At 70.1% G+C, this 221,636-nt stretch carries 223 protein-coding genes, 2 tRNA genes, 1 other RNA gene, 3 pseudogenes and 1 riboswitch (1 of these 230 only partly in view); of the genes and pseudogenes, 96 read left to right on the top strand and 133 right to left on the bottom strand.

Translation table 11 applies throughout. The annotated features are described in order from the left end of the window. Window positions 1-888 carry the 5' portion of an ABC transporter permease gene (locus tag miv_RS01380; protein ID WP_207181035.1) on the bottom strand. It extends 93 nt beyond the left edge of the window, so 888 of the gene's 981 nt are visible here — the first part of the coding sequence; it begins with the start codon at window positions 886-888; its stop codon lies beyond the left edge, outside the window. 336 nt (window positions 889-1,224) lie between these two features. Further along, complete coding sequence (locus tag miv_RS01375; RefSeq protein ID WP_207181033.1) at window positions 1,225-2,835, bottom strand: ABC transporter substrate-binding protein; 1,611 nt, start codon at window positions 2,833-2,835, stop codon at window positions 1,225-1,227. A 292-nt stretch (window positions 2,836-3,127) separates the two neighbouring features. Between miv_RS01375 and miv_RS01370 the strand changes: the two genes are divergently transcribed. Next, on the top strand, window positions 3,128-4,297 hold the full coding sequence (locus tag miv_RS01370) for a M20 aminoacylase family protein (protein ID WP_207181031.1): 1,170 nt from the start codon (window positions 3,128-3,130) through the stop codon (window positions 4,295-4,297). A 42-nt stretch (window positions 4,298-4,339) separates the two neighbouring features. On the opposite strand, the gene amaB is transcribed toward miv_RS01370, so the two are convergent. Then, entirely contained in the window at window positions 4,340-5,881 is a 1,542-nt protein-coding gene (amaB, locus tag miv_RS01365) for an L-piperidine-6-carboxylate dehydrogenase (RefSeq protein ID WP_207181029.1), read from the bottom strand. 110 nt (window positions 5,882-5,991) lie between these two features. After that, window positions 5,992-7,026, bottom strand: a complete 1,035-nt coding sequence (locus tag miv_RS01360; RefSeq protein ID WP_058619595.1) for an aspartate-semialdehyde dehydrogenase — start codon at window positions 7,024-7,026, stop codon at window positions 5,992-5,994. A gap of 440 nt (window positions 7,027-7,466) precedes the next feature. On the opposite strand from miv_RS01360, the gene miv_RS01355 reads away from it, so the two are divergent. Beyond that, window positions 7,467-8,360, top strand: coding sequence for a hypothetical protein (locus miv_RS01355; RefSeq protein ID WP_207181027.1), 894 nt, complete (start codon window positions 7,467-7,469; stop codon window positions 8,358-8,360). A 98-nt stretch (window positions 8,361-8,458) separates the two neighbouring features. After that, entirely contained in the window at window positions 8,459-8,872 is a 414-nt protein-coding gene (locus miv_RS01350; RefSeq protein WP_048429213.1) for a hypothetical protein, read from the top strand. A gap of 154 nt (window positions 8,873-9,026) precedes the next feature. On the opposite strand, the gene miv_RS01345 is transcribed toward miv_RS01350, so the two are convergent. The 3 genes from miv_RS01345 to miv_RS01335 all read right to left on the bottom strand — a co-directional run bounded on the left by miv_RS01345 (window position 9,027) and on the right by miv_RS01335 (window position 11,847). After that, entirely contained in the window at window positions 9,027-9,605 is a 579-nt protein-coding gene (locus miv_RS01345; RefSeq protein WP_207181025.1) for an LOG family protein, read from the bottom strand. 123 nt (window positions 9,606-9,728) lie between these two features. Further along, window positions 9,729-10,835: a 3-isopropylmalate dehydrogenase gene (leuB, locus tag miv_RS01340; protein ID WP_048429211.1), complete on the bottom strand. Its 1,107-nt coding sequence runs from the start codon at window positions 10,833-10,835 to the stop codon at window positions 9,729-9,731. 70 nt (window positions 10,836-10,905) lie between these two features. Beyond that, complete coding sequence (locus miv_RS01335) at window positions 10,906-11,847, bottom strand: polyprenyl synthetase family protein (RefSeq protein WP_048429210.1); 942 nt, start codon at window positions 11,845-11,847, stop codon at window positions 10,906-10,908. A 55-nt stretch (window positions 11,848-11,902) separates the two neighbouring features. Here miv_RS01335 and miv_RS01330 point away from each other — a divergent pair, with 55 nt between their 5' ends. Further along, entirely contained in the window at window positions 11,903-12,730 is an 828-nt protein-coding gene (locus miv_RS01330) for a biosynthetic peptidoglycan transglycosylase (RefSeq protein ID WP_082173779.1), read from the top strand. A 131-nt stretch (window positions 12,731-12,861) separates the two neighbouring features. Beyond that, the gene (locus miv_RS01325) at window positions 12,862-13,203 is read left to right on the top strand and encodes a hypothetical protein (RefSeq protein WP_048429209.1); all 342 of its coding nucleotides are present in this window, start codon (window positions 12,862-12,864) and stop codon (window positions 13,201-13,203) included. A gap of 79 nt (window positions 13,204-13,282) precedes the next feature. Here the strand turns inward: miv_RS01325 and miv_RS01320 are convergent, their stop codons facing one another. Continuing rightward, complete coding sequence (locus tag miv_RS01320; protein WP_048429208.1) at window positions 13,283-14,524, bottom strand: argininosuccinate synthase; 1,242 nt, start codon at window positions 14,522-14,524, stop codon at window positions 13,283-13,285. 187 nt (window positions 14,525-14,711) lie between these two features. Between miv_RS01320 and miv_RS01315 the strand changes: the two genes are divergently transcribed. After that, window positions 14,712-15,338 carry a 2-hydroxychromene-2-carboxylate isomerase gene (locus miv_RS01315; RefSeq protein ID WP_207181022.1) on the top strand — a complete coding sequence of 209 codons (627 nt, stop codon included), beginning with the start codon at window positions 14,712-14,714 and terminating at the stop codon, window positions 15,336-15,338. Between the two features lie 7 nt (window positions 15,339-15,345). Here the strand turns inward: miv_RS01315 and miv_RS01310 are convergent, their stop codons facing one another. Both miv_RS01310 and miv_RS01305 read right to left on the bottom strand, forming a co-directional pair. Continuing rightward, window positions 15,346-15,786: a DUF421 domain-containing protein gene (locus miv_RS01310; RefSeq protein ID WP_058619842.1), complete on the bottom strand. Its 441-nt coding sequence runs from the start codon at window positions 15,784-15,786 to the stop codon at window positions 15,346-15,348. Between the two features lie 103 nt (window positions 15,787-15,889). Beyond that, window positions 15,890-16,411 (bottom strand): hypothetical protein, encoded by a 522-nt coding sequence (locus miv_RS01305; RefSeq protein ID WP_048428121.1) that lies wholly within the window; start codon window positions 16,409-16,411, stop codon window positions 15,890-15,892. Window positions 16,412-16,571: 160 nt separating this feature from the next. Between miv_RS01305 and miv_RS01300 the strand changes: the two genes are divergently transcribed. The 3 genes from miv_RS01300 (at window position 16,572) to miv_RS01290 (ending at window position 19,972) form a co-directional block, all read left to right on the top strand. Then, window positions 16,572-17,744 carry an acyltransferase family protein gene (locus miv_RS01300; RefSeq protein ID WP_207181020.1) on the top strand — a complete coding sequence of 391 codons (1,173 nt, stop codon included), beginning with the start codon at window positions 16,572-16,574 and terminating at the stop codon, window positions 17,742-17,744. Further along, window positions 17,745-19,220, top strand: a complete 1,476-nt coding sequence (locus miv_RS01295; protein WP_207181018.1) for a dipeptidase — start codon at window positions 17,745-17,747, stop codon at window positions 19,218-19,220. It begins immediately after the preceding gene. Between the two features lie 191 nt (window positions 19,221-19,411). Further along, the gene (locus miv_RS01290) at window positions 19,412-19,972 is read left to right on the top strand and encodes a DUF2087 domain-containing protein (protein WP_207181016.1); all 561 of its coding nucleotides are present in this window, start codon (window positions 19,412-19,414) and stop codon (window positions 19,970-19,972) included. A 103-nt stretch (window positions 19,973-20,075) separates the two neighbouring features. Here miv_RS01290 and miv_RS01285 read toward each other — a convergent pair whose 3' ends face one another. Beyond that, window positions 20,076-20,291, bottom strand: coding sequence for a hypothetical protein (locus miv_RS01285; RefSeq protein ID WP_244748818.1), 216 nt, complete (start codon window positions 20,289-20,291; stop codon window positions 20,076-20,078). Window positions 20,292-20,486: 195 nt separating this feature from the next. Between miv_RS01285 and miv_RS01280 the strand changes: the two genes are divergently transcribed. The 4 genes from miv_RS01280 (at window position 20,487) to miv_RS33670 (ending at window position 24,267) form a co-directional block, all read left to right on the top strand. Continuing rightward, entirely contained in the window at window positions 20,487-21,443 is a 957-nt protein-coding gene (locus tag miv_RS01280; RefSeq protein ID WP_207181013.1) for a glycine--tRNA ligase subunit alpha, read from the top strand. A gap of 85 nt (window positions 21,444-21,528) precedes the next feature. Next, window positions 21,529-23,643: a glycine--tRNA ligase subunit beta gene (glyS, locus tag miv_RS01275; protein WP_207181012.1), complete on the top strand. Its 2,115-nt coding sequence runs from the start codon at window positions 21,529-21,531 to the stop codon at window positions 23,641-23,643. Between the two features lie 172 nt (window positions 23,644-23,815). Beyond that, window positions 23,816-24,034 (top strand): hypothetical protein, encoded by a 219-nt coding sequence (locus tag miv_RS01270; protein ID WP_207181011.1) that lies wholly within the window; start codon window positions 23,816-23,818, stop codon window positions 24,032-24,034. Between the two features lie 98 nt (window positions 24,035-24,132). Further along, a complete protein-coding gene (locus tag miv_RS33670) occupies window positions 24,133-24,267 on the top strand; it encodes a hypothetical protein (RefSeq protein ID WP_280529461.1) in 135 nt (44 codons plus the stop codon). 304 nt (window positions 24,268-24,571) lie between these two features. On the opposite strand, the gene miv_RS01265 is transcribed toward miv_RS33670, so the two are convergent. The 3 genes from miv_RS01265 to miv_RS01255 form a co-directional block, all read right to left on the bottom strand. Further along, window positions 24,572-25,533 (bottom strand): IS630 family transposase gene (locus miv_RS01265; RefSeq protein WP_207181010.1). Its coding sequence is split into 2 segments (ribosomal slippage): window positions 24,572-25,188 and window positions 25,188-25,533, totalling 963 coding nucleotides; the frame shifts between segments, so codons are not numbered across the junction. Window positions 25,534-25,897: 364 nt separating this feature from the next. Further along, window positions 25,898-28,432, bottom strand: coding sequence for a PBP1A family penicillin-binding protein (locus tag miv_RS01260; RefSeq protein WP_244748817.1), 2,535 nt, complete (start codon window positions 28,430-28,432; stop codon window positions 25,898-25,900). 3 nt (window positions 28,433-28,435) lie between these two features. Beyond that, entirely contained in the window at window positions 28,436-28,792 is a 357-nt protein-coding gene (locus miv_RS01255) for a hypothetical protein (protein WP_207181009.1), read from the bottom strand. 248 nt (window positions 28,793-29,040) lie between these two features. Between miv_RS01255 and miv_RS01250 the strand changes: the two genes are divergently transcribed. After that, window positions 29,041-29,478, top strand: a complete 438-nt coding sequence (locus miv_RS01250) for a hypothetical protein (RefSeq protein WP_048425666.1) — start codon at window positions 29,041-29,043, stop codon at window positions 29,476-29,478. Between the two features lie 83 nt (window positions 29,479-29,561). Further along, window positions 29,562-29,637, top strand: a tRNA-Asn gene (locus tag miv_RS01245). Between the two features lie 60 nt (window positions 29,638-29,697). Here the strand turns inward: miv_RS01245 and miv_RS01240 are convergent. Then, window positions 29,698-30,603: a helix-turn-helix domain-containing protein gene (locus tag miv_RS01240; protein ID WP_058620491.1), complete on the bottom strand. Its 906-nt coding sequence runs from the start codon at window positions 30,601-30,603 to the stop codon at window positions 29,698-29,700. Between the two features lie 300 nt (window positions 30,604-30,903). On the opposite strand from miv_RS01240, the gene miv_RS01235 reads away from it, so the two are divergent. Both miv_RS01235 and miv_RS01230 read left to right on the top strand, forming a co-directional pair. After that, the gene (locus miv_RS01235) at window positions 30,904-32,004 is read left to right on the top strand and encodes an aromatic ring-hydroxylating dioxygenase subunit alpha (RefSeq protein WP_058620492.1); all 1,101 of its coding nucleotides are present in this window, start codon (window positions 30,904-30,906) and stop codon (window positions 32,002-32,004) included. A gap of 4 nt (window positions 32,005-32,008) precedes the next feature. Beyond that, the gene (locus tag miv_RS01230) at window positions 32,009-32,995 is read left to right on the top strand and encodes a PDR/VanB family oxidoreductase (protein ID WP_244748816.1); all 987 of its coding nucleotides are present in this window, start codon (window positions 32,009-32,011) and stop codon (window positions 32,993-32,995) included. A gap of 290 nt (window positions 32,996-33,285) precedes the next feature. Here miv_RS01230 and miv_RS01225 read toward each other — a convergent pair whose 3' ends face one another. The 3 genes from miv_RS01225 to miv_RS01215 all read right to left on the bottom strand — a co-directional run bounded on the left by miv_RS01225 (window position 33,286) and on the right by miv_RS01215 (window position 35,224). Beyond that, window positions 33,286-34,170, bottom strand: coding sequence for an SDR family oxidoreductase (locus miv_RS01225; protein WP_207181007.1), 885 nt, complete (start codon window positions 34,168-34,170; stop codon window positions 33,286-33,288). 192 nt (window positions 34,171-34,362) lie between these two features. Continuing rightward, complete coding sequence (locus miv_RS01220) at window positions 34,363-34,557, bottom strand: DNA gyrase inhibitor YacG (RefSeq protein ID WP_048425670.1); 195 nt, start codon at window positions 34,555-34,557, stop codon at window positions 34,363-34,365. A gap of 19 nt (window positions 34,558-34,576) precedes the next feature. Further along, the gene (locus miv_RS01215; RefSeq protein WP_058620061.1) at window positions 34,577-35,224 is read right to left on the bottom strand and encodes a Maf-like protein; all 648 of its coding nucleotides are present in this window, start codon (window positions 35,222-35,224) and stop codon (window positions 34,577-34,579) included. A gap of 333 nt (window positions 35,225-35,557) precedes the next feature. Between miv_RS01215 and miv_RS01210 the strand changes: the two genes are divergently transcribed. Then, window positions 35,558-36,454, top strand: a complete 897-nt coding sequence (locus miv_RS01210; RefSeq protein WP_048425672.1) for a GGDEF domain-containing response regulator — start codon at window positions 35,558-35,560, stop codon at window positions 36,452-36,454. Between the two features lie 110 nt (window positions 36,455-36,564). Here the strand turns inward: miv_RS01210 and miv_RS01205 are convergent, their stop codons facing one another. From miv_RS01205 to miv_RS01195, 3 genes are all read right to left on the bottom strand, one after another. Further along, window positions 36,565-37,947 carry an MFS transporter gene (locus miv_RS01205; protein WP_048425673.1) on the bottom strand — a complete coding sequence of 461 codons (1,383 nt, stop codon included), beginning with the start codon at window positions 37,945-37,947 and terminating at the stop codon, window positions 36,565-36,567. Between the two features lie 200 nt (window positions 37,948-38,147). Then, window positions 38,148-39,020 carry a shikimate dehydrogenase gene (locus miv_RS01200; RefSeq protein ID WP_207181005.1) on the bottom strand — a complete coding sequence of 291 codons (873 nt, stop codon included), beginning with the start codon at window positions 39,018-39,020 and terminating at the stop codon, window positions 38,148-38,150. A 115-nt stretch (window positions 39,021-39,135) separates the two neighbouring features. After that, a complete protein-coding gene (locus miv_RS01195) occupies window positions 39,136-40,053 on the bottom strand; it encodes a LysR family transcriptional regulator (RefSeq protein ID WP_207181004.1) in 918 nt (305 codons plus the stop codon). A 152-nt stretch (window positions 40,054-40,205) separates the two neighbouring features. On the opposite strand from miv_RS01195, the gene miv_RS01190 reads away from it, so the two are divergent. The 3 genes from miv_RS01190 to miv_RS01180 all read left to right on the top strand — a co-directional run bounded on the left by miv_RS01190 (window position 40,206) and on the right by miv_RS01180 (window position 43,532). Beyond that, on the top strand, window positions 40,206-41,435 hold the full coding sequence (locus tag miv_RS01190; protein WP_207181003.1) for a glycosyltransferase: 1,230 nt from the start codon (window positions 40,206-40,208) through the stop codon (window positions 41,433-41,435). A 76-nt stretch (window positions 41,436-41,511) separates the two neighbouring features. Then, window positions 41,512-41,994 carry a DUF1203 domain-containing protein gene (locus miv_RS01185; RefSeq protein WP_207181001.1) on the top strand — a complete coding sequence of 161 codons (483 nt, stop codon included), beginning with the start codon at window positions 41,512-41,514 and terminating at the stop codon, window positions 41,992-41,994. A gap of 149 nt (window positions 41,995-42,143) precedes the next feature. Then, window positions 42,144-43,532: an HD-GYP domain-containing protein gene (locus tag miv_RS01180; RefSeq protein ID WP_122982794.1), complete on the top strand. Its 1,389-nt coding sequence runs from the start codon at window positions 42,144-42,146 to the stop codon at window positions 43,530-43,532. 22 nt (window positions 43,533-43,554) lie between these two features. Here miv_RS01180 and miv_RS01175 read toward each other — a convergent pair whose 3' ends face one another. Next, the gene (locus miv_RS01175) at window positions 43,555-43,926 is read right to left on the bottom strand and encodes a hypothetical protein (protein ID WP_244748815.1); all 372 of its coding nucleotides are present in this window, start codon (window positions 43,924-43,926) and stop codon (window positions 43,555-43,557) included. Between the two features lie 100 nt (window positions 43,927-44,026). On the opposite strand from miv_RS01175, the gene miv_RS01170 reads away from it, so the two are divergent. The 3 genes from miv_RS01170 (at window position 44,027) to miv_RS01160 (ending at window position 46,786) form a co-directional block, all read left to right on the top strand. Further along, the gene (locus miv_RS01170; RefSeq protein ID WP_207180999.1) at window positions 44,027-44,959 is read left to right on the top strand and encodes a LysR family transcriptional regulator; all 933 of its coding nucleotides are present in this window, start codon (window positions 44,027-44,029) and stop codon (window positions 44,957-44,959) included. Window positions 44,960-45,078: 119 nt separating this feature from the next. Continuing rightward, entirely contained in the window at window positions 45,079-46,242 is a 1,164-nt protein-coding gene (locus miv_RS01165; protein WP_048425679.1) for a dimethylmenaquinone methyltransferase, read from the top strand. Window positions 46,243-46,411: 169 nt separating this feature from the next. Then, complete coding sequence (locus miv_RS01160) at window positions 46,412-46,786, top strand: VOC family protein (RefSeq protein WP_207180998.1); 375 nt, start codon at window positions 46,412-46,414, stop codon at window positions 46,784-46,786. Between the two features lie 8 nt (window positions 46,787-46,794). On the opposite strand, the gene miv_RS01155 is transcribed toward miv_RS01160, so the two are convergent. The 5 genes from miv_RS01155 to miv_RS01140 form a co-directional block, all read right to left on the bottom strand. Continuing rightward, the gene (locus tag miv_RS01155; protein ID WP_048425681.1) at window positions 46,795-47,721 is read right to left on the bottom strand and encodes an MBL fold metallo-hydrolase; all 927 of its coding nucleotides are present in this window, start codon (window positions 47,719-47,721) and stop codon (window positions 46,795-46,797) included. Window positions 47,722-47,802: 81 nt separating this feature from the next. Beyond that, window positions 47,803-47,931: a hypothetical protein gene (locus tag miv_RS33665; RefSeq protein ID WP_274534411.1), complete on the bottom strand. Its 129-nt coding sequence runs from the start codon at window positions 47,929-47,931 to the stop codon at window positions 47,803-47,805. A gap of 140 nt (window positions 47,932-48,071) precedes the next feature. Beyond that, entirely contained in the window at window positions 48,072-49,142 is a 1,071-nt protein-coding gene (locus tag miv_RS01150; RefSeq protein ID WP_244748813.1) for a DUF2865 domain-containing protein, read from the bottom strand. 210 nt (window positions 49,143-49,352) lie between these two features. Continuing rightward, complete coding sequence (locus tag miv_RS01145) at window positions 49,353-50,078, bottom strand: sigma-70 family RNA polymerase sigma factor (protein WP_048425682.1); 726 nt, start codon at window positions 50,076-50,078, stop codon at window positions 49,353-49,355. Window positions 50,079-50,442: 364 nt separating this feature from the next. After that, window positions 50,443-50,724, bottom strand: coding sequence for a hypothetical protein (locus miv_RS01140; RefSeq protein WP_048425689.1), 282 nt, complete (start codon window positions 50,722-50,724; stop codon window positions 50,443-50,445). Between the two features lie 309 nt (window positions 50,725-51,033). Here miv_RS01140 and pstS point away from each other — a divergent pair, with 309 nt between their 5' ends. The 6 genes from pstS to phoB all read left to right on the top strand — a co-directional run bounded on the left by pstS (window position 51,034) and on the right by phoB (window position 56,692). Further along, window positions 51,034-52,074, top strand: coding sequence for a phosphate ABC transporter substrate-binding protein PstS (pstS, locus tag miv_RS01135; protein WP_207180997.1), 1,041 nt, complete (start codon window positions 51,034-51,036; stop codon window positions 52,072-52,074). Window positions 52,075-52,253: 179 nt separating this feature from the next. Then, entirely contained in the window at window positions 52,254-53,228 is a 975-nt protein-coding gene (gene pstC / locus miv_RS01130) for a phosphate ABC transporter permease subunit PstC (RefSeq protein ID WP_048430094.1), read from the top strand. A 27-nt stretch (window positions 53,229-53,255) separates the two neighbouring features. Continuing rightward, window positions 53,256-54,173: a phosphate ABC transporter permease PstA gene (pstA, locus tag miv_RS01125; RefSeq protein ID WP_082173823.1), complete on the top strand. Its 918-nt coding sequence runs from the start codon at window positions 53,256-53,258 to the stop codon at window positions 54,171-54,173. A 118-nt stretch (window positions 54,174-54,291) separates the two neighbouring features. Further along, on the top strand, window positions 54,292-55,104 hold the full coding sequence (gene pstB, locus miv_RS01120; RefSeq protein ID WP_048430093.1) for a phosphate ABC transporter ATP-binding protein PstB: 813 nt from the start codon (window positions 54,292-54,294) through the stop codon (window positions 55,102-55,104). A gap of 80 nt (window positions 55,105-55,184) precedes the next feature. Further along, entirely contained in the window at window positions 55,185-55,922 is a 738-nt protein-coding gene (phoU, locus tag miv_RS01115; RefSeq protein ID WP_058620049.1) for a phosphate signaling complex protein PhoU, read from the top strand. Window positions 55,923-55,990: 68 nt separating this feature from the next. Beyond that, window positions 55,991-56,692, top strand: coding sequence for a phosphate regulon transcriptional regulator PhoB (phoB, locus tag miv_RS01110; protein ID WP_048430091.1), 702 nt, complete (start codon window positions 55,991-55,993; stop codon window positions 56,690-56,692). Window positions 56,693-56,777: 85 nt separating this feature from the next. Here the strand turns inward: phoB and miv_RS01105 are convergent, their stop codons facing one another. Beyond that, complete coding sequence (locus miv_RS01105; protein ID WP_207180996.1) at window positions 56,778-57,818, bottom strand: hypothetical protein; 1,041 nt, start codon at window positions 57,816-57,818, stop codon at window positions 56,778-56,780. Window positions 57,819-58,354: 536 nt separating this feature from the next. On the opposite strand from miv_RS01105, the gene miv_RS01100 reads away from it, so the two are divergent. Next, on the top strand, window positions 58,355-58,627 hold the full coding sequence (locus miv_RS01100; RefSeq protein ID WP_207180995.1) for a hypothetical protein: 273 nt from the start codon (window positions 58,355-58,357) through the stop codon (window positions 58,625-58,627). A gap of 143 nt (window positions 58,628-58,770) precedes the next feature. On the opposite strand, the gene lpdA is transcribed toward miv_RS01100, so the two are convergent. The 5 genes from lpdA to miv_RS01075 all read right to left on the bottom strand — a co-directional run bounded on the left by lpdA (window position 58,771) and on the right by miv_RS01075 (window position 64,210). Continuing rightward, window positions 58,771-60,159 (bottom strand): dihydrolipoyl dehydrogenase, encoded by a 1,389-nt coding sequence (gene lpdA, locus miv_RS01095; RefSeq protein ID WP_207180993.1) that lies wholly within the window; start codon window positions 60,157-60,159, stop codon window positions 58,771-58,773. A 3-nt stretch (window positions 60,160-60,162) separates the two neighbouring features. Further along, entirely contained in the window at window positions 60,163-61,548 is a 1,386-nt protein-coding gene (locus miv_RS01090; RefSeq protein WP_207180991.1) for a dihydrolipoamide acetyltransferase family protein, read from the bottom strand. 3 nt (window positions 61,549-61,551) lie between these two features. Next, a complete protein-coding gene (locus tag miv_RS01085) occupies window positions 61,552-62,565 on the bottom strand; it encodes an alpha-ketoacid dehydrogenase subunit beta (RefSeq protein WP_207180989.1) in 1,014 nt (337 codons plus the stop codon). Window position 62,566: 1 nt separating this feature from the next. Then, a complete protein-coding gene (locus miv_RS01080; RefSeq protein ID WP_207180986.1) occupies window positions 62,567-63,814 on the bottom strand; it encodes a 3-methyl-2-oxobutanoate dehydrogenase (2-methylpropanoyl-transferring) subunit alpha in 1,248 nt (415 codons plus the stop codon). Between the two features lie 132 nt (window positions 63,815-63,946). Further along, complete coding sequence (locus miv_RS01075) at window positions 63,947-64,210, bottom strand: hypothetical protein (RefSeq protein WP_207180984.1); 264 nt, start codon at window positions 64,208-64,210, stop codon at window positions 63,947-63,949. 103 nt (window positions 64,211-64,313) lie between these two features. Between miv_RS01075 and miv_RS01070 the strand changes: the two genes are divergently transcribed. Together miv_RS01070 and miv_RS01065 are read left to right on the top strand one after the other, a co-directional pair. Then, window positions 64,314-64,868, top strand: coding sequence for an Lrp/AsnC family transcriptional regulator (locus tag miv_RS01070; protein WP_082171935.1), 555 nt, complete (start codon window positions 64,314-64,316; stop codon window positions 64,866-64,868). Window positions 64,869-65,183: 315 nt separating this feature from the next. Beyond that, window positions 65,184-66,875, top strand: coding sequence for a methyl-accepting chemotaxis protein (locus miv_RS01065; protein WP_207180982.1), 1,692 nt, complete (start codon window positions 65,184-65,186; stop codon window positions 66,873-66,875). A 115-nt stretch (window positions 66,876-66,990) separates the two neighbouring features. Here miv_RS01065 and miv_RS01060 read toward each other — a convergent pair whose 3' ends face one another. Further along, complete coding sequence (locus miv_RS01060; protein ID WP_207180980.1) at window positions 66,991-68,265, bottom strand: alpha-hydroxy acid oxidase; 1,275 nt, start codon at window positions 68,263-68,265, stop codon at window positions 66,991-66,993. 200 nt (window positions 68,266-68,465) lie between these two features. Here miv_RS01060 and miv_RS01055 point away from each other — a divergent pair, with 200 nt between their 5' ends. Then, the gene (locus miv_RS01055; RefSeq protein WP_207180978.1) at window positions 68,466-69,320 is read left to right on the top strand and encodes a formate/nitrite transporter family protein; all 855 of its coding nucleotides are present in this window, start codon (window positions 68,466-68,468) and stop codon (window positions 69,318-69,320) included. 93 nt (window positions 69,321-69,413) lie between these two features. After that, complete coding sequence (locus miv_RS01050) at window positions 69,414-69,848, top strand: tellurite resistance TerB family protein (RefSeq protein ID WP_048428998.1); 435 nt, start codon at window positions 69,414-69,416, stop codon at window positions 69,846-69,848. A 109-nt stretch (window positions 69,849-69,957) separates the two neighbouring features. Here the strand turns inward: miv_RS01050 and miv_RS01045 are convergent, their stop codons facing one another. The 6 genes from miv_RS01045 to miv_RS01020 form a co-directional block, all read right to left on the bottom strand. Next, window positions 69,958-70,944 carry a GlxA family transcriptional regulator gene (locus miv_RS01045; RefSeq protein ID WP_207180976.1) on the bottom strand — a complete coding sequence of 329 codons (987 nt, stop codon included), beginning with the start codon at window positions 70,942-70,944 and terminating at the stop codon, window positions 69,958-69,960. Next, the gene (locus miv_RS01040) at window positions 70,941-71,501 is read right to left on the bottom strand and encodes an isochorismatase family protein (protein ID WP_425312955.1); all 561 of its coding nucleotides are present in this window, start codon (window positions 71,499-71,501) and stop codon (window positions 70,941-70,943) included. The genes miv_RS01045 and miv_RS01040 overlap by 4 nt, the downstream gene beginning before the upstream one ends. Window positions 71,502-71,601: 100 nt before the next feature. After that, entirely contained in the window at window positions 71,602-71,967 is a 366-nt protein-coding gene (locus miv_RS01035) for a VOC family protein (protein ID WP_048429001.1), read from the bottom strand. Between the two features lie 70 nt (window positions 71,968-72,037). Next, window positions 72,038-72,727 (bottom strand): helix-turn-helix transcriptional regulator, encoded by a 690-nt coding sequence (locus miv_RS01030; protein ID WP_207180972.1) that lies wholly within the window; start codon window positions 72,725-72,727, stop codon window positions 72,038-72,040. Between the two features lie 69 nt (window positions 72,728-72,796). Further along, window positions 72,797-73,411, bottom strand: a complete 615-nt coding sequence (locus tag miv_RS01025) for a LysE family translocator (protein ID WP_207180970.1) — start codon at window positions 73,409-73,411, stop codon at window positions 72,797-72,799. Window positions 73,412-73,475: 64 nt separating this feature from the next. Beyond that, entirely contained in the window at window positions 73,476-74,663 is a 1,188-nt protein-coding gene (locus miv_RS01020; protein WP_207180968.1) for an MFS transporter, read from the bottom strand. Between the two features lie 97 nt (window positions 74,664-74,760). On the opposite strand from miv_RS01020, the gene miv_RS01015 reads away from it, so the two are divergent. Continuing rightward, entirely contained in the window at window positions 74,761-75,669 is a 909-nt protein-coding gene (locus miv_RS01015) for a LysR family transcriptional regulator (RefSeq protein WP_207180966.1), read from the top strand. 411 nt (window positions 75,670-76,080) lie between these two features. On the opposite strand, the gene miv_RS01010 is transcribed toward miv_RS01015, so the two are convergent. The 4 genes from miv_RS01010 to miv_RS00995 all read right to left on the bottom strand — a co-directional run bounded on the left by miv_RS01010 (window position 76,081) and on the right by miv_RS00995 (window position 80,839). After that, a complete protein-coding gene (locus miv_RS01010; protein ID WP_207180964.1) occupies window positions 76,081-76,977 on the bottom strand; it encodes an alpha/beta fold hydrolase in 897 nt (298 codons plus the stop codon). Window positions 76,978-77,061: 84 nt separating this feature from the next. Next, window positions 77,062-79,299: a xanthine dehydrogenase family protein molybdopterin-binding subunit gene (locus miv_RS01005; RefSeq protein WP_207180962.1), complete on the bottom strand. Its 2,238-nt coding sequence runs from the start codon at window positions 79,297-79,299 to the stop codon at window positions 77,062-77,064. Between the two features lie 8 nt (window positions 79,300-79,307). Then, entirely contained in the window at window positions 79,308-80,321 is a 1,014-nt protein-coding gene (locus tag miv_RS01000; protein ID WP_207180960.1) for an FAD binding domain-containing protein, read from the bottom strand. Beyond that, a complete protein-coding gene (locus miv_RS00995) occupies window positions 80,318-80,839 on the bottom strand; it encodes a (2Fe-2S)-binding protein (RefSeq protein WP_058619016.1) in 522 nt (173 codons plus the stop codon). The genes miv_RS01000 and miv_RS00995 overlap by 4 nt, the downstream gene beginning before the upstream one ends. Before the next feature lie 303 nt (window positions 80,840-81,142). On the opposite strand from miv_RS00995, the gene miv_RS00990 reads away from it, so the two are divergent. Both miv_RS00990 and miv_RS00985 read left to right on the top strand, forming a co-directional pair. After that, on the top strand, window positions 81,143-82,525 hold the full coding sequence (locus tag miv_RS00990) for a M20/M25/M40 family metallo-hydrolase (protein WP_207180958.1): 1,383 nt from the start codon (window positions 81,143-81,145) through the stop codon (window positions 82,523-82,525). Between the two features lie 73 nt (window positions 82,526-82,598). Continuing rightward, window positions 82,599-83,306: an aspartate/glutamate racemase family protein gene (locus miv_RS00985; RefSeq protein ID WP_207180956.1), complete on the top strand. Its 708-nt coding sequence runs from the start codon at window positions 82,599-82,601 to the stop codon at window positions 83,304-83,306. A gap of 9 nt (window positions 83,307-83,315) precedes the next feature. Here the strand turns inward: miv_RS00985 and miv_RS00980 are convergent, their stop codons facing one another. After that, window positions 83,316-84,671 (bottom strand): 8-oxoguanine deaminase, encoded by a 1,356-nt coding sequence (locus miv_RS00980; protein ID WP_207180954.1) that lies wholly within the window; start codon window positions 84,669-84,671, stop codon window positions 83,316-83,318. 118 nt (window positions 84,672-84,789) lie between these two features. Here miv_RS00980 and uraH point away from each other — a divergent pair, with 118 nt between their 5' ends. Continuing rightward, on the top strand, window positions 84,790-85,164 hold the full coding sequence (uraH, locus tag miv_RS00975; protein ID WP_207180952.1) for a hydroxyisourate hydrolase: 375 nt from the start codon (window positions 84,790-84,792) through the stop codon (window positions 85,162-85,164). Between the two features lie 37 nt (window positions 85,165-85,201). Here the strand turns inward: uraH and miv_RS00970 are convergent, their stop codons facing one another. Continuing rightward, the gene (locus miv_RS00970) at window positions 85,202-85,504 is read right to left on the bottom strand and encodes a hypothetical protein (protein ID WP_048426461.1); all 303 of its coding nucleotides are present in this window, start codon (window positions 85,502-85,504) and stop codon (window positions 85,202-85,204) included. A gap of 327 nt (window positions 85,505-85,831) precedes the next feature. Here miv_RS00970 and miv_RS00965 point away from each other — a divergent pair, with 327 nt between their 5' ends. After that, window positions 85,832-86,110, top strand: a complete 279-nt coding sequence (locus miv_RS00965) for a DUF6894 family protein (RefSeq protein ID WP_048426460.1) — start codon at window positions 85,832-85,834, stop codon at window positions 86,108-86,110. Between the two features lie 189 nt (window positions 86,111-86,299). Next, window positions 86,300-86,551, top strand: a complete 252-nt coding sequence (locus miv_RS00960) for a hypothetical protein (RefSeq protein WP_048426459.1) — start codon at window positions 86,300-86,302, stop codon at window positions 86,549-86,551. Between the two features lie 362 nt (window positions 86,552-86,913). On the opposite strand, the gene miv_RS00955 is transcribed toward miv_RS00960, so the two are convergent. The 7 genes from miv_RS00955 to miv_RS00925 form a co-directional block, all read right to left on the bottom strand. Continuing rightward, on the bottom strand, window positions 86,914-88,422 hold the full coding sequence (locus tag miv_RS00955) for a Do family serine endopeptidase (RefSeq protein ID WP_048426458.1): 1,509 nt from the start codon (window positions 88,420-88,422) through the stop codon (window positions 86,914-86,916). Between the two features lie 156 nt (window positions 88,423-88,578). Beyond that, the gene (locus miv_RS00950; RefSeq protein WP_048426471.1) at window positions 88,579-88,773 is read right to left on the bottom strand and encodes a DUF2065 family protein; all 195 of its coding nucleotides are present in this window, start codon (window positions 88,771-88,773) and stop codon (window positions 88,579-88,581) included. A gap of 171 nt (window positions 88,774-88,944) precedes the next feature. Next, window positions 88,945-89,868 carry a protease modulator HflC gene (hflC, locus tag miv_RS00945; RefSeq protein WP_207180948.1) on the bottom strand — a complete coding sequence of 308 codons (924 nt, stop codon included), beginning with the start codon at window positions 89,866-89,868 and terminating at the stop codon, window positions 88,945-88,947. Then, the gene (gene hflK / locus miv_RS00940) at window positions 89,865-91,076 is read right to left on the bottom strand and encodes an FtsH protease activity modulator HflK (RefSeq protein WP_207180946.1); all 1,212 of its coding nucleotides are present in this window, start codon (window positions 91,074-91,076) and stop codon (window positions 89,865-89,867) included. The genes hflC and hflK overlap by 4 nt, the downstream gene beginning before the upstream one ends. Before the next feature lie 223 nt (window positions 91,077-91,299). Next, entirely contained in the window at window positions 91,300-91,809 is a 510-nt protein-coding gene (locus miv_RS00935; protein ID WP_207180944.1) for a dihydrofolate reductase, read from the bottom strand. Window position 91,810: 1 nt separating this feature from the next. Beyond that, complete coding sequence (locus miv_RS00930; RefSeq protein ID WP_207180942.1) at window positions 91,811-92,605, bottom strand: thymidylate synthase; 795 nt, start codon at window positions 92,603-92,605, stop codon at window positions 91,811-91,813. Window positions 92,606-92,762: 157 nt separating this feature from the next. Further along, window positions 92,763-93,506, bottom strand: coding sequence for a CPBP family intramembrane glutamic endopeptidase (locus tag miv_RS00925; protein ID WP_207180940.1), 744 nt, complete (start codon window positions 93,504-93,506; stop codon window positions 92,763-92,765). 33 nt (window positions 93,507-93,539) lie between these two features. Between miv_RS00925 and ssrA the strand changes: the two genes are divergently transcribed. Next, window positions 93,540-93,904, top strand: a transfer-messenger RNA (tmRNA) gene (gene ssrA, locus miv_RS00920). 44 nt (window positions 93,905-93,948) lie between these two features. After that, window positions 93,949-94,635: an SspB family protein gene (locus miv_RS00915; RefSeq protein WP_207180937.1), complete on the top strand. Its 687-nt coding sequence runs from the start codon at window positions 93,949-93,951 to the stop codon at window positions 94,633-94,635. Window positions 94,636-94,860: 225 nt separating this feature from the next. Here miv_RS00915 and miv_RS00910 read toward each other — a convergent pair whose 3' ends face one another. Further along, window positions 94,861-96,252, bottom strand: coding sequence for a cytochrome P450 (locus miv_RS00910; RefSeq protein WP_207180935.1), 1,392 nt, complete (start codon window positions 96,250-96,252; stop codon window positions 94,861-94,863). A gap of 133 nt (window positions 96,253-96,385) precedes the next feature. On the opposite strand from miv_RS00910, the gene fumC reads away from it, so the two are divergent. The 3 genes from fumC to miv_RS00895 all read left to right on the top strand — a co-directional run bounded on the left by fumC (window position 96,386) and on the right by miv_RS00895 (window position 98,348). Then, window positions 96,386-97,795, top strand: coding sequence for a class II fumarate hydratase (gene fumC / locus miv_RS00905; RefSeq protein WP_207180927.1), 1,410 nt, complete (start codon window positions 96,386-96,388; stop codon window positions 97,793-97,795). Window positions 97,796-97,872: 77 nt separating this feature from the next. Continuing rightward, entirely contained in the window at window positions 97,873-98,064 is a 192-nt protein-coding gene (locus miv_RS00900; RefSeq protein WP_048431592.1) for a DUF4169 family protein, read from the top strand. Beyond that, window positions 98,061-98,348 (top strand): ribbon-helix-helix domain-containing protein, encoded by a 288-nt coding sequence (locus miv_RS00895; protein WP_048431591.1) that lies wholly within the window; start codon window positions 98,061-98,063, stop codon window positions 98,346-98,348. The genes miv_RS00900 and miv_RS00895 overlap by 4 nt, the downstream gene beginning before the upstream one ends. A gap of 264 nt (window positions 98,349-98,612) precedes the next feature. Here miv_RS00895 and ygfZ read toward each other — a convergent pair whose 3' ends face one another. Then, the gene (gene ygfZ, locus miv_RS00890) at window positions 98,613-99,440 is read right to left on the bottom strand and encodes a CAF17-like 4Fe-4S cluster assembly/insertion protein YgfZ (protein ID WP_207180924.1); all 828 of its coding nucleotides are present in this window, start codon (window positions 99,438-99,440) and stop codon (window positions 98,613-98,615) included. Between the two features lie 95 nt (window positions 99,441-99,535). On the opposite strand from ygfZ, the gene miv_RS00885 reads away from it, so the two are divergent. From miv_RS00885 to miv_RS00870, 4 genes are all read left to right on the top strand, one after another. Continuing rightward, window positions 99,536-100,876 carry a dihydroorotase gene (locus miv_RS00885; protein ID WP_207180923.1) on the top strand — a complete coding sequence of 447 codons (1,341 nt, stop codon included), beginning with the start codon at window positions 99,536-99,538 and terminating at the stop codon, window positions 100,874-100,876. A 336-nt stretch (window positions 100,877-101,212) separates the two neighbouring features. Further along, window positions 101,213-101,647 (top strand): preprotein translocase subunit SecG, encoded by a 435-nt coding sequence (secG, locus tag miv_RS00880; RefSeq protein ID WP_207180921.1) that lies wholly within the window; start codon window positions 101,213-101,215, stop codon window positions 101,645-101,647. A 152-nt stretch (window positions 101,648-101,799) separates the two neighbouring features. Further along, entirely contained in the window at window positions 101,800-103,428 is a 1,629-nt protein-coding gene (locus tag miv_RS00875; protein ID WP_207180918.1) for a CTP synthase, read from the top strand. Window positions 103,429-103,660: 232 nt separating this feature from the next. Next, window positions 103,661-103,906, top strand: coding sequence for a DUF2934 domain-containing protein (locus miv_RS00870; RefSeq protein WP_058619564.1), 246 nt, complete (start codon window positions 103,661-103,663; stop codon window positions 103,904-103,906). Window positions 103,907-103,933: 27 nt separating this feature from the next. Here the strand turns inward: miv_RS00870 and miv_RS00865 are convergent, their stop codons facing one another. Together miv_RS00865 and miv_RS00860 are read right to left on the bottom strand one after the other, a co-directional pair. Then, window positions 103,934-105,187, bottom strand: a complete 1,254-nt coding sequence (locus tag miv_RS00865) for a M23 family metallopeptidase (protein WP_207180916.1) — start codon at window positions 105,185-105,187, stop codon at window positions 103,934-103,936. Window positions 105,188-105,365: 178 nt separating this feature from the next. Beyond that, entirely contained in the window at window positions 105,366-105,830 is a 465-nt protein-coding gene (locus tag miv_RS00860; RefSeq protein ID WP_048431190.1) for a peroxiredoxin, read from the bottom strand. Window positions 105,831-105,853: 23 nt separating this feature from the next. On the opposite strand from miv_RS00860, the gene miv_RS00855 reads away from it, so the two are divergent. The 3 genes from miv_RS00855 (at window position 105,854) to miv_RS00845 (ending at window position 110,526) form a co-directional block, all read left to right on the top strand. Further along, window positions 105,854-109,504, top strand: a complete 3,651-nt coding sequence (locus miv_RS00855; protein WP_207180914.1) for a YhdP family protein — start codon at window positions 105,854-105,856, stop codon at window positions 109,502-109,504. Window positions 109,505-109,580: 76 nt separating this feature from the next. Further along, window positions 109,581-109,655 (top strand) — tRNA-Gly (locus tag miv_RS00850). A gap of 310 nt (window positions 109,656-109,965) precedes the next feature. Continuing rightward, window positions 109,966-110,526 carry a metallophosphoesterase family protein gene (locus miv_RS00845; protein WP_207180913.1) on the top strand — a complete coding sequence of 187 codons (561 nt, stop codon included), beginning with the start codon at window positions 109,966-109,968 and terminating at the stop codon, window positions 110,524-110,526. Between the two features lie 11 nt (window positions 110,527-110,537). Here miv_RS00845 and miv_RS00840 read toward each other — a convergent pair whose 3' ends face one another. The 8 genes from miv_RS00840 to miv_RS00805 all read right to left on the bottom strand — a co-directional run bounded on the left by miv_RS00840 (window position 110,538) and on the right by miv_RS00805 (window position 115,088). Then, window positions 110,538-111,659: a hypothetical protein gene (locus tag miv_RS00840; RefSeq protein WP_207180912.1), complete on the bottom strand. Its 1,122-nt coding sequence runs from the start codon at window positions 111,657-111,659 to the stop codon at window positions 110,538-110,540. A gap of 55 nt (window positions 111,660-111,714) precedes the next feature. Next, window positions 111,715-112,029, bottom strand: coding sequence for a hypothetical protein (locus miv_RS00835; RefSeq protein ID WP_425312954.1), 315 nt, complete (start codon window positions 112,027-112,029; stop codon window positions 111,715-111,717). Further along, window positions 112,026-112,508: a hypothetical protein gene (locus miv_RS00830; protein ID WP_207180911.1), complete on the bottom strand. Its 483-nt coding sequence runs from the start codon at window positions 112,506-112,508 to the stop codon at window positions 112,026-112,028. The genes miv_RS00835 and miv_RS00830 overlap by 4 nt, the downstream gene beginning before the upstream one ends. Window positions 112,509-112,568: 60 nt before the next feature. Next, window positions 112,569-113,177: a hypothetical protein gene (locus tag miv_RS00825; RefSeq protein WP_207180910.1), complete on the bottom strand. Its 609-nt coding sequence runs from the start codon at window positions 113,175-113,177 to the stop codon at window positions 112,569-112,571. A gap of 101 nt (window positions 113,178-113,278) precedes the next feature. Next, on the bottom strand, window positions 113,279-113,578 hold the full coding sequence (locus miv_RS00820) for a hypothetical protein (protein WP_207180908.1): 300 nt from the start codon (window positions 113,576-113,578) through the stop codon (window positions 113,279-113,281). Window positions 113,579-113,977: 399 nt separating this feature from the next. Then, window positions 113,978-114,502 carry an HIRAN domain-containing protein gene (locus tag miv_RS00815; RefSeq protein ID WP_207180907.1) on the bottom strand — a complete coding sequence of 175 codons (525 nt, stop codon included), beginning with the start codon at window positions 114,500-114,502 and terminating at the stop codon, window positions 113,978-113,980. Between the two features lie 11 nt (window positions 114,503-114,513). Continuing rightward, a complete protein-coding gene (locus miv_RS00810) occupies window positions 114,514-114,843 on the bottom strand; it encodes a hypothetical protein (protein WP_207180906.1) in 330 nt (109 codons plus the stop codon). After that, the gene (locus miv_RS00805; RefSeq protein WP_207180904.1) at window positions 114,840-115,088 is read right to left on the bottom strand and encodes a hypothetical protein; all 249 of its coding nucleotides are present in this window, start codon (window positions 115,086-115,088) and stop codon (window positions 114,840-114,842) included. Before miv_RS00805 ends, miv_RS00810 begins: the two co-directional genes overlap by 4 nt. 217 nt (window positions 115,089-115,305) lie before the next feature. Here miv_RS00805 and miv_RS00800 point away from each other — a divergent pair, with 217 nt between their 5' ends. Both miv_RS00800 and miv_RS00795 read left to right on the top strand, forming a co-directional pair. Continuing rightward, entirely contained in the window at window positions 115,306-116,085 is a 780-nt protein-coding gene (locus tag miv_RS00800; RefSeq protein ID WP_244748812.1) for a hypothetical protein, read from the top strand. A gap of 88 nt (window positions 116,086-116,173) precedes the next feature. Then, window positions 116,174-117,004, top strand: a complete 831-nt coding sequence (locus miv_RS00795; protein WP_207180900.1) for a hypothetical protein — start codon at window positions 116,174-116,176, stop codon at window positions 117,002-117,004. A 68-nt stretch (window positions 117,005-117,072) separates the two neighbouring features. On the opposite strand, the gene miv_RS00790 is transcribed toward miv_RS00795, so the two are convergent. The 3 genes from miv_RS00790 to miv_RS00780 all read right to left on the bottom strand — a co-directional run bounded on the left by miv_RS00790 (window position 117,073) and on the right by miv_RS00780 (window position 118,503). After that, window positions 117,073-117,384, bottom strand: coding sequence for a hypothetical protein (locus miv_RS00790; protein WP_207180898.1), 312 nt, complete (start codon window positions 117,382-117,384; stop codon window positions 117,073-117,075). A 201-nt stretch (window positions 117,385-117,585) separates the two neighbouring features. After that, window positions 117,586-117,969: a hypothetical protein gene (locus miv_RS00785; RefSeq protein ID WP_207180896.1), complete on the bottom strand. Its 384-nt coding sequence runs from the start codon at window positions 117,967-117,969 to the stop codon at window positions 117,586-117,588. A gap of 150 nt (window positions 117,970-118,119) precedes the next feature. Continuing rightward, window positions 118,120-118,503: a hypothetical protein gene (locus tag miv_RS00780; protein WP_207180894.1), complete on the bottom strand. Its 384-nt coding sequence runs from the start codon at window positions 118,501-118,503 to the stop codon at window positions 118,120-118,122. A 1,610-nt stretch (window positions 118,504-120,113) separates the two neighbouring features. Here miv_RS00780 and miv_RS00775 point away from each other — a divergent pair. Then, a complete protein-coding gene (locus miv_RS00775) occupies window positions 120,114-120,527 on the top strand; it encodes a hypothetical protein (RefSeq protein WP_207180892.1) in 414 nt (137 codons plus the stop codon). A gap of 321 nt (window positions 120,528-120,848) precedes the next feature. Then, window positions 120,849-121,125, top strand: a pseudogene (locus miv_RS00770) (DDE-type integrase/transposase/recombinase); the annotation flags it as partial. Window positions 121,126-121,479: 354 nt separating this feature from the next. Here miv_RS00770 and miv_RS00765 read toward each other — a convergent pair. Continuing rightward, window positions 121,480-122,181: an IclR family transcriptional regulator gene (locus tag miv_RS00765; RefSeq protein WP_203155252.1), complete on the bottom strand. Its 702-nt coding sequence runs from the start codon at window positions 122,179-122,181 to the stop codon at window positions 121,480-121,482. Between the two features lie 193 nt (window positions 122,182-122,374). Here miv_RS00765 and miv_RS00760 point away from each other — a divergent pair, with 193 nt between their 5' ends. The 8 genes from miv_RS00760 (at window position 122,375) to miv_RS00725 (ending at window position 132,950) form a co-directional block, all read left to right on the top strand. Beyond that, a complete protein-coding gene (locus miv_RS00760; protein ID WP_207180889.1) occupies window positions 122,375-123,709 on the top strand; it encodes an MFS transporter in 1,335 nt (444 codons plus the stop codon). Window positions 123,710-123,726: 17 nt separating this feature from the next. Continuing rightward, window positions 123,727-126,780: a D-2-hydroxyglutarate dehydrogenase YdiJ gene (ydiJ, locus tag miv_RS00755; RefSeq protein ID WP_207180887.1), complete on the top strand. Its 3,054-nt coding sequence runs from the start codon at window positions 123,727-123,729 to the stop codon at window positions 126,778-126,780. 23 nt (window positions 126,781-126,803) lie between these two features. Further along, complete coding sequence (locus miv_RS00750) at window positions 126,804-127,718, top strand: DUF1932 domain-containing protein (protein WP_207180885.1); 915 nt, start codon at window positions 126,804-126,806, stop codon at window positions 127,716-127,718. A gap of 220 nt (window positions 127,719-127,938) precedes the next feature. Beyond that, window positions 127,939-128,613: an RraA family protein gene (locus miv_RS00745; protein ID WP_203155248.1), complete on the top strand. Its 675-nt coding sequence runs from the start codon at window positions 127,939-127,941 to the stop codon at window positions 128,611-128,613. Between the two features lie 38 nt (window positions 128,614-128,651). Beyond that, window positions 128,652-129,971 (top strand): MFS transporter, encoded by a 1,320-nt coding sequence (locus miv_RS00740; protein ID WP_425312953.1) that lies wholly within the window; start codon window positions 128,652-128,654, stop codon window positions 129,969-129,971. A gap of 31 nt (window positions 129,972-130,002) precedes the next feature. Beyond that, window positions 130,003-130,920: an SMP-30/gluconolactonase/LRE family protein gene (locus tag miv_RS00735; RefSeq protein WP_207180884.1), complete on the top strand. Its 918-nt coding sequence runs from the start codon at window positions 130,003-130,005 to the stop codon at window positions 130,918-130,920. Between the two features lie 8 nt (window positions 130,921-130,928). Next, a complete protein-coding gene (locus miv_RS00730; RefSeq protein WP_203155246.1) occupies window positions 130,929-131,870 on the top strand; it encodes an amidohydrolase family protein in 942 nt (313 codons plus the stop codon). Between the two features lie 117 nt (window positions 131,871-131,987). Continuing rightward, a complete protein-coding gene (locus miv_RS00725) occupies window positions 131,988-132,950 on the top strand; it encodes an amidohydrolase family protein (protein ID WP_207180883.1) in 963 nt (320 codons plus the stop codon). Window positions 132,951-133,663: 713 nt separating this feature from the next. Here the strand turns inward: miv_RS00725 and miv_RS00720 are convergent. The 5 genes from miv_RS00720 to miv_RS00700 form a co-directional block, all read right to left on the bottom strand. Beyond that, entirely contained in the window at window positions 133,664-134,530 is an 867-nt protein-coding gene (locus tag miv_RS00720) for a shikimate dehydrogenase family protein (protein ID WP_207180882.1), read from the bottom strand. Further along, the gene (locus miv_RS00715; RefSeq protein ID WP_207180881.1) at window positions 134,520-135,710 is read right to left on the bottom strand and encodes a dihydrodipicolinate synthase family protein; all 1,191 of its coding nucleotides are present in this window, start codon (window positions 135,708-135,710) and stop codon (window positions 134,520-134,522) included. The genes miv_RS00720 and miv_RS00715 overlap by 11 nt, the downstream gene beginning before the upstream one ends. Continuing rightward, window positions 135,707-137,329, bottom strand: a complete 1,623-nt coding sequence (locus tag miv_RS00710; RefSeq protein ID WP_244748811.1) for an acyl CoA:acetate/3-ketoacid CoA transferase — start codon at window positions 137,327-137,329, stop codon at window positions 135,707-135,709. The genes miv_RS00715 and miv_RS00710 overlap by 4 nt, the downstream gene beginning before the upstream one ends. Before the next feature lie 70 nt (window positions 137,330-137,399). Then, the gene (locus miv_RS00705) at window positions 137,400-138,095 is read right to left on the bottom strand and encodes a TetR/AcrR family transcriptional regulator (RefSeq protein ID WP_207180880.1); all 696 of its coding nucleotides are present in this window, start codon (window positions 138,093-138,095) and stop codon (window positions 137,400-137,402) included. A gap of 58 nt (window positions 138,096-138,153) precedes the next feature. Beyond that, window positions 138,154-138,642 carry a MaoC family dehydratase gene (locus miv_RS00700; protein ID WP_207180879.1) on the bottom strand — a complete coding sequence of 163 codons (489 nt, stop codon included), beginning with the start codon at window positions 138,640-138,642 and terminating at the stop codon, window positions 138,154-138,156. Window positions 138,643-138,711: 69 nt separating this feature from the next. Here miv_RS00700 and miv_RS00695 point away from each other — a divergent pair, with 69 nt between their 5' ends. From miv_RS00695 to miv_RS00675, 5 genes are all read left to right on the top strand, one after another. Then, window positions 138,712-139,881: an ABC transporter ATP-binding protein gene (locus tag miv_RS00695; RefSeq protein ID WP_425312952.1), complete on the top strand. Its 1,170-nt coding sequence runs from the start codon at window positions 138,712-138,714 to the stop codon at window positions 139,879-139,881. A 111-nt stretch (window positions 139,882-139,992) separates the two neighbouring features. Then, the gene (locus miv_RS00690) at window positions 139,993-141,270 is read left to right on the top strand and encodes an ABC transporter substrate-binding protein (protein ID WP_207180874.1); all 1,278 of its coding nucleotides are present in this window, start codon (window positions 139,993-139,995) and stop codon (window positions 141,268-141,270) included. After that, on the top strand, window positions 141,267-142,211 hold the full coding sequence (locus miv_RS00685) for a carbohydrate ABC transporter permease (RefSeq protein ID WP_207180869.1): 945 nt from the start codon (window positions 141,267-141,269) through the stop codon (window positions 142,209-142,211). The genes miv_RS00690 and miv_RS00685 overlap by 4 nt, the downstream gene beginning before the upstream one ends. Next, window positions 142,211-143,062: a carbohydrate ABC transporter permease gene (locus tag miv_RS00680; protein WP_207180868.1), complete on the top strand. Its 852-nt coding sequence runs from the start codon at window positions 142,211-142,213 to the stop codon at window positions 143,060-143,062. The genes miv_RS00685 and miv_RS00680 overlap by 1 nt, the downstream gene beginning before the upstream one ends. Before the next feature lie 2 nt (window positions 143,063-143,064). Next, window positions 143,065-143,925, top strand: coding sequence for a sugar phosphate isomerase/epimerase family protein (locus miv_RS00675; protein ID WP_207183342.1), 861 nt, complete (start codon window positions 143,065-143,067; stop codon window positions 143,923-143,925). A gap of 803 nt (window positions 143,926-144,728) precedes the next feature. Here the strand turns inward: miv_RS00675 and catC are convergent. From catC to miv_RS00590, 17 genes are all read right to left on the bottom strand, one after another. Further along, window positions 144,729-145,007, bottom strand: coding sequence for a muconolactone Delta-isomerase (catC, locus tag miv_RS00670; RefSeq protein ID WP_207180867.1), 279 nt, complete (start codon window positions 145,005-145,007; stop codon window positions 144,729-144,731). Window positions 145,008-145,056: 49 nt separating this feature from the next. Then, a complete protein-coding gene (locus miv_RS00665) occupies window positions 145,057-146,166 on the bottom strand; it encodes a muconate/chloromuconate family cycloisomerase (RefSeq protein WP_244748810.1) in 1,110 nt (369 codons plus the stop codon). A gap of 128 nt (window positions 146,167-146,294) precedes the next feature. Next, window positions 146,295-147,227: a catechol 1,2-dioxygenase gene (gene catA, locus miv_RS00660; RefSeq protein WP_207180865.1), complete on the bottom strand. Its 933-nt coding sequence runs from the start codon at window positions 147,225-147,227 to the stop codon at window positions 146,295-146,297. 74 nt (window positions 147,228-147,301) lie between these two features. Continuing rightward, the gene (locus miv_RS00655) at window positions 147,302-148,231 is read right to left on the bottom strand and encodes a flavin reductase (RefSeq protein WP_207180862.1); all 930 of its coding nucleotides are present in this window, start codon (window positions 148,229-148,231) and stop codon (window positions 147,302-147,304) included. Between the two features lie 11 nt (window positions 148,232-148,242). Beyond that, entirely contained in the window at window positions 148,243-149,370 is a 1,128-nt protein-coding gene (locus miv_RS00650; RefSeq protein ID WP_207180860.1) for an amidase, read from the bottom strand. 117 nt (window positions 149,371-149,487) lie between these two features. Then, the gene (locus miv_RS00645; protein WP_207180858.1) at window positions 149,488-150,447 is read right to left on the bottom strand and encodes a PDR/VanB family oxidoreductase; all 960 of its coding nucleotides are present in this window, start codon (window positions 150,445-150,447) and stop codon (window positions 149,488-149,490) included. Window positions 150,448-150,555: 108 nt separating this feature from the next. Next, window positions 150,556-150,765 (bottom strand): hypothetical protein, encoded by a 210-nt coding sequence (locus miv_RS00640; protein WP_207180856.1) that lies wholly within the window; start codon window positions 150,763-150,765, stop codon window positions 150,556-150,558. After that, window positions 150,762-151,151: a DUF4440 domain-containing protein gene (locus miv_RS00635; RefSeq protein WP_207180854.1), complete on the bottom strand. Its 390-nt coding sequence runs from the start codon at window positions 151,149-151,151 to the stop codon at window positions 150,762-150,764. Before miv_RS00635 ends, miv_RS00640 begins: the two co-directional genes overlap by 4 nt. Then, window positions 151,148-151,750 (bottom strand): nuclear transport factor 2 family protein, encoded by a 603-nt coding sequence (locus miv_RS00630; protein WP_207180852.1) that lies wholly within the window; start codon window positions 151,748-151,750, stop codon window positions 151,148-151,150. Before miv_RS00630 ends, miv_RS00635 begins: the two co-directional genes overlap by 4 nt. Window positions 151,751-151,767: 17 nt before the next feature. Then, complete coding sequence (locus tag miv_RS00625; RefSeq protein ID WP_207180850.1) at window positions 151,768-152,511, bottom strand: SDR family NAD(P)-dependent oxidoreductase; 744 nt, start codon at window positions 152,509-152,511, stop codon at window positions 151,768-151,770. Beyond that, window positions 152,508-153,011 carry an aromatic-ring-hydroxylating dioxygenase subunit beta gene (locus miv_RS00620; protein ID WP_207180848.1) on the bottom strand — a complete coding sequence of 168 codons (504 nt, stop codon included), beginning with the start codon at window positions 153,009-153,011 and terminating at the stop codon, window positions 152,508-152,510. The genes miv_RS00625 and miv_RS00620 overlap by 4 nt, the downstream gene beginning before the upstream one ends. Window position 153,012: 1 nt before the next feature. After that, window positions 153,013-154,278, bottom strand: a complete 1,266-nt coding sequence (locus miv_RS00615; RefSeq protein ID WP_207180846.1) for an aromatic ring-hydroxylating dioxygenase subunit alpha — start codon at window positions 154,276-154,278, stop codon at window positions 153,013-153,015. Window positions 154,279-154,419: 141 nt separating this feature from the next. Beyond that, the gene (locus miv_RS00610; protein ID WP_207183341.1) at window positions 154,420-155,157 is read right to left on the bottom strand and encodes an ABC transporter ATP-binding protein; all 738 of its coding nucleotides are present in this window, start codon (window positions 155,155-155,157) and stop codon (window positions 154,420-154,422) included. Next, entirely contained in the window at window positions 155,154-157,025 is a 1,872-nt protein-coding gene (locus tag miv_RS00605) for a branched-chain amino acid ABC transporter ATP-binding protein/permease (RefSeq protein WP_207180838.1), read from the bottom strand. Before miv_RS00605 ends, miv_RS00610 begins: the two co-directional genes overlap by 4 nt. Then, window positions 157,022-158,065 carry a branched-chain amino acid ABC transporter permease gene (locus miv_RS00600; protein ID WP_207180836.1) on the bottom strand — a complete coding sequence of 348 codons (1,044 nt, stop codon included), beginning with the start codon at window positions 158,063-158,065 and terminating at the stop codon, window positions 157,022-157,024. The genes miv_RS00605 and miv_RS00600 overlap by 4 nt, the downstream gene beginning before the upstream one ends. Window positions 158,066-158,076: 11 nt before the next feature. Then, on the bottom strand, window positions 158,077-159,231 hold the full coding sequence (locus miv_RS00595; RefSeq protein ID WP_207180834.1) for an ABC transporter substrate-binding protein: 1,155 nt from the start codon (window positions 159,229-159,231) through the stop codon (window positions 158,077-158,079). Between the two features lie 58 nt (window positions 159,232-159,289). After that, window positions 159,290-160,498 carry an acyl-CoA dehydrogenase family protein gene (locus tag miv_RS00590; RefSeq protein WP_207180833.1) on the bottom strand — a complete coding sequence of 403 codons (1,209 nt, stop codon included), beginning with the start codon at window positions 160,496-160,498 and terminating at the stop codon, window positions 159,290-159,292. A gap of 136 nt (window positions 160,499-160,634) precedes the next feature. Between miv_RS00590 and miv_RS00585 the strand changes: the two genes are divergently transcribed. Continuing rightward, window positions 160,635-161,543 carry a LysR family transcriptional regulator gene (locus miv_RS00585; protein WP_244748809.1) on the top strand — a complete coding sequence of 303 codons (909 nt, stop codon included), beginning with the start codon at window positions 160,635-160,637 and terminating at the stop codon, window positions 161,541-161,543. Window positions 161,544-161,693: 150 nt separating this feature from the next. Next, window positions 161,694-162,518, top strand: a complete 825-nt coding sequence (locus miv_RS00580; protein ID WP_207180831.1) for an alpha/beta fold hydrolase — start codon at window positions 161,694-161,696, stop codon at window positions 162,516-162,518. 203 nt (window positions 162,519-162,721) lie between these two features. Here the strand turns inward: miv_RS00580 and miv_RS00575 are convergent. The 4 genes and pseudogenes from miv_RS00575 to miv_RS00560 all read right to left on the bottom strand — a co-directional run. Then, window positions 162,722-163,026, bottom strand: a pseudogene (locus miv_RS00575) (transposase); the annotation flags it as partial. A gap of 204 nt (window positions 163,027-163,230) precedes the next feature. Beyond that, on the bottom strand, window positions 163,231-164,349 hold the full coding sequence (locus miv_RS00570) for a CaiB/BaiF CoA transferase family protein (RefSeq protein ID WP_207180830.1): 1,119 nt from the start codon (window positions 164,347-164,349) through the stop codon (window positions 163,231-163,233). A gap of 38 nt (window positions 164,350-164,387) precedes the next feature. Next, window positions 164,388-165,158, bottom strand: a complete 771-nt coding sequence (locus miv_RS00565) for an SDR family NAD(P)-dependent oxidoreductase (RefSeq protein ID WP_207180829.1) — start codon at window positions 165,156-165,158, stop codon at window positions 164,388-164,390. Window positions 165,159-165,204: 46 nt separating this feature from the next. Then, window positions 165,205-166,422: an ABC transporter substrate-binding protein gene (locus miv_RS00560; RefSeq protein ID WP_048427387.1), complete on the bottom strand. Its 1,218-nt coding sequence runs from the start codon at window positions 166,420-166,422 to the stop codon at window positions 165,205-165,207. A gap of 240 nt (window positions 166,423-166,662) precedes the next feature. Between miv_RS00560 and miv_RS00555 the strand changes: the two genes are divergently transcribed. Then, the gene (locus miv_RS00555) at window positions 166,663-167,421 is read left to right on the top strand and encodes an IclR family transcriptional regulator (RefSeq protein WP_048427388.1); all 759 of its coding nucleotides are present in this window, start codon (window positions 166,663-166,665) and stop codon (window positions 167,419-167,421) included. On the opposite strand, the gene miv_RS33165 is transcribed toward miv_RS00555, so the two are convergent. The 4 genes and pseudogenes from miv_RS33165 to miv_RS00535 all read right to left on the bottom strand — a co-directional run bounded on the left by miv_RS33165 (window position 167,403) and on the right by miv_RS00535 (window position 169,266). Further along, window positions 167,403-167,582, bottom strand: a complete 180-nt coding sequence (locus miv_RS33165; RefSeq protein WP_244276265.1) for a helix-turn-helix domain-containing protein — start codon at window positions 167,580-167,582, stop codon at window positions 167,403-167,405. The genes miv_RS00555 and miv_RS33165 overlap by 19 nt on opposite strands. A 284-nt stretch (window positions 167,583-167,866) precedes the next feature. Beyond that, a pseudogene (locus miv_RS33880) lies at window positions 167,867-167,983 on the bottom strand (transposase); the annotation flags it as partial. A gap of 162 nt (window positions 167,984-168,145) precedes the next feature. After that, entirely contained in the window at window positions 168,146-168,445 is a 300-nt protein-coding gene (locus miv_RS33875; RefSeq protein WP_425312998.1) for a DoxX family protein, read from the bottom strand. Window positions 168,446-168,753: 308 nt separating this feature from the next. Further along, window positions 168,754-169,266 carry a MarR family winged helix-turn-helix transcriptional regulator gene (locus miv_RS00535; RefSeq protein WP_207180825.1) on the bottom strand — a complete coding sequence of 171 codons (513 nt, stop codon included), beginning with the start codon at window positions 169,264-169,266 and terminating at the stop codon, window positions 168,754-168,756. A 67-nt stretch (window positions 169,267-169,333) separates the two neighbouring features. Here miv_RS00535 and hmgA point away from each other — a divergent pair, with 67 nt between their 5' ends. From hmgA to maiA, 4 genes are all read left to right on the top strand, one after another. Further along, on the top strand, window positions 169,334-170,686 hold the full coding sequence (hmgA, locus tag miv_RS00530) for a homogentisate 1,2-dioxygenase (RefSeq protein ID WP_048427389.1): 1,353 nt from the start codon (window positions 169,334-169,336) through the stop codon (window positions 170,684-170,686). Between the two features lie 166 nt (window positions 170,687-170,852). Beyond that, window positions 170,853-172,166 carry an MFS transporter gene (locus miv_RS00525; protein ID WP_048427390.1) on the top strand — a complete coding sequence of 438 codons (1,314 nt, stop codon included), beginning with the start codon at window positions 170,853-170,855 and terminating at the stop codon, window positions 172,164-172,166. Between the two features lie 11 nt (window positions 172,167-172,177). Next, window positions 172,178-173,509, top strand: a complete 1,332-nt coding sequence (gene fahA, locus miv_RS00520; protein WP_048427391.1) for a fumarylacetoacetase — start codon at window positions 172,178-172,180, stop codon at window positions 173,507-173,509. Continuing rightward, window positions 173,506-174,141 (top strand): maleylacetoacetate isomerase, encoded by a 636-nt coding sequence (gene maiA / locus miv_RS00515; protein ID WP_207180823.1) that lies wholly within the window; start codon window positions 173,506-173,508, stop codon window positions 174,139-174,141. The genes fahA and maiA overlap by 4 nt, the downstream gene beginning before the upstream one ends. A gap of 217 nt (window positions 174,142-174,358) precedes the next feature. On the opposite strand, the gene miv_RS00510 is transcribed toward maiA, so the two are convergent. From miv_RS00510 to miv_RS00500, 3 genes are all read right to left on the bottom strand, one after another. Beyond that, window positions 174,359-174,886, bottom strand: a complete 528-nt coding sequence (locus miv_RS00510) for a nuclear transport factor 2 family protein (RefSeq protein ID WP_048427393.1) — start codon at window positions 174,884-174,886, stop codon at window positions 174,359-174,361. Window positions 174,887-174,966: 80 nt separating this feature from the next. Beyond that, window positions 174,967-175,281: an Atu4866 domain-containing protein gene (locus tag miv_RS00505; protein WP_048427408.1), complete on the bottom strand. Its 315-nt coding sequence runs from the start codon at window positions 175,279-175,281 to the stop codon at window positions 174,967-174,969. A gap of 35 nt (window positions 175,282-175,316) precedes the next feature. Then, window positions 175,317-176,045, bottom strand: a complete 729-nt coding sequence (locus miv_RS00500) for an SDR family oxidoreductase (protein ID WP_048427394.1) — start codon at window positions 176,043-176,045, stop codon at window positions 175,317-175,319. 135 nt (window positions 176,046-176,180) lie between these two features. Between miv_RS00500 and miv_RS00495 the strand changes: the two genes are divergently transcribed. Then, complete coding sequence (locus miv_RS00495; protein ID WP_048427395.1) at window positions 176,181-177,083, top strand: LysR family transcriptional regulator; 903 nt, start codon at window positions 176,181-176,183, stop codon at window positions 177,081-177,083. 314 nt (window positions 177,084-177,397) lie between these two features. Here miv_RS00495 and miv_RS00490 read toward each other — a convergent pair whose 3' ends face one another. The 9 genes from miv_RS00490 to miv_RS00450 all read right to left on the bottom strand — a co-directional run bounded on the left by miv_RS00490 (window position 177,398) and on the right by miv_RS00450 (window position 186,104). Next, a complete protein-coding gene (locus tag miv_RS00490; protein WP_048427396.1) occupies window positions 177,398-179,116 on the bottom strand; it encodes an FAD-dependent oxidoreductase in 1,719 nt (572 codons plus the stop codon). Next, complete coding sequence (locus miv_RS00485) at window positions 179,113-179,883, bottom strand: SDR family NAD(P)-dependent oxidoreductase (protein WP_048427397.1); 771 nt, start codon at window positions 179,881-179,883, stop codon at window positions 179,113-179,115. The genes miv_RS00490 and miv_RS00485 overlap by 4 nt, the downstream gene beginning before the upstream one ends. A gap of 20 nt (window positions 179,884-179,903) precedes the next feature. Next, entirely contained in the window at window positions 179,904-180,635 is a 732-nt protein-coding gene (locus miv_RS00480) for an SDR family NAD(P)-dependent oxidoreductase (protein ID WP_048427398.1), read from the bottom strand. A 33-nt stretch (window positions 180,636-180,668) separates the two neighbouring features. Next, window positions 180,669-181,385, bottom strand: coding sequence for an ABC transporter ATP-binding protein (locus miv_RS00475; RefSeq protein WP_048427399.1), 717 nt, complete (start codon window positions 181,383-181,385; stop codon window positions 180,669-180,671). Further along, window positions 181,378-182,178, bottom strand: a complete 801-nt coding sequence (locus miv_RS00470; RefSeq protein WP_082171553.1) for an ABC transporter ATP-binding protein — start codon at window positions 182,176-182,178, stop codon at window positions 181,378-181,380. The genes miv_RS00475 and miv_RS00470 overlap by 8 nt, the downstream gene beginning before the upstream one ends. Before the next feature lie 8 nt (window positions 182,179-182,186). Then, window positions 182,187-183,104: a branched-chain amino acid ABC transporter permease gene (locus miv_RS00465; RefSeq protein WP_048427401.1), complete on the bottom strand. Its 918-nt coding sequence runs from the start codon at window positions 183,102-183,104 to the stop codon at window positions 182,187-182,189. Continuing rightward, window positions 183,101-184,003, bottom strand: a complete 903-nt coding sequence (locus miv_RS00460) for a branched-chain amino acid ABC transporter permease (RefSeq protein WP_207180822.1) — start codon at window positions 184,001-184,003, stop codon at window positions 183,101-183,103. Before miv_RS00460 ends, miv_RS00465 begins: the two co-directional genes overlap by 4 nt. Before the next feature lie 66 nt (window positions 184,004-184,069). Then, window positions 184,070-185,284, bottom strand: a complete 1,215-nt coding sequence (locus miv_RS00455) for an ABC transporter substrate-binding protein (protein ID WP_202972668.1) — start codon at window positions 185,282-185,284, stop codon at window positions 184,070-184,072. Window positions 185,285-185,345: 61 nt separating this feature from the next. Continuing rightward, on the bottom strand, window positions 185,346-186,104 hold the full coding sequence (locus miv_RS00450; protein ID WP_053220862.1) for an SDR family NAD(P)-dependent oxidoreductase: 759 nt from the start codon (window positions 186,102-186,104) through the stop codon (window positions 185,346-185,348). Window positions 186,105-186,233: 129 nt separating this feature from the next. Between miv_RS00450 and miv_RS00445 the strand changes: the two genes are divergently transcribed. The 5 genes from miv_RS00445 (at window position 186,234) to miv_RS00425 (ending at window position 191,408) form a co-directional block, all read left to right on the top strand. Continuing rightward, entirely contained in the window at window positions 186,234-186,899 is a 666-nt protein-coding gene (locus miv_RS00445; protein WP_202972667.1) for a GntR family transcriptional regulator, read from the top strand. Between the two features lie 25 nt (window positions 186,900-186,924). Continuing rightward, window positions 186,925-187,524 carry a glutathione S-transferase gene (locus miv_RS00440; RefSeq protein ID WP_048427404.1) on the top strand — a complete coding sequence of 200 codons (600 nt, stop codon included), beginning with the start codon at window positions 186,925-186,927 and terminating at the stop codon, window positions 187,522-187,524. Between the two features lie 944 nt (window positions 187,525-188,468). Continuing rightward, window positions 188,469-188,918 (top strand): nickel-responsive transcriptional regulator NikR, encoded by a 450-nt coding sequence (gene nikR, locus miv_RS00435; protein ID WP_058617462.1) that lies wholly within the window; start codon window positions 188,469-188,471, stop codon window positions 188,916-188,918. A gap of 90 nt (window positions 188,919-189,008) precedes the next feature. Continuing rightward, on the top strand, window positions 189,009-191,183 hold the full coding sequence (locus miv_RS00430) for a TonB-dependent receptor (RefSeq protein WP_420865484.1): 2,175 nt from the start codon (window positions 189,009-189,011) through the stop codon (window positions 191,181-191,183). Window positions 191,184-191,216: 33 nt separating this feature from the next. After that, window positions 191,217-191,408, top strand: a complete 192-nt coding sequence (locus miv_RS00425; RefSeq protein WP_048427058.1) for a hypothetical protein — start codon at window positions 191,217-191,219, stop codon at window positions 191,406-191,408. A gap of 266 nt (window positions 191,409-191,674) precedes the next feature. Here the strand turns inward: miv_RS00425 and miv_RS00420 are convergent, their stop codons facing one another. Both miv_RS00420 and copM (miv_RS00415) read right to left on the bottom strand, forming a co-directional pair. Beyond that, entirely contained in the window at window positions 191,675-192,421 is a 747-nt protein-coding gene (locus miv_RS00420; protein WP_207180821.1) for a MauE/DoxX family redox-associated membrane protein, read from the bottom strand. A gap of 69 nt (window positions 192,422-192,490) precedes the next feature. Continuing rightward, window positions 192,491-192,883: a CopM family metallochaperone gene (gene copM, locus miv_RS00415; RefSeq protein WP_203155345.1), complete on the bottom strand. Its 393-nt coding sequence runs from the start codon at window positions 192,881-192,883 to the stop codon at window positions 192,491-192,493. Window positions 192,884-193,814: 931 nt separating this feature from the next. Here copM (miv_RS00415) and miv_RS00410 point away from each other — a divergent pair. The 4 genes from miv_RS00410 (at window position 193,815) to miv_RS00395 (ending at window position 197,831) form a co-directional block, all read left to right on the top strand. Next, on the top strand, window positions 193,815-194,897 hold the full coding sequence (locus tag miv_RS00410; protein ID WP_207180820.1) for a YeiH family protein: 1,083 nt from the start codon (window positions 193,815-193,817) through the stop codon (window positions 194,895-194,897). A gap of 195 nt (window positions 194,898-195,092) precedes the next feature. Beyond that, complete coding sequence (locus miv_RS00405) at window positions 195,093-196,295, top strand: molybdopterin-dependent oxidoreductase (protein WP_058617458.1); 1,203 nt, start codon at window positions 195,093-195,095, stop codon at window positions 196,293-196,295. Window positions 196,296-196,306: 11 nt separating this feature from the next. Next, window positions 196,307-196,645 (top strand): c-type cytochrome, encoded by a 339-nt coding sequence (locus tag miv_RS00400; protein ID WP_207180819.1) that lies wholly within the window; start codon window positions 196,307-196,309, stop codon window positions 196,643-196,645. Between the two features lie 106 nt (window positions 196,646-196,751). Further along, the gene (locus tag miv_RS00395) at window positions 196,752-197,831 is read left to right on the top strand and encodes a molybdopterin-dependent oxidoreductase (protein WP_203155343.1); all 1,080 of its coding nucleotides are present in this window, start codon (window positions 196,752-196,754) and stop codon (window positions 197,829-197,831) included. A gap of 15 nt (window positions 197,832-197,846) precedes the next feature. Here miv_RS00395 and miv_RS00390 read toward each other — a convergent pair whose 3' ends face one another. From miv_RS00390 to miv_RS00375, 4 genes are all read right to left on the bottom strand, one after another. Beyond that, window positions 197,847-198,749 carry a LysR substrate-binding domain-containing protein gene (locus tag miv_RS00390; protein WP_207180818.1) on the bottom strand — a complete coding sequence of 301 codons (903 nt, stop codon included), beginning with the start codon at window positions 198,747-198,749 and terminating at the stop codon, window positions 197,847-197,849. Continuing rightward, complete coding sequence (locus miv_RS00385) at window positions 198,746-199,621, bottom strand: SGNH/GDSL hydrolase family protein (protein ID WP_203155341.1); 876 nt, start codon at window positions 199,619-199,621, stop codon at window positions 198,746-198,748. The genes miv_RS00390 and miv_RS00385 overlap by 4 nt, the downstream gene beginning before the upstream one ends. 111 nt (window positions 199,622-199,732) lie before the next feature. After that, window positions 199,733-200,530 carry an anti-sigma factor family protein gene (locus tag miv_RS00380; RefSeq protein WP_058617453.1) on the bottom strand — a complete coding sequence of 266 codons (798 nt, stop codon included), beginning with the start codon at window positions 200,528-200,530 and terminating at the stop codon, window positions 199,733-199,735. After that, window positions 200,527-201,039, bottom strand: coding sequence for a sigma-70 family RNA polymerase sigma factor (locus tag miv_RS00375; protein WP_058617523.1), 513 nt, complete (start codon window positions 201,037-201,039; stop codon window positions 200,527-200,529). Before miv_RS00375 ends, miv_RS00380 begins: the two co-directional genes overlap by 4 nt. A 210-nt stretch (window positions 201,040-201,249) precedes the next feature. Here miv_RS00375 and copM (miv_RS00370) point away from each other — a divergent pair, with 210 nt between their 5' ends. Continuing rightward, window positions 201,250-201,651: a CopM family metallochaperone gene (gene copM / locus miv_RS00370; RefSeq protein WP_058617452.1), complete on the top strand. Its 402-nt coding sequence runs from the start codon at window positions 201,250-201,252 to the stop codon at window positions 201,649-201,651. A 36-nt stretch (window positions 201,652-201,687) separates the two neighbouring features. Beyond that, window positions 201,688-203,127, top strand: a complete 1,440-nt coding sequence (locus miv_RS00365) for a YncE family protein (RefSeq protein WP_207180817.1) — start codon at window positions 201,688-201,690, stop codon at window positions 203,125-203,127. 54 nt (window positions 203,128-203,181) lie between these two features. Here the strand turns inward: miv_RS00365 and miv_RS00360 are convergent, their stop codons facing one another. The 5 genes from miv_RS00360 to miv_RS00340 form a co-directional block, all read right to left on the bottom strand. After that, window positions 203,182-203,607: an EamA family transporter gene (locus miv_RS00360; RefSeq protein ID WP_420865486.1), complete on the bottom strand. Its 426-nt coding sequence runs from the start codon at window positions 203,605-203,607 to the stop codon at window positions 203,182-203,184. Between the two features lie 8 nt (window positions 203,608-203,615). After that, the gene (locus miv_RS00355) at window positions 203,616-204,050 is read right to left on the bottom strand and encodes a DUF190 domain-containing protein (RefSeq protein WP_058617449.1); all 435 of its coding nucleotides are present in this window, start codon (window positions 204,048-204,050) and stop codon (window positions 203,616-203,618) included. A gap of 9 nt (window positions 204,051-204,059) precedes the next feature. Continuing rightward, a complete protein-coding gene (locus miv_RS00350; RefSeq protein WP_207180815.1) occupies window positions 204,060-205,436 on the bottom strand; it encodes a voltage-gated chloride channel family protein in 1,377 nt (458 codons plus the stop codon). Window positions 205,437-205,459: 23 nt separating this feature from the next. Then, window positions 205,460-205,533, bottom strand: a riboswitch (Fluoride riboswitch). Window positions 205,534-205,921: 388 nt separating this feature from the next. Beyond that, a complete protein-coding gene (locus miv_RS00345; protein WP_207180813.1) occupies window positions 205,922-206,356 on the bottom strand; it encodes a hypothetical protein in 435 nt (144 codons plus the stop codon). 454 nt (window positions 206,357-206,810) lie between these two features. Beyond that, window positions 206,811-207,212: a hypothetical protein gene (locus miv_RS00340; protein ID WP_207180812.1), complete on the bottom strand. Its 402-nt coding sequence runs from the start codon at window positions 207,210-207,212 to the stop codon at window positions 206,811-206,813. Window positions 207,213-207,723: 511 nt separating this feature from the next. Between miv_RS00340 and miv_RS00335 the strand changes: the two genes are divergently transcribed. Together miv_RS00335 and miv_RS00330 are read left to right on the top strand one after the other, a co-directional pair. Then, on the top strand, window positions 207,724-209,619 hold the full coding sequence (locus miv_RS00335) for a hypothetical protein (protein WP_207180811.1): 1,896 nt from the start codon (window positions 207,724-207,726) through the stop codon (window positions 209,617-209,619). Between the two features lie 867 nt (window positions 209,620-210,486). Continuing rightward, on the top strand, window positions 210,487-210,846 hold the full coding sequence (locus tag miv_RS00330; protein ID WP_207180810.1) for a hypothetical protein: 360 nt from the start codon (window positions 210,487-210,489) through the stop codon (window positions 210,844-210,846). On the opposite strand, the gene miv_RS00325 is transcribed toward miv_RS00330, so the two are convergent. The 7 genes from miv_RS00325 to miv_RS00300 form a co-directional block, all read right to left on the bottom strand. After that, the gene (locus miv_RS00325; protein WP_207180809.1) at window positions 210,843-211,208 is read right to left on the bottom strand and encodes a hypothetical protein; all 366 of its coding nucleotides are present in this window, start codon (window positions 211,206-211,208) and stop codon (window positions 210,843-210,845) included. The genes miv_RS00330 and miv_RS00325 overlap by 4 nt on opposite strands. A 3-nt stretch (window positions 211,209-211,211) precedes the next feature. After that, the gene (locus tag miv_RS00320; RefSeq protein WP_207180808.1) at window positions 211,212-212,033 is read right to left on the bottom strand and encodes a metallophosphoesterase; all 822 of its coding nucleotides are present in this window, start codon (window positions 212,031-212,033) and stop codon (window positions 211,212-211,214) included. Next, complete coding sequence (locus tag miv_RS34000) at window positions 211,960-212,376, bottom strand: hypothetical protein (protein WP_483310128.1); 417 nt, start codon at window positions 212,374-212,376, stop codon at window positions 211,960-211,962. Before miv_RS34000 ends, miv_RS00320 begins: the two co-directional genes overlap by 74 nt. Beyond that, complete coding sequence (locus miv_RS00315) at window positions 212,354-212,941, bottom strand: hypothetical protein (protein ID WP_207180807.1); 588 nt, start codon at window positions 212,939-212,941, stop codon at window positions 212,354-212,356. Before miv_RS00315 ends, miv_RS34000 begins: the two co-directional genes overlap by 23 nt. Further along, the gene (locus miv_RS00310; RefSeq protein WP_207180805.1) at window positions 212,928-213,158 is read right to left on the bottom strand and encodes a hypothetical protein; all 231 of its coding nucleotides are present in this window, start codon (window positions 213,156-213,158) and stop codon (window positions 212,928-212,930) included. Before miv_RS00310 ends, miv_RS00315 begins: the two co-directional genes overlap by 14 nt. A gap of 10 nt (window positions 213,159-213,168) precedes the next feature. Beyond that, window positions 213,169-214,845 carry an AAA family ATPase gene (locus tag miv_RS00305; RefSeq protein WP_207180803.1) on the bottom strand — a complete coding sequence of 559 codons (1,677 nt, stop codon included), beginning with the start codon at window positions 214,843-214,845 and terminating at the stop codon, window positions 213,169-213,171. Between the two features lie 809 nt (window positions 214,846-215,654). Beyond that, window positions 215,655-215,807: a hypothetical protein gene (locus tag miv_RS00300; RefSeq protein ID WP_207180802.1), complete on the bottom strand. Its 153-nt coding sequence runs from the start codon at window positions 215,805-215,807 to the stop codon at window positions 215,655-215,657. Window positions 215,808-215,817: 10 nt separating this feature from the next. On the opposite strand from miv_RS00300, the gene miv_RS00295 reads away from it, so the two are divergent. The 3 genes from miv_RS00295 (at window position 215,818) to miv_RS00285 (ending at window position 218,680) form a co-directional block, all read left to right on the top strand. Further along, a complete protein-coding gene (locus tag miv_RS00295) occupies window positions 215,818-216,099 on the top strand; it encodes a phospholipase effector Tle1 domain-containing protein (protein WP_207180800.1) in 282 nt (93 codons plus the stop codon). A gap of 8 nt (window positions 216,100-216,107) precedes the next feature. Then, window positions 216,108-216,527, top strand: coding sequence for a hypothetical protein (locus miv_RS00290; RefSeq protein WP_207180798.1), 420 nt, complete (start codon window positions 216,108-216,110; stop codon window positions 216,525-216,527). A 137-nt stretch (window positions 216,528-216,664) separates the two neighbouring features. Next, complete coding sequence (locus miv_RS00285; protein ID WP_207180795.1) at window positions 216,665-218,680, top strand: AAA family ATPase; 2,016 nt, start codon at window positions 216,665-216,667, stop codon at window positions 218,678-218,680. Between the two features lie 22 nt (window positions 218,681-218,702). On the opposite strand, the gene miv_RS00280 is transcribed toward miv_RS00285, so the two are convergent. Next, the gene (locus miv_RS00280) at window positions 218,703-218,909 is read right to left on the bottom strand and encodes a hypothetical protein (protein ID WP_207180794.1); all 207 of its coding nucleotides are present in this window, start codon (window positions 218,907-218,909) and stop codon (window positions 218,703-218,705) included. A gap of 416 nt (window positions 218,910-219,325) precedes the next feature. Beyond that, on the bottom strand, window positions 219,326-219,466 hold the full coding sequence (locus miv_RS33870; protein WP_207180793.1) for a hypothetical protein: 141 nt from the start codon (window positions 219,464-219,466) through the stop codon (window positions 219,326-219,328). Window positions 219,467-219,600: 134 nt separating this feature from the next. On the opposite strand from miv_RS33870, the gene miv_RS33150 reads away from it, so the two are divergent. Both miv_RS33150 and miv_RS33145 read left to right on the top strand, forming a co-directional pair. After that, on the top strand, window positions 219,601-219,885 hold the full coding sequence (locus tag miv_RS33150) for a hypothetical protein (RefSeq protein WP_244748808.1): 285 nt from the start codon (window positions 219,601-219,603) through the stop codon (window positions 219,883-219,885). 7 nt (window positions 219,886-219,892) lie between these two features. Beyond that, the gene (locus tag miv_RS33145) at window positions 219,893-220,276 is read left to right on the top strand and encodes a metallophosphoesterase family protein (RefSeq protein ID WP_244748807.1); all 384 of its coding nucleotides are present in this window, start codon (window positions 219,893-219,895) and stop codon (window positions 220,274-220,276) included. Between the two features lie 138 nt (window positions 220,277-220,414). Here the strand turns inward: miv_RS33145 and miv_RS00265 are convergent, their stop codons facing one another. Then, the gene (locus tag miv_RS00265) at window positions 220,415-221,221 is read right to left on the bottom strand and encodes a hypothetical protein (protein WP_207180792.1); all 807 of its coding nucleotides are present in this window, start codon (window positions 221,219-221,221) and stop codon (window positions 220,415-220,417) included. A 9-nt stretch (window positions 221,222-221,230) separates the two neighbouring features. Continuing rightward, a complete protein-coding gene (locus tag miv_RS00260; RefSeq protein WP_207180791.1) occupies window positions 221,231-221,593 on the bottom strand; it encodes a hypothetical protein in 363 nt (120 codons plus the stop codon). Between the last annotated feature and the right edge of the window lie 43 nt (window positions 221,594-221,636).

The raw sequence follows: 221,636 nt of genomic DNA, 5'->3' as shown, positions 1-221,636 counted from the left end.
GACCAGCAGCAGGTAGGCGGCCATGATCGGCACGTCGACGTTCTGCACCGCCTGCACGAAGAGCAGGCCCATGCCGGGCCACTGAAAGACCGTCTCGGTGATGATCGAGAAGGCGATGATCGAGCCGAGCTGGAGACCCGCCACGGTGATGACCGGGACGAGCGTGTTCTTCAGCGCGTGGCCGAAATGGATCGACCGGGTGGTGAGGCCCCGCGCCCGCGCGAAGCGGATGTAGTCGGTGCGCAGGACTTCCAGCATCTCGGCCCGGACGAGGCGCATGATCAGCGTCATCTGAAAGAGCCCCAGCGTGATCGAGGGCAGGATCAGCGCCCGCCAGCCCGAGGCGGTGAGGAAGCCGGTGGTCCACCAGCCGATCCGCACCGTGTCGCCGCGGCCATAAGAAGGGAGCCAGCCCAGCGTCACCGAGAACAGGAAGATGAGCAGGATGCCGATCAGGAAGGTCGGCAGCGAGACGCCGACGAGGGAGATCGCCTGGACGAGCTTGGCGCCGACGCTGTCGCGCCGGAGCGCCGAGTAGACCCCCATCAGGATGCCGGCGGTGAGCGCGAACAGGGTGGCGCAGAAGGCCAGTTCGAGGGTCGCGGGCATGCGCTCGGCGAGCAAGGTCGAGACCGGCTGGCGGAACTGGTACGAGTTGCCGAACTGGCCGCGCACGGCGTTGCCGGCGTAGCGGGCGAACTGCACCAGCACCGGATCGTCGAGGCCGAGGCTCTGGCGGATCTGCAACCGCTCGGCATAGGGCGTATCGGGTGCCACGAGCTGGTTCACCGGATCGCCGGCGAAGCGGAACATCGCGAAGGCGATCAGCCCGACCGCCAGCAGCACCCCGACGGATTGCAGCAGGCGGCGGAGAATGAAGGCGAGCATGAGGGGGGTTCTTGTGTTCTCGTGTGGTCCGAGGAATCTCGGAGTTTCAACAGGACATGCACGACGCCGGTCGGCCAACAGCTCGTCCGTCAACAAAAAGAGCGCCGGTATCTCCTCTCCCCGCGGGCGGGGAGAGGCCTTCGCACCCCTCGTCGGGTGCGAAGGGAGCCCGAAGGGCGAGGGTGAGGGGGTGTTCCCGGACGTGCCTCATTCGGCACCTCCCCCTCACCCTCGGCTGCCGCCTCGTCTCGCCCCCGACAAGGGGGGCTCGACCCTCTCCCCGCCCGCGGGGAGAGGGGGATGCGCACAGCCCGGTCGCCCGAATTTAGGAGCGCCTTACGGCTCCTTCGACACCCAGTAGAGCATCATCTGGTTGTCGGCGCGGGGCACCAGCTTGACCTTCTTCGACACGCCCCAGGCGAGCGCCTGCTGGTGGAGCGGGATGTAGCCCCAATCGTTCATGACGATCTCGTAGGCCTGCTTGATCATTTGGTTGCGGGCCTCCTGGTCGGTCTCGCGCTCGATCTTGTCGGCCAGCGCATCCACCTTCGGGTTGCAGTAATTCCCGAGGTTGGTGGTGCCGCGCGGCGAGGCCTTGTCGGTCCGGCAGCCGGCGATCTCGTACAGGATGTTGTGCGAGTCCATCGACGACGGCGTCCACCCCAGCATGTAGAACGAGGTGTCGAAAGCAGGCTTCAGGATCTTGGCGAAATACTTCGCCTTGGGCTGGGCGATCAGGTTCACCTTGACGCCGACGCGGGCGAGCATCGAGGTCACGGCCTGGCAGATCGCCTCGTCGTTGACGTAGCGGTCGTTCGGGCAGTCGAGGGGCACCTCGAAGCCGTTCGGGTAACCTGCCTCGGCGAGAAGGGCCTTCGCCTTGGCCGGGTCGTAGGCCGGACGCTTGAAGTCACCGGCGAGCGGGAAGAGCGGCGGGGCGATGAGGAGGGCGGCCGGGGTCGCCTGGCCGCGCATGACGCGCTTGACGATCGCATCCTCGTCGATGGCGCGGAAGAACGCCTCGCGCACCCGCACGTCCTTGAACGGGTTCTTGCCCTTCACGTTGGAGCCGCGCAGCTCGTCGCTGGTCTGGTCCATGCCGAGATAGATCGTGCGCAGCTCGGGGGCGTTCACCACCACGGCGTTGTTGCTGGAGCTGACGCGGCTCTGGTCCTGGAGCGGCACCGGGTCGATCCAGTCGACCTCGCCCGAGATCAGCGCGGCGACGCGGGTGGCGTCGTTGCTGATGGTGGTGAAGACCGCCTCGTCGAGGTTCGACTCGACCTTGCCCCAGTAGCCGTCGAACTTCTTGAACACCGTGCGCACGCCGGGCTGGTGCTCGGTGATGACGAACGGGCCGGTGCCGTTTTCATGGAGCGCCGCGTAGCTCGGGGCCGTGGCGGCGACCGGAGTCGGCTTCAGGGCGTCGTGCTTCTCGGCCCAAATCTTCGACATGATGTACCAGTTGCCGAACTGGTACAGGGCGATCGGGTTGGGGTTCTTCAGCACCATGTCGACGGTGTGGTCGTCCACCTTCACGAAGGTGGCGTCCGCCGGCACGTTGGTCTGGAAGTTGGAGCCCGGCGCCCGCACGCGCTCGGCGGAGAAGATCACGTCGTCGGCGGTGAAGGGCGAGCCGTCGTGGAACTTGACGTTCTTGCGCAGCTTGAAGCGGTAGCGGGTCGGCTCCGGGGTCTCCCAGGATTCGGCGAGGCCCGGGACCAGCTTCAGGTCCTTGTCGCGGGTGACGAGGGACTCGTAGACCGCGCCGTGCGCCGCGATCGTGAACGTTTCCTTGAGGGTGTACGGGTCGAGGGACTTGAGGTCGCCCTGGAAGGCGAACCGGAAGGTGTTGGCGGCCGAGGCCGGCGCGGCACCGGCGACCGCCAGGAGAGCGGTGGCGGCGGTCAGGCAGGCCAGCAGCGGACGGGACTTCACGAACGACATCGACGGGCACACTCCGCGGGGGGACGCTGAGGCTCTTACTAGAGCCTTCCGGCGCCGCGCGCGACGCCGGAATGATGAAAAATGATGCATCGTCCCGGCCCTTCTCGCCGGATGGTGCACGGGACAGGAACGATCGCGCAGCCCTAACAAGTCCTGGGCCAACCGGGCGGGGTCATGCGCCGGGCGCCGGGCCGGCGCCGTTCGCGAACGGCCGGAGGGAGTTGACCGCGCGCCGCTCTGCCTGTTGCATCCTGCCCGTCCGTTTTCCGTCCCCACACGAGCGTATCGTCACATGCCCGTCATCAACCGCGTCGCCGCCCTCACCGACGAGATCACGGCCTGGCGCCGCGACTTCCACCAGCATCCCGAGTTGCTGTTCGCGCTCGATCGCACCTCCGGCCTGGTGGCCGAGCGGCTACGGGCCTTCGGCTGCGACGAGGTGGTGACGGGTCTGGGCAAGACCGGCGTCGTCGGCGTCATCCGCGGCCGCAGCGGCGGCTCGGGCAAGGTGGTGGCCCTGCGCGCCGACATGGACGCCCTGCCGATCGAGGAGACGAGCGGCGTCGCCCACCGCTCGACGGTGCCGGGCAAGATGCATGCCTGCGGGCACGACGGCCACACCGCGATGCTGCTCGGCGCCGCCAAGTACCTCGCCGAGACCCGCAACTTCGACGGCACGGCGGTGGTGATCTTCCAGCCGGCGGAGGAGGGCGGCGGCGGCGCCGACGAGATGCTGAAGGACGGCCTGATGGAGCGCTTCGGCATCCAGGAGGTCTACGGCCTGCACAACATGCCGGGGCTGCCCCTGGGCCATTTCGCGATCCGCCCGGGCGCGATCATGGCGGCGGCCGACCGGATCACCATCACGGTGCGCGGCAAGGGCGGCCACGCGGCGGCGCCCCACAACTGCATCGATCCGGTGCTGGTCGCCTCCCACATCGTCACGGCGCTGCAATCGATCGTCTCGCGCACCGTCGATCCGGTGGAATCGGCGGTGATCTCGATCACCCAGGTCAAGGCCGGCGACGCCTTCAACGTGATCCCCGAGACCGCGATCCTCAACGGCACGGTGCGTACGCTCTCGGAATCGGTCCGCGACCTGTGCGAGGCGCGCATCGGTCAGGTGGCGTCGAGCATCGCCGCCGCCTTCGGCGCCACCGCGAGCGCCGATTACGGCCGCGGCTACCCGGTGACCGTCAACGATGCCGACCGCACCGGCTTTATGGCCGACATCGCCGCCGAGGTCTCGGGCGAGGGCGCGGTGGAGCGGGCGGTCGCCCCGATGATGGGCGCCGAGGACTTTTCCTACATGCTGAATGCCCGGCCCGGCGCCTACATCTTCCTCGGCACCGGCCCGGGTGCGGGCCTGCACCACCCGGCCTACGACTTCAACGACCAGGCGACGCCCTACGGCGTCTCGCTGTTCGCCCGGATGATCGAGCGGGCGATGCCGGCGGCGTGAGAAGGAACGGCCCGGCGCTGCCGCAGCGCCGGGCCGGGTCTCTCACACCTCGAACGTCACACCCTGCGCCAGCGGCAAGGTCTTGCCGTAGTTGATGGTGTTGGTGGCCCGCCGCATATAGGCCTTCCAGGCATCCGACCCCGCCTCGCGGCCACCACCCGTCTCCTTCTCGCCGCCGAAGGCCCCGCCGATCTCGGCGCCGGACGGGCCGATATTGACGTTGGCGATGCCGCAATCGGAGCCGGACGCCGACAGGAAGATCTCCGCCTCCGAGAGGTCACGGGTGAAGATCGACGAGGACAGGCCGGCCGCGACCGCGTTCTGGGCGGCGATCGCCTCCTCCAGGTCGGTGTAGCGCGTCACGTACAGGATCGGCGCGAAGGTCTCGCGGCGCATCGGGCCGGTCTGCTCGGGCATCTCGACCAGCGCCGGGCGGACATAGGCCGCCGCCTCGCCGCGAATGTCGCGCAGGCGCTCGCCGCCATGGACCGTGCCGCCGATGGCGCGGGCCTCGTCGAGCGCGCGCGCCATGCCGTCGGCGGCATGCACGTCGATCAGCGGGCCGATCAGGGTGGCGGGGTCGCGCGGATCGCCGATCCGCACCGAGCCGTAGGCGGCCTTCAGGCGCGGCACCAGGGCGTCGTAGACGCTCTCGTGCACGAACAGCCGCCGCAGGGTGGTGCAGCGCTGGCCGGCGGTGCCCATCGCCGCGAAGGCGATGGCGCGGAGTGCCAGGTCGAGATCGGCCGACGGCGCCACGATGGCGGCGTTGTTGCCGCCGAGCTCGAGGATCGCCCGGGCGAAGCGGGCGGCGAGCTTCGGGGCGACCTGCCGGCCCATCGCGGTCGAGCCGGTGGCGGAGACGAGCGCCACCCGCTCGTCCTCGACCAGCCGCTCGCCGAGCTCCCGGCCGCCGATCAGGAGGCCGAGCAGGCCGTCGGGCGCGTCCGACCCGAAGCGCTTCACCGCCTTCGCGGCGAGCGCGTGGACGGCGAGCGCGGTGAGCGAGGTCTTCTCCGACGGCTTCCAGATCACCGGATCGCCGCAGACCAGCGCCAGCGCGGCGTTCCACGCCCAGACCGCGACGGGGAAGTTGAACGCCGTGATGACGCCGCAGACGCCCAGCGGGTGCCAGACCTCCATCATCCGATGGTCCGGCCGCTCGGTGGCGATGGTGAGCCCGTGCAATTGCCGCGACAGGCCGACCGCGAAGTCGCAGATGTCGATCATCTCCTGGACCTCGCCGAGGCCCTCCGAGAGGATCTTTCCCGCCTCGAGCGTCACGAGCCGGCCGAGATCGTCCTTGTGGGCGCGCAACTCCTCGGCGAGCAGCCGCACCAGCTCGCCCCGGCGCGGGCCCGGCACCCGGCGCCAGGCGAGGAAGGCCTGCGCGGCTTGCGCCAGCGCCGCCTCGGCCTCCGCGGCGGTGGTCTCGCGCACCGTCGTCACCACGCCGCCGTCGATCGGCGAGCGCGCCGGCAGGCCGCCCTCTCCGCCTTCCGCCGCGAAGGCCGAGGCCGGGACGCCGAGGCGCTCCAATACCGCCAGGGTGTCGTCGCGGACGGACAGGATGGTCGGGGCCATGGGCAGGATCTCCGCGTCTGACGAAAGACGGCCCGCCTCGGGGGAGACGGGCCGGTCATGATTCGGGTGATTACACGGGATCGGTTCCCGCTTCTACAGGACGGTCGCGCTCACGCGGCCTTCTGCTTGGGCGAGATCAGCTTGCGGTTGATCAGCACCTCGGCGATCTGGACCGTGTTGAGCGCCGCGCCCTTGCGCAGGTTGTCCGACACGCACCAGAACGACAGGCCGTTCTCGACCGTGATGTCCTCGCGGATGCGCGAGATGTAGGTCGCGTCCTCGCCCGCCGCCTCGTGGGGGGTGATGTAGCCGCCGGGCTCGCGCTTGTCGTCGACCAGGATGCCGGGCGCCGAGCGCAGGATCTGGGTGGCGTCCTCGGCCGAGAGCGGGCGCTCGAACTCGACGTTCACCGCCTCGGAGTGGCCGATGAACACCGGCACGCGCACGCAGGTCGCCGTCAGCTTGATCTTGGGGTCGAGCATCTTCTTCGTCTCGGCCACCATCTTCCACTCTTCCTTGGTGGAGCCGTCCTCCATGAAGACGTCGATGTGCGGGATGACGTTGAAGGCGATGCGCTTGGTGAACTTCTGCATCTTGACCTCGCCGGCGGTGAACACCGCGCGGGTCTGGTTGAACAGCTCGTCCATCCCTTCCTTGCCGGCGCCGGAGACCGACTGGTAGGTCGCGACGACGACGCGCTTGATGGTGGCGGCCTCGTGCAGGGGCTTCAAGGCCACGACGAGCTGCGCGGTCGAGCAGTTCGGGTTGGCGATGATGTTCTTCTTGGTGAAGCCCACCACCGCGTCGGCATTCACCTCGGGCACGATCAGCGGCACGTCGGAATCGTAGCGGAAGGCCGACGAGTTATCGATGACGACGCAACCCTGCTGGCCGATGCGGGGCGACCACTCCTTCGAGGTCTCGCCGCCGGCCGACATCAGGCAGATGTCGGTGTCGGAGAAGTCGTACTGGTCGAGGGCCTGGACCTTCAGGGTCTTGTCGCCGAAGGAGACCTCCTGGCCCAGGCTGCGGCGGGAGGCGAGCGCCACCACGGTATCGGCCGGGAAGGCGCGCTCGGCCAGGATGTCGAGCATCTCGCGGCCCACATTGCCGGTGGCTCCGACGACGGCAACCTTGTAACCCATCTCAATCGCTCCAGTTCGGACTAACTCCTCCCCGGACGATCTCAGGCGGGCTTCGGGTAAGCCCGGCCTCCGTCCGCCACGGACGGGGAGGGATCCGAGGACGACGCGAGGCTTCAGCCGGCGGCGGTAATCGCCGTCGTGGCTTTGCGTTTCGTCGTGGTCGACACGAGCCGCATGGCGCGGGGTCAGTCCTCGAAAGGCGCACCCGAGACGGGGTGCGCGAGCGCGCACAGCAACAGCCCGAACGCGACGATCTGTCAAGGGGTGAATGGTCGGCGGGGTCGGGAACCGGCGACAGAGTCCGCGACCCGTCACGCGTTAGCGCCCCGTTCACCCTGACTCGCGCCCCCTGAGGACAAGCCGGGCCGGGTCAAGGAAATCGCTAAAATGCGGTGCGACTCCTTGTTTCGCGAGATTGCGCGAACCGAAGGAGCGAGCCCGTGCGGCACAGGCCGGACTTCGACGACGCCGCCCTGGCGCGGGCGGGCCAAGCCCTCGTGCAGGACATCGGTCCCGTCGCGCCGCTGCTGCCGCGGCCCTTGTCCCGCGCGGAGCCTCGCCGGCTCTCGCGCGGCGCGGGGCGGCTGCGCATCCTGGCGCGCACCGCCGGCGCGGCCGGGGTGATCGCGCTCCTCAGCGTGCTCGCCAGCGAGCGGCGCCTCGCCGATCCGCCGCTCGCCGCCGAGGCCGCGGCCTTCGTGCCGCGCTACGCCGCCCCCGCGGTGGCGCCGCCGGCCTGGCACACCGCTGCGGCCGACCGCTACAGCCTCGGCGATGCGACCGGCAGCGCCCGCACGCAGCCGGGCCTGCGGGAGGACACCCTGACCGCGGGCGAATTCGCGGTCCAGGAGGCGCCGTACCTGCGCCTCGTCGCCACCGAGACCGCCGAGCCGGAGGGGGAGGGAAGCCTGTTCGTCACCCTGGCCCGCCGGGCGGCGGAGGCCGGCGGCCTGTCGGTGGTGCGCACCGGCGAGCGCGGCCAGGTTTCGACGCGGTTCGGCGCCCTCGACACCGTCGATGCGACCCTCGCCGACGCGGAGGGGAAGCGCGCCTGCACGGCGTTCCGCCTCGGGGCCGCCCTGCGGCTCGAAGGCTGGCTCTGCGCGCCCCTCGGTCAGCTGCCCGAGCCGCAGGCGGTGGCCTGCGCGGTCGACCGCCTCGCGGGGCACCCAGGCGCCGACCTGCCGGCGCCGGTCGCCACCATGCTGGCCGGCCCGCGCATGGCCGCCTGCCCGCCGGAGGAGCCGGTCACCACCGCGGCGGTGCCGATGCCCCGCAAGGCGGTTCGCAGGAATGCGGCGAGAGTGCGGCATTCGCGACCGGCTGTGCCGTGAGGCGGAACCTCGGCCGCGCTCGCACGTCTTTTTCCCCATAGGCGTCGTTTCTTAACGAGTGCGACGCTACCCCTGGCGACGTTCAGCAAAGGTGCGTCATGCGCTTCCAGACTCTCGCCCTGACCGGGCTTCTCTCCCTCGCGGCCCTGGGCGCCGGCACCGCTGCCTCGCAGGCGCAGGACAGCTACGTCATCCGCAGCTACAAGGACGGCCAGGGTCTCGCGATCCGCGTGCGCCCGCGCAGCTGGCTCGATGCCGGCAACGTGGTCGAGGCGAATTCGGGCGCGACCGGCAACCCGGCCACCAACCCGCACTTCATCACCGCCTCCTACCTGAACTCGCCGCCCTACATCGCCAACCGCGAGCGCTTCGGCGGCGCCGGCATCCTGCCCGATCCGATCACCAACGGCCCGTTCATCGGCGCCCGCCGCACCGCCGTCACGGTGGACCTGTCCGCGGTCGACTACCTCGACCCGACCTCGCCGCTGTCGCGGGCCCGCTACGGCTACTGAGCCTGGCACCGCATCCGGACATGCGACGGGCCCCGAAAGGGGCCCGTTTTAGTTTGCGGTCTTCGCCCGATCGATGTCTCGCCCTCCGGATCATCCCGGAGCCGCGAGCTGCCAGGAGCGCCGGAGCGATCGGAAGAGGAGAGGAGCGGGGAGCCTACCGCTCCTCCGCCTTCACCCACTTGATCACCTGCGGCGGCTCGTAGGCGCGGATCCGCGCCACGAGGTCCGCCGGCTCGGTGCCGACGATCAGCATCGCCCGGTGCGGCTCGCGCACGAAACCTTCATCCACCACCGAGTCGAGGAAGCCCAGCAGCCCGTCGTAGAAGCCGCCGGCATTGAACACCGCGAGCGGCTTCCTGTGGTAGCCGAGCTGGGCCCAGGTCCAGACCTCGAACATCTCCTCGAAGGTGCCGAGGCCCCCGGGGAGTGCCACGAAGCCCTCCGCGAGATCGGCCATCAGGGCCTTGCGCTCGTGCATCGAGGCGACGACGCGCAAATCGGTCAGGCCGAGATGCGCGGTCTCCTTCTCGACGAGGGCCTTGGGCATGATGCCGGTCACCCGGCCGCCCGCCGCCAGCGCCCCGTCGGCCACCGCGCCCATCAGCCCGACCTTGCCGCCGCCATAGACCAGCTCGATCCCGGCCTCGGCGAAGTGGCGCCCGAGCGCGGTCGCCGCCTCGCGGTAGAGCGGGCGGGCCCCGTCGCTGGAACCGCAGAACACGCACAGGCGCATGGTGGTTCTCCCTGTCGATCGGAAATCGGGATCGGCTTGAGCGTCATCCCCTCCACGACCTCATCCCGAGGTGCCTGCTGACGCAGGGCCTCGGGATGAGGTCGCGGGAGAAAGCGACCCCTCTCAGCCCGCCTGCGCCTGCAGCTCGCGCACGATGGCGTCGCCCATCTCGGTGGTGCCGACCGCGTTGGTGCCCGGCCCGGCGATGTCGCGGGTGCGGGTGCCGGCGGCGAGCGTGCGGGTGATGGCGCTCTCGAGCTGGTCGGCGGCCTCGAGCAGGCCGAAGGAGTAGCGCAGCGCCATCGCCAGCGAGCCGATCATGGCGATCGGGTTGGCGAGGTTCTGCCCGGCGATGTCGGGCGCCGAGCCGTGGACCGGCTCGTAGAGGGCGCGCCGCGTGCCGTTCTCGACCGCGCCGAGCGAGGCCGAGGGCAGCATGCCCAGCGAGCCGGTCAGCATCGCCGCCACGTCCGACAGGATGTCGCCGAACAGGTTGTCGGTGACGAGCACGTCGTACTGCTTGGGGTTGCGCACCAGCTGCATGGCGCAGTTGTCGGCCAGCACGTGCTCCAGCCCGACGTCGGAATACTGCTCGGCGTGGAGCTTCGTCACGGTCTCCTTCCACAGCACGCCGGTCTTCATGACGTTGTGCTTCTCGGCCGAGGCGACCTTGTTGCGGCGCTTGCGGGCGAGGTCGAAGGCGACCGCGGCGATCCGCTCGATCTCGCCGGTGGTGTAGATCTGGGTGTCGATCGCGCGCTTCTGGCCGTCCTCGAGGGTCACGATCTCCTTCGGCTCGCCGAAATAGACGCCGCCGGTGAGCTCGCGCACGATGACGATGTCGAGGCCCTCGACCAGCTCGCGCTTGAGGGCGGACGCCTCGGCGAGCGCCGGGTAGCAGATCGCCGGGCGCAGGTTGGCGAACAGGCCCAGATCCTTGCGCAGGCGCAGCAGGCCCGCCTCGGGGCGCTTGGCATACGAGACGCCGGCCCATTTCGGCCCGCCGACGGCGCCGAACAGCACCGCATCGGCGGCCTTGGCCCGGTCCATCGCGGCTTCCGAGAGCGGCACGCCGTGGGCGTCGATCGCCGCGCCGCCGACGAGATCGGTCTCGGTCTCGAACTGCGCGATGCCGGCGCGGGTGAACCAGGCCAGGACCTTGGCGACTTCCTGTGCCACCTCGGGGCCGATGCCGTCGCCGGGCAGGAGCAGGATCTTGTGCGTGGCCATGGCGTGGATCTTTCAAACCGGGAAGAGAGGGGAGGGCGGGGGGCGGTCCCCCCGCGGGAATCGAGGGATTTTAAGACTTGCGGGCGACGGTGAAGCGGGCGGCCTCGCACAGCGTCGCGGCGGCCTCGCCCCAGGGCTTGAGCGCGGTCTCGCACTCGCCCACCAGGCGCTCGCACTCGGCACGCGCCCCGTCGAGGCCGAGGCGGTCGACCAGGGTCGCCTTGCCGGCATCCTTGTCCTTCCCGGTGCGCTTGCCCATCGCCTCGGACGAAGCCTCGCGGTCGAGGATATCGTCGGCGACCTGGAAGGCCTGGCCGAGCGCGCGGCCGTAGGCGAGAAGCGCGCGGCGCTCCTCGGGCGAGGCGCCGCCGACGAGCGCGCCGGCATCGACCGAGAAGGCCAGGATCGCGCCGGTCTTCATCGCCTGGAGCTGGAGCGTGGCGTCGACGTCGAGATTGGCCGGGCCGAACCGCCCCTCCGCCCCGAGGTCGAGGAGCTGGCCGCCGACCATGCCGCCGAGGCCCGAGGCGCGAGCGAGGCCGAGCACCAATTCGGAGCGGATCAGCGGATCGGCCTGCCAGGCCGGATCGGCGACGATCTCGAAGGCCAGCGTCTGGAGCGCGTCGCCGACCAGGATGGCCGTCGCCTCGTCGTACTTCTTGTGCACGGTCGGCTGGCCGCGGCGCAGGTCGTCGTCGTCCATCGCCGGCAGGTCGTCGTGGACGAGCGAGTAGCAATGGACCAGCTCGACGCCGGCCCCGGCGGCCATCGCGCCCTCGAACGGACCGCCGAGCATCCGGGCGGTCTCGATGGCGAGGAAGGGGCGCAGGCGCTTGCCGCCGTTGAGCACGGCGTGGCGCATCGCCTCCATCAGCCGGGGCGGCCGGGCGATCTCGCCCGCCTGGACGCCGTCGCCGAGGCGCTCGGCGAGGAAGCCTTCGGTGCTCTTGGCGACGGCGGCGAGCCGCGCCGTGAAATCGCCTGCCTGCGGGTATCCTGTGGTGCCGGCCATCGTATTTTCCTGGGGACGGCCCGGCGTCGTGTGCTGCGGGGCCCGCGTTGACGTCATGGTGTCCTCGTATCGACGGGCACGCCGAGAGGAGGGTCGGATTCAGGAGCCGCGCGTCACGGCGGACCGCGACGGGGCTGGCCGGGACGGGAACGTCCTGCGGCCGCTGCGCCGCCTGGAGCCGACCCACGCGCCGGTCGCCGGCAGCGCGACGCGGGCCCGCGGGCGGCGGGTGCTGCGCGCCGTGCTCCTCGTGCCCGTCATGGCGGTCGTCCTCGTCCTGGTCCTGGCGCTCGTCTATCGCGCGCTGACCCCGCCCTCAACCCTGATGCTCGGCCGCTGGGTCACGCTCCAGCCGGTGAGCCGCATCGTGGTGCCGCTGGAGGCGATGGCCCCGGCCCTCGTCCAGGGCGTCGTCGCCTCCGAGGACCAGCGCCTGTGCCTGCATGGCGGCGTCGACTGGGACGCCCTGTGGAGCGTCGTCGACGACGAGGACGGCCCGAGCCGCGGCGCCTCGACGGTGACGATGCAGACGGTGAAGAACGTCTTCCTGTGGCCGGGCCGCTCCTACCTGCGAAAAGCCCTCGAGATCCCGCTGGCGCTGATGGTGGACGTGGTCTGGGGCAAGCGCCGGACGATGGAGATCTACCTCAACGTCGCCGAGTGGGGGGAGGGGGTCTTCGGGGCCGAGGCCGCCGCCCGGCACTGGTTCGGCAAGTCCGCCCGCGACCTCACGAAGGGCGAGGCGGCTCTGCTCGTCGCCACCCTGCCGAACCCGATCCTGCGCAATCCGCGCCGGCCGACCCGGGCCCTGCGGGCGATCGCCAACCGCATCCAGGGGCGGACGGCCGGGATCGGCGCGCTGGCCCAATGCGTGCGGCCTTGAGCCGGCGAACCAGCCCACCCACCCGCGACTTTCCCTCGCGGTCGCCCGCAACGGGGCTGGCGCGGCGGCCTTTCCCCCCGTAACACGGCCGCGCCCGCCCGAGCGGCGCGGCCCTTGAAAAGGGAAGCACGATGTTCACTCTCGAGATCGACGGCACGGCCGTCGCCATCATCCGGTCGAACGAGGAGCGGGCCCGGGAGCTTCTCGAGGTCGAGGGCTTCCAGGACGACCTGCGCACCATGAAGAGCGACGGCCGCCCGCTGTGGACGGGCAAGGTCGAGTCGCTGAAGCTGCGCCCCGCGACCGAGGACGAGATCGAGACCTTCGAGGACTCGATGGACGACGAGGATTTCGAGGACGAGGACGAGCCCCGGGCCGCCAATGACAGCCAGGGCGAGACCGACGACGAGGACGAGGAGGACGACGTCGACATCCTGTTCCTGGTCGACATCGACGATGAGGACGAGGCGTAAGACGCAGCGCGGCCGGCGTCGCGCCGGCCGCATCGTTCGTATCCGAGGCCCGCTCCGTCGCCGGAGCGGGCCTTTTGTCTTACGCGCCGAGCTTGCGCTTGCGCTGGCCCAGCGTGCGCAGGCGCAGGGCGTTGAGCTTGATGAAGCCCGCCGCGTCGCGGTGGTCGTAGGCGACCGCTCCTTCCTCGAAGGTGACGAGGTCCTGGTCGTAGAGCGAGTTCGGGCTCTCGCGGCCGATGACGTGGACGCCGCCCTTGTAGAGCTTCAGCCGCACCGTGCCGGTGACCATCTCCTGGCTCTTGTCGATCAGCGCCTGGAGCATCTCGCGCTCCGGCGAGAACCAGAAGCCGTTGTAGATCAGCTCGGCGTAGCGCGGCATCAGCTCGTCCTTGAGATGCGCCGCGCCGCGGTCGAGGGTGATCGACTCGATCGCCCGGTGGGCCGGCAGCAGGATGGTGCCGCCGGGGGTCTCGTACATGCCGCGGCTCTTCATGCCGACGAAGCGGTTCTCGACGAGGTCGAGGCGGCCGATGCCGTTGGCGCGGCCGAGCTCGTTGAGCTTGGCGAGCAGGGTCGCGGGCGACAGCGTCTCGCCGTCGATCGAAACCGCGTCGCCGCGCTCGAAGCCGATGGTGATGATCGTCGGCGTGTCGGGCGCCTCCTCGGGGGAGAGGGTGCGCGAATAGACGTAGTCGGGCACGTCCTGCGCCGGATCCTCCAGCACCTTGCCCTCGGAGGAGGCGTGCAGGAGGTTGGCGTCGACCGAGAACGGCGCCTCGCCGCGCTTGTCCTTGGCGATCGGGATCTGGTGCTGCTCGGCAAACGCGATCAGCGATTCGCGGGAGCGGAAATCCCACTCGCGCCAGGGGGCGATCACCGTCACGTCGGGCTTCAGCGCGTAGTAGCCGAGCTCGAACCGGACCTGGTCGTTGCCCTTGCCGGTGGCGCCGTGGGACACGGCATCCGCCCCGACCCGCTCGGCGATCTCGATCTGCTTCTTGGCGATCAAGGGCCGCGCGATCGAGGTGCCGAGCAGATAGATGCCCTCGTACTGGGCATTGGCCCGGAACATCGGGAAGACGTAGTCGCGGACGAATTCCTCGCGCAGGTCCTCGATGAAGATGTTCTCGGGCTTGATGCCGAGCAGCTCCGCCTTCTTGCGGGCCGGCTCCAGCTCCTCGCCCTGGCCGAGATCGGCGGTGAACGTCACCACCTCGCAGCCGTAGGTGGTCTGGAGCCACTTGAGGATGATCGAGGTGTCGAGGCCGCCCGAGTAGGCGAGCACGACCTTCTTCACGCGCTTCTGGGGCTGGTCGGACATGCGGATCGGGCCTCGAGCGAAAAGGGAACTGAGCGAACGCGCCGGGGCTTAACAGCCCGGCCCGGCCGCGTGCAACCGCGTTGCCGAACTCCTCGCTCCGGCCCGTGGCGATGCGACGCCCGGACCGGCGCTTGTGAGTGGGGCGCGCGGACGCGAAGGTGCCGGCACAGCCATACGGAGGGGTGCGATGCCGCGCCGGCCTACGCTCGAATTCTGGTTCGAGTTCGCATCGACCTATTCGTACCTCGCCGCGATGCGGATCGAGCCGCTCGCCGAGGCGGCCGGGGTCACCTTGCGCTGGCGCCCGTTCCTGCTCGGGCCGGTCTTCGCCGCGCAAGGGTGGACGTCCTCGCCGTTCAACCTCTACCCGGCCAAGGGCCGCCACATGTGGCGGGATCTCGCCCGCGAGGCGGCTCGCCTCGGCCTGCCGCCGGTGGTGCGGCCCGAGAGCTTTCCCCAGAACAGCCTGGCGGCGACCCGGGTCGCGGTCCACGGCGCCGAGGAGCCGTGGATCGGCGCGTTCGTCCGGGCGGTCTACGACGCCGAGTTCGCCCGCGGCCAGTCGATCGCCGAGCCCGCCGCCGTCTCGAACCTCCTCAACGGCCTCGACCTCGACGGACCGGCGCTGATCCGCGCCTCGACCCAGGAGCCGGTGAAGGGCCGCCTGCGCTCGATCGGCGAGGAGGCGAAGTCCCGCGGCCTGTTCGGTGCCCCGACCTTCCTCACCGAGGACGGCGAATTGTTCTGGGGCAACGACCGGCTGGAGCAGGCGCTCGCCTGGGCGGTGGGGGAGCGGCCGGCGGGCCTGCGCTGAAAACCCCCTATTCCTTCTCCAGGATCGACACCGTGCCGTCGCGCTCGACGATGGCGACCGCGACCTTGTCGAGGTCGTCGAGCTTCTCCTGGCGGGCGGCGGTGCGGATGTCGGCCTGCTGCATGCGCAGGCGGCGCATCGCGGTCTCGTTCCAGCGGCCGTCGCGAAAGACGACGATCGGTGTGCCGTCGACGATGCGCTCGAACCAGACGAAGCGCAGCTTCAGCCACGACACCGCGACGTGCATCAGCCCGACGGTGAAGAGCGCGCTCATCGCGCCGACGAAGGAGCGGTCGTCGCCGAGCACGGCGCTGACCGAGAGGCCGCCGAACAGGAAGAGCACCACCATGTCGATCGGCGCCTGCTGGCTCGCGGTGCGGCGCCCGATCAGCCGGATCACGAACAGCACGATGATGTAGGCCGCCGCGGCCTTGAGGACGGTGTTCATCGCTAAAGCATTTTCCGACGAAGTGGAAACCGGTTCGTCGCAGAAAATGCGACAAAACAATGAATTAGAGCGCTTCGCGATTGCAATGCGATCGTGAAGTGCTCTAGGGCACCGCGAATTGCGACCAGGACAGGGTCTCGCCTTCGTCGAGGCGAGCGGTGAGGTCGACGGCGCCGCGGAAGCTCGGCGAGCCGGTGAAACGGATCACCGCATGCGTCTCGCCCTTGATCACCGGGAAGACGAGGCGGATGTTGCCCCCCGCCACCTGCCAGGTCTGCGGCCGCGGCGTGATGCTCTCGAGCCCGAACAGGTCGACGAGTTCCTTGGCGATCGTCACCGCCACCTGGTCGCCGCCGGGCGGCACCCGGGTGTCGAGGCGCACGATCGTCGGCGCCCCGAAGCGTGCCACCGGCTCGTAGTGGATCACGATCGACCCGTCGCGGTTGGAGCGGGTGTGCTCGCTGAGGGGCCCGCGCCCGAGGAGGCCGAGCGCGCAGACGACCACGAAGGCCAGCATCAGCCAGCGTCCGGCGAGCTCCGCCCGGCGCCAGCGATCCTCGAAGCCGGGATAGAAGCCGGCGGCGATCTCCTCGCGCATCGGCGGATCGTCATGGATGACCTTCACGGGGACCCTCTCGTCGCGGGCGCCCCGTCGGCAGCGTCTCGCCGGGTCGCAAGACTTCGACATAGTGCCCCGGCGTCATCCGGCCATCATGCGCGGCGCGGCTGGTCCCGCGCCCGGGCCGGGCCTACAACGGGACGCTGCGTCAACCGGCCCCGCGACGATGCCAGGCACCGACCGCACTCCCCGCGCCGAGCCGGCCGGGCGCCTCGTCGCGCTCGACCGGATGCGCGGCGTCGTCGTCGGCCTCGTCGTGCTGCACCACGCAGTGCTGGCCTACTGCACCTTCGGCCATGTCGACCGGGCCCACTACGCCCTGTCGACCGCGCCGATCGTCGATCCCACGCGCTGGATCGGGTTCGACCGCGTGGTCGCCGTGAACGACGGCTTCTTCATGCCGCTGCTGTTCGGGCTCTCGGGCCTGTTCGTCCGGGACGGCCTCGCGCGGCACGGCGCGAAGGCCTACCTGCGGGGGCGGCTCGCACGCCTCGGCCTGCCGTTCTGCGTCGCCGCGCCGACCCTGATGCCGCTCGCCTACTATCCCTCCTATCTCCAGGCCGGCGGCGCACCGGGTTTTTCGGAGTTCTGGCGCGCGACGGTCACGACCGGGCCGTGGCCGAGCGGGCCGCCCTGGTTCATCGGCGTGCTGCTGCTGTTCGATGCCGCTGCCGCCCTGGCCTTCGCCCGCGCCTCGCGCGGCCCGGTCCCCGTGCCCCGATCGCCGGGCCCGGGCCGGTGCTTCGCGGTCCTCGTCGCCGTCACCGCCGTCGCCTTCCTGCCCCTCCTCCTCGCATTCGGTCCCTTCCGCTGGTTCGCGATCGGGCCCCTCGCCGTCCAGGGCAGCCGGATCGGCCTCTACGCCGCCTACTTCGCTGCCGGCGCCTGGCTCGGACGGGGCGGCGGGGCGGCGGTCGCCGGGTTCGGGCGGGCGCTCGCCGGCCGCTGCGGGCTCTGGGTCGCGCTCGCGGTCGCGGCCGGTGCGGCCTTCCTCGCGGCGCCCTCTCTCGGCCGGGCCCTGCACCTGCCGGCTCCGGCGGCGCTGGCGCTCGTCGGCGCGGTGCAGGTGGTCTTCTGCGCGGCCGCCTGCTTCGCTCTGCCGGCGGTCTGTCTGCGCCTCGCCGGGGGCCGGCGCCCGGTCCTCGACAGCCTCGCGGCGAACGGCTTCGCGATCTACCTGCTGCACTATCCCGTGGTGACCTGGATGCAGGACGGCCTGCTCGGCCTGAAGGCCGGTGCCGTCGCGAAGGGACTCACGGTGTTCGCGGTCGCGCTCGCGGGCAGCTGGACCTGCGCCGCGGTGCTGCGGCGGATTCCTCTCGTCGGACGGAGGCTCTGAATGGTCGCGACACTCCCTCCCGCGACAGCCCTGCCCTGGACCGCGCTCCTCGACGGCTCCGCCGACCGGGCCGATGCGGGCCTCGTCACCGTCACCGGGTGGCCGGTCACGGCGACGGAGGCGGCCGAGGCGCGCTACTGCCTGCTGGTGCCGGAGCCCGCCTGCTGCGGCGGCTGCCTGCCGGGCAATCCGGCCGCCTGCATCGAGATCGTCGCCGACGCGCCCGTCCCGCTCGACGGCCGGGCGGTGACCCTGCGCGGCCTCTTCCGCCGCCTGCACGACGACCCGTGCGGCTGGCGCTACCGGCTCGAGGCGGCCGTGGTCGTGCCCGGCGGCGCGTCGCCTCGTCCGGGCCTCTCCAATCGGGGCCTGTCCCGCCGCGGCCTCGTGGTGGCGGCCTCGCTCCTCTGCCTGCCGGTCGCGGCCGCCGCGCAGGAGGTCGCGCAGGAGGTCGCGCCCGTCCCCGAGGCCGTGACCGAGGCCCGGCGCACATCCGCCGGAACCTTCCTGGCCGCACGCCCGACGATCGACTGCCACAGCCATGCCGGCCGCGTGCTGCGGGTGCGCCAGGCGGAGGGGCGCGCGCCCTTCACGCCGCTGGCGGGGCCGATGCGGGCCGGCGGCCTCGCGGTCGCCTGCCTGGCGATCGTGTCGGATTCGCCGACCCACCGGGTGACGCCGGAGGGCCGCATCCGCGCCTTCCGCGAGCCCGAGCCCGGCGAGCTGCGATCCTACGCCGAGCGCGGCTTCGCCCGCCTGCACGCCCTGGTGCGCGAGCAGGGCCTGCGCCTGGTGCGCACCGCGACCGACCTCGCGGCGGTGCGGGCCGCCGACCCGGCGGTCCTCGTCGCGGCGGAGGGAGCGGATTTCCTGGAGGGCGATCTCGGCCCCCTCGAGGACGCGTACCGGCGGGCGGCCCTGCGCCACCTCCAGCTCACGCATTACCGGGTGAACGCCCTCGGCGACATCCAGACCGAGCCGCCGGTCCATGGCGGCCTGACGGCGTTCGGCGCCGCGGTGATCCGGGCTTGTGAGGCCCTCGGCATCGTCGTCGACGTGGCGCACGGGACCGAGGCGCTGGTGCGCCGGGCGGCCGAGGTGGCGACGAAGCCCCTCGTCCTCTCGCATACCTCGCTCACCACGCGGCCGCGGCCCTGGACCCGCCGCATCACGCCCGCCCACGCCCGGATCGTGGCGGCGACCGGCGGCGTCATCGGCCTGTGGCCGCCCGCGAGCCTGTTTCCCGACCTCGCGGCGCTGGCGGAGGGCATCGCCCGCATGGCGGACGTGGTCGGGGCGGACCATGTCGGGCTCGGCACCGACATGATGGGCCTCGTCGGCCCGAGCGCCCTGCCGGACTATGCGGCCCTGCCCGATCTCGCCGCCCACCTCCTCGCGCGGTTCACGCCCGACGAGACCGCCGGCATCCTCGGCGGCAACTACCTGCGGGTGGCCCGGGCCTGGCTCGCGGCCTAAGGCGCGGCCGGCTTGCCGCGCGCCGCGAACCCGCTACGATGGCGTCCGGGTCGGCAGTCACCCAGGCGTCACCGCCCCGCACAGGGGAGCTAAACCTGCCGTTCTGATTTCGGCATGCTCTCGTTCCCGTGCCGCGTCGAAAGCCGGTGACCCTCGACACCTGATCCCAGGTCGGCACACGGAGACGAACCGTGCCGAGAGACCCAATTCCCTTCGCGACCGGCGACGTGTCGGCGCTGGCCAAGTCGCTGCGCGCCCAGTGGGCGTCGCGGGCGAGCCCGCCGAGCCATGTCGAGATGCTGAACATGCTGGCGCGGGCCGCCGGCCACCGCAACTTCCAGCAGTTCCGCGCCCGGGGCGATCGTCGCCCGCCGGCCCCGCCGCAGCCTCCCGTCGACGCCGATTCCGAGGCCGAGACCGGGGCCGACACCGGGGCCGTCCTGCGCGCCGCCCGCTTCTTCGATCCCGAGGGGCGGTTGCGGCGCTGGCCGGCGCAGCGGTCGATCCAGGACCTGTGCCTGTGGGCGATCTGGGCGAGGATCCCGGCCGGGCGCCGCTTCGACGAGCGCGAGGTCAGCGCGCTCCTCGCCGCGCTGCACCTCTTCGGCGATCCGGCGATCCTGCGGCGGACGATGTGCCATATCGGGCTGATGACGCGGACGCCCGACGGGCGCGAGTATCGCCGCATCGAGCGGCCGCCATCGCCCGAGGGTGCGGCGCTGATCCGGCTTCTGCGCGCCCCGGCGCATTGATCCCGCTCGTATGAACCCGGCTTTCCGCCGGTACCGGACGCGATCCCGGAGCCGCGACAGCCGGTTTCGGGATCGGGGGCGGCGTGTCCGGCGTCCTCGCCCGTTACCGCCCGCAGGCCGGCATGCCGTAGCCCGCATAGACCACCCGCACCATGCGGCAGGCGGGGGCGGGCGCCTCGGCGGCGGCGGGCTTGGCGGCCTCGACCGCGGCGGGGGCCGGCGCGGCCTTCGGGGCGTCCGAACCGGCCCGGACCACCAGCGGGGTCGCGACCAGCGAGAGAAGTGCGGCGGCGGCGACCAAGGTCAGGCGGTGGGTCACGGACAATCTCCCCTAGTCTTGCGCCGTATCCGGCAGCACCGTGTTCCGTTCTGTACTGTCAACGAGCTTGACCGTTTTCCGGTTCCGGCCCCGCTTCGCATTCGTGCGGGGGCGCACGCCCGCTTGACTCGGGCGCCGCCGGTTCCCAAGGGTCGCGGCGAGATCCGACCCCGCCCGAGCCGCAAGCCCCCGCCCATGACCGCCACCGACGCCGACCTTCAGCCGACCCGCTCGTTCCAGGGCCTGATCCTGACGCTCCAGCGGTTCTGGGCCGCGCAGGGCTGCGTGATCCTCCAGCCCTACGACATGGAGGTGGGCGCCGGCACGTTCCATCCGGCCACCACCCTGCGGGCGCTGGGGCCGAAGCCCTGGAAGGCGGCCTACGTTCAGCCCTCGCGCCGGCCCAAGGACGGGCGCTACGGCGAGAACCCGAACCGGCTCCAGCATTATTACCAGTTCCAGGTGATCCTGAAGCCGAACCCGCCGAACCTCCAGGAGCTCTACCTCGATTCGCTGAAGGCCATCGGCGTCGATCTTAGCCTGCACGACATCCGCTTCGTCGAGGACGATTGGGAGAGCCCGACGCTCGGCGCCTGGGGCCTGGGCTGGGAATGCTGGTGCGACGGGATGGAGGTGAGCCAGTTCACCTACTTCCAGCAGGTCGCCGGCTTCGAATGCTCACCGGTCGCCGGCGAGCTGACCTACGGCCTCGAGCGCCTGGCGATGTACGTCCAGGGCGTCGAGAACGTCTACGACCTGAACTTCAACGGCCGCGAGGGCGACGAGAAGGTCACGTACGGCGACGTCTTTTTGCAGGCCGAGCAGGAATATTCGCGCCACAACTTCGAGGCCGCCGACACGGAGATGCTCTTCCGGCAGTTCCGCGACGCCGAGGCCGCCTGCCGCGCCTACCTGAAGGCCGGCGAGCCGGGGCCCGACAGCAACGATCCACGCCACCGCATGGCGCAGCCGGCCTACGACCAGTGCATCAAGGCCAGCCACGTCTTCAACCTGCTCGACGCGCGCGGGGTGATCTCGGTCACCGAGCGGCAGAGCTACATCCTGCGGGTGCGCGAACTGGCAAAAGCCTGCGGCGAGGCCTGGCGGCGCACCGATGCGGGCGGGCTCGCGGGCGAAGCGCCGGCCGCCTGACATCCGCGCCGCCCGGCGCTACACACCCGCCGACTCCCTTTTCCCGATTCCGGGCCCTCCCGACGGAGTGCCTCGAGGCCGCCCGATGCCCGACCTGCTGCTCGAACTCTTCTCCGAGGAAATCCCCGCCCGCATGCAGCGGCGCGCGGCCGAGGACCTGCGCAAGCTCGTCACCGACGCGCTGGTCGAGCGCGGCTTCCTGTACGAGGGCGCCAAGGCCTTCGCGACGCCCCGCCGCCTCGCCCTCCACGTCGCCGGCCTGCCGGCCCGCGGCCAGGACGTGCGCGAGGAGCGCAAAGGGCCCCGCGTCGGCGCCCCCGAGGGCGCGGTCCAGGGCTTCCTGAAGAGCGCCGGCCTCGCCAGCCTCGACGAGGCCAAGATCGTCTCCGACCCGAAGAAGGGCGAGTTCTACGTCGCGGTGATCGAGCGGCCCGGCCGCGAGACGATCGACGTGCTGGCCGAGATCATCCCGGCGATCGTCAAGAGCTTCCCCTGGCCGAAATCGATGCGCTGGGGCGCCGCCTCGCGCGAGCCGGGCTCGCTCCGCTGGGTCCGGCCGCTGCACTCGATCGTCGCGAGCTTCGGCCCCGAGACCGAGACGCCCGAGCTGGTGCCCTTCGCCATCGAGGGCGTCGAGGTCGGATTCACCACCCGCGGCCACCGTTTCCTGGCGCCGCAGGCGATCGAGGTGCGCCGCTTCGCCGATTACCTGCCGGCCCTGGAGAGGGCCTTCGTGGTGCTCGATGCGGACCGGCGCAAGGACATCATCCTGCACGACGCCCGCGACCTCGCCTTCGCCCGCGGCCTCGACCTCGTCGAGGACGAGGGCCTGCTGGAGGAGGTGGCGGGCCTCGTCGAGTGGCCGGTGACCCTGATGGGCGCCTTCGACGAGCGCTTCCTCACGATTCCCCCGGAGGTGATCCGCGCCACGATCCGGGCGAACCAGAAGTGCTTCGTGCTCCGCGGGGCGCCCGGCCCCGACGGGCGCGAGCGCCTGGCCAACGCCTTCATCCTGGTCTCGAACCTGGTGGCCTCCGACGGCGGCGCGGCGATCGTCGCCGGCAACGAGCGGGTGGTGCGCGCGCGCCTCTCCGACGCGGCGTTCTTCTGGGAAACCGACCGCAAGACCCGGCTGGACGACCGGCTGCCCAAGCTCGAGAGCATCGTCTTCCACGAGAAGCTCGGCACCCAGGCCAAGCGCGTCGCGCGCATCGCCGGTCTCGCCCGGGCGCTGGCGCCGGTGGTCGGGGCCGACCCGGATCTCGCCGAGCGCGCCGCGCGCCTCGCCAAGGCCGACCTCGTCACCGAGATGGTCGGCGAGTTCCCCGAATTGCAGGGCCTGATGGGCCGCTACTACGCGGTCGAGCAGGGCGAGGACCCGGCGGTCGCGGCGGCGATCGAGGAGCATTACAAGCCGCTGGGGCCCACCGACCGGGTGCCCTCCGAGCCGGTCTCGGTGGCGGTGGCGCTGGCCGACAAGCTCGACACGCTGGTGGGCTTCTGGGCGATCGACGAGAAGCCGACGGGGAGCAAGGACCCCTACGCCCTGCGGCGTGCCGCGCTCGGCGTGATCCGGCTCGTCCTCGCCAGCGAGGCGCGGCTCTCCCTGCGGGCGCAGATCGCCGCGGCGGCCTCCGGCCACGGGCGGGATGCGGGCGCCTTCGCGGACGACCTCCTCGCCTTCTTCGCCGACCGGCTGAAGGTCTACCTGCGCGACCAGGGCGCCCGCCATGACCTGATCGATGCCGTCTTCGCCCTCCCCGGGCAGGACGACCTCCTGATGGTGGTGCGCCGCGTCGAGGCCTTGGGCCGCTTCCTCGACACCGAGGACGGCAAGAACCTGCTCGCCGGCTCCCGCCGCGCCGCCAACATCCTGCGCATCGAGGAGAAGAAGGACGGCCGCGCCTACGACGCGGCGCCCGACCGGGCCCTCCTGACCCTGCCCGAGGAGACGGCCCTGGCCGAGGCTCTGCGGAATGCCAGTGCCGAGGCGGGCCGGGCAGTCGCGACGGAGGATTTCGAGGGGGCGATGCGGGCGCTCTCGAGCTTACGCGCGCCGGTCGACGCCTTCTTCGACAAGGTGACGGTGAACGCCGACGAGCTGGCCCTGCGCGCCAACCGCCTCGCCCTGCTCAACGCCCTCCGGGCGGCGACCCGGGAGGTCGCGGACTTCTCGCGCATCGGCGGCGAGGGCCGCTGAGCCTCGCGAGCGGCCGGGCCCTCCCTTTGAGTCCGGCCGTCGGCACGAGGCCGTGAGCCAATCGGCCTCTCCCGCGTTTCCCTGGCGGGAGAGGGCGGCCGCCCCCCGGCTCCCGTGGTCCTCCCCGGGGGAGGCCGGCGGATCGACACGGCGCGGCGAGGGTTTTTCGGCGATGCATCAGGACGCCATCCGACCGCACCGGGACAGGCCGGGAGCCTCGGCCCGCGGCATCGTGCTCACCCTGCTCGGCGTCGTGATCGGCAGCGCCGGCTACTACGCTTCCTGGCGCTACCAGACTCCGCTCGGCACGATCGGCGGCATCGCCGGTCTGGCACTGTGCGTCGTCGGCACGAGCCACGGCCACGAGGGCGGCACGCCGCACGCCGGCTGACCGCCGCTGCCGCTCCTGCGGCACAATGCGGCGCGGGCGGGGTCGATCCGGGAGGAGGCGAGGGACGTTGGTCGGCATATCCCGATGAGGAGAGCCCGATGAACGCCAACGCCCCCGAACACCGCACCGGCCACGACGTCGATTCCGTCGATCAGGTCAGCAGCGTCACGATCCTCGGCTTCGCCGTCGTCGGCGCGGCCCTGACGGTCGCGCTCAACGCGATGCTGATCTGACGCGACCCGCGCGAGAGGCACAGCGTAACGGCTGCCCCCTCGCGCTTTGTCGTGGCGATCGGGACCACCGTCGCTGCGGCGACCGTGCTGTTTCCCCCCGGGGTGGGCCGTCCGCTTCCGGAGCGGGGCCCGGACGGAGAGCGGCGATCCGCACCACCTCCGTCCAAGGCGTGTGTTCCCCCTCCGCATGAGCGCAGGGCTGTCCGGGGAAAACCCCTTTGAGAATCAGGCGCGGGATCCCCTCTCCCGTGTGGGAGAGGGGTAGGGGTGAGGGTGACACGCTTCCGACTAGAGCAGCGCCCGATCAGGCTGAAACGTAGCAGTCTGACTGGTAGCCCGCTGCATTGAGGTAGTTGCGACACTCCTGCGGGGTGAAGGCTGCGAAGGCCTGGCGGATCGCAGCATGCAAGTCTTCGACTGTGCGCGCGGCTGCGGTGCGCAGCAAGGTTTTGAGTTTGGCGAAGGCCTGCTCGATCGGGTTGAACTCTGGGCTGTAGGGCGGCAGGTACATCACCCGCGCGCCCGCCGCCGCGATGGCCTCGCGCACGCCCGCTACCTTGTGGGCCTGGAGGTTGTCGAGGATCACCGTGTCGCCGGGCTGGAGCACCGGGACCAGGGTGTCAGTGATGTAGTCCAGGAAGCGCTGGCCGTTGGTGGCGCCCTCGAAGATCGCCGTTGCCGTCAGGCCGCTCGTGCGCAAGGCCGCCGTGACGGTGGTGGTCTTGTAGTGCCCGCACGGCATCGGCAGGCGACAGCGCTGGCCGCGCGGGGCCCAGCCGTAGCGACGCACCATCCGGGTCGAGGCTGCCGTCTCGTTGATGAACACCAGACGGTCCGGATCGAGGTCGAGTTGACCCCCAAACCACGCCTGGCGAGCCTCCGCTACGTCCGGACGGTCCTGTTCGGCGGCGTGGAGAGCCCCTTTTTACGGGTGATGCAATGGCGGGCCAGGAAGCGCGACAGGCTGCTGGTGCTGGAGGTGACGCCCTGCTCGGCCAAGGCGTCGCGCAGTTCCGACAGCACGATGTTGCCGCGCTTCTCGCACAGCTTCAGGATCCGCGAGGCGTGAGCCTCGATGACGTGCGAGCGCTGGTCGCCGCCCATCGGCTTGGGTCGGACGTGGCCGTCCCGGAGATGGCGGGCGTGCCAGCGACTGACGCTGGCGGCGCTGACACCGAACCGCTCGCCAGCTTGGCGGCAGGACGCGCCTGCCAGGACGGCAGACACGACGCGCTCACGCAGATCGACGGACAAGGGTGAGGTCATCGCTGGCTCCTTCAGCCAACCAACGACCTAACCAACTTGGCCGTTGCAGGCCGATCGCACAGCGCTCTAGAGCTCAGACCGTTGTGCTGGCCGCTCTACGCTTAGTGCTGAATTCAGAACCGTAGCACCCTCACCCCCGGCCCCTCTCCCACACCTTGCAGCGATACCGGGCAAGCCCGGCATCGCCTGGAGAGGGGAGTCTCGCCACAGCTTTCCTTGGACAGTCCTGCCGCCTGCGGGGAGAGGAGGAAACCCGCGCTCCTCCCGTCTTTACGTCTTCCGGACGACCTGCCCGGACAAAGAAAACCGAAGGCGAGAGACCCACGAGCCCGCCGTCGGTATCCGCGATCGGGCTCGGTCCCGATCACCGCCGCCAGATGCCGATCCGGTTCGAGCGGGCCTGCTCCTCGGCGGCGAGCAGGTCCGGGGTCGCATCGGCGCTGGCGCGGCCGCCGCCGTTGAACAGGATCAGCTCGGACAGGTCCTGGCCGTCGAGGGAGCAGCGATAGGCACCGCCCTCGGCCGGCGCGCAGGCGACGTCGCGGCGGCGCAGGTAGCGGCCGAGCTCGCGGGCGTTGCGGCCGGACAGCCCCTCGACCCCGGTGAGCCGCACCGTGCGCCCGTCGAAATCGAGGGTGCCGGTATCGACCACCGCGGGCGAGCCCCGCAGCACCGGGCGGCCCGCGAGATCCCGGCCGGCCGGATCTTGTCCGTTCCGCGGATCGATGTCGGGCTCGGCGATGCTGGCCGTCTGCGGCATCGGGGCGGAGCGGGCGGCCTCGGGCCTGCCCGGTTGCGCCTTGCCGGCCTCGCTCTTGCCTGCCTCGCTCCTGCCGGCCTTGGCCCGCGCGGCGAGGGCCTGGGTGACGAAGTCGTGCCAGATCAGGGCCGGCATGTCGCCGCCGGTGACGCCGGCCATCGGCGAGTTGTCGTCGTTGCCGAGCCAGACCCCGACCACGAGGTCGCCGGCAAAGCCGACGAACCAGGCGTCGCGGCTGTCCTGGGTGGTGCCGGTCTTGCCGCCCGCGGGCACCGAGACTCGGGCGTTCTTGCCGGTGCCCTCGCGGATGACGGCGTTCAGAAGATCGAGCATCCCGGTGCGCGCCGCCTGGTCGCGGGCCGGGGCCGGGGCGGTTTGCGGCCGCGTGTAGAGCGTCTGATCGCGGGCGAGGATCTGGCGCACGCCGTAGGGCTCGACGGTCTCGGCGCCCGCCGCCACCGCCGCGTAGGCCCGGGTGATCTCGAGGAGCGTCGTCTCGGCCGAGCCGAGCGCCAGGCTCGGCAGGTTCGGCAGCTCGGAGGCGATGCCGAGCCCCCGCGCGGTCTCGATCACCGCCGGGATGCCGACCGCCTCGGCGAGCTGGACCGCCACGGTGTTGATCGAGTGGGCGAAGGCGGAGCGCAGGGTCACCGCGCCGCGATAGCGCCCGCCGTAATTCTCGGGCTCCCACTCGCCGATCTGGGTCGGGCGGTCGACCATCGTCGAGTCCGGCCGGTAGCCCTGCTGCAGGGCGGTGAGGTAGACGAACAGCTTGAACAGCGAGCCCGGCTGGCGCTTGGCCTGGGTGACGCGGTTGAACTGGCTGTCGGCGTAGTCGCGCCCGCCGACCATCGCCAGGATCGCCCCGTCGGGCGCCATCGCGACGAGGGCGCCCTGCGAGACCTTCCGCCGCTCGCCGTCCTGGTCGAGGCGCCGGGCGATCACGCTCTCGGCGATGTTCTGGAGCGTCAGATCGAGGGTGGTGCGCACCGTGGCATCCGCCGGCCCGGTACCGATCAGGCCGCGGACCGAATCGGCCACGTTGTCGACGAAGTAGTTGGTGCCGACCGGCGTCTCCGTCGGCACCCGTACGGTCGCGGGCGCGCCCTTGGCCGCCTCCGCCTCCTTGGCGGTGATCGCCCCGGTCTCCACCATCGCGTCGAGCACCTGGGCGGCGCGGCCGCGCGCCCCGTCGAGGTTGCGGTGGGGAGCGAGCTGCGAGGGCGCCCGTACGAGGCCCGCCAGCATGGCGGCCTCGCTCAGGGTCAGGTCCTTGGCCGGCTTGCCGAAATAGCGCTGCGCCGCCGCGTCGGCGCCGTACACGCCGGCGCCGAAATAGGCCGCGTTGAGGTAGCGGGTGAGGATCTCGTCCTTCGGCAGCTGCGATTCGAGCCACAGGGACAGCACCGCCTCCTGCACCTTCCGCTTCAGGGTACGGTCCTGCGACAGGTAGCTCATGCGCACGAGCTGCTGGGTCAGCGTCGAGCCGCCCTCCCGGGTGCCGCCGGCGGCGGCGTTGCGCAGGGCGGCGCGCAGGAGCCCGCGCAGGTCGATGCCGTGATGCTCGTAGAAGCGGCGGTCCTCGATCGCCACGATCGCCTTGGCGAGGACCGGCGGCACCTCCTTGGGCGAGAGCTTCGCCCCCTTGATGACGCCGCGGGTGGCGAAGGCCTGTCCGTCGGCGGCCCGCACCACCAGGGCCGAGGCCGTGGGCTCGACCGTGAGGCCGCCATTCACCGGCAGGGTCACCAGGGCGTAGAGCGTGTAGGCGAGAACGAGGCCGACCAGCAGGACCGCCGCCCCGGCCGTCATCCGCAGCCACGGCACCCGCCGGGCGAAGGCCGCGGCGGGCCGCCAGGCCGCCGCGGTCGCGGCGGCGGCACGGCGGGTGGCGGGATGTGCGGCGAGGCCGGCGGCGCCGGCCCGCGCCCGAGCGAATCCCGAACGGGCCGCCGGACCGATCCGGGCTCCGAACCCGGCGGCGGCGCGGGAGAGCCCCGCGAACCGCCCGGCGGCTGGGGCTCCCCGGGGCGTGCCCTGCGGGGCTCCCCCCGGATCGACCGGCTTGGCCGCCCCGCCGAGATCGAGCCAGTCGCGGGGACGTCCCTCGGGTCCGGGTTCGGGCGGCTGCTCGCTCACGGCTCAGCGTCCGTCGCGGCGGGGTTCGATCCAGCGCACCGGGCGGGCGGCCGGACGGCTGAAATGCAGCCGGCCGACATGCCTGTGGCGGCGATAGTGGTGGCGCGCGTAATGGCGGCGATGGTGCCAGTGACGACGGTGATGCCAGTGCCGGCGGTAGTGGCGCCGGTGGTGCCAATGGCGGCGATGCCAGTGCCGCCGGTGCCAGTGCCGGTGGCGGCGCCAGCGCACGGTCTCGACCGTCGAGGGCTGGTCGAGGGCGGTGGTCACGGCGGCGCTCGGCATCAGCGGCGAGGCGCCGGCGAGACCGCCGAATCCGGCGAGCAGGAAGAGGGCCAGCAGCAGGGAACGTAGGCGCATCGGGGCTCCGGAGCGGGAGGTCCAGGGGGCGGGCGGTTCGAGGGGCGGTGCGGCAGCCGAGGGCCGTCGTCCCACCGCGACCGGAACTCAACGCCAAGCTCTGCCGTTCCGTTCCGCGGAGAGGCGCATGCGCGGGTCCCCGCGGCCTGCGGGCCTCTACGCAGCAAGCCTGGCCGGAGCCGGGCGGCGCGTTAGGTGTTCTCCTGTCACGCGGGCGATGCGCGGGACGGGTCAAGGAGAGGTCAGCCATGCGGCCGGGCGTGAAGCGGCTCTATCTGTGGTCGGCGGCGGCGGCTCTGCTCGCCGGCGGCATCAGCAGCGCGGCGGAGGCCGGCTGCGTCCGGCGCGTCGTCAACCGTTCACCCTACTTCGCGGTGGCGAGCCGCAACGGCGGCCCGAGCGTCGGCATCCCGCCGCATTCCTCGCGCGCGATCCGCATGCTCGCCCCGGGCCGGGTCGACATCGCCGCCCATTGTGCCGCCCGGGGCCCCCGCGGGCGGCTGGTGCCGGTCGGCCCCCCGGTGGCGCAGGACAGCTACACGTTCACGGCGGTCCTCGATCGCTGCTACTACGATCTCGGCCTGATGGGGTTCGGCCAGGGCGGCACCGAGCCGTTCGTGCTCAACGCTCCCCGGCAGGGCGACCTGACGGTCGGCCCGTTCGCCTCGGCCTGCCCGCCGCGCTGACGCGCGACATCGGGGTTGCGCGGCCCGAATGAACTGGCTAAGAAGCCCCTCGTCGGCGCCCGAACGCGAGCGCCGACCGGCATTCCCCGATAGCTCAGTTGGTAGAGCAGGCGACTGTTAATCGCCTTGTCGTAGGTTCGAGTCCTACTCGGGGAGCCACTCCTTCTCCTTGAAAATCGAATGCGATCTCGCGGCGACGCTTCTGCGGCCGGGGGATCGTCAAATCTCGCCGCTCCGGTTCTCGCGCCGGAACGTCGCCGGGCTCGACCCCGCGCGCGCCGCGAAGAACCGCGAGAAATACGCCGGATCGTTGAAGCCGAGGTCGAAGGCGATCTTCGAGACCGGCAGCGTCGTGTAGATCAGGCTGCGCTTGGCCTCGAGCATCAGGCGATCGTGCAGGATGCCCTGCGGCGAGCGCCGCACCGCTTCGGTGCAGGCGGCGTGGAGCCGGTCCGGCGTGACCCCCAGGGAGGCGGCGAAGCGGGCGATCGGCCAGCCCTCGCGCAGGTGCATCTCGACGAGGCGCCGGAAGCGGCGATGCAGGTCGGCCCGCGCCAGCGCCGCCGGCTCGGTGATCGAGCGGGCGGCGCGGGTCCGCAGCACCCCCACGACGAGGAGCTTGACCAGGGCCGCCACCGCGCTCGCCGCTCCCGGCAGGGCGCCGGCGGCCTCCCGGGCGAGCGTCTGGACGAGGCCGGCCAGGTCGAGGTCGATCTCCTCCGGCGAGCCCGGCCGGCCGCTGAACGTCGCCTCGGCGGTGGCGCGCAGCCGGCCCGCCTCCGGGTCGGGATCGAGCACGGCGGCGAGGAAGTCGTCGGCGAGCGACAGCACCACCCCGTCGGTGCCGGGCCGGAACGAGAAGGCGTGGACCACGCCGGACGGCACCCAGACCAGCCAGGGCGCGCAGAACTCCTCGCGGCTCGCATCGAGCGACAGCGCGCCGGTGCCCTTCGTGATCACCAGCCCCTGCGACAGGGCGCCGTGGCGGTGGGGCGCGATCTCCCAGTCGTGCAGGGCCGCGCTGGTGCCGATCCGCTCGGCATGGACGAAGCCCGGCACCGTCGCCTCGGCGGTCTCGCCGTACAGGCGAAAGACCGGGATCGGCCGCTCCCGCCGCACCTGCATCGCCGTGTCCTCCCGCCCGCGAGGCTACGGGAGCGCGCCGGATCCGTCCAAGGAATTTCGGGGCCCGTCCATGGCCCGGGACGACGGGCGCCGCTAGCGTCTCACACCCGAGCCGGACCGGTTCCAAGCGGCTGATCCGGCAGGAGAAACCTGTGTGCGGCGCAACACCGGCCGGCGGCCCGGCGCGCGGTCCCCCGGACCCGCCGCGCCGGCCCGAAACGGTCAAGTCGCGCGCACCCGAGCGACCCGGGACGGCATCAAGACCGGCCGGGACGAGAGGCACCCTGGGAGGAGACACCGATGACCGAGGCGACGGGCTTTCCCCTGAATGCGTGGTACGCCGCGGCCTGGGACCACGAGATCGGCCGGGCCCTGACGCCGCGGCGGATCTGCGACAAGGACGTGGTGCTCTACCGCCGCACCGACGGCGGCGTGGCGGCGCTCGAGGATGCGTGCTGGCACCGGCTGATGCCGCTCTCGCTCGGCCACCTGAAGGGTGACCAGGTGATGTGCGGCTATCACGGCCTCGTTTTCGACGCCGCCGGCCGCTGCACCCACATGCCGGCCCAGGAGACCATCAATCCCTCGGCCTGCGTGCGCGCCTTCCCGGCGGTGGAGCGCTACCGCCTGGTCTGGCTCTGGATGGGCGATCCGGCGCTCGCCGATCCCGACCTCGTGCCGGATTTCCACTGGAACAGCGATGCGCCCTGGGTCGGCGAGGGCGGCACCTTCTACGGCCTCAAGTGCAATTACCGGCTGGTCATCGACAACCTGATGGACCTGACCCACGAGACCTACGTCCATGCCGGCAGCATCGGCGACGACGCGATCACCCGCAGCCCGTTCGAGGTGACGCATACGGAGACCTGCGTCACCGTGGAGCGCTGGATGGAGGGCATCGAGCCGCCGCCGTTCTGGGCGCGCAACCTCGGGCGGCCCGGCCATGTCGACCGCTGGCAGATCATCCGGTTCGAGGCGCCGAGCGTGGTGGCGGGCGATGTCGGCGTGGCGCTCGCCGGCACCGGGGCGCGCCGGGGCGACCGGTCTCAGGGCGTCAACGGCTTCTTCCTGGCGGCGATCACGCCGGAGACCGCGACGAGCTGCCACTATTTCTGGAACTTCGTGCGCAGCTTCCGCACCGACGACGAGGAACTGACGAAGCGCCTCACCCTGGCTCACGTCAACGACGGCAAGGGCGTCTACGACCAGGACCACGACGTGCTGGAGGCCCAGCAGCGGGCGATCGACCGCCAGCCGCGCCAGCCCTTCTACAACCTCAACATCGATGCCGGCTCCCTGTGGGCGCACCGCCTGATCGACGGGATGATGGCGGCCGAGGGCAGGGGGCCGGCCGGGAGGGCGGTGAAGGATCCGGCCGCGGCCGGCATGGCGGCGGAGTAGCGCCGTGAATTCGCACGACATCGCGCCGACCGACTGGCGTCCCGCGCGGCTGCGCGCCACCCGGGCGCTGACGCCCGACATCCGCCTCCTCGAGATCGAGCCCCTGGGCGCCGTGGCGCCGGCGTCGCCCGGCAGCCATCTCGGGGTCGCGGTGATGATCGGCGAGCGGCCGGATACCCGCTCCTACTCGCTGCTCGAGTCCGGGGCGGACGGTCTCTACCGCATCGCCGTGAAGCGCCTGCCCGACAGCCGCGGCGGCTCGGCCTACATGCACGGGCTCGAACCCGGCGCCCGGCTCGGCATCTCGGGGCCCCGCAACCACTTCGCCCTCACCCATGGCCGGCCCGGCTATCTGCTCGTCGCCGGCGGCATCGGCATCACGCCGCTCCATGCCATGGCGCTGGCGCTCCACCAGGCCGGCGCGCCGTTCCGCCTGCTCTACGCGGCGCGGACCCGGCAGGACCTGGCGCTCGCCGACGATTTGCGGGCCCGGATCGGCGACCGGCTGGAGACCGTCGCCGACGCGGAGGGCGGGCGGATCGACCTTCCCGCCGCCATCGCCGCCCTGGCGCCGGGCGGCGAGGCCTATATCTGCGGCCCGCTCGGGATGATGGAGGCGGCCCGCCGGGCCTGGACGGTGTCGGGCCGGCCGGCGCAGTCCCTGCGCTTCGAGACCTTCGGCACCGGCGGGCGCCACCCCGCCGAGCCGTTCACCGTGCGCATCCCGCGCCTGTCGAAGGAGATCGTGGTCGGCCGCGGCCAGACGATGCTCGAGGCGCTGGAGGCGGCGGGCGTCGGCATGATCTCCGATTGCCGGCGCGGCGAGTGCGGCCTGTGCACGGTGAAGATCCTCGACGCCGACGGCACGGTGGACCACCGCGACGTCTTCTTCAGCGACGCCCAGAAGGCGACCGACGCCCAGCTCTGCACCTGCGTCTCCCGCGTCGTCGGAGGCGGGATCACGATCGACACGGCGGATCGGGCGGGGTGAGCCGGGCTGTTCGAAGGGTGCGGCAGATGCCGCAATAATTTTCCATCCGGCCATCGACCTCACCCTGAGGTGTTGGCGATCGAAGATCGCAGGCGAACGGAGGGAGCCTCGAAGGAGGTGTCCAGGGATCTGAGAGACGTCTGGAGCCCTCCTTCGAGGTTGGTCCATCTTCAATGGACTAACGCCTCAGGATGAGGTCGCGAGTTGGATTGGACATCGCTTTTCGAGCGGGGGCAGCCGAAGTGCCGCGGCCGCTCCTCGACCGCCGTCCTCGGCCGGGGCCGGCAGGTTCACAAAACCGGCATCGCCCCCGCCACCGTCACCAGCGCGCCCGAGGTGTAGCTGCTCTCGTCGGAGGCCAGCATGACATAGGCCGAGGCGAGTTCCGCCGGCTGGCCCGGACGCCCGAACGGGACCTGGCTGCCGAACGACGTGACCGAATCCTGCTCCATCCCGGACGGGATGAACGGGGTCCAGATCGGGCCGGGCAGCACGCCGTTCACCCGCACGCCCTTCTCGGCGAGGAGCTGCGACAGGCTCAGCACCAGGTTGCTGAGCGCGCCCTTGGTGGCGCTGTAGGCCAGCAGCGACGGCATCGGGTGCTTGGAGTTCACCGACGAGGTGAAGATCACCGAGGCGCCGGGCTTGAGGTGTGCCATCGCCGCCTTGGTGACCGAGAAGGCCCCGAAGACGTTGGTGCGGAAATGCTCCTCGAAGACGTCCTCGTCGATCGAGGCGAGGTCCTGGTTCGGCTGCTGGAAGGCGCCGTTATTCACCACCACGTCGAGCCGGCCGAAGGTCTCGGCGGTGCGGGCCACGATCTCGTGGGCATAGGCCCGGTCCTTGAGGTCGCCCGGGAGCAGGAGGGCGCAGCGCCCGGCCTTCTCGACCCATTGCGCCACGGCCTCGGCGTCGCCCTGCTCGGAGGGCAGGTAGGAGATCGCCACGTCGGCGCCCTCGCGGGCATACGCGATGGCGACCGCCCGGCCGATGCCGGAATCGCCCCCGGTGATCAGCGCCGCCTTGCCGGTGAGCTTGCCGGCGCCCTTGTAGCTCGCCTCGCCGTGGTCGGGCTCCGGCTTCATCCGCCCGGTCAGGCCCGGAAAGCCCTGCGGCTGGGCCTCGAAGGGCGGGCGGGGATGCTTGGTGAGCGGGTTCGGAAAATCGTACGACATGGGGGCAGGGCCTCGCGGGCGGTGTGTCGGGCCGCCGTCAACCGGGGAGGCCCCCGGCCGTTCCCTGCTCTCCCGCAGTATCCCTCCCGCGACATCCGGCCGATTGCCCCGCACAGGCGGCTTTCGGCCTCGCCCGGGCGCCGCGCGGGCTCGTGATGCCATGGTCCGGACGTCGTCGTCCGGACATGGGCCTCACTCCTCGTGCGTGCCGTCGTCCTGGCCGAGGGCGTCGTCCTCGCGGCCGGAGATGGCGTAGCGCCCGCTGAGCCAGCGCTGCAGATCGACATCGGCGCAGCGCTTCGAGCAGAACGGCGTGTAGGCCGGCGCCGTCGGCTTGCCGCAGATCGGGCAGGCCTGCTTCGGCGTGTCGTCGTCGGGCGTCGTCATCTGCGCCTCCTGTCGTGCCTCAACCCGCGTCGCGCCAGGCGCCGCGGACCGGGTATCCCTCGCCCTCGAGCAGGCCGACCGTCTCGTAGAGCGGCAGGCCGACCACGGCGCTGTAGGAGCCGACGAGCTTGACCACGAAGGAGCCGGCCAGTCCCTGGATCGCGTAGCCCCCGGCCTTGCCGCGCCACTCGCCGCTGGCGAGATAGGCGTCGATCTCCCGGGAGGACAGGCGCTTGAACCGCACCCGGGTCTCGACCAGGCGCTCCCGCGGCCGGTCCTTCGGGCCCAGGACGCAGATCGCGGTATAGACCCGGTGGGCGCGGCCCGACAGCATCCGCAGGCATTCCGCCGCCTCGTCGGTCACCTCGGCCTTCGGCAGGATGCGCCGGCCCACCGCCACCACCGTGTCGGCCGCCACCACGTAGCTCTGGCCGAGTTCCCCGGTGCCGCGCGCCGCGGCGGCCGCCACGTCGAGCTTGGCCCGGGCGAGGCGGCGCACGAGGTCGCGGGGCTTCTCGCCCTTGAGCGGCGCCTCGTCGAGGTCGGCCGGCAGCAGGGCGTCCGGCTCCAGTCCGGCCTGCTGCAGCAGGGCGAGGCGCCGGGGCGAGGCCGAGGCGAGGACGAGCTTCGGGCGCGCGGCCTGCGGGAGCGGGGAGGTCTCGGTCATGGGGCGCCGTGTCGCGAGGGGGGATGCTGCGCCCGATGCCCTATCTGGCCGGCGAAATCCAGCGTCGCGGGTCCTGGGCCGGTTCCGCGCCGCCACCGCCGGTTTCCGTGCGGCTCCGACCCGACCGATATCCGGTATGCATTAGGCAGCTTTGACCGTGGCGGGATCGCGGCCTAACCCGATCTAGCCTGTTCGATGGGGGACAAACAGGACGTCTACCAGAGATGTCGGGCATCGATTAACTCCCCTTTATGGTCCTGTGCTCCATGCGGAGCGAGGATCGCAGTCCAGTGGCCGGGCGAGAGCGCGGCCGTATCCTTCCCGCGGGCCCCGATGCGTATCGTCCTCGTCGAACCTGGCCTGACCCTGCGCAAGATCGTCGCCCGCCTCGTCGCGGAGGGGGGACATGTGGTCGATGCGTTCTCCGATTCCGCGCAGGCCCTCGCCCATGTGGCGGCCCACGAGGACGTGGCCTGCGTGATCACCAGCCTCGAGGTCGCGCCGCTCTGCGGCCTCGAACTGTGCTGGTCCCTGCGCACGCTCGCCGGCACGACCCGCCCGCTCGCGGTGATCGCGATGTCGGCCGACCGGGCCGGACGGCGCCTCGGCGAGGTGCTCGACAGCGGCGCCGACGACTTCATTCCCAAGCCGCCGGAGGCGGCGGAGCTGCATGCCCGCCTGCGGGTGGTCGAGCGGGGCCTGAGCCTGCAGCGCCGGCTGATCCGCGACGCGGACACCGACGGCCTGACGCAGCTCTTCGGCCGCCACGGCTTCACGCGCCGGGCGAGGGACTGCCTGGCGGCGATCCGGCCGCCCGAGCTTCTCACCGCCCTGATGATCGACATCGACCGCTTCAAGGCGATCAACGATCGGCACGGCCACGATGGCGGCGACCGGGTGATCCGCGCCGTCGCCGACGTGCTCAAGGAGACCGGGGCGCTGACCGGCCGGATCGGCGGCGAGGAATTCGCCGTGCTGATGCCCGGCCACGGCCTCGGCGGCGCCGGCGTGGTGGCCGAGCGGATCCGCGCGACCTGCGCCCGCCTGCGGGTGCCGGGCCTGCGCGGACCGATCCCGGTCACCTGCAGCCTCGGCCTCGCCGCCTGGAGCGAGGGCGACACCCTCGAGAGCCTGCTCGCCCGGGCCGACGGGGCGCTCTATGCCGCCAAGGCGGGCGGCCGCAACCAGGTGGTGTCGGCGACCGGGGAGGGTCTCGACCGTGTGAGCTGAGGCATCCGCGTGGCGGACGGGCTCTAACGGAAACGAAGCGGGCCGGACGCCATCCGCGCCCGGCCCGCTTCGTCCCCGGTCGGCCCGGGCAAAGCCCGGGCCGGGCGCCGTCAGGCCATCGCCTCGTTGCGCAGCCGGTCGTACTCGGCCTGCGGCACCGGCACCGCGCGGGGCTGGCCGAGGTCCTTCATCGGGATGCGGTAGGTCTCCCGGGCCGAGAAGGCCGCGACCGCCGCCACCGCGGTGATCGCGAGCGCGATCGAGCCGATGGTGAGCGGGATGTTGGCCGAGCCGGGGGGCGCCACGGTGGCGAACAGGGCCGGCAGCATCGCCGTGATGGCGGTGCCGACGTTCTGCGAGATCGCCATCGCGGAGACGCGGGTGCGGGTCGGGAAGAGCTCGGGGAAGAAGCTCGGGAAGACCGCGTTGTAGCCCTGGTAGACGATGCCCCACATCAGGATCGACATCACGATCGCCAGCGGCACGTTGGCGATGCTGATCGCGTACAGGTAGCCGAAGGACAGGAGGCCCGCGCCGAGCGCGCCGACGATGATCGGCGGGCGGCGGCCGATCTTGTCCGACAGGTTGCCGACCATCGGGATCACGATCACCGCCACGATGTTCCCGAGCACCGGGATCCACAGGTAGACGTCCTTGTGGAAGCCGATGCCGTAGGCCGCCTGCACCGCGTAGGCCGCGCCGAAGATGGTGGTGACGACCGGGATCACGTTCATCAGCGCCATGCACACCACCCGCAGCATGTCGGGCCAGGAGGTGGTGAAGGCCTCGACGATCGGGGCGCGGGCGACCTCGCCCTGCTTCTCCTCCTGGGCGAAGGCCGGGGTCTCGTCGACCTCGCGGCGGATGACGTAGCCGACGATGATGACGAGGAAGCTCAGGAGGAACGGGATGCGCCAGCCCCAGGAATTGAACGCCTCGGTCGGCATGTAGGCGGCGAGCGGCAGGAATACCGCGGCGGCGAGGATCTGGCCGGCCTGGACGCCCTGCAGGGCGAAGCTGGCGAAGAAGCCGCGGCGGCCGAGCGGCGCGTGCTCCATGGTCATCGAGCTCGCCCCCGAGATCTCGCCGGCGACGGCGAAGCCCTGGATCAGCCGCAGGATCACGAGCAGGATCGGCGCGAGGATGCCGACCTGGCTGTAGGTGGGCAGGAGCCCGACCGCGATGGTCGAGAAGCCCATCAGGAACATGCACAGGACGAGGACGTACTTGCGGCCGTGGGTGTCGCCCCAGTGGCCGAGCACGAAGGCGCCGATCGGCCGGCTGACATAGCCCACGCCGTAGGTGGCGAGCGAGGCCACGATCGCCACTGTCGGATTGTTGGACGGGAAGAACAGCTGCGGGAAGATCAGCGATGCCGCCGTCGCGTAGATGAAGAAGTCGTAGTATTCCAGCGCCGAGCCGATCCAGGCGCTCGCGGCGGCCTTCTTCGATTGCTGACGGTCGTGGGGATGTCCTGCCGGAACGGCACTCATCGGGGTTTCCTCCTGTGGTTGGTGTGGCCGTTGCCGCCTTCGGGATCCGGGCGGCATTGGGTCAGCTTGGTTTGTCTGCGAGTGTACCGAGGGCGATCGCGTCAAGTAAATCTCGATCGAAATGCATTGTGCGCAATTTCATGTCCGTCCGCGGAGCGCAAGGCGGACGCAGAGGGGACGATCGGCCTCGCGCACCGGCGTCAGCCGGCGGGCGGCGCCACCACGCGGTCGAAGGCCCGCGCCATCGCCTCGGCGGGCGCCTCGCGGCCGGTGAACAGCGCGAAGGCGTCGAGGGCCTGGTGGATCGCGAGTTCGCGCCCCGTCATGGTCCGGGCGCCGATCCGGGCGGCGTCGGTGAGGAGCGGCGTCCGGAGCGGGGAATAGACCGCGTCCGCCACCCACATCCCGGGCCGCAGCAGCTCCGCCGGGACCGGCGTGCCGCGATCCGGCAGCATGCCGACCGGGGTGCCGTTGACGACGCCGCGCGCGCCGTCGAGCGCCGCCGCGAGGCTCCGGCATACCCGTATCGCGGCGTGGTCGGCGAGCGAGGCCGCCACCGCCTCGGCCTTGGCCGGGTTCGCGTCGACGAGGCGGATCTCGACGCCGTCGAACGCCGCCAGGGCCACCGCGACCGCCTTGCCGACGCCCCCGGCCCCGATCAGCGCCACGGGTCCCTCGGGCCGCGGCCCGAAGGCCTGCACCAGGGCGCGGGAAAAGCCCGTCATGTCGGTGTTGTGGCCGGTGAGCCGGCCGTCGCGGACGACGATCGTGTTGACGGCGCCGACCGCCTGGGCCCCGGGCGACAGCCCGTCGAGGAGCGGCAGCACCGCTTCCTTGTAGGGGTAGGTGACGTTGACGCCGGCGAACCCGATCGGCGCCAGCGCCGCGAGCAGGCTTTGCAGCTGCGCCGCATCGGCGCCCGGAACGTCGATGAGCTGGTAATGGGCCTCGAGCCCCAGCGCCTCGGCGGCGGCCTCGTGCATCGCCGGCGAGGCGGAATGGGCGATCGGCGAGCCGATCAGGCCGAGCAGGACGGGCCTGGCATGTCCGTGAGCCATCTCTGAATGAGCCATGCGGGCGGCCCTCGTTCGTCTGCGCCCGCCCGTGGCGAGCTCTCCCTGGACCGGACCTTACGCCCGCGGCGCCCTCACCATGAGTACCAAGTTACGCGACGATCGTAACATCATGTTACGGTCGAGCGGAGGGCGGCCTGACCTGACCGGGCCGCGCCATCTCCTCGCGCAGGAAGCGCACGAAGCTCGCGGCGAACATGCTGAGCGCCGTGCCGGCCTTCATGGCAATCCAGGTCTCGAAGACCGGCGCCTCGTCGATCGGCAGCACGCGCACGCCCGGGAAGGCGTCGTCCGCGATGGTGAACTGGTCGATCACCGCGATGCCGAGGCCGGCCCGCACCAGGGAGCACACCGTCGAGCCGAAGCGGGCCCGGATCGTGATCCCGTAGGACAGGCCGCGCTCGCGGAAGATGTCGGACATGATCCGGCCGTAGGGGTCGTTCGGGTCGATGCCGATCAGGGGATGGCGCGCGATCTCGTCGGCCGAGATCGAGGACCGGGCGGCGAGGGGATGGTCGAGCGGCACGATGCAGTACAGGCCGCCGCGGGCCAGAGGCTCGAAGGTGAGCGCCGGGTGGTCGAGGCGGTAGCTCATCGCCACCACCTCGCCCTTGCCCAGCAGCAGGTAGTCGATCGCCTCCTCGAGCTTGAGGATGTTGATGTCGATGACGAGATGGGGATAGGCGTTGCGCACCCGCTCGATCGCGCGGGGCACCATGACGTGCGAGATCGACGGCACCGAGCCGATCAGCAGTTCCTGGCCGGCGCCGCCTTGCGTGCGCTCCAGGACGAAGCGTAGATCCTCGACCTTGTCGAAGACCGCGTTGATCTGCGCGAAGACGTGGCGCGCCTGCTCGGAGGGTACGAGGCGCCCGGCCCGCCGATCGAACAGCCGGAAGCCGAGCGAGGCCTCGGTGTACTTCATCAGCCGGCTGATCCCCGGCGCCGAGACGTTGAGGAGGCGCGCCGCGCCCGCGATGGTCCCGGTCACCATCACGGCGCGGGCGACCTCGATCTGGCGCAGGGTCAGCATCCGGTCTCCCCCTCGTCGTCCGTTTTCCCGGCCAGATGGCGACAGGCGCGGCCCGGACGCAAATGCCGCCGCCCCCGCGACTCCGCCGAGGCCGGGACCGGTGATACAGCCGGGGACCCGTCCTTTGCCGCGACGGGGCGGCCCGGGATCCGATGCGCGTCCTCTTCGTCCACCAGAACTTTCCCGGCCAGTACCGGCACATCGCCCCGGCGCTGGCGGCCCGGCCCAGCGCCGAGGTGGTGGCGCTCGGCATCAATCCGGCGCCGACCCTGCCGGGGGTGCGCCACCTCCGCTACGCGGTGGCCGGCCGCTCGACGCCCGGCATCCATCCGCCGGCGGCGAGCTTCGAGACCGCGACCCTGCGGGGCGAGGCGGCGGCGCGGGCGGCGCTCGCCCTCAAGGCCGAGGGGTTTTGCCCGGACGTGATCTGCGGCCATTCGGGCTGGGGCGAGACGCTCTTCCTCAAGGACGTCTGGCCGCGGGCCCGGCTCCTGACCTTCGCGGAGTTCTTCTACAGCGCGACGGGCGCCGATACGGGCTTCGACCCGGAATTTCCCGGCGCGGAGGGCGATGCCTTCCGCACCCGCGCACGCAACGCCGCGCAGCTCCTCGCCTTCGAGGCCTCCGACCGGCTGGTCAGCCCCACCGCCTGGCAGGCGAGCCGCATCCCGGCGGTCTTCCGGGACCGGCTCACCGTGATCCACGACGGCATCGACACCGACCTGCTGCGGCCGGACCCGCGGGTACGGATCACGCTCGGCCGCGACCGCCTGTCCCTCGGCGTCGGCGACGAGGTCGTGACCTTCGTCAACCGCAACCTCGAACCCTATCGCGGCTATCACAGCTTCATGCGGGCGCTGCCCGAGATCCTGCGCCGGCGGCCGAAGGCCCGGGCGGTGATCGTCGGCGGCAGCGACACCAGCTACGGCGCGAAACCCCCCGCCGGCCGGACCTGGCGCGACATCTTCCTCGACGAGGTCCGGGCGGATCTCGACCTGTCGCGGGTCCATTTCGTCGGAAACATCCCCTACCGCGACTACGTCGACCTGCTGCGGGTCTCGATGGTCCACGTCTACCTGACCTATCCGTTCGTCCTGTCCTGGTCGATGCTGGAGGCGATGGCGCTCGGGGCCTGCATCGTCGGCTCGGCGACGCCGCCGGTCGAGGAGGTGATCCGGCATCGCCGGAACGGCCTCCTGGTCGATTTCTTCTCGCGCCGGGCGATCGCCGAGGCGGTGGTCTCGGTGCTGGCCGACCCTGCCGCCGTCGCCCCATTGCGGGCGGCCGCGCGCGAGACGGCCCTGTCCTACGATCTCGAGCGGGTCTGCCTGCCGGCGCATCTGCGCCTGATCGAGGCGGTCGCCGCCGGGGGCGGGGCGTGACGCCGGAATTCGACCGCAAGGAGCGGGATGCGGCGCAGGGCCGGGGCGCGTAGGCACGCCGGAAGGAGGTGCCGACATGACCCCGTTCCACTGCGAGGCGATTCCCACGGCGACCGCCGACCGCTTTCGCCGCACCGGCCGCGACGATCGGGGCAACCCCGTCCGGCGGGTCGTCGCGACGCCGGAGGGCGGCTTTCCCTGCCGCCACTGCCTGCGCCCGGCGCGGGCCGGCGAAGCCGTGCTGCTCGGCTCCTACGACCTGCCGCGGCCACTCGGGATCTACTGGACGCCGAGCCCGATCTTCCTGCACGAGGCCGCGTGTCCCCGCGCCACGACCGCCAACGCGGTCGCCCCGATCGTGCGGGTCAACCCCCTCGTCTCGGTCCGGGCCTACGACGCCGACGACCTCTGCCTGTACGATCTCGGGCAGGTCTGTGCCGGCGCCGAGGTCGATGCGCCCCTCGACCGGGCACTCGCCGATCCCCGCACGGCCTTCGTCAACATCCACACCGCACGGCCGGGCTGCCTGCTGACCCGGGTGACGCGGCTGCCCGGCTGACGGCGGATCGGCCGGCGGGGCGGCGGCCGGTCGCGGCGCGGGGCATTCCCGGGCCGCTTTCGCACAGCATCGCATCCTCTGTGGATCGCTCAGCAATCCTTCATTCCCGGCTGCCATTCCGGCGCACGAAGAAGGGGAGGGGGAGCCCGATGTCGCCGAGCCTGCATGCCGTCGGGGAGACGCCCGAGAGCGGCATTCCGCTATCCGAGCTGCTCGGGGCGCTCAGCCACGCCCTCGACCTGACCGAGGGCCAGCCCCCCGGGCATTGCGTGCGCGCGACCTGGATCGGCATGCATGTCGGGCGCGAGATGGGCCTCGACCCCGACCGCCTCTGGGAACTCTACTACACGGTGATGCTGAAGGACCTCGGCTGCTCCAGCAACGCCGCGCGGATCTGCGAGCTCTACCTGTCCGACGACATCGGCTTCAAGCGCGACTTCAAGTCGGTGAGCGACAGCCTGCCCCAGGTCCTGGGCTTCGTCTTCTCGCATACCGGGCTCAAGGCCGGCCTCGCCGAGCGCTTCCGGGCGGTCCTCAACATCCTGCAGAACGGCGGCGAGATCGTCGACGACCTGATCCAGACCCGCTGCCAGCGCGGGGCCGAGATCGCCGCGCGCCTGCGCTTCCCCCCGTCCGTCTGCGAGGCGATCCACGCCCTCGACGAGCACTGGAACGGCAAGGGCCGGCCCGACCGCCGCGCCGGATCCGGGATCCCGCTCTACGCCCGCATCGCGCTGCTGGCGCAGGTGGTCGACGTCTTCCACACCAGCGCCGGCCCGGCGGCGGCGCTCGCCGAGGCGCGGGCCCGGGCCGGCTCCTGGTTCGACCCCGACGCGGTGGCGGCCCTGGACCGGGCCGCGCAGACTCGGGGCTTCTGGGACGTGCTCGCCTCCGACGCGGTGGCGGATGCGGTCGCCGCCCTCGAACCGGCCCGGGCCGGCCTCGTCGTCGACGAGGACTACCTCGACGACATCGCCCGGGCCTTCGCCCAGGTGATCGACGCCAAGAGCCCCTTCACCTCCGGCCATTCCGAGCGGGTCGCGGTCTATGCCGACATGATCGCGGCGGAACTCGGCTACGCGGCGGAGCGCCGCCGCTGGCTGCGCCGGGCGGCGCTCCTGCACGACATCGGCAAGCTCGGGGTCTCGAACGCGATCCTCGACAAGGCGGCCAAGCTCGACGACGCCGAGTGGCGCGACATGCGCAACCACGCCGCCCTGTCGGAGACGATCCTCGCCCGCGTGGCCGCCTTCCACGCCATCGCCCGGATCGGCGGCGCCCATCACGAGCGCCTCGACGGCAAGGGCTATCCCCGCGGCCTCACCGGCGAGGCCATCGCGCCGGAGACCCGCATCGTTTCGGTGGCGGACGTGTTCGACGCGCTGACCGCCGACCGTCCCTACCGCGCCGCGATGCCGATCCCGAAGGCGCTGGGCATCATGCGCCAGGATGTCGGCACCGCCTTCGACCCGGCCTGCTTCTCGGCCCTGGAGCGGGCGATCGCCGGGATCGACGGCGACCTGTCGCGGGCGGCCTGACGGCCGCCCGCCCCCGGGGGCGTCACTCCACCGAGGCGGTCGCCTCGACGGTGTCCCAGCCGCGCAACGGCGTCACCGCGACCGCGTCGCCGTTGCGGGTGATCGCCACCGCCCGGGCCGGGGCGCCGGCTTCCTGCGGGGTCGAGACCGTGACGCTCTGGCCGGGGGCCAGCACCGTCTCGAACCGGGTGGCGGGGGTGGGCGCGCGGTAGGCCAGGGTCACCACCACCCGGTAGCCCGCGGGCTCGGGGAGGTAATAGGCGACCCCGGCGAGGGGGCCGAGGTCGAGGCTCGCCGCCCCGGTCGGCCGGAGGTCCTGCGCGCTGGCGGCGGAGGCGGCTGCCAGCGTGGCGGCGGCCAGGAGCGTCGTGCGCATCGTCGTGAACAGGGTCATGATCGCGTGGTCCGTGTCGTGGCGGGGCTCGGTGCGGCCCCGCATCCATGGACGTGATATGCGCTGCGGTGCAGCATGGATCAAACAGATCGCATCGATAATGACTATTGATCATATCGATCTCTCCCGGATCGATCTCAACCTGCTGGTCGCCCTTGACGCGCTGCTCGCCGAGCGCAGCGTGACCCGGGCGGCGGCGCGCATCGGCATCGGTCAGTCGGCGATGAGCAGCGCGCTCGCGCGGCTCAGGACCCTGTTCGGCGACGAGCTTCTCACCCGCGCCCCCGAGGGGATGCGGCCGACCCCGCGGGCGCTCGCCCTGGCCGAGCCGCTGCGGGTGCTGCTGCGCCAGGTCCAGGGGCTGGTGCGCCGGGACGAGGCCTTCGATCCCCGCACGGTTGTGCGCAGCTTCACGATCAGCCTGCCCGACAGCACGGAGGTGCTGCTCGGCACGCGGCTCCTCGCCCATCTGCGGCGCGAGGCGCCGGGGATCAGCCTGCTCCTGCGCTCCGTCGACCGGGCCCACATCCTGGAGGAGATCGACGCCGACCGGGTCGACCTCGCCATCGACCTGTCGTTCCGCGGCCAGACGCACCACAAGCAGCGCCTGCTCTACCGCGACAGCTACGTCTGCCTGTTCAACGCCGCCCAGGTCGGGCTGACGCCGCCGATCTCGCTCGACGACTACCTGCGCTTCCCCCACGTGCTGACGAGCCTGCGCGGGACCGCCCACGGGGTGGTGGACGACGCCCTCGCCAAGCTCGGGCTCGCCCGCACCCTCGCGGTCACCTCGCCGCGCTTCGTCGCGGTGCCGTTCCTGGTGCGCAGCGCGCCGGTGCTCACCACCATGCATGCCCGTCTGGCGCATCTCTTCGCCGAGACCCTGGGGCTGACCGTGAGCCCGGTCCCGGTCGCCCTCGACGCGATCGCCGTGGGGATGCTCTGGCACGCCTCCTACGACGACGATCCGGCCCATCGCTGGCTGCGCGACCTGCTGCGGCGCCTGGCGGACGAGCCGACCGCCCCGTCCTGACCGGCCGCCCCCTGCCGGGACGGCGCCGATGCCGCTATGCTGGCGGGATTCGCCGGGACGGGTCCGCCATGCGCCGACCCGTCCCGACCGACCCGAACCGACCGTTGGACCCTGATCCCGTGCGCCTGACCCAGATCACCCACCACGACCTCGACGGCTACGGCGCCGCGACCCTCGTCGCGGCCTATGCCGAGCCGGCGCGCATCGTGCACGTCCCGCGCTACGGCGATGTCGGCCCCGTGGTCGACGACGAATTGAAGCGCCTGTCCAAGACCAAGGCCGCCGAGATGGTGCTGATCACCGATCTCGGCATCGAGGAGCCGACGATCGCGTTCCTGCGCCGCTTCGCCGCCATGAACCGCAAGCGCGAGGCCGACGCCCCGCACCGGCTGGTGGTGCTCGACCACCACACCTCCTCGATCGACCAGATGCGCCGCCAGAACCTGGAGCCGAAGGCCGATGCGGAGAACCCGCGCCTGTCGCGCTTCGATCTCGGCGACCCGTCCGTCACCGTGCTGATCGACGAGAATTCGAGCGCGACCAAGATGGTCGCGACCCACCACGCCCTGTTCGCCACGAAGGCGCCCGATCCGGCCCGGGCCGAGGATCTGGCGCTCTTCGTCGCCTCCGTCGACGCCCTCGACCTCTGGCGCAAGGAGGACCCGCACTTCCCCGGCGGCTTCGCCCTCGACGAGATCTTCTGGGACAATGTCGGCACGCTGGTGCCGGTCGGGCATCCGGCGCACGACCCCTTCGTCGCCCGCCTGCTCCTGGAGGCGACCGCGAAACTGCGCACCGGCGCCACCCCGGCGGAGCTGGAGCGCGCCGTGCCGGCGATCCGCGGCGCGATCGTCGACGACCTGATGCGCGACGAGCCGAGCGACGACGCGCGCCTCACCACCCGGCAGCGGATGGCCCGGGCGCTCGCCCGCTCCGACGCGCTGTTCCACGCGCTCCCGGACGGCACCCTCCTGTCCTTCGCCCTCGATGCCGGCACCTTCCAGCGGGTCTCCGACCTCGTGATGGCGAGCGGGCGCGCCAAGCGCCTCGTCAACGTGCAGCGCGCCGGCACCCTGTCGTTCCGCTCGATCGACGGCACCGCCCTCGACGGCGCCCGCCTGTTCCGCGGCGGCGGCCACCAGGACGCCGCCGGCGGCAAGCTGCCGAGCGGCACCGCGTTCTCGCTCAGCGACGCCGTCGCCCAGGTCGAGCCGGTGCTCACCCCGCCGAAATCGGCCGCCGCCGACAGCCCGTTCGCGGCCCTGAAGAACTGGAAGGGCTGAGGGAAGCCCCGGCGGCCGCTCGAGCATTTTCCGACGAAGTGGATGCCGGTTCGTCGAAGAAAATGAGGCGAGACCAAGACTTGGAGAGCTTCGCGATTGCAGCGCGATCGTGAAACTCTCCAGTCCGCCGGGGTTCCGGCGCGCTCGGCTTCCTGACCGGAGGGGACGCATGTTCACCCACGTCATGATCGGCAGCAACGACCTCGAACGGGCACGGCTCTTCTACGACGCCACCTTCGCCGCCCTGGGCGGCGGGCCCGGCGCGATGGATGCCCGGGGCCGGCTGATCTACGTCCATGCGGGCGGCCGGCTGATGGTCACGACGCCGATCGACGGCAACCCGGCGACCGCGGCCAACGGGGGAACCATCGGTCTCGCCGCCGCGAGCCGCGACCAGGTCCTCGCCTGGCACCGGGCCGGCGTCGCGCAGGGCGGGACCGCGATCGAGAGCCCGCCCACGGAACGCCCGAACGGGGCCTTCGTCGCCTATCTGCGCGACCCGGACGGCAACAAGCTCACCGCCCGCACGGCGGCGACGCGGTAGCGATGCCGTCAGGCCGGCCGGTACTCCGAATCGAGCGCCGGCGGACCGTCGGTCGCGACCCGGCCGCGCTCCACCAGGTCTTCGAGATGAGCGAAGACCGACAGGGCGGCGGCCGGTCGCAGCATCGGGTCGAGGCCGGAATAGAGGGCGGCGACGAGGCCCGGGATGGTGCGCTCGCCGGCCGAGACCCGCTCCAGGATGCCGGCCTCGCGGGCGCGGCGATGGCCGAGGAGCCCGCGCACGAAGCGCTGGGGATCGCGCACCGGGCCGCCATGGCCGGGCCAGTACACCGCCTCGGACCGGCCGCGCAGCGTCTCCAGGGACGCCATGTAGGGCCCCATCGCCCCGTCGGGCGGCGCCACGATGCTGGTCGACCACGCCATGACGTGATCGCCCGAGAACAGGGCGTTCTCCTCCGCGAAGGCGAAGGCGAGGTGGTTCATGGTGTGGCCGGGGGTCGCGAGCGCCGTCAGGGTCCAGCCCGGCCCGCTGACGCTCTCGCCGTCCGTGAGCTCCCGGTCGGGCCGGTGCTCGGCATCGCCCGCGGCGTCGAGGCGCCCCTGCTCGAGGCCCCGCACGGCGCGGGCCGGCCGGTGCGGGCCGCAGCCGACGATCGGCGCGCCGGTCGCCGCCCGGAGCGGGCGGGCGCCGGGGGAATGGTCGCGGTGGGTGTGGGTGACGAGGATCGCCTCGATGCTCTCGCCGTCGAGCGCCGCCAGCAGGGCCGCCCGGTGCTCCGGGTGGTCCGGGCCGGGATCGATCACCGCGACGCGGCCATGCCCGACCAGGTAGGTGCAGGTGCCGCTCTGGGTGAAGGGGCCGGCATTCGGGCAGACGAGCCGCCGGATCAGCGGCGATACCGCCTCGACCCGCCCGCTCGCCGGGGCCTCGCGCTGGAAGGCGGGCGCCGCCTCGGGTGCCTCAGACTCGCTCACCGGACCGGCTCCTGACGCGGCGTGGGGGGAGCCCCCGGGTTAGCCGGCGCGGCCCCGCCCTGTCGAGGGCACTCGCGCCTCTCAGCTCACCATCCAGGCCCAGACGAGCAATCCTGCGAAGAACAGGCCCGAGCTCAGAAACACGGCCGCGACTTCGCGGTACTGCAACAGACGATTCTCGAGCGCGGGCGACATGGCGGGCGACAGCATGATGAGGGGGAAACCGGAGCAACCGGAACGACGGCATTGTCCTCCCGCGGGCCTGTGAATCGCAAGCGCCGCGAGGGTCCGGAGCCGCGGAAGACCGGCCCTGTCTCCGGCCCGCAACAGGCCGCGGCCGGGCCGGCGGATCAGCGGAACGGGGAGGGCGCCACGACCCGGACCGGCAGGAAGCCGGCATCGCTCACCACTTCGGCAAAGCCCAGGGAGCGCGAGGCGTAGCGCAGGCGTCCGGCGTCGCCCTGGCTCTTGGCGGCCGCGGCGAGCGAGTGCTTGAACTCGGCCCGGGCACGCTCCTGGCGCGTGACGTCGAGGGTGCGGTCGAGATCGCGCCGGGCCCCGGCCGAGAGCGTTCCGGCGCGGCGGAACTCGACGAAGCGCGCCTCCCCGGCCCGGTCGCGACCGGCGAAGACCTTGGCGCCGACGGCCCGGGGCCCGGGCCCGGCCGCCACCGCGTCGCCGGGCCGAAGCGTCGCGTCGCGCAGGAGGAGCCGCGCGTAGCCGCCCTCGCCGGGCCGGCAGGCGCAGCTCTGCACCTGGCGCGTCCGGTAGATGTAGGCCGCCGCCAGGCTGCGGTAGGGCCGGCCGTCGAGGCTCACCGCCCGATCGAGCTCCTGGCCGGCCCGTACGGTGTAGAGAGCGGTCTCGGCCCCCGGGCAGGCGGCCTGGCAGGCCTCCTGATGCGCCGGCGGGGCCTCGCGGCCCTCGAGGTTGGCGAGCGGGAACATGTAGCCGTCGCAGGTGCGCACGCAGACGGTGCGATCTCGGGTGCGTGCGAACCCGGCCGGCTCCCCGGTTTGCTCGATCGCCAGCTGCAGACGCGGACGCGGCGGGGCCGCCTTCGGCGAGGATGCCTGGGAGGAAGATAACTGGGACGATGATGCCTGGGCCGAGGATGCCCGGGCACGGTGGACCGGGGTGACCCAGCGCGGGGCCTCGACGGTGGCGTGGGCCGGACGGCTGGTCCAGCGCACCCGCCGCTCGCGCAAGGCCGCCTGGGGCCGGGGCGCCCGGGCCGGCAGGCCGAGGCTGCGCGGCACCTCGCCGAGCAGGAACTCGAGCACTCCGGCATCGTCCGCCGCCTGGACCAGGGTGCTGCCGGCGCCGACGGCGCCGAGGCCGAGCAGGAGGCCGAGGGCGAGGCTGCGCACGAGGCCGCGCGACCGGCCGATGCCGGGCTTCATCACGTTGGGGACGGTCACGGGGGAGCCTCACCGAAGGTTAAGGCCAATTAACCCCTCGCCCCGGACCCCGGCAACTGCGGAGAACCGCTGAGATAACAGCTTCATGACTCCGGGGGCGCGGCGGCTCGACTCCGCCCGCTACCCCCGATTTCCGCTGCCCAAGTCCCGCTGTCCAAGTCCCGCGACGAGAGAGGCCGCCGACGGCCCCTCCGGGAATCGTCCCTGTCCTCAGACGCCCTCGCCCATCGCCGACTGCATCATGCGGTCGCCGGTCAGGTCGTCGTCGCTGTAGCCGAGAAGCTCGGCGAGGCGGTTGCGGGCCCGGTTGACCCGGCTCTTGATGGTGCCGATCGCGACGCCGCAGATGCCCGCCACCTCCTCGTAGGACAGCCCCTCGGCGCCGACGAGAATCAGCGCCTCGCGCTGGTCCGGGGGCAGCTTGGCGAGGCCGGCGCGCAGGTCCTGCACGTCGAGGCGGTGGCCCTGGTCGGGGGCGGTGAACAGGCGCGCGGCGTAGGAGCCGTCCTCGTCCTGCACCTCGCGCATCCGCTTGCGCTGCTCGGAGTAGAAGGCGTTGCGCAGGATGGTGAACAGCCAGGCGTTGAGGTTGGTGCCGGGCTGGAAGCGGTGCTGGTTCTGCCAGGCGCGCAGGATCGTGTCCTGGACGAGGTCGTCGGCCCGGGCGGCGTTGTTGGTGAGCGAGAGCGCGAAGGCGCGCAGCGACGACAGGGCGGCCAGCATCCCCTCGCGGAACGCCGGCTCGACCGCGCGCCCTTGCGCGGCGAGCGCCGCCTCGAGCCGCTCGATCAGCGCGAGGAAGACCTCCGGCGTCGCCGCGGTCTCCAGCGGCGCGTAGGCCGCCCGCAGCTGGTGGCCGAGATGGCGCTGCACGGTCGGCGGCAGGCCGGGCTTCGACTCGGGTGCGGCCAGGATGGGATTGTCGGTGGACGCCATGCGACTCTCACGTTCTGAAGCCAGGGAGGGCGGGGCGGCGCGGATCCGGGCCGCGCGCGTCATACTCCGCCGGAGCTTCCTTCGAGGGACAAGTGGGGCGCCGCGCGGACCTGTCGACGGGTGCGCATCGCCGCGGGCGGGTCAGGCGGGGGATCAGGGCGTCGTCGGGCGGTGCCGTGTCGGGTCGCGCGTCCCGTCGCGCGGCGCTCGCCTCGTCCGCCCGTCGCTCCACCGCATCGCCGTCGCTCCCGTTGCCGCGCGAAGGCGCGGCCGCGCCCGGGCCGGCGGCCCGGGTCGTCGGGGGCAACGGCCTCGTACGGCCCAGGTTCCCACCTCCGTCGTCGCACCCGGGCGGGGGCCGGTCCTACCAGGTCCGGGCGCCGGGCTGGCTGCGGTACTCGGCGGCGCGGATGCGTGTCATGATGCGGTCGAGATCGGCGAGCAGGGCGGCCTCCTCGGCCTGCGCCGCGGCGACGGCGGCCGGGTCGGCGAGGTAGAGGCGCTCCTGCTCGGCGCGGGCGAGGCGCTGCTCCAGCGCCCCCCGTTCGGCGTGGAGGTCCAGCAGCTCCCGGCGGCCCGGCTCGTCCGGGTGCCCGGCCGCCTCGCCCTCCCGGGTCGCGTCGGTCTTCGTGTCGAGGTCGTGCACGGGAATCGCGTCCTGCTGGAAGAGGCGCCACCGCCCCGGATCATCGCCCTTCCAACGCGCGAGACGGCCGAAACGTCGCATCCGGCCGGGGGCTGTCATCCAAGTGTCATGGGATCGTCATAGGGCCGGCGTGAGGCTGGGCGTATGCGTCGCGCCGCGACGACACACGGCCTGGCAAGGATCAGGTCGGGGTCCGGCGCAGTCCGGGGAGGCGGGTCGCGTCCTCGCCGGCTGTCGACGGCAGGATGACGGCAGCACCGCTCGTCGCCCCGCATCGTGCCTGACCGATCCGAACACGGAGAGAACCCAGTGAAGCCTTTCTCCTACGCGCTCGCCATCGGGCTCGCGACTGCCCAGATCGCCACCTCGGCGCTCGCCCTCGACATCACCGGCGCCGGCGCCACCTTCCCGTTCCCGGTCTATTCCAAGTGGGCCGAGGCCTACCGCAAGGAGACCGGCAACGGCCTGAACTACCAGTCGATCGGCTCGGGCGGCGGCATCAAGCAGATCCAGGCCAAGACCGTCGATTTCGGCGCCACCGACGCGCCGCTGAAGGGCGAGGCCCTGACCAAGGACGGCCTGGTCCAGTTCCCGACCGTCATGGGCGGCGTCGTCCCGGTGGTGAACATCGCCGGCATCAAGTCGGGTGAGATCAAGCTGACCGGCGAGGTGCTGGCCGAGATCTACCAGGGCAAGATCCGCAAGTGGTCCGACCCGAAGATCGCCAAGCTCAACGAGGGCGTGAAGCTCCCCGACGCCCCGATCACCCCGGTCTACCGGTCCGACGCGTCCGGCACCACCAACATCTTCACCACATACCTGTCCGACGTGTCGCCGGCCTGGAAGTCCGAGCTCGGCGCCTCGACCACGGTCAGCTGGCCGGCCGGCCAGGGCGGCAAGGGCAACGAGGGCGTCACGGCGGTCGTCAAGCAGGTCCCGAACGCCATCGGCTACGTCGAGTACGCCTACGCCAAGCAGAACAACCTGCCGGTCGCGCTGATCCAGAACAAGGACGGCCAGTACCCGATGCCGGGCGACGAGGCGTTCCAGGCCGCCGCCGCCAACGCCGACTGGAAGGCCGCCCCGGGCTTCGGCATTTCGCTGACCAACCAGCCCGGCGCCAAGGCCTGGCCGATCACCGCCGCGACCTTCATCCTGGTCCACAAGGCTTCGGCCGACGCGGCCCGCACCGCCGAGGTGCTGAAGTTCTTCCGCTGGGCCTACAAGAACGGCGACAAGCTCGCCTCCGACCTCGACTACGTGCCGCTGCCCGACAAGGTCGTCGGCCAGGTCGAGGACGAGTGGAAGACGGTCGTCGGCAAGGACGGCAAGCCCGTCCTCGCCCAGTAAGCCGCCGCACGCGGCGTGACGGACTTCCGGGAGGACGGGCCCCGCCCTCCCGTTCGCCGGCGCGGGGCGCCGGCGCGAAGCCGAGATCTCGCCGCCCGCCGGGCCTCGAGGCGGGTCGCGTCCGACTCGCCTCGATCCGCCGAGCGCGCTAGAGGCCGCTCACTCCAAGGGAAACCCGGATGGTCGCGTTGTCTGAGAACGTCGCAATGGCGGCAAGGCGCGAAGTCGCCCGCCGCGCCCCCAGCCCGGTGGGCGATCGCATCTTCCGCACCGCCGCCTTCGCGTCGGCGCTGCTGGTGCTCCTGGTCCTCGCCGGCATCCTGGGCTCGATCGCCTATGGCGGCTGGCCGGCCTTCCAGGCCTTCGGCCCCGGCTTCTTGGTCTCGAGCGCCTGGAACGTCGGCCGCGAGGAGTACGGCGCCCTCGTCGCCATCATCGGCACCCTGGTCTCGGCGCTGCTCGCCCTCGTCATCGGCGTGCCGATCTCGCTCGGCATCGCGATCTACCTGACGCAGCTCTGCCCCGGCTGGGCCCGCCGCCCGGTCTCGATGACCATCGAGCTGCTCGCCGCCGTGCCGAGCATCATCTACGGCATGTGGGGCCTGTTCATCTTCGCGCCGCTCTTCGCGCGCTTCGTGCAGATCCCGGTCTCGAACCTCGTCGAGGGCCTGCCGATCGTCGGCACCCTGTTCTACGCCCAGGTGCCCTCCGGCGTCGGCATCCTCACCGCCGGCATCATCCTGGCGATCATGATCGTGCCCTTCGTCGCCTCGATCACCCGCGACATGCTCGACCAGATCCCGACGGTGCTGCGCGAGAGCGCCTACGGCATCGGCTGCACCACCTGGGAGGTCGTGCGCCACGTCCTGATCCCGCAGGCCTCGGTCTCGATCATCGGGGCGGTCATGCTGGGCCTCGGCCGCGCGCTCGGCGAGACGATGGCGGTCACCTTCGTGATCGGCAACGCCAACCGCCTCTCGCCCTCGATCTTCGATCCGGGCTCGACCATCGCGTCGCGCATCGCCAACGAGTTCAACGAGGCCGACGGCCTCCAGCTCAGCTCGCTGATGGCGCTCGGCTGCATCCTGTTCGTCGTCACCTTCATCGTGCTCATCATCGCCCGGCTGCTCGTGCGCCGCGCGAAGGTGGCCTGATCCCGCACCCGGAACGGACGTTTCCCGATGAGCGCCTCCCCCGCCGCGGTCTCAGGGGCCACCCCCGCCGCTCCGCCCCGCCCGGCCTCGCCCGAATGGGGCCGGGTCCGTGCCGGCCGCCGCACCGCCGACAAGGTCCTGGTCGTCGGCTGCACCGTCGCGACCGCGCTCGGCGCGATCGTGCTCGGCTCGATCCTCCTGATGCTGATCGTCCAGGGCGTGCAGGGCTTCTCGCCGGCCCTGTTCACCAACGTCACCCCGGGCCCCGGCACCGAGGGCGGCGGCATCGCCAACGCGATCCTCGGCAGCCTGGTGATGACCGCCCTCGGTATCGTGGTGGCGACCCCGATCGGCGTGCTCGCCGGGACCTACCTCGCCGAGTACGGCCGGGCCTCGCACCTCGCCAACGTGATCCGCTTCCTCAACGACATCCTGCTCTCGGCGCCCTCGATCCTGATCGGCCTGTTCGTCTACACCCTGATGGTGCGGCCGATGGGCGGGTATTCGGGCTGGGCCGGCGCGGTGGCGCTCGCCATCATCGCCACCCCGGTGATCGTGCGCACCACCGAGGACATGCTGCGGCTCGTGCCCGGCACCCTGCGCGAGGCCGGCGCGGCGCTCGGCGCGCCGCTCTCGATCGTGATCCGCTCCGTCACCTGGCGGGCCGCGCAATCGGGCATCGTCACCGGCGTGCTGCTGGCGCTCGCCCGCATCGCCGGCGAGACCGCGCCGCTGCTCTTCACCGCGCTCAACAACAATTCCTGGTTCAGCCCGAACCTGATGGGCGGCGTCGCGAACCTGCCCGTCATGATCTACCAGTTCGCGCTCTCGCCCTACGAGAACTGGCGCCAGCTGGCCTGGGCCGGCGCGCTCCTCATCACCATCACCATCCTGGGCCTGTCGATCGTGGCCCGCCTCGTCCTGAGCGGCCCGAAGGGGCGCTGATCCGCATCTCCGGCAGCACCCGATCGCTCGGCGACCGGGTGCTGCTCTCCTCATCTGAATTTGCCGCATTTCTTTCGACGATTTTCGTCGAAAAATGCTCCTGCCCGGAGACACACCGATGAGCGCCACCGCCACCGCCGCGCCGGTCGTGGGCCAGAGCACGGCCGACGAGTCCGCCCCGGTCCGCCTCGCCGTCAAGGACCTCAACTTCTACTACGGCGACTTCAAGGGGTTGAAGAACATCAACCTCAACTTCCTCGACCGCCAGGTCACGGCGCTGATCGGGCCGTCGGGCTGCGGCAAGTCGACGTTGCTGCGCACCTTCAACCGGATCTACAGCCTGTATCCCGAGCAGCGCGCGGAAGGGCAGATCCTGCTCGACGGCCGCAACATCCTGGATCCCTCGATCGACCTCAACGAGCTGCGCGCCCGGGTCGGCATGGTCTTTCAGAAGCCGACCCCGTTCCCGATGTCGATCTACGACAACATCGCGTTCGGCATCCGGCTCTACGAGCGCCTCGGCAAGGCCGACCTCGACGTCCGCGTCGAGGAAGCCCTGCGCAAGGGCGCCCTGTGGGACGAGGTGAAGGACAAGCTCAAGCAGTCCGGCATGGGCCTGTCGGGCGGCCAGCAGCAGCGCCTCTGCATCGCCCGCACGGTGGCGCAGCGCCCGGAGGTGATCCTGTTCGACGAGCCGACCTCGGCCCTCGACCCGATCTCGACCGGCCGCATCGAGGAATTGATCGAGCAGCTGCGGGGCGAGTTCACCATCGCCATCGTCACCCACAACATGCAGCAGGCGGCGCGCATCTCGCAGTTCACCGCCTTCATGTATCTCGGCGAGCTGATCGAGTTCGGGCCGACCAACCGGCTGTTCATGAACCCGTCGAAGCGCCAGACCCAGGACTACATCACCGGCCGGTTCGGCTGAGCCGCTCCCGGGGCCGGCCCGCCTTCCGCCGGGCCGGCCCGCGCCCTTACGCTCCGCCTCATTCCGGGGGGTCTCACCTCATGTCGAACCACATCGTCACGTCCTACGACCAGGAATTGCAGAACCTGCGGCGCAGCATCGCCGAGATGGGCGGCATCGCCGAGAAGATGGTGGCCGATTCGGGCCTGGCGCTCCTGCGCCGCGATACCGCCCTCGCCCAGGCGGTGATCACCGCCGACCAGCGCCTCGACGGGCTGCAGCGCGAGATCGAGGAGAAGGCGATCCTCCTGATCGCCAAGCGCCAGCCGATGGCGATCGACCTGCGCGAGACGATCTCGGCGATCCGCGTCTCGGGCGACCTCGAGCGCATCGGGGATCTGGCCAAGAACGTCGCCAAGCGCGTCGTCGCGATCGCCGACCAGGTCCAGCTCCAGAAGATCGTCGTCGGGGTGGAGCACATGAACGAGCTGGTCCAGGGCCAGCTCAAGGACGTGCTCGACGCCTACGCCACCCAGGACACCGTGGCGGCCCTCGACGTCTGGGCCCGGGACGGCGGCATCGACGCGCTCTACACTTCGCTGTTCCGCGAGCTCCTGACCTACATGATGGAGGATCCGCGCAACATCACGTTCTGCACGCACCTCCTGTTCTGCGCCAAGAACGTCGAGCGCATCGGCGACCACACCACCAACATCGCCGAGACCATCCACTATCTCGCCACCGGCGAGACCCTGACCACCGACCGGCCGAAGAACGACGGGTCGAGCTTCGCCACCGTCGATCCTCAATCCTCGCCCCAGTCCCCGACCAAAGCCTGACCGGTCGGCCCGCCCGGCCGCGATGCCGGGTGGCCGTCTCGGGCGGCGGCGTCCCTGAAGTGCCCCCGATGAGTACCCGCATCCTGATCGTCGAGGACGAGGAGGCCCTGACCCTCCTCCTTCGCTACAACCTCGAGGCCGAGGGCTTCGAGGTCGACGCCGTCGCCCGTGGCGACGAGGCGGATATCCGCCTGCGCGAGCAGATCCCCGACCTCGTCCTCCTCGACTGGATGATGCCCGGGCTGTCGGGCATCGAACTGTGCCGGCGCATCCGCGCGCGCCGCGAGACCGAACGGCTGCCGGTGATCATGCTGACGGCCCGTGGCGAGGAGGGCGACCGGGTGCGGGGCCTCGCCACCGGCGCCGACGACTACATCGTCAAGCCGTTCTCGGTGCCGGAACTCCTGGCCCGGGTGCGCGCGCTCCTGCGGCGGTCGAAGCCCGCCCACGTCGCCGATCTCCTGATCGCCGGCGACATCGAGCTCGACCGGGTCAGCCACCGCGTGCGCCGCGACGGCCGCGAGCTGCATCTCGGCCCGACCGAGTTCAAGCTGCTCGAATTCCTGATGCAGAGCCCGGGCCGGGTCTTCTCCCGCGAGCAACTCCTCGACGGCGTCTGGGGCCACGACGTCTACATCGACGAGCGCACCGTCGACGTGCATATCGGCCGCCTGCGCAAGGCGATCAACCGCGGCCGCGACGCCGATCCGATCCGCACCGTGCGCGGCTCCGGCTACTCCTTCGACGAGATGTTCGCGCCCGAGCCGTGAGACCGGTCTCCGGGTGCGGCTCCCGGGCGAGGCATGGCGGCGGTCCCGGCCCGGGATCGGGCCGATGACGATGAACGCCGTCGTCTCAGAACTCCATGCCGAACTTGACCCGCAGGTTGTGCCGCTCGAACTGGTTCAGCCCGAGGGCGCGGCCGGCGAGGGCCGGATCGGTATCGCGGCCCCAGACCTGGCCCGCATAGGCCACGGTGAGCCAGACCTTCTCGGTGAACCGGTGGTGCAGGGCGGGACCGACCGTGAGCGCCTCGCTCTCCAGCCGGTTCAGGAAGGTCCCCTCGTAGCCGCGCAGGTAGCGGACCTCCGGACCGAGATAGGTATTTTTCCCCACACGCCCCACGAGGGCGTTCGACCACAGGAAGGTCGAGGAGCGATAGCCGCGGCCGCCCCGCTCGCGCCCTGCCGCGGGCTCGATGCTGATGTTGCTGCCGTACCAGAGCGTGTCGGGCACCACCTGGACGTCCAGCTGGAGCAGGCTCTCGACGTCGACGATGTCGGCGCCGCGCCCTTCGACCGGCAGGACGCGGGTGAAGCGCGGGCGCACCTCCAGGGCGAGACCGAGCGGCTGCTCCGCCGAGCCCTTCAGGAACTGGTACTTCACCTCCAGGGAGGCACCGTCGAAAGTGCCGTAGGACTTGTCGTCCAGATCCGCGACGTTGCGCTGCCGCCGCAACGTGCCGAACGCGCTGAGTTCGAGGCTCAGCCTGTCGATGGGGTTGAACTGATAGGCGAGCCGCGTGTCGAGCACCCGGTAGGCCGCCCGGCCGGGGCCGTCCCGGCGCTTGCCGATGCGCGAGACGGTGTCGACCACCGCTTCCTGCTCGCCCTTCTCGCCGGCATCGGCGCCCTCCGTGAAGCCGAACAGGTGCTCGGTATCGACGTCCTTGCCGTCGCCCGTCTTGCCGGACGTCCCTGCCTGCCGGCCCTCGTCCTTGCCGGCCTCGCGCGCGCCGTCCCGGTCCGATCCGGATCGGTCTTCCGTCCCGGGCTTGCCCTCCGTTCCGAACTTGCCGCTCGGCGCAGCCCGCGCGGGCGCCGGAGTGGAGAGGACGAGCATCAGGACGCCCGCCGCGGCCGACAGGCATCGGATCGGCTCGATGATTCCCGTCATGGTCGCGCGAGGGCCCCAGATGTGCAGTGCTCCGATGCGTCCGGTTAGAGACGATGCCGGCCGACATGGCTGCCATAAAAATGCAACGCCTGTCAGACCTTTGGGCCGTGCGGGATTAAGCGGGGCGTCCGGTGCATCGGGCCCGGACTGGCGCTGTGCCGTTCACCCCCGATGCGATCGGTCCGCGCATGGGGGATCTCCGCACGGTCGGTAGCACCGGGGGACGGTCTCAGATCTAGCACCGCTTCTTCGGGCGCCCGGACGTTCGCCCCGTATCAGGCTTCGCCCAGAGGTGGATGCATCGTGGCGACGGATCCGCGCCCCCGCCCCGAGCGCCGGGCCCAAGCCTGACGCCGATCTCGACATCCCCGCTCGCGCCGCCCCGGCGCGAAGGCGTCGGTGTGGTCGACCTGCGCCGTCCCTCGGACGACCCCATCCTTGGGTCAGTGGCGCCAGCGCTCTGCATGTCACGCATTTATAGTTGTTGATCGGCAGACATGACGTTAGGATTTTAGTGTCGGGAGGGAATGATTTCCATGGAAAAGATCAGAAACATCGTGATGATCTCGGCTTTCCTGCTGGCCGGAGAGATCGTCGCTTCGATGCTCGGTCTTGCCGTGCGGCCGGCATCGGCGCAGTCGAGTGCCGAGCGTGAGACATGTGCGGAATCGGTCGGGATCCAGACGCGTCACAACGGCCGAAACAGCTGGATCAAGCGCAGAGTATCGAGTAAGACTTACAATGCTTTTCTTCGGTGCACGGACGACATCGCCATGAAGCGTGCCGACGTGAAGCCGAACCGCCGCTGACGATCCGTCGAGGACGGCAAGCCGCGATCGTTCAGGAAGCCGGTCACCCGGCTCGCGAACCGACGGAGCCTGTCTGACGCCCGCGCCCTCGCGATGGGCGTCGCGGGGTCCCGCCGGACGTCTCCGTCCGGCGGGACCGCCTTTCAGATGTGCAGCGCCTCGCCGAGCGCCCGCAAGTTCGCCTCGTGAAAGGCCTCGCCGAGGGTCGGGTGGGCGTGGATCGTGCCGGCCACGTCCTCCAGCCGCGCGCCCATTTCCAGCGCCAGGCCGAACCCCGCCGCCAGTTCCGAGACGCCGGCCCCCACCGCCTGGATGCCGAGGATGAGGTGGTTGTCGGCCCGCGCCGTCACCCGCACGAAGCCGTCCTCGGCGCCGAGCGTCATGGCGCGGCCGTTGGCGGCGAAGGGGAAGAGGCCGGTGCGGATCTCGTGGCCGGCGGCGCGCGCCTCCTCGGGGGAGAGACCCGCCGAGACCACCTCCGGGTCGGTGAAGCAGACCGCGGGAATCGCCACCTTGTGGAAGGCGCGGCGGCGCCCCGCCACGAGGTCGGCCACCATCTCGCCCTGCGCCATGGCGCGGTGGGCCAGCATCGGCTCGCCGGTGACGTCGCCCACCGCCCAGACGTTGCGCATCGAGGTGGCGCAGCGCTCGTCGATGCGGATGAACGGGCCGCTCATGTCGAGGTCGAGCCGCTCGAGCCCGAGATCCTGCGTCCGGGCCTTGCGGCCGACCGCGACGAGGATCACCTCGGCCGGAATTTTTCTGGAGTCCCCACCGACCTCGACGGCGAGGGCGTCGCCCGACAGCCCGGTCGCCTGGGCGCCGAGCAACACGTCGATGCCGAGCGCCGCGAGGCGCCGCGCCACCGGCCGGGTCAGCTCGGCATCGTAGGCCGGCAGGATCCGCTCGGCCATCTCGACCACCGTGACCTTGGCGCCAAGCTTGGCGAAGGCGGTACCGAGTTCGAGCCCGATATAGCCGGCGCCGACCACCGCCATGGTGGCGGGGACCTTGGATAAGGACAAAGCCTCGGTCGAGGAGATCACCCGCCCGCCGAAGGGCAGGTGGGGGAGCGCCGCCGGGACCGAGCCGGTGGCCAGGATGACGTGCTCGGCTCGCACCCGCTCGGGCCCGGTATCGGTTTCGACGAGGCAGGTCTTGCCGTCGACCATGGTCCCGCGCCCGCGCAGGATCTTGACCCCGCCGCGCTTCAGCAGTGACGCCACCCCGGTGTTGAGCCGCCCGACGATGCCGTCCTTCCAGGCCACCGTGCGGGAAAAATCGAGGCGCGGGGGACCGGCCGAGAGGCCGAAGGGCGAGGCGTCCTCGGATTGCAGCAAAGCTGCGTGATAGGCCTCGGCCGCGTGGATCATCGCCTTCGACGGGATGCAGCCGACATTGAGGCAGGTGCCCCCTAAGCGGTTCTCCTCGACCAGCACGGTGTCGATGCCGTGCTGGCCGGCGCGGATCGCCGCGACGTAGCCGCCCGGGCCGCCGCCGAGCACCAGGAGCTTGGTGGTGATCTCGCTCAAGGATCAGGCCTCCATGAACAGGGTCGCGGGCGTCTCGATCAGGCCTTTGAGGGCCTGCACGAACAGGGCGGCGTCGTAGCCGTCCACCACCCGGTGGTCGAAGGACGCCGAGAGGTTCATCGTCAGCCGCGGCACGAAGGCGTTATCGCGCCAGACCGGGCGCATCACCTGCTTGTTGACGCCGATGATCGCGACCTCCGGCCGGTTGATCACCGGCGTCGTCACGATGCCGCCGAGCGCGCCCAGCGACGTGATGGTGATGGTCGAACCCGAGAGCTCGTCGCGGGCCGCCAGGCCGTTGCGGGCGGCGTCCGCCAGGCGGCGGACCTCGGCCGCCGAGTTCCAGACGTCGCGGGTCTCGGCATGGCGGAGCACCGGCACCATCAGGCCGGACGGGGTCTGGGTCGCGATGCCGACATGGATGCCGGCATGGCGGTGAATCACCTCCGCCTCGTCGTCGTAATGGGCGTTCATCTGCGGGAAGTCCGGCAGGGCGCGCACCAGGGCCTGGACCAGGAACGGGATCAGGGTGAGCTTCGGCCGGCTCGCGCCGTGGCGCTGGTTGAGGGCGGCGCGCAGCTCCTCGACCGCCGTCACGTCCACTTCCTCGACGTAGGAGAAGTGAGCGACGCGGCGCTTGGCGTCGGCCATGCGCTGGGCGATGCGCCGGCGCAGCCCGATGACCTTGATCGCCTCGACGCCCGTGCGCGGAGCGCGGCCGGCGGGGGCCGGCGCGGCCTCCTCGGGCGGCGCGTCGAGATAGGCGTCGAGGTCGTCGTGCCCGATGCGGCCGGCCGGGCCCGTGCCGCGGACCTGGCGCAGGTCGATGCCGGCCTCCAGCGCCCGCCGACGCACGGCCGGCGAGGCGACCGGCCTCTCGCCCGCCGGTCGCGGCGGGCCGGAGGAGGGGGCCGTCGCCGCGGCGGGGCGCGGGGCGGGGGGCTTTGCGGGCACCGGCCTTTGCGGTTCGGACGGCTTCGGTACCGCGGCGGATTGCGGGGCGGGTGCCGGCTGGGCCGGTTCCAGGCCGTCCGCGGCCGGGACCAGGGCGGCCGTGGGTTGACCGGCCGCGGCGTCCTGCGCCTTCGCGACCTCGGGCGTCACCGCGACGCCGGCCTCCGGAGCCGCCGCAGGCGCGGCGTCCCCACCCTCGATCTCCAGCCGCACCAGTTCGGCGCCGACCGCCAGCATCTGGCCGGCCTCGGCGCCCAACGCCGCGACCGTGCCGCTCACCGGCGAGGGGATCTCGACGGTGGCCTTGTCGGTCATCACGTCGGCGAGGGGCTGGTCCTCGCGGACCACGTCGCCGACCTTGACGTGCCAGGCCGAGACCTCGGCCTCGGCCACGCCCTCGCCGATGTCGGGGAGCTTGACGATGCGAAAGCCCATGGCTCAGCCCTCCAGCGCGGCGCGAAGGGCCCGGCCGACGCGCTCGGGACCCGGGAAGTAGGCCCATTCCTGGGCGTGCGGGTAGGGGGTGTCCCAGCCGGCGACCCGGACGATCGGCGCCTCCAGGTGGTAGAAGCAGGATTCCTGGACGAGGGCGGCGAGCTCGGCGCCGAAGCCCGAGGTCAGGGTCGCCTCGTGCGCAATGACGCAGCGCCCGGTCTTGCGGACCGAGGCCTCGATCGTCTCCATGTCGAGGGGCAAGAGCGTGCGCAGATCGACGATCTCGGCGTCGATTCCCGTCTCGGCCGCGGCGGCTTCCGCCACGTGCACGATGGTGCCGTAGGCGAGCACCGTGACCGCCGAGCCCTCGCGCCGGATCGCCGCCTTGCCGAGCGGCACGGTGTAGTGCCCGTCCGGCACCTCGCCGAGGTCGTGACGGGCCCAAGGGGTCACCGGCCGGTCGTGGTGGCCGTCGAAGGGGCCGTTATAGAGGCGCTTGGGCTCCAAAAAAATCACCGGATCGGGATCCTCGATCGCGGCGATCAAGAGGCCCTTGGCGTCGTAGGGGTTCGACGGCACCACGGTCTTCAAGCCCGCGACGTGGGTGAACAGGGCCTCGGGGCTCTGGCTGTGGGTCTGCCCGCCGAAGATGCCCCCGCCGGTCGGCATCCGCACCACCATCGGGGCGGTGAACTGGCCGCCGGAGCGGTAGCGCAGGCGCGCGGCCTCCGACACGATCTGGTCGTAGGCCGGGTACATGTAGTCGGCGAACTGGATCTCGACGCAGGGCTTCAACCCATAGGCCGCCATGCCGACGGCGGCACCGACGATGCCGAGCTCGCTGATCGGCGCGTCGAAGCAGCGGCTCTTGCCGAACCGTGCTTGCAACCCTTGCGTACAGCGGAAGACGCCGCCGAAATAGCCGACGTCTTCCCCGAACACGACCACGTCGTCGTCGCGCTCCATCGATACCGCCATCGCGTCGCGGATGGCCTCGATCATCGTGCGGCGCGGCATGTCAGTACCCCGCCTGCTGGCGCTGGCGGCGCAGGTGGGGGGGCATCTCCGAAAACACTCCTTCGAACATGTCGCGCGGGGAGGGCTTGCCGCCGGCATGCAGCGTGCCGTGGGTCTCGGCCTCGCGTTGCGCCGCCACCACCTCGTCGAGGATCTCCGCCTCGCCCTGGCGGTGGCGCTCCTCCGACCAGGCGCCGCGGGCGATGAGGTGGTTCTTCAAGCGCGCGACGGGATCGCCGAGCGGCCAGGCGTCGAACTCGGTCTTCGGCCGGTAGGCGGAGGGGTCGTCGGAGGTCGAGTGCGCCCCGGCCCGGTAGGTGACGTATTCGACGATCGTCGGCCCGAGATTGCGCCGCGCCCGCTCCGTCGCCCATCTCGCCACCGCGTGGACGGCGAGGTAGTCGTTGCCGTCGACCCGGAGCGCCGGGATGCCGAAGCCGTGGCCGCGGGCCGCGAAGGTCGAGGAGCCGCCCCGCGCAAAGCCCTGGAAGGTCGAGATCGCCCACTGATTGTTGACGACGTTGAGCACCACCGGCGCCCGGTAGGTCGAGGCGAAGACCAGCGCGGCGTGGAAATCCGATTCCGCGGTCGAGCCGTCGCCGATCCAGGCGGCGGCGATCTTCGTGTCGTTCTTGATCGCCGAGGCCATCGCCCAGCCGACCGCCTGGACGTATTGCGTCGCGAGGTTGCCGGAGATCGAGAAGAAGCCGTGGTCCTTGGCCGAGTACATCACCGGCAATTGCCGGCCGTGCAGCGGATCGTTCTCGTTCGAGTAGATCTGGCACATCATGTCGACGAGCGGGTAGCCGCCGGCGATCAGCAGCCCCGCCTGCCGGTAGGTCGGGAAGTTCATGTCGCCGGGTTCGAGCGCCCGGCGGAAGGCGGTGCTCACCGCCTCCTCGCCGAGATGCTGCATGTAGAACGAGGTCTTGCCCTGGCGCTGGGCCATCAGCATGCGGGCATCGAAGGCGCGCAGCTTCATCATGTCGCGAAGTCCGGCGAGCAATTCCCCGTCGGTGAGCGCGCCGGCCCAGGGGCCGACCGCGTTGCCCTCGGAATCGAGCACCCGGATCAGCGTATAGGCGAGGTCGCGGATATCGGCCGCCGCCACGTCGACCTCGGGCCGGCGCACCGCCCCGGCCTCCGGGATGTCGAGATCCGAAAAGCTCGGATTGCCGCCCGGGCGGACGGCCGGCTCGGGGACGTGAAGGCTCAGGGGAGCGTGGGGGCTCGGGGCGTCTGGCGGCATGGGGGAGGCCCTTGCGGGGGAGGGGGCGACTAAGCGGACTTGCGTTGGCAGGCCAACGCTTCGCCCGCTTAGGTTCTTGTTTTGTCAGAGATTTTTTGGTGCCGAACCGGTATCCGCTTCGGCGAAATCCGCTCAGGCGGAAGGCGTCGCGACCCGGGCCTCGGCGACGGCCGGATGGCGCGCGAGGCGGGCGGAAAGGACGCTCAGATCCGTCCCGTCGGGGACCAGGATCGACAGGGTGACGGCGGAGGCGCCGGCGTCGAGGGCGAGGCCTTGCAGGCCGTAGCCGGCGCGCTCGACCTCGCCGAGCAGGCGCGTGACGCCGTCGAAGACGTGGAGGATCCGCGCCCGGATCTCCACGGAATGCTCTTGAGGGTGCTCTTGCCCGCGAGCCATGCGCGTCCTCCCGCGACGCTTGATTTCGCACGACTGTAGCCCGGCCCGGCCGGATGGTCCTCGCCGATTTTCAGGGCTAAAGCGGGGTTCTGGAGAACGCTGCATGACATCGAAGGCCGATTCGCCGAACAGGCGTTCCGCGCGCGGCCCTGCGCCGCAGAAGGGTGTCGAGCCGCACCGGCTCGACGAGTTCGACAGGAAAATCCTCGGGGCCCTGCGGGCGGACGGGCGTCTGACGATCGCGGCGCTCGCCGAGCGGGTCGGGCTGTCGCAATCGCCGTGCTGGACGCGGTTGCGGCGCCTGGAGGAGGCCGGGCTGATCCGCGACTACGTCGCCCTGCTCGATCATCGGGCGCTCGGCATCCCGGACGTGGTCTTCATCGAGGTGACCCTCGACAAGCACGACGACGCGGTGCTGGAGGCCTTCGGCACCGAGATCCTGCGCATCCCGGAAGTGCTGGAAGTGCATCTGGTGACGGGCGAGTACGACTACATGATCAAGGTCGCGGTCAGCGGCACCGCGCATTACGAGCGCTTCCTGCGCGAAAAGCTCTACCGCATCCGCGGCATCCGCCAGTCGCGCTCGGTCTTCGCCCTGCGGACCCTGAAGCAGGAGGTCTCGGTCGATCCGGTGGCGATCGCCCGGCAGGCGCCCTGATCCGGGACCCGCGGCTGCGCCGTTGCGGATGGGGCCGGCGGCAACGACCATCGCTACGGTCCTTCCGGGATACGCAGCCAAATGGTTCGACGATCAAGCGTCATATTCGGCGGCGGCTGGCTCCTGCCGAAATGGATTATTGTTTGCCGGGTAAATACCAAACTATACTCCATGTCATGTCGTTATTAATAAGGTAGTTTATTCTGAATCGTGTTATATCTTGAATATTTTCGTGTAATAGCTAGTTTTAAAGATAAAAATAACTCATGACAGATAGCTCTTATAGGTGGGAATAGGCCCATCCGGTGTCTCGCCATGCTGCGCAGTTCGAAGATCATCATCAAGGCCATCGTGCCGCTCGCCCTGATGGCGGTCATCGCCGCCGGGTTACTGGTCTATGCGATGACGAGCCTCGATGCTCTCGCGACGCGGACCAGGGTGATCGTCGACGTGGATGCCGCGCGGCTCGAACTGATGCTGCGCATCCGATCCCACATCAACGAGACCGCGATCCAGGCGCGGAACATGATCCTCCAGACCGACGCGACGGAGATGGCCGCCTCCAAGGCGCGCTGGGACGCCGCCTGGAAGTCCACGTTCGACGTCCTCGACACCCTGAGGACGATGGCGGATTCCCCGGAGCGCGACGCCCACAATCTGCTGCTCAAGGGGCTCCTGCAGGAGTTCCTCGCCGCCCAGGACCGGGCCAATGCCCTCGCTCTCAAGAACGAGAACGCAGCCGCGATCAGGGCTCTGCTGATCGACGGCGACAGCCAGCGCACCAGGATCCGGGAATCCCTGAGCGAGAACGTCGACCGCCTGAGGGGCGAGTTGCAGCGCTCGCGCGACGATGCCGCGCAGGCCGTGTCGTGGGCCCGGCGGCTGCTGATCGGCGCCTCGCTCGCCGGTCTCCTCGGCGCCATCGCGCTCTCGGTCCTGATCGTGGTCTTCGGCATCACCCGTCCGCTCGGCAGCCTCGTCGGGGTGCTGCAGCGCATGGCCCGCGGCGAGATCGACGCCGAGATCCGGGAGGCCGCCCGCGGCGACGAGATCGGCGCCGTCGGCCGGGCGGTCGACGGCATCAAGGCCATGGTCGCCCGCAAGGCCGCCGAGGAGGCGGAGGTCAAGCGCCGCGCCGACGAGGCTGCGGCCGCCGAGCGCCGCCGTACCATGATCGAGCTCGCCGACGGCTTCCAGCGCGCCGTCGGCGGCATCGTCGGCATGGTCTCGTCCTCGGCCACGGAGCTGCAGGCGACCGCCCAGCAGATGACCGACACCGCCCGGGAGACCGCCTCCCAGTCGACCACCGTGGCCGCCGCCGCGGAGGAAGCCGCCACCAACGTCAACACGGTCGCGGTGGCGGCCGAGGAACTCGGCGCCTCCGTTCAGGAGATCGGCCGGCAGGTGACCGGCTCGGCCCATCTCGCGCAAGCCGCGGTGGGCGAGGCGGGCCAGACCGCGCACCTCGTCCAGGCGCTCAGCCAGAACGCCGCCCGGATCGGCGACATGGTCGGGATGATCTCGGGGATCGCCGGCCAGACCAATCTCCTGGCGCTCAACGCCACCATTGAGGCGGCGCGTGCCGGCGCCGCGGGGCGGGGCTTCGCGGTCGTGGCCACGGAGGTGAAGGCGCTGGCCGAGCAGACCGCCAAGGCGACCCAGGAGATCGCGCGCCAGATCGGCGAGGTGCAGGGGGTGACCGCGCAGGCCGTGACGGCCATCGGTGCGATCACGGGCCGGATCCGGGAGATCGACAGCGTGGCGACGTCGATCGCGGCGGCGGTGGAGCAGCAGGGCGCGGCCACGCAGGAGATCGTGCGCAACGTCGCACAGGCCTCGGCGGGGACGACCGAGGTGACGGGCAACATCGTCGGGGTGGCGCAGGCATCGGAGGAGACGGGGGCCGCTGCCGGCCAGGTCCTGTCCGCCGCCTCCGAATTGTCGCGGCAATCCGAGCATCTCGGCGCCGAGGTCGCCCGCTTCCTCGCCACCGTACGGGCGGCCTGACGCCATTGCCCGACCATGGCCGGGATCGCGCCCGGCCACGAGGCCGCGCGGCGAGGGAAGGCCGAGCATCCGCCCATCCCGCGAGGCCTGGCGAGGATCGACGGCCTTCGCAGGCTCAGCCGCCGCCACCCCGCCGCGCCCGCACATGGTCCCGGGTGATGGCGTCGAGGGTCGGCGTGCCGAGCAGCGTCATCGCGTTGTCGAGCTCACCCCGAACGATCTCGATCGCCCGCGACACGCCCGCGGTGCCGCCGGCCGAGAGGCCCCAGAGGAACGGGCGGCCCAGGCTGCAGGCGGTGGCGCCGAGCGCCAGCGCCTTGATCACGTCGGTGCCGCGGCGCACGCCGCCGTCGAGGATCACCTCGGCCCGGCCCGCCACCGCGGCGGCGACGTCCGGCAGGGCCGTGATCGCCGCCGGCACGTCGTCGAGCTGGCGGCCGCCGTGATTGGACACGATCACGGCCTCGATCCCGAGCGCCACCGCCCGCTCGGCATCGGCCGGGTGCAGCAGGCCCTTCAGCGCCATCGGACCGCGCCACAGGCCGCGGATGCGCGCGATGTCGTCCCAGTTCGCGGAAGGATCAAACAGCGAGGCGACGTGCTGGGCAACGCTGGTGAAGCCGGAGCCCGCCGCACCGCCGCCGATCTGGAAATTGCCGAAGCCGAGGCGCGAACGCGCGGCGCCGGCGAGCCATCCCGGCCGGCGGGCGAGGTCGAGGGCGGTGGAGAGGCGTGGCTTCAGCGGCATGGTGAAGGCGTTGCGCAGGTCGCGCTCGCGCCGTCCCTGTACCGCGAGGTCGACCGTGAGGCACAGCACCCGGTAGCGCGCGGCGGCCGCGCGGCGCAGGAGCGCTTCCATCCACTCCCGGTCGCGCAGGAAGTAGAGCTGGAACCAGCGCTCGCCCTCGGGCGCGCCCTCCGCCACGTGCTCGATCGAGCCGACGGAGTTGGTCGAGAGGCAGTAGGGAATGCCGGCCCGCGCGGCGGCTCGCGCCCCCGCGACCTCGCCGTCGGGCCAGAAGAAGCCGGCGAGCCCCGTCGGCGCCATCATGATCGGCAGGGACGCGCGGTATCCGAGGACCGGGCGCGACAGGTCGCGGGTGGCGACGTCGATCCCGACCCGCGGCATCAGCATCCAGGCGTCGAAGGCCTCGACGTTGTCGCGCAGGGTCCGCTCGTCCTCGGCGCCGCCGTCGATGAAGTCGAACACCGCCTTCGGCAGCCGCCGGGCGGCCTGCCGGCGCAGGTCCGCGATCGCGTGGGCCCGCTGCAGGCGGGCGGCCAGCCGGGCCGGGGCGGGCGCGGGTGCCGGCCGGGATGGCGGCACGGTCGGCTCGGTGGAGGGCCGGTGCGCGACGGCCCGCCCCGTCCGGCGCTCGTCTGCCTCCATGCCGGCCTCCCGCTGATCCCGTTTCGACGATCGGTAGCACCCGCGCCGCGCGGCTCGCAACCGCCGGGTCGGACGGGCGCGGAACGCGGGACGAGGTTGTGCGTCGATCCGGCTCCAGCCCTTGTCGGGCAAGGCGGCCCTTCGCGGGCAAGGCAGCCCTCGACGGGCAAGGCAGCCCTTGGCGGGCGAGGGGCGACGGCATGACCGGGCGGGACAGTGCGGAGCGAGACTCGCCGGAGCGGGATTCTCCGGATTTTGCCGCGGCCGAGCACGACGAGATCGAGGACCGGTCGGCGCCCCGCGCCACGATCGTCCACGAGGTGGTGCGCAAGCAGGGGCAGGAGGAACTGGCGCGTCCCGCCGGCTCGCTGCTCTGGTCGAGCGTCGCGGCCGGCATCGCCATCACGGCCTCGGTGATCGCGGAAGGAGCTTTGTACCACAAGCTGCCGGCCGGGATGGGGGGCCGCACCCTCGTGGCGCAGCTCGGCTATCCCCTCGGCTTCCTGATCGTGATCCTCGGCCGGATGCAGCTCTTCACCGAGCAGACCATCGTGACGGTGCTGCCCCTCGTCACCCGGCCGAGCGGCCGGGCGCTCGCCGGCACGGCGCGGCTCTGGGGAATCGTGCTCCTCGGCAACCTCGCCGGCACCGGCGCGGCGGCGGCGATCGAGACCTGGGGCGGCGTGGTGAGCCCGGACCTGCTCGCCGCCATGCAGGCGGTGTCGCGCGAGGCCCTGCTGCACAAGGCGCCCACCGACCTCCTGCTCCGGGGCATCCCGGCCGGCTTCCTGATCGCGACCGTCGCCTGGCTGCGGGCGGCCGCGAGCGGCGGCGAGATCTGGATCGTCTTCCTCCTCACCTTCGCGATCGTGCTCGGCGACTTCACCCACGTGGTGGCGGGGGCGGCGGAGGCCTTCCTGCTGCTCTGCGCCGGCGAGGCCGGCCCCGGGCAGGTCTTCGGCGGGATGATCCTGCCGGCGCTCGTCGGCAACGTGATCGGGGGCACCGGCCTGTTCGCGCTCCTCGCCCACGCCCAGGTGCGCCAGGAGCTGTGACGCGACGCCGACGAGGTGTGGCGGCCTGCCGATTTTCTCCCTCCCTCGCGCTTGGTAAGGAGACCGCGTTCCACGCGCGGAAAAGCGAGACCCATGAGCTTCGTCCAGGCGGCCTTCGGCCGGTTCAAGCAGACCGTGACGGCCTATGCGGGCGACGAGCCGCTGATGAAGGCGGCGGTGTCGGCCTGCGCCAACGTGATCGTGGCCGACGGCGAGGTCGCGGGGGCCGAGTTCGAGACGGCGCTCAAGGGCATGCTGGCCGATCCCGTCCTTGAGAAGGGCTACGACAGCCTGATGCTCGAGGAAGAACTCTACGATGCGATCGGGCGCGCCCGGACCCGGGCCGGGCGGATGCAGAACATGCACTTCATCGAGGCCATCGCCGAGCGCGCGGCCGAGCAGCGCCAGAGCGTCTTCCTGATCGCCGCCGACGTCGCGGATTTCGAGGGCATCAGCCCCTCCGAGCACCGGGCCCTGACCGAGGTGGCGGCGGCGCTCGGGCTCGACCGGGACGCCCTGCTCGCCTGAGCGATCATACGAAATCCGATTGATTGCTTCGCAACGCGGATTTCGGCTTCGCTCAAGCGCCGCGCCGGCTGGTGATATGGGATCCGGAAGCAATCTTCCGGATCCCATATCACCCGTCCCGGACCGCGCGCGGCGGACCGTCGTTGACGCGGCTCCAGGCACGGCGGAGCTGGCGCGGCGAGGCGAAGCCGGCCCGCTCGGCGACGCGCTCCATGTCGAGCCGGGTCTGGGCCAGGAGATCGCGGGCGAGCGCCACCCGCAGGCCGTTGATGTAGCTGGGAAGGCTCATGCCGGCATGGCGGTTGAACAGCCGCGAGAGGTGGCGCGGGCTGGTGGCGGCGATGTCCGCCAGCGCCTCCAGGCTCCAGGCCCGGGCCGGATCGGCGCTCACCGCATCCTGCACCCGGTGGATCGCCGGGTGGAGGTGGTTGCGCCCCGTGAGCCAGGGCGAGAGCTGCGGGTCGTGCCCGGAGCGGCGCAGGTAGACCACGAGGTAGCGCGCCACCGCCGCCGCGCAGGCCGGATCGACGAGGCGCGCCACCAGATGCAGCATCAGGTCGATGCCCGCCGTGATGCCCGCACTCGTCAGCCGCTCCCGGTCCTCGACGAACAGCCGGTCCTCCAGCACCCGCGCCGCGGGGGCGAGGGCGGCCAGCTCCGCGCAGGCCGCGTGATGGGTGGTGCAGGCGTGCCCGTCGAGGAGCCCGGCCCGGGCGGCGAGCAACGCGCCGGAGCAGATCGAGACCAGGCGGTGGCCCGGCCGGATCTCGGCCCGCAGCCAGGCGACGATCGCGTCGTCCGCCGCCGCCTCGTCCTCGCCCGGGGGATCGGGATCCCCCAGCACCCGTTCCGCCGTGCCGGCGAGCACCACGGTCGCCCCGTCCAGCAGCGGCGCGGGCAGGGAACCGAGCCCCGAGAGCCCGAGCCCGATCGAGCTCGTGACCGTGGGGCACGGCCCGACATGGCCGACCCGGAAGCGGACCTTCTCCTGGATCAGGTTGGCCCTGCGCAGGACCTCGATCGGCCCGGCCACGTCGAGGAGCAGGGTGCGCGGCGGGCACACCACCACGACCGGGATCTCGGCCGGCCCGCTCACGCGGCCAGACGCGGCGCCGGTCCGGCGAGCGCCTCCTCGACCGTGGCGATGCGGGCGAAGCGCCCGGCCAGGACCAGCTCGGTGCGGGCCCGGATCTCCTCGGCGCTCCACGACCGCCCGGCGGCGTCCGTCATCGCGAAGGTGAGCGTCGCCTCACCGACGTAATCGACGGCGTAGCCGAGGTCGGAGGCGTGGCGGGTCGTGGTCTCGCAGCATTGCTCGGTGCGGATGCCGCTGACGATCAGCCGGCGGATGCCGGTCCGGGTCAGCCAGACGTCGAGCCCGCTGCTGACGAGCGCAGAGTGGCGGCGCTTGTGGAAGACCGCGTCGGGGGCGATCCGCAGGGGTTCGAGTGTGCGGACATGGCCGGAGGCGAGGGAGAACGGTCCCTGATCCTCGACGTGGAAGACCTGCACCACGGGGACGTTTTTCGCCATAGCGCCATCGATCACGGCCTGCTGGCGATCGAGGAAGCGGGCGAGGTCCGCCTCGTCCCAGTAGGGACGGTGGCGGAAGGATTCCTGGACGTCGATGACGAGGAGCGCGGTGTCCGGCATGGGGCTCATCCTTATCGGGTGGGACGGCGCCAGGATAGGCGCCGCCGCGGGTCCCGAAAGGCCGCGCCCGGACCGGAAGCGGACGAAAAAGGACAGAGGCTCAGTGCGGCCGGAAGACCCGCAGCCGGTGCCCGTCGGGATCCAGCGCCACGAAGGTGCGGCCGAAATCCATGTCGGTCGGCGGCTGGAGGATCGACAGGCCCTTGGCCGCCCAGTCCGCGTGGGTGGCGTCCAGGGTGGCGTCGTCCGTGACCGTCAGGGCGATCTCGGCCCCGCCGCCGGTGGCAGAAGCGGCCGGCTCGACGGTGTGGCGGGACCACAGGCCGAGCTTCAGGCCGTTCTCGAAGACGAACAGAACGAAGGTCGGGCCCGCCTCGACCGGGGCGCGGCCGAGCAGGGCGGCGTAGAAGCGGCCGCTCGCTTCGGCGTTGTCGACGTAGAGGAGGGTGTAGGTCGGCTGGAGCATCGTCTGGGGTTCCGTCTGGTGCGACGCCCTCTGTGTAGGAGGCCCAGCTGACAGATTCCGGCAGCAGCGGTCAGGTGGCGGGGGCGATGCCCTGGAGCACCCGCCACTCGCGCAGCAGCGCGTGGCGGGGGCGGGCATAGCGCTCCCCGGTGAGGGTCAGGGTCTCGATCCGGTCGGTGCGGAAATGGCGAAAGTCGTTCCGTGTCTCGCACCAGGCGACGATGACCCGCACCCGCTCGAAGAAGCCGAGGGCGAAGGGCCAGATCATCCGCTCCGATCCCGCCCCGCCGGCGTCGCGGTAGCGGATCGTCACCTTGTGCTGCGCCCGGATGGCGCCGCGCAGGGCCGCGAGGTCGATGCATTCCGGCACCGCCTCCGCCGGACCGACGATCAGCGTCGAGGTGTCGAGCCGCTCGCGCAGCTCAGCCGGCAGCACCGCGGCGATCTTCGCGAGCGCGTCGCCCGCGGCCGACGCCAGGGGCCCGTCGGTCCGCGTCGCCACCCAGCGCATGCCGAGGACCAGCGCCTCGATCTCCTCCTCGCGGAACATCAGCGGCGGCAGGGTGAAGCCCGGGCGCAGGACGTAGCCGAGGCCCGCCTCGCCCTCGATCGCCGCGCCCTGCGCCTGGAGGCTCGCGATGTCCCGGTAGAGGGTGCGCAGGCTGACGCCCGTCTCCTCCGCGAGATGCCGGCCGCTGACCGGGCTGCGGTGGCGGCGCAGGACCTGCATGAGGTCGAGCAGGCGTTCGGCACGGGACATCGGAGTGGCTCGCGGCGGGTCGGACGCCGCGTCGTCGCAGACGGGGTGCGCGAACGGAAGCCCCGCGCGTCAGCGCGCTGCAACCACCGCCACGCCGGCCCCGATCATTGTTCCGCCGGCGACCCGGTTCGCCCGCCGGACCGCCGCACGGGTGCGGAGCATGCGCCGCAGCCGACCGGCGAGGAGGACGTGGCCGCCGATCACCAGCGCCTCGACCGCGACGATCACCATTGCCAGGATCCCGACCTGCGCCGGGGCGAGGGCGGCGCCGACGACATTCGGCAGCAGGGCGAGGTAGAACAGCGGCATCTTCGGGTTGCCGAGGTTGAGGGCGAGGCCGGTCAGGACGCTCGCCGCGAGGACCGGCCGCTTGCCGCCCGCGCGCTCCGCCGGCAGCACGGGCTCGGCGGTCCAGAGCCGGATCCCGGTCCAGACCAGGTAGGCGGCGCCGGCATAGCGCAGGACCGTCATCGCCGTCCCCATCTCGCGCGCCACGACCGCCAGCCCGGTGGCGGCGAGCACGAGGAAGGCCAGGATGCCCGCCACCATGCCGAGCCCGTAGGCGATGCCGGCGGCGGGCCCGTGCGACAGGGTGCGGGCGACGATGGTCATGTTGTCGGGCCCGGGGCTCGCGGCGAAGACCAGGAAGGCGGCGGCGAAGGCGAGGAGGGTCGTCGGATCCATCGGCGTGTCCCTGTCCGAGGTTGCGTCCGACGATCCTTCAAGATTCGGGCCGATTTCCGCAAGGTCAGCCCCGCGCCGCGGCGAGGCGCGGGGGCCGGGCGCCGCGCCGCAGGGCCAGCAGCAGGGCGAGGGCGGTTCCGGCCGCGGCGGCGCCCGCCAGCGACACCGCCGGGAAGCCGAGGCCCGCATCGATCACCGCGCCGCCGAGCGCCGCCCCGATCGCGTTGCCGAGGTTGAAGGCGCCGATATTCATCGCCGAGGCGAGGTTCGGGGCCGACGCCGCCGCGCCCACCACCCGCATCTGGAGCGGCGGGACGAGGGTGAAGCTCGCGACCCCCCACAGGAAGATCAGCGGCACGCTGGCCCCTTCCGAGCGCATGCCGGCCGCGAACAGGACCAGCAGCACGACGAGGCCCAGGAGCGACCCGAAGAGCGTCGCGTCCGGCGCGCGGTCGGCGAGGCGGCCGCCGAGCCAGTTGCCGAGGGCGAGGCCGAGCCCGTAGACGACCAGCATCGCCGTGACGAAGCCGGAGCCCGCCCCGGTCTCCATCCGCAGGATCGGTGCGATGTAGGTGAAGACCGTGAACATCGCGCTGGCGCTGAGCACCGTCAGCAGCAGGGCGACGAGGACGGAGCCGTGCCGCAGGGCCCGCAACTCGGCGCGCATGTCGGTGCCGGCCTCCACCGGCAGCGGCGGCAGCGAGAGCCGCAGCGCCAGCATCGCCGCACCGCCGATGGCGGAGATGCCCAGGAATACGGGGCGCCAGCCCAGCGCCTCGCCGATCCAGGCGGCGAGCGGCACGCCGCCGACCGTCGCGATCGTCAGGCCTGAGAACATCGCGGCGACCGCCGAAGCGCGCCGCTGCGGCGCCACCAGCCCCGCCGCGACGACCGCGCCGATGCCGAAGAAGGCGCCGTGGTTGAAGGAGGTGACGACCCGCGCCGCGAGCAGTGTGGAATAGCCGCCGGCGAGGCCCGACAGCAGGTTGCCGAGGGTGAACAGGCCCATCAGGCCGATCAGCAGGGTCCGGCGCGGCGTGCGGGCGAAGAGCAGCGTCATCAGCGGCGCCCCGACGAGGACACCGCCGGCATAGGCGCTGACCAGCATGCCCGCGGCCGGGATCGACACCCCGAGATCGGCGGCTATGGTCGGCAGCATGCCCATCGGGGCGAATTCGGTGACCCCGATGCCGAAGGCGCCGAGCGCCAGCGCCAGGAGGGGTGGATTGATCGTCGTCGAACCGATCGTCATGGAAGAACTCCCCGGTTGTTCCGGGGTGGAATTATGTTGACGGTTCACATGGCGGTAGCCAGGCTCGCGGACCAGGATCTGTGCCTGGGAGTCAACAATGCCGCGCGAGGCGACCGACCGGGCCGGGGAGATGGCGGCCTTCGCCGCGGTGGTGCGGGCGGGCAGCCTGTCGGGGGCCGCGCGGGCCTTGGGCCTCACGCCGTCGGCCGTCAGCCGCATCGTCGCGCGGATCGAGGCGCGGCTCGGCGTGCGGCTGATCGTGCGCACGACCCGCAGCCTGCACCTCACCGCGGAGGGCGAGACCTATGCCCGGGCGGCGTGCCGTGTGCTGGCCGATCTCGACGAGGTGGAGAGCACCATCGCCGACCAGGCCTCGCCGCGCGGCCGGGTCCGGGTGAGTGCCGCCACCGCCCATGGGCGCCTCGTCGTTGTGCCGCTGCTGGCGGAGTTCGTCGCGCGCCACCCCGAGATCACCGTCGAGATCGATCTGAGCGACGAGATCGCCGACGTGCTCGGCGGCCGGGTCGACGTCGCGGTCCGCTTCGGCCCGCTCCCCGACAGCCCGCTCACCGCCCGCCGCCTCGGCGAGACCGGCCGCATGGTGGTGGCCGCCCCGTCCTACCTCGCCCGGGCCGGCGTGCCGCGCGTTCCGGCCGATCTCGCGCACCACAACTGCCTCGATTTCAGCTTCCGGCGCATCGAGCCCGGCTGGCCCTTCCGCGAGGCCGGGCGCGACGTGCTGCTGGCGGTGCGCGGCAACCTCACCGCCAACAGCGGCGAGACGCTGGTGCAGCTCGCGGTCCAGGGCGTCGGCATCACCCGGGTCGGCACGTTCCACATCGGCGAGGAGATGGCGAGCGGCCGGCTCGTCCCCCTCCTCGAAGCCTACAACCCGCAGGACCGCGAAAGCATCCACGCCGTCTTCGTCGGCGGCGCCACCATGCCGGCGCGGGTGCGCGTCCTGGTCGATTTTCTCGCCGAGCGGATGCGGGCGCAGGGCGGGTGAGGGCGCGACTGCGTGGGTCGGCTGGAGACGAGAAAAGAAATCCCTTCCGCCCGATCGCGCGGGACTGTGCGGGATGGAGACCCGCCGGAAATCTCCTCTCCCCGCGGGCGGGGAGAGGGTTTCATCGACCTCGTCGTCGATGAAACAAGCGCAGGCGAAGCCGAAGCGAGAGGTGAGGGGGTGGTGCCAGATGAGCCTCATCCGGAGACACCCCCTCACCCTCGGCTATCGCCTCGCTGCGTCCCCTGAACGGGGACACAGCCCTCTCCCCGCCCGCGGGGAGAGGGGAAGGCCGTGCCTTTTTCTGTCTCCGCCTGCGGGAAACGGAAAACCCGCACTCGACGGGTCACCGACGCGACTCAGGACGGCGTGCGATAGTCGCTCACGGAGACCGGGCCCGCGTGCCGCCCATCAATGCTCCCCGACCTCGCCCAGATGCGCCAGCAGCGCCTCGGCGACCTTGTCGGGCGCCTCGCGGGTCGGGAAGTGGCCGACGCCCTCCAGCTCGACCTGGCGGTAGGTTCCGGTGAAGAACTGCTTCTGGCCCTCGAACGAGGCCGGCAGCAGGCAGGTGTCGTCCGCGCCGTGGATCACCAGGGTCGGCACCGCGATGCTCTGGGCCGCCTCGGCCGCCTGCCGCAATTCGGCAAAGCGCGGGTCCGGCGCGTCGGCGCCCCAGCGCGAGCGGTAGAAGTTGAGCGTGACCGCGGCCCAGTCCGGGTTCTGGAATGAGGGCGCGGTCTTCGAAAAGGTCTCGTCGGTGAACCAGGGGCCGGGCGGGCTCCAGGCCACCCATTGCTCGCGGGCGAAGGCGAGCGGGTTCTCGCGCACGAAGGCGGCGCCCGGCTCGGTGTTCATGAACCACTGGTACCAGAAGGCCCGCACCTGCGGCAGCGGCGGCACGCCGAGGCGGCCGGGCGCCCAGGGCACCGAGAGGGCGGCGATCGAGGAAACCCGCTGCGGCCGGGCGGCGGCGAGGAGGTAGGCGACCCGCGCGCCCCAATCGTGGCCGACCACCGGCAGGCGCGAGAAGCCGAGGGCGTCCAGGAAGGCCAGGATGTCGGTGGCGAGCGCCGCCGGCTCGCCGGTCCTGGGCGTCGCGGCGTCGAGGAACTTGGTCGGCCCGCAGCCGCGCCAATAAGGGACGATGGTGCGCCAGCCCGCGGCGTTGAGGAGCGGCACCACGCGGTCGAAGGTGCGCGGATCGTCCGGCCAGCCGTGCAGCAGCAGGACCGGCTGGCCCATATCGGGCCCCGAGGCCTCGTAGGTGATCTCGACCTCGCCGGCGGTGACGCTGTTGACGTCCATGGACACGACTCCCCGTACACGACACACGAGGGGCGGGACCCGCGAAGGCCCCGCCCCTTGCAACCCCTCACCCGTCGAGATGGGTCAGGCGATGATCTTGTCGATGGTGATCGGCAGCTCGCGGATCCGCTTGCCGGTGGCGTGGAACACCGCGTTCGCCACCGCCGCCGCCGCGCCGACGATGCCGATCTCGCCCAGTCCCTTGACGCCGAGCGGGCTGACCTTGTCGTCGTGCTCGTCGACGAAGATCACCTCGATGTCGTGGATGTCGGCATTCACCGGCACATGGTACTCGCCGAGATTGTGGTTCATGATCCGGCCGAGGCTGTGGTCGAGCATCGACTCCTCCTCGAGCGCGGCGCCGATCCCCATCACCACCCCGCCCAGGATCTGGCTGCGGGCGGTCTTGAGGTTCAGGATCTTGCCGGCCGCGATGGCGCTCACGATGCGGGTCACCCGCACCACGCCGAGATCCTCGTCGATCTTCACCTCGGCGAAGACCGCCGAGTGGGTGTAGGCCGAGAAGCGCATGTTGGTGAGCATGCTCGGCTTGACCTTCTCGGTCGCCTCGACCCGCTCGACGCCGCCGGCCCGCATCGCCTCGGCGATCGAGACCTTTCGCGCGGGATCGCCCTGGAGCCGGATCTCGCCGCCCGCGAAGGCGACGTGGGCGAAATCGGCATTGGCGAGCGGCGAATCCGCCATGCCGCGGGCGTAGCCGAACAGTTTCTCCGCCACCGTCCGGCAGGCCGCCTGCACGGCCGCACCCGAGGAGGCCGCGGTCCAGGAACCGCCGGCGAGCGGCGCCTCGGGAAGCGCGGTGTCGCCGAGCCGGGTGGTGACGTGGTCGAGGTCGAGGCCGAGGGCGTCGGCGCCGATCTGGGCCAGGATCGTGTAGGTGCCAGTGCCGAGATCGGCGGTGGAGCAGGCGAGTTCGAGCTTGCCGTCGGGCGTGAGCGTGGCGCTCGCGCTCGACTGCATCATCATCGCTTCCCACACTCCGGTCGCCATGCCCCAGCCGACGAGCTCGCGCCCGTCGCGCATCGAGCGCGGCTCCGCCTGGCGCTTGCCCCAGCCGAACTTCGCCGCGCCCTGCTCGTAGGCGGCGCGGAGCGCCTTGGAGGTAAACTCCTTGCCCTCGCCCTCGTCGCGCTCGGCGTAGTTGCGCAGCCGCAATTCCAGCGGATCGACGCCGGTGGCGTAGGCTAGCTCGTCCATCGCCGACTCAAGCGCGAAGATGCCCGTGACCGCGCCCGGCGCCCGCATGTCGGATGGGGTGTAGGTGTCGATCTTGGCGAGCTTGTAGTCGAGGGTGACGTTCGGGCAGTGATAGAGCAGGCCCGACCAGTTGACGACCGCCTCCTGGTAATCCTCGAAGGTCGAGGTGCCGGCCACCGCGTCGTGGGTGAGCGCCTGGAGCCGGCCGTCCTTGTCGGCGCCCAGCGCCACGGTCTGGTAGGTCTCCGGCCGGTAGCCGAAGGTGAACATCTGGTCGCGGGTCAGCACCACCCGAACCGAGCGCTCGAGGTCGAGGGCGGCCGAGACCGCGAGGTAGAGCTGGTATTGCGGCCGCAGGCCCGAGCCGAAGCCGCCGCCGACGTAAGGGGTGATCACCCGCACGTCGTCGGGCTTCAGGTTGAACACGCTGCAGACGTAGCCCTGGGTGTTGTTCACGCCCTGGATCTTATCGTGGACGGTGAGCTTGCCCTTGCCCTCGTACACCACCGTCGAGGCATGCGGCTCCATCGGGTTGTGGTGCTCGATCGCCTGCTTGTATTCCTGGCGCAGCTGGATCGGCGCCGCGTCGTAGGCGCCGGCCGCATCGCCGCGCGGGTCCGGCGGCGGCTTGATGCCGGAGCGCTTCTTGGGCGGCACGTAGGCCGCGTCGCGGTTCTTCGCGAGGTCGGTGTTCGGCACCTCCTCCGCGTAGGTCACCTTGACGAGGCTGGCGCCGTGGCGGGCGAGGTCGAAGCTCTCCGCCACCACCAGCGCCACCGGCTGGCCGCCATAGACGATCTCGGGGCCGTTGAGCGCCCGGAACGGCGAGCCGGGGGGCGCGACCTGATCGCGGTAATTGTAGTCGAGCCAGGCGGTGCGCGGCCGGTTCTCGTGCGTGAACACCTTGATTACGCCCGGCACCGCCTCGGCGGCCCGGGTGTCGATCGCCGTGATGCGGCCCTTGGCGATGGCGCTCGACACGACGACGCCGTGGGCGAGGTCGGGGGCGGTGAACTCCGCAGCGTACTTGGCGGCGCCCGTCACCTTGGCGGGGCCGTCGAGCCGGCTCCGGGCGGTGCCGACATAGTGGGAAGGGGTGGCCATGGGTTACCTCAGGCGATGCGCTTGTCGGTCTGGGATTGCGGCGTGCCGGCGGCGGCCTGGGACAGGCCCCGCACGATGGCGCGCCGCGCCAGTTCGACCTTGAAGGCGTTGTGGGAATAGGGCCGGGCCTCGGCCAGGATCACGTCCGCGGCCTCCCGGAAGGTCTGTTCGGTCGCCGGCTTGCCCTGGAGGCGGGATTCGGCCTCCGCATTGCGCCAGGGCTTGTGGGCGACGCCTCCGAGCGCCAGGCGCGCCGTGCGGATCGTGTCGCCGTCCATCTGGAGGGCGGCGGCCACCGAAACCAGCGCGAAGGCATAAGAAAGCCGGTCGCGCAGCTTCAGGTAGGTGTAATGCTGCGAAAAGTCCTCGTCCGGCAGGTCGACCGAGAGCACGATCTCGCCGTGACGCAGCGTGGTGTCGCGCTGAGGTTCGTCGCCCGGCAGGCGGTGGAACTCGCCGAAGGGAATGCTGCGCCGGCCGTTCGGTCCCTCGACCTGCACGGTGGCATCGAGGGCGGCCAGCGCCACGCACATGTCGGAGGGGTGGGTGGCGATGCAGGTGTCGGAGGCGCCCAGGATCGCGTGGATGCGGTTGACGCCGGTCATCGCCGGGCAGCCGCTGCCGGGCTCCCGTTTGTTGCAGGGCGTGCCCTCGTCGTAGAAATAGTAGCAGCGGGTGCGCTGGAGCAGGTTGCCGCCGGTGGTGGCGGCGTTGCGCAGCTGCGGCGAGGCCCCGGCGAGCAGCGCGCTGGCGAGCAGCGGATAGCGCGCGTTGACCTGCGGGTCGTAGGCGACCGTGGCGTTGGGCACCAGCGCGCCGAGGCGCAGGCCCCCCTCGTGCTCGACGATCTGATCGAGGGGCAGGCGGGTGATGTCGACGATGCGGCCGGGCCGCTCGACGTTGTACTTCATCAGGTCGACGAGGTTGGTGCCCCCGGCGATGAAGCGCGCCGCCGGATCGGCGGCCAGCGCCTGTACGGCCTCCTGGACGGTGCCGGCGCGGGTATACTCGAACCGGTTCATTCCGCGGCCTCCTTGAACGACGAGGTCTTGCTCTTCAGGACGTCCTCGACCGCGTCGACGATGTTGGAATAGGCGCCGCAGCGGCAGATGTTGCCGCTCATGTGCTCGCGGATCTCCTCGCGGGTGCGGGCCCGGCCCTCCTCGATCAGGGCCACCGCCGACATGATCTGGCCCGGCGTGCAGTAGCCGCACTGGAAGGCGTCGTGCTCAACGAAGGCGGCCTGGACCGGGTGCAGGGCGCCCGTGGACAGGCCCTCGATGGTGGTGACCTCGGCCCCGTCCTTCTGCACCGCCAGGGCGAGGCAGGAATTGATCCGCTTGCCGTCGACGATCACCGTGCAGGCGCCGCACTGGCCGTGGTCGCAGCCCTTCTTGGTGCCGGTGAGGTCGAGCTCCTCGCGCAGGAGGTCGAGGAGCGTGGTCCAGGGCGCGACCTGGAGCTGGCGCTCCTGCCCGTTGACCGTGAGGGTGATCGGGATCGTGCCCGTTCGGGCGGAGGTGCCGCTGTCGCTCAGCATGGGCGTGACCGTTTCTCGAAACACGGGGAGCCCGGGGCCGGCGCGCGCCGAGCGAGGCGCGCAACTCCGCCCGGGCTGGCGTACCCGATAACCGTTCCAGGGTGCGGGCGTTCCCCAAGGTCGAACGCCGGGGGTTATGCGGGGGAAAGGTGTCGTGCGAGCCTCGGCGGGACGGCGCATGGGCGCATCCCGGGCCATGCGCCGGAAGCCGCGTCCCACGGCTTCTGGCCGCCCTCCGGCTGGGCTAGTGATGACGCCGTGACGATCGGGCCACCGAGCCCCTATGCAGACCGGAGACACCGCATGGCCGCGCTTGACCGGATCCTCGACGACATCGACCGCGATCTCGACAATTCCCTGGAGCGGCTGTTCGCCTTCCTGCGCATCCCGTCGATCTCGACCGATCCGGCCTACGCGGCGGAGTGCCGGAAGGCGGCGGAGTGGCTGAAGGGCGACCTCGCCGCCATGGGCTTCGAGGTCTCGTTGCGCGAGACCGGCGGCCACCCGGTGGTGCTCGCCCATTACCGCAAGCCCGGCGCCCCCCACGTCCTGTTCTACGGCCATTACGACGTGCAGCCGGTCGATCCCCTGGACGAGTGGGAGACGCCGCCCTTCGCGCCGCGGATGGCGACCCTGGCGGATGGCCGCAAGGTCATCAGCGCGCGCGGCGCCTGCGACGACAAGGGCCAGGTGATGACCTTCGTCGAGGCCTGCCGGGCCTTCAAGGCGATCGACGGCGAGCTGCCGGTCGGCATCACCCTGCTGATCGAGGGCGCGGAGGAGGACGGCTCGAAGTTCCTGCCCGAATGGGTCGCGGCGAACCGCGAGGAGCTGAAGGCCGACGTGGCGCTCGTCTGCGACACCGGGATGTGGGACCGGGACACCCCGGCCATCACCTCGTCGCTGCGGGGGCTGGCCTATTTCGAGGTCACGGTGACGTGCGCCGACCGCGACCTGCATTCGGGCCTGTTCGGGGGGGCTGCCGCCAACCCGATCCGGGTGCTCTCGCGCATCATCGCCGACCTGCACGACGACCAGGGCCGGGTGACCGTGCCGGGCTTCTACGACGGCGTCCACGACACGCCCGACGACGTGCTGGAGCAGTGGCGCGGCCTCGACCTGACCCCCGGGAACTTCCTCGGCACCGTCGGCCTCAACCAGCCCGCCGGCGAGCGCGACCGGATGCTGATCGAGCAGATCCAGTCCCGCCCGACCTGCGACGCCAACGGCATCATCGGCGGCTATACCGGCGAGGGCACCAAGACGGTGATCGCCGCGAAGGCGAGCGCCAAGATCTCGTTCCGCCTCGTCGGCGACCAGGACCCGGAGGCCCTCGACCGCAACTTCCGCGCCTTCGTGCAGGCGCGGATCCCGGCCGATTGCTCGGTCGAGGTCGTCACCCACAAGGGCTCGCGGGCGCTGGCTTTGCCCCACGGCATGCCGGCGCTCGAAGCCGCCAAGGGCGCGCTCGCCGCGGAATGGGGCCGGGCCCCGGTGACCATCGGCTCGGGCGGCTCGATCCCGATCGTCGGCGACTTCAAGCGCACCCTCGGCCTCGACACCCTGCTCGTCGGCTTCGGCCTCGACGACGACCGGGTGCATTCCCCGAACGAGAAGTACGACCTCCAGAGCTTCCACAAGGGCACGCGCTCCTGGGCGCGGATCCTGGTGGCGCTGGCGAAGTAGGACGGCTCATGCCTGCCGCCGCCCGACCGGCGGCAGGTGACCCCGGCGCGCCGCATCGAGCGGGAGAGGCCCCATGGTGCAGCAGAAGGTCATCGGCCTGATCGGCGGGATGAGCTGGGAAAGCTCGGCCGAATACTACCGCATCGTCAACGAGACCGTACGGGCCCGCCTCGGGTCTTTACGCTCGGCGCGCTGCCTGATGTGGTCGTTCGACTTCGGCGAGATCGAAGCCCTGCAGCATGCCGGCCGCTGGGACGAGGCGACCGCCGCGCTGATCGATGCCGCCCGGCGGCTGGAGCGCGGCGGGGCCGATGTCGTGCTGATCTGCACCAACACCATGCACCGCATGGCCGACGAGGTGCAGGCGGCGATCGGCCTGCCCTTGCTGCACATCGCCGACCCGACGGCGGCGCGCATCCGCGCCGCCGGCCTGTCCCGGGTGGGTCTGCTCGGCACCGCCTTCACCATGGAGCAGGACTTCTACAAGGGCCGTCTCGCGACGCGCCACGGCCTCGACGTGCTGGTGCCCGAGGCCGAGGACCGGGCGGAGGTGCACCGGGTGATCTACGAGGAACTGGTCCAGGGACGGGCGCTGCCGGCCTCGCGCGCGGCCTACCGGGCGGTCATCGCCCGGCTGGTGGAGCGGGGGGCGCAAGCGATCATTCTCGGCTGCACCGAGATCATGCTGCTGGTGCGGCCGGAGGACAGCCCGGTGCCGCTGTTCGACACTACGGCGCTGCACGCCGAGGCGGCGGTCGATTGGGCGCTGGCGCCGACGTAAGTCGGGTCGCTACTCGCCGTTCACCAGTCGGCGGCTCAGGTTGTTGTGCCGCTCTGCCAACACTCGAGCATCCACCGTCAGCAAGCGTCCGTCCCGCACCACGATCCGCCCGTTGATGACGCTCAAGGCCACGCCCGGCGGCGCGCAGAACACCAGAGCCGCCACCGGATCGTGCAGGGCGCCGGCGGTGGAGAGCCCGCGCAGGTCGAAGGCGACGCAATCGGCGGCCATGCCGGGGGCGAGCGACCCGATATCGTCGCGCCCCAGCACCTTGGCGCCGCCGAGCGTCGCGATCTCCAGGGCCTGCCGGGCCGTCATCGCGGCCGGGCCGAAGCCGACGCGGGCGAGCAGCATCGCCTGGCGCGCCTCGCCCAGGAGGTGGCCGGCATCGTTCGAGGCCGAGCCGTCGACGCCGAGACCGACGGAAATCCCTTCGCAGCGCATCCGCGGCACCGGGGCGATGCCGGAGGCGAGCCGCATGTTCGAGCACGGGCAATGCGCGACGCCGGTGCCGGTGCGGGCAAACAGCCGGATCCCGGCCTCGTCGAGCTTGACGCAGTGGGCGTGCCAGACATCCGGCCCGACCCAGCCGAGATCGGCGGCGTAGTCGGCCGGCGTCTTCCCGAAGCGCTCGCGGCTATATGCGACGTCGTCCTGGTTCTCGGCGAGATGGGTGTGGAGCGACACCCCGTAGGAGCGGGCGAGCGCCGCCGCATCCCGCATCAGGCCCTCGCTGACCGAGAAGGGCGAGCACGGCGCCACCACGATCCGGCGCATCGCGTAGCGCGCGGGGTCGTGCCAAGTCTCGATCAACCGGCTTGTGTCGGCAAGGATCGCGGCCTCGTCCTCGACCAGCGCATCGGGCGGCAGGCCGCCGGCGCTCTCGCCGAGGCTCATCGCCCCGCGGGCGGCGTGGAAGCGCAGGCCGATCTCGTCCGCCGCCTCGATGCTGTCGTCGAGGCGGCAGCCATTCGGATAGAGGTAGAGGTGGTCGCTCGACGTGGTGCAGCCCGACAGCATCAGCTCGGCCATCGCGACCTGCGTCGAGACCCGCACCATCTCGGGGGTGAGCCGGGCCCAGATCGGATAGAGCGCCTTCAGCCAGCCGAACAGGTCGGCGTCCTGCGCCGCCGGCACGGCGCGGGTGAGCGACTGGAACATGTGGTGGTGGGTGTTGACGAGGCCGGGCATCAGGACGTGGCCGGACAAGTCGATCACCGTATCGGCGCCCTCGGGCAGCGCCTCCGGGCCGCCGACCGCGACGACCCGGTTGTCCTCGATCAGCACGAAGCCGTCGGCGATCTCGCGCCGGTCGGCATCCATGGTGACGACGCACGCGGCGTTGCGCAGGAGAAGCGTGGCCATGCGGGGCTCCGGCGAGGGCGGGCGTCATGCTCGCGTCCGGCCCCGGGCCGGTCAAGCCGTGCTTGACCGTCGGGCAGGGCTCGGGCACCCCGAGGGGGCCCGAAACGGAGGCCCCGCCATGTCGCTCGAGACGCCGCCCGAGACGCCGCGCCTGACCACCCACGTTCTCGACACCGCCCATGGCCGCCCGGCGGCCGGCGTCGCGGTCGGGCTCTGGCGCCTCGCGGAGGGCGGCCGGGAGGAGGTCGCCCGCATCGTCACCAACGCGGATGGCCGCTGCGACGCGCCGCTGCTCTCCGGCGCGGCCTTGCGCCCCGGGAGCTACGAGCTGATCTTCGCGGTCGGGGCGTATTTCGCGAGTGTCGGCGATCTCGGAGCCGGTGACTTCCTCGACGAGGTGCCGGTGCGCTTCGTGGTCCGGCCGGGCCTCGGCCATTACCACGTCCCCCTGCTGATCGCGCCCTATTCCTACAGCACCTATCGGGGCAGCTGAGGCCGGGCCGCCGCCGTCGCGGCGCGTCCTCGGGAGGTCAGAGAACGCCCGCCTTCTGCCAGCCGCGGCGGCGCTCCACGAGGCCGTGCTCGCGGTAATGCAGCAGGGGGTTCACGCCCGCCCGCGCCACGTCCGGGTTGGCCGAGAGATAGCCGCTCGTGCTGAACTCGGCGGACGGGTCCCGTCCCTCGCGCCAGCCGAAATACAGGTAGTGCTCGAACGGATCGCAGCCTTCCGCCGCCACGTCGGGGTTCTTGCCGAGATAGTAGATCGGGTCGAACCCGCCGATGAGAGCGGGCGGGGCGGCCTTGCGGCTCCAATTGACGATGCGCCACAACATCGGACGTCTCGCGGCTCCCTTGGGCGGGCCGAGCGGTGCCGGTATTCGATGACCTAGCGTTCCGCCGGATGCCCTGTCCCTAGGAAGCCTCAATTGCCGTCCCGGTGCAAGGGGCTCGATCGTCGACTTACGATCGGGGCCGGCCTCGGACGCCCCCCTTTTCGTCCGAGGATTATTTTTGCGTTTGCGAGAACGGACGTGTCCTGGCCGAATGCGGGCGAGCGTCGCGGCGGGCCGGAGGCTCGGCATTGCTCCACCGGAAGGAGGACTGGAACCGGACGAGCGGACGGGGCAGGGAGAGGACAGGCGCGAACACGAGGATCTGCCATGCCCCGATACTTCTTCAACACGCAGATCGGCGAGGACGTCATCACCGACCTGAACGGCGAGGAGTTGCGCGATCCCGATCAGGCCTGGGAGGCGTCGCGCTCGATCATCCACGCCATGGTGCAGGACCCGAAGATGGCCGAATCCGGCAACCAGGACCGTCTCCTCGCCGCCACCCTGGTGGTGACCGACGAGGCCGGCGAGGTGGTGCTGGAATTTCCGTTCGCGGAAGCGCTGACGGCCGAGATCGCCCAGGACGAGGCGCCCCGTCTCCATTGAGGTGGCACCTGCCCGACAAGACCCGTTGTCGGTCCTTGGGAACGTGGTCCGGTCCCTTGGCATGACAAATCGCGGCCGCGCCCTACATGACAGGGTGGCGCCTGGGGGCGAGCCGCACCCGGCGGCCCGTTCGGCCCGGCCGCCCCCCGGGGTCGCGGTCCGCCCGCGCCCCGCATGAGGGATGACGTCATGGCGACCCAAGACAGCACGGCCCGCGGACAGGCCGAGACCCGCGCGGCCCGGGCCCAGATGCAGGCCGAGATGGCGGCGCAGGCCTGGGCCGACCTCGCCAGCGCCGAGCGGACCCGCGACGACAACACCGCCCGCCTGAAGGCCCTGCGTCTCGCCCGCGAAGCGGAGGCCGAGGCCGTCGTGGCCGCCAAGCCCGCCCCGAAGGCCCGGGCGAAGAAGGCCACCGTCAAGGCGCGGGCGACCGCCTGACGACGCATCCCGCGCCGACGGCGCGGGGGAGGGGAGCGCCGGGGCCCCGTCCCGGCGCGATGCCTTGGGCACCGCGGCCTCTGGAAGCGGGCCGAGGCGCGGCCGCGAAGCGCTCCGCATCGAGGCTCGTGGCGGCGAGCGGCCTGCCGTCGCGGACCGGCGCGCCACCCGGATCCCATGTCATGACGGCCGCCGGCACGGGAGGGGCAAGCCGCCCTCGTGTCCGTTCGCCGGCTCTCACCGCTGACCGGTCCCGTCCTACCCTCCGATCGGACGCCCGAACCGGCATTCCCCCTCGATGGGAATCCGGTGCCCGAACCGTCCGGTGAGCGGCGGGCGCAAAGGCCCGCCGCCCGATCTCGCTATTCGAGGCTGAGCGCCACGAACCGCACCTCGCCGTCCTTGTTGGCGACGAGGAGCAGCGCCGACTTGCGGCCGTCCTTCTTGATCTGGTCGATGCGGCGGGTGACGTCGGCCGGCGAGCTCACCGCCTCCTGGCCGACCTCGACGATCACGTCGCCGGCCTGGATGCGCTTGTCGGCGGCGTTGGAATTCGGGTCGACCCGGGTGACCAGCACGCCCTTGACGCTGTCCTTCACTCCGAAGCGCTTGCGCCCCTCGTCGGACAGGCCCGAGAGGTTGAGGCCGAGCGCCTGGCGGGTGACGTCGGCCTCCGGCTGCGGCTTGTTCAGCGCGGCCTGCTGCTGGGGCTTGTCGCTGTCCTCCAGGCGGCCGAGCGTGACCTGCTTGGTCTGCTCCTGGCCCTTGCGGATCGTCGTCACGTCCACGACCTTGCCGACCGGGGTCGAGGCGACGATGCGGGGCAGGTCGCTCGAGCTCTTGACGTCGACGCCGTTGAACTTGGTGATCACGTCGCCGACCTCGAGACCGGCGGTCTTGGCCGGGCCCTTGTCGTCGACGCCGGCGATCAGCGCGCCGCGGCCGCCGCCCTTGAGGCCGAGCGCCTCGGCGGTGGTGTCGTCGACGTTCTGGATCCGCACGCCGAGCCAGCCGCGGCGCACCTCGCCGAACTGGCGCAGCTGCTCGATCACCGGGCCGGCGGTGGCGGTGGGGACGGCGAAGCCGATGCCGACGGAGCCGCCGGTCGGCGACAGGATCGCCGTGTTGATGCCGATGACCTCGCCGTCCATGTTGAACAGCGGACCGCCGGAATTGCCCTTGTTGATGGCCGCGTCGGTCTGGATGTAGTTGTCGTAGGGGCCGGACTCGATGTTGCGGCCCCGCGCCGAGACGATGCCCGCCGAGACCGAGCCACCGAGGCCGAACGGGTTGCCGATCGCGATCACCCAGTCGCCCGGCCGCATCTTCTCGGAATTGCCGAGCGGCACCGATTTCAGCGGCCGGTCCGGATCGGGCTTCACCCGCAGCACCGCGAGGTCGATCTTCGAATCCTTGCCGACGATCTCGGCCTTCAGCTTGCGGCCGTCGTGCAGGATCACCTGGATGTCGTTGGCGTCGCCGATGACGTGGTTGTTGGTGACCACGATGCCGGACGAATCGATGATGAAGCCGGAGCCGAGCGAGTTCGAGCGGCGCGGCGCCCGCGGCTGGCTCTCGCCCCCGCCGCCCTGGCCGCGGCGGTTGAAGAATTCCTCGAACAGGTCCTCGAACGGCGTGCCCTGGGGCAGCTGCGGCAGGGTGCGGCCGCGGGTTTCCACGGTGGTGGAGGCCGAGATGTTGACCACCGCATCCGTCACCTGCTCGGCGAGGTCGGCCAGCGAGGCAGGGCCCTTGGCCAGGGCGGCGCCCGGCAGCGACGCGGTGCCGACGGAGAGCGCCAGGAGCGCACCGGCGAGGGCGGGCAGGCGCCGTCTCGCGAAGGCGGAGTTACGGCGCGAGGAAGCGGCCATCTTGGGAACCTCGTTGGGCAATGGGCGTCGAAAGACCGTGACGGCACGGGGAGGCGTCGTCCGCCCCGCCCGAGCGGCCCGGGCAGCTCCGGCCACGGGGACGGGAGCGTGCCTTAAGATCGTCTCCCGGCGAGACGGTTCAAGTCCCGCGACATCTCAGCCGAGAAGCAGGCGCACCACGCCGACCACGACGACGCCCGCCGCCGCCGAGATGAGGCCGACGAGGCGCATCCGCTCCATCGGGGTCTGAGAGGCTTCCTGCATCGCCCGGCGCATCGCCGTCGGGAAGGCGGCGCAGAGCAGGCCCTCGATGGCGAGCGCGAGGCCGAGCGCCGCGGCAAGGTCCTTCACGGCCGCCCCATGGCGCACCGCGCCCCTCCCGTTTCCCCCTGCGGTCGCATCTTGGTGTCGTCTCCGCCCCCGGCCGGCCTCGCGGCCGCCGTCACACGCAAGTGCGCCCCGCCGAGGCGGGGCGCTGGATGTCGTCATCGGTCGATCCGGCCCCGGAGAGGGGCCGGCCGATCACTGGCCGGCGGGCGCCGGGGCCGCGGCGGGCCGGGCCCGGCCCTGCGGATCGTTGAAGTAGCGGAAGAATTCCGAGCCGGGGCTGATCACCAGCCGGGTGTCGGATCCGCTCAGGCCCTTCTCGTAGGCCTGCATCGACCGGTAGAAGGCGAAGAAGTCCGGGTCCTGGCCGAAGGCCTCGGCGAGGATGCGGTTGCGGTCCGCCTCGCCCTGGCCGCGGAGCTGGTCGGCCTTCTGGTTGGCCTCGGCCAGCAGCACCGTCACGTCGCGGTCGGCCCGCGCCTTGATGGTCGCCGCCACCTGGGCGCCGTTGGCGCGCAGGTCCGCCGCCTCGCGCTCGCGCTCGGTGCGCATGCGCTGGTACACCGCCTGCGAGTTCGCCGCCGGCAGGTCGACGCGGGTCAGGCGCAGGTCGACGATCTCGATGCCGAGATTCTTCGCCTGCCGGTTCACCTCTTCCTGGATGCGGTTCATCAGGCCCTCGCGCTGGGTCCGCACGATGGCGTCCCGCGAGGCGCTGGCGAGCACGTTGCGCATCGCCGCGTTGGTGAAGCTGCCCAGACGCTGGTTGGCGACCTGGATGTTGTTCACCGCCTGGTAGAAGCGCAGCGGGTCGATGATTTTGTAGCGGGCGAAGGCGTCGACCTCGAGGTTCTGGCGATCGGCCGACAGGACGGTCTGCACCGGCAGGTCGAGGTCGAGGAGCCGCTTCTCGAACATCGTGACGCTCTCGAGGAACGGCACCTTGAAGTAGAGGCCCGGCTTGTCGGTCCCGGCCTGGTTCAGCACGGTGCGGACCCGGCCGAACTGCAGCACCAGGGCCTGCTGGGTCTGCCCGACCGTGAAGGCCGAGGCGTAGATCACCACCAGGACGAGGGCGCCGAGGACGACGAGGCCGGTGCGGAGGGCGTTGCCGTTCATCGGGCGCTCCCCTGGGCCGAGGTGCCGGGACGGGTGGTGGCGAATTCCTGCAGCGGCAGGACCGGCACCACGCCGGCGGCGGCCGCGCCGGTGCCGGCCGTGGCGCCCTGGTCGATGATCACCTTGTTCACGCCGCCCAGAACCTTCTCCATCGTGTCGAGGAACATGCGCTCGCGGGAGATCGCGGGCGCGAGCTTGTAGGATTCGTAGACCTCGCGGAAGCGCTGGGCCTGGCCGGTCGCCTCGGCGGTGGCCTGGGACTTGAACGCCTCGGCCTGCTGCACCGCCTGCGCGGCGCGGCCGCGGGCCTCGGGCACCATCCGGCTGGCGTAGGTCTCGGCCTCGTTGCGGGCGCGGGCCGCGTCCTGCTGGGCCGCGTTCACGTCGACGAAGGCCTGGCGCACCTCGACGGGCGGGCTCACGCCCTGGAGCTGGACCACGTTGATCAGCACGCCGGCGCCGTAGGAATCGAGCGCCTTCTGGATGATCTGCTGCACCTCCTGCGCCACGCTCGACTGCTCGGTGGTCAGGATCGCCTGGATCTGGCGACGGCCCACCACCTCGCGCATCGCGCTCTCGGCCACCGACTTGATGGTGCCCTCGGGGTTCTGGAGGTTGAACACGAAGTCCTCGGCCTTGGCCGGGTTGACGCGCCACTGCACGTCGAAATCGATGTCGACGATGTTGTCGTCGCCCGTCAGCATCAGGCTCTCCTCGGGCACGTCCCGGGAGCGCTGGGCGCCGATGCCCGACCGGTAGCCGATCTGGATGCTGCGCGACTCGCCGACATTCGGCTTCACCACGGCACCGATCGGGTAGGGGAAGTTGTAGCGCAGGCCTTCGCCGGACTGGCCGGTATAGCGGCCGAACACCGTGTTGATGCCGACCTGGTTGGGCAGCACCGTGTACCAGCCGGTCATCAGCCAGAGCGCCAGCACGACCAGCACCGCCAGGGCCGCGCCCTTGGCGCCAACCGAACCGCCGCCGGGCATCAGGTTGCGCAGACGATCCTGGCTGCGGCGCAGGAGGTCCTCGAGATCCGGCGGCTGGTTGCCGCCGCCCGATCCTCCGCCGCCGCCCCACGGGCCGCCGCCGCCACCGCCGCCCGAGCCGCCGCCCCAGGGACCGCCGCCATTGCCGCCCCGGTTGCCCCAGGGACCACCCCCGTTGCCGCCGCCGCTACCGCCGCTCTGATTGCTCCAAGGCATGCTCGCCCACGTCCTTTCCCGGCCGGCACGCCCCGCGCTGTCTCTCGCGTCCCGCGCGGCACTCGCATTGCTCTGGCACTCGCTCCCTTGCGATATCGGCTGAGCCCCACGCGAAAGCAACCTCCGGGGCCGCCCCAATTCTCAAGGTTTGCGCGCTGCAGCGGGAGTACCATCGCCGCACCCGCGGAATTGAGATGGCCGCGCCGTCTCAGACGTGCCGCTCTCAGACGTGCCGTTCTCGGGCGTTTCGCTCGAGCGTCGCGAACCGGAAGGCATGCTCGTCCTCCGGTCCGGCCGGATGCGCCTCGGCCGCGACCTCGCGGAAATCCGGGGGGACCTCCGGGAACCGGGCGTCGCCGTCGGGCGCCGTGTCGACCTCGGTGATCTGGATGCGGCCGGCCCGCGGCAGGGCGAGCGCGTAGATCTCGGCGCCGCCCGCCACCATCACCTCCTCGACCGGGCCGGCGAGCCGCAGGGCCTCGTCGAGGCTTCCCGCCCGCTCAGTGCCCGGCGCGGTCCAGGCGGGATCGCGGGTCATGACGATCACCCGCCGGCCGGGCAGGGGCCGGCCGATCGAGTCCCAGGTCTTGCGGCCCATCACCACCGGCTTGCCCATGGTGAGGGCGCGGAAGCGCCGGAGGTCGCTGCGCAGGCGCCAGATCAGCGCGTTGTCGCGGCCGATGACGCCGTTGCGGGCGACCGCGACGATCAGGGTGACGAGGGGAGGGGACATCCTACACCGCCACCGGGGCCCGGATCGCCGGATGCGGGTCGTAGCCCTCGATGGCGATGTCGTCGTAGCGGAACGCGAACAGCGAGCGCACCGAGGGGTCGAGGCGCAGGTGCGGCAGCGGGCGGATCTCGCGGGAGAGCTGCTCGCGCGCCTGCGTGATGTGGTTGGAATAGAGGTGCGCGTCGCCCAGCGTGTGGACGAAGTCGCCGGGCACGAGGTCGAGCACCTGCGCCATCATGTGGGTGAGGAGCGCGTAGGACGCGATGTTGAACGGGACGCCGAGAAACACGTCGGCCGAGCGCTGGTAGAGCTGGAGCGAGAGCCGGCCGTCGGCGACGTAGAATTGGAACAGGCAGTGGCAGGGGGCGAGCGCCATGCGGTCGAGGTCGGCCGGGTTCCAGGCCGAGACGACGAGGCGGCGCGAATCCGGGTTGCGGCGGATCTCGTCGAGCACCCAGGCGATCTGGTCGACGCTGCCGCCGTCGGGCTTGGCCCAGGAGCGCCATTGCCGGCCGTAGACCGGGCCGAGATCGCCGTGCTCGTCGGCCCACTCGTCCCAGATCGTGACCCCGTTCGCCTGCAGGTAGGCGACGTTAGTGTCGCCGGCGAGGAACCACAGGAGCTCGTGGATGATCGACTTCAGGTGCAGCCGCTTCGTCGTCACGAGGGGAAACCCCTCGGCGAGGTCGAACCGCATCTGGTGCCCGAACACCGAGAGGGTGCCGGTGCCGGTGCGGTCGTGCTTCTCGACGCCGTCGTCGAGGATGCGCTGGAGGAGGGCGTGGTAGGGGCGCATGGCGGGCCTCCGCGTGAAGAGAGGATTCGGGGCGCCGCGCGGCGCTCGGGAAGCCCCTCTGTGTCGATGCGTCGGTGGAGGAACGGTTCCCGGCCGGCCGCGTGATGCTCCAGGATAGCGCGTCGCCGCTCCGGGCGTGAGACGGTCGGCGGCGGATTCAGCCCGTGCTCCACACCCGCGCCAGCACCACGGCGCCGTTGCTGAGCGCGTGAAGCGCGATGCAGGGCCACAGGCTGCCGGTCCACAGCCGCATCGCCCCGAGCGCTACGCCGAGCGGCAGGACCGAGACCGGCTGGAGCAGCCCGCGCTCGGCATGGCAGAGGCCGAAGACCAGGGCGCCGACCGCGACCGTGGCGGCCGGCGGCAGGAGGGAGCGGAGGCGCGAAAAGAGGTCGCCGCGAAACAACATCTCTTCGGCGAATGGCGCCAGCACCACCAGCCACAGCGTCCAGGCGAGAAACACCTCCCCGGTGAGGAACGGCGACAGGCGCCAGGCCCGGACCGGCGTCGTCCCCGAGGCGAGCAGGAGCCCCGCCGTCCAGGCGACCTGGAGCGGCGGCCAGAGAATCAGCGTGAGCACCGCGCGCCGGGGCAGCGCCGGCCGGGCGAAGCCGACCCGTCCCGGCGCGAACCGGGCGGCGGCGAGCACCAGGAGCGCCAGGGCGGCGTGGGGCAGCACCGTGACGGCGAGCGCCGCCCGCTCGGCTCCGGTCAGGTCCGGGAACGGCAGGAGGCCGGGCGGCAGGGCGGGCAGGCGGCGGGCGAGGGCGAGCGCGCCGAGAACGAGGCCGAGGGCGGCCAGTTGAAGCAGCAGCGCCCGCAGGATCGCCGCCGCGACGGCCCAGGCCCGACGAGGGCCGCGGCCGGGCTTCGGCGGCCCGATTCCGGGCGCCGGGGCCACGCTTTGCGAAACGGACGCAGAATGGTGCGGGGCGGGCTTCAAAAGCGGCACGGAACCCCCTATATTCGCTTTGCCGGTCGCGAGGCCGGCTATGGCGATAAACGTTCTTCGGAATAAACCTATCGGACCCGGGGGCGGTACCCGGCGCCTCCACCCAAGCCCGGAACGGCCCGTTCGGTTCGGGCTTCGGCGGGGGCGAAATAGGATCGACGAGGGCGTAAAGGTTGAGCTTTCGCTCGGCATGGTTCCGCCGTTATCGGGCCAATGCAATAGTTGCCAACGACAACTTTGCTCCGGTGGCGGTGGCCGCGTAAGCGGTCCCCAATACCAAACGAAGTCCTACCGGGTAGCACCGAATAGGCGGGGTTCGGAGGCACCTGGCAACAGAAGCCTCCACTTCGAATTCTCTTCCCGCGAGCGATGCGGCGCCAGGCAACGGTTGATGGCAGACGATCTGATTCGCTACGATCTCCTGGTGCAGGATGCCCTGCGCAACGTCGTGCGCAAGGTTCTGGGCGATGCGGCGCGCGACGGCCTGGCCGGCGAGCACCATTTCTACGTCTCGTTCCGGACCGACTATCCCGGCGTGCGGGTCTCGCAGCGCCTGCGGGAAAAGTACCCGCAGGACATGACGATCGTCCTCCAGCACCAGTTCTGGGACCTCGGCGTCACCGAGCACACCTTCGAGGTCGGCCTGTCCTTCTCCGGCGTGCCGGAGCGGCTGCTGGTGCCGTTCGAGGCCGTGACCGGCTTCTTCGACCCCTCGGTGCAGTTCGGCCTGAAGTTCGAGCTGAACGACGGCACCGCGACCGCCGAGGACGCGGCCCCGACCCCGGCCCCCTCGCCCCTGCGGGCGATCCGTGGCGCCGGCTCGGAGCCGAGCGAGTCGCTGCCCAAGGTCCCGGCGATCGGCTGCAACGTGCCCAAGATCCTGCCGGCCGCCAAGATCGACCCCAAGGCCGACGCCAAGAGCGCCGCCGCCAAGAGCGCCGACGCCAAGAGTCAAGCCAAGGACGGCAAGGACGAGGCGGAGAGCGAGGCGAAGCCCGACGAGGCCGCCGAGCGGACCGACGCTCCCCAGGAGGGCGCCTCGGTGGTCAGCCTCGACGCGTTCCGCAAGAAGAGCTGAGCGCGGCGGCCGACTGGGTGTCGGGTTCGCTCGAACCGTCTTGGATATTCCCCTCGTCATTCCGGGGCCGCGCCGCGGAGCCCGGAATCCAGACGCTCCGGTAGGAAAGAATGGAGCGGCACGCTGTCCGCTCTTTCCTGTCCCGTCGGTGGTTCTGGATTCCGGGCTCCGCTTTCGTGGCCCCGGAACGACTCCGAGGGGCCGTCCGCGGTCGAGCGAGATCCCTCAGCCCCGCGCCGTCACCCGCATCCGCAGGCCGTCCTGCGGCCGGAGCGTCACCCGGTGCAACGGCACCACCGGCCCGGCCTCCGGCGCCCGGTCGAGGCGCACGGCGTGCAGGACATGGGCGAGCACCAGCGTCGCCTCCATCACCGAAAAACTCGCGCCGATGCAGACCCGCGGGCCGGCCCCGAAGGGCAGGTAGGCGTAGCGGTCGATCCGGGCGCGGTTCTCCGGCAGGAAGCGCTCGGGCATGAAGGCGTCGGGCTGGTCCCACAGCCGGCGGTGGCGGTGCAGCACGTAGGGGGCGACCGTCACCAGCGAACCGCGCGGGATCTTGATCCGGCCGATCCGGTCCTCGGCGAGCGCCTGCCGGCTCATGAACGGCACCGGCGGGAACAGGCGCATCGCCTCCTCCAGGGCCGCCTTGGTGCGGGGAAGGGCGTCCATGCCCGGGGCCGGGCTCTCGGCGAAGGCCGCATCGATCTCCGCCTCGACCGTCTCGCGCGCCGTCTCGTCCTGCGACAGGCAGTAGAGCGTCCAGGTCAGGGCGTTGGCGGTGGTCTCGTGGCCGGCCCCGATGAAGGTGACGATGTTGGCCCGCACCTCCAGGTCCGAGAGGCCGCGGCCGGTCTCCGGGTCCTGCGCCTTCAGGAGCAGGGTCAGGAGGTCGTGCGGGGCCTCGGCCCCCGAGGCGACGAGGGCGCGGCGGCGCTCGATCAGCTCGTCCACCACCTCGGCGAAGAAGCGGAGCGCCGGCCGCGCCTTGAGCCGGCCGATCCGCGGCAGCCAGTCGGGCATGCCGAACACGTCGAGGGGGTCGATCGGCCCGAGCGCCTCGAAGTAGCGGGTGATGGCGCGCCCGAGCGCGTCGGGCTCGCGGGCCAGCCCATGGGTGAAGATGGTGCGTTCCAGCACGTCGAGGGTGACGCGGGTCATCTCGAGGGCCGCGTCGACGCTCTGGCCGTCCCGCTTCTTCAGCCGGCGGGCGAGGCGGGCGGCGGCCTCCGCCATCGGCGCCTCGAAGCCGGCGACGTGGCGGGGCGAGAAGATCGGCGCCAGGGTGCGCCGCTGCAACCGCCATTCGTCGCCCTCGGCGGTCAGCAGCCCGTTACCGAGGCCCGGCGCCAGCACCCGGCGCTGGAGGTCGTCCTTGCGGTAGTTGGCGGCGTTGTCGACCATCACGTGGCGGATCGCCGAGGGCTCGCTCACCACCGTGACCCGGCCGAGCGCGCCCTCGCCGGTGACGATCGGCTTCTCGAAATGTTCTTCGTACCAGGTGGTCAGCGGGTTGGCGCGGGCGGCGCGCAGGAAGGCGAACAGCCCCATCGGCTCGGTCCGCGGGCGGGGCACGGCGGGGCGGAAGGGGGCGGCCGGGGCCGCCGCAGGCGAGAGCATCCGGACTCCTTCGCGGAACGGGCGCGGAAAACAGGTGCGCGTCGGCGGGGGTGATTCGAGGCCTGTGAGGGCATCGCACAATCGCCGCTCATGGCTTAAGTAGGCGCCGTTTCGCACCGCCAAAGAGGCCACAATGTCGCCGACCGAGACAACCACCCGTACGGAATCCGATACGTTCGGGCCGATCGAAGTCCCGGCGCACCGCTACTGGGGTGCCCAGACCCAGCGCTCGATCCAGAACTTCCGCATCGGGACCGAGCGGATGCCGGCGCCCCTCGTCCACGCGCTCGGTCTCGTCAAGCAGGCCGCCGCCCTGGTGAACCGCGACCTCGGCGTGCTGGAGCCGAAGATCGCCGAGGCGGTCGCGGCCTCCGCCGCCGAGGTGGTCGAGGGCAAGCACGACGACGAGTTCCCGCTGGTGGTCTGGCAGACCGGCTCGGGCACCCAGTCGAACATGAACGCCAACGAGGTCATCGGCAGCCTCGCCAACGAGCGTCTCGGCGGCAAGCGCGGCGGCAAGTCGCCGGTGCATCCCAACGACCACGTCAACCGCGGCCAGTCCTCGAACGACGTCTTCCCGACCGCGATGCACATCGCCGTGGCGCGCGAGATCAACGACCGGCTGATGCCGGCGCTCCAGCACCTGCACGCCGCCCTCGACGCGAAGTCCAAGGAATTCGGCGAGATCGTCAAGATCGGCCGCACCCACCTCCAGGACGCGACCCCGGTCACGCTCGGCCAGGAATTCTCCGGCTACGCCGCGCAGGTGGCGCTGGGTGGTGCCCGCGTCGGCGCGACCCTGCCGGGCGTGCTGGCGCTGGCGCAAGGCGGCACGGCGGTCGGCACCGGCCTCAACGCGCATCCGGAGTTCGCCGAAAAGTTCGCCGCCAAGGTGGCGGAGCTGACCGGGCTGCCCTTCACCTCGGCCGAGAACAAGTTCGAGGCGCTGGCGACCCACGACGCCCTGGTCTTCACGCAGGGCGCGCTCAACGCGCTGGCGAGCGGCCTGTTCAAGATCGCCAACGACATCCGGCTGATGGGCTCGGGCCCGCGCTCGGGCCTCGGCGAGATCTCGCTGCCCGAGAACGAGCCCGGCTCGTCGATCATGCCCGGCAAGGTCAACCCGACCCAGGCCGAGGCGCTGACGATGGTGTGCTGCCAGGTGGTCGGCAACGGCACCACCGTGTCGATGGCCGGCAGCCAGGGCCACCTGGAGCTCAACGTCTACAAGCCGGTGATCGCCAATGCGGTGCTGCAATCGGTGCGGCTCCTGGCCGACGCCGCGGTGAGCTTCGCCGACAATTGCGTCGTCGGCATCAAGCCGAACCGCGACCGCATCGCCGACCTGATGAGCCGTTCGCTGATGCTCGTCACCGCGCTCGCGCCCTCGATCGGCTACGACAAGGCCGCCGAGATCGCCAAGACCGCGCACAAGAACGGCACCACGCTGAAGCAGGAGGCGCTGCGCCTCGGCTACGTCACCGAGGCGCAGTTCGACGCGGTGGTGCGGCCCGAGGACATGCTGGCGCCGAGCGCCGAATAACCCCAATCTGACATCCGCCCCGCGCAGCGTCCGGCCGCGCGGGGCGTTTCCATCACGGGGGCGCGGAGGATCGGGTCATGGCCGAGATCATCAACCTGAAGCAGGTCCGCAAGGCCCGCGAGCGCGCCGCCAAGGAGGCTCAGGCGACCGAGAACCGGGTCGTCTTCGGCCGGCCGAAAGCCGCGAAGACCCGGGAGGAGGCCCGCAAGAGCCTGGAGACCGCCCGGCACGAGGGCCACCGGCTGAAGACCCCCGACGGCGAGGCATGAGCCTGGAGGGCGGCCCGGCGCCGGGCCGTTTGCCCGAGGGCGGGCTGCTCAAGCGTTCCCTCGTCATCGCCGGCCACCGCACCAGCGTCTCCCTCGAAGCGGCGTTCTGGGAGGCGTTGCGTCAGCTCGCCGTGGCGCGGGGGCTTTCGGTCCAGGCGCTGGTCGGGCGGATCGATGCGGAGCGCGGCGAGCAGAACTTGTCGTCGGCGATCCGGGTGTTCGTGCTCAGGGCGGTGTGGCCGGGGGAGGGGGCTGATGTCGGCGCGAGTTCTTCGCCGATTTGACGTATCCGATGTTTTGCAAGTTTGCCAAGTAACGCGCGTCCCCCTCTCCCGTGTGGGAGAGGGGTTAGGCGTGAGGGTGCTACGGCTCCGCAGAACATTCGGACTATTCCGCCGCCAGCACCACGCTCAGCGATTTACACTGAAGCGCGTCAAACTGCGCGATCTTCGATCGCCCCTACCCTCTCCCACACGGGAGAGGGGATCCCCCGCATTTATGAATATGCACAGACGCATATATCACCCATAGATGTTCAAAAGTCCTTCTCACACCGGCCACGCGAAACTCGCGAAGCCCGGCTTCTCGACCTCCACCGTCCTTCCCCCAGCGGACACCGTCTCCCCCGCCGCCAGCGCCTCGCCGAGCCGGTCGATGCGCAGCATCGCGAGCCCCCGCGACCCGGCCCCGCCGCCTGTCTGGCCGAGGCTGCGCTCGCCGGCCGTGACCGGCTCGCCGGCCGGCGCCGCCTCCCCGTCGCGATAGACCACCGGCACGACCCGGGTGCGGGCAGTGCCGCGGTGCTGCATGCGCGACACCACCTCCTGGCCGACATAGCAGCCCTTCTTGAAATCGACACCGCCGAGCTGGTCCATCAACGCCTCGTGCGGGAAGGCGTCGCCGAGCGGGAAATCGGTGCCGGCCTCCGGCACGCCGAGGCCGATGCGGTGCGCCGCATAGGCCGCCGCGTCGGCATCCGCCGCCGGGGCTTCGCCCTCGGGTGCGTAGAGCCGCCAGCCGAGATCGGCGAGGCGCCCGTCGCGCAGGGCGGCCGGCGGGGCCTCGCTCTCCCAGCCCGCCGCGACGGCGAGCGGACGGGTCTCGACCGTTACCTTCGCCCGCAATCGGTAGAGCGTCAGGCGCTTGAGGAGATCGGGCGCCTTCTCGCGGGCGACATCGAGGTGGAAGCCGTCGGGCGTCCGGCTCACGAGGAAATCGAACAGGATCTTGCCCTGCGGGCTCAAGAGCGCGCCGAGCCGGGCTTCGCCCTCCGGCAGGGTCTCGACGTTGCAGGTCAGGAGCCCCTGGAGGAAGCTCGTCGCGTCGTCGCCGGTGACCGCCACGACGGCACGGTTCGGCAGGAGGGCAAGCGGCATCGGGGGTCCTTTGCTTGAACCGGGGGCGGGGCTGACATAAGCCGCCTGCGCCCGGCCCTCAATCGCGGTCCAGGGGCGAACGAGGAATGCGACCGATGAGCCAGAGCTTCGACCTCCTCCTGCGCGGCGGCACCGTGGTCAACCACGACGGCGAGGGTCTGGCCGATATCGGCGTCACGGCCGGGCGTGTCGCCGCCATCGGCGACCTGTCGCAGGCGTCGGCCGGCCGCACGCTCGATTGCCGCGGCCTTCACCTCCTGCCCGGCGTGATCGACAGCCAGGTGCATTTCCGCGAGCCGGGCCTCGACCACAAGGAGGACCTGGAGACGGGATCGCGCGCCGCCGTGATGGGCGGCGTGACCACGGTGTTCGAGATGCCCAACACCGTGCCGCAGACGACCGATCCGGGCGCCCTCGACGACAAGCTGAAGCGCGCGCATCACCGGATGCATTGCGACTTCGCGTTCTGGGTCGGCGGCACGCATGAGAACGCCCGCGACGTGGCCGAGCTGGAGCGCCTGCCGGGGGCGGCCGGGATCAAGGTGTTCATCGGCTCCTCCACCGGCTCGCTCCTCGTCGAGGACGATGCCGGCATCACCGAGATCCTGAAGCGCACCCGCCGCCGCTCGGCCTTCCACGCCGAGGACGAGGCGATGCTGCGCGACCGCAAGGGCCTGCGGGTGCCCGGCGATCCGTCGTCGCACCCGGTCTGGCGCTCGCCGGAGGCGGCGCTGAAGGCGACCGAGCGCCTGGTGCGCATCGCCCGCGAGACCGGCGCCCGCATCCACATCCTGCATATCTCCACCAAGGAGGAGATGCGCTACCTCAGCCAGCACAAGGACGTCGCGACCTGCGAGCTGACGCCGCACCACCTGACCCTCGACGGCGACGAGGCCTATGCCCGCCTCGGCACGCTGGTGCAGATGAACCCGCCGGTGCGCGGCGCCGACCACCGCGACGGGCTGTGGTGGGGCCTGTCGCAGGGCGTGGCCGACGTGCTCGGCTCCGACCACGCGCCGCACACGCTGGAGGAGAAGCGGAAGGCCTATCCCGACTCGCCGTCGGGCATGACCGGCGTGCAGACCCTGGTGCCGGTGATGCTCGACCACGTCGCCGCCGGCCGGCTCTCGCTGCAACGCTTCGTCGATCTCACCAGCGCCGGCCCGAAGCGCATCTTCGGCATCGCCCGGAAAGGCCGGCTGGCAGTGGGCTACGACGCCGACGTGACGGTGGTGGATCTGAAGCGCCGCGAGACCATCACCAATGCCTGGATCGCCTCCAAATGCGGCTGGACGCCCCATGACGGGCGCGAGGTCACCGGCTGGCCGGTCGGCACGGTGGTGCGCGGCCAGGCGGTGATGTGGGAGGGTGCGCTCACCGAGCCGTCGCGGGGTGAGGCGGTGCGGTTCGAGGAGGGGTTCCCGGCGCGGGGGTGAGGCGCGCTGGCCAACCCTCCCCCCCTCTGCGGGGGAGGGTGGCCTGCGGAGCAGGCCGGGAGAGGGGCAGCGCGACGCTGATTCAGAGGGCGCCCGTCAGAACGGTTCCGCCTCACCCGGAAGCGTGGTTCCCCTCTCCCGCCCGGCTCCGCCGGGCACCCTCCCCCGCAAAGGGGGGAGGGTTCGAGCGCGAGCAATCTACCCCTCCATTCCACCCACCACCCTTGGCTCCGGCGCACTTCTCGTATAGGAGCGCCCGGAATTGGAGGTCCGGACGCGTCCGCGTGCCGGCCGTTGCCACGTTGGCGGCCCGAACAGGGCCGGCCCGGAAGCCCGATGCAGACCGTCCTGATCGTCGTCCACCTGATCATCGTCCTCGCCCTGATCGGCGTGGTGCTGCTGCAGCGCTCCGAGGGCGGACTCGGCCTCGGCGGCGGGGGCGGCACGCAGGGCTTCATGACCGGCCGCGGCCAGGCCAACGCGCTGACCCGCGCCACCGCGATCCTGGCGGCCCTGTTCTTCACCACCAGCATGATCCTGGCGATCATGTCGCACCGGGGCGCCGGCCCGCGCTCGATCTTCGAGGGCACCGGCACCAAGGCGCCCGCGGGCCAGACCGGCGCCCCGCCGGCCGGCAACGTCCTCGACCAGCTGCGCCAGCAGCAAGGCGATGCGCCGGCGGCCCAGGCTCCTGCCGCGCAGACCCCGGCGACTCCCACTCCGGCAGCGCCCGCCGCTCCGGCCGCCCCCACGGCGCCCCAGTCCCGCTAAGGCATCGCGCGAGCGACGGCGGCGCATCCGCGCCGCCCCTCGCAGTCCCGAGAAAAATCCTGTGAGTCCGGCCGGCCCTGCCGCCCGGACATGTCCCCGTTGAGCTGGCGGCGTTTGGCAACACGGCCGCGCCTGTGTATGGAGCAAGTCCCATGACGCGGTATGTTTTCATCACCGGCGGCGTGGTCTCCTCGCTCGGCAAGGGTCTCGCTTCCGCCGCCCTCGCGGCCCTGCTCCAGGCCCGCGGCTACAAGGTCCGCCTGCGCAAGCTGGACCCCTACCTCAACGTCGATCCGGGCACGATGAGCCCGACGCAGCACGGCGAGGTCTTCGTCACCGACGACGGCGCCGAGACCGATCTCGATCTCGGCCATTACGAGCGCTTCACCGGCGTGCCGGCGACGCGGGCCGACAACATCACGACCGGCCGGATCTACCTCGACATCATCACCAAGGAGCGGCGGGGCGACTATCTCGGCGCCACCATCCAGGTGATCCCGCACGTCACCAACGCCATCAAGGAATTCGTCCTCGACGGCAACGACGCCTACGACTTCGTGCTGGTCGAGATCGGCGGCACCGTCGGCGACATCGAGGGCCTGCCGTTCTTCGAGGCGATCCGCCAGCTCGGCCAGGAGCTGCCCCGTGGCACCTGCGCCTACGTCCACCTGACGCTGCTGCCCTACATCCCGTCGGCCGGCGAGCTGAAGACCAAGCCGACCCAGCACTCGGTGGCCGAACTCCGCTCGATCGGCATCCAGCCCGACATCCTGCTCTGCCGCTGCGACCGCGCGATCCCGCGCGAGGAGCGCCGCAAGCTGGCGCAGTTCTGCAACGTGCGCGAATCGGCGGTGATCGAGGCCCGGGACGTCGGCACGATCTACGAGGTGCCGCTCTCCTACAAGGAGGAGGGCCTGGACCGCGAGGTGCTGGCGCATTTCGGCCTTGAGACCGGCCCCGAGCCGAAGCTCGACCGCTGGCGCGACATCGTCGGCCGGATCAAGAGCCCGGAGGGCGAGGTCTCGATCGCCATCGTCGGCAAGTATACGGGCCTCAAGGACGCCTACAAGTCGCTGATCGAGGCGCTGAGCCACGGCGGCATCGCCAACCGGGTCAAGGTCAACCTGGAGTGGATCGAGGCCGAGGTGTTCGAGCGCGAGGACCCGGCGCCGTTCCTGGAAGGCCTCAACGGCATCCTGGTGCCGGGCGGCTTCGGCCAGCGCGGGGCGGAAGGAAAGATCCGCGCCGCCCGCTACGCCCGCGAGCGCAAGATCCCGTATTTCGGCATCTGCTTCGGCATGCAGATGGCGGTGGTCGAGGCCGCCCGTTCGCTGGCCGGCATCGCCGACGCCAACTCGACCGAGTTCGGCCCGACGCCGGAGCCGGTGGTCGGCCTCTTGACCGAGTGGATGCGCGGCAACGAGCTCGAGCGCCGCATCGCCGAGGGCGATCTCGGCGGCACGATGCGGCTCGGCTCCTACACGGCGGCCCTGGAGCCGGATTCGCAGATCGCCAGGATCTACGGCGGCACCCGCATCGCCGAGCGCCACCGCCATCGCTACGAGGTCAACATGGCCTATCGCGAACGGCTGGAAGCCAAGGGCATGCGCTTCGCCGGTCTGTCGCCGGATGGCTTGCTCCCCGAGACCGTCGAGGTGGCGGGCCATCCCTGGTTCATCGGCGTGCAGTTCCACCCGGAACTGAAGTCGCGCCCGTTCGAGCCGCACCCGCTGTTCCAGAGCTTCGTCGCCGCGGCGATCGAGCAGAGCCGGCTGGTCTGACGACCACGGCCCGGGCGCACGGCCCGGGCGGATGCCGTCCGGGCCACATCGGGGCCGCCCGGAGAGGCCCGAACCACCATGCGTTGATCGGCGGGCATCGCGCCCGCCCCGCGGCGCCGATCGACCGCGACAGCGATACCGACCCACGGTATAGGTTGCCCGACAACCGACCGTCCGGCCTGGGGCCGGACCCGGCACGGGAACCTGACAGGCATGGGACGAGGTATCGGTGATGCGTGAGATTCCCCTGGCGGCGATCCGGGCCCGCGCCTACGACATCTGGGAGCGCAACCACCGCCCCGCCGGGTTCGAGATCCAGTTCTGGCTGCTCGCCGAGCGCGAGCTACGGGCCGAGATGGAGAGCCGGCGCGACGCCGATGCGGCGGAATCCCAGATGGGGCAGGGGCAAACGGCCGCCGGGCAGGCCCAGATGGCCCAGGGTTCGCGCAGCAACCGGGCCGAGACGGTCGAGGGCTGAGCGCCCGCCCCGATCGTCAGGGGATCGTCAGCGGGCCGCCATCCGGGCGCCTGCCCGCAGGAAGCGCTGGGGATCGACCGGCTCGCCGTCGATGCGGGTCTCGTAGTGCAGGTGCGTCCCGGTCGAGCGGCCGGTGGAGCCGATCCGGCCGACCATCTGGCCCGCCGCCACCGCCTGGCCGGGCACCACCGTGATCGCCGAGAGGTGCGCGTAGCGGGTCGCGAGGCCGTGGCCGTGATCGACCTCGACCATGTTGCCGTAGCCGCCGGAATAATCCGCCATCGTCACCGTTCCGGCGGCGGTCGCCCGCGCCGGGGCGCCGTATTCCGACCTGAGGTCGATGCCGGTATGGAGGGCGAGGCCGCGGGTGAAGGGGTCGGACCGGTAGCCGAAGGTGCTCGACAGTCCGCCATCGACCGCGACCGGCCGGCGCAGCGGCAGGGAGCCGACGATGCGCCGCAGGGCATCGCGCTCGCCGAGGTCGCGCTGCGCCTGCAGCACCGCGGTCTCGAACGGTCCCGATCCGGCCGGCACCAGCGGGCCGCCGATCCCGCCGCCGCGGCGGTCGGCGAAGCGCCCGCCGTCGAGACCGGTCTCGGCCATCACCCCCCGCAGGCGCGCCGCCTCGCTGCGGCTGCGGGCCGCGAGGCGCCCGACCACCAGGCTCTGGCGCGCCTCGAACCCGTCGAGGGCGTGGCCGAGCGCCGTCATGCGGGCGCTCACCCCGGGAGCGGGGAGGCGCGCGCCCGTCTCCGCCTCGGTGCGCAGGCCGAGGGATTCCGGGGTCGGAGTCGGCGCGGGCGCGCGGGCGGGCAGCGGGCGGGCAGGCGGCAGGGCGGACAGGACGCCGTCCTCGTCCGTCGCCCCGCCGGCCCCGCCGGCCTGCTCGGCGAGGCCCATCAGCATCGCCTGGCGGCTCTCCAGCGCCACCTGGCGGCCGGCGAGGTCGGCAAGCCGCGTCTCGACGCCGTCCTGTTCGAGGAGCTTCTGCGTCGCCACCCGGTCGAGCCGCGCCCGCAGGGCGCTGACCCGTTCCTCGTAGGCGTATTGCATCGCCGCCTGGCGCTCCATGAACCGGGCCAGGGCCTCGTCGCGAAACACGATGAACCAGGTCGCCGCGCTCGCCCACAGGGCGAGCGTCCCGAAGGCCAGGGCCGCGATCACCAGGGTCCGGCGCCGCACCACCCAGACGCGCTCCGCCGCGCCGGACGGGCGCGAGGCGGGCAGCCGCGCGGGCTCGGAGCGGAGCTGGGCCAGGAGGTCGGGGCGGGAGGAGAGCATCGGCGCGGTCCGGTAACCTGAGCCGAACCGTCGCGGGTTAAGGTTAAGGATGTCTCAAATGCGGGGTCCGATCCCTGTCCCGTCACGGCATCACGATGTCGCAACGGAAGGGGCGGCCGGGCCGTCCGGCGCCCGCCCGCCTCCGGCTCGCGCGCGTCGTCCTCGGAGCGCCCCGTCGTCAGAGGGCCTTGGCGGCCGCCAGCACCGCGTCGGCGTGGCCCGGTACCTTCACCTTCGGCCAGACCTGGGCGATCGTGCCGTCGCGGTCGATCAGCACCGTCGTCCGCTCGACGCCCATGTACTTGCGGCCGTACATGCTCTTCTCGACCCAGACGCCGTAGGCCTCGAGCATCGCCTTGGTCTCGTCGGAGGCCAGCGGGAAGCCGAGCCCGTACTTCTCCCGGAACTTGTCGTGGCTCTTCATCGGGTCGGGCGACACGCCGATCACCACCGTGTCGGCCGCCGCGAAGGCGTCGGTCAGGGCGTTGAAGGCCTGGGCCTCCAGGGTGCAGCCGCTGGTGTCGTCCTTGGGGTAGAAATACAGCACCGCCTTGCGGCCCTTCAGGCCGGCGAGGCTCAGGGTCTCGCCGCCGGTCGCCGGCAGGGAGAAGTCGGGGGCGGGGTCGCCCGGGTTCAGCGCCATCGTGCCTTCCTTTCGGCCGATTGATGGTGTGCCTCTGGGTGAGGCGCCGCGGCGGCACGGGACCGGCCCGGCGCGCCGTCCGACGCCTTAGCGGCAGGACGTTACCCTCCGGTCACCGGACCGGGCAATCATTGGCGGAGGCCCCAGGCACCCGGATCCCCGGGGCCGGGTCCGGAACGGCGGCGCCCGCGGGCGCCCGGAGTGGCGGCGCACGCGTGACGACAGGTCGAGCGACACCAGGACACGCCACGCCCCCGGGGGAGCACACGGTGGGGGACCATGCGGGCGAGCCGGCCTGTGCCGTGCCGGCCAAGCTGCGGCGCTCGCTCCTGCGGACCTGCATCCGCGGCGTGCTGTTCCTGAAGCTCGCGGCCGTGCTCCTCCTCCTGACTGGAATCGGCCTCGCCTACCTGCGCCTGGCGAGCGGCCCGATGAGCTTCGCCTGGCTCGAGCCCCGGGTGGCGGCGGGCATCGCCGAGCGCCTCGGACCGGGCTGGAGCGCGAGCCTGCACGACAGCGCCATCGAGATCGACCGCGACGGCGCGCTGGCCCTGCGCACTTCCAATCTCGACATCCGCAACCCGGAGGGCGACCTCGTGGTGCGGGCGCCGCTCGCGGTGGTCGCCATCGACCTGTGGTCGCTCTTCGGCCTCTCGGTCCAGGCCCGCTCGGTCGAGTTCCGCGACCTGCAGCTGCGGGCGCTCCTCCACCACGACGGGTCCATCGCCTTCGCGGCCTCCAACGACCCGGCCGAGGCCAAGCCCCATACACCCCCCGCGGTGGTGGCCGCCCGCGGCACGGTCTCGCCGGTCTCCGCCACGGTGGCGTCGATCCTGAGCGTGGTCCTCGATCCGTCGGGGGTGATCGGCAGCCTCGACCGCGCCCGCCTGACCAATGCCCGCCTGACCCTGCTCGACGAATCCGGCGCCGAGCGGGTGGTGTTTCCGCGGGTGGACGGCCTGTTCAGCCGCGACGCGACCCGGCTGGCCCGGGTGTTCGAGATGCGCATCGTCGGCCCGCACGGGGCCTGGCGCTTCGGCGGCGACGTCGAGGAGGCCGCCGATGGCGGCCGCCACGGCGTCCTCACCCTCGACGACCTGCCGGCCCCCGACCTGCTGCTGCTCTCGGGCCAGTCGCGCCTGCCCCTCACCACCGACCTGAAGCTGTCCGGCCGGGCCCAGGTGGCGATGCACGGCGCGCGCCTCGACCGCATGACCTTCCGGCTCGCCACCAGCGAGGGCAACCTCCTGATCGAGGAGAAGGACTTCAACCCGGTGACGATCGAGGCGGTGACGGTCGACGCCGCCTGGGACGAGGCCCTCCGGACCCTGAAGGTCGAGTCCCTCGATTATCGCGGCGGCGGCAACCGGGTGCGCCTCGCCGGCGAGTGGGCGGCCCCTGCCGATGGCGGCCCGGGCTGGACGGCCGCCCTGTCGGGCACCGATGCGGTGCTGCGCGGCGCGGCCCCGGGCGACGCGCCGGTCAAGATCGCCAAGGTCGATGCCCGGCTCACCGGCCGCGACGGCGGCGTGCAGATCGACGGCCTGACGCTCGCCGGCGAGGGGGTGCGCGGCACGGTCAGCGGCACGCTCGGCACCAAGGCCGACGACGGCGGCCTGACCCTGCGCATCACCGCCGAGCGCACCGACGGGCGCGCCGCCCTGCGGCTCTGGCCCGAGAACGTCGCGCCGCCGATCCGGGCCTACCTCGTCGACAACCTGCGCACCGGTCGGCTCGACAGCCTCGACATCCTGGTCGACATGAGCATGGCCGAGTTCGCCGCCGCGACCCGCGGCGAGCCGATGCCCGACCAGGCGGTGCGGATCGCCTTCGCGGTGAGCGAGGGCGGGCTGACGATCTCGTCCGAGGCTCCGCCGCTCTCCCGCGCCCGGGTCTCCGGCCTCGTCACCGGGCGCAACACCACGATCCGCGGCGCCACCGCGGAGATCCGGATGCCGGACGGCCGGGCGCTCAACCTTCAGGACGGCTCCTTCGTCATCAAGGACGCGGTGCCCCACGACGTCTCGGCCCAGATCGGCCTGCGCCTGACGGGCGGCGCCGACGCGCTCGCCTCGCTCCTGCAGACCAAGCTCTTCCGCTCCCTCGCCGGCGCCGAGATCGACCCCGCGACCCTGCGGGGCCAGGCCGACCTGCGCATCGATTTTCCGCTCTCCCTCGAGGCGGTGCCCGACATCGCCGATCTGCCGGTGACCCTGAGCGGCAGCCTCACCGACATCGTCGCCGACCGCATCGTCGGCAAGGAGCGCCTCGAGAACGGCCGCTTCACGGTCGCCTACGACCGGGGCGGCTTCAGCCTGAAGGGCGACGGCCGCCTCGCCGGGGCGCCCCTCACCGTCGATTTGCACCAGGCCAAGGCCGGGGCCCCGGGCGAGGCGGTGGTGACGATGGCCCTCGACGACGCGGCCCGGGCCCGCAAGGGCCTGCCGACCGCGCCCCAGCTCGCCGGGCCGGTGAATGCCCGCTTCGTCGTGCCGGTCGGCCGGCCGGGCAAGGCTCCGATCCGGGTCGAGGCCGACCTCGCCCGGGCGAGCGTCGACGGGCTCCTGCCGGGCTGGACCAAGGCCGCCGGCAAGCCCGGCCGCCTGACGCTCGCCCTCACCGAGACCCCGCAGGGCAGCGAATTGCGCGACATCGCGCTCGATTCCGGCCAGGTCCAGCTGCGCGGCAGCGCCTTCCTCAGCGCCGAGGGCGGGTTCGAGCGGGCCGACCTCACGAGCCTCAAGCTCTCGCCGGGCGACGACATCCGCGCCCAGGTCGAGCGCAGCGGCAACGGCTACCGGATCACCGCCAAGGGCGGCGTCGCCGATGCCCGCCCGTTCCTGCGCGCCATGACGGCGCCGCCGCGCAAGGGCGGGCGGGACGCCAATCCCCGCGACGTCGAGGCCGATCTCAGCTTCGCGATCCTCACCGGCTTCAACGACGAGGCCCTGACCAATGCCAGCCTGAAGCTGTCCCTGCGCGGCGACGACCTGCGCCAGGCCCGCATCCAGGGCCGCCTGCGCTCGGCCGGGGTGAGCCTGGAGGTCGGGAAGCCCGACCGTTCCAGCCCGCCGGTGCTCAACGCCGAGACCAGCGACGCCGGGGCGGCGCTCCGCTTCCTCGACATCTACAAGCGCATGCAGGGCGGCTTCCTGTCGCTGCAGATGGGCATGAACGACGGGCCGCAATCGGGCCTCGTCCAGATCCGTTCCTTCGCGCTGCGCAACGAGCCGGCGCTCGGCCGGATCATGGCCCAGAGCGAGGAGGGCACCGACCGGCGCAGCGACGCCAACGACGTCGGCTTCGACCGCCTGCGCGCCGCCTTCCAGCGCACCGGCACCCGCGTCGCCTTCTCGGAGGCCGCGATCTCCGGCCCGGCGATGGGCTTCACCCTCGGCGGCTGGATCGACACCGCCAAGGACCGCACCGACATCGCCGGCACCTTCGTGCCGCTCTACGGGCTCAACAACGTGGTGTCCCAGGTGCCGATCTTCGGCCCGATCCTCGGCGGGGGCCACAACGAGGGCCTGTTCGCCATCAACTTCCGGGTCGCCGGCGCGATGAGCGCGCCCAACATCAGCGTCAACCCGCTCTCGGCGATCGCCCCGGGCTTCCTGCGCAAGCTCTTCGGCGCCGGCGGCGGCGATCCCACCACCGCGCAGGCCCCCCGCTAGACCCCGCCGCGCCGCCCCGGACGCCCGCCAATTCGGGGTGGACAGCGCTCGGGCGAGACCGTATGACGAACCCGCTGCGGGCGTAGTTCAGTGGTAGAACGTCAGCTTCCCAAGCTGAATGTCGTCGGTTCGATCCCGATCGCCCGCTCCACTCCTTTTCCATAACAGCTACAGGTGCTTGCAGGGGGTTCCTCAACCACCTCGCGCCACCCCCGAAAGGGCGGGATACAACGGGGATACAACGCGGAGCCCTTCGGCCTGTTGTATCTGCCGGCCAGGGAAGCCCTAACCACACCCCCAATCGGCCCTTGCCGGCACACCCCGGATCGCGGATCCTGCGCCCTCATCGGGAGCCCCCTGCCATGACCCTCAAACGGAAACGCCGCCTGGCCTGAGGCCAGCTACCCGCCGCCGGGATCCCCGCGCGGCCCGCGTTCTCCAGTTCGAGGGGGCCTGCCCCGATGCAGACTTATTTCACGAGCGACACCCATTTTGGGCACCAGGGCATCCTGTCGTCGCGGATGCAGAAGCCCCGGCCGTTTGCCTCCATTGAGGAGCACGACGAAGCCCTGATCGCGGCTTGGAATAACCGCGTGAGGCCCGACGACGAGATCTGGCACTTGGGCGATTTCGCCTACAACGCGAGCGCCGCCTACTGCCGGGCCGTGTTCGCCAGGCTGAACGGGAGGAAGCGCCTGGTGTGGGGCAACCACGACGCGTCGAGGACGAAGGGCCTGCCGTGGTACGACCAGCACGAGCGCGCCGAACCCGTGGTGGAAGGGCGTCGGCTGGTGCTCTCCCACTACGCGCAGCGGACGTGGAACCACTTGCACAAGGGCGCCCTGCACCTCTACGGCCACTCCCACGGGAGCTTGCCCGGCTGCGGGCGATCCCTGGACGTCGGGGTCGACTGTTGGGACTGGCGGCCTGTGCGGCTGGCCGAGATCCTCGAAGCGATGACGGTCGATGCGGCCCGGGCGGCCTCTCCGGTGGTGGTGGCCGCCCTGGCTGCAGCGGCATGAGCCGTGCGGGCCTAGGCCTCCTCGGGGATCCGCTCCCAGGCCCGGGCCCGCGCGTCCCAGTGGAATGCTGTCCCCTCGACACCGGTGGTCTCCCACCGGTAGCCGTGGGCGCCCGGCTCGCCGGAGATCTCGACGCGACCGACGGCGCCGTCCCATAGCCTGATGTCGGCGAGGATACGGCCGCCCGGTCGGCTCACAGCGACGATGGCGTCGGCATATGTTGGCACGCCAGGGGGCAGGATCGCCCCGATCGCGGCGTGGACGTCCGCGCAGTCCTGGAACGTCGGCTCGTGCCAGGCGGCCGCGGCGGCCTCCTCGCGCTCCTGCTTCTTCTGCCGGCGCTTCAGCGTCACGGGGCTCGGCGGGTCGATCACCCCCTCATAATGTGCCAGCAGGACCTTCTCCACGCCTGGCACCTCGGGCGCCGGGGCCGGGGCCCGCGCTGGGGCATCGAGGACGTGATCGACGTCCGAGAGCCCGATCGCGCGCTCGTATGCGAGCAAGTCCGCCGTCGGGCCGAGCTCGACGAGGGCGAGGTCCTCGGCCGAGGGGCCGGCCGCGGCGATGCGGCGGATCTGGTCATGCGAGAACAGCCGAAGCTTCCACTCCTCCCCCGGCGCCTGGCTGACGTCGACGCCCTGCGCCGCGAAGTGGCCGCGGACGTGGGCGGCGAGCGCCTCGTCCTGGCATTCCAGCCACAGCTGTGTCGCTCCGGCCTGTATAGCGGCCTGGCGTGTCGTCCAGAAGAAATAGCCCTGCAAGTCGGTGGCAGGCCGCAGATAGCCGCCGTCTCCGCTTCCGTACGAGCGACCGCGCCCGTTTGTCTCGATCCAGATCTCGTGTCCGGCCGTGTAACCGAGCCGCGTGCGTGTGAGGATGACGCGCGCGTTGTCCCGCGGTTTGCGCCCGGGCCATGCCGGGACCTCGACTACCGACGGGACGGCCCCCTTGGTGATCGAGGCGTTCCAGAGATCGTCGTGGGCGTCCGTGAACGCCGGATCGTGCAGAGACGCGTAGCTCTTGGAGAGGTGCTCGATCGCCGCGAGGTCCTCGGCCGTGAGCGGAGGAAGCGGCGGCTCGGGCGGCTCTGGCGTGGAGACCGACAGGATTACTGGCCGCGGCGGGGCCTTCATCTCCTCGGGCTCCTCGCCGAGGACGTCCCACAGGCTTCTCTGCCTGTCGTCTTTATCAATCCTTCTTGGCCGTGGGATACTTGCCATAGCCGCCTCCTTCATCGATTAGGCGTTCGGCGAGGTGCGCAGCATCCCACGCCAAGTTGTTGAGTTCCTTGGACCGCTCCATCAGCAGGTCGATGATGACGGGCGCGACCCAGCCGGGGATCGCACGATCGCCGGCTGCCCACCGCCTTACGAGGCGGGGGTCGATCTTTTCGCGGGCGCCCTCGGGATGATGGGGGCCTAAGACGCTCGCGAGCGGTAGCTTCCAATCGGGCCCGAGCAGCAACACGCCGGCCTTTTCCAGTGTTTGCCGATCCATGGTCACGTTCCCTCCGATGCGGCTCGGCGGCCTTCGGCGAAGCCGGCCTCGAACGCGTCGAGGAGCGCCATCACCGCGTACCAACCCAGACCCCGCGGGTAGCGGAATGCGAGCGTATCGTCGGTCGTGCGGTAGACCGCGATGTGCGGCGAGCCCCACGCCGGCGCGAGTGTGTAGGGCCGGCCGTTCAGGCCGCCGAGCGCCGCGATCTCGATGTACCCGCCTAACAAGGAGCGCTCGTCGTCGAGCTGACCCTGCGCGCACCAGATCTCGTGCGCGAGGTGCTCGCCGGCGGCGGCGCGGTCTATAAGGCGTTGGACGTGGAGGGCCTTCTTCCCCACGCGGGAGGACGAGAGGGCGACGTCCGAGAGCGTGCGCTCCGGCTCGGGTGATGGCGGGCACGCGTCGATGAGCTCCTGCAGAAGAGCGGCGATGCCATCGCCGGGGCGCAGGCAAGGGGGTGCGGTGGGAGTATGGGCGTTCACGGGCGGGCCCTTCGAGGCAGGGGGGGGAGGTGGCCGGGGGATTTGACCCCGGCCGGGAGGTCACTCGGCCGCGGCGAGCTCGGCGATCGGCAGGCCCGCGCGGATCGCGGCCAGCATGCGAACCATGGCGGCGATGTCGCCAGCCCCCTTCAGGACCTCGGGCGGCAGATCGATGCGGCCGGCCAGGATCGCCTTCTTTATGAGAGCCTTGCGCGCGGCCGTCGGCGTCAGCGGGACGATGTTGTTGGTCGCCGGATCGCGGACGTAGAGCCAGTACGTCCAGCCGTGGGCGCGCCTGTGGTGGTTCTCTTCTCCCTGCAGCACCGCATCGAGCCCGAACAGCTCTTCGGTCCCCCGGTCAGGCCCGTAGGACCCCGGCAGGTCTCCGGCCCCGCGGACGTCCTCTGGAACGGGGAGAGGCATCGTCTCGCGGATCACGCGCTCCCAGCCACGGCACCGGCGATCGTGCTTACCGAGCACGAACGTCGCGCAGGGCTCGACGTCGGGTTTGGGGGCCGGCCGCGCGGCGGCCCAGGCCGCACGCATCGCGGTTCCGATGTGCCGGCGGGCGCTCTCGCTCGCCGCCTCGGCAGCGGAGCGGGCCCGCGTCCAGGCATCACGAAGAAGGGCGGAGCGATCGATAGAAGCGGTAGCGGTGGTGGTGCTCATGGTCGGGTTTCCCTCGATATGGCTCGGCAGTGCCAAGCCATGTCCCTAATATTAGGGATCAGTGGGGCGGAATTCCAGGTGCAAAGTTGCCGCACCCGGGGTCAGTTGAATGAGATCCGGATCCCCTTGCGGCGGAGCTCGGTGTGCCGGGCGTGGGCGCGCTCGAAATGGCCCTGGAGCTCCTCCCGCAGGCGGATCCCTTCTTCAAGGAGCGGGTGCCCAGCGAAGCGGGTCTGCGTCACGAGCACGAGCCTCGCCGCGTCTCCGGCACAGCACGAGGCGAGCCGGCCCCAGTGGCGCTCTTCTTCCTCTGCGGCCAAGCGCCCCTTGAATTCGGGCACCCTGCGAGCCTCGGCCGCCATCTCGCGAGCGGCAATCACTGCCTCGGCGAGGTCGTCCACCACCCGGCCCGGCCCTGGAGGGACCGCGGGGGCGGGAGCTCCGGCCACCTCGGCCAAAAAGGGCGCGGCGGGGCGGCCTCCGCTCCGCCCTGGACTGCCTCGGGGGATTGGGGCACCTCGCCCTTCAGGATCGCGAGAGCGACGGGATGGATCGCCGCGACGCCGTGGTGCGCCCTGACGTAGGCGCGAACGACCTCGACCGGGACGCCTTCGTGACGGGCTTCCAGCCCGGATTCTTGGCCTGCCGATTCGTACTCGGCCAGCCCCGCCTTCGACCGCAGGCCGTCGCGGGCAAGGGCGAAGACGGCCAAGGCACCGTCGCGGCTCTCGACGCGGAGGCCGACACCGTCGCGGCAGACGACGCAGTTCGGCTTTGGATGTCGCGGCACAGGGGGGCTCCTAGAAGGGGATGTCGTCGTCGATATCGGAGGAGACCGGCATCGGCCGCCGCAGATGCTCGGCCCTGTGGCGATCGTAGGCGGGCCGGACCGCCTCCCCGAGGATGAGCGCCCAGGCGGACCAAGGCTCTCCGTTACCGGGCGAGAGGACGTACGCCCGGCAGGGCGCGCCGGCATCGAGCCGCGGCGCCACCTCGGCCGCCAGCTCGCGCGGGAGGTGACCCAGTCGGACACTGTTCCGCCACCAGACCTCGATGGCGTTCGCGTCGTTCTGATTGTCCGGCGCCCGGACGAGCACGATCCTGTCGCCGAGCGCGGGCGAGACCGGCTTCCCGGACAGCCCGGGCGTCCCGTAATCGTAGAACTGAAGACCCGCGATCGCGGTCTCCGCCCAGGGCTGTCCGATCCTAATCGAAATCAGCTCGTCCCAGAGTGGGGTCGTCTCGATCCCGGGGACATTCAAGTCGATGACGGGACGATCTGGCTTGTAGTCGGGCGCGCCACTGCTGAAGTCGATGCTGCTCATGGCCCTCTCCTTCAGAACGGGATGTTGTCGGGATCGTAGTCGACGGGAAGCTGCCGGGCGGGCGCCGGCTTCGGGCGCTCCTCCGCCGGCAAGTCGGCCCGGCACTCGTCAAGCGTCGAGGCGCAGTGGCGCTCGCAGAAGAAGTCGCGGTACCCGTCGTCCCGCAGGCCGACGAACACGCGGTAGGCCTCGCCGGGGCGGATCCCCCGGCCGGACGGGCAGTCGTCGCACGAGAGCGGCCTCCGGGCGGTGTGCCGGCGGACGACCCCGCCGTCCGCGGAGGACGGCTCTAGCTCGACGGGATCGCCGTAGACTTCGCGGAGGATGTCGTCGGGGATCACGCGGCGCCCTCCAGCACGAGGGCTTTCCGGACGCCGACTGCGGCCAGCAGGGCGCGCGTCGGCGCCTTGCGACCCAACAGCGCCTGCCCGAGGTCGTTTGCGTTGATACCCGCCGCCGTCGCGAACGCCTTCTTGCTGCCTGCCTCGACCACGCGCGAGCGCAGCAGCTCGACCGCCTCCGCCTCCGTCACGAAGCGCGGCACGGCCGCGCGTAATGGAAGAACCCCTCCGCTCATCTCATCCATCCGAGCATTCGTTGGCTGTTGGATCCTAATAGTAGCCTTGCCCTCCGGTTTTGCAAGTGCTCAAATGTGCACATCCGCAGAAAGCCGAAAAACGCCAAACTTTTTGGCGTTTTTCGAACCGAAGCGCCGGCCGTAATACTCGAATCGTTGGCGAATCATGAAAACGAATCACCCTCCGATCGATCTAGGACTTTCCTGGACGGCGCGTGGCGAGGCCATGCGCTACGGGCACCGCCTGGAGCTCTGGACGGCTGAGGGCGACACGACCGCGTTCTCGGCGGCGTGGAAGCGCGCGAAGCCGGCGATAGAGGACGTCGGCTACAGCTGGACGCGCCTCGGCAGCCAGCTCGCCCCCTGCTACTGGGGCCTCCCCGAGCCCGGCCCCGTCGAGCCGGCGCGCCGAGCCGTCGAGGCCGCCCTCGCCGAGGCGGCCGCCGAGCGCGCCGAGAAGGCCCGCCGAGAGGCCGATCGCATCGCGGCGGAGGTCGCCTCGTGCGCTCCGCGCGCGATACCGATTCGTAGCGACCTGACGGACGTGGTGCGCTCCCACGCGTGGCAGCTCGGGCGCCACCTCGCCTATGCGCGCACTCTCCTGGAGGATGCCGCCTGGCGCGAGTGGGATCTCCGCTCCGCCGAGCGGCTGCTCTCGAACGCGCGGGGAAACAGCGTCAGGGCAGCCCACCGCCTGGAGGGGACGGCCCTGCCGCACTGGCACGCCCGGGCCGCGGATCCCGCGGTGCGCGTCGCCGCTCTGGCGGCGTGTAGGCACCTGTCGAGCCTCGACACGGACTGGGCGTCGGACCGCAACGCGATCGGCTGGAGCTCCGCATCGTGTTGGGCCGGCCACAGCCTGTCGGAGCGCCGCGAGCTCGATCAGGGCGCGGCCGGGCACGCGCTGTCGCTGCTGCATCTGCACCGGCGCCAGTTGACCGATTCGCAGCGTCACGCGCTCTTCGGGGAGCCCGAAATACCCCTCCAGCCCGCCCTGGCGCTCTAGGCGAAGTTGAAGTTTGCAAAGTCGAAGAGTTTGCTCGTGAAGAGGCCGGGCGAGACCCGGCCACCACCACACGGACACGGGGACGGACATGGACAAGATCAGGGAGAAGATGGAGCAAGCCCGCCGGCTCGCGGCGTTCTTGCTGGCGCTGGCGAAGGCCTTCGTGAGGCTCATCCGCCGCCTCTTGGGCATCGCGGATGAGGGGGTCGACATGATCGCCTCGGACCTCCGCACCGCCTGGCGCGGTGCCAAGACCGCGAATGATGTCGTCGGGAAGGGCCTCGACGCGACGATCGGCGCGCCAGGCTTGGCGCTGGCCCGCACTGCCGGCGCGGGTGCCCTCGGCGCGGCCGGCTTCGTAGGCCGCTTCCTCGGCGCCATCCTTCCGCAGCGGCCGACCTCTCCGTCGCAGCTGGCGTCGCAGGTCGCCGCCGCGGACAACGCGCGGACACGCAACGACGGCCCCGCGTACAGCCCTCCGGCACCCACCCCTCGGCTGCAGGACCTGTCGCAGGCCGCGCTCGTCCACCAGTACGCCGGCGCCGGCCTGCGCGAGGACGGGGTGATGCGGGTCACGGCGCTCCACGCGCAGCTGCCCCTCCCGCCTGAGGTGGCCGCATGGCTAGAGGGCCTCGGCCAGGTCGCGCGGATGAGGGTAGCGATCGCGTCGCCCGATGCGATCGAGCGCCACCTGAACGCCCGCGGCGACGTTGACCTCATCCCCGGCGTGCCCCGCGGCCCGAAGCCGGTCGATCTCGATGCAGCCCTCGCCTCGGCCCGGGCAAGCTTCCGAGCCGAGAAGGCGGCGATCGCGGCGGGCGTCACCCCGGCGCCCGCCGAGCCGGAGGCCCGCCAGGAGAAGCGCCCTTTCGCCTATCTGGGCGACGTTGATCTCGGGGCTGTCGCCTACGCCCGCTGAGGGTGCCTGCGAACGAAGAAGGGCCGCCGGAGGGGATCCGGCGGCCCTTCTCTTTTGGGCAGCCCCCCTCAGATCAAGCCGGCCATCCTCGCGTAGGCGACGGCCTCGCTCTTCAACCCAGCGATCTGCGCCTGCGCCGCAGCCAGCTCCCGGCGCAAGCGATCGTTCTCGTGGGAGATGGCGGTGGCCGCGTCGATCGCCTCGGCCTCGATCTGGCGGCTCTCGGTCAAGCGCATCTCCAGATCCGCCACCGCGCAGATCCCATCCCGACGGCGGCGGGCCTCCTGCTCGCGGTAGCCGGCGATCGACAGCTGCAAGGCCCCGAAGATGGTGGCGCCCCGATTGGCGACGTCGGCGCTGATGTGGGCTGCGTGATGCATCGGGGGCCTCCGGGGATCTCGTGCCCCAAAGATGTGCCTGGCCGACTCCCCTCCGCAAGTGGCCGAATTCGCGATTCTTACGTCATCCCTGGCCGCAGGCTAACGCGTGACAGCGGGAAGTCGACTTTTGGACGAGGCGATCCATTCCCCCCGTTACTCCTAGGGACTGAAACGCGGAAGTTGAACTCGGCAACGCGGTCCTCACGGTGTCGCACGCGACGCTTTCGGGGGCCTCAGGACACGCTTCCGGATCGCCTCTACGACCGCCTCGCGCTCGTATTTCGGCTTGGACGGATCTGCTTCATGCGCCGCGTATGAGCGCGACATCGCCAAATCACGGGCGTACTTCAGGAGTTCGACAGGGTCGATCGAGGCGGGGCTTTTCAGCAGCGTGAGCCGCAGTGCGTCCACGATGGCCCGCTCGATCGAAGTGGGATCGGGGATACCAGCCTCGCGCTGGCGCTCGCGCTGCAGGTTCTTGCGCCGGGCTGCCTCGCGGCGCTCCCACGCAGTCTGCTGGCGGGTGTCCCGGGCATACCGGTGGACCGGGAGGTACTGGAGATCGGTGGGGACTGGAATTGTCATGCCCACAGCATGTGACCGGGTCACGCAAGCCACAACGACAGTGTCACAAATTTCTGAACGGCCGTGAGTGCAGATAACTCAGGTTGAGTGCATGTCACGTCGCCCTGCACCCGAAGTGGCCGTGGAACGGACCACGCTAACGGGATCGGATCACCAAAAAAGGAAAAGATCGCCCTGCCGATCCAATTCAGGATCGTAATCTACAGGGACAACTTTCTCAAATAATGAAGACACTCGACGATCGAATGTACCAAATCCGCCATCCATAATTCTATCCCATTCATACGGCTCGCAATCTCTCATTATTCGAGCAATTTCACGACACATTATGCGGACATGTTCTTGATTAACTTCTTCCTCCTCGTCAATGTAATCTGGCTCTGCACTTTTATTTCCAAGCGCACATAACCAATCGTCACATTGATCGCCATAAAGCGACGCAACTGCTTGCCGCAAGGCAGTTGTAAGTCGATCACGCTCCGCCTCAGAAAGGCTGTGGTACACGAAATCGCCAGCTTTCTTAAAAGTGTTCATGAATTCCTCTGGGTCTGCACCAGTCGCCCTTAGGCGCGAACTCACTCTGCTGTGGAATAGAAACCAAGTCCATGACCTGCGTCACCTTAGCAGGTGATGGGCCATTCATCGGCTTCGATGAGCCAGCGACGCGCGTGGCGTTGTTCGAGGCGCGCCCAATCGCGGTCCCGATGGCTGGGCCTCTCGCAGGGCGCGCTAGCGGGGCACTCGGCGGGGACCATCTCGCGCCGTGGGCAATCTCGCGAGGCTCGCTTCCCGTCGCGAGTCCTCTGAGCGGGTCGCCCCAGCTCGCGCCGACCGCCGTCATCAGTCTCGGCGGAGTGGACGATTTCGCTACGCTTTCCTGCTTCGTCCTCGTGCTGTGCGGCCCCGGTACCGTGGGACGGCGGGCATCGGTGGACATGCTTCAGGAGGTCTCGCCTGCAGCCCTAACGCTGTCGGCCGGGTCGATCTTCATGGTCAGCGTCGCACTCGACCAACTCGTGCCGCCTTTGGTCGCCACGACTATGCCCGCGCACTGTGAGGCAGGGTCGCGACCGCGCCCAGGCTCGTCGACGTCTCGGACGCCGGCCATTTCGACCTGGTCACGCCCTCAGGGCTGACTTGGCAGCAGGTGCGCGGTCTCGCCGAGGAGGCGCTGGAAGTCCGGTAAGCGGGATCGCGGTTAGCAGCGAGCGGGACCGTCGGCTCCCAAGTGCCGTAGCGCAGGGCCTCGACCAGCAGGGCGTAGGCCGAAGTGCGCTGTCGCCGGCTCGGATAGTAACGATGGTAGCCGCGAAACGGCGGCCACCAGTCGGCCGGCACCCGCACGAGCCGGCCCGCTTCTACGTACGCCCGGACCTGGTCCTCGGGCAGATCGGCTAATCCCAACCGCCCAGGGCTGCCTTCCGAGCCATCGACCCGGTGTTGACGACGAGCGGCCCCTCGACCCGCACGCTCAGGACGCGGGAGACCCTCTCGAACTTCTAAGCGTATAGCCCTCCCGCACGTTGGGCGTCGGAAGGCGCAAGTTGACGCAGGTACGCTCCATTAGGTCGTTGGGCGTGCGCGGCTTGCGTTGCGGCTTGGAGTAGTCCGGCGCGGCCACCGCGACGATGTGCTGGTCGAACCCGATGCGCACCGCGACTTTGTTCATTTCAAACTGCTCCCCGACGTGTACGCCGCGTCGAAGCGCTCAGCCATGATTTTGGTCAGGCCTTTGTCGACCACGACTTTGGATATTACGTTAGGGAATTCTGACAATAGCCGCTTCAAGGCCTGTCAGACGATGGTCTCGGCCAAGAGTTTCCCGCCGACATGCGGACGTTGCCTACCGGCTTCTCCCAGTGCTCAGTCAGCGCGGCGAGTTCAGCATCTATCACCGCGGCGAAGGGCGGTGCGAGACTGGACCAGAAAGAGGTCGCATTCCGGGCTAGCCATCTTTGATCGCAGCAACGCAGAGCCGGACACTCTCTACCCCACCACGCAAGCTCAAGTCGTGAAAAATACATCGTAGTCACGAAAATGCATAAAATTTGAACGAAATGAACGTCGAATTTCGCTAATCTTCGTGAAAGTAATTGTGTTTACATCAAGTGGCTCGCCGGAACCCTTCCGGCAGGAGCCAGAAAATGTCTGAGTATGCGACCAGCGCTGCGTCGGAGCGGTTCTCTGATAAAAAGCTAGAAGAGATGTTCGAGGTGGCAACGGAAAACGCGGCTGATGTCGCCGAAGAAATACGATCCGGCGGGGAAGTTGCAGGCCTCATGAATTGCATCTTCGGGATGCCGACGGTGGTACTAATGTGGCGTGGCGCTAACGGCCAAATCGAATATCGTGTGGCGAAGTGCGAACAGTTGCTGCAGGGCGCCGTCGAAGATAATGCAATTATAAACGGTCCTATGACTTGCTATAGGACAGATTCGCTTGTGGATGCAGAGACAATATGCGGTACATATAGCTCCGATATAGAAGCTCGTTGGGTTGATATCTGCATCGGCGATAAGGTCGTTGGCGCAAGGTTGACATCTTCGAACTTGGAATAGCGAATTTTGCATTAATACAAGCCTGGCCGGCTTGACTGAAAATCCAGGTCCGGCCAGGCCCCAAAATTTTTCACCACATTAATTGGTAATTCTACAAATGCGCGCCAACTTTAGATATTTTATTGTTTCATAGATATCTAAAAACATCGAATTATGAAATATAACTGCGCTCGCGCTGTGCAGCAATTTCGGGCCGTGGCGTCAGGAAGGGCGCGACCAGCGCCCATCGTCGTCGCTGACATCGGAGGGCTAGGCAGGCTGCGACTGCATCCCTCTAAAAATGGCGCACTCGCTGCTCGACCGGGACGTCGGCAAACATGCGAAGCGGTCGACTTCCTGCTCACCTCACAGCCCAACCTTGATGCGGCCAGCGCTTCTTATGTAAGAGGCTGCTGGATCAGCCGCTTCTCATGCTTGATCGAATTGGCACCGACGGAGCCGGTCCGTGCCCGCCTGCGGTCACCGAGAGCCGCAAGGCGGGTCTGCTGCCACGCAAGCCCACCGACCACGTTACCAAGCATCTGCAACAGGGGATCGAGAGCGACCACCCCCGGGTGAACCGGGGACCATGCCGCAAGCGGGCGGGTTTCGCTCGTTTCACATGCCAGTCCACGAGGTCGAATGGCTGCCTGCAGCCTGCACGACCCGGCCGTCAAGGCGCGAATGTAATAAAGTTCTCACTAAGATGTCACGCCTGGTTCCACGCACCACCCTTCCGCCAAAGAGCGCGGATATTGTAGCACAAACTGCGAAGCTTTAGGGTCCAATGTCGAGCTTCGAGCGGCCATTCGGACGACCCGTATCGCGGGTCCGTAACTGGCGCACAGCCGAACAAGCGGCATGCCAACTGCTGACCCGAAGCGGCTTCTCGGCTTCCTTGGCGCCCACGTCCGGAAGGCCGCACGATCCGGACCTTCGCGGCGGCGACGTTGACGATCGGCCTTGCCTCGCTTCACATCTGCGCCCCCAGTTCAGTCGACAGGCGCTCGGCGGCGGCCCGGAGCCCCGGCGCCAGGAGACCGGCCCGCTCGGTGCTGAGGCGCGAGGACGGGCCGGACAGCGCGAGGGCTCCGATCAACCGGCGCCCGGCACCGAAGATCGGCATCGCCAGGGAGGCGACGTGGGGATCGGTGATCCCCGAGGTGTAGAGTGGCAGCTCGGGCGCCGCCGCCGGGTCCACCCGATCGCCGAAGGTCGCCAGCACCTGGGCGATGGCCGATTGGTCCATCGGCCGCATGTCGCCCGGCCGGACGTTCATGCGCAGAGGATAGGGCGAGTCGGCCCGGAACAGGCAGAGCCGCTGATTGCCGCGGCGAATGTAGAACGAGGCCGTCTCCATCGACTCGGCGGCCAGGCGCTCCAGCACCGGCACCACCCGTTCCTCCAGCGCGAAGGATTGCTGGTAGACCGAGCCGATCCGCGCCGCCTCGACGCCGAGGCGGTAGCGCCCGTCGTCCAGCCGCTCGATCAGGCCGAACTTCTCGAGCGAGATGCACAGCCGCATGATGGTGCTCTTCACCAGGTCCGTGCGCCGGGCGAGTTCCGTCAGTTCGAGCGCGTCGTCGCCACGCTGAAACGCGGTCAGGACGGTCAGCACCCGCTCGGCCGAGGCGACGCCTTCGAGCTTGGGTCTCGGTCGAGCCTCTTTCGGCATTCGTCTCACGCTCACGGGTCTTAGCGGGCTTCGCGGTCGCATCCCTTAGCGGCGCCGCGCGCTGCCGCCAAACCACGCGAACGGCCGCGCCCGGCCTGCGGCATTCGCGCAGGATCTGCCGCGCTTGACCCGTCCGGGCGCCGCCGCTACTCAAAATGAAACGCCGTTGCAAAATCGGCAGGGAGCAAACGTCATGACACGGGCAGGACCGGCACTGCCGGCATTCTCACCACCGGGTGCGGTGGACGAAGCGGCGCTGCATCGCAAGATGATGTGGCGGATCCTGCCGTTCCTGTTCGTCTGCTACGTGATCAGCTACCTCGATCGCGTGAATGTCGGCTTCGCCGCGCTGACAATGAACAAGGATATCGGTCTCACGGCGACCGCTTTCGGCGTCGGGGCCGGCCTGTTCTTCTTCGGCTACTTCATCGCCGAGATTCCCAGCAACCTGATCATGATGCGCGTCGGGGCCCGGATCTGGATCGCCCGGATCATGATCACCTGGGGCCTGGTCTCGGCGGCGACCGCCTTCGTCACCGGGCCGGTGCAGTTTGGCATCGCGCGCTTCCTGCTGGGCCTGGGCGAGGCCGGGTTCGTGCCGGGCGTCTTCCTGTACCTGAGCCTGTGGTTTCCCTCCGCGGTGCGGGCTCGCGCCACCGCCCTGTTCCTGCTCGGCATCCCGGTCGCCAACATCGTCGGCTCGCCGATTTCCGGCGCGCTGATCCAGCTCGAAGGGTTCGGCCTCAAGGGCTGGCAGTGGCTCCTGATCCTCGAGGCGGTGCCGGCGGTGGCTCTGGGCATCGCCTGCCTGTTCGTCCTGACCGACCGGCCCGAGAAGGCGGCCTGGCTGTCGCCGGCGGAGCGCGACGCCCTCGTCGCCAAGCTCGCGGCCGAGAAGGCGGCGATCGAGCAGAAGCACAAGATGACGCTGGCCCAGGCCCTCCGGAACTGGCGCGTCCTGATGCTGGCCTGCATCAACTTCTGCGCCATCGTCGGATCCCTCGGCATCGGCCTGTGGCTGCCGCAGATCATCAAGCAGCTCGGTCTCGCCACCTCGCTGGTCGGGGTGGTGACGGCGATCCCCTATGTCTGCGGCGCGGTCGCCATGGTGGTGTGGGGCCGGATGTCGGATCGCGGCAGCGACCGGACGATCTACCCGGCGATCTCGCTCCTCGTCGGCGCGACCGCCCTGGTGGCGAGCGCCGTCACGCCGACGCCGGTCCTCACCATCGCGGCGCTCTGCGTGGCGGTGATGGGCATCAACTCCTTCGTCGCCACCTTCTGGGCGGTGCCGTCGAGCTTCCTCACCGGGCGGGCGGCCGCCGGCGGGATCGCCATGATCGTCTCGATCGGCAATCTCGGCGGCTTTGCCGGGCCGTACATGATCGGCCTGGTGCGCGACCTCTCGGGCGGGTTCACCGCGCCCCTCGTCGCGGTCGGCGCCTGCCTGCTGGTCGGGTCGGTCCTGATGCTCGCCTTCGGCCGCAAGGTCCGGCAGGCCGACGGGCCCGTCGCGGTCGCGGCCTGATCCGGGGTGCTGCCATCATGATCCCGCGCCTCGCTTCCCTTCCCGAGACGGCGCCGCTCCACGCGGCCTTCTGCGCCGAATTGCGGGCGCGGGGCTTTGCCGGCGATCTCTCCCTGTCGGGCGCCGACCGCACCGTGCTGGCGACCGACAACTCGATCTACCAGCTCACCCCGCAGGCGGTGGCCTTCCCGCGCGACCGCGACGACCTCGTGCGGATCGCCAGGCTGCTCGCCGAGGACCGGTTCGCCGGGATGCGGATCGCGCCCCGGGGTGGGGGGACCGGCACCAACGGCCAGTCCCTCACCGACGGGCTCGTGGTCGACTTGTCGCGGCACATGAACCGGATCCTGGCGATCGATCCGGTCGCCCGCACGGTCCGGGTCGAGGCCGGCGTGGTCAAGGACCAGCTCAACGCGGCGCTCAGACCCCACGGGCTGTTCTTCGCCCCCGAGCTCTCGACCTCGAACCGCGCCACGATCGGGGGCATGATCTCGACCGATGCCTGCGGCCAGGGCTCGTGCCTCTACGGCAAGACCCGCGACCATGTGCGGGCGCTCACCACGATCCTCTCCGACGGCACGGTCTGGCACTCCGAACCCCTCGACGCGGCCGGGCTCGCCGCGGTGCAGGCGCGGGGCGACCGGGCCGGCGCCATCCACCGGGAGCTCGACCGGATCCAGCGCGAGAACGCCGCGCTCATCGCCGAGCGGTTCCCGCGGCTCAACCGCTGCCTCACCGGCTACGACCTCGCCCACATCCGGCGCGAAGACGGGTTTTTCGACCTCAACGCGGTCCTGTGCGGCTCGGAGGGCACCCTGGGCTTCCTGGCCGAAGCCACGCTCAACGTCCTGCCGCTGCCGAGCCACGCGGCCCTGGTCGTCCTGCGCTACGGCAGTTTCGACGCGGCGCTCCGCGATGCGCGGGCGCTCAGCGATCTCGCGCCGGCCTCGATCGAGACCGTCGATTCGACGGTGCTGGCGCTCGCCCAGGGCGATCTGGTCTGGGACGGCGTCGCCGCCTTCTTCCCCACCGATGCGGGCGAGCGGGCCCGCGGCGTCAACCTCGTCGAGTTCGTCGGCGACGGCGAGGCGGTGGTCGCAGCGCAGCTCGGCCGCCTGACCGCCCTGCTCGACGCGGCCGGACCCGTCGCGGGGCGGCGCGGCTACACGATCGCGCGGGCTGAGGCCGAGATCGGCCGGATCTGGACCATGCGCAAGAAGGCGGTCGGCCTTCTCGGCAACCGGACCGGCGAGGCGCGCCCGATCGCCTTCGTGGAGGACACCGCGGTCCCGCCCGAGAACCTCGCCGACTTCATCGCCGCGTTCCGGGCCGTCCTCGACCGCCACGGCCTCGAGTACGGCATGTTCGGCCACGTCGATGCCGGCGTGCTCCACGTCCGCCCGGCGATCGACATGAAGGCGCCGGGCGCGGAGAGCCTGGTGCGCGCAGTGACCGAGGAGGTCGTCGCGCTGACGCAAGCCTATGGCGGCCTGCTCTGGGGCGAGCACGGCAAGGGCGTGCGCTCCGAGTTCTCGCCGCTCGTGTTCGGCCCGCTCTACCCGGCGCTCCAGGCGGTGAAGGCCGCCTTCGACCCGGGGAACCAGTTCAACCCCGGCAAGATCGCGGCACCGGAGGGCGGCAGCCTTCTGACCATCGACGGCGTGCCGACCAAGGGCAGCCACGACCGGGCGATTCCGGCCGAGGTGCGGGCGGGTTACGACGAAGCCCTGCACTGCAACGGCAACGGCGCCTGCTTCACCTACGATCCCGACGAGGCGATGTGCCCGTCCTGGAAGGGTACGCGCGAGCGCCGGCACTCGCCCAAGGGCCGCGCCCAGCTGATGCGCGAGTGGCTGCGCCGGCTGGCGGTGCAGGGAGTCGACCCGCTGGCGGAAGCCCGTGCTGCGCGGACCCGCCCCGGCTGGCGCACCTTCCCGGCCCGCCTCGCTGCGAGCCTGCGCCGACGCGACGACGACTTCTCGCACGAGGTCCACGAGGCGATGGCCGGATGCCTCGCCTGCAAGTCCTGCACCGGGCAATGCCCGATCAAGGTCGACGTCCCGACCTTCCGGGCGAAGTTCCTCGAACTCTATCACGGCCGCTACCTCCGGCCGCTGCGCCACCATGCGGTCGCAGCCCTGGAGCCGCTGGCGCCCTGGCTCGCGAAGGCTCCGCGTCTCGCCAACGCGGCGATGCGGCTCGGGGCGGGGAGGGCGGTCGGCCTCGTCCACGCGCCGATGCTGTCCGGGCTCGATCTGCGGCGCGAGACGGGGCGCCGCGGCGTGGCCCTCGCCGATCCGGAGATCCTGGCGCGGCTCTCGCCGGCCGAGCGGCTGGCGAGCGTCGTCGTGGTGCAGGACGCCTTCACCAGCCACTACGACACGCCCGTGCTGCTGGCCCTCCTCGACCTCTTGATCGGCCTGGGGATCCGGCCCTGGCTCGCGCCCTTCCGGCCCAACGGCAAGCCGTTGCACGTCCACGGCTTTCTCGGGGCGTTCGAGCGGGTCGCCGCCGCGAACGCCGCCGACCTCGACCGGATCGCCGCGGCCGGCATCCCCCTCGTCGGCCTCGACCCGTCGATGACCCTGACCTACCGCTCCGAGTACCGCCAGGCCTTGGCCGGCCGCGACCTGCCGCAGGTCCAGCTCGTCCAGGAATGGCTCTCCGGGCGCCTCGATCCCCGCGCGACCGACCCCGACGGGGAGCCCTACTGGCTGCTGGCGCACTGCACCGAGCGGGCGACGGCGCAAGCCGCCGTGACGGCCTGGGCGACGGTCTACCAAGCCTTCGGCCTCTCCCTCGCGGTGCTGCCCTCGGGTTGCTGCGGCATGGCCGGCACCTACGGCCACGAGGCCGAGAACCGGGCGACCTCCGAACGCATCTACGGCCTGAGCTGGGCGAAGCCCGTGGCCGACAAGGGCCGGACCGGCCGCCTCCTCGCCGACGGCTATTCCTGCCGCTCGCAAGCCAAGATCGTCGACGGCGTGCGGCTGCCGCACCCGGTCGAGATCCTGCGCGACCGCCTTGCCACAACGATCCCCGCGCCCCGCCTCGCGGCAGCGGCGCACTGACCCCGACATCACTGGAGTTATCCATGACCGAGCGCACGCAATTCCGGTTCGGCCTCGTCGGCTACGGCGAGATCGGCAGCACGCTGGGCGCGGGCCTGCGCGGGGCCGGCCTCGAACGCATCGCTTGCTACGACAAGTACGCGTTCGACGGGCCATACGCCGACCTGATCCAGGGCCGCGCGCGGGAGGCCGGGGTCACGCTGGTGCGCTCGAACGCCGAACTCGCCGAGGCCGCCGACCTGATCGTCAGCGTGACGCCCGGCATCGCCTCCCTCGACAGCGCCGAGGCCTTCGCGCCGGTGCTCTCGGAGCGCCACACCTTCCTCGATTTCGCCTCCGCCACCCCGAAGGTGAAGCAGGGCGTCGCCGAGCGCCTGTCGGCCACCGGCGCGCTCCTCGGCGACGGCGCGATCGAGGGCACGCCGCTCCACGGCTATTCCATGCGGATGCTGTCGAGCGGGCCGGCCGGCGAGCGGGTGCGCGACCTCCTGGTGCCCTGGGGCATGCAGATCGCCTTCATGGGCCCGGCCCTCGGCACGGCGTCGGGCATCAAGATCCTGCGCTCGGTTCTGATCAAGGGCATCGAGGCCCTGCACGACGAGATGCTGCTCGCCGCCCGGCAATACGGCATCGACGAGGTGGTGCTCGCCTCCGCCTCGAAGACCCTGGCCCGGCCCTGGATGGACACGGTGCAGAGCCTGACCCCGTCCGGCGTCATCCACGCCAAGCGCCGGGCCGAGGAGCTGGAGATGTCGGCCGAGGCGGTCGCAGATTCCGGCGTCGAGCCGATCATGGCCCGGGCCATCGCCCAGCGCCTGCGCTGGAAGGAGAGCCTGGGGCTCAAGGACCACTTCAAGGGCCTCGTGCCGGCCACCTACCAGGAGGCGCTGGAGGCGATGGCCGAGAAGGCGGGGCTGAAACCTATCGGCGAGGCATGAGCCGAAATCGACATCGATCATCCCATCCCACGCGCGACCTCATCCTGAGGTGTCAGTCCATCGAGATGGACTGACCTCGAAGGAGGTCTCCAGGAATCGCAGCGCATCCTGGAGTACTCCTTCGAGGCTCCGCGATCTGCGATCGCTCCGCACCTCAGGATGAGGTTGCGGGTGGGATGACCGTCATAAAGACAATCCGAAGAACCCTGGAAGTAACCCCATGCCCATCGGCTTCAAGATCCATCCCCGCACCCGCACGGTCGACGCCGCCACGGTCGAGAAGTTCAAGGCGATCGCGGTCGCCAACATCAGCGATTCGATGAGCCGCATGGTCCATGCCGGGCCGCGCCTGCGCCCGATGCATGGTGGCGGCGTGCTCTGCGGCGTCGCCCTCACGGTGCGGACGCGGCCCGGCGACAACCTGATGGTGCATGCCGCCCTCAACCGCGCCAAGCCCGGCGACGTCCTCGTCATCGATGCCGGCGGCGACCTCACCAACGCGCTGATGGGCGAGCTGATGCTGGGCCACGCGCAACAGATCGGCGTCGCCGGCGTGGTGCTGAACGGCGCCGTGCGCGATCTCGGCTGGATCCGCGCCAACACGTTGCCGGTCTTTGCCGCCGGCGTCACCCATCGCGGGCCCTACAAGGACGGGCCGGGCGAGATGAACGTGCCGGTCGCCCTCGACGGGATGGTGATCGCGCCGGGCGACCTCGTCGTCGGCGACGACGACGGCGTCGTCTGCGTGCCCTTCGACCAGGTCGAGGCGGTCTATGCCGCCGCCGCCGCCAAGCAGCAGGGCGAGGCCAAGACCATGGCGGCGATCCGGGCCGGCACCGTCGACCGGTCCTGGGTCGAGCGCGCGCTGGAGAAGGCCGGCTGCGAAGGCCTCTGAACGACGCGACAGACACCAGGAATTCGGGAGGACGGGACGTGAGCGCCGCAACAGACGAGCCGCAGACCCTCGAGGCAACGACGATGCGCCGGGTGATCCTCCGGCTCGTGCCGTTCCTGATGGTGTGCTACTTCTTCGCCCTGCTCGACCGGGTGAACGTGGGCTTCGCCGCCCTGCAGATGAACCAGGATCTCGGGCTGACGCCTGCGATGTTCGGCTTCGCCGCGAGCCTGTTCTTCGTTTCGTACTTCCTGGTCGAGGTGCCGAGCAACCTGGCGCTCCAGCGCGTCGGGGCGCGACGCTGGATCGCCCGGATCATGATCACCTGGGGGTTCGTCACCATGGGCATGGCCCTCGTGACCGGGCCGCACTCGCTCTACGTCATGCGCTTCGTGCTCGGTGCGGCGGAGGCCGGGTTCTTCCCCGGGGCGATCCTCTACCTCACCTACTGGCTGCCGAGCCGGTACCGGGCCCGCGTGCTCGCCACCTTCACGGTCTCGATCCCGCTCGCCACCTTCCTCGGCTCGCCGCTCTCGGTCTCGCTGCTGGAACTGCACGGCTTCCTCGGGCTCAAGGGCTGGCAATGGCTGTTCGTGCTGGAGGGGCTGCCGACGGTGCTGCTCGGCATCGCCTGCCTGTTCGTGCTGACCGACAAGCCGAAGGACGCGACCTGGCTCGAGCCCGCACAGCGCGACTGGCTGGTCTCCCGCCTCGCCGAGGAGGCGGCGGGCAAGACCCCCGTCGGCCACATCTCGCTCTGGGGGCTGATGCGCAACAGGTACTTCCTCACCATGGCGCTGGTCTGCGCCGGCGCCTCGGCCACCGGCAGCACGCTCTCGGTCTGGCAGCCGCAGATCATCAAGTCGTTCGGGCTCACCAACCTCCAGACCGGCTTCGTCAACTCGGTGCCCTACGGCATCGCCACTGTCCTGATGATCCTGTGGGGCCGCCACTCGGACCGCCGGGCCGAGCGCACCTGGCACACCGCGATCCCGCTGCTGCTCGCCGGACTCGGCCTTGCCGTCCTCAACCTCGCCGGCGGCATCACGATGACGATCGTCGCGGTGTCGTTCGCCCTCGTCGGCGCCTACGCCTTCAAGGGGCCGTTCTGGGCGCTCTCGGCCGGCTGGCTCTCGGCCGGCACCCTGGCGGCGGGGCTCGCCGGCATCAACGCCATCGCCAACCTGATCGGCGGCGGGCTGATGGTGAACGTCGTCGGCCTGGTGAAGACCGCGACCGGCAGCTTCGCGCTGGGCCTTCTCCCGGTGGCGCTCCTCGACCTGGCGGCCGCGGTCAGCGTCGTGATGATCAGCCGCTCGCACGCCCGCTCCGTGCGGGCGCGGGCGGTCCCGGCCTGATCGCGCGGTCCCAACCCTTTCGAGGCACCCGATGTTCTTCTCTCCGCCGCCGGCCGTCACGGCCGAGCTCTTCACCCGCTTGCCGGACCACTACCGCACGCGGAAACCCACGGCCTGGGCCAACGCCAACCGGGGCGGCGAGGCGATCGATTCCTTCCTCGAAGGCCCGGTTTTCGACCGCCAGGGCCGGCTCTACGTCACCGACATCCCGCACGGCCGCATCTTCCGGATCGCGCCGGACGGGACCTGGGACCTCGTCGCCGAGTATGACGGCTGGCCGAACGGGCTGAAGATCCACCGCGACGGCCGGATCTTCATCACCTGCTACAAGAACGGCCTCATGCTGCTCGATCCGGATTCGGGATCGGTGACGCCGTTCCTCGAGACCGCGGGCTCGGAGGGCTTCCGGGGCGTCAACGACCTCACCTTCGCGTCGAACGGCGACCTCTACTTCACCGACCAGGGCCAGACCGGCCTCCAGGACCCGACCGGCCGGGTCTACCGCCTGCGCCCCTCCGGCGAGCTGACCTGCCTGATCGACACCGTGCCGAGCCCCAACGGCATCGTGGTCGACACCGCGATGAAGAACCTGTTCGTCGCGGTGACCCGGGCGCAGCAGATCTGGCGCATCCCGCTTGGCACCAGCGGGCTGGTCTCGAAGGTCGGGGTGTTCGCGCAGCTTCATGGCGGAATGGGCGGGCCGGACGGCATCGCGCTCGACGAGGAAGGCTGCCTGATCGTCGCCCATACCGGCTTCGGCTCGATCTGGCGCCTGTCGCCGGTGGCCGAGCCGCTGCTGCGGGTGAGGTCGCCCGCCGGGATCTCGACCACCAACGTCGCGTATGGCGGTTCCGATCGGAAGACCCTGTTCATCACCGAATCCGCCACCGGCAGCATCCTCACGGTCCCGATGCCGGCTCCCGGCCAGCCCCTCTTCTCCCACGCATGAGCGCACCGATGAGCACGATGACGCGGCGCGACCACCTCGCGCTCCTCGCAACCGGCTCCCTCGCGGCCGGGCTCGGCGGCGCCGGCCCGGCCGCCGCCCAGGCCGTGCGCTGGTCCGGCGGCACCGAGAAGCCCCGGATCGCGGTCCCGGCGAACGCCGCCGATTGCCACCACCACATCTACGATGCCCGCTTCCCCCCGGCGCCGGCCGCGACGCTGCGCCCGCCGGATGCGAGCGTCGAGGATTATCGCGCGCTCCAGCGCCGGCTCGGCCTCACCCGCAACGTCGTGGTGCAGCCCTCGACCTACGGCACCGACAACCGATTGCTGGTGGAATCGGTAAAGGCCTTCGGGCCGAGCGCCCGCGGCGTCGCGATGCTCGATGCGAGTGTCACCGCCGACGAGTTGCGCCGCCTCGACGAGGCCGGCATCCGCGGCGTGCGCTTCGGCACGCGGCTGCCGGGCGGCGCGCCGATCACCGATCTCGAACCGGTCGCCCGCAAGATCGCCGATCTCGGCTGGCACATCCAGCTCGTCTCCGAGGGCGAGAAGATCGTCGAGCTGCGCGACGTGCTGGAGCGTCTGCCGGTCCCGGTGGTGTTCGACCACATGGGCCACCTGCCGGAGCCCGCCGGGCCCGACCATCCGGGTTTCCGGGTCATCGCCGATCTGATCGCGAACCGCGGCGCCTGGGTGAAGCTGACGGGCGCCTACATCCTGTCGAAGTCAGGCCCGCCGTTTTACGCCGACCGCGGCCGGCTTGCCCGCGCCTATGTCGCGCTCGCACCCGAGCGGCTGGTCTGGGGCTCTGACTGGCCGCACCCGACTTCCCCGGCCGAGGGCAAGCCGGACGATGCCGGCCTCCTCGACCTCCTCGCGGAGTGGGCGCCCGATCCGGCCGTGCAGGCCAAGATTCTCGTCTCGAACCCGGCCCGGCTCTACGGGTTCTGACGGGTTTCGGACGAAGCGGCGCAATAAGGACAAGTCGCAGGATTCCCTCTCCCGCACGGGAGACGGGAGATGCGCTCAATGGTCAAACGGCAGAGAAGAACAGAAGGGGAGGTCACCATGACGGCTGTGTTCAATCCGTCGCGACGCGACATGCTGAAAGCCGCCGGCGCTCTTACCGCCGCCACCTTGCCCCTCGGCGATGCCCTCGCCCAGACCGCCGTGCCGTTCTCGGCCGGCACCGAGCCGCCGAAGACCGCGGTGCCGGCCCACGCCTGCGACTCGCACATCCACATCTTCTCGACGCGTTTCCCCGCCTCAGCCCACTGGAAGGGCCAGCCGGTCGCCGACAGCGACGTCGCGGCCTACCGCCTGTTCCAGAAGCGGATCGGCACGAGCCGGACCGTCGTCGTGACCCCGTCGACCTACGGCATCGACAACCGCGCCACCCTCGACGGGGTGGCGCAGCTCGGGGCGTCGGCACGCGCCGTCGTGGTCGTCGACCTCGACGTGACCGAGGCCGAGCTGAAGGACATGGCCGCCCGCGGCGCGGTCGGCATTCGGGTCAACTTCGTCACCCCGCAATCCTGGGGCGCCACCACGGCCGAGCGCCTGGAGGCGATGGCCCGGAAGGTCCATCCCCTCGGCTGGCACGTCCAGGTCTACATGACCGGCGACCAGATCGCCGACCACGCCGAGGTCCTGGCGCGCCTGCCGACCCCGCTCGTCATCGACCACCTCGCCCGCCTGCTGCCCGGGCAGGGGCTGAACCACCGCGCCGTCCCGGTCGTGCTCAAGCTGCTCGATGGCGGCCGGACCTGGATGAAGCTGTCGGGCGCCTACCTCAACACCACGAGCGGCCCGCCGGCCTACGCCGACGCGACCGAGGTCGCCCGGCTCTTCGCGAAGGCGGCGCCGGAGCGGATGGTCTGGGGCAGCGACTGGCCCCATCGCGGCGAGAAGCACATGCCGGACGATGCCGGCCTGTTCGACCTCCTCGCCGACTGGGCTCCGAGCGAGGCTGCACGGCGGCGCATCCTCGTCGACAACCCGGCGACGCTTTACAGCTTCGGTCGGTCCTGAGCGGCGAGCCCTCAGCGAGGCGTGGGACCCTGGAGCCCCGCGCCGCTGCGTGACGGGTGCCGGGCCGACGGTCGAGGGACAGCCACGGGTTTCGGCGGTGCAATCTCGCCTCGGGCTCGGAAGCAGCCGAGCTCAAGGCGCGCGATCGACCGCCTTCGAAGATCCGCTATCAAGCGTTGAGCAGCCGTTTCTAGAGCCATTGTAGAAGGTCCGCAACTGGCGCATAGCCGACACGGAGGAATGGATAGTATTTTCCAATAAAAATCTGCGGTGCTTCCATTCGGTCGAAAAATATCTTTACTTTTATGTTAGTCGATAGATAACCAGCTATGAAGCTCTTTGAGGTCATGGCAGTCCATCGCTGTTGCTGGTGAGCCAGGACATCCTTCAGCTGCCGTGCTGATCGGCCTAGGCGACAGCAGCAGAGCCTTTCGGGGCTATGCTGTTACCATGAGCCGCGACCGCACAGAGATGTCGAGGGCCCGCAACGAGCAGCATCAAAGGGCGTCGAAGCGCCTGTATGACCCGCCGAGGGGAGGGCGCCCGGCACTGATGCGCCAGGAGCGCCGTACAGCGCGCTCAAGGAGACCCTGCTTCATGCATGCTGCTGTATTGCCTCGTCGGCCCTGGAGCATCCCAGGACCAGCACGACAATTTCAGCTTCCGGTAGCAGCCTGCTGGCGGTCGAGCGGCGTCAAGAGTGTCGAATGTGACTACGTATCTCGCATCCCGTCGGCAATAGAAATGGAATCGAGCCCGAAGAAGTCGCAGATCGCGCCGACTTGCGCGGCCAGCATATGGGATCCGGAATGCGTCGCGCAGCCGCGGGCAGCCGCTCGCGCCAGGAAGGGCGTCACTTCCGGCTTGAGCACGATATCGACGGCGACGGTCCGGCTGTCCATGCGATCCAGCTCGACCGGGAAAGCATCCCCGGACTTCATGCCGAGCGATGTACAGTTGACCACCATATCCATGCTGGTCGGATCGCGGTCCCCGGCATGGATGGGTAGGTCTGGGTGAATCTCACCGATGCGTCGGGCCAGATCCGCTGCGCGGACGGGATCAACGTCGAAGAGGTGCAGGGCGCCAGGACGCTGCTCGGCGACGGCAAACGCGATGGCGGTGCCGGCGCCGCCGCACCCGACGATCAGGATGGAACGGCCGGCGATCGTGAAGCCGCGCCCGTGCAGCCCGCCGACGAAGCCGGCGCCATCGAAGTTCTCACCGAGAAGCCGGCCGTCGGGCAGGCGGCGGACGGCGTTGATGGCCCCCATGCGACGCGCCGTCGGCCCGAGTTCGTCGACGAACCGCAGAACGTCGATCTTGTGCGGCACGGTGAGGACGAGCCCGTCGAGGTTGGCGACGGTCCATAGCCCTTTGAACGCCGTCTCCAGGTCCGCAGGCGGTACCCGCATCGGGACGAGCACGCAGGGTACGCCGCGGCGGCGGAACTCGGCATTGAACAGCGCCGGCGATCCGGCCTGCGCGATCGGATCGCCCAGGATCGCGAAGACGCGCGTCTCGCCCGTGAGGGGCAAGGGCAGGCCGGGCGCCGCCGGCACGACGGGTTCAGGCGACACCGCGGACCGCCATGATCGCGCCCATCCGGGCTGCGGCCCGTGCCGGGTCGAGCAGCAGACCCGCCCGGTCGGCCAAGCGGAACGCCTCGGCGAGGTGGAGGGTCGAGCGCGCACCTTCCTGCGCCCCGAGCATGGTGAAATGGTCCTGGTGACCGTTCAGGTAGGCGAGGAAGACGATGCCGGTCTTGTAGTACTGGGTCGGGCTGCGGAAGATGTGCCGCGCGAGCGGCAGCGTCGGCGCGAGCTGCGCGAGGAACCCCGCGCGGTCCCCCTCGGCGAGCCGGACGAAGGCGGCGGACGCGACCGGCGCGATCGCCGCGAAGGCGCCGAGCAGCGCATCCGAATGGCCCTCGGCGTCGCCCGCGATGAGTTCGGGATAGTTGAAATCGTCGCCCGTATACATGCGGACCCCCGCCGGGAGCCGGCGGCGCATGGCGATCTCCTTGTCCTTGTCGAGCAGCGAGATCTTGATGCCGTCGACCTTGTCGGCATGCGTGCCGATGACGTCCAGCGCGACTTGCATCGCGTCGTCGACGGCGTCGTGCCCCCAGTAGCCGGCCAGGGCCGGGTCGAACATTGGCCCGAGCCAATGCAGCACGACGGGTGCACGGGCTTGCCGCAGCAGCCGCTCGTAGACCGCGGCGTAATCGTCCGGACCGCGGGCGACGCGGACCAGCGCGCGCGACGCCATGACGATCAGCTGGCTGCCGGCGCCCTCGATCGCCTCGGCCTGCTCCTCGTAGGCCCGCACGACGTCGTCGAGCGAGCGGACATCCTGCACCGCGAGCTGATCGGTGCCGCAGCCGGAGGCCAGTCGGGCGTCCGGGCGAGACCGGGCGAGCTCGGCGGAGCGCCGAATGAGCGCGAGCGCGTCCGGCCAGTCGAGCCCCATGCCGCGCTGCGCGGTATCCATCGCCTCCGCGACCCCGAGCCCCAGGTCCCACAGGGATGCGCGGAACGCGAGCGTGCGCTCCCAGTCGATCTGCGACCGGTTGAAGGGATCGGTCTCGGCGAGGGGATCGACCACCACATGGGCCGCCGCGTACACGACGCGGTTGAACGCGCGGGGCGGCGCGACCGGCGCGACGGGGCGCCCCGAGAGCCGGTAGGCCTCGACGCTGCGATCCGGACGGGGCAGCAGGACCGTCGGCGCGTCCACGGCGTTGCTCACCCTGCTCATCGGCCCGCTCCCGTTCCTGCCGAGGCCCCGCCCTCCGGCGACAGCCGCGGATGCGGCGCGCGGGTGCGGCCCGCGAGCGTCGCGGCGAGTCCCATCGGTCCGGGCCTGAACAGCCGCGCGTCCATCGTCCGGAGATCGTCCGCGACATGGGGCCGGAAGTTCATCTGGCCGAGAACATCCCGCTCGAGATCGATGCCCGGTGCGATCTCGATGAGTTCCAGTCCACGTTCGCCCGTCTGGAACACCGCTCGTTCGGTCACGAACATCGTCGTCTGGCCGCGCTCGCGCGCATAGCGGCCGTTATAGGAGACCTGCTCCAGCTCAGGGACGAATTTGCGGTGCTTGCCCTCCTGGACGATCACGAGGCGCCCGTCTTCGGCCGCGACCTTCAGGCCGCCCGCCGTCAACGTGCCGCCGAAGACCATCTTGCGGGCGTTCTGACTGATGTTGACGAAGCCGCCGATGCCGACGACCCGGCCCGCGAACCGGCTGATGTTCACGCTGCCCTGCGGATCGACCTCGACGGCGGAGAGGAACGCGATGTCGAGCCCGCCGCCGTCGTAGAAGTCGAACTGGTAGGGCTGGTCGATCATCGCCCAGTAGTTGCGCCCGGCGCCGGCGTCGAGCCCGCTTGCCGGAGCACCGCCGATCAGGCCCTGCTCGTTGGTGAGCACGATGGCGTCGAGGATTCCCTCCTCGGCCGCGACCAGGCCGATGCCGGTACAGATCCCGGAACCGATGTTGCAGATCGCGCCGGGCGCGAGCTCCATCGCCGCGCGGCGAGCCACGATCTTGCGCTCGTCGAGCGGCAGGCTCGGAAACGAGTCGAGGGGGATGCGCACTTCCCCCGCGAAGCTCGGATCGTACGAGGTCTGGTAGGTCTGCGCCTGATCGGGCACGACGACGACGGCGTCGACGAGCATGCCCGGGACCTTGACGGACTTGCCCGGCAGGGTGCCGCGGCGCGCGAGCCGCTTGACCTGGACGATCACGAGGCCGCCGCAAGCCCGCGTCGCCTGCGCCATCGACAGCATGTCGCCGAAGATGGCTTCGTGCTCCATCGAGATGTTGCCGTCCTCGTCCGCCGTCGTGCCGCGCAGGAACGCGACGTCGACGTGGAACGGCTTGTAGTAGAGCCACTCGCGGCCCTTCATCTCGACGAGCTCGACGAGGTCCTCCGTCGACCGGGCGCTCTGCCGGCCGCCGGCCTGCCGCGGATCGACGAAGGTGTGCAGCCCGACATGCGTGATGAGCCCCGGCCGCCCGGCCGCGATCTCGCGGGTGAGCTGGGACAGCGCGCCCTGCGGCAGCGTGTAGGCTTCGATCTCGTTGCGGGCGGCCATGGCGGCGACCGGGGGGGCGTCGACGATGGTGCCGCACACGATCCGCTTGAGGAGGCCCGGATGCGCGAAGCGCGAGGCGCCGCGCTCGCCGCGATCCCCGAGACCGACCGGATGGATCGAGGTGATGTCGCGCGGCGCGCGCTCCGCGAGGAAGCGCCGCTCGACCGCCTCGATCAGCCCTTCCGGGACGGCGTGACCCGAGCCCGAACCGCCGATGAGTACCGTGTCCCCGTCGCGAACGAGCGCGGCGGCCTGGCTTGCCGTGATGACCTTCACTGGAATTTCCGTCCGCTACCAATCGGCTCCAGTGGTATCCTTACTTACTAATAAGTCAAGCGTGCCGGAGTCAGGTCGGCGCGGGGGCGCTCGCCTGGAACGATCGCGATGCGGTCGGCGACGACGGCTTCACGAGGTAGAGATCGAGCATCACGCGCTCGAAGGCCCCGAAGAACTGCTCCAGCCGCTCGAAGCTGCCGGCATCCTGGGTGAAGACGGACGAGCTGTTGACGAGGTTGACCACGAGCAGGGCGAGGTCCTCCCGCGGCGCGTCCTTCGCGAGTTCGCCCGTGGCGGCCGCGTGCGCGAAAGCCTGGTCGATGGCCGCGTGGACGGTGACGGTGAACGACGCGAGGCTGGCCCGGGCGGCGGGGCTCAGCACGTCGCTGTCGAGACGAAGGCGGCCGATCAGGCTCCAGGGGCGCCCGCTCACCTTTCCCCGGTTGAACCGGCGATAGCGCTCGTGATTGTATGCCACGACGCTGCGCAGCTTGTCCGGCAGCGACCGGTTCTCGTCGAGCCAGATGGCCCGGTGACGAGCCCCGGTCTCCTCGACGTAGTCGGCGACGATTTCCTCCACCAGCTGCTGCTTGCTGCCGAAATGATAGTGGATGTTGGTCGTCGTGATGTCGCAGCGCTCGGCAACGTCACGGAAACTCATTCCGTGAAATCCGTGCTTGATCAGCAGTTCCGTCGCGACCTTCTTGATCTTGTCGCGCATACCGGTGCGGGCGAGCGGCGCTCGCACCTTGGGTGTGGACGGCATCGCTTCCCCCGGGTTGACATCGATCCGTCCGGAGACTTGCGGCGATGCCGAAGGGCGGTCAAGCGAGGGCGCGACGTGACATCAACAGCATCGACTCGCCCTCCTGCACGGTGTCGCCGGTCTGCTTGACGATCCGCATCGCCAGGGTGGCGATCCCGCGCTCCGGCCGCTTGGTGGCCCGCACGGCAGCCACGGCGATCCGGACGGACATTCTGTCGCCGATGAGGAGGGGGGCCCGGAACGACCAGTTCCAGCTCAGCGTGGCGACACCGAGGAGGCGGACGGGCGAACGCGTCTTCAAGCCGTCCGCGAGCGACAGGCCGAGAAGGCCGTGCGCGATCCGCCCGGGAAAGCCTTCGCGCCGGGCGAACTCGTCGTCCATGTGCACGTCGAACAGGTCGCCCGAGAGGCCGGCGAAACCGACCACGTGTGCCTCCGTGACCGTGACGCCGGCGGTCTCGTACCAATCGCCCTGCGCCAAGTCGTCGTAACCGTACTCGCCCGGTGCGAGCCGGCGTCCCTCGATGCCCCCGAGTGCGGCTTCCATTACGCCTCTCCCTTACTTGCCGATCAGTAATTAGAGCGTTGACGTTCGTGTGCGTCAACGCCTATTTAGGTGGCAACACCCCGAACGGGGCGACGGACAAACGGACGGCTTCGTCCGTCCATCAGGGAGGCGCGCTTGGCCACGGTCGGCATCGTTGGGGTCCGCAAATCGTACGGCGCGACGCCGATCATCCGCGGCGTCTCGATCGACATTCAGGATGGGGAGTTCGTGATCCTGGTCGGCCCATCGGGCTGCGGGAAATCGACCCTGCTGCGCATGATCGCGGGTCTCGAGAACATCACGGCGGGCGAGATCCGGATCGGGTCGCGCGTCGTCAACGCGGTGCCGCCGAAGGAGCGCGACATCGCCATGGTGTTCCAGAACTACGCGCTCTACCCGCACATGACGGTGAAGGACAACATGGCCTTCTCGCTCAAGCTGAGGAAGGCGCCCAAGGAGGAGATCGAGAGCCGGGTCGGCCGCGCCGCGGCGATCCTCGGCCTCGAGAAGCTCCTCGACCGCTACCCGCGCCAGCTCTCGGGCGGCCAGCGCCAGCGCGTCGCCATGGGGCGGGCGATCGTGCGCGACCCGCAGGTCTTCCTGTTCGACGAGCCGCTCTCCAACCTCGACGCCAAGCTGCGCGTGGCGATGCGGGCCGAGATCAAGGAGCTGCACCAGCGGCTGCGCACCACCACGGTCTACGTCACCCACGACCAGATCGAGGCCATGACCATGGCCGACAAGATCGTGGTGATGCATGACGGCGTGGTCGAGCAGGTCGGCGCGCCGCTCGAGCTCTACGACCGGCCCGACAACATGTTCGTCGCCGGCTTCATCGGCTCGCCGGCGATGAACTTTCTCAAGGGCAGGGTGGCGGGCAATTCGTTCCGCAGCGACGGCGGCCTGACCCTGCCGCTGCCGACCCGCGGGGCGCGCCCCGCCGACGGGATGCCGGCGGTCTACGGCCTGCGGCCGGAGCACGTGCGGCTGGCCGAGGGCGGCGTGCCGGTGGAAGTGGCGGTGGTGGAGCCGACCGGCTCCGAGACCATGGTGCTGGTGCGCCCGCCGGGGGGCGGCACGCAGGCGATCGCCAAGGAGGTCGCGCGCGACATCGCCTGCGTGTTCCGCGACCGGATCGGCGCTGGCCCGGGCGAGCGGATCACCATCACCGCCGATCCCGCCCTCGTCCACCTGTTCGATGCCGAGAACGGACGGCGCCTCGGAGCGCTCCCGGGATAGCTCTGTTGACTTATCGACAAGTAAGTTTAGCGTTCATGGCAGAGGCTGGCGAGTGCTGATCCGGGATCCGGTCCGTCCTCGCGCCGCAACCAAATCTCAGGGGATGGAACGATGACCGGGGAGTGGTTCGAGACACGGCGCGGTGCAGGCCGTCGGCTGTGCCGAGTGGCGGCAGCCCTCGCGCTGACCGCGGCCATCGGCCTGGCGGGCAGCCACTCCGCCACGGCGCAGTCTCAGACGTTGACGATCAACACGGATCGCAGCGGCGCCGGCCAGAAGGCGGCGATGACGAAGATCGCGTCCGAGTTCGAGGCCAAGAATCCCGGCGTCAAGGTCGCGATCAATTTCAGCGACGTCGAGTCCTACAAGACGTCGATCCGGAACTTCCTGGTCACGACGCCGCCGGATGTCGCCTTCTGGTTCACCGGCGCCCGCATGCGCACCTTCACCAAGCGCAATCTGTTCGAGGACCTGACCGGGTTCTTTTCCGAGCAGAAGCTCGACGAGCCGATGAAACCGTTTCTCGCCGCCGTATCGGACGGCGACAAGCGCATGATGATGCCGACGAACTTCACGACCTGGGGGTTCTACTACAACAAGGAGCTCTTCAAGAAAGCCGGCGTCGAGCCACCCAAGACGTGGGCCGATCTCATGGCCGCCGCTGCCAAGCTGAAGGCGGCCGGCCTCATCCCGTTCACGATCGGCACGCGCGATCTGTGGGCGAATGATCTCTGGTTCGATTATCTCGACCTGCGCGAGAACGGGCTCGATTTCCACATGCGGCTCATGGACGGGAAGGAATCCTACACCGATCCGCGCGTCAAGAAGGTCTTCTCGCTCTGGGCCGAGCCGGTGACGAAGGGCTATTTCCTGGAGAATGCCAGCTCCTACGGCTGGCAGGAGGCGATTCCGCTGCTGTCTCAGGGCCGGGCGGCGATGTACCTGCTCGGGCCCTACGTCCTGACCTCGCTTCCCGCCGAGTTGCACGACAAGATCGGCTTCTTCCCGTTCCCCACCGTCAATCCCGCCGTGCCGAACTACGAGGAATTGTCCGTCAACGGCGTTGCCATTCCGAGCGGGGCCAAGAACAAGGCGCTCGCCCGCCAGTTCCTCGCCTTCCTGGCGCAGCCTGACAACATCGCGGCCTTCGCCAAGGCCGGCGCCGTGCTGCCGGCCCGCACGGACGTCATGCTGGACGATCCGTTCTCGGCGTCGCAGGTCGAGCTGGCGAAGGCCGCGAAGGGCTCGTCTCAGTTCTACGATCGGGACACCGATCCGGAGATGGCGCAGATCGGCATGAAGGGCTTCCAGGAATTCCTCGCCAATCCCGATCGGTCCGAGGCCATCCTGCAACGGCTCGAAGCGGCCCGGGCGCGGATCTTCAAATGAGCATCCGATCGAACGCCATCCAGTCGATCGCCCGCAAGGTTCGGCTGCCGGTCCAGGCCCGGCAACAGGAGGCTGCGGGCGGCGACTGGCTCACGCCCGCCCTCCTGCTCGCCCTGCCGCTCGGCCTCTTCCTGCTGTTGATCATCGGGCCGATCGTGCAGAGCATCGCGATCAGCCTCTACGATTGGGACGGCACGGGTCCGGCGAAGTGGGTCGGCTTGGGTAATTACAGCGAGCTCTTCAGCGATCCGCAATTTTACGTCTCCCTGAAGAACAACGTGATCTGGTTGGTTCTCTTCCTGCTGGCGCCGGTGATCGGGCTCGCCCTCGCGCTGTTCCTGAACCAGAACCTCGCCGAGATGCGGCTGATCAAGTCGCTCTTCTTCATGCCGCTGGTGCTCGCGCACGTCATCATCGGCGTCGTCTTCACGTGGTTCTACGATCCGAGCTTCGGCATCCTGGCGATCGCCTTCAGGGCGATCGGCCTGCCGGCGCCGGCGATCCTGTCGAACGAGACCTTCGTCACCTTCGGCATCATCGCGGCCGCGCTGTGGGCGCAGGTGGCCTTCTGCCTGGTGCTGTTCCTCGCAGGGCTGTCGCAACTCGACGGCGAGATGATCGCCGCGGCCCGCCTGGACGGCGCCGAACGCTGGTCGCTGTTCCGGCACATCGTCCTGCCCCAGCTCCGACCCGTCGCCTTCGTGGCGACGATCATCACGATCATCATGTCCTTGAGGAACTTCGACATGATCGCGGTCATGACGCAGGGAGGGCCTTACGGAAGCTCGACCGTGCTCGCCTACCAGATGTTCGACGCGACCATCTTCAGCTATCGCGCCGGCTACGGCGCGGCGATCGCCACGATCCTGTTCGCCATCATGAGCGTCTACATCGCCGTCTTTCTCCGCCACTCCCTGAAGCAGGAGGCTCGGGAGCGCTGATGTATCCGACCCCGATCCAACTCGCCCCCGCGCCGACGCAGGCCGCCTACCGGGTGCTGCTCTACGCCGTGCTCGTCGTCTGGATGGCACCGCTCATCGCCATCATGATGACGGCGGTACGCTCGCAGAGCGACCTGCTCGCCGGCAACTACTGGGGCCTGCCGACGACGTTCTCGCTCTCCGCGAACGTCCGCGAGGTGTTCACGACCTCACCGATGGGGATCTTCTTCATCAACAGCCTGATCGTGACCTGTGTCACCGTCGCATCCGTCCTGGTGCTCAGCACGATGGCGGCGGTCGCACTCGCCAAGTACCGGTTCCCTGGTCGCACCGCGCTGTTCGCGATGTTCATCGCGGGCAATTTCGTGCCGTATCAGATCCTGATGATCCCGGTGCGCGATCTCGTGCTGCACTTGGGCGCGTACGATACGGTATGGGGGCTGATCCTCTTCCATACGGCGTTCCAGACCGGCTTCGCGACGCTGTTCATGCGGAACTTCATCGTCGCTCTCCCCGACGAATTGTTCGAGTCCGCGCGGCTGGAGGGCGCGAACGAGTTCCAGATCATCACCAAGATCATCGTGCCGCTGCTGCGGCCGGCCCTCGCGGGCCTGTCGGTCCTGCTCTTCACCTTCGTCTGGAACGACTATTTCTGGGCATTGGTCCTCGTGCAAAGCGACGCGGCCAAGCCTTTGACGCTCGGCCTCGCCGGCTTGAAGGGAGAGTGGCTGACGGCGTGGAACCTGATCTCGGCCGGTGCGATCCTGGCCGCGATTCCGCCGGTCGCCTTGTTCTTCCTCATGCAGAAGCACTTCGTGGCCGGCTTGACCGTTGGAGCGGTGAAGTCGTGAGCATGACGCCAGCAACCCAGTCGGCGCAGCGGTCGCTCACGGCAGCCGAATGCTCCATCAATACTGCGACCCTCGGGCACGCGGAACCAATCGGCACCGTCATCGAGCGCGTCGCTAAGCACGGCTTTGGCGGCATCTCGCCCTGGCGACGCGATCTCGAGGGGCACGACGTTCGGACGGTCGCGCGGCGGATCCGCGATGCGGGCCTTTCCGTGAGCGGCTATTGCCGCAGCACCTACCTGACCGGAGCGAGCCGGGTCGAGAGGCAGCAAGCCGTTCGAGAGAACCGGCAGGCGATCGAGGATGCGGCCGCGCTCGGATCGGCGTGCTTCGTCCTCGTCGTCGGCGGTCTTCCGGCCGGCTCACGCGACCTCGCCGATGCGCGACGACAGGTCGAGGACGGAGTGGCCGAACTCTTGGAACATGCACGATCGGTCGGTGTGCCTCTCGCGCTTGAACCTTTGCACCCGATGTACGCGGGTGATCGCTCCTGCCTCACGAGTCTTGCTGAGGCAATAGCCCTTTGTGAGAGGTTGGATAGGCACGGTATCGGTGGTCTTGGCGTCGCCGTGGATGCTTATCACGTTTGGTGGGACTGGCGGGTCTCACACGAGATTCGGGCTGCCTCAGGTCGCCTGCTGGCATTTCACGTATGCGACTGGCTTATCCCAACGCGCGATATGCTCCTGGATCGAGGCTTGATGGGGGACGGGGTTATCGACTTGAAAGCGCTGAGGTCGGCAGTTGAGGAAGCTGATTTCAACGGCATGATCGAAATTGAGATTTTCTCAGAAGAGATCTGGCGGTGGGACCCCGAAACCATACTGAGTCGATGCGTCGAACGTGTATGCACCGCGTGTTGAATCGGCGTTCCAGTCATAGAAATCGATTCATTAATGTACGTTGATGTTGCCACAAGGTGAGCGGCGACCTTTGCGGCCAACGTTACAGGCGAGCAACTCCGGTGTCGCCCGGCGGGGAAGGGAATACTGCAGGGAGTCTTGAGAGAGGGTCGCACGAGCGGCGACACTAATGTGACACCGCGTGCTGCGGTAGGGGGAGGACGACCAGCGCACAGTCACGCCGAGAGCGTCGCACAGCCCCTTTCGCGCATCCCCCTTTTCCAGGGATGCATCTGAACCGTCGCGGCGGTCCTGGGGCATCCTGACCCCAGTCCGATGACAGCCCCGATGGCGCACGGCCAAACACCAGACAAGCGAACTGTTGACCCAAAGCGGCCCATCGTAGAGACTATCGAGAATGACCGCTTTCGAGCAAATTTCGGACATCCGAATTCCTGGCAAGCTGCCCTGCCGCTGGCCAGAAATATCCTTTATGGCTTAGCGCGTCGGTCTTCACGGGATGTTCGCAAAAACCTCGAATTGATGGCTTATATCGAAGCGCGACCAGTTTCGCGAGGACGCAGGTCCCTGATATGATGACCGTAAAGCTCCATCCAGACTACCGCACAGGTACAACATAGCGTTCAGGCACGGCGAAGCTGCCAGCAATGTGCCGACCGCATATGAGAGAACAGCAGGCCCGTGCCGATCAACTTAAGCGGAACGATGCACGGGATGTGCGCGGCCTAGCTGATCGGTCGCTCCTCTCATAATGCGGGCGGCGTTTCGCTGCACGCGCAGTACCCAGATTTTCCGGAATTATGTCACCGAATCGACGAGGGGTGCTGCGCGAGAGGTGTTACGGCGATGCTCATGAACGGAAAGAGCGGCAGGGACGTTAGAACCTGGTGCAGCTCGTCGTGATCCTCGACATCAAAAATCGAAAAGTTCGCGTATTGTCCAGCAATGCGCCAGAGGTGCAGCCACTTTCCATTACGTTGAAGATCCTGCGCGACGCGTTTCTCCTCTGCCTTCAGCTGCTCGAATTCAACGCTGTGATGGTCGCCGGGCGGATGGACATCCATCCTGACGTGGTAGAGCATGGGCTGGATCCTCATCCTATGTCGCGAAGGTTGGTTGCTGCAGGTCGGCTCAGCGCCGGGCAAACTTGTTGAGCTGCCCTTCATCGAGGACGACGCCGAGGCCCGGGCCGCTCGGGATGTGGACGTGGAAGTCAGCGAAATGCAGCGGCTCCCGGACGAGATCCTCCCTCAGGATCTGCGGCCCGAAGTGCTCGCAGCCCCAGGCCAGGTCACGGAAGGTCGAGAAGACCTGGAGGTGCGCGGCCGCGCCGATCGAACTCTCCAGCAGGCAGCCGCCGTAGAGGCTGATCCCCGCGGCCTCGGCGACCGCAGCGACCTTGCGGGTGCCGAGGAGCCCGGCATGCTTTACGATCTTGAGCGAGACCGCGTCGGCGGCGCCTGCCGTCGCCACCTGCAGCATGTCGTGGGCGTCGAACACCGATTCGTCCGCCAGGAGCGGCGGCACGTCCGGGCGCTGCCGCAGGCGGGCCATGGCCGGCACGTTCCAGGCGGGCACCGGCTGCTCGACGAGCCGGATACCCAGGTCCTTGAGGACCGGCAGGCATCGCGCCGAGACCGTCTCGTCCCAAGCCTGGTTCGCGTCGACGATGAACTCGGCGCGGTCGCCCAGGGCCTCGACGAGGCGCCGCATCCGCGCGAGGTCGGCCTGCGGCGCGCCGGCGCCGATCTTCACCTTGAAGGTCCGGTGCAGGCGCCGATCGAGCTTCTCCGAGGCCTCTTCGATTTCCTGGCCGACATCGCCGGAGGCTAGGGTCCATAGAACCGGGATCCGGTCGCGCACCGCCCCGCCTAGCAGCGTCGCGGCCGGGACGCTGAGCGCCTTGCCCACCGCGTCGAACAGGGCGGTCTCGATCGCCCCCTTGGCGGCGTTGTTGCGCTTGGCGGCGAGGTCCATCCGCCGCCCCGCCTCCTCGAAGAGGTCGCCTCGCATCCCCCTGACCGCGGGAGCGAGGTAGGCGTCGATATTCGCCTTGATGGCCTCGACGCTTTCCTCAGACCAACGCGGTCCCCCGAGCGTCGCGGCCTCGCCGATGCCCTCGGCGCCGCCGGCGAGGCGCAGGCGCACGAGCACGTAGTTCTGCGCCGTGACCGAGGTTTGCGACAGCTTGTGGCGGCGCACCGTCGGGACATCGACGATGATCGTCTCGATCTCCTGCACGATCAGATCGCTTTGCGTCGCAGCGTCCAGGTTTCTCGGATCGGAGTCTCTCGTGATGGGCAGCATGGCTCACTCCGCCAGGGGTCGTTGCGCGGCGGCGGGATATGCGCCGCCGCGGGCTCGATGGGTCAGGCCGCCGTCGCGTGCGCGCGCAGGACCACCGTTTCGGGAAGGTGATCCGCCTCCCGGTTGAGCGTGAAGTCGAAAGTGAGCGTCGAGAAGGGCCCGCTCAGCCCGCGCCGCGCGATCTCCTCCGGGGCTGTCTCGCGCCGGGCCTCGACGATGAGTTCGTCGCGGGTCGCGAAGGCGAAGTCCTCATGGAGGTAACGGTCCCCGGCGATGTTGATCTGCGTGGTGAGCTTGCGATAGCCGGGCGCCTCGACGAAGAAGTGGATGTGCGCCGGGCGCTGGCCGTGTCGCCCGAGCCGGTCGAGCAGCTCCTGCGTGGTTCCGTCCGGCGGGCAGCCGTAGCCGACCGGCATGATCGACCGGAACGCATAGCGTCCGTCCCCGTCCGTCCTGATCCGGCGGCGCAGGTTCCAGGCCGATTGCGACGAGTCGAAGAACGAGTACCCGCCCTTGGTGTTGGCGTGCCAGACGTCGACGACGGCGCCCGGAACCGGATTGCCGTCAGGGTCGCGGACCTGGCCCGTCATGACGATCGTCTCGGCATCCGGCTCCGGGTCCTGGTCGAGCCGTGCCTCGCCCTGAGCCAGCGGCGCACCGGCCAGCCACAGCGGTCCCTCGATCGTGCGCGGCGTGCCGCCCTCCAATCCGGCCTTGCGCTCCTCCTCGTCCAGCAGGATGTCGAGGAAGTGCTCCAGCCCCAGCCCCGCGACCAGAAGGCCCGCCTCGTTCGACTGACCGAGCCGCGTGACGTAGTCGACCGCGCGCCAGAACTCGGTCGGCGTCACCTGAAACGCTTCGATCGTCGCGAAGGCGTCGGACAGGACGCGCCGGACGATCTGCTTCAGGCGCCGGTCCCCGGTGTCGTTGTCAAGGCCGGCCGCCTTGTCCAGGAGGGCCTTAACGTCGCCGCGTTGCATGAGGGAGTCGGTCATCGTTTCCTCCGTGTCGATGTCGGTTGTTCTTGCGTCGGTGCGGGGCCGAGGCTCTGGCGCTCCCGGCCCATCGCTCAGGCCGGGACCGGATGCCGCTTCGCCACCATCGCGACGACGAGGTCGGCGAGGCGCCGTGCCAGGTCCTCCGCCTGCGCGCCGGTGGCGGCGGGGCGACGGTGGATGCCGTTCAGAAGGCCGAGGATCGCGTCCGCGGCGGCCACCGGATCGCGCGCCTCAAACTCCCCGGTCCCGACGCCGCGGATGAGGAGATCCTGGAGCTTATGCTCGACCTCGCGCTTGCGCTGGTTGATGGCGTCGAGCCGGCTCGCCGAGGCGAAGGTCTCACGGGTGTAGAAGTCGCGCAGGACGTCGACGACGGGAGCGTTCACGCGGATGAAGGCGGCGCTGAAGTCGTGGAGCTTGCGGGTGAAGCTGCCCTGGCTCGCCAGCACGGCGTCGAGGGCACCCGTCAGCTCGCCGATGAGCTGCTCGTAGGCGGCAAAGTCGCCGTCATTGGCCCGCACGAGGCTCGCCCAGGCCCCGTCCATGAACAGGAGCGGGGTGGTTCCGGGCGCGACGCGGACCGCCCGCACGAGGCCGACGAGGACCACGTGCGAGGTGAAGGCGACCTCCTGCACGAGCGTGCAGTCGAAGCTCGCGGCACAATCGCGCAGGATCGGCGCGCCGGTTTCGAGCACGTCCCATTGCCCGGCGGAGAACCGCGCCTCGCCCTTCACGCCGTCGGCTCCGGCAAAGCGGCTCGCGATCGCCGCGTGGTCGTTGGCCAGGACGTTGACGGCGAAGACCCCGCTGCCCGTGATCGCCGCGTAGCTGGCGTTCGAGCGGTTCACCGCCACGGCGATCTGCGGCGGCTCCGCCGTCAGGGACATCACCGCGGTTGCCGTCATGCCGGCGCGGGCGCCGTCGTGGCGGGTGGTGATGACGTTCACGGCGGCGGCGAGCTGGCGCATGCCGGAGCGGAACTCGGTGGGAGAGAGGCTCATCGTCGTCTCCATCAGGCGGGCGGTAAAGCGGCGGACGGCAAGGCGGCGGCGATCCGCGCGCCCGCGGCGAGCACCGTCTCGTCGGCGCCGCGGCGGCCGATCACCTGCAGCGCGGCGACACGGCCCGGCCCGAGCGGAACCGGCAGCGACAGGGCGGGATGCCCCGACAGGTTGAAGGGCCGTACCAGCGTCGTCAGGAAGACCGCCGAGCGGTTGGCCTTCGCCTCGTCGAGGGTCGGGGGGAGGTCGGGCAGCGTCGGCAGCACCAGCACGTCCGCCTCGTCGAGACGGGCGTCGACCTCAGCGCGGAAGGCCTCGCGCACCGCCTCGGCGGCGGCGAGCGCCGCGGGGCTCGTCCCGGCTCCCGCCCGCAGGCGGCCCGCCACGTCGGGACCCACCGCGCCGCCGGCCAGCAGGTGCCCGAAGGCCGCGAAGGTCTCGGCGTTGATGAACGTGAGCCCGGCCTCGAAGGCCCCCGACAGGCCCGGCAGCGTCGTACGATGCGCTGTGAGGCCTGCGGCCGCCACCGCCCGCTCGATCGCTTCCGTCATCTCTGGCCGCGCCTCGACCGTAACGAGGCCGACCCGGGGTGCGGGCAGCGAGACGGGCGTGAAGCTCGGATCGATCACCGCCATCGCGCGCAGGAGCCAGGGCATCGTCGCCGCGAAGGGCCCGACGCAGTCGAGCGTCGTCCGCGCGGGGGCGATCCCGGCGCGGCTGACGCGCCCGAAGGTCGGCTTGAGGCCGAAGACGCCGCAGCAGGCCGCGGGGATCCGGATCGAGCCGCCGGTGTCGGTGCCGAGGGCAAAGTCGGCCTCCTCCGCGGCGACCGCCGCCGCCGAGCCGCTGGACGACCCGCCCGGCACGCGGTCGGGGAAGCTTGGATTGAGGGCCGTGCCGGTCCAGTCGTTGAGCCCGGTCACCCCGAAGGCGAGCTCGTGCAGGTTGGTCTTGCCGACGATCCGGCAGCCGGCCGCGAGGACGCGCTCAACCACCTCGGCATGGGCTGTAGCGGGGGGCACATCGGCCAGCGCGCGGCTGCCCGCCCTCGTGGGATATCCGGCGATGTCGATCGTGTCCTTGACGGCGACGCGCGGACCGGCGCCGCCCAGTTCAAGGCGCTGCACGAAGATAGTCACGCACGTCGCTCCTCGTTGGCGAATGCTTCGCTGATCTCGAAGTTTTCAACTGTCTGATCTTAGCCGGCCCACGCATCTTGCCAAATTCGGACATCGAATGAGCAAGGTGATTGCGATTCATAGATCCAGTACGAGGCGCGGCGTCTTCGCCCGCGAGCAGCACAGCATCATCTGGTCGTTGCCGGCCTTCTCGTCGTCGGTGAGGTAGGAATCCCGGTGGTCGGGAATGCCCTCGACGACGTCGCACAGGCAAGTGCCGCACACGCCCTGCTCGCAGGAGACCTCGACGCGCACACCGACCGTCTTCAGGGCCGCGACGATCGACTGCCCGGCGGCCACCGGGACAACGCGGCCGGAGCGCGACAGCTCGACCTCGAACGCATCGCCGGACGTGTCGACCTCGGCGCCGAAATGCTCCTTGTGAAGTCGGGCATTGGGGTAGCCGAGCGTGGCCGCCGAGCCGATGACCCAGTCCATGAAGCCGGTCGGGCCGCAGACGTAGAGGTGGGCGCCGTCCGACGGCTGGGGCAAGTCACGCGCCGGGTCGAGGCGCTGACCGGAGCCGCCGTCGCTGTAGTGCAGATGCACGCTGCTCGCGTAGGGCGCGCTTGCCAGCTCGTCGAGAAAGGCGGCCTTGGCGCGGCTGCGGGCGCAGTAATGCAACCGGAAGGGCAGCCCGACCGCGTGGAGGTGATGCGCCATCGCGAGAAGCGGCGTGATGCCGATGCCGCCGCCGATCAGCACCGTGGCGGCGGCCCCGGCGGCGAGCGGGAAGTTGTTGCGCGGAGCGCTGATCGTCACCTGCCGGCCGACCTGGAACTGCGCGTGGATCCCCGCCGAGCCCCCGCGCGAGGCGGGATCGAGCAGGATGCCGAGGCGGTAGCGGTCGGTCCGGGCGGGATCGCCGCACAGGGAATACTGCCGCACGAGGTCCGGCCCGACCTCGACGTCGACATGGGCGCCCGGCTCGAAGAGCGGCAGCGGCGCGCCGTCCACCGGGACGAGGTCGAGCACGATGATGTCCTCAGCGGCCTGACGCCGGTCGACGATCTCGACCCGCAGCGATGTTTCGGCCATGACGCATTCCTCCAAGGTTGAGGCTTACGGCCGGGCAAGCCGCCACCGTTCCGCCGACGCGGGTGGCGTGGCGGTGAGGCGGGACGGACGGCGCAGGAAGCCTAGTTGCTAGCGATCGTCCGGTCCGGGGGGCGAGATGTGCCCGGTCGGGGTGGCCTCCGTGAGGAATTGGGCGACCGGCATTCCGGCCGCCATCTCCTCGTCCGTCGGGTCGGCGAAGCGGAGCATGGGCCGGCCGTAGGAGTCCTCCCACAGCTGGATCACCACGACCTCGTGCCCGCGCCAGGTGAAGTGCTCCCACATCTGCGGCGTGCTCATGCGATCATCGTCTCCTGCAGGTGCCGCCAGGCCGGACCCGCCTCGCCGCGATCCAGCATCAGGACGGTGCTGAAGCGGTCGGTGACGGTGCCGTTCAGGTGCTGCCGCTCGGTGTAGGTCAGCACGGCAAAGCCCGGGCCTGAATGGACCACGGTCTCGCGGCCGATCTCCATCACGAGGCCGGGGCGGCTGCCCCAGAAGCCGGGAAGCGCGGCGCGGAAGGCGTCGAGCGTCAGCAGCGTCCCGGCGGTGGTGATCATGGTGTAGCCGGGATCGAAATGCTCCAGCACCAGGCCTACGTCCCGCTCGCCCTCGGCGCGGAACCAGCGCTGGAGAACGCGGTGCAGCCCGTCGATCTCGGCGAGCGCGCGATCGGTGAAGCTCATCGGGCGTCCTCCCGACGCATCAGCACGGAGGTCTCGCCGACGCTCTCGGCCCATCCAGGCGCGAGCGGTGCGACGAAGACGTTCTCGGTGCGGGTCCGCGCGATCTTCCACTCGCCCCCGACCCGGCGGAACCGGTTCCACAGCCGCGACGAGCGCAGGAGCGAGGAGCCGTCGCCGAAGATCCAGGGCTGGATGTGCACCCAGTGCCCCAGGGCCTCGTCGCCTTCGACCGCGATGTGCTCGGTGGTGAGGTAATGCACGTTGAGGACGAGCGCGGGGTCGCGCTTCTGGCCCCAGAAGGCCTCGAAGTGCCGGCGGATCGCGTTCTTGCCGACGCTGCGGCCGAACTGGCCGTCATAATACGTGCCGACGCCCTCCCAGACCGCGTCCTCGGTGTAGAGGTCGACGATGCGCCGGATGCGCTCGGCATCGTCGTCGATTCCGGCCTCGGGGCAGGGCGTGTCGCACAGGAACATGTAGCGGGCCTGCACGCGGCGGATCTCGGCCTCCGCCCGGAGGGTCGTCACCTCTGCCGAGAGCGCCGCGACCGTGCGCGTCAGCTCGGCCAGGGAGACCGTGTCGTTCGTCGTCTCGCTCATCGTCGCGTGTCCTCCGCTCATCGCATGTACAGGCCGCCGTTCACGTCCCAGGTTGCCCCCGTGGCGAAGCCCGCCTCCGGCGAGGCGAGCTGCACCACCAGGCGCGCGACGAAGCCCGGATCGCCGAGCCCGCCCACCGGGATGGCGGCCCGCAGGGCGTCCAGCCGCTCCGGCGGCACGGTGCGATGCACCATCGGGGTGTCGAGCGGCCCCGGGGCGATCGCGTTCACGGTGACCCCGAAGGGAGCGAGATCGCGGGCGAAGACCTTGGTCAGCGCGACGATGCCCGCCTTGGAGGCGGCGTAATGCGCACCCGTCGCGGTGCCCCCGTTCTGGCCGGCGAGCGAAGCCATGTTGACGATCCGCCCATGACCCCGGTCCCGGAAATGCCCTCCGAAGACCTGGCAGCCGAGGAAGGTGCCGCGCAGGTTCACGGCCAGGACCGCGTCGAACTCGTCGGGCGGGATCTCCATCACCGGGCGCGCCACGGTCATCGCCGCGTTGTTGACGAGCACGTGGGCCGCCCCCCACCGGTCGAGGAGGGCGGACAGGGCCCGCTGCCAGTGCCCGATCTCCCGCACGTCGAGCCAGAGCGGCAGGGCGGTCCCACCCGACGGGTCGAGCGTGGCGGCAGCGGCAGCGGCGGCCCCCTCGTCCGTGTCGGCGAGCGCCACCCGGTAGCCGGATGCGTGCAGCCCGATCGCGAGCGCGGAGCCGAGGCCGCCGCCGGCCCCGGTGACCAGCGCGACGCGCCCGCTCACAGGATGTACCCGATGCCGCCGAGGGCCTCGGCCCCGTTCACCAGGCGGACCACCTTGCGCTCGATCCGCAGGCCCTCGGGCTTGCGCACGTAGACGAACTCGACGTCGGCGGCGTAGGTGCGCTCGCGCCCGCGGCGGAACTCGGTCAGCATCTGGGCGCAGCGCAGGTGGCAGCCCTCTCGGTCGGAGCGCAGCAGCCGGAACCGCGACAGGAGCCGCACCGTGCGCGCCACCGGCGAGGCCGACACCGACTGCCCGCTTACCAGCCGCTCGGCGCGCTTGGCGCGCATCTCGGCGTCGTCGTAGGCGTAGTTGAGGGTGTTCTCGAAGTCGGTGACGCCGGGGGCGATCGGCACGACGTAGCGCGCGGTCGGCGTCCACAACGCCTGCCACTCGTCGTAGGCCGCGCTGTCGAGGAGGTCGGCCTCGAGCCAGGCGAAGTGCATCGCCTCGTCGAGGGTGACGGGGGCGGCGATCATGTCCGTATCGATGGCGTTCATGTCAGGCTCCCATCAGCCGCTTCCACTGGGCGTAGGCCGCCCGCATCCCGGTTTCGGCGCTGACGTCGCTGCGTCGGCCGCCATCGGCCAAGGTCTCCTCGTGGCTGAGACCCCGGTTGAGCATCACCCAGAGGTCCGGCCCGCCCTGCGCACCGTGCTGCACCCGGTCCCAGATCTCGGCGTCGTCGGGGGTGCCGAAGCCCATCGGGCCCTGGAAGAACTCGTGGATGCGCAAACGGACGCGGTTGGCGCTCGCGGGTCCGCCGCCCATGCCGAGGGCGACGTGGCGGATCTCGGTCTCGTCCACCGCGACCGGCTGGAGCACGCGGAAGAACGCCGCCGAGCAGCCGAGATTGGGAAACAGGTTGAGGTTGAAGCCGCAGCCACCGACCGCCCGGACGATGCGGCGGACCTGCTCCTCGGGGTACTCGGTGCGCAGCTCCGCGGCGAGCTCCTCGAACCGCTCCGGGATCGGCTCGTCGAGGTTCTCCTCCAGGTCGACGAGCTCGGGCATCATCACCATGACGCTGTGGCCGTTGCCGAGATCCTCGACGAAGCCGCCCTTGTTCATGATGTCCCACGAATCCTCGGTTTCCTGATCGGCGGCCGATAGGAACGACTTGTGGACGAGCGGGAAGTGGTAGGCGTCGGTGGTGTTCTCGAGCTGGATCTTCCAGTTGCCGGGAAAGCGGAATTTGTGCTCGCCCATCGCCACCAGCGGGAAGCCGGCGCCCTGCTTCATGAACAGGTCGATCCACTTCCTGGCGCCGGCGAGGAAATCGACGAGCGGCTCGATGTCGTCCTTGAAGGTGGCGAAGATCAACCCGTTATATTCCTCGACGCGCAGCGAGCGCAGCGAGAACTGGGTCTTGTCGAGCTGGCCGTCGTAGCCCGCCTCGAACGGCACACCGCGCAGTGAGCCGTCGAGCGCGTAGGCCCAGCCGTGATAGGGGCAGACGAAGGAATTGGTCTTGCCCTGCGCGACCTCGCAGACCGTCGAGGCCCGGTGGCGGCAGCGATTGACGTGGACATGAACCGTATTCTTGCGGTCGCGAACCACGATCACCGGCTGGAGGCCGACATGGCTGGTCTTGAAGTCGCCAGCCTTCGGCAACTCGCTCGCATGGGCGACCCAGACCCAGGTATTTTCGAACACCTTGGCCATCTCCTCCTCGAAGAGGGCGCGGTCGGTGTAGAGCGCGGCGCGGGCGCGGTCGGTCTTGACCAGCTCGTCGAGCGCGAACGGCGGCGGCACGGCAACAGTCATGGCACGTTCCTTTCAGAAGGACCGGGAGGCAGGTGAGATATATACTGTAATATTATGATATATAATCACATATTGTCTGTATTTGCAAGTAAGTTATATTTTCTCGACGGATCCATGCGTCATCATTTCGGATCTGCTGGATCAGGCCGGGACGAGCGCCTGGTCGGTACCGCCGAGATAGGTCGCGATCAGGCGCGGGTCGTCGAGGAGATCGGCGGCCGGCCCTTGCGTGACGAGCTCGCCGGTCTCCAGCACGAAGCCGACATCCGCCGTCTGCAGGGCGGCGCGGGCATTCTGCTCGACGAGGAGGATCGACACCCCGGCCTCCCGCAGGGCCGCGATGATGACGAAGATCTCCCGCACCACGATGGGGGCGAGGCCGAGGCTCGGCTCGTCCAGCATCAGGAGGCGCGGCCGGCTCATCAGCGCCCGCCCGAGCGCCAGCATCTGGCGCTCGCCGCCCGACAGGGTGTCAGCGCGCTGCGTTCGGCGCTCCTTGAGCCGCGGGAAGCGGGCGAAGACCTCCTCCAGCGCCCGGGCGATGACCGCCTTCGCCGGGCGGCGCGGGAAGGCACCGAGCAGGAGGTTATCGGAAACCGACATCTCGCCGAACAGCTCGCGGCGCTCCGGGACAAGGCAGAGGCCGCACTCGACGCGCTCCTCGACATCCATGTCGCGCAGGTCGAGACCGTCATAGGTGACCCGGCCTCGGGCGGGGCACAGACCCATGACGGCACCGAGCATCGACGTCTTGCCGGCGCCGTTCGGCCCGATCACTGTGGCGATCTGCCCGGCCTCGACGGTCAGGGACACGCTCTGCACCGCCCTGATGCGGCCATAGGAGACGTCGAGCCTCTCGATCTCGAGCAGGGGCATCAGGCCACTCCCCCGAGATAGGCTTCCTGGACGCGGGCGTCGTTGCGGATCGCGGCGGGCAGGCCCTCGGCGATCTTCGACCCGAAATCCATCACCACGATGCGGTCGCACAGACCCATGACGAACTCCATGTCGTGCTCGACCAAGACCACGGTGAGGTTCTCGGCACGCAGCGAGCGCAGGAGCGCGGCGAGCGCCAGCTTCTCCTGGCGGCGCAGGCCCGCCGCCGGCTCGTCCAGCACCAGGAGGGCCGGATCGGCGGCGAGCGCGCGGGCGATCTCGAGCACGCGCTGGTTGCCGAGCGGCAGGTTGCCGGCCCGCTCGAAGGGCCGGTCGCCCAGGCCCACCCGCTCCAGGAGGCGCATCGCCTCGGCCCGGGCGCGAGCCTCCTCCCCGCGCCGCAGCGTCAGGGCTCCGGCGACGAGGCCGGCCTGGAGCCGCGGATGGGCGCCGAGCAGCACGTTGTCGAGGAGCGTCATGTGCGGGCGCAGCTTCAGGTGCTGGAAGGTGCGGGCGATGCCGGCCCGGGCGATGGCGCGTTGCGGCCGCGACGAGATCTCCTCCCCGGCGAACACCACCCGGCCCTTGTTCGCCTTCAGCGCGCCGGTGAGCAGGTTGAACATCGTGCTCTTGCCGGCCCCGTTCGGGCCGATCAGCGCGACGATCTCCCCGGCCCGCACGTCGAAGCTGACGTCCTTGACCGCGACGAGGCCGCCGAAGCGCCGCTGCACCCCGTCGACCGAGAGCAGCACGCTGCCGCGGGCGGGCTGGACCCTCCGCTCCAAGGCAGCGGCCGGCGGCGGGATCTCCCGGCGCACGGCCGGCAGGAAGCGGGCGAAGGCCGGCACCAGCCCGTCGCGGGAGCGCTGAAGGAAGAGGATGAACAGGGTCGCGAAGGCGACGACCTGGAGTTGCCCGGGGGCACCGGGAAACAGGACCGGGAACCAGTCCTGCACCGCGTTCTTAAGCAGCGCGATCACCGCGGCGCCGACGACCGCGCCGAACAGCGACCCCGCGCCGCCGATGATCGCCATCATCAGGTACTCGATCCCAGGACCGGCGCCGTAGGGCGTCGGGCTGACGTAGCGGCTCAGGTGCGCCTCGAGCCAGCCCGACAGCGCCGCCAGCAGGGCCGCGATCACGAACAGGGCGAGGCGGATCCGGAAGGCGTCGATCCCGAGGCTCTCGGCCAGGATGTTGCCGCCGCGCAGGACCCGCATGGCGCGGCCCATCCGCGACCCCAGCAGGTTGGCGGAAAGCAGCAGGCAAAAGCCCACCACGGCCCAGATCAGGTAGAACATCGGCACTGTGCCGGCGAGGCTGACCGGGCCGAGGCTGATCGGCGGGATCTGCGAGATGCCGTTGAAGTTGCCTAGGCCGTCGACGGTGCCGAACAGGAACGAGATCGACAGCCCCCAGGCGAGCGTGCCGAGCGATAGGAAATGCCCCTTCAGCCGCAAGGTCAGCGCGCCGAGCATCAGGGCGAGGAGCCCGGTGAGGGCGAGCGCGAAGGCCAGCCCGAGCCAGGGCGAGGCGGCGTGGCGCGTGGTGAGCCAGGCCGTGGCGTAGGCGGCGACGCCGACAAAGGCCGCCTGCCCGAACGAGACCATGCCGCCGATGCCGGTCAGGAGCACGAGGCCGAGCGCCACGAGCGCGTAGACGCCGATGTAGTTCAGCAGCGTCACGGTAAAGGACTGGAGGACCAGCGGCGCGAGGGCGAGAAGCGCGACGGCGGCGGCGACACCCAAGCGGGGGACGAGCGGGCTGACGCCGATGCTCTCGCGGGGAGGCGAGGGAGCAGGGGATTGAGGGACGGAGGCGACGTTGCTGGCGACCTCCTCGCGGGTGGTCGGGATGCTGAATGAGCTCATTCCTCGATCTCCTCTTCGGAGTGGGTGGTGGCGATCGAGCGCCAGAGCAGGACAGGGACGAGGACGGCGAAGACGATCACCTCCTTGAACGAGGAGGAGAAGAACGAGGCGTAGGAGCCGAGAAGCCCGACCAGCAGGGCGCCCAGCGCCGTGCCCGGATAGTTGGTCAGCCCGCCGATGATCGCGCCCACGAAGGCGAACAGCCCGAGCAGGAAGCCGCTGTCGTAGAAGATCGTGTTCACCGGCGCGATCAGCACGCCGGAGATCGCGGCGAGCAGGGAGCCGATCAAGTAGGCGATGGTGCCCGCCCGCTCGGGACGGATCGCCACCAGACGCGCGCCGAGCCGGTTGACCGCGGTGGCGTGCAGGGCCTTGCCGGTGAGCGTGTGGTTGAAGAACAGGAACAGCAGCAGGCTGAAGGAGGCCGCCGCGACCACGATCAAGGCGGTCTGGCCGGAGACCAGCACGTCGCCGAAGTTCAGCGCCGCCTCCGTCAGGGGCTGGGTCCGCACGCCCTCGGCCCCGAAGCAGAGGAGGCCGATCCCCGCGAGCGCGAAGTGGAGCGCCACCGAGATGATCATCAGGAGCAGCACGCTGGCATCGGCGACCGGGCGGAACACGATGCGGTCGAGGAGCGGCGCCAGCGGCAGCACCGCCGCGATGGCGAGCACGACGCGCACCGGCATCGGCCAGTCCGTGCCCGAGGCTGCCCAGACAATCCCCGAGACCGCCAGCGGCAGGACGAGATAGAACAGGAGGGCCCTCGGCACCGCCCGCGCCTTGCCGTGGCGCAGGAGGCTCGAGACCTCCATGAGCGTGGCCACCACCGCAACCACGGCGACGAGGCCGGCGGTGCCGGGCGCGCGCTTGGCTTCCAGGGCCGAGAGCGTCAGCGCCGCGTAGACGGCGATGTCGCCGAAGGGGACGAAGATCACCCGCGTCACCGTGAAGATCAGCACCATGCCGATGGCGAGCAGGACGTAGACGGCGCCGGTGGTGATGCCGTCGACCATCAGGAGGGTGGCGATGTCGAGATCCACGGCCGGCCTCCTTACGGCAGGTAGGTCCAGGTGCCGCCCTGGAGGCGGACCATGACGACGCTGCGCTCGTCGACGCCGAAGGAGGAGGCCGGCGTGTAGGTGTACACGGCCTCCGTGCCCGGCAGCTCCTTGGTGGCGAAGATCGCCTCGTTGAGCGCGCGCCGGAACCCGGGCGCCCCGGGCTTCGCGCCGGCGGCGATTGCCCGCTTCGACGCGTCCGTCATGATCAGCCAGGCATCGAAGGCGTAGGCCGAGAAGCTGTCGGTGCTCGGGGTGCCGTTGGCCTTCTGGTAGGCCTCGCGGAAGGCCCGGGACGGCGCCTTGGCGAAGTGGCCTTCGGGCAATTGCTCGGCGACGATGACCGGGCCGGTCGGCAGCTCGATCCCGTCCGCCGACTTGCCGGCAACCCGGATGAAGTCGGGGTTCACCAGGGCGGCGTTGCCGTAGAGCCGGCCCTTGTAGCCGCGCTCCTGGAGCGCCAGCAGGGGCAGCGCCCCTTGCGTCGCCGAGCCGCCGTCGAGCACGCCGTCGGGCTTCGTCGCCAGTACCTTCAGGATCTGGCCGGTGACCGAGGAATCGGTGCGGGTGTAGCGCTGGTCGGTGGTGATGGTGAGGGTGCCGCCCGCCTCGGCGGCCTTGGTCCCGTTGAAGACGAGGTCGCCCCAGGCGTCGGAGAAGCCGATATAGCCGACCCGCTTGGTGCCGTTCTTCGCCATGCGGTCGGTGACCACCTTCATCATCAGCGACGGGGTCTGCGGCACGCAGATCGCCCAGCGATCGCCGCTCTGGCTCGCCTCGACGTTGATCGGCGAGATGGCGATCATCGGCACCTTCAGCTCCGCCGCCACCGCCGCCATGGCGAGCGTCGAGGGGGCCGACGAAGTCCCGATCAGGATGTCGACCTTGTTCTCCTCGACGAGCTTGCGGGCGTTGCGAGTGGCCGCCGACGGATCGGAGCCGTCGTCGAGCTGGATCAGCCGGATCGTCTCGCCGGCGACCGTGTCGCGGTAGAGATGGGCGGCCTTGATCCCGTTGCCGTACAGGATGCCGATCGAGGAGGCCGGACCACTCAGCGAGGTCACGAAGCCGACGGTGATCTCGGCCTGCGCCGGCAGCGTGGCGAGCAGTGCGCCGCCGAGCATCGTACAATAAAGAAAATGCTTCATGGGCGTCTCGCTCAGGCAAGAGGAATCGCGAGGGGCGGTGGCTCAGGGTGAGGCGGGCTCAGGGATAAGCCGGTCCGGCCGGCGCGGCGCCGGCCAGCATTGCCCCGGCATTTTCCAGCGTGCCCTCGGTTAGGAAGGCGTGCTGCGTAACCACCATCGAGTCGCGCACGATGTGCTGCATCCGGTGGTTCTTATGGATCGCCGACATGCCGGCGATCCGGTAGGCCCGCATGATGACATCGGCGCTCACATGCGCGGCGTGGGTGGCCGAGAGCCGGATCAGGTTGGCCTGGTCGGGCGAGACCTCGTCGCCCCGCACCAGCGCGTCCCAGGCGGCCTCGGCGGTCTCGTAGAAGAAGGCGCGGGCGGCGCGCCAGGCCGCCTCGGCCCGGGCGAGTTCGAGCTTGTAGTAGCCGCGGTCGGCGAGTCGGGGGGCGCCCGTGATGGTCTTCGTCACGCCGCCCATCTCGGTTGCGAGATCCAGCGCCGCCCGGGCGAGGCCGACGTTGCAGGCCGCGTGGACCTCGGCCTGGAAGCAGACCGCCGGGTAGCGGAACAGCGGCTCGTCGATCGTCGCGGGGCCGCCGCGCACGAAGGTCCAGGCCTCCGGATAGAACTTGTCGGTGACCCTCGTGTCGTGGCTGCCGGTGCCCTGCATGCCGACGACGTCCCAGTTGGGCACGATCTCGACCTCCGCGGCGGGCGCCACCGCGGCCAGCATCCGCGGCCGGCCGGGCGCGCCCTCCCCGGCGGGCGGGCCGTCCACCTCGATGCCGACGCCGATCCAGTCGGCGCCCATGCAGCCACTGGCGAAGCGCCAGCGCCCGGTCACCTGCCATCCGCCCTCGACGGCCCGGGCCTTCTGCGCCGGGTAGAGGCCGCCGGCGAAGACCTGGTCGGGCCCATCGGCGTAGATGATCCGCTGCGTCTCGATCGGCAGCGAGGCCATGTAGGTGTTGGCCGAGCCGAAGGCTGCGACCCAGGCGGCCGAGCCGTCGGCCGTCGCGATGCGCTCGACAATGCGCATGAAATCGGCCGGCGGCATCGGCTCGCCGCCGAACATCGTCGGGGTCGTCGCCCGGTAGATGCCGACCTGCTTCATCATCGCGACGACGTCGCGCGGGACGTAAGTCAGGTCGTCGAATTCGTCGCGGCGGCGGGCGATCTCGGCGACGAGCCCGTCGAGCGTCATCGGACCCGGCGCTTCGGGGTGGAACGAGGGAACGGCGCAGGCCTCAGCCGTGCGGCGGGCGGCGGTGACGAACATGCTGGCCTCTTCCGCTTGGATGCAAGGAAGCTTCCGAATGCTTCCGGCACGGTGCAAAAAATCTGCCCAAGGCCTAGCAACCGTCGTATTATTGGTCCAAATCATAATCTTTATGATGTGCATGAAGCCGGCGAATATGGCCCTGTCAGACCTGAACCTCCTCCGGGTCTTCCTCGCCATCTGGGAGACCCGCAACCTCACGGCGGCGGGCCAGCAGCTCGGGCTGACGCAGCCGGCGGTGAGTCACGCCCTGCGGCGGCTGCGGGAGGCCTTCAACGACCCGCTCTTCGTGCGCGTCCCGAGCGGGGTCCTGCCGACGGAGACCGCGGCACGGCTGCACGGGCCGCTCAGCGAGGCGCTGCGGATCATCCGCCACGCGGTCCAGGACGGCGAGATCTTCGATCCCGGACGCGCTCATCGCGTCTTCCGCATCGCGATGTCCGACGTCTCCGAGTTCTACTTCTTGCCGACTCTCATGGGCTGGCTGAGTGAGACCGCTCCCGCGGTGGACTTGAAGGTGGTGCCGCTCGACCCGGCGAAGGCCGCCCAGTTGATGCGGGCGGGCGAGGTCGATCTCACCATCGGGTTTCTGTCGGAACTCGAGGAGGAGGACGACATCGACAGCCGATACCTCTTCACGGACACGTGCGCGTGCCTCGTGCGCTCAGGGCATCCGATCCTCGACAGGGGGGATGCCGCACCGGACCTCGCCTCGCTCCGCTACATCAACGCGAACGTGACGGCGCCCGGCCACCAAGCGGTCGAGCGCTGGCTCACCGAGGCGGGCGTCAAGCGGCAGGTCGCCCTACGGCTCGGCCACTTCATGGCGGCGCCGAGCGTGGTGCGCGACACGGATCTCGCTGTAGTCTTCCCAACGAGCATCGCCAGGCAGATGAACGGCGACGAGGCCTTCGCCCTCCTGCCCCTGCCGCCTGGCCACCCGGTGGTCGACGTCCGGGTCCACACCCACGCGCATTTCCGTGGCGATACCGGTATCCGCTGGCTGACCGACAGCCTGATCGAACTCTTCGGCGATCGACCCTAGAGCATTTTCCGACGAAGGGGCTGCTGGTTCGTCGTAGAAAATGCGTCAAGACAAAAATTAGAGAGCTTCGCGATCGCTACGCGATCGTGAAATGCTCACTCCCGCGACGACATGAAGGCTGATATCGAGCCCGGCATAAGGGAGGTCTGGATGTCCCACCATACGATCGAGCGCCGGTTCGTGCCGACGCGCACCGGCGTGATCCACGTCGCGACCTGCGGCAGCGGCCTGCCGGTGCTACTGCTGCACCAGACGCCGCGCTCCTGGGACGAATATCGCGACGTGCTGCCCCTGCTCGGCGGGCAGGTGCGGGCGCTCGCGATGGACACGCCCGGCTTCGGCGACTCGCCGGCGCTGTCGGGCGTCGCGCCCTCGATCGAGGCCTGGGCCGATGCGGTGATCGCGCTGATGGAGGCGCTCGACCTGCCCGAATGCTGCCTCGTCGGGCATCATACCGGCGCCGTGGTGGCCCTTGAGGCTACGGTCCGGGCACCCGGTCGCGTGGCCGCTCTGGTCCTCTCCTCCTGCCCCATGGTCGATGCCCCGCGCCGGGCCCACCACGCCGCCAAGACGCCGATCGATATGGTGAACCCGGACGGGGAGGGGAACCACCTGCTACAGCTCTGGCGCGGGCGCCAGCCGTTCTACCCGCCCGAGATGCCCGCGCTCCTCGATCGCTTCATGGTGGACGCATTGCGGGCCGGGCCGATGGCGGCCGAAGGGCATCGTGTGGTCAACCGCTATCACATGGAGGAGCGGATCGGCCTCGTGCGGGCACCGACGCTGGTCATCGGCGCGACGGACGATCCGCACGCCTTTCCGGCGGTCCCGCGCATCGCGACAGCGATTCCGCATGCCGAGGTCACGGAGATCGCGGGCGGCACCGTGCCCCTTCCGGACGCGTTGCCGGCCCCCTTCAGCGAGGCGATCCTGCAGTTCCTGCACGCTCGTGAATTGCTGGCGTCGGCGGATTGAGGGCCGGACGGCGAGGGACGGCAAAGCACTGCTTCCGGAGTAGATGATGGCCACCCGCCGCGTCCTCACACAAGTTGGCAGGTGCGGAGTGGTAAACTACAAATTTGGAACGTCCGTTGTCGGCGGCAGAGCAGACGCACCGACTGCTACGATCGAATGCCTGCTACTGGCGCTTTCCAGTCCTTGGCATCAGGTCGTGACTCGATGCATGTGCGCCAGTGCGCGGGGCTCAGACGTTTCCCCGGCCGGCCTCCTGCAGGATCAGCGTGTCAGGCGTGAGATCCGCGATCGCCTTGCGCAGCCGTTGGCTTTCGGTCTCCAACTCCTTCATTCGGCGCACCTGGTCCGACTTCAGCCCGCCGAACTCCTTGCGCCAACGATCGTAGGTCACCTCCGTCACGCCGATCGCCCGGATCGCGTCAGCCACGCTCTGTCCCTGCGAGACCAGCACGTCCACCTGCCGCAGCTCGGCCACCACTTCTTCCGGCTTGTACTTCTTCGTTCCCACCATCCCCCGGCATACCGGCGTCGGTCTGCGCTCGGCTCGACGATCGCATCCGCGCCGATGTCATCGTGCAGAACGCCTTCGACAAGCGCCACACGCAGTAGCTCAACCTGCTGCCGAGCCCCGGCCTGACGGCCAAGGCCGCGTTCAGCATCAAGTTCGCGACGCGGTGATGCCGCGGCGGCCCGCGCCCTCCGGGTGCCGGCCTCAGGGCTTGCCCGAATCCAGGGGCGGCGCGGGCCGCGTCGCGCCGCAGGGCGTGCGCGAGAACCGGACCGGCGGCCGCGTCGCCAGGAGCGGCCCTTCCGTCGGATGGTCAACCGCCTCGAAGAAGCCGGTGGCCGCGAGGTGAGGATCGTCGAGCAGGTCCTCGATCCGGTTGACCCGCGTGCAGGGCACGTCGAGGGGGGCGAGGCGCGAGAGCCACGCCTCGGTCGTGTCCTGCGCGAGGCAGCCGGCCAGGCGCTCGTAGAGGGTGTCGATCATCGCGGCGCGGGTTGCATCGGAGCCGAGCGCCGCGTCCTGCGCCCAATCCTCGCGGCCGGCGGCGCGGAAGACCGCGCGCCAGTGGCTCGCGTTGTAGGGCAGGACCGCGATGTGGCCGTCGCGGGTCGGGTAGGGCCGGCGGTGCTTCGAGAGGAGGCGCGCGTAGCCGGACGGGCCGAGGGGCGGCCGGAAGGTGAGGCCGGCGAGGTGCTCGACGGCGAGGAACGACACCATGGATTCGAACATCGGCACCTCGATCGCCTGTCCCTCTCCCGTGCGGGCGCGGTGGAACAGGGCGGCGCTGATCGCGGTGGTGACGTAGAGCGACGCGGTCTTGTCGGCCGCGATGGTCGGCGCGTAGCGGGGCTCGCCCCCGGCCCGCCGCTCGAGATCGGCCCAGCCCGACGCCGCCTGGACGATGTCGTCGTAGGCCGGCCGGTCGCGGTAGGGCCCGTCCTGGCCGAAGCCGACGATTGCGCAGGTGATCAGCCCCAGATTGATCGTGCGCAGGCGCGCATCGTCGAGGCCGAGCCGGGCGGCGGCCTTCATCCGCATGTTGTGGACGAGGATGTCGGCGCTCCGGACGAGGTCGTCGAGCCGGGCGCGGTCTCCCACCTGCTTGAGATCGAGGACGACGCTGTCCTTGCCGCGATTGCAGTTGAGGAACGCCGCTCCCATGCCGGGCGAGCGGGCAGGGCCCGGCGCGCGCAGGATGTCGCCGCTCGGTCCCTCGACCTTGACGATCTCGGCGCCGAGCTCGGCGAGGATCTGCGTCGCGAAGGGCCCCGCGACGACCGTGCTCAGGTCGACGACCCTGATGCCTGCGAGCGGACCCGGCATGGCGCTTCTCCCTTCCTCGTACTCGGGCCCCGGCGCGCTCAGCGCGCCGTGAAGCCGCCATCGACGGGCAGGGCCACGCCCGTCACGTAGGAGGCATCGTCCGAGGCGAGCCAGAGTACCGCGTGGGCAGCCTCCTCCGGCCGACACAGGCGCCCCATCGGTACCGCGGAGACCATGCGCGCTTCGGCGGCGGCGGCTTCGGCCGGATCGCCCGAGCGGCCGGTGAAGCCGAGTTTCATCGGCGTCTCGGCGAGGCCCGGGCAGACGACGTTCACCCGGACGTTGTCGGGCGCGAAGGTCTGGGCGAGGGACTTCGTCAACCCGACCACCGCGAATTTGGCGGCGGAGTAGATCGGGCTCCACATCGAGCCGACGAGGCCCGAGACCGAGGCGGTGAACACGATCGACCCGCCGCCGCGCCGGCGCATGTGCCCGATCGCCTCGCCGGCGGCGAGGGCCGCCGCGGTGACGTTGAGGTCGATGGCGAGCCGGTAGGCCGATACGTCGAGGTTCTCGATGCCGCCGGGCCCGGGGATGCCGGCATGGGCCCACAGCACGTCGATGCCCCCGAGAGCGGCGGCGGCATCGTGGATCGAGCCACGCATCTCCTCGTGTTGCGAGAGGTCGGCCCGCACCGTCGCGACGTCATGGCCCTGCGCCGCCATATCGGCGGAAAGCCGCGCGAGCCCCTCGGCGTTCACGTCGATGGCCGCGACCCGCGCCCCCTCGCGCAGGAAGAGCTCGACGCCGGCGCGTCCCATCCCGGAGGCCGCGGCCGTCACCACCACGAGCTTGTTGGCCAGTCGCATGGTCGTTGATCCTTAGCTTGCGTCGATGCCGTCGGGGCGGCGCCCGCTACTTCACGAACGGGCATCCGCCGTCCTTCAGGGGACGGAAGGCCTCCGGGCCCGGGATGGTGGCCAAGACCTTGTAGTAATCGTAGGGCTTCTTCGATTCGTCCGGCTTCTTGACCTCGACGAGCATCATGTCGTGCAGCACGCGGCCGTCGGCGCGTAAGCTCGTCTTGCCGAAGAGCGGGTCGTCGAAGGTGCCCGCTTCCCGCATCGCCTTCACCACCGCGCCCCCGTCCTTGGCCGATCCGACCTTCGCGACCGCCCGAAGGAAGGCGATCGTGGCGGAATAGGCGCCAGCCTGGTTCATGGTGGGGTAGCGACCGTTGTTGCGGGCGGCGAAGCGCTCGCCGAAGGCCCGCGTCGCCGCGTTCAGGTCCCAGTAGAACCCTGTCGTCAGGCGCAGGCCCTGGGCGGTGCGCAGGCCCAGCGAATGGATGTCGGAGAGGAATAAGAGCATGCCGGCGAGCTGCTGCCCGCTCTGGACGATGCCGAACTCCGCCGCCTGCTTGATGGCGTTGATCGTGTCGCCGCCCGCATTGGTCAGGCCGATCACCTGCGCCTGCGAGGCCTGGGCCTGCAGCAGGAACGACGAGAAGTCCTTGGCGTCGGTGGGATGGCGCACGGTTCCCGCCACCCGGCCGCCCTCGGCCTTCACCACGGCACTGGCGTCGCGCTCGAGCGCATGGCCGAGCGCGAAATCGGCCGTGATGAAGTACCAGGACTTGCCGCCGGCCTTCGTGATCGCCTCCGCGGTGCCGTGGGCGAGCGCCCAGGTGTCGTAGGTCCAATGCACGGAGTTCGGCGTGCAGGATTTGCCGGTCAGGTCCGAGGAGCCGGACGCGGTGAACAGCGCGACCTTGTTTTTCTCCCGCACGAGCGGCGCGAGGGCGAGGGAGATCGCGCTCGTCGGCATGTCGACGACGGCGTCCACCCCGTCCGAGTCGAACCACTTGCGCGCGATGGTGCTAGACACGTCGGGCTTGTTCTGGGCGTCGGCGGCGACGACCTCGACCGTCAGGCCTTTCCCCTCCGGCAGCTTGGCAAAATCCTCGACGGCCATCCTGGTCGCTTCGGCGGCCCCGGCGCCGCCGATATCCGAGAAGATCCCGGACATGTCGGCGAGGACGCCGATCTTGACCGGGACCTGCGCCAGGGCGGCCGAAGACAGCGTCGTCGAGGCGGCGAGGGCGAGCGTCCCGAGGGTACGGCGAAGCGACATGCATTCCTCCCTGCGGCGGGCCGACTTGTCGCGGCTGTCCGCATCACGGTGCCGATCGTCGCGGCCCGCTAAATTCTTATGTAGGAATTTTTCATTCCTGATTATGAATAAGTCAAGCGCCCTGAGAGGCAGAGGGGGAGGCGGGATGCGTGTGGTGCCCCGAAGCACCAGCCGTTAGGTTGCGCAGCCATGAACCCGGGCGGCGGTCGAACCCCGCACCGGCACGGGGCGACGGGACAGATGCAGGTCAAGCAGGCGGCCAACGTTCTCGAACTGCTGGAGTATTTCGCCGAGCGGCGGCGGCCGGCCACCCTCGCCGAGATCTCGGACGATCTCGGCTGGCCGCGCTCGAGCACGTTCAACCTTGTCGGGACGATCGTCGAGAGGGGCTATCTCTACGAGCCGCGGCCGCGGGCCGGGTACTACCCGACCCCTCGCTGGCTCACGCTCGCCCTCACCGTGGCGGAGGCCGAGCCGCTGCCGGGCGTCGTCGACGACCTCGTGGCCGATGTGGCGGCCGCCACCGGCGAGACCACGGCGGTCGGCACCCTGACCGGCATCCACGCCCTGTTCCTCGTCGTGGCGGAATCCCGGCACCAGGTGCGCTACCACGCCCGGGTCGGCGACCGGGTTCCGGTCCATGCCAGCTCCGCCGGGCGGGCGATCCTCGCCCAGTATCCTGCGGCCTCGCGCGAGGCGATCTACCGCCGCGTCGCGTTCGAGCGCTTCTCCGACACGACGCCGTTGGGCGTAGAGATTGTGGAGCGTGCGCTGCTGGAGGCTGAGGAGCGCGGCTATCACCAGAGCGACTCCGAGTACATCGCCGACCTCGCCGGCGTCGCCCTCCCGCTTCCCCTCGGCGACCGCCGGCTCTCGATCGTCGTCGCGGGGCCGACCTCGCGCTGCCTCGCGCGGCGGCCCGAGACCGCCGCCATCCTGAAGGCCGCCCTGTCCCGTCATGGCCTCGCGGAGCCCGGCGCTCAGGCCCAGTCGAGGTAGGTCCGCGGGCAGGTGCCGAGGACCCGCTTGAACATCGCCGTGAAGGCGCTCGGGCTGTCGTAGCCGACGTCAAGGGCGACGCTGGTGACGGAGGCGCCGCCGCCGAGGCGGGCTAGCGCCTCCATGAGCCGCACCCGCTGCTGCCAGGCCGAGAAGCTCATCCCGGTCTCGCGGCGGAACAGGCGCGTGATCGTCCGGCGGCTCAAGCCCGTGAGGAGCGCCCATTCATCGAGGGTGCGGATCTCGCCGGCGCGGGAGAGCACGCTCTCGCAAATCCGGCCGAGACGATCGTCCTGCGGCACCGCGACATGGAGCGAGGAGGCGGGCATCCGGCCGATCTCCGCGAGCAGGAGGTCGACGAGCCGGCCCTCCCGTCCGAGTTCGTCGTAGAGGACCGGCATCGCCAGCACTTCGGCGAGGAGCGCTCGCAGGAGCGGCGTCGTCAGGGCGAGGCGGATACGAAGTGGTGCAGTTGCTGCACGTTGCCGGGAGCAACGCGCGCTGACATCGGTTCCACGCTCTTGCGCTCGCCGGGCCAGGAGCGGGCCGCGCAGATAGAGCGGCGCCCAGCGTCGCTGTTCGGCGCGGGGCAAGGCGGCCAGAAAGGGAGCCAGCCATGCCTCCAGGTGGTCCAGCCACGCCTTCGACCCGAGCTCATCCATTACGGTTCTCCCGCTCGCCTCAGCAAACAAGAGATAGGAGACACCAACCTGGCAGAGTAATGTTAAGTCGAGGTACGGCCGTTTGAACCCCTTGCGCTCAAGATAGCATCCAGGCTGTATGCACCTGCGCCAAGAAGAGCGGCATAGACAAAGCCGCCGTGCAGCGCGACGTTCTTGTGGAAATTAATAAGCATATTTCTATCAGCAAAATTATAGTGTGCGGTTAATGCTTTTGAGATGCACCAAACAGCCAAAATAAGTGCGGCAAGTCTTGTAAATAACCTAAAAACAAACATTATTCCAACTACCAGTTCGATGATGATTGTGACAGCATAAGCCGCATATGGTAACGTAAGTCCGATTTCGGCAAAGTATGCAATAGTTGTATCTGGCGAGATTGCCTTACCATGCCCGGACTAGACAAATATAACGCACAAAATGAGCTCGAAGATCGAGCTAATATTTACAGCGGCATTCGAAACATCAAATTATTTCGATTTCATTGCATAAATTCCCAGTTATCATTGCAAATATTTATTGGTTGTTTTCATGACGTAACTATCGTAGCGATTATAAGGAAACCTACGACGAATCATTCGAGTATTTCTGAACTAACTAAATTTATGCATAATTCAACTCGGGCACTATGAATTCTGCTCTACCAGCGCGATTACTTCTCATGTGTCTCTCGTGCAGAAACACTGGCAAGAATTTTGTCGATTACAAGATCGAATATTTGCTGCTCCTGCTCATTAAGATTGGCTCTCAGTCGAGCTTCGTAGCTATGTGCTAGCGGTACAATCTCACGGTAGTTGCGTTGGCCTTCTACCGTTAGCGTGAGAAAGGATTCCCGCATGTCATCGGGGTTTTGTTGTCGCTCGATCCATCCTCTCGCCTCAAGATCTGCAACCGCGCGGCTCACCTTCACCTTGTTCATGTGCGCGTGCTGCCCAATCGACTTGGCAGTGATTTCCCCGAATTCTCCTATCGTTGCGAGCACCCGCCAGCCTGGGATGTCGAGGAGGAAGCGCTCTGCATAGAGCTGAGCCAAACCCTCGCTGATGACCGTTGCGAGGACATTGAGCCGGTAAGGCATAAACGTCGCCAACCGCAGCGCCGGGCTCGGCTCATCCGCCCCACCATGCACAGCCAGCGGCTCACTCGCGGTTGACAATGGTTTCATAAGAAACTAACAGCTCCTCAGTTGGTTTCGAATGAAACTATATGCGGGCGTGCAGGGAGGCAACCCCATGAACGTGCAAGCGTCGCCGGAGAGCGGAATCACGACCCAGGTCGGGATCACTCGTGGTTACATGTCGGGCTTCGGAAACGGCTTCGAGACCGAGGCGCTGCCCGGCGCCCTGCCGGTCGGCCGCAACTCGCCCCAGCAATGCCCCTACGGCCTCTACGCCGAACAGATCTCCGGCTCGCCCTTCACCGCGCCGCGCACCACCAACGAGCGCTCCTGGCTCTACCGCATCCGACCCACGGTCATGCACTGGGGCGATTTCCGGAAGGTTGAAGCCCACCTCTGGCTCACATCGCCCGCCGAGGCCATCGAGTTGCCGCCGGCGCCGCTCCGCTGGGACCCTATCCCGATCCCGGCCGAGCCTCTCTCCTTCATCGATGGCATCCGCACCATGACGACCGCCGGCGATGCCGGGTCCCAAGCCGGTATGGGCGCGCATCTCTACCTCGCCACCCGCTCGATGCAGGACGAATACTTCTATAACGCCGACGGCGAGATGCTGGTCGTGCCGCAGCAGGGCCGCTTGCGCTTCCGCACCGAGTTCGGAATCATCAACGTCGAGCCCGGCGAGATCGTGGTGATCCCCCGCGGCGTGAAGTTCGCCGTGGACCTCCTCGACGGCCCCGCTCGCGGATATCTCTGCGAGAATTACGGCGGCGCCTTCACCCTGCCGGAGCGCGGACCCATCGGAGCCAACTGCCTCGCCAACCAGCGCGACTTCCTCACACCGGTCGCGGCCTACGAAGACCGCGACGCCCCCGGCACGATGCTGGTGAAGTGGGGCGGGACCGTATGGGCGGCCGAGATCGACCACTCGCCCCTCGACGTGGTCGCCTGGCACGGCAACTACGCGCCCTACAAGTACGACCTCAGGAAGTTCTCGCCGGTCGGCCCGATCCTGTTCGACCACGCCGACCCGTCGATCTTCACGGTGCTGACCTCGCCCTCCGAGACCCCCGGCACCGCCAACATCGACTTCGTGATCTTCTCCGACCGCTGGCTGGTGGCCGAGAACACCTTCCGGCCGCCGTGGTACCACCTCAACGTGATGAGCGAGTTCATGGGGCTGGTCTACGGCGTCTACGACGCCAAGACCGGCGGCGGCTTCCAGCCGGGCGGCGCCTCGCTGCACAACACGCTGCTGCCGCACGGGCCCGACATGGATGCCTTCGAGAAAGCCTCGAACGCCGAGCTGAAACCCCACAAGCTGGAAGGCACGCTCGCCTTCATGTTCGAGACGCGGTTTCCCCAGAAGGTCAGCCGCTTCGCCGCCGAGATCCCGGCGCTGCAGAAGGACTACGGTCGCTACGGGCGCAAGCTCGCCAGGCACTTCAACCCGCCTGCCAACACGTAATCAATATTGGATTGACAACATATATCTTGCATTACGTACTGCGGCTATAAAAATCATAGTCCGCGGAATACATTTTGGTTTACGCCAAATACGCACGCATGTTGTTGCGGCTCAAAGCCGGGCAACTATCGCTTGAGTAAAAAATCGATCTTAGGGAGGAGGTTCCATGAATGTTCAGTCTGTCGGCGCGCAAAAATTGCGATCTAATCAGGCAGCGCGAGTGCGCCTCTTGGTTGCCAGTAGCATCGGGACGATCGTGGAATGGTATGATTTCGCGATCTTCGCCGTTTGCGCGGCCCTGGTGTTCAACACCGCGTTCTTTCCTGTGTCGGATCCACTCGCAGGTCTGCTCGCAGCTCTGGCGACCCAGGCCGTAGGATTTGTCGCGCGGCCGCTAGGTGGTTGGTTCTTCGGGGCGCTCGGTGATCGGATCGGCCGCAAGCGCAGCCTTGTCGCGAGCCTCCTGCTCATGGGCGGCTCGACCGTCGCCATGGGGTTACTGCCCACCTATGCCCAGGTGGGTGCGCTCGCACCCATTCTCCTCGTGGTGCTACGCCTTCTTCAAGGTTTCGCTGTCGGCGGTGAGTCTACCGGCGCCCTCGTCATCGTCGCCGAGAGCCTTCCGGCCCGACAGCGCGGCCTCTGGACCGGCTTCCCGATGGTCGGCGGGCCAGCCGGTAACGTACTCGCGACGGCCGCGATTGGTGCAGCGCTCGGCTTTTTCGGTCAGGCTGCCTTCGCGGACTGGGCTTGGCGCCTGCCGTTCCTCGCCTCGGCGGTGCTCATACTGTTCGGATTTTGGGTGCGCCGCCGTGTCGAGGAGTCCCCTGCTTTTATCGAAGTGCAGAAGAACCGGCACGATGTTCCACGCGCACCTTTGCGCGAGGCGCTCGCCGGACATCCGTCGGATATGGCCCGCGTCCTCTTCGTTAAGGCGGCTGAGAGCGCTCTATTCTATCTTTTCTCGTCGTTCTTCATCGTCCTCGCTACGGTCTATCTAGCAGCCTCGCGATCGGACGCCTTGAATGCCTTGTTCTGGGGTTCTCTCCTCGAAGTGGCAGCGATCCTGGCTGCGGGTGCCGCGGCGGACCGGTTCGGGCGCCGGCCCGTAACGCTGGTTGGTCTCGTCACTGGCGTGATGGCCGCCTTCTACCTCTTCACGCTCGGCAAGGGTGCGTCCTCCGCGGAACTCACGACAGCGACGCTTCTCACACTCTCCTGCCACGGTGTGATCGTGGGTGGGATGTCGGCCTACTTCACCGAATTGTTTCCGGCTCGCGTTCGTTACACGGCCATGTCGACGGCCTACTCCGCCGCGGCCGTACTCGGCGGGGCGATGGCTCCCGTCATCGGCACATGGCTGCTGGAAGTCTTCCATACGCCGTTGGCGGTCGGGATCTACGCGGCGGTGATGGTCGTGCCTGGGATCTGGGCGATGGTGACGACCCGCGAAACCCGGGGCACGGACCTCCTGCAGTGAGAGCGGTCACGATGACACACCCTTCCAAACCTCTGGACACTCTCGACCATACCCACGATCCCGCCTTGCGGTCCTGGGTTCCTGGTACCGCCGGCCACGCGGACTTCCCGATCCAGAACTTGCCGCTCGGCATCTTCTCGCCGCCGCAAGGCACGCCGCGGGCCGGCGTCGCGATTGGCGATTCCATCCTGGATCTGCCGGCTCTGCTCTCCGCGAACCTGCTCTCGGGCGCGGCCGGAGCAGCGGCCGAGGCCGCCACGGGCACTGGCCTCAACGCGCTGCTCGCGCTCGGCGCCGCGCCGCGCCGCGCCCTGCGCGCAGCCCTCTCCGAGCTGCTCAGCGAGGGCTGTACCGAACGCGGCAGGATCGCTCCGCTCCTGCACGAGGCGGCCGCCTGCACACTGCATCTGCCAGCGCAGATCGGCGACTACACCGACTTCTACGTCGGCATCCACCATGCCGAGAACATCGGCAAGCAGTTCCGGCCCGACAACCCACTTCTGCCGAACTACAAGCACGTGCCGATCGGTTACCACGGTCGCGCCTCATCGATCCGGCCTTCCGGCACACCGGTGCGCCGGCCGCATGGACAGTCCAGGGCGCCGGACGCGGCAGAGCCGTCCTTCGGGCCGTCGCAGCGGCTCGACCTTGAACTCGAGCTCGGCGTCTGGATTGGGCCCGGCAACGAGCTCGGCACGCCGATCCCGATCGGAGAGGCGCAGGACCATATCGCGGGCTACTGCCTGCTCAACGACTGGTCGGCCCGCGACATCCAGGCTTGGGAATACCAGCCCCTCGGCCCCTTCCTTGCCAAGAACTTCGCCTCGACGATCTCGCCATGGATCGTCACCCCGGAGGCGCTGGCGCCGTTCCGCGTGCCGCAGGCGGCTCGGCCTGCGGGCGATCCGACGCCCCTGCCTTACCTCCTCGACGCCGCCGACCAGCGCGGTGGCGCCTTCGACATCAGTCTCGACGTGCTCCTGATGACGCCGGGCCTGCGCGCGGCCGGCCTCGCCCCGCACCGGATTTCGACCTCGAACACCCGGCACATGTACTGGACCATGGCTCAGATGGTGGCCCATCACGCCAGCGGTGGCTGCAATCTCCAGCCGGGCGACTTCCTCGGCACTGGGACGATCTCTGGGCCAGGCCGCGACGCCTGCGGCAGCCTTGTCGAAGCGACTCTTGGGGGCAAGGAGCCGATCCGGCTCGCCTCAGGGGAGGAGCGCCGTTTCCTGGAGGATGGCGATGAGATCATCCTGCGGGCCCGCGGCGTGCGCGAAGGCTTTGCGACTGTCGGGTTCGGCGAGTGTCGCGCGGTCATCCTCGGAGCGGTCGCATGAGGCTCTACAGCTACTGGCGTTCGACCTCGTCCTATCGCCTGCGCAGCGCGCTGGCGTTGAAGGGCCTAACGCCCGACCAGGTGCCGGTCCATCTCGTGCGCAACGGCGGCGAGCATCGCAGCAAGGCCTACCGGCGGATCAACCCGCAGGGACGCGTGCCGAGTCTCGTCCTCGACGACGGGAACGTGCTGATCCAGTCCCCGGCGATCATCGAGTACCTGGAGGAGGTCTACCCGGACCCGCCGCTCCTACCGGCTGATCCGGTCGCGCGGGTCCGGGTGCGGGCGGCGGCGGCGATCATCGGCTGCGACATCCATCCGCTTCACAATGTCGGGCCGCTCAACCACTTGCGGCGCGACCTCGGCCGCTCCGACGAGGACGTAGCGGCCTGGATCGGGCACTGGATCTCCGAGGGTTTCGCAGCGATCGAGGCGCTGATCGGCGACGACGGCTTCTGCTTCGGCCCAGAGCCCGGGCTCGCCGACGTGTACCTGGTCCCACAGGTCTACGCCGCCCGGCGCTTCGCGGTTTCCTTAGACCCATTCCCGAGGATCGCGCGCGCGGTCGCGCTTGGCGAGGCGCATCCCGCTTTCCAGGCGGCTCATCCCTCGCGGCAGCCTGACGCCGAATGAAAAGCGGGGCAATGGTCAGAGCGAGCCGCTACTACTGGGCCTGAGCTTCGAGCCGGGCATGTTGCACGGATACCTGGGCGTCCCGCTGCTCGGCCAAACGGTGATCCTCCGCCGGAACCCGGCTCGCCAGCCCGCGCGGCGCAGCTTCCTCGACCCACATGAGCAAAGCCGAAATCCGCATTGCGACGCAATCAACCGAATTTCGTACAAGACGCTCCTATCGCGGCCGACGCGGGTTATCGTCTACGACCTGCTGGTAGGCGCCGAGGTCCAGAAAGGCTTCCCCATTGGCGACGACACCGTCCTTCATGCGGAGGATCCAGACGTACTGGTTTCGGTACGGATGCCCGGCGGTCGTCGTAGCGCTCGCCTCGAAGCGGACGATGACCGTGTCCGCGATCGCCCAGATGTGGTGAACCTGCGGAACGATTGGCGTCGCGAGACGGCTCAACAGCGGTCCAGACGCCCGCTCGGAGAAGTCCGTCAGACCTCTATAGGTGCCGGCCACCGGGCCCGAGCCCGGGATCGTCCAGACGACGTCCGGGGCGAGCAGCGTCGGGAAGATGCTGGCGCCTGCGGCCCACCGCTGAAAAGCCTCGCGCACGGTGGTTTCGTTACGCTTCGCGACGGGCGTGTCGGACGAGGCTCTGGAGACGAGCATGGGCGTGACGCTCAGCGCGACGGCCGCCGCGAGAGCGAGCCGCCGGACAGGGAGTGCGAGCCGGAACATCGGGGTTGTCGTCATCGTCGATCTCCGTGAGGGGAGGATAGCAGGGCGCTCAGGGGGCGACCTTGCGTTGGGGCACGTGCCTATGGCGGCGGCGTCTATCGAGCCGGTAATGCGAGAGGTGCTTGCTCCCGACGGCGCAGCACCATGCCGCCATGGTGGAGCGTGTTGGCATCGACGAAGACACCGTCGGCCGTGAAGCCGGTATCGTCCCAGCACTCGATACGGGTGCCGCTCACCTCGTAGCGCCCGCGATAGGCGCCTTCGCGCGTGCCACGCGCCTCGATGTAGCGGCCGCTCGGAAGCAGTTCATGGCGAACCCGGGCATCGTCGGTGATCCACAGGCCAGCATATGGGTGCGCAGTCGTCGCCACCACGGTCTCCGCACGCGCGAGGGTTCCGAGAGATCCAATGAGGCTCGTCGCTGCGACCAGGACGATCACTCGCACTAGTGCGGCGCCTTCGTCGGACGAACAACTATCTCGTTGACGTCGACGTCGTCGGGCTGTTCCAGTGCGTAGCGCACCGCCCGACCGATAGCGTCGGGTTGGAGAGCGATGGCGCGATAAACCTTCATGGCTTCTGCCGCCGCCGGATCGGTGATCGTGTCAGCCAGCTCACTCTCCACCACGCCCGGATGGATGCAAGTGACCCGGATATCGCCGCGCTCCTGGCGCAGGCCATCCGAGATCGCACGCACTGCGAACTTCGTCGCGCAATACACAGCGGCGGTAGGCGACACGGCGAGCGCGCCGATCGAGGCGATGTTCACGACATGGCCCGAGCCGCGGGCAGTCATCTCCGGGAGAACTGCGGCGATCCCGTAGAGGACGCCCTTGACGTTCACGTCGATCATGCGGTCCCACTCGTCAACCTTGAGCGATGCCATAAGCGACAGCGGCATCACGCCCGCGTTGTTGACGATGGCGTCGACCTGCCCGAACTCTCGCCGGGCGGCATCGGCGAAGCCTGCGACGTCGCCCCGTTCCGTCACGTCCAGGCGCCGCGTGCTAACGGAGCCTCCCGCGCGCCGGAGCTCCTCGGCGAGAGCCTCGAGGCGGTCGGTGCGGCGCGCTCCGAGCATCAGCCGGGCGCCGGCGGCGGCGAGTTCCCGGGCGATGCCGACGCCGATGCCGCTCGATGCCCCCGTCACCAGTACCGTCTTGTTCAAGGACATCCTGAACCTCCTCGTCAGTTCGACCGATGCGCGAAGCCCGTTCGCCTGCTCCGGATCGTGACGAGGAGGGTGAGTGATGGGCGCCGTCGTCGATAGCTGGCTCTTGCACGACAATTTGGTTAGAATGGCTTAACAATGATACCCGACCTGAATGCGCTCGCAACTTTCATCCTCGTTGTCGAGGAACGTAGCTTCCGTGCGGCGGCGGATCGCCTGGGCGTTACTCGCTCGGCGGTGAGCCAGACGATCCGCCGCCTGGAGGACGCCATGGGCGTCGCGCTCGTCCAGCGGACCACCCGGAGCGTGGGCCTCACGGAAGCCGGCGAACTGCTCCACGCGGAGATCGCACCATCTCTTGGCAACATTCGGGCCGCGTTGGGGACGATCCGCCACCTCGGGGCCGGGCCTCGTGGTCAGCTGCGCCTCGTCGTGTCGTCCATTGCGGAGGGCTTCCTGTCGGGCCCTCTCCTCGTCGGCTTCGCCGAGGCTTGCCCCGACGTCCAACTCGACGTGCTCGTGAGCGACGAGGAGATCGATATCATTGCGCACGGCTACGACGCCGGTGTGCGCCTTGGCGAGGTGATTGAGGGGGACATGATCGCGCTACCGGTCTCGGACGACCAGCGGCAGCTCGCCGTTTGCGCGCCCAGTTACCTGGCGCAGCAGGGCGCGCCAACCCATCCGCGCGATCTCGCTACGCATCGCTGCATCGGATGGCGGCCGGCACCGCGTGCAGCGGCGTTCCGCTGGGAATTTACGGAAGCCGGGCGGGACTTCGTGGTCGACGTCGAGCCTGAGGTGACGACCAACGACATGGCCCTCATGATCCGCATGGCCGTTGCGGGTGGCGGCATCACGTTCGGCTTGGAAGAGTCTTTTCGGCCATGGATCGAACGGGGCGAGCTCGTCCCGTTACTGGAAGCGTTCAGCCCGTTCTTTCCGGGGTTCTTCCTGTACTATCCCAGCCGGCGAAACGTGGCCCCGAAGCTGCGCGCCCTTTTGGATCATATCCGCAGGCACCGAAGGTATCGATCCTGATCGTCGGGGATCGCTCACCGAAAGAGGAGGGGGAGGTATCCGACATTAGGCTCGAGGATCTCGTCGCCGCAAATCTGATCTTTGGGGGCTGCGGTAGGGCCCGCTTTGCGTCTGGATCGCGCGCAGGACAGCACGTCCGCTCACGGCAGGCTGGTCAAATCCCGCTCCCCACCCCATGCGGACCATCAGCCCTGCTGCTTTGGATGTCCGCTGTGAAGGAGGAAGCCCTTGCGGCGGTATTGGACAACGCCGTCACGTCCGAATTCGGGCCCGGAAACCATTGTCCCACTCGAAATCGGATCACGCTTCCGACCTCACGCCCCGGCCAAGTGGCGGCCGGCGAGCCAGCCGAAGGTGAGGGCAGGTCCCAGCGTGATGCCGGGCCCCGGATAGGTGCCGCCCATGACCGAGTTCATGTCGTTGCCCGCGGCGTAGAGGCCGGGGATCGGCGCGCCGTCGCGGTCGAGCACGCGGGCGTTCTCGTCGGTCACGATCCCGCCGGCGGTGCCGATGTCGCCGGGATAGACCCGCACGGCGTAGAACGGCGCGGTCTCGACCGTGCCGAGACAAGGGTTGCCGTCCTTGACCGTCGGGTCGCCGAGATAGCGGTTGTAGGCGTCGCCGCCCTTGCCGAACGCCGCGTCGCGCCCCTCCCGCGCGCCGCGGTTGAACGCCGCGACGGTCTCGGCGAGGACGGTGCCGTCGAGGCCGAGCTGGCGCGCGAGATCGTCGAGGGTGCGGCCCTCGACGAGGTAGCCGGCCTTCACGAGCTTGCGGAACGGGCGCCCGCCGGGCAGCGCGAGGCCGAGGCCCCAGCGCCGGAGGAAATCCGCATCGCAGATCAGGAAGGCCGGGATGCTCGGCACGCTCCGGTGGCTCTCGTGCATGGCGAGGCCGAACTCGTGGTACGAGGTCGACTCGTTGACGAAGCGCTTGGCCGCGCCGTTGACCCCGATCAGGCCGGGCTTCGCCCGCTCCCAGACGAGGTGGGGATAGCGCAGCACCGTGCCGTCGGGCTTCTCGAGGAGCGAGACCGGCGCGTGGAAGACGTTCGCGGCGTTCTCGCCCCGCACGACCGCGCCGGCGGCCTCGCCGAGGCGCAGCCCGTCGCCGGTGTTGCCGGCCGGCGCCATCGACCAGGGACCGACCGGATGCGGCAGCAGGGCGGCGCGGCGCTCCGGATCGTGCGGGAAGCCGCCGGTGGCGAGCACGACGCCGCGCCGGGCGCGGATCGCGACCTCGCGCCCCTCGCGCGCGACCACGAGGCCGACGACGCGCCCGCCCTCGACGAGGAGGCGCCGCGCCGGGCTGTCGAGCCAGACCGGAATCCCGCGATCGAGGACGCTCCGGTAGAGCCGCGCCGCGAGCGCGTTGCCGAGGACGAGGCGGGTGCCGCGGTGGTGGCGCAGGCGGTCGGCGGCGTAGCGGGCGACGAGCGTCATCCCGTGCTTCCACGAGGCCAGCGAGCGGGTCACGCCGAGGAGATGGTAGACGTCCGTCATCGTCACCATCATGCCGCCGAGCACCGTGAACTCGGGCAGCGGGTCGCGCAGGGTGGCGAAATGGGCCCCGAGCCGCCGGCCGTCGAAGGCCAGCGGGTCCATCGCGCGCCCGCCCATCGAGGCGCCCTCGGTATCGGGGTAGTAGTCCGGCGAAGAGGTCCGCGCCGCGAGCCGCAATTCGGTGTGCCGCTCGAGATAGTCGAGCATCCTCGGCCCGGCCTCGAGATAGGCGAGCTTCATCGCATCGCTCGACCAGTTGCCGACGATGCGGTCGAGGTAGAGCTTCGCCCGCTCCAGCGTGTCGGGATGGCCGGCCGCCGCGCCGCGGTCGGTGTTCGGGATCCAGACCGCCCCGCCCGAGACGGCGGTCGAGCCGCCGACCTTGTCGGTCTTCTCGACGATGATCACCGAGAGCCCCTCGATCGCGGCGGTGAGCGCGGCGCTCATGCCACCGGCGCCGGCGCCGACGCAGATCACGTCGGTCTCGACATCGAAGGTCGCCGGGAGGGCGTCGGCTGGCGGCCCGCTCACAGCGCGTCGCCCCGGCGCGAGTAGTTGGTGACGCTCCAGCCGCCGTCGATCGCCAGCACGTGGCCGCTGATATAGGCGGCTTCCTCCGAGCACAGGAAGTAAATCGCGTTGGCGACGTCCTCCGGCCGGCCGAGGCGCGGGAAGGGGATCGGGTCGATGTTGAGCGCCTGGAAGCGCGCATCCGTGTCGATGCGCTCGCGCGTGAGCGCGGTCTCGATCACCCCGGGCGCGACGGCGTTCACGCGGATCCCCTTCGGCCCGTAATCGGCCGCCATCTGGTGGGTCAGACCGACGACCGCGGCCTTGGTGGCGGCGTAGGGCGCGACCCGCGGATGGCCGAACAGCCCGAACACCGAGGCGAGGTTGACGATCGCCCCCCGGCCCGGCGCCAGGTGCGGCAGCGCCTCGCGCGAGAAGCGGAACAAAGCCCGCAGGTTGATGTCGACGTAGCGGTCCCACTCCGCGTCGCTCGTCTGGTCCGCCGCCTTGGCGTTGCCGATGCCGGCATTGTTCACGAGCCAGTCGAGACGGCCGAACTGCGCGAGCGCCGCGGCGACGGCGGCGCTCGGCGCGTCGTCGGCGGTGACGTCCTTGACGAGGAGCGCGACCGCCTCGGACTCGCCTGCCAAGCGGCTCGTCTCCGTCAGGCCCGCCTCGTTGAGATCGACGGCGAGCACCCGCGCACCCGCACGCACGAAGCGCAGGGTGGTGGCGCGGCCGATCCCGGAGCCGGCACCGGTGACGAGGGCGACGAAGGGTTCGGTCATGGCGCGGGCTCCCGGGGTGGTCAGACGGCGGTGCCGCCGAGCGACTTGCCGCCGTCGACGAACAGAACCTGGCCGGTGATGAAGTCGGTGCGGGGCGAGACCAGGAAGGACACGGCGTTGGCCACGTCCTCGGGCCGGCCGGCCCGGCCGGTCGGCTGGAGGGCGAGCTGGGCGGCGATCCGCTCCGGCGTCATCTGCTGGAGGAGCGGCGTGTCGATGAGGCCCGGCGCCACCGCGTTGACCAGGATGCCGCGCCGGATCACCTCCATGGCGAGCGCCCGGGTCAGGCTGACGACGGCCCCCTTCGAGGCGACATAGTCGACCTGGTTGAGCGCCCCGAGATAGGCCCGCGAGGCGATGTTGACGATCCGGGCGCCGGATTCCATCCGCGCGAGCGCCGCCTTCGCGAGGAGGAACGGCGCGATGGCGTTGACCTCGTAGGCGCGCCGGAAATCCTCGGGCGTCGTCGTGGCGATCGGCTTGTCGCGGAAGAAGCCCGCATTGTTGACGAGCGCCCGCAGCGGCGGGAGGTCGGCGACGAGCGCCGTCACCGCGGCCTCGTCGGTGACGTCGACCTGGCGCGCCTCGGCCGAGCGGTCCTGCGCGCGCAGCGCGTCGGCCACCGCCTCGGCGCGGGCGGCGTCGAGATCGGCCACGACCACGTGGAAGCCGTCCTCGGCCAGGCGCTCGGCGATCGCCCGCCCGATGCCGCTGCCGGCCCCCGTGACCAGGGCGGTGGGTCTGTCGCTCATGGTGGATCTCCTTGCGGATGCGCTCCCGGGCGATCAGGCGCCGAGATAGGCCGCGCGCAGGCTGTCGTCGGCGGCGAGCGCGGCGGAGGGGCCTTGCGCGACCACCTCGCCGTTCTCGAGGATGGTGGCGTGGTCCGAGACGGCGAGCGCCACGGCGGCGTTCTGCTCGACGATGAGGAGCGTCAGCTTCTCCTCGCGGTGCAGCCGCACGATGATGTCGAAGATCTGCTGCACCAGGAGCGGCGACAGGCCGAGCGACGGCTCGTCGAGCAGCAGGAGATGGGGGCGCGCCATCAGGGCGCGGGCGATCAGCAGCATCTGCTGCTCGCCGCCCGACATGGTGCCGGCCATCTGCCGGAAGCGCTTGGCGAGGATCGGGAAATAGCCGGTCATCACCTCGATGTCGCGGGCGATGCCGGCCTTGTCGCGCCTTCCGTGCGCGCCGATGACGAGGTTCTCGTGCACGCTCATGTCGCGGAAGATCTCGCGCCCCTCCGGCACCTGCGAGATGCCGGCGGCGACGATCGCGTCCGAGCCGAGGCCGCGCAGGGAGCGGCCGCGGAAGCGGACCTCGCCGCGTGTCGGCGCGACGATGCCTGAGATGACGTTGAGCGTCGTGGTCTTGCCCGCGCCGTTCGCGCCGAGAAGCGCGACGATCCCGCCCTCCGGCACGCGCAGGCTCACGCCCGACAGGGCCTCGATGCGGCCGTAGCCGGCCGAGACGTCGGCAAGCTCGAGGAGGTCAGCCATGCGCCGCCTCCCCGGATGCCGTCTCCTCGCGCGCCGCCTCGCCCGGCTGCGTCGTGCCGAGATAGGCCTCGATCACCCGGGGATCGCCGCGCACGCCGGCCGGCGTGCCCTCGGCGATCTTCTCGCCGAAGCTCAGGACGGTGATCGTGTCGGAGATCGACATGACGAGCTGCATCACGTGCTCCACCAGCAGCACCGTGATGCCGCGCTCCCGGTTGAGCCCGGTCAGGATCGCGTCGAGGCGCTCGATCTCGCGCGAGCGCAGGCCGGCGGCCGGCTCGTCGAGCAGCAGCAGCGTCGGCGACAGGGCGAGCGCGCGGGCGACCTCGAGGAGCTTCTGGCGCCCGAAATCGAGGCCGTTCGCCTTCGTCTCGCGGCAATCCTTCAGGCCCGTGCCCTCCAGGATCTCCTCCGCCCAGGCCCGGGTCCTGGGCGAGCCCGGCCGCAGGCGATCGATCAGGCGGGTCTCGTGGCGGGAATAGGCCCCGAGCATCACGTTCTCGAGCACGGTGAGCTCGTTGAAGAGCTCGAGGTTCTGGAACGTGCGGGCGATGCCGAGCCCCGCCATGGCGTGGGCGGGCAGCCCGGTGACGTCGCGCCCGTCGAAGCGGATGCGGCCGGCGCTCGGGCGGTAGATCCGCGACACGCAGTTGAACACGGTCGACTTGCCGGCGCCGTTGGGGCCGATCAGGGCGTGGATCGTGCCGCGCTTCACGGCCATCGACAGGCCGTTCACCGCCGTGAGGCCGCCGAAGCGCATCGTGAGGGCGTCGAGGCTGAGGAGATCGTCCATCGGGGTGCTCACCGCCGGCCGAGGCGCGCGAAGACGCCGCGCGGCGCGTACATCATCACGAGGATCAGGATGCCGCCGTAGATCATCTCCTGGTAGGACGGCACCTGGCGCAGCAGCTCCGAGACCAGCCCGAACACGACCGCGCCGCCGAGCGCCCCCGTCACCGAGCCGACGCCCCCGACCACGATCATCGTCAGGACCAGGATCGTGGTCTGGAAGCCGAGGCTGTCGGGGTGGATGAAGGTCGAGAAGGTGGTGAACAGGCCGCCCGCCGCCCCGGCGAGGAAGGCCGAGAGGGTGAAGGCCAGGAGCTTGGTGCGCCGCACGTCGATGCCGACGGCCGCCGCCGCGACCTCGGATTCCCGCACCGCCCGGAAGGCGCGGCCGAGGCCCGAGGCGTGCAGGCCCGCCACCAGGGCGACGAAGACCAGCGTCACCCCGGCGACGAGCGGGAAGGCGGCCTTGTCGGAGAGGATCGGGTGGCCGAACACCGAGGTCGGCGGGATCGCGAGCCCGTTCGGCCCGCCCGTCACCGAGGTCCAGTTGAGGAAGACCCACTGCATCGCCTCGCCGAAGGCGAAGGTCGACAGGGCCAGGTAGATGTCGCGCATGCGCAGGGACAGGACCCCGATGGCAAGCCCGCACAGGGCCGCGAGCAGGCCGCCGGCCAGGAGGGCGGCCCAGAACGGCAGTCCCAGCACACCCGCGCCGAGCGCCGCCGTGTAGATGCCGATGCCGTAGAAGGCCGCATGCGCTAGGGAGAACTGGCCGGCCTCGCCGATGACGACGTGGAGCCCGAGCGACAGCACCACGAAGACGAGGAGCAGGTTGCCGATATAGACGACGTAGCCGGTGGCGAGCGCCGGCAGCGCGACGCCGAGCCCGACGAGGAGGACCGCGACGGCGGCGAGGGTGCGCGCGCTCATACCTTCCTCACCCGGAGACGGCCGCCGAACAGACCTCGCGGCTTGAAGATCAGGACCAGCATGATGATCACGAACGGGGCGACGGTGATCGCCCGGGTCGAGACGAAGAGGCCGACGAGGTTCTCGGCGATGCCGATGATGAAGCCGCCGACCACCGCCCCCGGCAGGCTCGTGAACCCGCCGACGATCGCCGCCGCGAAGGCGAGGGTGACGACGCCCCCCATCTCGGCGGTCATCAGGAGCTTCGGGGCGATCAGGATCGCGGCGATCGCCGAGATGCCGCCGGAGAAGATCCAGACCAGCCGCTCGGTGCGGCCGAGATTGATGCCGACGAGCTGGGCGGCGCGCCGGTTCATGCCGACCGCCCGCATCGCCCGCCCGGTGCGGGTCAGGTTGAACACCGCGAAGAACGCCGCCATCACCGCCAGCGCAGTGACGAGGATCGCGAGGTCGAGGTAGCTCAGGGATGCCTGGCCGAGGGTGACCGACCCATCGGACACGACCGAGGGGAAGGAGCGCGGCGTGTCGCCGAAGCCCGTGGCGCGCACCGCGCCCTTGAGCACGTAGGACAGGCCCAGCGTCGCGATGACGAGGTTGACCGAGACCCCGCGCGCCGCCGCGACCCGCCGCAGCACCACCCGCTGGAACAGGCCGGAGGCGGCGGCGATCAGGGCCACCATCGCGGGTGCCGCCGCCCAGAGCGGCAGCCCGACGATCGCGATCAGGAAGAACGCCAGGTAGGCCGCCGCCATGTAGAACTCGCCCTCGGCGAAGTTCGCCACGTCGGTCGTGCGGAACACGATCACCAGGGCGAGCGCCAGCAGGGCGTAGACCGAGCCGGTCACCAGACCGGAGGCGATGCCCTGCTGGAGGAACAGGAAGACGATGTCGGAATCCATGGTCTGGCGATCACTGGCCCGAGATGAAGGGTCGAAGGTTATTAGGCCAAGAATAGCGGCCCGAGATTACTGGCTCTGATAGGTCCAGCGGCTGGCGAAGCTACCAGGCACCGCCGTCAGCCCCTCTCCGTCGAACTTGAAGTAGGTCGACGCCTTCTGGGCGGCGTGCTCGGTCTTCGTCAGTACGATCGGCCCGGCCATGACGCCGCTGTCGAAATCGGTGCGGTCAAGGGCCTCGATCACCTTGGCGCGGGTCGGGTTCGGTCCGGCGGCCTGGAGCGCCTTCACCACGGTCATCGCCGAGGGGATGCCGTAGGGCATGTAGACCTGCGGGTGGTCGGGCTTGCCGGCGAGGTCGGGATAGTTCGCCTTGTAGAGGTCGTAGATCCAGGACAGCTTCTCCGAGCCGGGCTTGGCCGATAGCACCTCCTCGATATAGACGTTGCGGAAGGCGTCCTTCGAGCCGACGTTGTCGGCGAGCTGCTTCAGGTTGGCGATAGCGTTCACCGCGATGACGATCGGCTTGTTGAAGCCGAGCTCCTGCGCCTTCTTGAGGATCAGTTGGGCCGGCCGGGCGTAGGTGGCAATTACCAGGGCGTCGGCGCCCGAGGCACGCATCTTCAGGACCGGGGCGGTGACGTCGGTGATCGACGGGCTCACCGACTCGGGCACCAAGGTGACGCCGTTGTCCTTGGCCTGGAAGCGGGCGCCCTCCAGGTTCCAGGCGCCGTAGGCGTCGTCGTGGTTGATGTAGGCGATCTTCTTCGCCTTCAGCTCCTTGCTGGCGAACTCGACGACCGAGCCGCCCATCGCGCGCTGCGAGATCGAGAAGGCGCCGTAGATGTTGGGCTGCGGCGGGTAGAGCGCGCCGTCGCCCGAGGCGTTGAGCATCACCCACGGCACGCCCGCGCGCACGACGTAGTCCTTGGCGGCGACGACCGGCGCGGAGCACGATCCGCCGTTGAGCAGGAACACGCCGTCCTGCTCGACGAGCTTCTTGACCGCCGCGACGACGTCGTTGGCGTTGCAGCGGTCGTCCTCCTGGACGATCACGATCTTGCGTCCGTGGATGCCGCCTTCCTTGTTGATCTTGTCGTAGTACATCCGGGCGGCGTTCATGACGTCGAAGCCGTAGGCCATCGAGGCGCCCGAGAGCGGGCCGAACATCCCGATCTTGATGCTCGTCGGCGTCAGCCCGGGCTCGTCCGCCCGGGCCGGGGCGGCCAGGCCTGCGAGCGCCGCCACGGCGAGCGCGATCCGGCTCAGACTGTGCTTCGTCACCGCTTCCTCCCGTCTCATGTCGTCTTTGTTTTTTCGTGATTTGGTGTCGGCGTGACCCGATCTACTGCATCCGGTAGCCGCCGTTCACGTCGAGCGTGGTCCCGGTCAGGTAGGCGGAGGCCGGCGAGGCCAGGAACGCCACGGCCTCGGCGACGTCGCGGGGCTGGCCGAGGCGGCCGAGCGGCACGTTGGCTGTGGAGGCCGGCGTCGTGCCGGCTCCGCCGGCGGCGAGCCGCATCATGTCGGTGTCGATCAGCCCCGGGGCGACCGCGTTCGCGGTGATGCCGAGCGGCGCGCCCTCCCGGGCGACCGCCTTGGTGAGGCCCAGGATGGCGGCCTTGGCGGCGATGTAGGCGGCGCTGGCGTTGTAGCCGCCGAGCTGGGCCGCCACCGACGAGAAGGTCACGACCCGCCCGTGCGGGACCGGCCGCTTCTGGCGCCGCCGCAGGAAGGCGCGGGCGCACAGGAAGGTCCCGGTGGCGTTCACCCCCAGCATGTCGTGCCAGTTGGCCAGCGAGGTTTCGGCGATGAGCGGCCGGCGCCCCTCGTGCAGGAGGAGCTTGCCGGCATTGCAGACCAGGACCGCGACCGGCCCGAGATCGTCCTCGACCGCGGCGAACAGCGCCTCGACAGAGGCCTCGTCGGCCACGTCCACCGTGTAGCCGGCATGGCCCGGGCCGGGCAGGCCGGCGGCGCTGCGGCGGGCGGACTCCGCGTCGATATCCGCGGCGGCGACGGTCAGGCCGGCCTCCGCGAGGACGCGGCAGACTTCCTGCCCGATGCCGCGGCCCCCTCCCGTCACGAGCGCGATGCGGTTCACGGCCGTTTCCTCCTCGGTTCTTGTTAGGTCGAACTTGGATACATGAATCCCTGTTGTCAAGGAAAAATTACTCTTTCAGAGCGTCAAAAGCGGGTCTATGTATCCATGATGCGAACGCGATCTCAGGACGTGACGGAGATCCTGCGCGGCTGGATCCTCGACGGGACCCTGCCGGCGGGCGAGCGGCTGGAGGAGGTGCCCCTGGCCGATCGTCTGGGCGTCTCGCGCACGCCCCTGCGGGCGGCCCTGACCCTGCTGGCGACCGAGCGCCTGCTCGATTACCAGCCCAAGCGCGGCTACGTCGTGCGGCGGTTCGGGGCCGAGGACGTGTTCGCCGCCTATGAGGTCCGCGCCTCGATCGAGGGGCTGGCCTGCCGGCTGGCCGCGGCGAACGGCGTTCCGGACGCGGTCGCCGCGGCCCTGCGCGCCTGCCTGGAGGAGGGCGACCGCATCCTCGCGGGCGGCGCGCTGGCGGATGGCGACCTGCAGCCCTACCAGGCGATGAACGAGCGCTTCCACGACGCGATTATCTCGCTCTCGCGCAATCCGTGGGTCGAGCGCTTCGTGCGTCAGACCCATTCGATCCCGTTCGTGTCCGGCCGGGTGATTCTCTGGCACGATTACGGGGTGATCCGGCGCTCGCACGACGACCACCACCGGATCCTGGCGGCGCTCCTCGCCCGCGACCCGGCCCGGGCCGAGGACCTGATGCGCGAGCACGTGTACTTCGCCGGCCTGTTCCTGCGCGACAATTTCGATCGCGTTCAACCCAAGCCCGGCGATGAGCCGGCCTGATCCGATCACCGGAGAAAAGTCCCCGATGAAGATCTACTACTCCCCCGCCTCGCCCTACGTCCGGAAGGTCATGGTGGTGGCCCACGAGCTCGGCCTTGCCGACCGGATCGAGCGCCTGCCGAGCGCCGCTGGTCCGGTCCAGCGCGACGCGACGATCCGGCAGCACAACCCGATCGGTCAGGTCCCGACCTTCTTCACAGATGACGGCACCGTCCTGTACGACAGCCGAGTGATCTGCGAGTACCTCGACGATCTCGGCGGCGGCCGCTTCTTCGGAACGGGCACGGAGCGCTGGCGCAACCTGACTGACGCGGCCCTGGGAGACGGCCTGCTCGGGGCCGCCCTGCTTGCACGCTACGAAGCGGTGCTCCGGCCAGAGAGCCTGCGCTGGGCCGACTGGAGCCGCGGTCAGATCGAGAAGGTGACAGACGCGATCGACAGCATGGAGAGGATGGACCTCGGCTCGCGCCTCGACATCGGCACGGTCACCTTTGGGTGCGGTCTCGGCTACCTGGATTTTCGCTTCCCCGATCTGGACTGGCGCAGCGGTCGTCCGCGCGTGGCGTCATGGTATGCCGATTTTGCGCAGCGCCCCTCGATGACGGCGACCGCGCCCGCGGGCTGAAGACAGGGCACGGCCGCTCAGCCGCCCTTCGACGGCGCGGTCAGCCGGACCGGGCTCCGGCCGCCGCATCGCCCATGGCGGGGAGGCACGATCGCAACCGGTCCTAGCGCCCCTCCCGGGAAAGTCCGAAAAAGCCAATAGCTCAATGATTACACCGCATGGCGCGCCCTACGGGATTGAGGCACGTCACCATAGAACATTGTTTTTTGAGCGTTTTCATGGTTGCCTGTACCAGCAATGTAGCACACTTCTGTGGCGACGGTGTATCATGATCTCGTGACGCGGCACGCTGTCGTGGACGCTTGATTGTTGCTGTCGGGCGACGAATTTCGCCTCAATCTCCCTGGGGTATATACGCGGGCTTCGCTCGCAAAGCCTTTGCGAGTTGGAAACGGGAAGTCCGCGACCGTGGTGACGTGATCCATCGCCTGGTGGAGGCTGTTTGGCACACCGCAACCAACCTGTCCTGCCTGATGCGGTTGTCAGCTGAATTCGACGCTGTCGCACCGACCGGCATGATCGCTGATGATATAGCGGCGTTGTCGGCGCCAGCCCGCACTTCCGCAACTGTGGTGATGACTGTGCGAGCCGAGGGTCGGGCTCGATAGGGCGAGGTTGGCGCTCACCCCGGCCCGAACCGCCGGTCCTGACCCAAAGCGGCTCCTCGCAAATTCTGTTGGGAATGTCCGGTCGCGAGTATTTACCAGACATTTGATTTCATGAAACGGCTTCCTGACATTCACTGCGTCGCCGGGCTCTCGCGTCAAGTGCGTCACCGCCGAAGGATCTTCTCGCTGTCAGGAACGAGTCGTTTTTCTTACATGCCAGTTCATGTGATGGATGGACGCTGGAGGCATGAGCCGTGCGAAGGCCCGCCATTCCCCTAGCTGTTCACGCGCTCGCCATGCTCCTACCAAAGCCATCAAGCAGTTGACGGAGCGGGCATGCAGCGCATCACGATCACTATTGACGACGAGCTGCTGGCGGCGGTGGATCGTCTCTGCACCGAACGCGGCTATGGTAGCCGCTCGGAGGCCGTGCGTGACCTCGTCCGCGATGCGGTCGCCCCATCCCAAGGAGATCAGGCGGGTGCTGCGCCCTACTACGGGACGCTGAGCTACGTCTACAATCATGGCACCCGCGACCTGGCGCGCCGTCTCACCGATGAAGGACACCACCACGGGGTGTCCATCGCCAGCATGCATGTGCATCTGACCAGAGACGATTGCCTGGAAGTTGCGGTGCTGCATGGATCTGTGCCGGCCATGCAGGCTTACGCCGATCGCATCATCACCCAGCGGGGTGTGCGCTACGGCCACCTGCACCTCATTCCCGAGAACAGCGCCGAGCCGGCCAACCACCCGCACCCGCACGATGACAACGCTGACCACTGAGGACCGCCGGCCACAGCCGGCGGTGTGAACTTTGCGTAGATTTCTCATACGCGGGACGTGCGAGGGGCACGCCTCGATGCCGCTTCTGGAATGCCGTTGGCCCGCTCTACCTTGTCGTCTGCCCTCCGGGTGCGTCGATACAGCCTGCTCAGCTCCGCCAGCGTCCTGCTGGTCGCCTCCCACGCCTGGGCCGCGCCGCCGGTGACCGAGACCGCCGATACCATCGCGCTCTCGGAGATCACGGTCGCACCGGAAGCACCGGCCGCCACGACTTCGGGCACACCTAACGCCAGCGCCGGCTATGTCGGCGGCGTTACCGGCATCGGCGGTGCGCTTCGACCGGTTGATGCTGCAAGTGCCGGCATCATCACGGGGGCGCAGATCAACAGCCGCCCGGTGACCCGACCCGGCGAGGTGCTGGAGGAAGTGCCGGGCCTCATCATCACGCAGCACTCGGGTGAGGGCAAAGCCAACCAGTACTTCCTGCGTGGCTTCAACCTCGACCACGGCACCGACATCGCCATCAACGTCGACGGCATGCCGGTCAACATGCGCACCCATGCCCATGGCCAGGGCTACGCCGATCTCAACTTCCTGATCCCCGAGCTCGTCGGCGCGGTCGAGTTCCACAAGGGCCCGTACTTCGTGCGTGACGGCGACTTCGCGTCGGCCGGCTCGGTGCGGATCGACTATCTCGACAAGCTCAACCGCAGCATCGCGCTGACGACGCTGGGCAGCTTCGGTCTCAAGCGGGCCCTCTCGGCCGCCTCGGCACCGCTCGGCGTGGGTAACCTGCTCGTGGCGGGTGAGGCGCAGACCTATGACGGCCCGTGGGTGGTGCCCGATACTCTCCGCAAGTTCAACGGCGTCGCCCGCTACAGCCAGGGCACGGCGACGGACGGCTTTGCGGTCACCGGCATGGCCTACTGGGCCAAGTGGAATGCCACCAATCAGATTCCCGAGCGGGCGGTGGCGGAGGAGATCATCGGCCGCTACGGCACCCTCGACCCGAGCGATGGCGGCGATACCGGCCGCTTCTCGCTGTCGGGGCGCTGGAGCCAGTCGGATGCCGGTGGCGTCACCCGGGCGTCGGCCTACGTGATCCGCTACCAGATGAACCTCTGGAACAACTTCACGTATTTCCTCAACGATCCGGTCAACGGTGACCAGTTCCGCCAGCGCGACAGCCGCGTGCTCGGCGGCGGCGAAATCTCGCGCGTGTTCCAGGGTGACCTGTTCGGGCTCGCCATGGAGAACGAGATCGGCGTGCAGACCCGCACCGACGACATCCGGGTCGGCCTGTTCAACACCACCGCCCGGCAATACCGCTCGACGGTACTGGACGACCGGGTGCTGGAAGCCAGCGCGGCGTTCTACTACGAGAACCGGGTGCGCTGGACCGACTGGCTGCGCACCAGCGTCGGCTTCCGGGCCGACGGCTACTATGCCGATGTCCGCTCCGACACACCGGCGAACTCGGGTCGCGCCCGCGACGGCATCGTCAATCCGAAGCTCGGGGCGGTGCTCGGGCCGTGGCTGGATACCGAGCTGTACGTGAACTACGGCGGCGGCTTCCATTCGAACGATGCTCGCGGCGTCACGGCCACCGTCGATCCGGTCAGTCCGCTGTTCAACGTGTCCCGCTCGCCGTTCCTGGTCCCCTCGACCGGCTACGAAGTCGGGATCCGCAACCGCTCGATCACAGGGCTGGAAACCTCCCTGGCGCTGTTCCGGCTCGATTTCGCGTCCGAGAACCTGTTCCAGGGCGACACCGGCACCACCGAGCCGAGCCGGCCGACACGGCGGTTCGGTATCGAGTGGAGCAACCATTACGCCGTCACGCCCTGGCTGGCCCTGGAGGGCGACCTGACGCTCACCAACGCCCGCTTCGCCGACCGCGACCCGGTCGGCCGGCGGGTGCCCGAGGCGCCGACCACGATCGCGTCGGCGGGCATCACGTTCGGCGAAGGCCAGGGCTGGTTCGGCTCACTGCGACTCCGCTATTTCGGGCCGCGCCCTCTGATCGAGGACAACTCGGTGCGCTCGAAGCCGACCGCGCTTCTCAACGGCCGGGTCGGGTACAACTTCGACAACGGCGTCAGCCTCTCCCTCGACGTGCTGAACGTGACCAATGCCAAGGCGGATCAGATCACCTACTACTACGTGTCACGCCTGCCGGGGGAGGACGCGGGCGGCGTCGCCGACCGCCACTTCCACCCGGTCGAGCCGACAGCCGTGCGGCTGACGCTTGCCGGCCGGTTCTGAGACCTGATTTTCCCACCTGAGAAGGATCTTCGCATGCGCACCCTCGCTGTCTCGATCGGATTGCTGACGGCTCTTTGGATCGGTCCTGCCGCAGCGCATGGCTGCCATCACGGCTGGCAGCAGGCCCCCGCGGAGGGCTGGCACAGCCACGGCCTCAAGTGCGATGCCCGCAAGGGCCTCGGTGTGTCGCGCCGCGGCAAGGGTCACGCCCGCCGGGCCGCGTAGCTCAAGATTCGAGACACGAGACCGTGCGGGCATCGGGTTCTCCGATGCCCGTCGGCCGTATCTAGTGCCGAGCAGCTTCGCCGCTTCGAAAGCCGTTCGACGCATCGAGCAACCAGTGCAACGTCCGAGTGCGACGGGCCCGGACCGGCATGTTCCCGGGGGGCGCCTGGGCCTTGGACTCGAAGCAAATTCTGCCCCGTCGAACCCGGGCAGACGGGATTCCGCCGGTCGTGCGACCTCGGTCGATGGCGGCGCGGCCGCCGCGCTCATGCGTGCATCGCCAGCATCCAAACCGCCATGGCGACCATCATCAGGTTCTCGGTCAGCGAGACGAAGCCGAGCGGCACCTTGCTCGACCCGCCGACGCAGGCGCACTTGATCTCGCGCTTGTCGACGTAGACCGCCTTGAACACCGAGACGGCCCCGATCGTCCCGATGAACAGGGCCACCGGGATCGACAGCCAGTTCGGGGCTCCCGCGACCATGAGGATGCCGGCGAGGCCTTCCAGGAACGGATAGGCGTAGGCGTAGCGGACCCAGCGTTGGCCGAGCAGGTCGTAGCCCAGGAACATCGACGAGAAGCTCTCGACGTCCTGCAGCTTGAGGAGGGCGAGCACACACATGCTGAAGGCGATGAACCACTCGGCCGCGCGCATCGTGAACGGCGTGCCGGTGACGGCATAGCTGGCCGCAAGCGCCATCAGCGCCGTCATGGAGAACACCGCAACGACCGGCGTGTAGGTCGTCGCGTTCGGGTCGTTCGCCGTTGTGCCGAAGCGGCGGTGCAGGTCGTCGTAGCCCCCGACGCGCGCGCCGTCGATGAAGGTCTGGGGCGTCGACTTGACGTCGTGCTCGGCCTTGAAGCGATCGGTCTCCTCGCGCGTGGTGAGCCAGTGATCCTCGACCGCGAAACCCTGGCGTTCGAGCAGGTCCTTGGCCTTCAGCCCGTACGGGCAGAGGTGCTTCTCCATCACCATGCGGTAGAGGACGGCCTTCTTTGCGGTGGCTGGCATGCGAATTTCCTCAAGCAGTCGGTCGATATCGGGGGAAGCGGACCGGGATGAACCCGGCCCGCGCGGTGCCTACCGGCCGTGCCGCTTCAGCCACGCCTCCATGTCGGCGATCTCCTTTTCCTGATCGTCGATGATCTTCTGCGCCATCGCTCGCGTCTCGGGGTCCTTGGCGTGCGTCAGCGCGACCTTCGCCATGGCGACCGCGCCCTTGTGGTGCGGGATCATGTGCGTGCGGAAGTCGACGTCCGGGTCGCCCGTGTAGGCGACATGCATCTCCTTCATCATCGCCGCGTCGGCGGCCTTGAACTCAACGGTCGAGGCGGTGTCCTTCGGGTCCGGCTTCGTCTTGCCCATCCCGTGCCTGGGCATGAAGCGATGGTCGTGCGACGCCTGCGCGAAGGCGGGACCGGCGAGGCCGGACGAGAGGAGGACGATGGCGGCGAAGGTGCGAGGGGCGGTCATGGATCGGTCTCTGCTTCGAATGGGAATTGGATCGAACGGGCCACCCGGGACGGCCCGGGGGGGGGGTGGGGGGGCATGCGCGGACTTCGCCTGGGAGGCGGGTCGGCCGCACCCGGGGCGGCGAGAGGCGGGATCGGCAGCTACGGGATCTCCCCGTGCCGGGAGGGCCGGAGGTGCACCGTCGACGCGGGCACAACTCGGGCGTCGCGCGCCTTCAGGCGCGCCTCATCTCACGCGAGGGTTCGGGGAGGCCTCGGCAGGGCTTCGGGTCCGGCGCCGGTGCGAACGGGGGCGTCGCGCGGGACCAGCCTGACGGCCCGGAACGGGATCGACGCCAAGGCGGGCGGGCCGGGCAGAATGCCAGCGGCACAGCAAGTCATCGTTCCGCAGCAGCGGACCCGGCAGGGGCCGGGGCAGCAACCAGCGTCCCGGATGGGCGCGACAGCGGTGATCCGGATCGCGGTCTCCGCGCAGGCCAGAGGCTCGGCCCGGGCGACATGCCCGGCAAGATTCGCAGCCGGAACCGCTGCCACCGAGGCGGTCCGCGTGTGCGTCGCGGAACCGTGGCCAGCGTGATGGGCGTGTCCCTCATGGGCCTGGACTGCCGGCGGCACGAAGGAGGCGAGGATCACGAGGATCACCGCCGCCATCAGGCGCACGATCGGCCGATCGGGGATCATGAGGCTGGCTCGCACCTGCTCCTGTAGCCGGATCATGCCCGTTCGCGGGGCGTCGCCATCCACTTGTGATTTTTGGTCGTGGGCTCGGAGTTTCAAGGGCCGGCGAACCTGTCCACCCGACGACCGGCATCGTCGTCGGCACGGCGGTAATCATCGAGATTTGCGAACAAAATCATCGCAACGTTCTGTTGGATCGAATGGTTGCGCATCGGCACGTTGGGGACAGACCCAAGCGACCCCGCGAGACCGTCATGACCGCCGCGACCCTCATCGCATCCCCCCTTGCCCCCCTGCGCCGCCTCCTACCCGGCCTCCTCCTGTGCCTCGCAGTGACCGGCGCCGCCGTCGCGCTCGAATCGGCCGAGGAGCACCTGTTCGGCCGCGCCTGGCTCGAGGCCCTGGTGCTCGCCATCGTGCTCGGCACGGCCCTGCGCACCGCGTGGAACCCGGGCGCGCGCTTCTTTCCCGGCATCGCCTTCGGGGCCAAGACGGTCCTCGAAGTCGCCGTCGTCCTGCTCGGTGCCTCGCTCAGCCTCGCAACCCTGCTGGCGGCCGGACCCGGCCTTCTCGTCGGCATCGCCGTGGTGGTGATGGCGGCGATCGCGGCGAGTTACGGCATCGGCCGCGCCCTAGGTCTGCACCCCCGGCTCGCGATCCTCGTCGCCTGCGGCAACTCGATCTGCGGCAACTCGGCGATCGCCGCGACCGCCCCGGTGATCGGTGCGGACGGCGAGGACGTCGCCTCCTCCATCACCTTCACAGCGGTGCTCGGGGTGCTGGTCGTGCTCGGCCTGCCCTTGCTCGTGCCGCTCCTCGGCCTGTCGCCGATGCAGTACGGCGTGCTCGCCGGCCTCACCGTCTACGCCGTGCCGCAGGTGCTCGCCGCGACGGCGCCGGTGGCGGCGCTGAGCGTGCAGGTCGGCACCGTGGTCAAGCTGGTCCGCGTGCTGATGCTCGGCCCGGTGGTGCTGGCGCTCTCCCTCGGCGCGAGCCGGCTGCGCGAGGAGACGGACGAGCCGGCCCCGCACGTCACCGCGGGGGAGCGTCCGAAGCCCGGCCGCGTCGCGATCCACCGCCTCGTGCCGTGGTTCATCCTGGCGTTCCTGGCGATGGCCGGCCTGCGCTCGGGCGGTCTGATCCCGCAAGCCGCCCTGCCGCCGATCGCCGCGACCGCCAACGTGCTCACCATCGTGTCGATGGCCGCGCTCGGGCTCGGGGTCGACGTGCGCAGCGTCGCCGGCGCGGGGCTGCGGGTCACGCTGGCGGTGGTCGCCTCCCTGCTCGCCCTCACCGCGGTCAGCCTCTGCCTGATCCAACTCCTCGGCATCGCCTGACCGAGCGTCCTCGGACGACCGTTTCCCGGCGCGCCGGAGGGAAACGATCTCTCCAATCGATCGGAACGAGCAGGACTTTCCGTTGGAAGCCCTGTCTCATGGAAGATACTTTCCATCACCCAAGGGAGAGCGCGAGACGCTCGGCCCGGACCCGGAGGAACACCCTTGAGCCATCCTGCCATTCACCGCCGCGCGATGCTTGCCGGTCTTGGCCTCAGTGGTCTTGGCCTCGGCGGCCTCGCGGCCGCGGTGCCGGCCTGGGCTGCGGGTACGGTCAAGCTCCCGCTGCCCGGCGGCCCCGACCTGCGCGACCTGACGACAGCCTTCCCCGGCAAGGGGCCGATGATCCTGCAGCGGACGCGCCCGCCGCTCCTGGAGACGCCGTTCGAGGTGTTCGACCAGGGCGTGTTCACCCCCAACGACCGCTTCTACGTGCGCTGGCACTGGGCCTCGATCCCTACCGAGGTCGACGCGAACGCCTACCGGCTGACGGTGCGTGGCCATGTCGACCGGGAGCTATCGCTGTCGCTCGACGAGCTCGCCCGGCTGCCGCGCTTCGAGATCGCCGCCGTCAACCAATGCTCGGGCAATTCCCGCGGTCTGTTCGAGCCGCGGGTGCCGGGCGCGCAGTGGGCCAACGGCTCGATGGGCAACGCGCGCTGGACGGGTGTGCGCCTGAAGGACGTGCTCGACCGCGCCGGGGTGAAGGCCGGGGCCGTGCAGGTCCGCTTCAGCGGCCTCGACGAACCGGTCGTGGACGAAGCGCCCGACTTCAAGAAGTCGCTCGACCTCGACCATGCCCGCGACGGCGAGGTCATGCTGGCTTACGCGATGAACGGCGAGCAGCTGCCGCTGCTCAACGGCTTCCCGCTGCGCCTGGTGGTGCCGGGCTGGTACTCGACCTACTGGGTCAAGATGCTGTCCGACATCGAGGTGCTGGACAAGCCCGACGACCAGTACTGGATGAAGACCGCCTACCGCATCCCGGACGTGCCGGGGGCAAACATCAAGCCCGGTCAGACCGGGTTCAAGACGGTGCCGATCAACCGCATGGTCCCACGCTCCTTCGTCACCAACCTGCGCGACGGCGCACAGGCGACGGCCGGTTCGCCGGTGGCGGTCCGCGGCATCGCCTTCGGGGGCGATTGCGGGGTCAGGACGGTGGAGATCTCCGCCGACGGTGGCGCGACGTGGTCCTTGGGCAAGCTCGGAGCCGACGAGGGCCCCTACAGCTTCCGGCGGTTCGAGGGCGACCTGCCGGCTCTCGCGGCCGGCACCCACGCGATCAAGGTCCGCTGCACCAACACGAACGGGCTGGCCCAGCCAATGGAGCGGGTCTGGAACGGGGCCGGGTTCATGCAGAACGGCGTCGAGACCGTGTCGCTTCACGTCGCCTGAGGGAGAGAGCCATGGTCACATCCCGCACCGCGTTCTTGCTCGCCGCGCTCGCGCTGGCCTCCGCCCCGACATTCGCCGCCGAGGCGGCCGAGACGATGCGCTTCACCTCGCAGCAGGTCGAGCTGCCCACCTCCGACCGCTTCTTCCCGGAGGGCCCCGGGGCGGAGGCCGCCAACAACAACTGCCTTGCCTGCCATTCGGCCGGGATGGTGCTGACCCAGCCGAAGCTGTCGAAGGCGCAGTGGACCGAGACCGTCAACAAGATGGTCCACGTCTACAAGGCCCCGATCGACGAGGCCGACGTGAAGGCCATCGTCGACTACCTCGCGGCGATGAAGCCGCAGCCCTGACGGTGCCGTGCCCGGCCCGCCGTCGCGACGGCAAAGCCGGGGAAGCACGCCGGGACCGATCCGGTCCCGGCACGTTGTCCCGCGATCCGTCAGCCCGGAGATCCGCATGTCGAGCTTGGCCGAGCGCAAGGCGCGCCTGATCGTCCACGGGGAGGCGCCGTACAATGCCGAGCCGCCCCTCGCGCGGCTGCGTGCGTCCTACCGCACGGCAGCCGACGACTTCTACGTGCGCTCGCACGGCGACCTGCCGGAGATCGATGCGGACGGCTACCGCCTCCGCCTCGACGGCGCGATCCCGACGGCGCTAGAACTGTCGCTGGACGACATGCGCTCGCGCTATGCCGAGGCCACCGTGACGGCGACGATGCAGTGCGCGGGCAACCGCCGCGCGGACATGCGGGCGGTGGCGCCGGTCTCCGGCGACCCGTGGGACGGCGGCGCGATCGGCACGGCCGACTGGACCGGAATCCACTTGGGCGACGTGCTGCGCGAGGCCGGGATCGCCGAGGGTGCGGACCTGCACGTCGCCTTCGAGAGCCACGACCTCGTCGAGGGCCGGCCCTACGGAGCCTCGATTCCGCTGGCCAAGGCGCTCGCGCCCGAGACCCTGCTGGCCTTCGCGGTGAACGGCGCGCCGCTGCTGCCGGAGCACGGCTTCCCGCTGCGCGTCGTCGTGCCGGGCTTCGCCGGGGTGCGCAGCCCGAAATGGCTGAAGCGCATCACGGTGCAGGACCACCCGTCGGACAACCCGATCCAGGCCGAGGACTACAAGCTGTTCCCGCCCGACGTGACGGCGGAGACGGCCGACCCCGCCCGGGGTCACACCATCAACACGATGCCGCTGAACGCGGCGATCTGCGAGCCGGCACGCGGGGCACGGCTAGCGGCCGGGGCGAACACAATCCGCGGCTACGCGGTGTCGGGCGACCGCACCGTCGTCCGCGTCGACGTCTCCGGCAATGGCGGGCGGACCTGGGCGCAGGCGGCGCTCGAGCATGATGCGCGGGCCCGCTTCGCCTGGACGTTCTGGACGATCGACCTCGATCTCCCCCCGGGCGAGCATGAACTGGCGGTGCGCGCCTGGGACGAGGCCGGGCAGACCCAGCCTGCGCTGCCGGACGACACCTGGAACTACAAGGGCTACCTCAGCGCCGCGTGGCACCGCGTGCGGGTCACGGTGGCTTGAGACCCGAAGACCGGATCAGGGCGCGCCGTCCTCCGTCGAGGCGGCTCGGATCAGGTCGAGCAGGGCGTCCGCCGCCCGGCTGCGGTATCGCTCCTTGTGGCGCAGGACCCGGAAGATGCGCGCCGGCAGACCGAGAGGCACGGCGACGAGCGTCCCGGTCCGCAGGGAGGGGGCGACCACCGCCTCCGACAGGACGCTCGCGCCGGCCCCCGCCGCGACGGCGGCGAGCACCGCCTCGTTCGAGGGCAGTTCCAGCGCCACGGTGAGCGCATCGGGCGCGAGGCCGGCGGCCGCGACGGCAGATTCGAGGGCCGAGCGCGTCCCGGATCCGGGCTCGCGCAGCACCCAGGACGCCGCGGCGAGATCCGACGGAGCCGGTTGGGAGCAGCCGGCCAGTTCGTGCCCGGGCCGGACCACGAGGACGAGCCGATCCTCCGCGACCGGAAGGCTCGCGAGGCCGTCATCCTCGACGGCGCCCTCCACGAAGCCGAGCTCCGCCACTCCCGAGCGAACCGCTTCGGCGGCCTGCGCGGTATTGCCGATGCCGAGCCGCAGGACGATGTCCGGATAGGCTGCCCGGAACGCGACGAGGTGGCGGGGCAGCCAATGACCGGCGATGGTCTGGCTCGCGCGGATGGCGAGGGTGCCGCGGCGCAGGCCGCTCAGGTCGGCGAGCACCTGCTCGGCCGCCTCGGCGCGGGCGAGCACCGCGCGCGCCTCTACGAGGAACAGGCGGCCGGCCTCGGTCAGTTCGATGCCCCGCCCGACCCGGTGGAACAGCTTGACGGCGTGCCGGCCCTCCAGGGCGGCGATGGCCGCGCTGACCGCCGACTGGACGAGGTTGAGCGCCTCGGCGGCCCGGGTGACGTGCTGGCGCTCGGCCACCGCCACGAAGATGCGCAGCTGGTCGAGGGTCACGGCTTGCCGGGCTCGCCGAGAGCCTTGGCGAACAGGTCGCCGATCACCCGGTAGCCCGCATCCGACGGGTGGAGGTCGCGGGCCGGCGTGCAGTACAGCGTCAGGTCACAGAGCCGTGCGCGAGCCTCGCCGGTGCGGTTGAAGGCTGGGAAGACGTCCACGAGACCGGCGCCCGCCTCCGTGACCGCTGCAGCGATCGTGCGGTTCAGGGCCTCGACGAAGCGGTCGGTGTCGGGATCGGTGACGGCGAGCCAGTTGTAGTAGGTGCCGACCAGAATACGCGCCTTGGGCGCCGCCGCGCGCAGGGCGGACAGGATGCGCCGCAGGTTGGTCGCTGTGCGCTCCAGGGCGGGCGGTAAGCCAGCTGCGACGCAGTCCTTGAACCCGTGCCCCTCCGGGCAGCCGACCTGCACGGCCCTAAGGTCGTTGATGCCGATATCGAGGGTGATCAGACCGACCGCGCCCGGATGGGCGGCGAGGTAGGCCGTCGCCGCCGAGAGCTGCGCGCCGGCATAGGGCACGTGCAGCGGCAGCGGCGTGGTGCCGAACGGCTTGCCGGTCGTCGCGAAACCGCACGGCCCGTCGACGAACGAGGTCGTAGATTCGCCGGGGCATCCGAGGTCGACCAGCGTCAGGTCATGGGCCCGCTCGCGCAGATACGAGGCCAGCACCATGGCGTAGCCGGTGTCGAAGCTCCCAGGCCGGACGGTGCCTGCCGCGATCTGCTCCTTGAGCTTGCCGACCTGCAGGCCGTAGGCGAGGGAGTCGCCCAACGCTAGGTAGGTTTTGCCGGTCGGCTCCGCCCGCGCCGCAGAGCCGAGGAACAGCGCGCAGGCGGCGGCTCCCAGAATCCGCAAGAGCCCGTTCTGCACCAGCCCGCTCTGTGTCCGTCGTTCACGCGCCACACCGTGCCTTAACGTCATGACCGTCTCACCCTTCGCTCTTATGCTCGACGTAGGATGCAGGACCTTCCGGGCCCGGCGTTACTGCAGCCCGCTTCCCCGTCCGCTCGCTTGAGCGTCGACCGCCTCGGCGACCCGCAGCAGCCGCGCTTCGTCCGTGCGCGCGGTCACCACGTAGGCCATGCCGGTATCGATCCACGAGAAGGCGGCGACGTCGCCCTCGCGGGCGTAGCGGAAGACGCCGCGTCCCCCGGCCGCGCCGGTGCGGCTGTAGAGCGTCAGGCGGGTGCCGCGGTCGTCGTCGTACATCAGCATCGCCGCCGGCTCGTCGCCGGCCGGCAGCAGGCGCCCGCCCATCAGGCGGAAGCCTTGGGCCTGCAAATCCGGCGCCCTGACCGGCCGGCCGACGCGCCGCGAGAGCCACTGCTCCAGATGCGGCGTCCCGTCGGCGCGGACCTCGACCGGGTGGACGGCCTCGACCACGTAGGTGCGGAAGGCCGAGACCGCCGCCTGCGTCATCGGCTCGACCGGCGCCGCTGCGGGCGGCACCGCCCCGCGCCCCAACCAACCCACCGCCCCGCCCAGGGCGAGGCACACCATCGCCGCCGCGGCGCCCGGCAGCCAGCGGATGCTCCGGGCGGGACGCGGGCGCGCCAGGTGGGCGACGCGCAGCCGGGCCGGGATCGGCTCGTCGGCGATCGGGGCGAGGCGGGCCCGCAGGCGGGCGCGGACCTGCCCGTCGGCGGCGACCCGAGCCGCCGCGTCCGGGTGCTCGGCGAGCCAGGCCTCGACGGTGGCGCGGCGGCCGGGATCGAGCCGGCCGTCCACGAGGGCGTGCAGGTCGTCCTCGCCGACGGGCCGGGGGTCGGACGCGGTCATTTCACTCTCCGCAGGTGTCCGGTGACGACGGTCGGTGCGTGGTCCAGGAAGGCGCGCATCCGGCCCCGCGCCCGGCTCAGGCGCGACATCACCGTGCCGACCGGCACGGCGAGCACCGCGGCGGCCTCGGCATAGGACATGTCCTCGACCGCGACGAGGAGCAGGACCGAGCGTTGATCCTCGGGCAGGCCGGCGAGCCCGTCGAGCACGTCCCGCACGCCGAGGGCGGCCCCGGGATCGGCGGAGGCGTCCACGACGTCGTCGAGCAGCTCCGAGCCGACCTCGACGCCGCGGCGACCGCGCACCCCTTCGAGGTAGCGGTTGCGCAGGATCGCGAACAGCCAGGCGCGCAGGTCGCCGTCCCGGCGGCGCTGCGGCCAGGCCCGGATCGCGCGTTCGAGGGCGTCCTGGACGAGGTCGTCGGCCGCCTCGCGCTCGCGCAAGAGCGCGACGGCGTAGCGCCGCAACGCCGGGATCTGCGGCTCGATCAGGGCGGCGAGGTCGTCCAAGGCGTTCTCCACAAGGGCGCTCTCCGGGGCAGGCGGTGGCGGATGGATCGCCCGGCTTGCAATGAAAGATGCCGGATGAGGCCGCGTATTCCCCCGGCCGATCGGAAAATCGCATCACGCAGCCGTGATCGGTGCGTTTCGCCCGGTCGGGGAATATTCGGCGCTCCCAGGCATCTCTCCCGGCGTGACCTTCGAGAACCGGGAGAGACGATGCGCGGCGCACCGACGGCGATCCTGATCGCCACCCTGATGGCCGGCGGCCTGGCGGGCGGCGGCATGATGATGATGCGGACCGGACACGCCGAGAGCGCCCCGGGCGGCTTCGACGCGCTGATGGCCCAGTCGATGACCCGGATGCACGCCGACATGGCGGTGCCGCCCTCCGGCGATCCGGACCGGGACTTCGCCGCCATGATGATCCCGCACCACCAGGGCGCGATCGACATGGCGAAGGCCGAACTCGCCTACGGGCGCGACCCCGTCCTGCGCCGGCTCGCCCAGGGCATCATCGTCGAGCAGGCCCAGGAGATCGAGGTCATGCGGCGCGCGCTCGCCGAGCGCCCGCCCGCCGCTCCCACCACGCCGAAAGCTCCGGCCCCGCACCATCACTGAGCCGGCCGGCCCACACACCCAGCGAGACGACATCCGATGCGACACCTCGTTCAGGCGGCCCTCGTGCTCGCCCTTCTCGGCAGAACCGCGCTCGCGGGCCAGGCGCCTGGCCCCGCCTCGGCGCCCGACGTGCCGGTCGGCCCCCGCGACCGCTTCTATACCTCGGACCAGTTCTCCAACACGGTCTCGGTGATCGACCCCGCCGCCAACACGCTCCTCGGCGTCATCCGCCTCGGCGACACTACGCCCGCGAACCTGAGCCCGCTCTACCGCGGCCAGCTCCTCGTCCACGGCATGGGCTTCTCGCCCGACCGCAAGACCCTGCTGGCGGTCTCGATCGGCTCGAACTCGGTCAGCTTCATCGACACCGCCACCAATACCGTGCGGCACACGACCTATGTCGGCCGCTCGCCGCACGAGGCGTTCTTCACGCCGGACGGGCGCGAGGTCTGGGTCAGCGTGCGCGGCGAGGATTACGTGGCGATCCTCGACGCGGCGACGGGCAAGGAGACGGGCCGGATTACAGTGCCGAACGGGCCCGGCATGACGATCTTCTCGCCCGACGGCCGGTACGGCTACGTCTGCTCCAGCTTCAGCCCCGAGACGGTCGCGATCGAGGTCAAGAGCCGGCACATCGTCGGGCGGATCAAGCAGGAGAGCCCGTTCTGCCCCGACATCGCGGCGACGCCCGACGGCCGCCAGGTCTGGTTCACCCTGAAGGATGTCGGCCGGGTCCAGGTCTTCGAGGCCGCGCCGCCGTTCAAGGCGCTCAAGACCATCGAGACGGGGCCGATCACTAACCACGTTAACATCGCCCGCACCAGGGCCGGCCAGTTCGCCTACGTGACGGTCGGCGGGCTCAACCAGGTCAAGGTGTTCCGCACCGACGACTTCTCGCAGGTCGCGACGATCCCGACCGGCGCGCTCCCGCACGGCCTCTGGCCCTCGGGCGACGGGTCGCGGGTCTATGTCGGCCTTGAGAATGCCGATGCGGTCGCGGTGATCGACACCGGCACCAACGCCGTCACCGCAACGATCCCGATCGGCCAGGGCCCGCAAGGCGTGGCCTACCTGCCCGCGGCGGTCCCGGAGAGCGCGGGCGCCCCGAACCTGCAGCCCCTCGGCGCGGCCGGCCAGTCGAGCCGGCTGACCCTCGACGGGCCGGACGGCAAGCCGGCGACGCAGGTGACGCTGTTCGACCAGGGCGTGCTGCAGACGCTGCAGGCCGCGGTCACCGGGCTGACGCCGAAGAGCCCCTACCTGCTCGCTCTCTCCGCAGACCCGAAGGGCGCCGGGCCGCTGGAGCCGCTCGCCGCCTTCATGACGAACCCTGCGGGCGCCGCCATCGTCAACGCGGTCGGACCGATCCGCCAGGTGACGCAGAACCCGAACGCGGCGGCGCGGCGCATCCTCGTGATCGTCGAGGGCAAGCCCGGCGAGACCGGCGCGACGGTCCAGGTCCAGGCCGTGCAGTAACGGTGCTGAGGGGGCGGTCGTCGGATTGCCCCCTTCCGTTTCAGGGGACGATCCTCACGCCCGGTAGGCGACCAGTACGGCCCCGGCGGCGATGAGAGCGATGCCGAGCCAGTTCGGGGCGGCCAGCCGCTCGCCCAGGAACATGACGCCGAACACCGCGACCAGCACGACGCTCAGCTTGTCCAGGGGCGCGACGCGGGCCGCATCGCCGAGCTTGAGAGCCCGGAAGTAGCAGAGCCACGAGCCGCCGGTGGCGAGCCCAGACAGAACGAGGAACAGGTAGGTCTTGCGCGAGATCGACCCGAGCGGCTGCCATTGGCCGGTGACGAGCAGGATGCTTCCCAAGACACCGACGATCACGATTGTGCGGATGAGCGTGGCGAAGTCGGAGTTGACCGCCTCAATACCGATCTTGGCAAAGATCGCCGTCAGGGCCGCGAAGGCGGCGGAGAGTAGCGCCCAGAACTGCCACGACACCATGAGGGTCCTCAAGGCCTGGACGCCTCCCTTTGCTGAGGAACGTCGGCCGGCGTGATCCCGTTAGGTCCGACGCACCAGCGTTCTAAATGCTTGTAGACGACGATCTTGTCAGCCAGCAGGTCGCCCTGCTGACGGCAGAATTGTTCGAGTTGGGCGCGCCGGCCAATCAGCTCCACGCAGACCGTCAGCTGGGGATCGGACACCTCCACGCCGTCTTCCCGCACCGGCCCGTGGTCGCTGTATCCGTACTGAGCCGGGTGGGCGACCGCGTTCATCAGGCCTGCGGTCTTGGCCCGCAGGATCAGTTCCCGGTAGAGGGGGTTTCGTCCCGGTCGAGGGCGCCAGAACGGGCGCCGCTCGCGTGGTGCGGCCCTGTCCGCTCGTCTGACGTAGATGCGCAGCATGCCGATCTCGGCCGGGATCATGGGGTGGGCCTCGGGCATCGTTCCTCCTCAGTCCGTGACTGTGCGATGGCGGGCGGTCCGGACCGTGCGGGCCTGCCGCAGGGTGGCGCCAAGGAGCGACGCATCCTCGGTGGCGACCTTCGGGACGGCGATGCGCTGCGACAGGTAGATGCCGCTGTGCCCGGAGCAGAGATAGGCCACGAAGCAGGCGATCGCGATCGGGACGGCGTGGGGAGTGCCGAACAGCTCGATGCCCATCAGGGTGCAGGCGAGCGGAGTGTTGGCAGCCCCCGCGAAGACGGCGACAAAGCCGAGGCCGGCCATCAGATCGACGGGCGCACCCAGAAGTCCCGCGAGCGCATTACCGAGGGCCGCCCCGATGAAGAACAGCGGCGTGACCTCGCCGCCCTTGAAGCCCGTGGCGAGGGTCACGGTGGTGAACAGGATCTTGAGCGCCCAGCTCCAGGGATGCACGTCCGGCCCGAAGAAGCTCGCGATGGTTAGGGCGTGCGGATCGGGCGACCATACGCCGAGCCCGAGATAGTCGCGGGTGCCGCACACGGAGACCAGGGCGATGACGGCGAGCCCGCCGGCGACCGGCCGCAGCGGGGCGTAGGTGATGAACCGCTTGCACCAGCCGCCGAGCCGGTGATTCACCTCGGCGAAGAGCAGGCCGGCAAGCCCGAAGGCGACGCCAGCGAAGGCCACCTTGGCGAGCAGAAGCGGCCCAGCCCCCTGCGCCCCTTCCGCCAAGTCGCCGATGCGGAAGAGGCCGTGGTGGATGCCCCAGAGACGGCAGGTCCAGTCACCCACGACGGCCGCGATCAGGCAGGGGACGAGGGCCGCATACTCGACGCGACCGATCGCCAGCACCTCCAGGGCGAAGATCGCACCGGCCAGCGGGGTTCCGAACACGGCCCCGAACCCAGCCGCGATGCCGGCCATGAGCATGATCCGGGCGCTCTGGGCATCAAGGCGAAACAGCCTGACGCATGCGCTCGCCAGCGAGCCGCCGAGCTGGACGGCCGTGCCCTCGCGCCCGGCCGAGCCGCCGAACAGATGCGTGACGACGGTGCCGAGGAGGATGAGCGGAGCCATGCGCAGCGGTACGCCGCCGCCGGGCTCGTGGATCTGCTCGACGATGAGGTTGTTGCCGCCTTCAACCGACCGGCCGAGCCGGTGGTAGAGCAGGCCGACGGCGAGGCCCCCGAGGGGCAGCCCGAACAACAGCCAGGGCTGGGCGAACCGCGCGGCGGTCGCAGCGTCGAGGCTCCACAGGAAGGCGGCGCAGAGTGTCCCAACCGCCGCTGCCATTGGCACGAGGGCGATCAGCCAGCGCGCGACCGACAAGGCGTGGGTCCGCCTCAGGCGCAGGAAGGCGACGATGTCGAGCTGGGAGAGGAGATTCCGGACCGAAGCGCGCATGGTTCCCCCTTGTTGCGAGATCGCAAAAGGTAGGAATCATCAGCCCGAGGGCGGTTCGGCCACGATGGCCCGGCAGAAATCCATTGCCGTAACGGTGATGTGTCAGCCTAAAGATGGCATGTCAAGCCATGACCCGCGCGCGAACAGCGCCGGTTTCGCGGATGAGTGATCGTTCACATGTATTCGGGCTGTGCGGCCCGCCTATACCGCGCCCTTCTTCTAAATCTGACAACGAGTTACTCCGATTACGCTTCGGGAACACTACCGTCCGGCGCAGCCCAGATCGAAAGCCGCGGTGAGTCGCACAGGGACCTGCTGGGCAATCGCTACCCTCTGAGGTCCGCTGTCGGAGGGCGAGCGAGCATTCGAGCAGACAGCAGCGAAGGTCTGCAAATGGCGCGATGCCGACCAACGGGTATGCGAACTGCTGGCCTTCGACGGGCCTTAACACGGGCAAGCTGATTGGGTTTAGCCCCAAGGGTGCCTCAAGGCCGGGCGCGAACGCGTCCGGCCAGTTCTGCCAGTCTCTTGGTCAGCGACCAGAATGCGGCGAACACGTGGGGGCGCATCGGGTCGCCGGGGATCAGGAGCGTCTCCTCGCAATCGTGGGCGACCCGGAGCTTGCGCACCTTCTGCCGCATCTCCTCGACTGCGAGCGACATCAGGGCCTCGGCATCCTTGCCCACCGGCGCCAGGTCGTCGGCGCGCGCACCCGCCCCGGCCCGCGCCCGGTTCGAGGCGACTTGCAGCACCAAGGCCTCGGTGGCCTCCATCTCGGCATCGCTCAGGGACGTGCCGAGCTGCGGTGGATCCTCGTTGAAGGCCGCCGGGCCGAGGGGCCGTGATCGCGGCCCATTCTCGTCGGGGTCGGCGGGGGCCGGAGGGAGAATGGGGGCCGCGGTCTCCTCGACGGCCCGCATCAAGGCCTCGGCGCGCAACGCCTCCTCGCGGCGCTGCGACGGGTCGATGTTGGCCTCCTAAAAGCCGGCGGCCAAGGCGGCGTTGATGGTCTCTTCGGGCAGGACCGCGGCCGCGATGCGGCCCGAGCGAGCGCGGGGCTGCGCCCGAGGCCTGCCGCACAGTGGATGAGCAGCCGCCCTCCGCATCGTGGAAGCACAGGTGCAGATGTGGGCCGCTCCAGGAGATCTCCGCGGGGCGGCCCAGGCTGCGCGCCGAGACGACCGCATCTGGCCCCCAGCGCAAGATCGCACCGGGCACGGCATCGAAGGAGGCGACCGCGATCTGCATGGCCCTGCGGGAAAAGGAGGGGCGGGCAGGCATCGCCTCCCGCCCCGAGGTGGCCGAGGAACGGTTGCACCACCGCTCGCCACTAGGGGGCCGTCGCGTCCTGCAACGGACAACCCCCGGCGCCCATCAGTGCGAGGCGCCGCCCTCCTTGAGCCTGGCGGGGATCGAGGCCTTGGCGCTCTCCGCCGGAATGCCCTTCGTGCGCAGGCGGGCGAACGCCAGCTTGGCGACGCTGCCGAGGGTGAATGGCGTGTCGAGGGATGGCCGCCCCTCGCGGGCCGCGGTCTCGCGCGCGATCCGGCTGACGCGCAGCATCGCATCGACGAGGGCGGCATCGGTGTCGGCCGCGAGCCGCGCCCGTTCCCTGTGCTCCCGGCTGCGGCGGGCCGCGTCGCGACGGAGGCGGGCGGTGCGGGCCTGCGGGGTCTCGGCGGGCTCGGGCGGGCCGTCGAGCTTCTCGGGATTGTCGTCGAACACGAGATCGAAAGCGGTCACGTCGTTGGCGTCGGCGTCGAAGCGGATGTGCATGGCCTGTCCCCTGGCTGACAGGATGCTGCCTGGGACGGGTGCGAGGCACAAATTGCAGACCCTGCACCGGCGATAGGGGCGTGAGCCGCCTGTCCGAGACCTCCTAAAATTTGCAGAAGATGCATCGGCGAGGTCCGGGTGGAAACGTCCGCTGCGCTCTGCGGAATGGCTCTTCGAGGCGCGAAATCGCTCCCCTAATACTATAAGCGCCTAACCACGCCCGCCCTATGCGTGCGGGCCCAAGGGGCGTATCCGAGCTCCTCGACCACCCGCGCGGGCCTCCATCCGGCCCCCCCAGACCCTCGCGTCCTATATTTATAGTATTGCGCCGAGGGCCGGTTCTCGCGCCCGCCGGCTGACCCTTTGACAGGCCTTGTGTATTTCGAAAACGGGCGTACCGTCGCCGGTACAGGATCTGCAAATCCGGCCCCCTCAGATGCCCGCGCACGCCACATCGAACCAGCCTCGCCGCCGAGCGCCCTTCACGCCACGCGTGCGCGGCGACCTGCCCTTGGCCCTGAAGGGCGCAGAGGCGTTCATCATGGTGGCCCCGGCCGTACCGCGCCCCGCGTCATACCTCCTATCGCCCGAGCTGCTGGCATGGGCGCCCGAGGCCACCGCACGGGACCTGGCGCTGTGGGAGACGCTGCTCACCCTCGCGCAGGCCCCCGACGGATCGGTGCAGGATCTGCAACTTCCGCGCATCGCCGGCGTGCGGCAGGCCCTCGCGGCGCTGTCCGCGAGCGGCCGGCAGGCGCAGCCTCGCGAGCTGGTCGACAGCCTCCATCGCCTGTTTGGCCGCGAGCGCGCACCGCTCAAGCTGAAGGGCGAGTTCGGCTATCGTCTGCCCTCGTTCCTGGGCGACGTCCTCGTGCCGGGCCGGTACGGTCATCTCGACCTGGTCACCCTGGCGCGGTTCCGCCATCGCGCGTCGGCGCTGCTCTACCGCAGGCTCGTGGGCGAGCTCGCCGCTGCCAAGGCGCGGTACGTCGCCGGTGGCGCCCCGCACCTGATCGAGCTCACGCCCACCCAGCTCGCTACCACCATGGGCCTGCCCGCCGAGATCCGCGTCGGCCAGCTCAAGGCCGCCTACCTCACCCCCACCCTCGCCGAGATCGCCGCGCACGTGAGGGCATTCCGCGTGGTCGCGGAGGAGGTTCACGGAGAGAAACGCCCCGGGCAGCTCCACGCGCCCCTTGAGCGCGTCGTCCTCGCGATCGAGTTGCTGCCGCCCGAGCGCCTGGACGCCGTGCCTGTTCGCCGGCTGCCCAGGGAGGATTTCGCGTTCCTCCTGCAGCAGGGGGATGCCGCCCGGTACCGCGTGTCCGGCAAAACGTTGGCGCGCGTGTCGGCCCTGTTCGCAGGTCGCAGCCTTCCGGGTGCGAAGGCGGGCCCGGGACCTGCGGTCGCCTCGGATGTCCAGACGCGCCTCGACCTGTGGCTCGCTGCTCTGAACGAGGCACTGACGGGCGTTCCGGTGACCCCCGAGGCGGAGACGCGGGCCTACCGCGGGGCGAGGCTTCTCGCCGCCATCGAGACCGAGGGTGTCGACCTCAGCTTCATCGGTTTCCATCGCGAGGAGGCTGATGCACCCGACCTCCAGCCGGCCTTGGACTGCGATGCCGGAGTGCGGGTGCGTGTAGACGCTCGCAAGGCCCGCGCGGACCGGCGCAAGGCGGAGGACCGGGCCCAGGCAAACGACGCGCGGCGCGATGTGCGAGCGAAGCGGGCCGCGGGCGAGGCGCCGGCCCCGATCCCGAGGGAGACCGTCAAGGTGACGACCCCCGCCCCCGCCCCCGCATCTGCCGCACCCTCGGCCCCCGAGCTCGCCCGGCCGGATCCGGATGCCGTCGCCCGCGCCATGGCAATCCTCTCGACGCCGGAGGCCAAGCGCGAGGCGAAAGACCTCGGCTGGTACTGGCAGTATGGATTGGAGTTCCCGCTCACGCAGGCGGGCCGGATCGGCCGCGTATTCCTGAGGGCGGAGTTCAAGGCGCGGTTCCCACTCCTCCACGAGGCCGACGCGCTATTGGGGCAGCCGTATCGGAGGAGCGTCATCCTGTTGTCCAAGCTGCTCGGCGTGACGAAGGACAACCTGGATAATGACGAGAGGCTCACCCCGCATCCCTGCATTGACCTGGACCTGGCCGAGGGCTGCGCCCTCGTGCTGGGCAAGTCGTTCGCGTTCGCGGTCGAAGGCGGAAGGTTGGACGGGCTCGTGGACAGGCTCGCGGAAGACCGCGAGCGGATGCTCGGACAAGCGAACAAGGCCTTGGCCGAGTGGAAGGATCGCCAAAGGAAGCTGGCACGCGCGGCGGCCCGCCCGAGACCCGAGCCGCCCACTCCCGCCATTCACTGCGAAGTCCGGCGGAACGCCCTCGGGGTTTACGAGCGAGTGGACGACTAGATCTTCCCGAAACGGCCGAAAACCGGTTCATCGTGTCAGCCGCGACACGATTTCTCTTGAGACTGCTTGAGTTCGCAGGATCCTGACAGGCGAGCGTGAAAACACGCAGATTCGTTTTTTGCCTGTGGGGGCGAGAGTGAGCGAGGCAGGTCAGGTGCGCCGCCATGCGGCGGATAGCTACATCAAGTGGTGCGACGAGGCGGAGTAGACTATCCGCGCGCACATCAAGGAAAAGGGTTACAGCGCGAAGGATCTCGCCTCGCGCATGCCATCCCTTCGCTTCGGGACACTAGATGGGATGGAGCTTGAGCCGCCGCGCTTCCGCAACCACCCGAGCTAAGCGCCGCGCCGGTCGCCCGACGCCCCGCGCTACGACTGGGGCAGAGGCGGGGGCCTCCAAGCAGCGCCTGCGCCGCCGCTCCTGCCAGGGCAAGGTCAGGCACGCCGACCTCGCCGGCGCCCACGTCGCGGTTCGCCGCAGTGGCCGAGCTCCCCGGCAACGTCGACTTCGTGCGGGTGCGGTGATGAGCTTTCTTCCAAGCCTTCCCCTCGTCTGGAGCGGCTGCCGCCTATACTGCGGCCACATCCGCATCGGCGAGTTCAAGGAACAGCCGTTCGCGCCGGACGCCGGACGCCGGACCCGGGCCCTGGTTCGCCAGCCTCGGATGGGGCTACCCCTGCCAGTACGAGGAATGGTTCGACAGTGAGGAGGCCGCGCGAGACGCTGATGCGGATGGCAGCTGAGTACCTGTCGACGCCACTGACCGAGCCGGCGCCGGCCAAGTCAGGAGGGGCTCACTGATAGCTAAGCCGGGGCCGCGCCCCCCGGCCTTCGCCCTCCCAAATGATACCGAAGGCGGCATCAGTATGAATTCGATGAACGTCACCGAGCGCCGTGCCGAGGCGCTGGAGCGCCGCCTCGCCCGAGTGCGCGTCGACGAGAAGGCGACCGCCATGACGACCGTCATGTCGAGGCAGGACCGCGGCGAGGGCAACGGGTCCCCGCCCGAGCTCTCCCCCCTGGCTGAGATTTCAGCCATCGGGGAGCTCCTCCACGGCGACCGTTGGACGACCGCCCTGGCGCTCGACTTGGTCGTCAAACCGCGGGAAGTGCGCCGGTGGAAGTCGGGCGTCGACCTGCCCGAGGGGCGCGACCTCGTCGTCGCCCGCCGGATAGCGCGGCGGCGCGCCATGGCGATCCTCCACCTCGTGGGGCCCGGCGACTAGCGGACCTCTCGGATGACCGGGCTGCCCCCGCGCTCGGGGCAGGCGTCGAGCCAGATCTGCCAGTAGGGCGCCAGGCCCCGGGTCGCGAGGACGAAGCGGCCGGGGAAGTCGCCGCCGACGCGCCCCTCCAGGAAGCCGTCCTCGATTGCAGACCTGCCCCTGTATGTCGCCATGTCGGGCGGCCGACCCTTCGGGTCGCTCTCGTCGAGGCACGTCAACGTCCAGCGGACGGTCCCCCCTTCGAGCCACCACCTCATGAAGGCCGTCTTGCCCTCGCCGGTATCGAGCCGGGCGACATGGGCGGCCTCGGCGGGGGCGGCCGCCCCGGCGAGGAGGGCGGCCGCGAGGAGGATGGTGCGCATCGGTCAGATCTCCAGGATGAAGGTGGGATCGAAGGCGGGGTTCTCCAGCTCGGGGATCCACGTGCCGTCGCGGCGGCGGTGCGAGGTATCGTGGCCGCGCGGGTTAGAGAGGACCCGGGTCCGGCCGACGCAATAGTCGGCTGACCGGTGGATATGCCCGTGGATCCAGATGTCGGGTGCCGACGGCCCCTCCAGGATCTCCGACAGGTCGCTGGCGTAGGCGGCGTCGATCTGTTCGCGGACCTCCCCGTGTAGCAAGCTGCGCGGGTGCGGGGCGTGATGCGAGACGACGATCCTTGGGCCGCTCCACGGCTCGGCGAGCGCGGTCTCGATCCGCGCCCGGTGCTGCCGGTGCAGAGCTTCGGCGGCCAACGGCCGGAACGGGGCCGGAACGCCCTTCGCGTCGCGCGTCTGGACGAGCCTGTGGTCCCGCATCCCGCCGGTCCGGTTCCCCGCGATCCTGAGCGCCAGCGGCCGGTTGCCCGTCAGCCGGTAGTCCGTCCAGAGCGTGGACCCGACGATGCGGATCCCCTCGTAGTCGAAGGTCTGCCCGGCATCGAGCAGGGCGATCCCCGCCGCGGCGGCATCCTCATGCGCGCGGGCAATCTCGTCCGGGTAGCGGGTCCGCCACAGGTCGTGGTTTCCGGGGACGTAGACGGTCGCCCGCGCCCGCGGGCAGACGTGCTCCCGCAGCCAGGGGATCGCCCGCCTCGTCAGCCCGTCGGCGACGTCCCCGGCGATGATCGCGAGGTCAGCCCGCAAGCCCTCGGGCGGCGTCCAGGGCGTCGCGTCCGTGTGCAGGTCGCTGATGATCCACGCTCGCATCCCCGCCTCCCTCGATCCACGCGCTGCCGTCCGCCTCGAACCAGGCCGCCGCCGCGGCCGTCACGATCCGCCCTCCCGCCCGGAACCCGGGCTGCTCCAGCCGGTACCGCAGCCGGATCGCGCCCGGCGGCCGGGCCCCCTCCGTCACAATCCCGCGCGCCCAAGCGTGGACGTCCCGCGCCCCCGTCCGCAGGCACCGGATCCGTCCCGCCTCGCTCGCCCGGAGCGTCACGCCCACGAGCGCGATCGCCTGGACGTGGGCCACGACCCTCCCGGCGACCCGAACCGACCAGGCCCGTCGCACCCGGTTCCGGTAGATCTCAACAGATCGAGGGCACGGCATGCTTGTGGCACACGCAGCGATCCCACCCCCTCAACGCCTGTATCTGTCCTGGAGCGCCGCAATCCTCGCAGATATATCCTGACAATCTGTCAACGCAACTCGTGTATTCGTCAGCTTCTTGATGGAATTCTACGGAGGCGATGTCCCAGCGAAGCGTGCCGTACTTTTCCTTCAGTTCATTCGTTCGCATGTCGTTGCAGGTGTCGATCGCGCTGAGGTGGTTCGCCGCGGCGGCAATTAGCCAGACCCATCCGTTCCCGACTTCCGGCTCGAACGGGAACAGCCGGGGCATCCCGCTCGTGAGCCTCTGCTTCCAGTCGAGCGGGCACAGCGGCCGGCCGTGGACCCACCGGTGTGCGAGCGTGCGCGCGAGGGCATCGAGGACGGCGACCGGCCGGAGGTGGTCGAATTCCGGATCCCGCGCGGCCCGCTTCCCGCGAACCGGGCGCCACTGCACGACGGGGCCGCTCCAAGACTGGACGACGCCCGTCACAGTAAAGCTCCTGTTGAAGTCGTGCTCGTGGATCGCGTCCGCCCCGATCCGATAGAATTCATCGATCAGCATCGAGATCTCCTGCAGGAAGAGGGAGGAAGCAGAACGCGAGAGCTTCCGCCTCGCGGGCCAGCTGCAGGGCCAGAGCGGGCTCGATCCGCCCGGCGGCGGCGAGGCGGCCGAGGCGCACGACCCTCGCTCGGCAGCCCCGGCCGACGAGCGAGCAGACCCGTCCGGCTTCCCAGGCGACTTGGATCCGCTCCGCGATGAGGCGCATGTCGGCTTCCATGACGTCCTCCTCAGTTCGGCATCGAGCGGGCGAAGAGTTCGCGCGCCGCCACCACCGCCTCGACCATCCGCCGGAGCGGGCGCAGGCTGCCCCCTCGCCAGGCCGACAGCGCGTCGAGCTCGTTCCCGTCGAGCCCCGGGCACCAGGCCTCGTCGAGGCCCCGGTCGCGGCGGATCTCGTCGAGGATCGCCGCCGCGACGACAGGCAGGTCCTCCGCCCGCGGGGCAGGCCAATGCAGGACACCGCACCGGTCCCGTAGGGGGCCGGCGATCCCGTCGAGGGCGTTGGCGGTCAGGACGTAGCTGACCGCCGACAGGTCGAGGGCGCACTCGAACGCGGGGTCGTGGATCGACTTCGCCGTGCTCCCCCGCTCAAGGAAGGGGAGCAGCGTCTCGTCCAGGCGCCCCCACCGCCGGCTGTCGCCTGCCTTCTCGACTTCGTCGACGACGATGCCGTGGTTCGCCTTGCCGAGGCGCAGGCACGCCTGGGCGGGCACGCTAGGCCTCCACGTGCTCCACTGGCGCGACGTCCCGGCGAACGACCCGCCGTCCATTTGGCCCGCGGCCGCGTAGACGGTCACGTCGAGGCCAGCCTCCTCGACGGCTGCCCTCGCGAAGGCCGTCTTTCCGAGGCCCGCTGGCCCGACGAGGATCCGGGGCGAGAGCCTTGCGAAGGGTGCGCCGACGAGATCACCGGCGTACGCCTCGATCGCCTCGCTGGCCCATGGGAAGCGAGCCCGCAGCCGTGCCGCATAAGCGGCAGGGTCCGGCGCCGGGGTCAGCGGCATCTGCTTCCCGGCCCAAGGCTCGCCAATGGCCCGCGGGCTGTCCCCCCGGTCAGCGACGTGCTTCGGCGGCTGCGGCAGGTGCCCAAGGCTCGGGAGCACGCCGAGCGACAGCGCCGGCCGGGGGGCCGGGGGAGGCTGAGGCGCGGGCTCGCTCGCCGCCGTGAGGTACTCCCCGAGCGATGGCAGATCCTCCAACCCCGGCAGGTCGTCGGCCTCCGGAGGGCCTCCGCCCTGCGCACCGGCGCCGCCGCGCAGGATCGCATCCTCGTCCTGGATCATCCTCTCGGCCTTCGCGATGACTGCGAATGCGCGGGCGAACGACAAGGCTTGGAGGTCGAATGCTGTCAGGCGATCGAAGCTCGGCCGCGGAACATACTTGACGTCTCGGAGATCTTCTTGCGCATCACTTGCCCAAAGCAGAGCCGCCCGCAGCGCGAGCCATCCCCGGCCGAGATCGCCGCCGCGCAGATGCAGCCAGGCCGCATCGAGCGAGCGAGCCGAGATACGTGCGGCTGCCTCGGCCGAGCCGAACGCGGCGGCGTGGTACGGCAGGAGCTGAGCTGCATCGTAGAGCGGAGTGGCGAGATGCTCCGGCGTGCCCTTCCGCTCGCACGCCACGAGCAGCGCCCGCTCAGCCCGCAACGCCGTCGATGCGCTCGGCCGCGTGAGCGCAGCCTGGATCGCAAGCCGGACCTCGCCATGCGGGAGGTCCTCGCGCTTCGTGAGCGGCTGCAAGGACGCACACAGATCCGCGCGGGCGTCCCAAAGGAGGAACTCGCCGCCGAACTGCCTCTCACGCAGCGGTAAGGGCGAGCTCGGCTCGCGGGGGCCGCAGATCGGGGACGGATCGAGGAGCAAGGCGCGGATCTGCGACGCCTGCGAATGGCCGGTGTTCGACATCTGGGGAATGCTCTCTGAAAACGGGACGCGCGGGCGTGCCGAGCCGGTCGGGCTCAGGCGGCGGCGGGTTTCTTCCGTTTCAGACGAGCAGGCATCGGCGGGGGTATCCCGTTCGAGTGGACGCCCACGATGCCGGGGCCCGGGCCTCACCGCAAGCTGCCTTCTCCCCTCTGGTGAACTTTTCCCTGGCCGGATTGCATAAACTGAGGGACGCCCCGAAATCAGGTTGGCTGCGCTGGGCGGCTGAGGAGGCTTGTGTAGAACTGAGCTTTATAGTCAAACCTCAATCAGCTTGACCATATGATAAGTTGCGGTGGGCGAAAGACTGCACGAGGTAGGTAGCGGCGGTTCAGCCGGTAAATACTAAACGGCAGGATCGCGCCGATTTTGTTGAACACTTAGAGGTGGCGCCTGCGGCCTCATTTCATGATCCAAATAAGAGAACAGCGATTTTTCGTTGCCGCCGCAAGTGTGAAGTTGCACCCGGCGGATCTGCTACAAATAGAAATTTATTCTACGCGCCGCTTTGTGTAGGAGCCGCTTCGGCTGGCATTGCAGTTTTTCAACATAAACCGCCATGAGCGGCCTTTCGCACAGAAGCGCTGGAATAACCGCTTGGCCCATGCGAGCTACCATTGACGCAAGGATGACATGTCCGGGCGGACACAAAATCCTGATGTTGTGCTACATTACGCAGGTAGATCCCCTCGCCTGCCCACTTCGCCGGAAGAACCTGCCAGCGTCATGGCGGTCTCACGCCGATGCCGCGGTCTCGCTCAGGGCGAGCCGGCATCAAGGGAACAGAGGAATCACCGGTTCGCCTTGAACCGGGCCAGGCCCGCATTGCGCAGGAACAAGCGTGCGTCGAGCCATGCTCGCTCGTCGAGATCATGCTCGGCGCAGGCCTTGTTCAGCGTGCCCGCCGTCGTGCCGTCCGGTCCGGCCCTGGTCAGGGCGGCCAAGGTGACGGCGATGGCCCGGGCCGTGACGGCGCCGGCGAGCTGCCCCTCGAGCCGTAGCGCCCGATCCAGCTTCCTGACGATTTCGCCGAACGCCTACGCCTACCGCGCGCTCGCCCTCGACGAGCAGCGCCGGACCTTCGAGCCAACCTTCTGGACCCAGACCGCCGCCAACGAGGAGGTCGCGACCTGCCCGCGCCGCGGCATCGACGCGGTCGAGCAGCGCTGGTTCGTCGGGGCCCACGCAACGTCGGCGGCGGCTATCCCAGCGACATCCTCGCCCAGGCCCCGCTGAGGTGGATCATGGACAAGGCGGCTTGGCACGGGCTCGCCTTCCGATCCGGCTTCGCCATGGACCCGCCCGACCCGAAAGCCAATATCGCGGATTCCTACGCCACCTTCGGCCCGAGGCACCTGCGCATGTTTACGCCGCGCTTCCACCGGCCGGTCGGATCGCCGCCCACGGTGGGGTCGTCCAGCACCACCTGGCGGATCAACGAGACCATCGACGGCAGCGTCTTCGCCCGGTGGCGCGACAACCCGGAGTACCGGCCGCCGAACCTCGCGGACTGGATCGGGCGTTACGGCGTCGACCCGGACCAGATCACCGGCCGCCCTCAAGGCCGAGGACGCGATGCCGGTCTAGTTCCCACGGGCACCGGGACGGGGATGACGAACGAAGCGGCGGCGAGCGCACGGAAGGTGAACAAAATCGTGCCGTGAAAGCAACTTGGCCGTCCCGGCCGCGTTCTCCGTCTCGGGTTGGCCCTCGACGCCCAGGGCGGCGAAGGAGGCGCGGCCAGGGTTCTGGCGTCCGACGTCTCTTGTCCGGCTCGCGGCCCGCAACGACGTGGACGACCATGAGACTGAAGACCGCGCGCGTCCGGAACTACCGCAGCATCCGCGATACCGGGACCTTCGAGGTGGAGAACGGCAAGACGATCCTCGTCGGGCCGAACGAGGCGGGCAAGACCGCGATCCTCCAGGCCCTCCAGCAGCTGAGCAAACCGGAGAACGTCAAGGGGTTCGACCCTCTGCGTGACTATCCCCGGGCGATGGCCAATGACCTCACCAGGGGCGTCGTCGATCCGAAGACGATCCCGGTCGCCGAGGCAGTCTTCGCACTCGACGAGGCCGATAAGGCCGCCGTTCCCGCCGAGTACCGAGAGTGCGAGTATGAGCTGACGCGCTACCTCGGCAACAACGGAGTGCATCGCCTCCTGAATGCGCCGCAGGGGATCACGCACGGCGATCTGGAAAGCGACCTGATCCGTCTAGCCGCCCATGCCGACGTGCAGGCGCAGGCCTCCGGAGTGGCCCTGCCGAGCGCCAAGCTCGCCGAGGCGACGCAGGGCATGGTACGCAACCACTACGTCACGGCCGACCAGGCAAAGGTCTTGCGGGCCTGGCTCAGGGCGGCTCTGCCCTGGGTCGAGGAGGACAATGCCCGCGAGACCGCGCGGCTGGAGACCCTGAACACCAAGCTGGATGCCGCTGAGGCCCGAGACACCGTCCTCGCGACTCTGTCGAAGCGCCGCCCGGTCTTCGTGCTGTTCAGCAACTATTTCCGGGTCCGGCCGATCATCCATCTCGCCCACCTCGCCCAACGGCTCGAAAGCAACCTGCTCGACGACGAGCAGTACGACTACGGCAACGTCTGCCTGCTCAAACTGCTCGGCTTCAGCGCGAAGGACCTATCCGATCTCGGCCGCGCCGCGGATCCGGATCCAGACAACCCGGACAAGCTCAAGGCCTACCGGGACCAGCTCGACCGCCGCCGCTACGAGCTGAACGCCGCGAGCGTGAAGCTGACGAACGAGGTCGGCAAGATCTGGAACCCGAACCCGGAGCGGGGCGCGGATCACGCCCACCGGCTGAAGGTGCAGGCCGACGGGCAGTACCTCAAGGTCGTGGTCGAGGACGAGCTCGGCGTCGAAATCGAGCTCGACCAGCGCTCCGAGGGCTTCCAATGGCTGGTCTCGTTCTTCGTCGTCTTCTTCGCCGAGGCGGCTGACAAGCACAGCAACGCCGTGCTCCTCCTCGACGAGCCGGGCCTCAGCCTGCACGCCCTCAAGCAGCGGGACTTCCGCGAGACGATCTCCCGCCTCGCCGAGAAGAACCAGACCATCTACACCACGCATTCCCCGTTCCTTGTCGGCCCGGACGAGCTCGACCGCGTGCGCGTCGTGCAGATGAACGACCGTGAGGAAGGCACGAAGGTCCACACCTCCGTGACCTCGGGCGACAAGGCCGCGTTGCTGCCCCTGCAGGAGGCCCTCGGCTACGACCTTGCCCAGAGCTTGTTCGCCAACCAGCGCAACCTCGTCCTCGAAGGCCTGACCGACTTCTGGTACGTCGAGGCGGTGGCGTTGCTCATGGCCGCCTCCGGAGACGCGAAGCTCAACGAGAAGATCGTGCTGGTGCCGGCCGGCAACGCCGGAAAGGTGGTCTACTTCGCCACCATCCTGCACGCCCACAAGCTCAAGGTCGCCGCACTCCTCGACTCCGACACCGCGGGCGACCAGGCTGCCAGCCAGGACACGCTCGTGCACGCCCTCGGGCAGAAGGCGATCCTGCGCACGAAGGACTATTGCGGCGGCGAGATCGCCAAGCCCGAGATCGAGGACCTTCTGCGCGAGACCCTCGTCCGGGTGGCCAGGGACGACCTCGGCTGGGACATTGGTGCCAAGGCCGCGTCGCAGCCGAGGCGGCCGATCGTCGACATCTTCGCGGCCGAGGTCAGGGACTTCTCGAAGGCCAAGCTCGCCAAGGCCTTCCTGCGCTGGGTGCGGACGCACGAGGCGTCGGACCTCGCCGACGGCGAGCGTACCCGGTGGAAAGCTCTCTTCTCTGCGATCAACGCCGTGCTGAAGTAGGGCTGCCCCTCGCGCGGTGCGATCAGGATTTGGCGTCCGGTCCCGCCGCTCGCATGACTTCAAGCTCAGCCCGCGCCGCGCCGAGCTCGACCTGGAGCCGTGCCAGCTCGCCCGTCAGGCGAGACAGCTGCCGGCCGAGGCGCCACCGCCGGACGCCCTCGTGGATCAGGCAGCCGAGGTTCGCGACGAGGCTGAGCGCGAGGAGCGGGAGGAACGGATTGTCGAACATCGGCCCATCGTAGCCTGGGCGAGTGCGAGGGACCACGGGAGCGGGCTGAGCCGCGTCCGCCTAACGCGACTACCGGGATGGGCTCCCCACGAGATCTCGACGCCGGCAAATCAGCGGGTCGGCTTCCCGCCGATCTCCCCGTCCTCGCGACCCGCAACCGCCGCGTCTTGGTGGCCGGCGTCGCGCCGCCCTCCTTGGCCGCGGCCGGGCCGGACTTGCCGGCCCGCCCTGCCGTGCCGGCCGGCCGCGCGGGCCTCCCCTTCGGCGCCGTGACCTCCTGCGCCATCTCCTTGCGCACCGAAGCCATGACGCGGCGCATCCCTCGGACCGCGGCCCGACGGCATCGTCCAGGGCGTCTGGTGCAGCCATTACGCCCACCTCGTTTGGCCTCGCCAGCACCGAGGCGACCTGCATCTCTATGGCCACTCGCACGGCCGGCTGCCCGGCGCCGCCACGAGCACCGACGTCAGGGCCGCTGCTTCGGCTTCCGCCCGGTGACCCTCGACGAGATCCGCATCCGCCTCGCCGAGAACGCCGCCCGCGAGGGGGCTCGGCATGACCGCGTCATACGTCTCCCGGCTGTGGGTCTTCAGCGACCTGCATCAGGAATGGCCCGAGAACGCATGGGACCCGGCCACGCACGCGCTGCAGGGCGGCTTCGACGCGGCTGTCGTCGCCCGGCGACGTCCACATGCCGCTCACCCGCGCCCTCGACTGGCTTGCCGAGCGCATGCCAGGCGTCCCGGTTGTCTACGCGCCAGACAACCACGATTTCTGGTGGGACCGCGGCGAGGAGCGCTACACGCTCGCCGACCAGATGGCCCGAGGCTGCGAGCTCGCCGCCCGCTACGGCATCCACCTCCTCATGAATGACGCCGTCATGATCGGCGGACCCGCTTCGCCGGCGACACGCTTTGGACCGACTTCCGCCTCGGTTCGAGGCCCCCCTGCATGGCATGCGGTCCGCCCAGGGTAGGGAAGGGATGGTCGACTGTCGCCGGATCCGCACCGGCCCGCGCTCGCGCGCCCGCATCAAGCCGGGCGAGATCCTCGCGCTGCATCGGCGTACCCGCGCCTTCCTGGATGCCACCCTCGCCACGCCGCACGACGGCCCGACCGCGGTCGTCACCCACCACGCGCCCCACCCGGACAGGCTACCCGATCCCAGGGCCGACCTGCGCTGGTGCTACGCCTCGGACTTGTGCGACCTGATCCACGCACGTGGGCCGGCTCTATGGGTTCACGGGCACGTCCATACTGCCGCCGATTACCGCGTCGGGGCGACCCGGGTCGTCTGCAATCCGCGTGGCCATGCCGAGGAGGTCAGCGGCTTCGAGCCCGGCCGGACCCTGCATGCGGGAGGCTGACGCCGTGAGACCAAGATCGCGGCAACGAATGCAGGCTCCACGAACGACTTCGACGTCGATTAGAGAGAACCTCGCGCGCCATCGGATCGGAAGCCCAACTCGACGGGTGTCGGCCCTGGAGCGACACCCGTCGGAAGTTCAGGCCGATCCCGGCACTTCCGGTGCCTCGTAAACTAGCCGAGCCATTCTGGCGGTAATGGTTTCGCGTGCCGCGTCGATCCGAACGGGATCCGTCTTCACCGAAAGCCCATCCCGGGACGACCTTCCAAGGAAGTAGGCGATGCGCTCGGCGTTGGCCCCCGACGGATGCGGCATCCCGTCCAGCACCCGCTCGGGCACGAGATGGCCACGTCGGACCATTTCGTTGACCGCATCGGCCGCCTTGGGCCCGCACGGGACCCAGATGGCATGCGCCAAGACACTAGCTTCCTGGGCGAGACCCTCGTCCAGCTGCGCTCGGAGCAACGGCGTTCGCAACATTGAGGGGTTCCCGCGGTAGTTCTCGCCGGCCCGAAAGACTGGGAAGCGCAGAGCCGAAGTGAAGTGCACGAGTTGCGCGTGCGTCGACCACAACGATCCCGTGCTGGAGATTCCCAGGCTTCGATGGACGCCGATGTGATCTAGCATCGCGATTAGAGCGTTACGCATTGGTCCGGAGAAGCTTGCGAAGACCTTCGCTCGCGCTAGGGCATCCGGGTGGGAAGCGCCGGCGACGAGCGCCCGCCTGACCTCCAGCAGGGCGTTCCGCGCCTGCTCGGCGCCCGGCGTGATGCCGACGATCACGATCCTCGCCGTCGGCACGACGTGCTCGAAAGGCGCGTAGGAGACCGTCAGGTCGCCGGCACTCCCGATCACCAGGCGTCCCGAAAGGGTCGGATCCTCGCGGATCTCCGCCTCGGAAGCCGCGGTGATGACGGGAGCGAAGCGTGCGAGAAAGTCCGACATCTCGCCTCCTCAGCGCAGCCTAGCCGCGACCGCGAGCGCTTCATCGACGGTTTTCACGCTAACCGAGTAGGCCCGCTTGCCCCTGAACTCCGGCATGGCCTGCAAGGTGATGATGCGTCCCTTGCCGTCGCTCGCGCAGTCGCGCTCGACGCAGTCGAACCCGTCGGCGACGAGCGCCGCCCTCCAGCGCTCGTCCGCAGGGATCCAGACCTTCGCGGCGGTCTTCGTGGTGCGGCCGACGGCGAAGGCGAGCCCGGAAGTGGTCCGATACCGCAGCAGGTATTCGGCATGGCCGACGTCATGGACCCTGTAGGACGGATCCAGCGAGAAGGCGTGTTCGAGTTGGGAACCGAGGGGGGACGGTGCAGGCATCGACGCTCCGACGAGAGAAGGGCGCGTCACGGCCATCGACGAA

The sequence above is a fragment of the Methylobacterium indicum genome (assembly GCF_017347565.1).
Taxonomy (GTDB): domain Bacteria; phylum Pseudomonadota; class Alphaproteobacteria; order Rhizobiales; family Beijerinckiaceae; genus Methylobacterium; species Methylobacterium indicum.
The sequence above is the reverse complement of the archived record's forward strand: the minus strand, read 5'-3'. Positions and strand labels throughout refer to the sequence as shown.

What these genes read in the sequence shown, in the direction of transcription:
- miv_RS01375 (WP_207181033.1), bottom strand. Translation starts at nt 2,835, where the DNA reads ATGTCGTTCGTGAAGTCCCGTCCGCTGCTGGCCTGCCTGACCGCCGCC.
- miv_RS01370 (WP_207181031.1), top strand. Translation starts at nt 3,128, where the DNA reads ATGCCCGTCATCAACCGCGTCGCCGCCCTCACCGACGAGATCACGGCC.
- amaB (WP_207181029.1), bottom strand. Translation starts at nt 5,881, where the DNA reads ATGGCCCCGACCATCCTGTCCGTCCGCGACGACACCCTGGCGGTATTG.
- miv_RS01360 (WP_058619595.1), bottom strand. Translation starts at nt 7,026, where the DNA reads ATGGGTTACAAGGTTGCCGTCGTCGGAGCCACCGGCAATGTGGGCCGC.
- miv_RS01350 (WP_048429213.1), top strand. Translation starts at nt 8,459, where the DNA reads ATGCGCTTCCAGACTCTCGCCCTGACCGGGCTTCTCTCCCTCGCGGCC.
- miv_RS01345 (WP_207181025.1), bottom strand. Translation starts at nt 9,605, where the DNA reads ATGCGCCTGTGCGTGTTCTGCGGTTCCAGCGACGGGGCCCGCCCGCTC.
- leuB (WP_048429211.1), bottom strand. Translation starts at nt 10,835, where the DNA reads ATGGCCACGCACAAGATCCTGCTCCTGCCCGGCGACGGCATCGGCCCC.
- miv_RS01335 (WP_048429210.1), bottom strand. Translation starts at nt 11,847, where the DNA reads ATGGCCGGCACCACAGGATACCCGCAGGCAGGCGATTTCACGGCGCGG.
- miv_RS01330 (WP_082173779.1), top strand. Translation starts at nt 11,903, where the DNA reads ATGGTGTCCTCGTATCGACGGGCACGCCGAGAGGAGGGTCGGATTCAG.
- miv_RS01325 (WP_048429209.1), top strand. Translation starts at nt 12,862, where the DNA reads ATGTTCACTCTCGAGATCGACGGCACGGCCGTCGCCATCATCCGGTCG.
- miv_RS01320 (WP_048429208.1), bottom strand. Translation starts at nt 14,524, where the DNA reads ATGTCCGACCAGCCCCAGAAGCGCGTGAAGAAGGTCGTGCTCGCCTAC.
- miv_RS01315 (WP_207181022.1), top strand. Translation starts at nt 14,712, where the DNA reads ATGCCGCGCCGGCCTACGCTCGAATTCTGGTTCGAGTTCGCATCGACC.
- miv_RS01310 (WP_058619842.1), bottom strand. Translation starts at nt 15,786, where the DNA reads ATGAACACCGTCCTCAAGGCCGCGGCGGCCTACATCATCGTGCTGTTC.
- miv_RS01300 (WP_207181020.1), top strand. Translation starts at nt 16,572, where the DNA reads ATGCCAGGCACCGACCGCACTCCCCGCGCCGAGCCGGCCGGGCGCCTC.
- miv_RS01295 (WP_207181018.1), top strand. Translation starts at nt 17,745, where the DNA reads ATGGTCGCGACACTCCCTCCCGCGACAGCCCTGCCCTGGACCGCGCTC.
- miv_RS01280 (WP_207181013.1), top strand. Translation starts at nt 20,487, where the DNA reads ATGACCGCCACCGACGCCGACCTTCAGCCGACCCGCTCGTTCCAGGGC.
- glyS (WP_207181012.1), top strand. Translation starts at nt 21,529, where the DNA reads ATGCCCGACCTGCTGCTCGAACTCTTCTCCGAGGAAATCCCCGCCCGC.
- miv_RS01270 (WP_207181011.1), top strand. Translation starts at nt 23,816, where the DNA reads ATGCATCAGGACGCCATCCGACCGCACCGGGACAGGCCGGGAGCCTCG.
- miv_RS33670 (WP_280529461.1), top strand. Translation starts at nt 24,133, where the DNA reads ATGAACGCCAACGCCCCCGAACACCGCACCGGCCACGACGTCGATTCC.
- miv_RS01255 (WP_207181009.1), bottom strand. Translation starts at nt 28,792, where the DNA reads ATGCGCCTACGTTCCCTGCTGCTGGCCCTCTTCCTGCTCGCCGGATTC.
- miv_RS01250 (WP_048425666.1), top strand. Translation starts at nt 29,041, where the DNA reads ATGCGGCCGGGCGTGAAGCGGCTCTATCTGTGGTCGGCGGCGGCGGCT.
- miv_RS01240 (WP_058620491.1), bottom strand. Translation starts at nt 30,603, where the DNA reads ATGCAGGTGCGGCGGGAGCGGCCGATCCCGGTCTTTCGCCTGTACGGC.
- miv_RS01235 (WP_058620492.1), top strand. Translation starts at nt 30,904, where the DNA reads ATGACCGAGGCGACGGGCTTTCCCCTGAATGCGTGGTACGCCGCGGCC.
- miv_RS01225 (WP_207181007.1), bottom strand. Translation starts at nt 34,170, where the DNA reads ATGTCGTACGATTTTCCGAACCCGCTCACCAAGCATCCCCGCCCGCCC.
- miv_RS01220 (WP_048425670.1), bottom strand. Translation starts at nt 34,557, where the DNA reads ATGACGACGCCCGACGACGACACGCCGAAGCAGGCCTGCCCGATCTGC.
- miv_RS01215 (WP_058620061.1), bottom strand. Translation starts at nt 35,224, where the DNA reads ATGACCGAGACCTCCCCGCTCCCGCAGGCCGCGCGCCCGAAGCTCGTC.
- miv_RS01210 (WP_048425672.1), top strand. Translation starts at nt 35,558, where the DNA reads ATGCGTATCGTCCTCGTCGAACCTGGCCTGACCCTGCGCAAGATCGTC.
- miv_RS01205 (WP_048425673.1), bottom strand. Translation starts at nt 37,947, where the DNA reads ATGAGTGCCGTTCCGGCAGGACATCCCCACGACCGTCAGCAATCGAAG.
- miv_RS01200 (WP_207181005.1), bottom strand. Translation starts at nt 39,020, where the DNA reads ATGGCTCATTCAGAGATGGCTCACGGACATGCCAGGCCCGTCCTGCTC.
- miv_RS01195 (WP_207181004.1), bottom strand. Translation starts at nt 40,053, where the DNA reads ATGCTGACCCTGCGCCAGATCGAGGTCGCCCGCGCCGTGATGGTGACC.
- miv_RS01190 (WP_207181003.1), top strand. Translation starts at nt 40,206, where the DNA reads ATGCGCGTCCTCTTCGTCCACCAGAACTTTCCCGGCCAGTACCGGCAC.
- miv_RS01185 (WP_207181001.1), top strand. Translation starts at nt 41,512, where the DNA reads ATGACCCCGTTCCACTGCGAGGCGATTCCCACGGCGACCGCCGACCGC.
- miv_RS01180 (WP_122982794.1), top strand. Translation starts at nt 42,144, where the DNA reads ATGTCGCCGAGCCTGCATGCCGTCGGGGAGACGCCCGAGAGCGGCATT.
- miv_RS01175 (WP_244748815.1), bottom strand. Translation starts at nt 43,926, where the DNA reads ATGACCCTGTTCACGACGATGCGCACGACGCTCCTGGCCGCCGCCACG.
- miv_RS01170 (WP_207180999.1), top strand. Translation starts at nt 44,027, where the DNA reads ATGACTATTGATCATATCGATCTCTCCCGGATCGATCTCAACCTGCTG.
- miv_RS01160 (WP_207180998.1), top strand. Translation starts at nt 46,412, where the DNA reads ATGTTCACCCACGTCATGATCGGCAGCAACGACCTCGAACGGGCACGG.
- miv_RS33665 (WP_274534411.1), bottom strand. Translation starts at nt 47,931, where the DNA reads ATGCTGTCGCCCGCCATGTCGCCCGCGCTCGAGAATCGTCTGTTGCAG.
- miv_RS01145 (WP_048425682.1), bottom strand. Translation starts at nt 50,078, where the DNA reads ATGGCGTCCACCGACAATCCCATCCTGGCCGCACCCGAGTCGAAGCCC.
- pstC (WP_048430094.1), top strand. Translation starts at nt 52,254, where the DNA reads ATGGTCGCGTTGTCTGAGAACGTCGCAATGGCGGCAAGGCGCGAAGTC.
- pstA (WP_082173823.1), top strand. Translation starts at nt 53,256, where the DNA reads ATGAGCGCCTCCCCCGCCGCGGTCTCAGGGGCCACCCCCGCCGCTCCG.
- pstB (WP_048430093.1), top strand. Translation starts at nt 54,292, where the DNA reads ATGAGCGCCACCGCCACCGCCGCGCCGGTCGTGGGCCAGAGCACGGCC.
- phoU (WP_058620049.1), top strand. Translation starts at nt 55,185, where the DNA reads ATGTCGAACCACATCGTCACGTCCTACGACCAGGAATTGCAGAACCTG.
- phoB (WP_048430091.1), top strand. Translation starts at nt 55,991, where the DNA reads ATGAGTACCCGCATCCTGATCGTCGAGGACGAGGAGGCCCTGACCCTC.
- miv_RS01105 (WP_207180996.1), bottom strand. Translation starts at nt 57,818, where the DNA reads ATGACGGGAATCATCGAGCCGATCCGATGCCTGTCGGCCGCGGCGGGC.
- miv_RS01100 (WP_207180995.1), top strand. Translation starts at nt 58,355, where the DNA reads ATGGAAAAGATCAGAAACATCGTGATGATCTCGGCTTTCCTGCTGGCC.
- miv_RS01090 (WP_207180991.1), bottom strand. Translation starts at nt 61,548, where the DNA reads ATGGGCTTTCGCATCGTCAAGCTCCCCGACATCGGCGAGGGCGTGGCC.
- miv_RS01085 (WP_207180989.1), bottom strand. Translation starts at nt 62,565, where the DNA reads ATGCCGCGCCGCACGATGATCGAGGCCATCCGCGACGCGATGGCGGTA.
- miv_RS01080 (WP_207180986.1), bottom strand. Translation starts at nt 63,814, where the DNA reads ATGCCGCCAGACGCCCCGAGCCCCCACGCTCCCCTGAGCCTTCACGTC.
- miv_RS01075 (WP_207180984.1), bottom strand. Translation starts at nt 64,210, where the DNA reads ATGGCTCGCGGGCAAGAGCACCCTCAAGAGCATTCCGTGGAGATCCGG.
- miv_RS01070 (WP_082171935.1), top strand. Translation starts at nt 64,314, where the DNA reads ATGACATCGAAGGCCGATTCGCCGAACAGGCGTTCCGCGCGCGGCCCT.
- miv_RS01065 (WP_207180982.1), top strand. Translation starts at nt 65,184, where the DNA reads ATGCTGCGCAGTTCGAAGATCATCATCAAGGCCATCGTGCCGCTCGCC.
- miv_RS01060 (WP_207180980.1), bottom strand. Translation starts at nt 68,265, where the DNA reads ATGGAGGCAGACGAGCGCCGGACGGGGCGGGCCGTCGCGCACCGGCCC.
- miv_RS01055 (WP_207180978.1), top strand. Translation starts at nt 68,466, where the DNA reads ATGACCGGGCGGGACAGTGCGGAGCGAGACTCGCCGGAGCGGGATTCT.
- miv_RS01050 (WP_048428998.1), top strand. Translation starts at nt 69,414, where the DNA reads ATGAGCTTCGTCCAGGCGGCCTTCGGCCGGTTCAAGCAGACCGTGACG.
- miv_RS01040 (WP_425312955.1), bottom strand. Translation starts at nt 71,501, where the DNA reads ATGCCGGACACCGCGCTCCTCGTCATCGACGTCCAGGAATCCTTCCGC.
- miv_RS01035 (WP_048429001.1), bottom strand. Translation starts at nt 71,967, where the DNA reads ATGCTCCAGCCGACCTACACCCTCCTCTACGTCGACAACGCCGAAGCG.
- miv_RS01030 (WP_207180972.1), bottom strand. Translation starts at nt 72,727, where the DNA reads ATGTCCCGTGCCGAACGCCTGCTCGACCTCATGCAGGTCCTGCGCCGC.
- miv_RS01025 (WP_207180970.1), bottom strand. Translation starts at nt 73,411, where the DNA reads ATGGATCCGACGACCCTCCTCGCCTTCGCCGCCGCCTTCCTGGTCTTC.
- miv_RS01020 (WP_207180968.1), bottom strand. Translation starts at nt 74,663, where the DNA reads ATGACGATCGGTTCGACGACGATCAATCCACCCCTCCTGGCGCTGGCG.
- miv_RS01015 (WP_207180966.1), top strand. Translation starts at nt 74,761, where the DNA reads ATGCCGCGCGAGGCGACCGACCGGGCCGGGGAGATGGCGGCCTTCGCC.
- miv_RS01010 (WP_207180964.1), bottom strand. Translation starts at nt 76,977, where the DNA reads ATGGACGTCAACAGCGTCACCGCCGGCGAGGTCGAGATCACCTACGAG.
- miv_RS01005 (WP_207180962.1), bottom strand. Translation starts at nt 79,299, where the DNA reads ATGGCCACCCCTTCCCACTATGTCGGCACCGCCCGGAGCCGGCTCGAC.
- miv_RS01000 (WP_207180960.1), bottom strand. Translation starts at nt 80,321, where the DNA reads ATGAACCGGTTCGAGTATACCCGCGCCGGCACCGTCCAGGAGGCCGTA.
- miv_RS00995 (WP_058619016.1), bottom strand. Translation starts at nt 80,839, where the DNA reads ATGCTGAGCGACAGCGGCACCTCCGCCCGAACGGGCACGATCCCGATC.
- miv_RS00990 (WP_207180958.1), top strand. Translation starts at nt 81,143, where the DNA reads ATGGCCGCGCTTGACCGGATCCTCGACGACATCGACCGCGATCTCGAC.
- miv_RS00985 (WP_207180956.1), top strand. Translation starts at nt 82,599, where the DNA reads ATGGTGCAGCAGAAGGTCATCGGCCTGATCGGCGGGATGAGCTGGGAA.
- miv_RS00980 (WP_207180954.1), bottom strand. Translation starts at nt 84,671, where the DNA reads ATGGCCACGCTTCTCCTGCGCAACGCCGCGTGCGTCGTCACCATGGAT.
- uraH (WP_207180952.1), top strand. Translation starts at nt 84,790, where the DNA reads ATGTCGCTCGAGACGCCGCCCGAGACGCCGCGCCTGACCACCCACGTT.
- miv_RS00970 (WP_048426461.1), bottom strand. Translation starts at nt 85,504, where the DNA reads ATGTTGTGGCGCATCGTCAATTGGAGCCGCAAGGCCGCCCCGCCCGCT.
- miv_RS00965 (WP_048426460.1), top strand. Translation starts at nt 85,832, where the DNA reads ATGCCCCGATACTTCTTCAACACGCAGATCGGCGAGGACGTCATCACC.
- miv_RS00960 (WP_048426459.1), top strand. Translation starts at nt 86,300, where the DNA reads ATGGCGACCCAAGACAGCACGGCCCGCGGACAGGCCGAGACCCGCGCG.
- miv_RS00955 (WP_048426458.1), bottom strand. Translation starts at nt 88,422, where the DNA reads ATGGCCGCTTCCTCGCGCCGTAACTCCGCCTTCGCGAGACGGCGCCTG.
- hflC (WP_207180948.1), bottom strand. Translation starts at nt 89,868, where the DNA reads ATGAACGGCAACGCCCTCCGCACCGGCCTCGTCGTCCTCGGCGCCCTC.
- hflK (WP_207180946.1), bottom strand. Translation starts at nt 91,076, where the DNA reads ATGCCTTGGAGCAATCAGAGCGGCGGTAGCGGCGGCGGCAACGGGGGT.
- miv_RS00935 (WP_207180944.1), bottom strand. Translation starts at nt 91,809, where the DNA reads ATGTCCCCTCCCCTCGTCACCCTGATCGTCGCGGTCGCCCGCAACGGC.
- miv_RS00930 (WP_207180942.1), bottom strand. Translation starts at nt 92,605, where the DNA reads ATGCGCCCCTACCACGCCCTCCTCCAGCGCATCCTCGACGACGGCGTC.
- miv_RS00915 (WP_207180937.1), top strand. Translation starts at nt 93,949, where the DNA reads ATGGCAGACGATCTGATTCGCTACGATCTCCTGGTGCAGGATGCCCTG.
- miv_RS00910 (WP_207180935.1), bottom strand. Translation starts at nt 96,252, where the DNA reads ATGCTCTCGCCTGCGGCGGCCCCGGCCGCCCCCTTCCGCCCCGCCGTG.
- fumC (WP_207180927.1), top strand. Translation starts at nt 96,386, where the DNA reads ATGTCGCCGACCGAGACAACCACCCGTACGGAATCCGATACGTTCGGG.
- miv_RS00900 (WP_048431592.1), top strand. Translation starts at nt 97,873, where the DNA reads ATGGCCGAGATCATCAACCTGAAGCAGGTCCGCAAGGCCCGCGAGCGC.
- miv_RS00895 (WP_048431591.1), top strand. Translation starts at nt 98,061, where the DNA reads ATGAGCCTGGAGGGCGGCCCGGCGCCGGGCCGTTTGCCCGAGGGCGGG.
- ygfZ (WP_207180924.1), bottom strand. Translation starts at nt 99,440, where the DNA reads ATGCCGCTTGCCCTCCTGCCGAACCGTGCCGTCGTGGCGGTCACCGGC.
- miv_RS00885 (WP_207180923.1), top strand. Translation starts at nt 99,536, where the DNA reads ATGAGCCAGAGCTTCGACCTCCTCCTGCGCGGCGGCACCGTGGTCAAC.
- secG (WP_207180921.1), top strand. Translation starts at nt 101,213, where the DNA reads ATGCAGACCGTCCTGATCGTCGTCCACCTGATCATCGTCCTCGCCCTG.
- miv_RS00875 (WP_207180918.1), top strand. Translation starts at nt 101,800, where the DNA reads ATGACGCGGTATGTTTTCATCACCGGCGGCGTGGTCTCCTCGCTCGGC.
- miv_RS00870 (WP_058619564.1), top strand. Translation starts at nt 103,661, where the DNA reads ATGCGTGAGATTCCCCTGGCGGCGATCCGGGCCCGCGCCTACGACATC.
- miv_RS00865 (WP_207180916.1), bottom strand. Translation starts at nt 105,187, where the DNA reads ATGCTCTCCTCCCGCCCCGACCTCCTGGCCCAGCTCCGCTCCGAGCCC.
- miv_RS00860 (WP_048431190.1), bottom strand. Translation starts at nt 105,830, where the DNA reads ATGGCGCTGAACCCGGGCGACCCCGCCCCCGACTTCTCCCTGCCGGCG.
- miv_RS00855 (WP_207180914.1), top strand. Translation starts at nt 105,854, where the DNA reads ATGGTGTGCCTCTGGGTGAGGCGCCGCGGCGGCACGGGACCGGCCCGG.
- miv_RS00845 (WP_207180913.1), top strand. Translation starts at nt 109,966, where the DNA reads ATGCAGACTTATTTCACGAGCGACACCCATTTTGGGCACCAGGGCATC.
- miv_RS00840 (WP_207180912.1), bottom strand. Translation starts at nt 111,659, where the DNA reads ATGAAGGCCCCGCCGCGGCCAGTAATCCTGTCGGTCTCCACGCCAGAG.
- miv_RS00825 (WP_207180910.1), bottom strand. Translation starts at nt 113,177, where the DNA reads ATGAGCACCACCACCGCTACCGCTTCTATCGATCGCTCCGCCCTTCTT.
- miv_RS00815 (WP_207180907.1), bottom strand. Translation starts at nt 114,502, where the DNA reads ATGAGCAGCATCGACTTCAGCAGTGGCGCGCCCGACTACAAGCCAGAT.
- miv_RS00805 (WP_207180904.1), bottom strand. Translation starts at nt 115,088, where the DNA reads ATGGATGAGATGAGCGGAGGGGTTCTTCCATTACGCGCGGCCGTGCCG.
- miv_RS00800 (WP_244748812.1), top strand. Translation starts at nt 115,306, where the DNA reads ATGCGCTACGGGCACCGCCTGGAGCTCTGGACGGCTGAGGGCGACACG.
- miv_RS00795 (WP_207180900.1), top strand. Translation starts at nt 116,174, where the DNA reads ATGGACAAGATCAGGGAGAAGATGGAGCAAGCCCGCCGGCTCGCGGCG.
- miv_RS00790 (WP_207180898.1), bottom strand. Translation starts at nt 117,384, where the DNA reads ATGCATCACGCAGCCCACATCAGCGCCGACGTCGCCAATCGGGGCGCC.
- miv_RS00785 (WP_207180896.1), bottom strand. Translation starts at nt 117,969, where the DNA reads ATGACAATTCCAGTCCCCACCGATCTCCAGTACCTCCCGGTCCACCGG.
- miv_RS00780 (WP_207180894.1), bottom strand. Translation starts at nt 118,503, where the DNA reads ATGAACACTTTTAAGAAAGCTGGCGATTTCGTGTACCACAGCCTTTCT.
- miv_RS00775 (WP_207180892.1), top strand. Translation starts at nt 120,114, where the DNA reads ATGTCTGAGTATGCGACCAGCGCTGCGTCGGAGCGGTTCTCTGATAAA.
- miv_RS00765 (WP_203155252.1), bottom strand. Translation starts at nt 122,181, where the DNA reads ATGCCGAAAGAGGCTCGACCGAGACCCAAGCTCGAAGGCGTCGCCTCG.
- miv_RS00760 (WP_207180889.1), top strand. Translation starts at nt 122,375, where the DNA reads ATGACACGGGCAGGACCGGCACTGCCGGCATTCTCACCACCGGGTGCG.
- ydiJ (WP_207180887.1), top strand. Translation starts at nt 123,727, where the DNA reads ATGATCCCGCGCCTCGCTTCCCTTCCCGAGACGGCGCCGCTCCACGCG.
- miv_RS00750 (WP_207180885.1), top strand. Translation starts at nt 126,804, where the DNA reads ATGACCGAGCGCACGCAATTCCGGTTCGGCCTCGTCGGCTACGGCGAG.
- miv_RS00745 (WP_203155248.1), top strand. Translation starts at nt 127,939, where the DNA reads ATGCCCATCGGCTTCAAGATCCATCCCCGCACCCGCACGGTCGACGCC.
- miv_RS00735 (WP_207180884.1), top strand. Translation starts at nt 130,003, where the DNA reads ATGTTCTTCTCTCCGCCGCCGGCCGTCACGGCCGAGCTCTTCACCCGC.
- miv_RS00730 (WP_203155246.1), top strand. Translation starts at nt 130,929, where the DNA reads ATGAGCACGATGACGCGGCGCGACCACCTCGCGCTCCTCGCAACCGGC.
- miv_RS00725 (WP_207180883.1), top strand. Translation starts at nt 131,988, where the DNA reads ATGACGGCTGTGTTCAATCCGTCGCGACGCGACATGCTGAAAGCCGCC.
- miv_RS00715 (WP_207180881.1), bottom strand. Translation starts at nt 135,710, where the DNA reads ATGAGCAGGGTGAGCAACGCCGTGGACGCGCCGACGGTCCTGCTGCCC.
- miv_RS00705 (WP_207180880.1), bottom strand. Translation starts at nt 138,095, where the DNA reads ATGCCGTCCACACCCAAGGTGCGAGCGCCGCTCGCCCGCACCGGTATG.
- miv_RS00700 (WP_207180879.1), bottom strand. Translation starts at nt 138,642, where the DNA reads ATGGAAGCCGCACTCGGGGGCATCGAGGGACGCCGGCTCGCACCGGGC.
- miv_RS00690 (WP_207180874.1), top strand. Translation starts at nt 139,993, where the DNA reads ATGACCGGGGAGTGGTTCGAGACACGGCGCGGTGCAGGCCGTCGGCTG.
- miv_RS00685 (WP_207180869.1), top strand. Translation starts at nt 141,267, where the DNA reads ATGAGCATCCGATCGAACGCCATCCAGTCGATCGCCCGCAAGGTTCGG.
- miv_RS00680 (WP_207180868.1), top strand. Translation starts at nt 142,211, where the DNA reads ATGTATCCGACCCCGATCCAACTCGCCCCCGCGCCGACGCAGGCCGCC.
- miv_RS00675 (WP_207183342.1), top strand. Translation starts at nt 143,065, where the DNA reads ATGACGCCAGCAACCCAGTCGGCGCAGCGGTCGCTCACGGCAGCCGAA.
- catC (WP_207180867.1), bottom strand. Translation starts at nt 145,007, where the DNA reads ATGCTCTACCACGTCAGGATGGATGTCCATCCGCCCGGCGACCATCAC.
- catA (WP_207180865.1), bottom strand. Translation starts at nt 147,227, where the DNA reads ATGACCGACTCCCTCATGCAACGCGGCGACGTTAAGGCCCTCCTGGAC.
- miv_RS00655 (WP_207180862.1), bottom strand. Translation starts at nt 148,231, where the DNA reads ATGAGCCTCTCTCCCACCGAGTTCCGCTCCGGCATGCGCCAGCTCGCC.
- miv_RS00645 (WP_207180858.1), bottom strand. Translation starts at nt 150,447, where the DNA reads ATGGCCGAAACATCGCTGCGGGTCGAGATCGTCGACCGGCGTCAGGCC.
- miv_RS00640 (WP_207180856.1), bottom strand. Translation starts at nt 150,765, where the DNA reads ATGAGCACGCCGCAGATGTGGGAGCACTTCACCTGGCGCGGGCACGAG.
- miv_RS00635 (WP_207180854.1), bottom strand. Translation starts at nt 151,151, where the DNA reads ATGAGCTTCACCGATCGCGCGCTCGCCGAGATCGACGGGCTGCACCGC.
- miv_RS00630 (WP_207180852.1), bottom strand. Translation starts at nt 151,750, where the DNA reads ATGAGCGAGACGACGAACGACACGGTCTCCCTGGCCGAGCTGACGCGC.
- miv_RS00620 (WP_207180848.1), bottom strand. Translation starts at nt 153,011, where the DNA reads ATGAACGCCATCGATACGGACATGATCGCCGCCCCCGTCACCCTCGAC.
- miv_RS00615 (WP_207180846.1), bottom strand. Translation starts at nt 154,278, where the DNA reads ATGACTGTTGCCGTGCCGCCGCCGTTCGCGCTCGACGAGCTGGTCAAG.
- miv_RS00605 (WP_207180838.1), bottom strand. Translation starts at nt 157,025, where the DNA reads ATGAGCTCATTCAGCATCCCGACCACCCGCGAGGAGGTCGCCAGCAAC.
- miv_RS00595 (WP_207180834.1), bottom strand. Translation starts at nt 159,231, where the DNA reads ATGAAGCATTTTCTTTATTGTACGATGCTCGGCGGCGCACTGCTCGCC.
- miv_RS00590 (WP_207180833.1), bottom strand. Translation starts at nt 160,498, where the DNA reads ATGTTCGTCACCGCCGCCCGCCGCACGGCTGAGGCCTGCGCCGTTCCC.
- miv_RS00585 (WP_244748809.1), top strand. Translation starts at nt 160,635, where the DNA reads ATGGCCCTGTCAGACCTGAACCTCCTCCGGGTCTTCCTCGCCATCTGG.
- miv_RS00580 (WP_207180831.1), top strand. Translation starts at nt 161,694, where the DNA reads ATGTCCCACCATACGATCGAGCGCCGGTTCGTGCCGACGCGCACCGGC.
- miv_RS00570 (WP_207180830.1), bottom strand. Translation starts at nt 164,349, where the DNA reads ATGCCGGGTCCGCTCGCAGGCATCAGGGTCGTCGACCTGAGCACGGTC.
- miv_RS00565 (WP_207180829.1), bottom strand. Translation starts at nt 165,158, where the DNA reads ATGCGACTGGCCAACAAGCTCGTGGTGGTGACGGCCGCGGCCTCCGGG.
- miv_RS00560 (WP_048427387.1), bottom strand. Translation starts at nt 166,422, where the DNA reads ATGTCGCTTCGCCGTACCCTCGGGACGCTCGCCCTCGCCGCCTCGACG.
- miv_RS00555 (WP_048427388.1), top strand. Translation starts at nt 166,663, where the DNA reads ATGCAGGTCAAGCAGGCGGCCAACGTTCTCGAACTGCTGGAGTATTTC.
- miv_RS33165 (WP_244276265.1), bottom strand. Translation starts at nt 167,582, where the DNA reads ATGAGCTTCTCGGCCTGGCAGCAGCGGGTGCGGCTCATGGAGGCGCTA.
- miv_RS00535 (WP_207180825.1), bottom strand. Translation starts at nt 169,266, where the DNA reads ATGAAACCATTGTCAACCGCGAGTGAGCCGCTGGCTGTGCATGGTGGG.
- hmgA (WP_048427389.1), top strand. Translation starts at nt 169,334, where the DNA reads ATGAACGTGCAAGCGTCGCCGGAGAGCGGAATCACGACCCAGGTCGGG.
- miv_RS00525 (WP_048427390.1), top strand. Translation starts at nt 170,853, where the DNA reads ATGAATGTTCAGTCTGTCGGCGCGCAAAAATTGCGATCTAATCAGGCA.
- fahA (WP_048427391.1), top strand. Translation starts at nt 172,178, where the DNA reads ATGACACACCCTTCCAAACCTCTGGACACTCTCGACCATACCCACGAT.
- maiA (WP_207180823.1), top strand. Translation starts at nt 173,506, where the DNA reads ATGAGGCTCTACAGCTACTGGCGTTCGACCTCGTCCTATCGCCTGCGC.
- miv_RS00510 (WP_048427393.1), bottom strand. Translation starts at nt 174,886, where the DNA reads ATGACGACAACCCCGATGTTCCGGCTCGCACTCCCTGTCCGGCGGCTC.
- miv_RS00500 (WP_048427394.1), bottom strand. Translation starts at nt 176,045, where the DNA reads ATGTCCTTGAACAAGACGGTACTGGTGACGGGGGCATCGAGCGGCATC.
- miv_RS00495 (WP_048427395.1), top strand. Translation starts at nt 176,181, where the DNA reads ATGATACCCGACCTGAATGCGCTCGCAACTTTCATCCTCGTTGTCGAG.
- miv_RS00485 (WP_048427397.1), bottom strand. Translation starts at nt 179,883, where the DNA reads ATGACCGAACCCTTCGTCGCCCTCGTCACCGGTGCCGGCTCCGGGATC.
- miv_RS00480 (WP_048427398.1), bottom strand. Translation starts at nt 180,635, where the DNA reads ATGAGCGACAGACCCACCGCCCTGGTCACGGGGGCCGGCAGCGGCATC.
- miv_RS00475 (WP_048427399.1), bottom strand. Translation starts at nt 181,385, where the DNA reads ATGGCTGACCTCCTCGAGCTTGCCGACGTCTCGGCCGGCTACGGCCGC.
- miv_RS00470 (WP_082171553.1), bottom strand. Translation starts at nt 182,178, where the DNA reads ATGGACGATCTCCTCAGCCTCGACGCCCTCACGATGCGCTTCGGCGGC.
- miv_RS00465 (WP_048427401.1), bottom strand. Translation starts at nt 183,104, where the DNA reads ATGAGCGCGCGCACCCTCGCCGCCGTCGCGGTCCTCCTCGTCGGGCTC.
- miv_RS00460 (WP_207180822.1), bottom strand. Translation starts at nt 184,003, where the DNA reads ATGGATTCCGACATCGTCTTCCTGTTCCTCCAGCAGGGCATCGCCTCC.
- miv_RS00440 (WP_048427404.1), top strand. Translation starts at nt 186,925, where the DNA reads ATGAAGATCTACTACTCCCCCGCCTCGCCCTACGTCCGGAAGGTCATG.
- nikR (WP_058617462.1), top strand. Translation starts at nt 188,469, where the DNA reads ATGCAGCGCATCACGATCACTATTGACGACGAGCTGCTGGCGGCGGTG.
- miv_RS00430 (WP_420865484.1), top strand. Translation starts at nt 189,009, where the DNA reads ATGCCGTTGGCCCGCTCTACCTTGTCGTCTGCCCTCCGGGTGCGTCGA.
- miv_RS00425 (WP_048427058.1), top strand. Translation starts at nt 191,217, where the DNA reads ATGCGCACCCTCGCTGTCTCGATCGGATTGCTGACGGCTCTTTGGATC.
- miv_RS00420 (WP_207180821.1), bottom strand. Translation starts at nt 192,421, where the DNA reads ATGCCAGCCACCGCAAAGAAGGCCGTCCTCTACCGCATGGTGATGGAG.
- copM (WP_203155345.1), bottom strand. Translation starts at nt 192,883, where the DNA reads ATGACCGCCCCTCGCACCTTCGCCGCCATCGTCCTCCTCTCGTCCGGC.
- miv_RS00410 (WP_207180820.1), top strand. Translation starts at nt 193,815, where the DNA reads ATGACCGCCGCGACCCTCATCGCATCCCCCCTTGCCCCCCTGCGCCGC.
- miv_RS00405 (WP_058617458.1), top strand. Translation starts at nt 195,093, where the DNA reads ATGCTTGCCGGTCTTGGCCTCAGTGGTCTTGGCCTCGGCGGCCTCGCG.
- miv_RS00400 (WP_207180819.1), top strand. Translation starts at nt 196,307, where the DNA reads ATGGTCACATCCCGCACCGCGTTCTTGCTCGCCGCGCTCGCGCTGGCC.
- miv_RS00395 (WP_203155343.1), top strand. Translation starts at nt 196,752, where the DNA reads ATGTCGAGCTTGGCCGAGCGCAAGGCGCGCCTGATCGTCCACGGGGAG.
- miv_RS00380 (WP_058617453.1), bottom strand. Translation starts at nt 200,530, where the DNA reads ATGACCGCGTCCGACCCCCGGCCCGTCGGCGAGGACGACCTGCACGCC.
- copM (WP_058617452.1), top strand. Translation starts at nt 201,250, where the DNA reads ATGCGCGGCGCACCGACGGCGATCCTGATCGCCACCCTGATGGCCGGC.
- miv_RS00365 (WP_207180817.1), top strand. Translation starts at nt 201,688, where the DNA reads ATGCGACACCTCGTTCAGGCGGCCCTCGTGCTCGCCCTTCTCGGCAGA.
- miv_RS00360 (WP_420865486.1), bottom strand. Translation starts at nt 203,607, where the DNA reads ATGGTGTCGTGGCAGTTCTGGGCGCTACTCTCCGCCGCCTTCGCGGCC.
- miv_RS00355 (WP_058617449.1), bottom strand. Translation starts at nt 204,050, where the DNA reads ATGCCCGAGGCCCACCCCATGATCCCGGCCGAGATCGGCATGCTGCGC.
- miv_RS00350 (WP_207180815.1), bottom strand. Translation starts at nt 205,436, where the DNA reads ATGCGCGCTTCGGTCCGGAATCTCCTCTCCCAGCTCGACATCGTCGCC.
- miv_RS00345 (WP_207180813.1), bottom strand. Translation starts at nt 206,356, where the DNA reads ATGCGGGCCGTCGAGGAGACCGCGGCCCCCATTCTCCCTCCGGCCCCC.
- miv_RS00340 (WP_207180812.1), bottom strand. Translation starts at nt 207,212, where the DNA reads ATGCACATCCGCTTCGACGCCGACGCCAACGACGTGACCGCTTTCGAT.
- miv_RS00330 (WP_207180810.1), top strand. Translation starts at nt 210,487, where the DNA reads ATGAATTCGATGAACGTCACCGAGCGCCGTGCCGAGGCGCTGGAGCGC.
- miv_RS00325 (WP_207180809.1), bottom strand. Translation starts at nt 211,208, where the DNA reads ATGCGCACCATCCTCCTCGCGGCCGCCCTCCTCGCCGGGGCGGCCGCC.
- miv_RS00320 (WP_207180808.1), bottom strand. Translation starts at nt 212,033, where the DNA reads ATGCGAGCGTGGATCATCAGCGACCTGCACACGGACGCGACGCCCTGG.
- miv_RS34000 (WP_483310128.1), bottom strand. Translation starts at nt 212,376, where the DNA reads ATGCCGTGCCCTCGATCTGTTGAGATCTACCGGAACCGGGTGCGACGG.
- miv_RS00315 (WP_207180807.1), bottom strand. Translation starts at nt 212,941, where the DNA reads ATGCTGATCGATGAATTCTATCGGATCGGGGCGGACGCGATCCACGAG.
- miv_RS00310 (WP_207180805.1), bottom strand. Translation starts at nt 213,158, where the DNA reads ATGGAAGCCGACATGCGCCTCATCGCGGAGCGGATCCAAGTCGCCTGG.
- miv_RS00305 (WP_207180803.1), bottom strand. Translation starts at nt 214,845, where the DNA reads ATGTCGAACACCGGCCATTCGCAGGCGTCGCAGATCCGCGCCTTGCTC.
- miv_RS00295 (WP_207180800.1), top strand. Translation starts at nt 215,818, where the DNA reads ATGGCCCGGGCCGTGACGGCGCCGGCGAGCTGCCCCTCGAGCCGTAGC.
- miv_RS00290 (WP_207180798.1), top strand. Translation starts at nt 216,108, where the DNA reads ATGGACAAGGCGGCTTGGCACGGGCTCGCCTTCCGATCCGGCTTCGCC.
- miv_RS00285 (WP_207180795.1), top strand. Translation starts at nt 216,665, where the DNA reads ATGAGACTGAAGACCGCGCGCGTCCGGAACTACCGCAGCATCCGCGAT.
- miv_RS00280 (WP_207180794.1), bottom strand. Translation starts at nt 218,909, where the DNA reads ATGTTCGACAATCCGTTCCTCCCGCTCCTCGCGCTCAGCCTCGTCGCG.
- miv_RS33870 (WP_207180793.1), bottom strand. Translation starts at nt 219,466, where the DNA reads ATGCCGAGCCCCCTCGCGGGCGGCGTTCTCGGCGAGGCGGATGCGGAT.
- miv_RS33150 (WP_244748808.1), top strand. Translation starts at nt 219,601, where the DNA reads ATGCCGCTCACCCGCGCCCTCGACTGGCTTGCCGAGCGCATGCCAGGC.
- miv_RS33145 (WP_244748807.1), top strand. Translation starts at nt 219,893, where the DNA reads ATGGTCGACTGTCGCCGGATCCGCACCGGCCCGCGCTCGCGCGCCCGC.
- miv_RS00265 (WP_207180792.1), bottom strand. Translation starts at nt 221,221, where the DNA reads ATGTCGGACTTTCTCGCACGCTTCGCTCCCGTCATCACCGCGGCTTCC.
- miv_RS00260 (WP_207180791.1), bottom strand. Translation starts at nt 221,593, where the DNA reads ATGCCTGCACCGTCCCCCCTCGGTTCCCAACTCGAACACGCCTTCTCG.